Here is a 214,992-nt window from a genome sequence, read left to right on the forward strand (position 1 = left end):
TCTTAGCTAAAATTTATGATTCTAGTTGGGAACAACGTGAATTGAAACAACGAATGAAACATATCGCTGCTACTCTTCACGAGTTTCTCCCGAATACGTATGATGGTGCCATTTCGAGCATTAAGCAAATTATTACTGCGATTCGAAAAAGAGGAACTAAAGAGATGAGTTTGGAATATATGTTTTTCCCTGAGTATATTGAAATCTTTGGTATTAATCATTTCAATACATCCGTAGATGCTTTAGAGTTTGTTACTCAGTTTACAAGTTGTGAATTTGCCGTTCGTCCTTTCATGATTCAATACCATGATGATATGATTGTACAAATGACAAAATGGTCAAAGCATGAAAGTCATTTGGTTCGTCGTTTTTCGAGTGAAGGAGCTCGCCCAAGATTACCGTGGGCTATGGCTTTGCCAGCATTAAAAAAAGATCCTACCGATATACTTCCTATTCTTGACAATTTGAAAGATGACGCTTCGGAATTTGTACGAAGAAGTGTTGCCAATAATCTTAACGACATCGCCAAAGATCATCCAGATGTTGTCCTTGCTACTATTATCGCATGGAAAGGTACTTCATCAAATACAGATTGGGTTATCAAACATGGTAGTCGTACTTTACTTAAAAAAGCACATCCAGAAGTATTGGCCTTTTTTGGTTTAGAAAAGGTCAAAGATGTTGAAATTTCCGCTTTAGCATTACAAAATGATCAAATATCAATTGGTGACAGTCTTTTGTTTTCCTTTGAATTAATCAATAAAAATACCCAACCAGTCAAACTTCGTCTGGAATATGGCATCGATTATATGAAGGCAAATGGGAAACAAAACAGAAAGCTATTCAAGATTACTGAGAATACCTATGAACCGAATAAAGTATATACTTTTAATCGTACTCAAACTTTTCGTGATATGACCACTCGCAAACATTATCTGGGCGCCCATAGGATCACAATTTTAATCAATGGACAGGAATTCGCTTCACATGAGTTTCAAGTCATTTAATATTTCAATACTATTTAGCATCTCCTAATTTAGACAAAGCGTACTCTATTTTATCTTTTTTACTACTATAAACAATCTATAGTAGCATAAGGTCATATATGGACTTTTATTTCTAAAATTCATATGTAAATAAACATCGCCTATCTATGATTTATCATTCCTTGCCTGTAGTTAAAAATTTCATCTATAGGTAAGAGCAAACTACGCTCAAGAATGATTTCTTAATATTTCTTATTTTTTTAGTTCTCTTTCCATACTAGATTTGTAATAAAATTATTAATAATCAATATTGATACACACATCTAAATTTATTAAATTAATCTTTAACATTTCTAATCATGAATAAACTAAAAAAAATACCATTATTGAGTAGCCTTTTCTTTCTTGTACTTATTGGTTGTAATAATAATGATGATAAAAATTCATCACAAAATTCAGATGAAATAGCACTTCTTTCACAGGAAACGAAAAAAGTTGTTGAGCACCATTTGGAGGCTTTTATACAAGGAGATGTAGATAAAACACTTGAAGATTACACTGATGATTCAGTACTTATTAGTGAAGGAATTAACGAACAAGGATACGTAAAAGGATTAGCTCAAATTAGAGCCAATTTTGAAAATGTTTATGCAAATTACTTCCCGCCTACAACGACAAATTTCACACTAGAAACAATGACTGTAAGTGGTGAAACTGCACATATAACTTGGACATCCGCCACAACAGATTATACTACAGATACATTTGTAGTTCGAAATGGCAAAATTGTAGCCCAAACATTTGCAGCAAAGTACAAACAATAACAACCATACAAAAAATAAAATAGTCATGAAAAAATTAAATAAAATATTACTAATCACTCTGATCACTTTATCTTATATAAATGTAAATGCTCAAGGAGTTTCACCAGACAATGAAGCGATTACATTACAAACAAAGAAAGTATTTGAACATCATATGGAAGCTTTTAGCAATGGTGATGTAGAAGAAACATTAAAAGATTATACTGATGATTCCGTTATAATTTCTAAAGGAATTAATTCTAGAGGTTATATTAAAGGGTTAGCCGAGATAAGAGCTAATTTCAATTCTGTATATACAACATTCTTCCCTCCAGCAACCACTAACATGCAGGTCTTAACAGTTACTATCATTGGAGAAATGGCCTATGTAACATGGACATCTTCTACTACAGACTTTACTACCGATACTTTTGTTGTTAAGAATGGGAAAATTACTTCACAGACTTTCACAGCAAATTACAAATAACATTATTACGTCTACTATAAAGCATTCAAAAAAGGACATAATTAATACAAATTACGAAAGCTTAAAAAAATACTGAATAAATTTATTTATCCTATTTTTACTTTTAGATTTCAAATTCGATGTTATATACCTAAGCCATGTAAAAAATACTTTACATGGCTTAGGTATAAATCTACGTTACATCATTAAATAAATCAATTTTTATAATCAATTTCAATTAGATTATCTTTTTTCATATCGGTACTTAAATAAACATACCGAGTTTTATCTCCATAATATATTCGGAGTACAGCTGTATTAGGTGGTATTGTTCCTAAATTTTCGGCCCGGAATAAGAGTATATTCTTTCCTGGTTTGAGTAATACCTCAATCTTTTTTCCTTTCTTTTGAACTTTGATGTTTTGCTCAATCCATTCGTCATTTAATTTCAAGGATATAATATCCCCATCTTCTACCTGACCATCCCATATCTCTAAGCTAATTTTATCGTTTTTAACCTCCATTTCAGCTACATAATCAGAGTAACGATCATTCTTTTTCGGAGGTGATTCTTTTTTCGTTTGCTTTAATGGAATTTCTTTAGAATCGGGGGTTTCTCTGTAAAATTTCCCCACTAAAAAAGTGGCAAATGCATTGGCACGATGTGTAAAATCAAAAGAATACATATTGTCTTTTGTCTTTACAATCAGATTTCCTGTATTGGGCGGGAGCCTTCCATAATTTTCTGCAAAAAGAGCTAAGGTATTCATTCCTTTCTTTAGTGGTAACGCATATGAAAACTCTTTTTCATCAATGGCATGCTTATTCAAAATTATCTTCCCGTTTTGCACTAAAGTAATCGTATCGGCATCCATCAATTCTTCATCTTGAATCGTTAAATAAATAATACTATCTTTCAATGTTATAGGATCATAGACCCCATAGTAAATACTATCTTTTTCAGTGGGACTAACAATTCGTTTGATATTAGGATCACTCCAAGGAATAGAATTTGCTTTCTGAAAAGTAATTTTTTCCTGACACAACAGATTCCTCAAGTTATCTTTCATACTCAGGTAAATTTCATCTCCATCATACAATCCACGCATAAAAAAACCAAAATTATCAATCCACATCCGTTTCAATTCTAACTGGGCTTTTCCTTTTGCATCTTTACTAAATGTAAAAACACCATTCAAATAAGGCATCCATTGTCCAATTTTAAAAGGGGTTTCCAAAATTGGATATTTATTGCGTCCTATCCCCAATTGGGTATCATTTTTCTTCACCAATAAAAACTCATAGCTTGATGAAAAGGAATTATAATTGATTTTTAGGTTTGCAGGATAAAGCATACCTTCGGTTGCTTTACCTATTTGCATTTCAACATATATTGGTGATGAACTTGGATTGGGTTTGTGTATAAATTTCCAAGTGCCTTCAAACTCTTGAGATCTTGCTGAGTTTGATAAAAATAGAACCAAGCAGATAATAATCGTTATCCACCTTGTATTATAAAGCTGTATATCATTGTGTTTCATATACATTATGTTTGTTACTCAAATATAGCTACAAATCTTAAAAGCAAAGTATCGCAACGGCAAAAAAAAACCATCACTACTGATGGCTTTTATATGAATTAGAATCTAAAATTACTTTGTATTTAATTTTAAAATTTTTGATGTTCTTGCTCTGGTTTCGTCACACAATTCAGGATTTTTATTTAATGCCTGACCATAAGAAGGAATCATTCCTTTTAATCTCGTTTGCCAATCTGCACTTAACATTTTATCGGCAAAACAACGGTTTAATAAATCAAGCATAATTGAAACTGCTGTTGATGCTCCTGGAGAAGCTCCAAGCAATACTGCCAAAGAACCGTCTGATGCACTTACTACCTCAGTACCAAATTCTAAAACACCACCTACTTCTTCATCTTTCTTAATCACTTGTACACGTTGTCCAGCTGTTTCCAATACCCAGTCTTTCATATCTGCTGTTGGTAGATATTCGCGTAATGCATCCAGTCTATCTTCAGGGGATTGTCTTACTTGTTCAATTAGGTATTTTGTCAATGCCATATTGTGGTATCCAGCTGCTAGCATTGGACGGATGTTATCAAATTTAATTGATAAGGGTAAATCTAAATATGAACCGTTTTTAAGGAACTTTGTTGAAAATCCTGCATAAGGCCCAAACAACAATGCTTTTTCTCCATTTATCATTCTAGAATCCATATGCGGTACTGACATTGGAGGTGAACCTACACCTGCTTTACCATATACTTTTGCATTATGTTTCTCTATAATTTCTTTATTGATGCATTTCAGCCATTGCCCACTCACAGGGAAACCTCCAAAACCTTTTCCTTCTGGAATATCGGCTTTTTCTAACAAGGGTAATGAACCTCCACCGGCACCAATGAAAACAAATTTTGTTTTCACTTTTGTCTTTTCATTCGAAGCCAAATCTTTTACTACAATAGACCAAGATTTATCTTCTCTTTGTTTTAGCTTACGAACTTCATGATTATAATGAATTGTTACACCCTCTTGTTGCATTAAATGAGCAAACATACTTCGTGTTAACGCTCCAAAATTCACGTCTGTTCCTAAGTCCATATGTGTCGCAGCTAACTTCTCTCCTTCTTTTCGACCTTCCATTACTAATGGCATCCAAGATTTTAGTTTTGTAAAATCTTCTGAATATTCCATTTCTTTAAAAAGGCTGTGTTTTATTAAGGCTTCATATCTCTTTTTAAGATATTCTACATTTGTATCACCCCAAACAAAACTCATATGTGGAATACTTCTAATAAAATCTTCGGGAGCAGCAATTAGTCCTTTTTCAATCAAGTAACTCCAAAATTGCTTTGATACTTCAAATGATTCTGCAATTTTTACGGCTTTTATGGTTTCAATACTACCATCGGCTAATTCTGGTGTATAATTCAGCTCACAAAAAGCAGAATGTCCTGTTCCAGCATTATTCCAAGCGTCTGAACTTTCAGAAGCTGCGCCGTCAAGCCTTTCGTAAATAGCAATATTAATATCGGGTTGTAACTCTTTTAAAAACATTCCGAGCGTGGCGCTCATGATTCCAGCGCCTATAAGTACAACGTCTGGATTGGATTTCTGATTATTATTAGTAGTCATCACAAAGATTTAAAGTACAAAGATAAATTGAAAATTTACAAAAATTGGTCAAATTCGTATCTTAATTTTAATTAATTATCATTTTTTAGGCAATTCAATATTGAGGCATTTTCTATTGTTTTCTCAATAAGAAATCTTGTAGCATAATAGTTGCTGAAATTTCATCAATCAAGGCCTTATTTTGGCGTTGTTTCTTTTTTAAGCCACTATCAATCATGGTTTGAAAAGCCATTTTTGAAGTAAATCGTTCATCTACGCGTTCCACAGGCATATCAGGAAAAGATTCTTTAAACTTTAACACGAATGCTTCAATGATTGGAGCGCTTTCAGATGGTTCATTATTCATTTGCTTTGGCTCACCAATCAAAACACGTTCCACTTTTTCTTTTGAGAAATAATCTTTTAAAAATGGTATTGTAGTTTCAGAAGGTATTGTTGTGAGTCCAGAAGCTATAATTTGCATCTGGTCTGTAATTGCAATCCCGGTTCGCTTAAATCCGTAGTCAATTGCTAAAATACTAGCCATAAATGATTATTTTTTTTGCAAAATTACAGTTTATAATGTTAGGAATTTAAAAACGGCTTTTTTTTAAAAAAATTGCTTCTATCTTTGTCGAAAATCACACTATAATGAACAATTTACAATCTATCGTAGAACAAGCTTGGGAAAACAGAGCTTTACTAACTGAAGAAAAAACGACAACTGCCATCAGAGAGGTTATTGAATTAATCGATTCTGGTAAATTACGTGTTGCAGAACCTACTGATACTGGGTGGCAAGTAAACGAATGGGTAAAAAAAGCGGTCGTATTGTATTTTCCTATTCAAAAAATGGAAACATTAGAAGCTGGTATCTTTGAATACCATGATAAGATGTTATTAAAAAGAAATTTTGCTGAAAAAGGAATTCGTGTTGTTCCGAATGCTGTGGCTCGATATGGTGCTTATATTTCAAGCGGTGTTATCTTAATGCCTAGTTATGTAAACATTGGTGCTTATGTTGATGAAGGTACTATGGTTGATACATGGGCTACAGTAGGTAGTTGTGCTCAGATTGGTAAAAATGTACACTTGAGTGGTGGTGTTGGAATTGGTGGTGTATTAGAGCCATTACAAGCTGCTCCAGTAATTATTGAAGACGGTGCTTTCATCGGATCTCGTTGTATTGTTGTAGAAGGTGTTCGTGTAGAAAAAGAGGCTGTTCTAGGAGCTAATGTATGCTTGACTGCTTCTACAAAAATAATTGATGTAACTGGAGATACGCCAGTGGAAATGAAAGGTGTTGTACCAGCACGTTCAGTCGTTATTCCAGGTACTTATACTAAGAAATTTGCTGCAGGAGAATTCCAAGTTCCATGTGCATTAATCATCGGTAAACGTAAACCTTCAACTGATTTAAAAACTTCTCTGAACAATGCATTAAGAGAATATGATGTTGCCGTTTAATACATTGTTCTAAAATTCGTTTTCAAACTTAACCTGCGAGTGCCTTAAATGACAAATTATAAAAACAGTCTACTTTTATTTATAAAAAGACTAACGTTACTATTTATTATATACCAGATCTGTCGAATTTTATTTTATTTTTTTAACGCCTCTGCATTTGAAAACGCTACCGCTACCTCCTTTTTTGGAGGTATGCGTTATGACTTATCAATAATAGCTTTGATCAATCTTGTCTTTGGTTTAGCGCATCTTATTCCAGGCAATTTTAAATATACTGTAAAGTATCAAAAAGTATTAAAAGTGCTTTTTTACACGGTCAATCTTATATTTATTACAACCAATTTTGTCGATTTAGAATACTATAAATTCACAGGTCGCAGAAGTAATATAAATTTGATTACAGCCAAAGGAATGGAGCATGAAATTATGGGATTAATCCCTTCCTTTCTAGCTGAGTTCTGGTACGTTGGTGTATTATTCCTGATCATTTGTTATCTATTCTGGAAAGCTATTCCAAACTTGAGAATTATTCCTGTGCGTGGAGAAAAGCTCTCAAAAAAAGAGTATTTCAAACAATATCCTATCTTTTTATTTTCAATAGCCATTCTATTGGTTATGGGACGTGGAGGGTTTCAAAAAAAACCACTTCGTATTGTTGATGCTATTGAGTATGCCGATTTATCTAGTACTGCTTTGGTATTAAACACTCCTTTTACTATTATAAAATCGATAGAAAAAAAGGGAAGTATTACCGTAGCACATTACTATAAACCTGAGGAATTAGCTTCCATTTATTCACCAGTGGTTTCTATCAATCCTGAAGGTCCAATACAAAAGAAAAATGTTGTTATCATTATTCTGGAAAGTTTTGGAGATGAAAATATTGGGTATTCTAATGGCGGAAAGGGTTATACTCCTTTTCTGGATTCATTAATTACACAATCGTATTATTTTAAAAATGGTTTTGCAAACGGAAAAGTATCCATTGATGCTGTTCCTTCTGTATTATCCAGTATTCCTAGTTTGATGAATAACTCTTTCATCTCTTCTAGTTATTCACTGAATAAAATAAATGGTTTACCAAAAATCATGGAAGAACATGGTTATAATACCTCCTTCTTTCATGGGGCTTTCAATGGTAGTCAAAACTTTAATGTATATACTGAGGTTGCTGGGTTTGATAAGTACTACGGTAAAGATCAATATCCGCTTGAAGGAGCATTTGATGGACGATGGGGAATTTTTGATGAGGAATTTTTACAATACTTCTGTACAGAAATTAGTACGTTCAAACAGCCTTTTTTTACTTCAATTTTCACTATTTCATCGCATAACCCTTATATTATGCCTGAAAAATACACCAATAAATTTCCAAAGGGAACTACGCCTATCCATGAAACAATTGGTTACGCTGATTATGCCCTAAAAAGATTCTTTGATGAAGCAAAGAAGAAAGATTGGTATAACAATACTTTATTTGTCATTACTGCCGATCATACTTCCCCATTTTCAGAAGGAAACTTTTCGAATAACATCGGGAAATTTTCTATTCCAATTATTTTCTTTGATCCCTCTAATCCTGAGCTAAAGGGTGTTAGTGAAAAGAACTTACAACAGATTGATATAATGCCGAGTATTCTGGATTATCTTAATATGAAAACGGATATGATTAGTTTCGGTAAGAGTTATAAATCCAAAGATAATTTTGTTGTATACTATCTGGATAACATATACCACTTAGTCGATAATGATTTATATTTGGCTTTTGATGGTAATAAAAGCATCAGTTTATACAATTGGAAAACAGATCCTTCATTAAAAAACAATCTCATTGAAAAGCAAAAAGATAAAGCTTACGCTATGGAACGTTTTCTAAAAGCTTATATCCAAACCTTTAATGATGCTGTTATCAATGACAAATTGTGCTTAACGAAGAAGCAACCCATAAGTCATAAGCTTTAAAACTAGATATAATATGAAAATATTAGTGATTCAACAAAAAATGATTGGTGATGTATTAGTCAGTAGTATTCTATGCAACAATCTCCGTAAGGCTTATCCAAATGCACAGATTGATTATTTAGTATATGAGTCTACAACACCTGTCTTAGAAGGAAATCCTAGTATTGATAATATCATTTTATTTAAAGAGGAACATCGAAAAAGTACAATGGCTTTTTTAAAATTAGGTTCACGTATTAAAAAAGAAAAGTATGATCTTTTAATTGATGCATATTCTAAACTTGAAAGTTGGCTTTTAGTTTCATTGAGTGGTGCTAAAAGACGTATTTCTTATAAAAAACCTGGACGTGCTTTTTTATATACCGACAATGTAAAATTAGAGAATTCTCCCAAAACTAATCAAGGATTAGCAATTGAGAGAAGACTTTCTTTACTAGATCCATTAAATCTAAACATTGAGATTGATCCTCATCCGAAGCTTTTTGTTACTGAAAAAGAAAATTCAGTTGCTCAACTTCTTTTCAAAGAGCATCAGGTTAATCCAGCAAGAAAAACAGTAATGATTAGTCTTTTAGGTAGTGAATCTCTAAAAACCTATCCGCTAGAATACATGTCACAGATTGTTGATGGGATTGCTTCTAAGTATGATGTAAATATTCTTTTCAATTATTTTCCAAAGCAAATTACTGAGGCTCAAAAAGTATTTGATTATTGTACAAAGGATACACAAAATAAAATCTATTTCAATCTATTAGGAAGTGATTTAAGATCGTTTATTGCGCTCATGAATCAATGTGATCTTATTATTGGAAATGATGGTGGAGCAATTAATATGGCCAAAGCATTAGGGAAACCTTCTTATATTATATTTTCTCCTTGGATTGAGAAAAAAGCTTGGGCAACTTTTGAAGATGGCATTAATCATATGTCCATTCACTTGAATGATTTTATGCCTCAATTATTTGAAAACAAAAAGACGAAAGAACTAAGAAAAGAAACTTTTGAACTTTATCAGCAATTCACTCCTGAATTGATATTTCCTTCTTTAAATGAGTTTCTTAAGAATCAGCTTGGCTAATGCCATTGGGGGTTTTTATTATCTTATGTAACCTCGAGTAATCTCGTATTTCATTATTCTTATTCTTAGCTTCCTCATTTACATAGCCTCGTTCATGATCTAAGTGAATGCAAATGGCACGGTACCTGACTTGCTTTGATTTTATATCCATATGTTCTAAGCGCTCTCCTAATTCGCGGTCCTCTCCTCCATACTTCATTAATTCATTAAAGCCATTTACCGCTAATAAGTCTTTTTTCCATCCCGAAGCATTATGTCCATTCCACGAAGCCTTTGTCGGCGTAATTATGTTCATAATACTAGAAATAGTCCTATTATTTACTAGTTTAATATTTTTGAATTTAATGGGAAGTCCATTTGAATAAAGCCACCTGAGCTTAAAACAACTTTGTTTTAAAATATTCTCTTTGGTAATCATTTTAGAAATCGACATGGGCAATTTATAATACCCACCAGAAAGGAAATAACCGGGTTCTTTATTTCTCATATGTACAGAAACAAAATCTTTTCTAGGAATACAATCTCCGTCTGTAAATATTAAGTATTCTGTATTGGATGCCACTATGGCTTTGTTTAGGATTTTTGTTTTTTGGAATCCATGATCGTGGTGCCAAACGTGTATAATAGGTATTGAGACTTCTTCTCGTAGTTTATCTATTAATTGTTTTGTTTCGTCTCGGGAACCATCATCTGCGATTATTATTTCGAAATTAGTTTCAGTTTGAATACTAAAGCCCCAAATCACTTTCTCTAACCATTCCTCCGAATTATAAGTACTCATTATGACCGATGCTTTCAACATAAACTTAGATTTTTTGTTTCTACCAAAATTTAAATTTCTTCTTTATCTTCTTTTTAAACTGAAACTTTGCCTGAAAATTGTTTGTGTAGTACCACATTTTTTCAAAAACCTCTTCTTTTTCTTTTCCACACAACTTTGCATACTCATCACTCATCACGATAACCATATCTTTTTTTGAGGTAAGTTTACTTAAATTTTTCATTCTTTGTTCAAAACTAAGTTCTGAATGAAAACGCATTCTATTTAGATCTACAAGAAAAAAATCATACTTTCCTTCTTCCGTTTTTTTAATCAATGTATTCCCTGGTGAATGGTCTAAAAACTCGATTCCTTTCTCATGAAGTAAAAATGAAAATTGGATAAATTGCCTTAATATATTTTCATTATCGGGATACTCAGGAAACAATACTAATTCCCGAAACGTAAGTTCTGTTTCGAGGTGATTACTCACATAAAAGCTTTTATTTAATCCTAAAAAATTAAACTTCTCAAAATAAGCTATGGGGTCTGGTGTGCCAATTTCATTTGCCAATAAATAATTTGCAAACTCATAAGAGCGCTTGGCTTTTGATTTACGGAAATACTTATAAGCTACTTTATTAATTAAATTTGGAATCTTAAAAGACTTCACATTCACAATCCTATCATTATATTCAAATAACTTAATAGTATTACGATCTCCGTTACCGAAGATTTTACCATTCTCATTAAAATCTTCAATAATCGAAATTATTGAGGACTTATTTTGAATATGATTAGGATGTATATTGATTTTCATCAAAATTTAGTATGAATGAACAAATGTAGTTAATGCTTTTTATTATAACAATTTATACAATACATTTACTGTAAATTTATTACAAAATGAATTATAGAATATTTTTAGAAACCCACAATCTAAAAAATAAAGCTTCTGGATTAGGCACATTTAATCATGAGTTAATTAAAGGTTTGAGTCACCAATCATTAGGGAATCTAGACCTTTATTTGAATGTTGTAGACCCCAAAGTTGTATCGGAAGAATTCGGAACTAAATTCAAATATCATAAATGTTATACCCTTAATCGGTATCCATTTTTCAGAATAAGAAGAAAGCATGATTTATGGCATTCTGTAAATCAAAATACAAAAATAGAACCTCATAGGGTGAGTAAATATTTGCTTACAGTACATGATGTAAACTTTTTTGAAGAGATTTCTTCTGATATTAATCATCCTAAAAACAAGCTCTTTATTGAAAAACTAAATAGAGCTAATGCAATTACCTATATTTCTGAGTTCGCAAAAAAGCAGACGCATCAACACTTTAAAGTACCGAATATTCCGGAGTATGTAATTCATAATGGAAATCCTATTACTGATTTATTAGATACTAAAAACTATACTCCTTCTGTCCCTATAGAAAAACCTTTTTTATATTCAATAGGTGATTTCTTAGAGCGTAAGAATTTTTTATCTTTGGTAGAGATGATGCCCTATTTACCTGATTATAATTTGGTACTTTCAGGGAATAACAATAAATCATACGGGCGAATCATTGAAAAATTCATTCAAGAGAATCAGTTAGAAAATCAAGTTTTCTTAACCGGTAAAGTGGATGACACAGGCAAGCAGTATTACATGAAAAACTGTGCCGCTTTTGTATTCCCATCCATACGCGAAGGATTTGGATTACCGCCTATTGAAGCCATGCGTTTTGGCAAACCAATATTTTTATCGGATAAGACCTCTTTACCTGAAATAGGTGGAGAATATTCATTCTATTGGAAAGAGTTTAATCCTGAATATATGGCTGCAACATTTCTTGAAGGGTTACAGAAATACAATACTGACTTTGCTTTCTATAGTCAAAAGTATATCGAAAGGGCTTTGAGCTTTAGTTGGGATACTGCAGCAAAAAAATATATTGAAGTATATCGATCGTTATTAGAAAAATAGTCTTTTTAAACAAAGACTATTTTTTCCAAAACTTTAATTTCTTTTTCATTCTTCTTTTGCGGTCAAATCGGACACTGAAGGAATGCGTATAATGCCACATCTTTTCAAAAACTTCATCTACTGGTTTTTGATACAGACGAGCATATTCTTCACTCATTTCATAAACCATGTCTTTATCGGGTGTAAGATGACTTAAGTTTTTCATCCTCATATCGAAATCCATCGATTCATGAAAATTCATTCGGTTCAAATCGACCAAGTAAAATTCGTATTGACCTTCTCCAATCTTCTTGATTAAAGTATTTCCTGGTGAATGATCTAAAAATTCAATTCCTTTTTCATGTAGCTGAAATGAAAATTGAACAAACTGTTTTAAAATTGTGTCACGATCAGGATAATTGCGGTTTGTAACCAATTCTCTATAAGTCAATTCCGTTGTTAAATGCTCACTAATATAAAAACTATGCTGTAAGCCTATCCAATTAAATTCTTCGGAGTAAGCAATAGGCATCGGCGTTTTTATCCCATTTTTAAGCAATGCCGTAGCATATTCATATGAACGTCTTGCTTTAGATTTACGGAAATATTTATAGATGAACTGATTTAATATTATTGGAATCTTAAACGATTTGATATTAATCGTTTCTTCTTTGATTTTCGCTAGTTTAATTACATTTCTATCTCCTTTTACAAAAATCGAAGGATTGGATTCAAAATTATCAATGATATTTTGAATCTCAATTATAGTATAGTTAGCATTGCATATAGTCATAAAAGAGCAGGAATTATAATCTTGTATTAAAGAGGGATGTATGAAGATTAAAACGGTAGGGTTCTCCCTAGTAAAATTTTAATCTTAAAAACGGATAACGGTTCATATCCCCGTATATCGATTCTTTGAATTTCATAATTATTTTTAAATGGAAAAGTATTTATTCTATTCCCTATACGAAGAGCATACTTAATCCCCGTCCTCTCCAGAACTTTGAAAAACTCAATTTGATTCAAGTCTTTTTTCCTATAATATCCACCATAGGTATAGGCTAAGGCGGGAAATATTGTCAGTTTTTTTTCTCTAATAATTGCTTTACACTTTTCTATATCTTCTTCTACTTCCTGAAGATTCATAAAAGCATAATTATCATGTTTGTAACTATGGTATCCAAATTCAATATGGTCTTTCACTTCTTTCATTTGTTCTTCATTCATCAATTGCATGGAATGATTTGCAAATTCTCCAGACCAATCTGTTTGTTGCCCTATTCGACCCAATACCATAAAGCACACTGCCTTAAAATTATATTTTTGAAGTAATGGATATAGTTCCGTATAATTATCCAAATAACCATCATCAAAGGTCAAAACAACACTTTTAGCTGGTAATTTGACTTTATTCTTAATCATTTCATCAATCTCAGAGAACCAAAAAGTTTTATAATTATGCTTTTTTAAGTACTCAAATTGTTGAATAATTTTCTCTTTTGAAATAGTCACCTGATCTTCAAAACCGTCAATAGATATAGAGTGATATTCTAGAATTCTTAATTTTTTATGGGAAGGATATATCCATTTATACTGTAAGTTAAGTACAAACAACAGTATAAATATGACAATGAAAAAAATAAAGTAACCCACTAACATTCTGCATTTAATTAAACAACAAAAGTAATGAAAGTCTTGCGAATATATTTCAGCAAAATTAAATATTCTAAAATGAATTATTAATGAAGTTCAGACTTTACTAAATTATAACGAAGATTATATGATTTTTTTGATAATACTATAGAATAATAAAACCATGCTTGAATTTGATTTTTTAAAATAATACCTTTGAACCTCTATTTTATAGAGTAATATCATATCTTTTTTTATGCAAAAACAAAAAATATTCATCGTTGCTCATTATGCTTATGGGTATATCGATTATATTATTGAAGAATTGAAAAGTAGAGAAAACATTGAAGTTGATTTCTTCTATTTTGGTGTGAAAAAATATAAATACAAATCTTTTTTTCAAAAAATAGAGAATTTTTTCTCCAAAACTTTCTTGAAAAAAAATCTCAAAGACCAATGGTTAGAACAGGATATCCGTTCTAAAATGAAAGGGCATTATGATACCATTTTTGTTATTCGCCCTGATATGTTGTCCGACAGTATCCATAGAATGTTAAAGAAGAATTCCAATTATTATATCACCTATCTTTTTGACAATTTCAAAAGGATGCCTAAACAAGCTCATATTCTTCCTTTTTTTGATAAAGTATTCTCTTATGAGAAAGAGGATTGTGCAAAGTATCAGTTAGAATTTGCCACGAATTACATTACCACAGAAAATTATAAGAGTGATACTTTTGAATATCTTTTGTACAACATTGCTACATTCGACGAGCGTTTTGGAATTTTGAAAAAAATAGCTGTTTTCCTAGATAATAAAAAAATCAGTTTCAAATTCCGATTATACACTCCGAATGAGAAGGAAGATTCTCTTATAGATTTCTTCCACAATCATATGGCAATTAGTGAAGTTCTAGATGAAATCAAAAAAGCAAAAATCATTATTGATATTCAAAGAGAAGGCCAACTGGGTCTTACATTTAGAGTATTTGAAGCGCTTGGGAATAATAAAAAGCTGATTACAACCAACATAGATATTGTAAACTACAACTTTTACAATCCTAAAAACATCTATGTTATTGATGACAAAAATCCAATAATTGAAATTCCTGAAGATTTTATTAAATCCGATTACGAAATTATTGATGATATTATACTAAACCAATATAGATTACCGTTTTGGGTTGATAGGGTTTTCTTCAAATAATTTTCAGAGAAATAGTAGCACATATATAAACTTCTATATGCAAATTAAATGTTAAGATGCTACATATTAAAAAAAACAATCTAAATTTGCGCAAAATATATTTCAAGTTATATTTAAAATTAATTTAAGCCTTTAATGAAAGTTTTACATCTCACCACAATTAAAGAACTGAGAGGCGGAGACATACAAATGTATGAACTTATACAGAACACATCGGAAAATTCTGATGTTGAACACTATGTCTTGACCAAAACAGATTCTGAACTATATGGGATGATGAAAAAACAAGGAATTAATGTTTATTCTTCGGACTGCGCTGTTAATTTCGACATTCGTTATTCCATAAAAATAGTACATCTAGTTAATCGATTGAACATTGATATTATCCATATCCATGACTCAACTGCTTTGACATTGACTTTAGTTGTCAGCAATTTACTGAAAGGAAAAAAAATAATCTATACGCGTAAGAGTAATAATGCTATTAAGCAAAAAGCACTTAATATTTGGAAATATAACCACCGTAATATTGATTTATATACTTGTGTTTCCAATGCTGTTAAAGATGAATTACTAAAAGTAGTTCGTAAAAAAGACAGAATTATTACGGTTTATGATGGTATTAATTTAGGTAATTTCACGAATCAGTCTTCGGGCATTTTGCGTAAAGAATACAATATCCCAGATGATTACATCATCATCGGAAATATATCTTCATTAAGTCTTGAGAAAGGTTTATTCACCTTTATTAAAACGGCTGAATACCTAAAAAACAATTCTGAGCAGAAATTCAAATTCGTCATTATTGGTAAAGGTCCACTGGAGAGAGAATTAAAAAACTTTGCACATTCAAAAAACCTACAAGACGACATAATATTTACTGGTTTCCGTTGTGATGTTCCAAAACTAATTCCGGAATTCAATATCATGCTTATTACTTCAGAAATTGAAGGATTGGGTGTTGCTACTTTAGAAGCTTTTGCCTCAGAAGTTCCAGCTGTTAGTACGAAAACAGGAGGTTTACAAGAATCTATCATTCATAATGAAACGGGATTATCTTCTGAAACATCGGATCACGAAGGACTTGGCAAAAACATACTTCGTTTACTCTCAGATAACGATTTAAGAAATGAAATTATCAACAATGCTAAGAACATTTTAAATCAGAAGTTCAACGTTAAGATGATGGCCGATAGTTACATTAAAATCTACAAATCGCTACTTAATAAAACGTCCAATAGCTAATTCAAAAAGTTCATTCTATTTATGTCAATGGATTGAGAAATTAGAATAAAACTTTACATCAACGCATTTCTTTAATTTATTAAAGTGTATTTTCCTACTAATTGATATAATCACACTGTTGGTTAATTAATAATTTCGAATATAACACTACATTTGCGCTATCAAAATTTTAACATAGCATTTTACTTAGCAATAAATCAATGACAGTTTTATTTTTTACAAATGAATATAATCATCCCAAATTACCTCCGGTTGGTGGTCTTGGGACATTTATAAAAACGCTTTCGACTGAATTAACTAAAAGAGGGCATCAGGTGATTATTTTTGGTCAAAGTAAAAAAAATGGAATTCATTTTTTCGATGAGCAAATTGAAGTAAAAATGATTCAGGATTATAGAAAGAATATTCCATTTGCAAAACATATTAATTCCATTTTAAAAAGAATTGGTTTTGGTTTATTCCTACCGATGCGAGAACGAAAATATATAGCGCGTGAGTTTCATAAATTTATTTCGTCTTCTGACAAGAAAGTTGATTTAATTGAAGCTAATGATTTTGGAGGTTACTTTATAGAATTAGGAAATGAAATTCCACTCATTATCCGCTGCCATGGCTCTGCTACATTATTTAATACTTATTTCAGCTACCGATTTAGCCCGATTATTGAGCAATTAGAAAAGCAATCGTTTAAAATGGTTGATGATATTATTGCCGTATCTAAATTTAGTGCTTCGAGTACCGCTACTGTTTTTGATAAAGCGAAGATTGATGTAATTTATAACGGAATTGACACAAACATTTTTAATCCAAAAGATAGTTCACCTATAATTCCTTATTCCATCTTTTTTCATGGTAATTTAATAGAACAAAAGGGTGTCAAAATTATATGTGAAGTTTTCAATGAAATAATTAAGGCACAGCCTAAAGCAACCTTACATCTCATTGGAAGAGGAAAAAAGTATTGGAATTACCTCCGTGAACATGTTTTAACGCATCCAGACAGTGCTTTTTATTACGATTCCATAGAGTATACTCAATTGCCTAAAGTGATTTCTCAGGCTAATGTTGCCTTATTTCCAAGTTTTGGAGAAAATCTCCCATTGGTAATTCTTGAGGCTATGGCAATGGAAAAACCCGTTGTCATGTCGAACATTGGGGTTTCACAAGAAATCATCGAACATGGTATTGATGGTTATATTGCAAATAATCAAGGAGAATATGTTCAAACAATCCTGGACCTATTCAACAATCCTGATTTAGCACAATCTATTGGACAAAAAGCACGAGAAAAAGTAGTTGCTAAATTTTCAAATGACCGAATGGTCGATGAAAGCATTGACTATTATCAAAAAATAATTACACAAAAAACGATATAATAATCCCATAATACGTTTATACAATTTATAAAATTAATCCATGACCATATTATTTCTTACAGACGAATACAATCATCCAAACTTCCCACCTACAGGTGGTATTGGTTCGTTTATTAAAAGTATGGCGACTGAACTCACTAAAAAAGGACATCAGGTAATCATATTTGCCTTATGTGAAGAAGAGCAGCATTTTTTTGATGGCACCATTGAAGTAAAAATGATTAAAAGTCATAAGCTGTATTATAAACCCTTTGCAAAACATCTTAATTCTATATTCAAAAGAATTGGCTTAGTTACTTTATCGGCTAAATTAGAAAGGATATACTTGGCGCGTCGTTTGAAAAATTTCATTAAACAATCTGGGAAAAAAATTGACTTGATTGAAGCGAATGACAACCAAGGTTTATTTTTAAAAGTTAAGGGCATTGCTCCACTTGTAGTGCGTTGTCATGGATCTGTGAAATTCCTGAACACTTGTTATAACGGATATCAATTGAGTCCGATTATTGAAGAGATCGAGACTATGGCTTTCAAAAACGTTAAAAATATTGTGGCCGTTTCTAACTTTAGCGCCATTAATACAGCTAAAATTTTTAATACTGGGAAAATTGATGTCATCTACAATGGAATCGATACTAATTTATTTTCTCCAAAAGAAGCGTCCAATACAATCCCCTACTCTATTTTTTATTATGGAACCTTATCGGAACAGAAAGGATCTAAAATTCTATGTGAAGTTTTTAATGAGGTCGTTAAAATCCAACCAAAAGCTACTTTACATTTTATAGGGAAAGGCAAAAAATATTGGGAATATCTATATGAAGATGTTATTCAAGAAAAGGATAAAGTTTTCTATACGGATTCTGTACAATATGTAGACCTCCCAAATATGATTTCTCAGGCCAATGTACTAGTCTTTGCAACTTTTGGTGAAAACCTACCTTTGGTTGTGATTGAATCGATGGCTATGGAAAAACCTGTCGTTATTTCTAATATTGATGTTGCACCTGAAATCATTAATCATGGACAGGATGGTTATATCGTTAATTCAAATGAAGAGTTTGTGCAAACGATATTAAACTTATTTAATAATCCTGATCTGGCTACAAAAATTGGAGTAAATGCACGTCAAAAAGTAATCAATCAGTTTTCACTCGATAAAACAGTAGAAAATACCCTTCAATATTATAATAAAACCATAAACTCATTTGAAAAAAATGAGGAAACCCTTTAATTTGCAAAAATCATTTTATTAACCAAATATTTACCTTATTTTAACGTTAACTATGTTAAAATAAATTTATTTTTTTATTTAAAAAGTTGATTTGCATCAAATTACACATTTCAGAATTGTTGTAGTTTTTTTAAAATCTTTTTTTGATAAAAAAAACAACGCAACCATAGAAAAGAACATGTATCATAGAGGTAGTAACATTTACCAAGCTACATATATTAATCAAAATTATAATTATTTATAGACAATGAATCCCTACTTTTATATTTTAGGTACACTTTTTTTCACCGTTTACGGTCAGATTATTTTAAAATGGAGATTAAACCAATTAGGAAGTTTACCTGAGGCCTTAAAAGAAAAAATCATATTCCTATTTAAAACTATTTTTGATCCTTTTATTTTCTCTGGTTTTGTTGCTGCATTTCTTGCCTCATTATTCTGGATGGCTGCTATGACTCAATTTGAGATTACAAAAGCATATCCTTTTATGAGTTTAGCACCTGCATTGGTTTTCATAATCGGTATTCTATTTTTAGGAGAGACATTTACCATTGGAAAAGTTATTGGATTAGCACTTATTATTATTGGAACCATTGTAACTGTAAAATTTTAAAGTATGGAAAATACACCCCATATTTCGATTATAAGCCCAGTTTATAGAGCCGAGAAAATTGTAGCAAAACTTGTTGCTGAAATACAAAAGGTAATGCTGGAAGTCAATCAATCTTATGAAATAATTTTGGTAGATGATCGCAGTCCAGATCAATCTTGGGAAGCGATGAAACGTCTTTCCTCTCAATTTCCAGAAGTCAAATCGGTACGTTTGAGTCGAAATTTCGGTCAACATCCCGCAATTATTGCTGGTTTATCTCTTGCCAAAGGCGAATGGTGTGTTGTCATGGATTGTGATTTACAGGATCAGCCTAAAGAAATAATCAACTTATACAACAAGGCACAAGAAGGGTACGACATTGTTCTAGCTCGAAGAATTGATCGTCAAGACCATTTTCTTAAAAAATTATCATCAAAAGTATATTCAAAAGTTTACAGCTATCTGACCGATACGGTATATGATAGTGAAATTGCAAACTTTGGTATTTATAGTAAAAAGAGTATTGTTTCCGTACTAGCTATGGGAGATTATATTAAATCATTTCCTTTATTCTCAAAATGGGTGGGTTATAACTCAACCTCTATTGCTGTGGAACATGCAGAAAGAGATTCTGGAAGCTCAAGTTATAATCTTTCAAAATTATTAAGCCTAGCATTCAATACTATAATTTCATTCTCTAATAAGCCTTTAAAGCTCTTCGTTAAGTTTGGATTATTAATTTCAATGATATCCTTCATGGTAGGTGTATATGATATATACCGTGCATTCTCTGGAAAAATACTGGTTCTAGGATACACTTCTATCATTGTATCCATCTGGTTCTTGTCTGGAATTATCATTACAACAATAGGAATTACGGGAATTTATGTAGGTAAAATATTTGACCAAACGAAAGATCGTCCTTCTTTTATAATTGATGAAATACTATGAAAATAGAAACTTTACAATGGGACTCGGAATTCTTTAATAAAAAGATTGGTATGCTTACGCTAGCCGATACATTGAATACTGCCTACTCATTAGAAGAATCTTTTGATATGTTGTATGTTCAAAGTGATTTTGACCATACGCTTGAAATTAAAAATTTTATACCTGGTTTTGAAGAAGTAAAAATCGTCTTTCACAAAAAAGAATTTAATCCTTTAAAAGAATCCAACAAAAATATCTATTCTTCTAACGAAGAAAATGTTGAACTTGATTTACTCTACAATCTTGCTTATGAAAGCGGAAAGTTCAGTCGTTTTAATTTGGATCAACATTTCAAAAAGAAGGATTTTGAAAGGTTATATCAAATCTGGATCACCAATTCGTTAAATAAAAAATTTGCTACGGACTTATTAGTTTATAAAGAAGAGCAAACTGTTCAGGGTTTCGTCACATATAAAATACATGATAATCACGCTGTAATTGGTTTAATTGCTGTATCACCTGAGGCACAAGGCAAAGGAATTGGCGGGCAACTTATAGATTTTGTTGAGGACTTATTGATTCGTCAAAACGTCCATGAATTAAGAATTCCTACGCAACAAATCAATGAAAGTGCTTGTCGATTTTATAGTAAAAAGGGATATGAAATCATGCAACAAACGCATATTAAACATTATTATAAAAAATGATTTTTTTGAATTCTAATTTTAAATCCATTTTACAATACAACAAAACAAATTCTATCATTCTTGTTGTATTGCTTTATGCTATTTGTTATTTATTCTTTGACATTACTTTTCAACATGGTGATGATATTGTAATGCAACAAATTGCAAATGGTACAATAACAGGGAAGCCAGATAGTCATTTAGTTTTTATTAATTCTATTACAGGTTACTTCCTTAAATTTTTATACGAATACAATAACGATATTTATTGGTATAGCATAATAATGGTTGCTTTACAATCACTATCTGCTGTTGTAATTGTATTTTTTGTACTAAAAAAAATCAGAAAATGGTATGTAATTCTTTTTACGCTCTGTTTTTTATCCTATTTCATTATTAATATACAATTTACCTCCATTACAGGGTTACTGAGTATAGCAGGGATTAGTCTTGTAATGCAATTGCATGAAAAAAGCCCTTTTGCTTCTTTCATTTTACCGTTCTTTTTATTTTCAGCAGCAATTCTATTACGATTAGAAATGTTCCTGTTTACAATGGCAATAGGTATTATGTATATTCTTTTAGAATACCGAGAAAAAAGAGTTCCAATTCTATATAATCGAAAAAATTATATTTTCGGAATTGCATTAGCTTTCCTTTTAGGTTACTCCTACTATTTTCACACGCAGGAATATTCTAGTAAAGAATGGAAATATTATACTGAATTCAATAAATATAGAAGTCTTTTAAATGATAATCCTCACTTTACAGAATTTGCTATTAATGAAGCAGACCGAGATAATACTTTAAGATTCCTTCTGGCTTTTCAATATACCAGTAAATACAACTTAGACTATGTGAAACAATTGTATAGAGAACATAGCATACCTACTGCAAAGGAATATTTCTCAACAGTATACCATACTCTCTTAAACAATAAACCTTTATGGATTTATTTATTGGTCATCATGTTTGCTTTTTATATAATTGACAAAAGAATGTATTGGATTCCAATACTTTCCTTCATGGTAATCACTGCTTACATTGCCATTAATCTGATTCCTAAGGACCGGGTTGTCTTACCTTTAATGTTTTGCATTTTCCTTTTTAGTTTCTATAAATTAGCCGAAGCAAATTTTAAAATACTAACGTTATTATTGTCTACAGCCATTAGTTATTTCCTTTGTTACCTTAACAAAAAAATGATTCATGAACCTGCTCCAACTGAAAATAACGCTTTCTATGATATCGACAATTATATCACTGTTGATTATCATTTCACCACCAATCATCCTTTTAAACTGAATCAATTAAAAGTAAATACACCCATCTATTCGGGGTGGTTAAATAACTCGCCTTTACAAATTGAAAAATTAAAATCTCTAGGAATTACAGCCACAGTTCCAATCTCATTAATTGATAATAATGAGATAAATAAAAAAGTAGCTTATCGATTAATGACTAATGATTCTTCTATCCTTATACCATTAAAAAAATATTTAGCAACAGAGAACAAAAAATTGGTTTTAATTAAATCCAACAATCTTTATTCTTACTATAAAATTGAGCCTATTTAATTCATTTTTAAATTAGAAATACAAGATTAATAGAACGTTAAATTTTATATTTTTGATGAATCAAAATAAACTTCATTAAACGTAGTTTAATCTGTAGCAAACTAAAGTGATTCTCAATATTTAAGTTATTATAATAACCCCATTCTATAAAAAATAATACCTCTATGATTCCTTTCAACAAGCCCTATCTTACCGGAAAAGAAACCCATTATATCTATCAGGCTGTAAATTCTGGTAAAATCTCTGGGAATGGGATGTTTACTCAGAAATGTCAAGCCTTTTTTGAACAAAAATATGGCTTTAAAAAAGCTTTACTAACAACATCTTGTACCGATGCTTTGGAAATGTGTGCTATCCTGGCAAACATTGAAGTGGGTGATGAAGTTATTATTCCTAGCTATACTTTTGTATCAACAGCCTTAGCTTTTGTACGCCAAGGAGCCAAAATAGTCTTTGCTGATTCATATGGGGATAACCCAAATATGGATGTAGATAAAATTGAAGCACTAATTACTCCTAAAACGAAAGCGATTGTGCCGGTTCATTATGCAGGTGTCGCTTGTGATATGGATGCCATCATGGCTTTGGCAGCAAAATACGACTTGATCGTTATTGAAGATGCAGCACAAGGAATTGATTCTTTTTACAAAGGGAAAGCCTTAGGAGCAATAGGTCATTTGGCAGCATTCTCATTTCATGAAACAAAAAACATTGTTTCTGGAGAAGGCGGAATGCTTACGATAAATGACGAGCGTTTTATTCAAAGAGCTGAGATTATTTGGGAAAAAGGAACCAATAGAGCAGAATTCTTTAGAGGAGAAGTAAATAAATATGGCTGGGTTGATACTGGATCGTCGTTCTTACCGTCTGAAGTAATTGCAGCCTTTTTATGGGCACAATTAGAAAACCTTGACGATATTCAAACCAAAAGAAAAATGCTTTGGGAAGCTTACTATAATCAATTTACCCAAATGAATATTGCTAATATTGGTTTGCCTACAACACCTGACTATGCTACAAAGAATGGTCACATGTTTTATATCGTTGCCGAAAACATTGAGCACCGTACGCAAATCATTAATCGTCTTAAAGAAAATGGTTACCATGCCGTTTTTCACTATATATCTTTGCACAGTAGCCCTTATTATCATGAAAAACATGATGGAAGAGTATTGGCAAATTGTGATCATTTCACCGATTGTCTAGTACGTCTTCCTATGTTCTATGAATTATCTGTTGAAGATGTAATGAATATTACAAAAGTGATTCATACACTATAGTAAACACGCAATGATAAAAAACATCCATTTGAATACTGGGCTAATAATTTTACTATCTATAACCATAGTAGCTTTCTTAGTCAATTTCACTTTATATCCCTTTGTAGGGTATGATTCTGGGTATTATTTATCAATCATCCGAGAAGTTTATCATGGGAAAGTCTATTTTACCGATATAGCCATTCCCTATAATCCTTTGTCTATTCTTCTGATTGGTATTCCACAATTATTTTCAGAACATCCTGACTTTCGATTTCACCTGCTCGTCAACATTATAACGATAATTGCTTCGGCAGGTATATTCTATAAAATATTAGGTTATTACAATAAGGATTGGCGCTTAAAAACCATATTTAGTCTGCTGTACGTTGCAATCAGCTTGACATTGGATGGAAACCATTTGATGCTAGAACCTTTATCGATCTTCTTTCAGCTGCTTGGGTTACTTTTCTATTTACAGTATCGAAATACAGCTCGATTTCAAAATTTATGGATTACTGGTTTTTGTATCGGTTTATCCTTTTTAGCAAAGCAATATGGATTATTCATTCTATTACCGATTGGGGTTGATATTCTCCTTCGAAAAAAACACATTCTTAAAGAAACATTCTCAATTGGTATTACATTACTGTTACCAATACTTTTACTTTGGATATATTATATCACTAAAGGAGTAAGTCTATCAGAATTTATACATTATATTCTGGGTAAAGGAGTTCATTTTGATGTTGGCGTAGGTACAGGAGTGGATCAAAAACTTAGCTTCTCCACTTTCAAACACACAATTTATAGGAATCCATACATTCTACTGGTCCCTATTCTTTTCTTTTTTAATTATAAAAAAATAACCAAAGAGAACTATTTTATAATTCTTCTTCCCATTGCCTCATTCAGTGTGCTTCTATTGGCTGCATACGATCATTATTTCCAATATATAATTCCTTATTACCTGTTACTTTTCGTCTATGCAATATCCATCATCGATAAAAAGAAATGGAATTTAATTATTCTACTTATACTTATTTTCACCACCATTCGAATTATGAGTATGGGATATAAGCAATTCAGAAATAATGAGATTGAATTTAATACTCAGAAAAAAGAAGTTCAAATTATCAAAGCACTAGTTCCAGAACAATCCGAAGTCTACTTGGATGGAGTTTCGCCAGCACTATATTATCTCTGTGATTTTAAATCTATTCAATTAAAAAAAATAGGTTTTACATTTCCAGGCTACTTTTATCCCGAAACTATCATAAATAATATGAATTCGGGAGCATATTTAATCGTAAGTGAGGAACATCAAAGCCAATATGATGTATTTTTGCAGCAGGCAATCAAAACGCCACTAACGTTAAATGATAAAAAATTCTTCATCTACAAAAAACAATAGTTTAGAAATAGATGATTATAAAATATACATACCATGAACGAAGAAATCCACAAAGCCTTTGAAGTACTCCAAAACGGAGGTATTATTCTTTATCCTACTGATACTGTTTGGGGAATTGGCTGTGATGCGACTAATGAAGAAGCGGTTGCCAAAATATATAAACTAAAGCAAAGAGAAGAAAGTAAAAGTATGATTGTTTTGGCCAATGGCGAAAAAATGATGTATTCTATTTTCAAAGACATTCCAGAAGTAGCTTGGCAAATCATCGATTTATCTGAAAATCCAACAACTTTAATATTGGATGCTCCACGAAATGTAGCCAAAAATGTTATCGCACCCGATAATACATTAGGCATCCGAATTGTAAAAGAACCATTCTGTTTCAAATTACTGGAACGATTAAAAAAACCATTAGTTTCAACTTCAGCCAATATTAGCGGACAACCTACACCGAAATCTTTCAAAGAAATAAGCAAAGAGATTTTGGAAGGCGTAGACTATGTTGTAAATTTGCATCACGATAGAATTGCGGGTAAACCATCAACCATCATAAAGTTGGGCAATGATTCGCAGGTAAAAGTGATACGACGTTAATGAAGAAAGACCTAAACTATAAAGAAGCTTTAAGCAATACAATTTTTGAAATAATTTCACAAGCAGCAAGTGAACTAAATGTTGACTGTTATGTAATTGGTGGATTTGTTAGAGATCATATTTTACAAAGAAATACGGCTAAAGATATTGATATTGTTGCGGTAGGAAGTGGTATTGAATTGGCTTTAAAAGTTTCTGAATTATTACCCAAGAAACCTAAGGTTCAAGTTTTCAAAACCTATGGAACTGCCATGTTGCGCTATGAGGATGTTGAAGTAGAATTTGTTGGAGCGCGTAAAGAATCCTATCATTTTGACAGTAGGAATCCTGTTGTTGAAAATGGAACATTACAAGACGATCAAAACCGTCGTGATTTCACCATCAACGCACTAGCCATCTCTTTAAATAAAGATAATTACGGTGCTCTTTTAGATCCTTTCAATGGTATTGAAGATTTAAACAACAAAATAATCCGTACACCATTAGATCCAGACATTACTTACTCTGATGATCCATTGCGTATGATGAGAGCCATTCGTTTTGCCACGCAATTGAATTTTAGAATTGAAACAGAATCCTTAGATGCTATTACCCGAAATAAAGAACGTATTGCTATTATTTCAGGAGAACGTATTGTAGATGAATTAAACAAAATTCTTTCTACACCAAAACCGTCTGTTGGCTTCATATTATTACATAAAACAGGTTTACTCCACCTCATCATTCCTGAGTTAACAAACTTACAAGGAGTTGAAGAGGTAGAAGGACAAACCCATAAAGATAATTTCTACCATACACTCGAAGTTGTCGATAATATTTCACAAAATACTGATGATGTATGGTTACGTTGGTCAGCATTACTACATGATATTGGTAAAGCGCCTACAAAACGTTTCCATAAAAAAATTGGATGGACCTTCCATGGTCATGAATTTTTAGGGGGTAAAATGGTCAAAAAATTATTTGAGCGTTTGCACATGCCTTTAAATCAAAAAATGAAGTTCGTTCAAAAGATGGTTACACTAAGTTCTAGGCCTATTGTTCTTGCGGATGATATTGTAACGGATTCTGCTGTGCGACGATTAATTTTTGATGCAGGAGAAGATGTAGAAGATTTGATGACATTATGTGAAGCAGATATCACGACAAAGAATCCAACAAAATTCAAAAAATACCATCATAACTTCAAAATTGTACGTCAAAAAATTGTTGAGGTAGAAGAGCGCGATCATGTTCGTAAATTCCAACCACCCATAACAGGGGAAGAAATCATGGCAATTTTTAATATTCCACCTTCTCGTGAAATTGGAGTGATTAAAGAAGCGATTAAAGAAGCCATTCTGGAAGGAGAAATCCCAAATGAATATGAAGCAGCTTATGCATTCATGATGAAAAAAGCTCAAAAATTAGGCTTAACCATCGGCAACTCAAAATAAAAAAATTATAATGAAAAAATATTTCAATTCTGCTGCAAAAACTACATTAATATTAGTGTATTTAGTAATCGTTGCTGGAGCTTTAGTTCGTATGACTGGCTCTGGAATGGGATGTCCAGACTGGCCAAAATGCTTTGGATACTATATTCCGCCAACCGATATTTCAGAAATTGAATGGAGCCCAAATCATGAATTTAAAAAAGGCCAGATTATTATTCATGAAGAAAAACTGGTAGTAGCCAAAGAAACCTTTACAACCTCAACTACCTTTGAGGATGTACATTGGGAACCTTATACCAAACATGATTATGCTTCTTTTAATGCAATGCATACCTGGATTGAGTACATCAATCGATTGTGTGGTGCACTAGCCGGTATGGCAACATTTGCCATGGCTATATTTTCTTTTTCTTTTTGGAAAGAGAAAAAAGCAATTGTACTCCTATCTTGGCTCGCTGTATTTATGATGGGATTTCAGGCATGGCTTGGAGCAACAGTAGTATACTCTGTACTTGCTCCTGTACGCATTACGGTACACATGGTGATGGCTTTACTGATTGTAGCGGTGATATTATACATTTTGCATTTAGCAAATCGTAAACCGATTACCTTCGTCAAAAATCGACTATTTCAAAACGTAGTAGTGATTTCAATAATACTTACTCTTATACAGGTTGTATTAGGAACTCAAGTGCGTCAATTAGTAGATGAGCAAGTAAAAGCAGTAGGATACAATCCTGCTTTATGGCTCGACAATCCAACCGTTACGTTCTATATTCATCGTACTTTCTCTTTTATCGTATTGGGTATAAATTTATTCTTATATCTTCAGAATAAGAAATTGAAATTAGGATACCAAAAAATAAACTGGGTGTTATTACTTCTTATTATTGAGGTAATTTCTGGTGTTGGAATGTACTATTTTGATTTTCCATTTGGATTACAAGCCATACATTTAGTAATCGCTTCCATCCTATTTGGAGTTCAATTTTATTTAATTTTGGAAACAAGAAGAAAATAAAAACATTTGGATGATTAACACAATAATACAATCCATCTATCCACTGCCTGAGCAATCGTTAGCCAAACTAACTGAAACCATTGATCTTGTTACCTTACCCAAAGGGCATTTACTCTTTAAAGCTGATAAAATCGCAACCAATATCTATTTTATTAAAAAAGGGATTGCACGCGCTTTCTGTCATGAGGTTGATAATGAAGTAACATTCTGGTTTGGTATGGAAGGTGATATTGTTCTTTCCTACAATAGTTATATCAGCCTAAAACCAGGCTATGAGAATATTGAATTATTAGAAAATTCAGAATTATTTGTTTTAAAATCAGCGACTCTTCAAGCCCTATATAATGAAGATATTCATATTGCCAATTGGGGTCGGAAATTTGCTGAGCAAGAATTAATCAAAACAGAAGATCGCTTTATTTCTAGTCAATCAAAAAATGCAACTACACGTTATACCGAATTAATCAACACAACTCCTGATATTTTAAAAAGAGTACAATTAGGTTATATTGCTTCATACTTGGGGATTACTCAGGTTTCTCTAAGCCGTATTCGCGCCGTTCAAAAATAAAATCATTTTTTATCAAATGTTAAATTCAGTCTGCTAATTTATAAAGACCTTTGTCCTCATAAATAATCAAGATATGAACTGGATAATGTTAATAATAGCAGGGCTATTTGAAGTAGGATTTGCTACTTGTTTAGGAAAAACAAAAGAAGCAACAGGAACAACAGCAACCTTATGGTTTGCAGGCTTTTTTGTCTGTTTAACAATTAGTATGATATTATTATATCGTGCCTCGCAGACTCTTCCTATCGGGACTGCCTATGCAGTATGGACTGGAATTGGTGCAGTGGGAACAGTATTAATGGGGATTCTGATTTTTAAGGAGCCTGCAGATTTCTGGAGAGTATTTTTCATCAGTACATTAATTTGCTCCATCATCGGATTGAAATTTGTTGCTGCACACTAAAAAACAGTAAACTCATCTATATAAATAAGGCGTTATTCTTTTATTAGAATACCGCCTTTCTTTTTGTATTTATTCGATCCAGCTTTTAAAAGCATTAACCTTTTCCCGACTCACAATCACCTCATCTTCTTTGTAGGTTGGCAAAATTACTTTCAATCTGGAATTACTATAGAGTACTATTTCTCGTATGGCTTGCAAAGGAATGATGAATTTCCGACTAATTCGGAAAAATGATTTCGGATTTAATTCACATTCCAACTGTTCTAATGTGTTTTCAATGAGATAATTTCGGTTATCAATCGTATGAATATAGGTTCCTTTATTCTCGCTATAGAAACACTCAATTTCTTCAATCATGATTACCTTCAAGTGTTGTCCTACTTTAATGGTAAATCGTTTTTTATATTCTTTATCCAAAGTATTATTCAACATCTTTTTGATCTGATCAAAATCAAAGTTGAATGGTACCGCAGCTTTCGGCAATCTTTCTTGATATTTCTGTATCGCTATTTCCAAGTCTTCATCATCAATAGGTTTTAACAGGTAATCAATACTATTTAATTTGAATGCTTTTAATGCATATTCATCATAAGCTGTAGTAAAGATAATGGCGCTTTTAATTTCTACATTTTCAAAAATTTCAAAAGACAATCCATCGGATAATTGTATATCTAAAAAAATCAAATCAGGATGTGCATTATTTTTAAACCAAGTAATGGCTTGTTCAACAGAATGCAACATCACACTTACATCCAGAGAAAGTTTAGATAATTTTCTTTGAAGCAAACGGGCTGCTGGTTTTTCATCTTCAATAATGATAATATTCATTGCTTTATTTATAAATTAAAAATGGATTAATTTCTTTTCAAATGGATCTCAAATTACTCCCACTTTTCTCTCTTTTCTTCTTCCATCAATTTTTTAATTTTCTTCTCCTCCCAATTTTTTCCAAAAATCATATTCGGAATAAAGGTAGTCGCTGCATGAATCACAAGACCAATGCCCCAGCAAAAAGCAGTAATAAAATTACTATACTTAAAATACGATTCGCCCGGTTCCAAGTGGTTTATATTATATACAACGATAAATGCATTAACAACCAAGTATACCACAAAATGCGTATAGAAACCACGTATTTTTTTCACTTGCTCTTGCGCTTTTAAATAGCGTTCTTCATTTTGATAATTACGTTCCATAATTTTACTTATTTCCAGATTTGTTGATCATCATCCTTTTTCATCAATTCTTTAATCTTTCTTTCCTCCCATCGCGCTCCGTATCCAAATACATTGAACGCATGAATCGTTAATCCAAATCCCCACCCAAACATTGGGAAGAAAAACCATTTAAATCCCCATGCCGTCTGGTAATTGATAAAGGCCAAAAAGGGTATAACAAAGCAATACGAAATTAGACTGCTGTAAAATGCTTTAATCGCCTTTACTTGCTTTTGTGCTTTAATATAGGATTCATTTATATTGTGTTGTGGAATCTCTGTTTTCATGACTTGTTTCGTTAAGATTGGTATTTTAACTGAAAATATTTTTGCATTCGATTCAATAATCACTTTTCTATCCGTCAAAATAGCATATCGATTAATAATATTTTGAAGCCCAACACCGCCTCCATCTTGTAGTACTTCTTTCTTTTGGTAATCATTTTCAATGACCAAATAATTATTTTGTTCAAAAATGCGAATGTGTAAAGGGTGTTCTTCACTCACTACATTATGCTTTACTGTATTCTCTAGTAATAGTTGTAATGATAACGGGGCTACTTTTCCTTCTGGATTTAAGATTATTTCCGGTACTTCATAATATAAGCTCTCTTCAAAACGCATTTTCAAAAGATTCATATACGTCTTGGCAAAGGCCAATTCTTCTGCTACAGTGACCAATTCTTTATCTTTTTGTTCTAAAACATATCGGTAAATTTTAGACAAAGAGGTTGTGAATTTTGATGCATTATCTGGATTTTCTTCTATTAATGAAGCCAATACATTCAAACTATTAAAGAGGAAATGTGGATCAATCTGATTTTTCAAACTCTCAAATTGAGCCGATGCCGTACCCGCTATAATCTTCTGTTCTTTGACTTTATTTTCTTGTGATTTTTTATAGAAATATAGGGAATGAAAGAATAAAGAAATAACCAATGTAATGAATAACGAAACTATATATTCCTTCGCTTTTTCTTCCTGTAAAAAAGTTTGAAAAGGAATTCCTTTAAACCCAACGTGAACCATTGTTCTCAACAGAAATATACCTGCCATCGTCAATGATATACTTCCTGCTACTCCTATAACTAATCTGTACTTTTTATATCGATCCCATACTACTCGATTATTTAGATAATCAAAATAAAGGACATTAATCATGGTAAGTGTACTTCCAAATAAGCAATACAAGCCTAGTTCTTCTAAAAAAGCCGTATCAAATACTAATTGTCTGCCGTAAACAATTTGGATAAAAATAATTACAGTAGCAATAACAAAACTTATTACGATTCCTTTGATTAAAGTTTTATATAGAAATTTCATCATCACTTACTCTTTTAATAATTCTAACAGCTTATTTACAGGTTTTTGCAATTTCCTCAGCTCTTTCTAATCCCCATTTAGGAGAAAAGGTATTTTCAGGTTTAAATGTAGCAAAAAGTCCAATTGCTTTTTTAATTTGAGCACACATTGGTTGTGTATCTTGTCCAAAATATTTCGCTCCTCCTATTTCAAATTCCGCTTTAGAGAAAACAACTCTTGGATTATCTGGCGCTATGGCTTCTGCTTTACCATAAACTTCCATTACTTTTGCAGAATATCTCATTCCATTCGTCTGTGGATCGGATACAATCCAAGCAGTATAAATTAAGGCTTGAACAACTAATAACTCTGCATTTTTTTGATCTTTGATTAATTCAACATCTAATGCATCCTGTGCTTTGTTCAATAAAGCATCAATCTGATTTTTATCTTTGGTTACAAAGGCAGCAGTTGTGTTAACCATTGCTACATAATAATTCGGTAACCAATTGTCTTTTTCTACTGAAGCAATACGTTCAAACTGTGAGGAAGCTTCCGTAGTTTTTCCTTCTCCCCATAATGCAAAACCTTTTTGCATTCCTTGTTCATATTGCGTTTGTGCTGTTAACATACTGCAAATGAATAATACGAGCATTGTTGTAATTTTTATCATATCTATAAGCTTAATGGTTATTATTAATTTCTATACAAATTTCAGTAGAAAGTCATCACTATAAAAAAGAGTCTTACTCAATTGTAAAAAACAAAGGATGAACTGTAAAAAACAGCTTTAATTAAGATTTTCCAATTGGTTACTCTTCTTATCATCGCTTATAGTCCAGAAGAAACCAACAAAAAAGAAACGATCGGCTGTAGGTGTAACTGCCTGACTTTTAAAAACTCCATTTAAATCAGGTCTCGTAGAATAATCATATCCATATATATTTCGGAATCCTAATACATTGGAAATAGAAAAATAAAGAATCTTTTGAGGGCTTAATAAATACGCCCAACTCAAACTTAAATTATTATATGCCTTAGTCTTTCCATTCATAAAAGTTGCCTCATTAGGGTTATTATACGGTCTCCCTGAAGTAAACGTATGCGTTACCCCTACTTGAGAGCGTAAATCATCAATCCAGTATTTGGTCACAATAGAAAATGTATGATCGGCAACAAAATTTGGGGTTACTTTCGTTGGATAATTTTTAAAATCCCTTTCCGTATTGATATAAGAATATGAAATCCAATATTCCAGATTTTTTATTGTCTTACTATCTCTCCAGAAAAGATCTAATCCTTGCGCATATCCTTTTCCTGAATTATTAAATACCGAATTGTATTGGGATGAGGGTGTATCGTATTTCACCAAATTATCGTATTTCTTGTAATATGCTTCTGCTCGAAAAATTCTCCCTCTTACATTATATTGATAATTCAATATATAATGTTGTGTTTTTTCATTCTCTAAGTTGGTTGTATATTTCAAATAGTCTTGTCTTGGGGCTTGGACAAAGTCTCCGTATGCAAAAGATACTTGTGCATTTTTATTCATTTTATAGGCTATAGAAGCTCTTGGAGAAACCGAAAACTGGTCGAGCAAACCGTTTTGTGAAGCTCTCACACCGATCTTCCCTGCTAATTTTTTAGATAGAAAAATATCCATTTCACTATATACCGCTGCAATATTACTTTGGTATCCACTACTCACGGTATTTATGTTAGGCTCTCTGTAGTCTTCATCAAATTTTGTAATGAAATAATCCCCTCCAAAAGTTAATTTCATTCGATCTGAAATATTTTTTCGTAATTTTAATTTTAGGTGAGAAGCATGTTCCCCATTCTTAACATTGTTGAGCCCTAAACCAATTTTATTTTGATCATATCCGTAGCTTAATCCCGTTACTATTTGCCAGTTTTCACCAAAATATCCTTTGTAAGATCCATTCAGATAAAAATTATTATTATTCATATCGACACGAATAGGATCATCGTGATTTACATCGTTCTGATCTAAATCGAATGTAGCATGATTAAAGGCTGTATATAATTTTAATAATCCATTCTCAAACTGTCTTCGGTAAACTGCTTCTCCCGATAGCGATTGATAGGGCTTATTCCAACTAATATTTTGAGGAATCAATTTTTGATACGGTGTTAAATCGGTATATGCCATATTCACACTCAAAGAAGATTTATCCCATTTCTGCGTATTTCCTAAACCTAAACCTACGGTCATAAAAGCAATATCAGTTTTTTCCTGAACCGGTTCATCAATTGTACTGAGTAATAATACACTGGATAATGCTTCCCCATATTCTGCCGAATAACCACCTGTAGAAAAACTAATCCCATCAAATAAGAAAGGCGAAAAACGTCCTCTAGTCGGTAAGTTATTAGTGCTTGCTCCATAAGGTTGTGCTACCCGTATACCATCAATAAATGTTTGTGTTTCGTCAGCTTCTCCTCCGCGAACGAATAATTTCCCACTTTCCCCTACGGTTTGTGTTCCTGGTAATGTTTGCAACGCTGCAATAATATTCCCTGCCGAACCTGCAGTCGTCACAATATCTAATGGTTTCAGAGCTGCTACCTTAGCATTATCTCCAGATTCAAAAGTTCCTGCATTAATCATAACCGCATCTAATCCGTTAATGGATGATTTGAGTTTAAACGTTTTGGATTGAAAAGACTCCACCACTACCTTTAATTTCAATGTTTCAAAAGTCAAAAAGCTAATAATTAAGATTTGCTCTCCTTTTGCAGTAGTCATAAAAGTAAATTCTCCATCCGTATCTGTTGAAGTGCCATCATAAGTTCCGTCAATGTACACATTGGCATTTCCCAATGGAATACCTTGTTCATCCACAACTTTACCCGAAAGTTTAGTTTGCGCCTCTACTATTATTAAACTGAATAGGCAAAAGAAAGTAATTATCGTTTTCATACTATTGATTTTGGTTATAGCAAATGTGCGACAACGGGAATCCTTACCATAAAAAAGAGTACTGAGTTGTACAATATCAAGGATGAATTGTAAACCAATTATTTCTATCTTTAATCATTAAAAATACCCACATGACACCTACTGACATCATCAAAACCAGACTCTTAAACCAACAGATTTCTGCAAGAAACTTCAAAACACCCGAAGAAATTGTAGCATGGCAATTGGGATTTCAAGCACAGGACTTCACTAGTTCTAAATGGGCTATTGGGATGCGTTTATCTAATACTACTGAAGCCGAAGTGGAAAAGGCACTCTTGGAACGGAAAATAATTAGAACATGGCCTATGCGGGGAACGATCCATATCATTGCTGCAGCGGATGTACATTGGATGTTTGACCTTTTAAAACCACATATATTGCGCATTCATGCATCCGTTTTTCGGGAACAAAACTTAAATGAAGCAATCTTATTAAAATCCAATGATGTATTACAGCAACTATTGGAGAATAAAAAAGAATTGACCCGAGAAGAATTGTCTCTGGGTCTAAAACAAAAAGGAATTGAAGCCGATAAAGTACGATTATCTTGTATTTTGACTCATGCAGGATTAAGCAAACTCATTCATTTTGGAACTAAAAGAGATGCTGAATTCACCTATAGCCTCTATCATTCATTACCTCTTCAAAGTACTTCTTTCGAAATAGATGAAGCTGCTGCCCACATGGCCTATCGCTTCTTCAATAGTCATGGTCCAGCAACTTTAGAAGATTTCACATGGTGGTCTGGACTAAGCCGAAGTAAAGCTAAAATTGCAATCGAATTAGCAAAAGTAAATCTACAGGAAATAAAAGATAAGGATCAAACATATTGGATGTCTACTACAATTTCACCACTACAAGATCATTCTACTACTTTTTTGCTACCTAGTTTTGATGAATACTTAATGGGTTATCGTGATCGTAGCTTTTTCCTTGATTCCAAAAATCAAAAAGATGTTATTCTCAAAAATGGCCTCTTTAAATCTTCTATCATAATAGATGGGAAAATTATAGGAACATGGAAACGCATCAACCAAAAAGAGGCTATACAGATTGAGGCTACTCCTTTTATCCCGCTCAATGAACGACAAAAAAGCACAATCCATAAAGAAGCAGAACGTTACGCTCGATTCCTTGAAAAACCATTGTTGGATGTAAAGTATATTCACATCTAAAAGAATATTAATAAACTTTTAACGTAAAGTCTTTTCCATATTTGCCTTATTAAATTTTTCTATTGATTATTTTTGTATCACTTTTTACCACATAGAACACTCGTTTTCAAACTATCGCCTCATTCATTTGGAAATTAGCCTTCAAAAAAATAATAAAACCATGAACAAAATAGGCAAAATTAAGAAGAATTATGAATGGATTAAAATTCAAAAATTAGTTGTTGTATCCATTCTTATAGGATTCCTCTGTGCTTTGTTAGCTTTGACCTTGAAACGTATGACGGAATATTATGAGGAAATATTTTTCCATCTCACTTCTGTTTATGTACTCTACTTTGTACTCTTCCCTATATTCGGATTATCTGTCATTTATATTTTAAGACAGTATCTTTTCAAGAAGAAAGAAAATAAAGGAATTAAAGAGATTTTTGAAAGCGTTAGTACACCTAATAAAAACATTCCGGTATACAAAATCCCCTCTCATTTTATTAATGGTTTAATTACCGTGATATTTGGAGGTTCAACAGGTATTGAAGTTTCAACCGTTGTAGCATCAGCTGCTATTGGTTCGGTTGCACAGCAAAAAGAAAATTTATTTAAAAAATACAAAACAGAACTTATCTGTGCTGGTGTTGCCGCAGGAATTACCGCTTTATTCAGTAGTCCATTTGCTGGTATTCTTTTTGCTTTTGAAGTAATTTCTAGAAAAATAACAAAAGCTTTTCTTATTACGAATATCATTGCAGTAGCGGTAGCCTTTGGTTTCATCTTCATATTGGATGAAAAACCTTTATTTGCTGTATCCATTGCAACATGGCATTATCATGCAATTCCTTATTTTATTTTATTGGGAGTTTTAGCAGGATTAAATTCCGTTTATCTTACCCGAACGGTTATGCTTATTAAAGCACAATTTTCAAAAATCAAAACACATTATACAAAAATTGTCATTGGTTCCATCATATTGAGTATTTCACTTATTCTTTTACCTCAATTATACGGCGAAGGATATCATGCAATAAAAGATATCATACATAATTCTGCTGATATTACTTTGACGTTTTCCTTTGCTCTTACATTACTTGGAATTTTATTACTAAAACCGATCGTTACATCTGTAACCTTAGCTTCTGGTGGAGATGGTGGTGTTTTTGCACCTAGTATTTTCATTGGTGCCTTTCTAGGATTATTTGTTGCCATAGTGTTGAATACGTTTTTCCATGTCAATGTTATTCCGATTAACTTTATGATTATTGGAATGGCAGCCATGCTTAGTGCCAGTATACATGCTCCATTTACAGCATTATTCTTGATTTGCGGACTGATTAATGATTATACATTATTCTTTCCAATACTTGTAGTGTGTTTAATTTCAAAATATACCGCAAAAAAAATATATCCATATACCGTATATACTTTTTCACCCATAATAACGAAATAATCAAAAGGTTCTTAGTACCATGCCCATTAAAAAGATAAAAAAGAATTACCGTAAAGCCCGATACATTTTATACAAGGAGACTCTTGTTGATTATAAAGAGCACTTTTGGGCATTTTTAGGATCATTCATTGGCTTAGGTATTATTACTTTTTTAGAATATAGAGTTTTCCCAGAATCTGATTTAGTCTTTTTAATTGGATCATTTGGTGCCTCTTGTGTTTTGGTATATGGTGTAATACAAAGTCCTTTGGCACAGCCGCGTAATCTTATAGGCGGTCATGTCGTTTCGGCTATAATTGGAGTAACGATACAAAAATTAATTCCAGACCTTATCTGGATTAGCGCTCCTCTGGCTGTATCATTATCAATTGTGATGATGCAAATTACCAAAACCTTGCATCCACCTGGAGGTGCTACTGCGTTGATTGCGGTAACGGGTTCTCAGGAAATAAAAAACTTAGGCTATTGGTATGTTGTATCTCCTGTATTGAGTGGAGCTTTAATCTTATTGGTTGTAGCTTTAATTTTCAATAACATGACTTCAAATCGTCACTACCCTACGGATAAAAGATTTACACGCAATGGTCGCCGTTGGTATCATATAACCAAAAGATCGTCCTAAAGTAGGATTCATTTTGTAGTTTAGTAAACCTATCTAATACATCATCTATATGCTACAGATTAACAAAATTCATCATATTGCTATTATCTGTTCTGATTATGAAACATCCAAAAAGTTTTATACAGAGGTATTAGGTTTTACAATACTACGAGAAGAATACCGAAAAGAGCGACAATCCTATAAACTAGATTTAGCCTTAAATGGGCATTATAGCCTTGAATTATTTTCTTTTCCAAATCCACCGCATCGTATTTCAAGACCTGAAGCAACAGGTTTACGTCACCTTGCTTTTGAAGTAGATAGTATAACGACTACCATAGATTATTTGAATACCCATCACATCATATCAGAACCAATCCGAATAGATGACGTTACACAGAAAAGATTTACCTTCATTAGTGATCCCGATCTACTACCGATTGAATTCTACGAAAAATAATATCTTTTTCAAATCTATTATATCCCCTTGATTAGATAATATTTATCCTATTCTCTCGTGATTTTATTAACCATAATAAAATCAATGTTCAAAAAACTTATACGATCCGATAAAAAGAAAAAGGATTATAACGTACCTTTACCTCCTCAATAAAAAAACAGAATATGGTATATAAATTCAGAGTAATTCTCGATGCTGAAGAAGATATTTTTAGAGACATCGCGATTATGGACAACGCAACTTTAGAAGATTTCCACAACGCTATTGTGAATGCTTTTGGTTTTGATGGAATGGAGATTGCTTCTTTTTACACGTGTGATGAAACATGGACGCAGGAAGATGAAATTTCACTTTTTGACACAGGAGATGTTGCTGGTGAACAAAAAATAATGAGTGATTATGCGCTTTCGGATTTATTAAATGAAGACAACACTAAATTAATTTATGTGTATGATTTCTTGAATATGTGGACGTTCCTAATTGAACTTGCTGCTATTGAAGAAACACCAGAACCAGGTGAACGTTATCCTCACCTACTTTTCTCTCATGGTGAATTACCTATAGAAGCTCCAGAAAAAGATTTCAATGACACTACGGTTTCAAAAGATGATATCTATGGTGACTTCGAAGATGATTTCGATGAAGATGATATGGACATGTTTGGTGATAATAATGATTCTTTTGAAGATTTCGGTTTTGAAGAAAACTGGAATTAATAGAGTATATCTATAAACCGAAAGTATTTAAATACTATACTTTCAAGACATAAAAAACGTTCTTTTTCATAGTTCTTTTATCAATAACTCAAAATATACAATGATTAACTTATACAATACCCACATTGAAACACTTTCTATTCACAGAGTAGGAAACAAAAGTAGAAATGAAGCCATTTTCTTATCAGAGCAGCCTTATAACTTAAATGATGAGATTACCCCATTGATAAAAGAATTTTTCTTTAAACCTTTTAGAGATAAAGAGGAAAACTATTTCCAATTTGCTCATGATGTACATTTAGATTATCACGACATGTATAACCTTGCTACTGAGATTTTTAACGCTCCTGCAACATTACATGAAGTTTCTAAAAAAATAACAAAACACTTGTTTGAGCAATCAAATCATCCTCACATTAAAAATGGAGAAGTGTATGTTACTTACTTAACAAACTTGAGTATTGATAACAATGTGGTTGATGCTATTGGTATTTTCAAAAGTGAATTAAAAAATGATTTCCTTCAGTTCGAAGAAAAAGAGACAACCCTTGAAATGATTCTTCAACAAGGAGTAAGTTTAAACAAATTGGACAAAGGATGTATCATCTTCAATTACAAGAAAGAAGAAGGATATAAAATATTGACAATTGATAGTAACCGTTACGATGCTCGTTATTGGTTAGAGCATTTCCTTTCGGTAGATGCATTCCAAGATGAAAACTTCATCACGAAGAAATATTTAAAATTCTGTCAGGATTTTGCTAAGGATGTTGTACTTCCTGCAGAAGACAAAAAAGAAGAGGTAATGTTCATGAATCGTTCTGTAAATTATTTTGCAAAGAATGATCAGTTTGAAGAAACAAACTTCTTGAATGAAGTAATTGACAACCCTGATTTAATTCCAGAATTCAAAAGTTACAAAGTAGATAAAGGAGAAAAGTACAGTATTGAAGATATTACAAATTTCCCAATTGCAAATACTGCAGTAAGTGATGCAAGAAAGAAAATGAAAAATGTAATTAGTCTTGATACTAATATTCAAATAAAGTTAGATTTCATTAATCCAGAAAGTGCAGAGAAATTTGTAGAAAAAGGATGGGATGAAGAAAAACAAATGTACTATTATCTAGTGTATTTTAATAAAGAGCAAAAAAGCTAAATCTTAACTGTTCTTCAAAAAAAAGCATTTTATCTCTGTTATAAAATGCTTTTTTTTTGTTTACAAATAGCCTAACTACATAAAGTATAATTTCCTACATTTGATAGAGAATAGCGACCCCAAATCGACCAAAACAGACCAAAATGCATGGCAAACAAACTGAAACTATACCTTAAAGCGGCTCAGTCTGCTAAAATTGGTATATGGGAAATTGATTTAAAAGAGAATACCATATACTGGGACATGGTTACGAGAAGTATTCATGAGGTCCCAAGTAATTTTACGCCCTCACCAGACAATACCCTAAGTTTTTATCCCGAAGGACGTGACCAAAGCTTAATCGCAAAGCTTATTTCTGAAAGTATTAAAGAAGGTACTCCATTCAGCGAAAAGTTCAGAATCATCTCTTACAGAGGAAATTTAAAGCATGTTGAGGTAAATTGTCAGGCTGTTTATGAAGATGATCAATGTGTATTACTTGTAGGAACTTTTCAGGATATTACAACAGAACACAATCTTATTAATGAACTTGAGCTAAATGTAGAAAAATTTCATCAGGCCTTTGAATATGCTTCTATTGGAATGGCATTAGTTTCCATTCGAGGAAATTGGTTAAAAGCCAACAAAAGCCTTTGCAATACGTTTGGTTACACCGAAGAAGAACTATCTGGAATTACATTTCAGGAAATAACCCATCCAGATGATTTAGATCTAGATCTCAACTTTAGCAATCAAATGATTCGTAGGGAGATTGAAAATTACCAAATGGAAAAAAGATATTTCCATAAAAACGGGCAAATTGTTTGGGCACATCTAAGTGTCTCTTTAGTATGGAAAGAGGATGAAACACCCTTGTATTTTATCTGTCAAATTAAAGACATTACGGAAAGTAAATTTGTTTCTGAAGCCCTTAACGAAGAGCGTATCCGACTCGCTGGAATTATCGAAGCAACCAATGTAGGTACTTGGGAGTGGGAAGTTCAAACTGGAAAAACTATCCTCAACGAACGTTGGGCCAATATGCTCGGATACAAACTGGAAGAACTTTATCCTATTAATTTTGAAACTTGGGCCAATCTTATGCATCCTGAAGATTTGAAAAACTCTAATATTCAGTTGCAAAAATGCTTTACAAAGGAAATAACTCATCTAGACAATGAGTCTAGAATGAAACATAAAAATGGACATTGGGTATGGATACAACACCGTGGAAAAGTGGTGAATTGGTCTCCTACAAATGAACCTATTTTAATGCTTGGTACGCATACCGATATTACAGAACGCAAAGAAAAAGAAAAAAGATATTCTGCTGTATTCAATTCAACATTTCAATTCACAGGATTACTCACCACAGATGGGACTCTAATTGATGTAAATGAAACCGCTTTAAATTTTGCAGGCATCAAGCAAAAAGAGATTATCGGAAAAAAATTCTGGAAAATCAATTGGTGGAATAAAGCGCCCGAAACAGAAAAACTATTAAAGGAAAACATCAAGAAAGCTGCCAAAGGAGAATTTATACGTTATAATGTTCAAATCAAAGGCATTAAAGGCGTATACATTTGGGTCGATTTCTCTATAAAACCAGTATTCAATGATCAAGGAGAAGTATACTTATTAATTCCCGAAGGAAGAGATATAACACAACAAAAAGCTTCGGCCGATAAAATGCGTCAGCTCTATCTCATTATGGCTGAATCCAAAGATAGTATTACTCAAAGCCTCTTTAATACCTTAAAAACAGGAACTGAATTATTAGGAATGGAAGCTGGTTTTATATCTGAAAACATAGAAAACACCTATAAAATCCTTCATAATTACCCTACTGCACACCCCGTAAAGCCAGGTGATTTTTTTAATCTGGAAGGCTCTTTTTGTGATTTTACACTTAAAAAGAAAGATGTATTTACGATAAATCATGTAAGTATGTCTAAGCTAAAATTACATCCTTATTATCGTAGTATTCAGGTAGAATCTTATATTGGAATCCCACTTCGGGTAAATGGGAAGTTTTATGGAACGCTGACTTTTATTTCAACCCAAATAAAATCTAAAAACTTCGCAGAGAATGATCTAGAATTTATTCGAATGCTTGGGAAATGGGTGAGCACTCTGATTGAAACCAGAACAACAAAAAAAGCACTTGAGGACAGCGAAAAACACTATCGCACATTTTATGAATTATCTCCTATAGGCATTATTCTAATTGATATAGAAACAGGACGATATATTGATGTCAACTCTGCTTTTCTAGATATGGTGGGCTACTCTGAAGAGGAAATCAAAAAATTAAGCTTTTGGGAAATATCCCCTGAAAAATATCGTGACGAGGCCAATCATCATTTGGATCAATTGAAACTTACAGGCAAGTATGGCCCATTTGTAAAAGAGTACATTCATAAATCTGGGCAATTGATTTCTGTTTCTTTAAATGGTGTAAAAATAACCCGTCATAATAATGGTAGTTACATATACTCAACTGTAGAGAATATAACAGATCGAATTGATAAAGAAATTGAGCTCCGTAGCACATTAGATTTAGTGAGTGAACAGAACAAACGCTTACTCAACTTTGCACATATTGTATCCCATAATCTACGTTCACACGCCGGAAATTTTGAGCTTTTATTAAATCTATTGAAGGAAGAAATTAATGAGGATGAGAAAGTTGAATTGGTTGATTTGCTCATTACAAATGCCAATAATCTCCAGGAAACCGTCGAAAATTTAAATGAAGTCGTAAAAATTCAAATTGACATTAAACAGCAATTAAAAGAATTAAATCTATTTGATGAAATTCAAAAAGCAATTCTCACGGTAAACGGCCCAATATCAGACACTAATGCACAAATAAGCATAGTCGTTCCGAAAAACCTTACGTTAAAATACAATCCAGCCTATATGGAAAGTATATTATTGAACGTTCTATCTAATGCCATAAAATATAAAGACCCAAATCGGGACCCTAAAATAGAAGTTAAACTTATTGATGACCCTAATTACATTATCATCACCGTTGAAGATAATGGACTCGGAATCGATTTGGAACAAAATCGACATAAACTGTTTGGTATGTACAAAACTTTCCACCAAAATAAAGATGCCAGAGGCATCGGATTGTTTATTACTAAAAACCAAATTGAGGCACTCGAAGGTAAAATTGAAGTAAGTAGTACTGTAGGAATAGGTACTACATTCAGTATATTCTTGAAAAAACAATAAAAATCAACATCAATGAAAAAAATTGATACAGCCTGTATCGTTGACGATGATAGTATATTTACCTATGGGGTAAAAAAACTGATGGAAATTTCTAATTTCTGTGAACGAATCCTAGTATTTCACAATGGCTTGGATGCTATCCAACATATTAAAGTTTTGATTAATAATAAAGAAACTTTACCCGAAGTACTTTTACTAGATTTAAATATGCCCATCATGGATGGATGGCAATTTCTAGATGAGATCATTAAAATCGAACCCGCCAACAGCATTACTATTTTTATTGTAAGCTCATCCATTGATTCTCATGATCATGAAAAAGCGCTGGAATATAAACGCATTTCAAAGTTTATCATCAAGCCCATACTAAAATCAGATCTGGAAAAAATTTTAACTGAATTTAACAAACCAACTCTTTAAAAATATTTTATTTTGCTGAAATAAGCTTAAATTTAATTCAGATTTATCCTCGAAAAGATACCAATGCAGAAAGTCATAAAAAATAAAATCCTACTTACCTTTTTATTACTTTTTGTATGTCAAATAGTTACATCACAAGAAGTAAAAACAAAAAAGGATAGTATTCAATTTTACAAGAATATTGAGAACTATTCTAAAAAGAGAGGTTTTACGAAATTCATCCATAAATTGATTTTTAGATCGGAACATGAACGAGTTCCTCGAAAAACAAAAAATGCCGAGGTAATTCCTATCCCATCAAAACCGTATGAAGGTAAAATTATTCGTAAAATCAATATTGTTACGCTAGATCCTTTTGGATACTCCGTTCATGATACAGTTCCTCGAAGTCAGCAGTTTCTAGGAAGAGCGGGAAACAAAATTCATATCAAAACGCGAGAAGTCACAATACGAAATTTATTATTATTCGATAAAGGAGATACCTTCGATTCTATCCAAGTTAAAGAATCGGCTCGTTTAATCCGTTCTCAAAGATATACCCGTGAAATATTGATAACTCCAGAAATGGTAAGTACCGATGGCGATTCTGTAGATATAAATATCCGAGTACTGGATACATGGAGTATTATTCCCAAAGGATCCATATCAGGTTCCCGTGTGAATTTTGAACTTACGGATCGGAATTTCCTAGGAATGGGACATACATTTAAGAATCAATATAAAAAACGAATATCAGGAAACAACAGTGCCTTCAACACAAGCTATTTCATTCCAAATATTGCCAATACCTATATCAATACAACTATTGCTTACGATATAGACTTGGATCAAAATTATACGAAAAGCATCAATGTAGAACGCCCTTTCTTCTCCCCTTTAACCCGGTGGGCTGGAGGTATCTATATTGATCAGAAATACCGATTGGATTCGTTAAAAGACATCAGCAATAATTATAGTCTTCAAGGATACCGATACGGCACTCAAGATGCATGGGGTGGATATTCCTTCCCTATTTTCAAAAATGCCAATAACAAAGACCGCTCTACAAACTTGATTGCATCGGCGCGGGTGTTACGCATTCGTTATTCCGAATTACCAGACCCACAATACAATCCTTACAACCAATACCAGAAAGAAAACTTCTATATGGTGGGTGTAGGTATTTCCTCCCGACGATTCGTACAGGATCGATTTGTATTCAACTATGACATCATTGAAGATATACCCACAGGCAGAATTTTTGGAATCACATTAGGGCGACAGATTCGAAATGATACCATACGGAATTACGTAGGAGCAAAATTATCCACTGGAAACTATCATAAATGGGGTTATTTGAGTGTTAGTGCAGAATATGGAACATTCCTCAATAATTCCAATTTAGAGCAGGGAGTAGCCTCCCTAGAAGCCAATTACTTCACGAGTCTTATTGAATGGGGAAATTGGAAATTTAGACAGTTTATCCAACCGAAAGTCATCATAGGAATTAACCGTAAGCCTTATGATCGAATCTCGATTAATGATAATTATGGAATTCCAGGATTTGATGCGATACGACTGGAAGGAACCAAGAAAGTTTTACTTACATTTCAAACGCAATCCTATGCTCCATGGGATGTGGCGGGCTTCCGTTTTGGCCCTTTTCTCACCTGTACCTTTGGGATGCTAGGAAATGAAGATACTGGATTTTCAAAAAGCCAACTCTATTCAGAATTCGGTGTAGGGGTATTAATCAATAATAAATTCTTAATATTCAATACATTCCAATTCTCCTTTGCCTTCTATCCTACTATACCGGGTAATGGTAATAATATATTTAAAACCAATTCGATTAAAACATCTGATTATTCCTTGCATAGCTTTGAATTTGGAAAACCAAATCCGGTTCCTTATCAATAAGCTTAGTACTTTTTATAATTCCGTAGGACAAACTCCAAGGCAACATTTACAATCTGCCCCATCGTTGTACAAGATTTAAAATCCTTGTCCTGCGTATAGTCATACAAAGCTGCTTTGAGTTGATTGACGTTTTCTTCGGGTGCTAAATAATCGTTTTTCATGGCGACAAGCAAACGTTTTATTCTACTCTCGGAAGAAAGGATACGTTTGGCAATAGCCGATCGTTCTTCATTTTTATATTGCTCAATGGAACTTTCCTGTAATTTTTCGGAAACCATTTTCACCATCGTATAATTTTCTTTGAAAAACTGTGGTAGGTATACTCTAAAATTCCCTTCAAAACACTGCTGATCAAAATCAATTGCGCGAATTTTATATACCACGTGGTCAAAATCATGAATCGGGATAATCACATAATTGTACGAACGCATATCTCCCAATAATCGAATCATACAACGTTCATTGAACTTCACAAACTCTTTGGCAATTTGTGCCTTTTCATGAGGTGTACAATCGGGCAATAATGTTTTGATGAATACATCGCCAGCAATGCCAATAATGTGTTCTTCAATCAATGTTTTATTAAATACTAGAAAATTGATTTTATCTGGGGATAATAAATGTTCCAATTCCAACCCGTAAATACGGGAAGCATCTGCTTTTTTAATATAAAAATTAGTGTAATTATCATTTAAGATATTTCGGATTTTTACCCGAAATGGTTTCGAGTTCCCAAAAGTACAGTAGTCAATCGAATCCACGTTGAGGTAAGGAATTGTATCTTCATTACCATCCGAATGCAATAAAGTATAGACTTTTTTCAAATTCAGTTCAATATCCTGACGTTCATATTCTGAGTAATAAACCCGTAACCACAGTGTATCTTGATCATCCTTGTCATACACTACAACCGAACCAGAAAAACGCAATAGATCATCATAGAAAATTGGAATTTCGGTAGTACGATTATAACGCTCCAAATAATCGAAGAGAGTATCATCAATAGGATAAGAAGGCTTTTTATTCAACATTATTGGTTCATCCATAACAGGCAATTTTCTCAAATTTACAATTAATTGACTTTTTTTAGTAACAAATGCTTAAATTGTTCGTCATACTATAAAATAAAAATATACAATTTTGGAAAATATACTATCAATCACGAATCTCAATAAAAATTTTGGTTTACTACAAGCGGTTAAGAACGTTTCATTCGAGATCCAAAAAGGAAATGTATACGGAATTCTAGGCCCTAACGGAAGTGGAAAATCTACTACTTTAGGAATTATCCTAAATGTAGTCAATAAGACTTCTGGTGAATACAGTTGGTTTGGAGGAAATATGCAAACGCATGAAGCCTTAAAAAAAGTAGGTGCAATCATCGAAAGACCTAATTTTTACCCTTATATGAGTGCATATGAGAATTTAAAATTAGTTTGTAAAATCAAAAACATCAACTATTCTAAAATTGATGAAAAATTAGAAATCGTTGGACTTCTAGAACGAAAAGACAGTAGATTCAGTGCTTTCTCACTTGGGATGAAACAACGACTGGCTATTGCTTCTGCGTTATTGAATGATCCGGAAATTCTAATTTTAGACGAACCTACTAATGGATTAGATCCACAAGGAATTCGCCAGATACGAGATATTATTACCCATATTGCTTCACAAGGAACTACTATATTATTAGCCTCTCACCTATTGGATGAGGTAGAAAAAGTATGTAGCCATGTAGTTGTATTACGCAAAGGACAAATATTATATACTGGAACAGTGGACGGAATGGTTGCTAGTGAAGGTTTCTTTGAATTAAGATCGAAAGATCAAGACGCTTTACAAAATGCTTTAAAATCACATTCCGATTTAGACAAGATTGATGATAAAGATGGAAAACTAACCGTTTACTTTAAAAACAATGTTGAGCCAGAAGATCTCAATCGTTATTTGGCCGAAAAAGGAATTTATCTAAGTCATCTTGTAAAACGTAAAACAAGTTTGGAAGAGCAATTCATTCAAATCGTTGCCAATCAACAATAAAAAATTAAAGCCCAAACAAACATTAATTTTCATTTTAATACACAGAAACAATGAACCGTCTCTTTCAAATAGAACTTCAAAAATTATGGAAAAACAAAGCTAGTAGAGTTTTGATCCTATGTTACTTCATATTACTTTCCTTTATTGCATTAATTGCCTCTATAAAATTTGACATTGGTCCAATACAATTTCATTTGGCAGAACAAGGAATTTTCAATTTCCCATACATCTGGCATTTTAATACCTATATCGCAGCCATATTAAAATTATTCCTTGCGATAGTAATCGTTTCGATGATGGCAAACGAATACAGCTACGGAACCCTAAAACAAAATCTTATTGATGGAATGAGCAAGAAAGAATTCATTCTTTCAAAATTCATAACTGCTGTTATGTTGGCCCTTGTTTCGACAATTTTTGTCTTCATTATGTCATTAATCTTGGGACTATGCTTTTCATCCTATACAGAAGTAGGCATAATATTCTCCGATTTAGATTATCTATTAGCCTATTTTGTAAAACTAGTTGCCTTTTTCTCTTTCTGTTTATTCTTAGGAATATTAGTAAAAAGATCGGCTTTTGCCTTAGGATTTCTTTTCCTTTGGAATATTCTGGAAGGAATTATTATGCTGGTTCTAAAAGTGACTATGCCTGCGGAAAGCCAATTATATGCGAAGGTAGGCCAGTTTTTACCATTGGAATCGATGAGTAACCTTATCCTTCAACCCTTCCGAAGACTGTCTGCAGTACAAAACATTGAAACACAAATTACAGGATCGGCATCTACCATAGATTATAGCGTGAACTACTTCCATATATTAATTGTATTAGCATGGACAGCAATATTTGTTATATTATCATACAAATTATTGAAAAAACGAGATTTATAGTATCTTTGCCGGTGCTATGAAGAGAATAAAAAAGCACTATTTAGTTATCCTGTTTTACTGTTTTTCAATCAGTGTATCGGCACAATACATTCAGGTTGATGAAACTACTTATACTGTAGAACAATTAGTTAAGGATGTGCTCGTAAACAGTACTTGTGCACAAGTTTCAAATGTTACAGTAAACGGATGGGACTTTGGGAATGGAGAAAGAAGTTATGGCTATTTTAGCAAAGGGACGAGTAATTTTCCTTTTCAAAATGGAATCGTATTAACTACCGGAAAAGCAAGTGGTGCACAAGGACCCAACAACTCGTTACTCGATGATGGACCTACTTCATGGGGAGGCGATTCGGATTTAGGACAAGCATTAAACATCAGTAACTCGATTAATGCCACTGTTTTAGAATTTGACTTTTTACCCTTAACCAGTAAAATCAGTTTTGATTATATATTTTCATCCGAAGAATATCATGGAGATGCTCCATGCCGTTATTCGGATGGATTTGCTTTTTTATTAAAAAGAGCAAATACGACCGATCCTTATCAAAATCTAGCCGTACTACCCAATTCTAATATTCCGGTAAAAGTAACCAGTGTACATCCCGATATACCGGGAGCATGCTCGGCACAAAATGAACAATATTTTGATGCCTTCAATGGTTTTGAACACCCAACGAATTACAATGGACAAACGGTAGTAATGACAGCCCAATCGGCTGTAATACCAGGAACATTATACCACATCAAATTAGTAATTGCCGATGAGGCAAACATTCGTTACGATTCTGCAATATTCTTAGGCGGCGGAAGCTTCAAAGTAGAAGCTAATCTAGGAAACGATCGATTATTTGCTACCGGCAATCCACTCTGTGAGAATGAAACTCTAACGCTAGATGCGACAGATGCCAATGCTCAAAGTTACCAATGGTACAAGGACAACATCCTACTAACGGGAGAAACAAACCCAACCTATACGGTAACTGCAGCAGGAAAATACAAAGTTGTAATCCCAATATCGGCAACCTGTGTTTCCGATGGTGAAATCACGATTGAATATTCGGCAAAACCCGTTATTCAACCACTCACTTTAGTACAATGTGATGATGATAATGACGGTATCAGCACCTTTAATCTAAACCTTGTAAATCTATCACTAGCAGGAACAAATCCAGATTTAGGTTCGCCAAGTTTTTTTCGAACACTCGCCGAAGCCCAAAGCTTTAGCAATCCAATTACAAACCCTACTACCTACCAAAACACCACTGGAAATACGCTTTATCTAAGAGCTCAAAACCAATATGGATGTTATGGTATCACAACACTTACGCTTGTTGTTTCCAATAATACATTGGTCGCACCAACGCCTTTGGAAAAATGTGATGATGCGGTACAGGATGGATTTTTCAATTTTGATCTTACCGAAAAAAATGCTGAAATCCTAGTTAATCTACCCGCAGGAAACATCGTATATTACAAAACAATGGCTGATGCTCTATCCAGCATCAATCCCATAGGACCACAATACACCAACGAAACAGCTTTTAACCAAACCATTTATGCAAAACTCAATAATGCTCAAATGGAATGCTATGGTATCGTACCACTAAAGCTTGTTGTACACACCTTTGGACAAAACATTACCAATGTTGCCATCCCAATCTGTGAGAGAAGCACCGTAACACTATCTGCGCCCTCAGGATTCACCTATTTATGGTCTACGGGAGCAACCACTCAAAACCTTATTGTAAATACAGCAGGCGTATACACTGTAACACTAACGAATAATTTTGGCTGTACTGCCAACAAAATATTCACGGTTCAAGCCTCAGGAAGAGCCGTAATTACAAGTGTAGACATAGACGACTTTGCAGGAAATCTAAACTCTATTACAATCCATTACACAGGATTAGGCAATTACCAATTCTCAATAGATGGTTTCACCTATCAAGATTCGCCTACCTTTACAGGACTTGTACCGGGTAAATACACGGTATATGTAAAAGATAAAAATGGTTGCGGAATCACGCCAAAAGTGATTTATGTACTCGACTATCCAAAGTTCTTTACACCAAACGGCGATGGATACCACGAAACATGGTCTATCCCATTTTTGCGTCAGCAATACCCCAATGCACAAATTATTATCATGGATCGCTATGGCAAAATAGTGCATGCTAACAAGAGTAGCGGCCTCAACTGGAATGGACAATACAATGGACACCAGCTTCCATCCAGCGACTATTGGTTTATGGTAGAGCTAGAAGATGGCAGAACCATAAAAGGACATTTTGCATTAGTTCGCTAGTCCGAAAAATAATACATAAATTAGCTATTTCTAGACTACAACTAGAAATAAGATACAATCATAATCTACAATCTTAGGTAACTTTGTTATTCCTAAAACCCAAAGATTATGAACACAAGAAAAGATTTACCCGTATGGTATGATGACAGTATTGGAAACAACTGTAACGCTCTTTGGGGCGTAGGACATCTAACCCATGCGGGTTCTTATTTCCTAAATCCAAAGATTATGAATGCACAAAAGAACATTCAAGAAAACAAAATCCAAACGCTAGAAGTGTCCTTTGACAACTATGCCGAAGTATTGGTTATTGTACGAAGTCTAGTCAACACCTGCAAAAATTCCTTACGGCACGAACATCGGAGTGATTACTCAGAAATAAACGACAACTGCCTCGATGTTGCCAATGTATTGGAACTTACCGAAAAATTATTACCCACAACTAACAATTCAGGTTCATTAAACCATTAGAAGCCATTTCCCGCTATTACCTTTATCTCTTCACTCCGTTGCGAGGATATCGGCGCTATCGGGGCTAGAAACAAAAAGAACGTCTGTCGACGTTCTTTTTTATTTTGAAGTAGATTCCTTTAATGCTTTAGTATCCGAAAATATCTTTTTAAACATTGTTATCAAAGTAATCAAAAAATCGAAAGTAAGCAATATCAAAAGCACCGTAGTAGGTATTGCTTTATATGCACTGTCTGCTTCCGAAGGAGGAAAATAGGCTATAATAAAAAATGCAAATGCAATTTTATACAACAACTCCTTTGTAAATCCTATATTCTCTTTATTCTCTGTATTCATAAATTATTTTGTTATGTTTTCTATTGGAACTACTTTACCCTTTATAATTCTAATGGTATCGGGTAATTTTGAAATCTTCGCCTTTGGTTCATGAGCATCCAAACTATAACCCATTTTAGTCAAATCGATAGTTTCACGACTGCTCTGCGTTTTACAACCCATCGTCAAACAAATCACTCCTAATACTATTAGTTTATACATATTGGCTATCATTTAAATATTGCTATCCTAGAATATATTCCATTCATTACCCAAAAGATAGAGGCTAAAAATACTATTTTAGTTCTTATAAAAAAAATAAGCTTATCTCCTAAATTAGAAAATAAACTTACTCCATTTTTACGTTACCTAATTTTTCGAAATCGCCTTTCGTAGCACGATATTTCTAACATTAGAGGTGTAATCCCCCATCAATTTAATTAATGATTTATCGAGTAATGATCCCAAATCACTTTTGAAATTGCAGCAATCACCTTAATACCTCTTTCCTTAGGTCCTTTAAAATCCGACATAAATACAGAAACAGCAAGATGTTTTCCATTAGGTAAAGTGAGAATGCCCATATCGTTGAAAGCCGCCATCATTCCTTGTTTATTTACTCCAGAGGAACCCGTTTTATGGATTAATTCGGTCTTAGCAGGTAAGAGAACCGTAATTCTTTTGCCCCAATCTGGTAATTCTCTCATAATCTGAATTAAAAAATCATTACTTGATTTTGAGAGTAATTTGCCATTATATAAAAGTTCTAATAATTGTAGTCCTGCACCCGGTTTACACCAGTTGTCATATTGTAAAGCCCAATCTTTTTCCATTTCACCTTCTGTATGAACAATAGAAATATCTTTTACCCCTACCGTATGAAGATAATCATTTACTACAGCTGGTCCACCTGCAACCTCATTATATAGAAAATCACAAGCATTGTTATCACTTTTTGAAACCGTATAGGTTAGCAAATCTGCTAAGGTCATATCGAGATCCTGATTTGGAAAATCCTTTATCATTGGACTCCAAGTAGCCGTATCCAATTTCTCTTTAGGGATATGAAACTTTTGGCTGAGCTTTAATTCTCCTTTATCTACCTTTTGCAATATGGCAAATGCAAGTGGGAATTTGAAAACACTCATCATCGGATACCCATGCTTACCGTTAAGGACAAAACCACTTTTGAAATCTAGTCCTTTTACTCCGACACCTATTTTCCCTCCGGTAGTATCGATAATATATTTAATCTTTTCTTGTAATTCTAAAGTTGATTTGCTCTGTTGAGCGAATATAATTTGTGGTATAAGTAGCAACGCTACGAAAATAAAGTTATTCTTTTTTGATTTTTGCATAGGATAAATTTAGATAAATATTTTTTTACTTACTTGACAGACTATCAGCATTGGCAAGAGATTTATATCGAATTAAGACTTGATTCAATATAGTGGGAATGGCAATCCCAAAAGCTACAACCATTAATTTGTTAGCAAAAAGCTAGATTGTGAAAATTGATATTGTTATATCTCTTTAACTAAAGGACGTTCACCCAAATCTTCTATTAGGCGCAAAAGATAACCATCTGGATCTTTCACTAAAAATTGACGTTGTCCAAACTCCACATCATCTGCCGCATACCAACGCACTTCCATTGGAATAAATAAAGGCCAATTCGATTGAGCCAATCTATCCACAATAGCATCCATGTTCTCTACTTCAATCTGAAAATTGATTCCTCGTCCAAATGGTGTTTCTAATTTTGCTGTTTCCCATTCGCGCTCCTGCTCATTGTATTGCTCTAACATAATCTGAGCGCCATTGAGATTGAGATAGGCAAATTTTTCTTCTGGACGATCATAGGCCACTGAAAAACCAATGGTATCACACCAAAAAGCCAAACTTAACGATAAATCCCTCACTACTAATTCCGGAACAAGTTTTGCCCAATCTTCTATTTTTACAGCCATTATTTCTTATATAAACATTCTACTATTTTCAAAGATAAAGCAATAAAGGAAAATCAAAAACTAAAAAATAGAAAACAAAAAAGGCGACCTATACGGGTCGCCTTTTTTTATAATATCAAATGAATGATTAGATTTTGTATCTTTTTCTATCCGTTTCTGTCAAATAGATTTTTCTCAAACGAATAGATTTTGGAGTTACCTCTACATATTCATCTTTTTGAATGTATTCCAAAGCTTCCTCTAAAGAGAAAATGATTGGAGGAATAATTCTTGCTTTTTCATCATTTCCAGAAGAACGAACGTTAGATTGTTTTTTCTCTTTAGTTACGTTGACACACATGTCATCACCACGAGAGTTTTCCCCAATTACCTGACCTTCGTAGATTTCGGCATTTGGCTCAACAAAAAACTTACCACGATCTTGTAATTTATCAATAGAATAAGGAATAGCTTTTCCTTTTTCCATAGAAATTAATGAACCTTTATTACGTCCAGAAATTTCTCCTTTGTAAGGCTCATATCCAATAAAACGGTGTGCCATAATAGCCTCACCAGCTGTTGCAGTAAGTAATTGGTTACGCAATCCAATAATTCCACGTGATGGAATATTAAATTTTATAATCATACGCTCCCCTTTAGTTTCCATACTCAACATTTCTCCTTTACGTTGCGTAACGAACTCTACCGCTCTTCCAGAAAGTGTTTCTGGTAAATCGATTGTCAATTCTTCAATAGGCTCACATTTTTTACCATCAATTTCTTTGATGATAACTTGTGGCTGACCGATTTGCAACTCATACCCTTCTCTTCTCATTGTTTCAATAAGAACAGATAAGTGAAGTACTCCACGACCAAAAACCATGAATTTATCAGCAGAATCAGTTTCACCTAACTTCATCGCTAAGTTTTTCTCTAATTCTTTTGTCAATCTTTCTCTAATATGACGAGAAGTTACAAATTTACCTTCTTTACCAAAGAAAGGTGAGTCATTAATTGTAAATAACATACTCATTGTAGGCTCATCAATAGCAATAGATGCTAAACCTTCTGGGTTTTCAAAATCAGCAATAGTATCACCAATCTCAAATCCTTCAATTCCTATAAGTGCGCAAATATCACCTGCAATTACTTCAGCAACTTTCTTACGACCTAAACCTTCGAAAGTATGAAGTTCTTTAATTTTTGATTTTATAATGGTACCATCTCTTTTTACTAATGAGATGTTCATTCCTTCTGCCAATCTACCTCTTTCTAAACGTCCGATAGCAATACGACCTGTAAATGAAGAGAAATCTAAAGATGTAATCAACATTTGAGGAGTACCTTCAGATACTTTAGGAGCTGGTACATGCTTGATAACCATGTCTAATAATGGCTCGATGTTTTCCGTTTGGTTTCTCCAGTCATCAGACATCCAGTTATTCTTAGCTGAACCGTAAACTGCTGGGAAATCCAACTGCTCTTCAGTAGCACCTAATTCAAACATTAAGTCGAAAACTTTTTCGTGAACTTCTTCCGGAGTACAGTTTTCTTTATCTACCTTATTAATAACTACACAAGGTTTCAATCCTAAATCAATCGCTTTTTGTAAAACGAAACGAGTTTGAGGCATAGGACCTTCAAAAGCATCAACAAGTAAACAAACACCATCAGCCATATTCAATACACGTTCTACCTCACCACCGAAATCGGCGTGACCAGGAGTATCAATAATATTAATTTTAGTGTCTTTATAGATAACTGAAACGTTCTTAGAAGTAATGGTAATACCTCTTTCACGCTCTAAGTCATTATTGTCAAGGATTAAATCCCCTGTGTTTTCGTTTTCACGAAATAACTGACAATGGTACATAATTTTGTCAACCAATGTAGTTTTACCGTGATCGACGTGAGCAATAATTGCTATGTTTCTTATTGATGTCATTTGTATTTTTTTGTGGGTGCAAAGGTACACTTTATTTTTAGATATGAAATATTTTTTAGCAGTAGATTAATCTCTTAATAATTAGTTATCAATACATTAATATAGATTTCGTTATTTTTTCTAAAAATATTCCACTTTCTCACCCAAAATCTCTCATTTCTAATGCTTTTTATAACATATTGAATCGATTTTTTAATTTAATACACCTTATTAATAATACCTAAACATTAAAGTCAAATACAAATTTTGAACAATAGAGAATAAAATGGCTTTAATTGCAGTTTATTAATTCATAATAATCATACTTTTTAATCGTATTTATAGCCCTATAATTTATCATTATTTTATTACAAAAGTTGAAGAATAATTCTTAAATTATAGTGTTGAAAAAATAAATATTAAGAATAAAAAACGAAACAAAATTGTATTATAACACCAATTTTGTAAAAAGCAGACCATCACGAAAAATAAAGGTAAAACAATCAAAACATTAACAACTATGCAAAAAAAAATATGAAAAACAAAGGATGCTCTATTTTTAACATTTAATATCCTATGTGAAGTACTTTTTATTTTTCAATATGAAAATACTTTTTTGCTATATTTGTCTACCCCAAACCTTACTGTACATGAAACCGAATAGCATTTTACTCATTGAAATCAATGAAGGTGAAATTCCGCCTGCGACCACCGTCATAAATGATGCTAAAATTAGAAATGCTATTACAGGTAAAACAACGAACTGGGAAGCTTTATTATTAAAGAAAAAAAGACCGTCTAAAAATAAATCTTTTCAAGATTTATTTTTTTCATGCAATAATCTTCCGGAATTTAATAGTAGGACAGTACCTTATCAAATCCGATATCGTACCCAACCTAAATCTATTCTAAATATTATGATTGCGACTTCGTCTTTTGAAATCGATAGTATTAAAGGCTATAAACAATGTGTAAGTTATTACATTCCAAAACCTGTATATACCCAAAATCATTCTAAAACCACTGTATCTACAAGTAAATTTCAATTCTCAATTGTTAAATTACTTAAAAATAACTAGATGCATTTAGAGCCAAGCGTATTGAAAATATTAATTATTGAGAACAATAATGATGATTTCTTTTTAATTAAGGACTATCTCATCGAGGAGTTTTCTAACCCTATAATTCATCGAACTCACCACTTTGATGAAACAAAAGCATTTTTAAATACTAAGCCAGAACTAGATATTATACTACTGGACTTAGCAACGCCAGATAATGATGAAATTGCTATTATTAGCGAAATGATGCAAATTGCCTCATCTATCCCAATCATCATACTTACAAATATCAACAACAAAGAGCTCAGTATAAATTCTCTTTCCTTAGGTATTTACGACTATCTATTAAAAGAAGAAATTAACAGTCATCAATTATTTAAAAGCATTTGCTATAGCATTGAGCGTAAAAAAATAATTGATCAGCTACAATCTTCTGAAGAAAAATACAAAAAGTTATTTGAAAATAGCCCGATACCAAAATTTGTATACGACATAGAAACTTTATATTTTCTTGATGTAAACGAAGCTGTAACTCGAGAATATGGTTATACCCGAGAAGAGTTCTCTAAACTAACGGTAAAGGATATTGTACCCATGCCCGAGTTTAATGATGTATACCAACGGATTCAGCATTACAAAAAACACAATGAATACTCTGAAGGCATCTATAAAATCATCAAAAAGAATGGTGAAACCATCGATGTACTTTTACAAAGTAACGAGATTCTATTTAATTCTCGAAAATCTAGACTTGTCGTCACAACTAATATTACGGAGAAGCTAAAATCTGAAAAAGAAAAAGAACTAACCGAACAACGTTTCAAGGCACTTGTTCAGGAAGGTTCAAATTTAATCTCTATTTTGGATTCAAAAGGGAATTATCTATATGTTAGTTCTAATATTCAAAATCAATTTGGGATTGATCCAAAACGCCTTATCGGAAAAAATGTTTTCGATTACATCCATAGAGATGATCGCGAACGAGTATGGAAAGAGTTTGAAAAATTACAAATTGAAAAAAGAACTACCACTACTCCTTTTCGATACAAAAGTGTAAATAAAAAATGGCGTTGGTTTGAAACCATCATGATTAACATGACAAACAACCCAGCCGTGAATGGTTTAGTAGCCAATACACGTGATGTTACTGAAAGAATTGAAGGCGAAATTAAAATTAAAGAAAGTACCGAGCGCTATGAAGCCGTAGCAAAAGCGACCAATGACGCTATCTACGAATATGATTTTTCTACCCAAAAAATTTATATCGCTGGTTTTGTCTATAAAAATCTCTTTGGACATCAGTTTAATAAAGAATTTATTGATCTTGAATTTTGGAAATCGAATTTACATCCTGACGAAAGCAAAGAAGTTAAAAACAAAATTAAAGCCGCTGCTAAGAATTCTAAAAAAAAACATTTTGAATTTGAATATCGCTTGCGAAAATCGAATGGAAGTTATGCTTATGTCCTCGATAAATTTGATATTATTTGGGAAAATGGCAAAGCCATAAAGAAGATTGGTGCGCTTCATGATATTTCTACTCGTAAATACCACGAAACGATTCTTGCCTTTGAAAAAGAAATCTACGAGTTGAATGCGAACCCTTCTATCAACTTTGATTATCTTTTAAATCATATTATAGACAATATCGAAAAAATAATCGATCATTCAATTTGTTCCATCTATGAATTTCAAGGCAACAATAACTTGAAATTCTTAACGGGTAAGACATTATCCCAAAACATTCACGAACAAATTAGTTCCATCAAAACAAATACCGAGGGGAAAGCTTTCATAAAAGCTCTTTTCACGAACAAAAAAGTAATCACGTCAAATATCTATAAAGAGAAGAACTGGGAAAACCACAGAGATATAGCAATACAATCTAATATTAAATCCTGTTGGACTTTCCCAATCAAAAAAAGCAACGGTAAAACAATTGCCACATTGGTCAATTTTTTCCCTATTGAACGATTCCCTAAACCCGATGAAATCAATATTCTTGAGCGTGTCTCTAATCTTATTGGAGTTGTCTTTGAAAATAGAAAATCGGCGGAAGAGATAAAACAAGCTAAGGAACGCTATGACATTGTTGCAAAAGCTACAAGCGATACCATTTGGGATTGGAAAATCCAACACGATGAATTCACTTGGAATAAAGGAATTCAAAAAATATACGGTTATAAAAAATCTGATGTAAAAAATATTTCTAAATGGTGGTTCGACCGAATTCATCCTGAAGATAGCTTAAAAATGTCGGTCAAACTCTATGCTTTCTTAGAAAAGAAAGTTGAAAAATGGCAGGATGAATACCGTTTTAGATGTGCAGACGGATCATACAAATATGTTTATGACAGGGGCTTTCTTGTTTTTGATGACAATGGTATGCCCGTAAGAATGATTGGTGCCATGCAGGACATCACCAAACAAAAGCAAGAAGAACATCGATTAAAATTACTAGAATCCGTAATTACACATGCCAAAGATTCTGTTATGATTACCGAATCCGACACTTCAGAGTATGCTATTCCAAAAATAGTATACATTAATGAAGCTTTTTCAACGATGTCTGGCTATACCTTAAAAGAATTAATTGGAAAAAGCCCATTAATTTTTAATGGTCCAGATGCTGACAAACAAGAATTAAAGAAGCTAACTCAGTGTATCCAGGATAAAAAAGAATGTCAAATTGAAACCATTAGCTACAAAAAGAATGGGGAAGCCTACTGGGTTAATTTCTCTATGGTCCCAATTACGGATAGTGAAGGGAAATTTAGTCATTGGATTTCAATACAAAGAGATGTTACAGAACGAAAAAGACAAGAGCAAGAGAAGGAACAACTTATCCAGGAATTGACACAAAACAATAAGGATTTAAGACAGTTTTCTTATATCACTTCGCATAATCTTAGAGCACCACTATCCAATCTCACTGGATTACTATATTTATTAGATGAAATCCCTATTGAAAACCAAGAAGTAAGTGAAATATTAAATGGTTTTAAGAAATCTACTCATTTACTAAATGATACAATCAATGATTTAGCAAAAGTCGTTATCATAAAAGACAATCCTTCCATTAAAAAAGAAGAAGTCTACATTGATGATGTTTTAAAAAATGTATTTAGTCAAGTAAATATACTGCTAGACCAGCACGAGCCTATTATTACAATTAATTTAGACAAAGCACCAAAATTAAAAATTAACAAGAGTTATCTTGAAAGTATTTTACTAAATTTACTTACAAATGCCATAAAATACAAATCACCGCTTCGAAAACTAGAGCTATTAATACAGACTGAAGACCACAAAGATTACATCAAACTTATTTTCCAAGATAACGGAATAGGACTGGATGTAGAACGATACAAAGACAAAATTTTTGGCCTTTACCAAAGATTCCATAACTATCCCGACAGCAAAGGTCTGGGATTATACCTTGTCAAGTCTCAGGTAGAAAGTATGGGTGGCAAAATAGACATCAAGAGTGAGGTAGACAAAGGCACTAAATTTGTACTAAAGTTTAAAAAAAGATAAAATGCTGGATAAAGTTTTTTGCATTGATGATGACACCATTACTTTGATGTTATACAAAATGGTCATTGTTAAAGCTACATTTGCTAAAGAAATCATTTCAGCTTCTAATGGGCAAGAAGCCTTAAACTACTATAATAAACTTATTGAGGCCAAAACAGAGGGAAACACAATCACATATCCTTCTTTAATATTCTTAGATCTCAATATGCCTATTATGAGTGGATGGGAATTCCTAGACCATTTCACAACACATATTTACCCTCATTTTATCGATACAAAGGTTATTATCCTTTCCTCCACGATAGACCCAGAAGACATCAAAAAATCAAAGCAATATCCTATGGTTCTTGATTTCCTATCGAAACCTATTACAAAGGGTATGCTAGAACAATTAAAGGATAGCTTTTAACAGCTATCCTTTATTCTATTTATTATTAGTTACAAATTCTATTTATTCAGTATAGAGCAAAAAAAAAACTCTCGATTAGTATCGAGAGTTTTTTTTTGTTTGAACACTGTATAGATTATAAAGCCGAAACGTGTTTCGTTAACTTAGATTTTAAGTTAGAAGCTTTATTATCATGAATGATATTTTTCTTAGCTAATTTATCAATCATAGAAATTACGCTTGATAATTTTTCTGAAGCTTCACTTTTGTCAGTTGCTAAACGCAATGCTTTAATAGCGTTACGAGTAGTTTTATGTTGATATTTATTCAACACTCTTCTCTTTTCGTTACTTCTGATTCTCTTTAATGCTGACTTATGATTTGCCATTTTCTTTGATAATTAAATATTTTTAATATATTTTTTGTAGTCCGTAGGGGAATCGAACCCCTGTTACCAGGATGAAAACCTGGCGTCCTAACCCCTAGACGAACGGACCAAAATCTCACTAAGCTTATACAGTTTCATTCTTCAATAAAACTGAAACTTGTAGTCCGTGGGGGAATCGAACCCCCCTTACCAGGATGAAAACCTGGCGTCCTAACCGATAGACGAACGGACCATGCTTCTCTATTGCGGATGCAAAAATACAACATTTTTTCAATCGTACAATAGCTAATGCATTTTTTTTTATTTTTTTTTAATATGCCTTCGCAAAAAGCACTCTTCCTGTAGACGGATTCCCAGTAAACACACAGCTTCCCGCCTCTTCTACTCTATCTAATGCAATACAACGAATTGTTGCTTTTGTGAGCTCTTTTATCTTCTCTTCTGTAGCTGCAGTTCCGTCCCAATGTGCAGACACAAATCCACCCTTATTCTCCAAAACATCCTTAAACTCCTCAAAATTACTTACTTCCGTAATATGACTGTTTCTGTAGTCCAATGCTTTTGCAAATAAATCGTTTTGAATCTGCTCTAAAAGACCTTGAACATAATTTACTATTTCTTCTTTTCGAATTACTTCTTTTGACAATGTATCTCGTCTAGCAACCTCAAAAGTTCCACTTTCTAAATCTTTCGGTCCAATAGCGATTCGAACTGGCACACCTTTTAATTCATACTCATTAAACTTGAATCCTGGCTTATGCGTCGTTCTATCGTCGTATTTAACCGATATCTTCAGTTTTCTTAATTGTGCTACCAATTCTTTTACTTCTGCTGTAATTTCGTCTAATTGCTCATCTGTTTTATGGATTGGAACAATCACGACTTGAATTGGCGCTAAACTTGGCGGTAAAACTAATCCATTGTCATCTGAGTGCGTCATAACTAAAGCTCCCATTAAACGAGTTGATACTCCCCATGAAGTTCCCCACACATAATCTTGCTTCCCTTCGGCATTTGAAAATTTCACATCAAATGCTTTTGCAAAATTTTGCCCTAGGAAATGTGATGTTCCTGCTTGAAGTGCTTTTCCATCCTGCATTAAAGCTTCAATACAATACGTCTCCTCTGCTCCTGCAAATCGCTCCGTTTCCGTTTTAATTCCTTTTACAACTGGAATAGCCATAAAATTCTCAGCAAACTCTGCATATACATTCATCATTTGTTCTGATTCTGCAATTGCTTCAGATCGGGTTGCATGTGCTGTATGTCCTTCCTGCCATAAAAACTCTGCTGTTCTTAAAAACAAACGGGTTCTCATTTCCCAACGAACAACATTTGCCCATTGATTAATTAAAAGAGGTAAATCTCTATACGATTGTACCCACCCTTTATATGTACTCCAAATAATTGCTTCACTTGTTGGTCTTACAATCAACTCTTCTTCCAGCTTAGCATTAGGATCAACCATCAACTTCCCAGGTTTGTCTGGATCATTTTTTAGTCGGTAATGCGTAACTACTGCACATTCTTTTGCAAAACCCTCTGCATTTTTTTCCTCTGCCTCGAACATACTCTTGGGTACGAACAATGGAAAATAAGCATTTTGATGTCCTGTTTCTTTAAACATTCTATCCAATTCTGCTTGCATTTTTTCCCAGATTGCATAGCCGTATGGTTTAATGACCATACACCCTCTAACCGCTGAATTTTCAGCGAGATCTGCCTTGACAACCAGCTCGTTATACCATTTCGAATAATCTTCTTCTCTTTTTGTTAGGTTCTTGCTCATATTGTATTATTTGGCACAAATATTGTTTAACTTAATTTAACTAAATAGTTTGACAAAACTAACTATTTTTGTATTGTCCAACAATTAAAATACAGATATATGAAAACTTATTACCTCACATCGAAGAAAATCTCCTTTTATTCTGTAATTGGATTTCTGAGCATATTAGTGAGCTCTTGTGGTTCTTACCAAAACAGCTCTTATTATGAAAATGACGGTATCTATGGAAGTAACTCAAACAATAGATACAATGACAATTATCGTCAAAGTAATTCCGGTCAAGGAAACAACAATAAATACAAAGAGTACTTTAGTTCATTATCTAGTCAATATAGTTCGGACAAGCCTGTTGACATTTTTACTGACGTAGATACTTATTATGGTGACACACCTGACATAGATCCAAATCAAGGTATCGAATACACTAGTGGTTACACTGGATGGGGTCGTGATCCTGACAATGTTTCAATAAATATTTACAGTAGCCCGAACTGGGGATGGAACTCTTGGTACGGTGGCGGCTGGGGATTAGGTTGGAATTCTTGGTATGGCGGTGGATTCGGTTGGAACAACTACTACGGTGGTGGTTGGGGATTAGGATGGAACTCTTGGTACGGACCTAGCTTTGGTTGGGGATGGGGATGGAATAACCATCACAATTACTGGAATAACAATTATGTATACAGCAGCGGAAGACGTGGCGGTTATTATGACGGTGGTTACAACAGATACTACACTAATGGATCTAGAAGTGACAATGCTAACTATAATGTAAGTAGAAGAAACAACGGTTCTCAATACAACGTTACACGTTCTAATAATAATACAAACTATAACAGTACTAGAAGTAATAACAATTACAACGCAACAAGAAGTAATAATAATTACAACTATAACAGCACTAGAAGATCTGAATCGAATAATAATTATAATACTACTAGAAGTAATAACAATTATAACACAACGCGTAGATCTGAGTCTAACAATACTAATTATAACAGTAATTACAATAGTACTAGAAGCAACAACAACTCTAACTACAGTAGCCCATCTAGATCTTCAAATTCTAACTACTCTAGTGGAGGAGGTAGATCATCTGGAGGTGGTGGATACAGTGGTGGCGGAGGTGGCGGAGGCCGTTCATCTGGTGGTGGTAGACGATAATTAATAGCATAATACAGAATACCCATTAGTTAACTAACCCTATTCTTTTTTGGTATTTTATATTCAAAAATTCAAGTAAAATGAAAAAGTATTTATTGACCGTTGCAATTGGATTGTCCTTTTATTCGGTACAAGCACAAGATATATCAGATGCTATGCGTTATTCGCAGAGCAATCTAACTGGTACAGCTCGATTTAGAGCGATGAGTGGAGCCTTTGGGGCATTGGGCGGTGATTTATCCTCCTTATCAGTAAACCCTGCTGGATCGGCAGTTTTTGCAAACAACCAAATGGCTATTACTGTTAGTAATTATAACATTAAGAATAAAGCATCTTATTTTGGTACGAAAACATCCGATTCTGAAAGTGCTTTTGATTTAAATCAATTAGGTGCTGTATTTGTATTTAACAATCAAAATCCGGATAGTGATTGGAAAAAATTCACTTTAGGAGTGAATTATGATAATATGGGAGATTTTGACAACTCTATATTTACAGCAGGTACAAATCCAACAAATTCTATTTCGCAATATTTCTTGCATTATGCTAATGGTGTTCCTCCGGGAGCTTTATCAAATCCTTCATGGGGATCGTTAGGTTATGGTGGACAACAAGCCTTCTTAGCCTATGACAGTTATTTGATTGAATCAAACAATGATGCTGGTAACACTTACTTCTCTCAGGTTCCTGCAGGTGGTAATTATTATCAAGATAATAGAATTGTTACTTCTGGTTACAATGGTAAATTGTCTTTCAATATTGCAACACAATATCAAGATCGTTTCTATTTTGGCTTAAATCTGAACACACATTTTACTGATTATAAAAGATCTTCTTCTTTCTATGAATCAAACAATAATACAAACCCTGGTGGAGTGAGTGTTCAAGAGTTACAATTTAACAATGAGTTATATACTTATGGAAATGGTTTTTCTTTCCAAGTAGGTGCTATTGCAAAAGTAACGAATGAATTTCGCGTAGGTTTAGCTTACGAATCTCCAACTTGGTATAAATTAAACGATGAGTTATCTCAACGAATGATTACTTATCGTTATGACGCTAGCCCAAGTAACCCTAATCCAGGTAGTTACTTAAGAGCTGTGGTTGACCCTAATATTGTTACAATTTATCAACCGTATAAATTACAAACACCTGGTAAATACACTGGAAGTATGGCTTATGTATTTGGTAAAAATGCTTTAATCAGTGTGGATTATAGCTTAAAAGATTATAGTAGCACTAAATACAGACCTTCTAATGATCCTGTATTAAGCAATTATAATACTCAAATGGCTAATATTCTGGATGTAACTTCTGAAGTTCGTGTAGGTGCTGAATATCGTATTAAAGAATTAAGCTTAAGAGGTGGTTACCGTTTTGAACAAAGTCCTTATAAAAACGGGAAAACAATTGGTGACTTACAAGGTTTCTCTGGTGGTTTAGGTTATAACTTCGGTTCAACTAAATTGGATATTGCTTATTCCTATTTCAAAAGAGATTATGACTTACAAGCTTTTAGCCAAGGATTAACAGATGTATCTAACATCAAATCTGTAAATAATAATATCACACTTACTTTAGGTTTTGAACTATAGTAAAACGATACATAATTTAAAGAAAACCATCCTAGTTTAGGATGGTTTTCTTTTTATAGAACAAACCCTTACTTTCTACTAGCCCCGATTGTAGTGGTATCCTTCTGGGATTTTATGCGGGATGATAGTGCATAAAATCTCAGAAGATATAACGGAAAGCGGGAACTAGAATGAATAAAAATACCAAAACCATAGTGCTTCTATTAATAAAAACAGTAATTTTGCACTCCAATTTATAATGCTATGAGAACCAAGTCTTTAAAAAAGAACAAAATCAACGTGATCACCTTGGGGTGCTCTAAAAATGTATATGATAGTGAAGTACTAATGGGACAATTACGTGCCAGCGGGAAAGATGTTACTCATGAAGCACCTAAAAGTGAAGAAGGAAACATTATTGTAATCAATACTTGTGGGTTTATTAATAATGCTAAAGAAGAGTCTGTTAATACCATTTTAGAGTATGTTGACAAAAAAGAACAAGGTTTAGTAGACAAAGTATTTGTTACTGGCTGTCTATCGGAGCGTTATAGACCGGATCTTGAAAAAGAAATTCCTAATGTGGATCAATATTTTGGTACTACTGAGTTACCACAATTATTGAAAGCGTTGGGTGCAGATTACAAACATGAGCTTTTAGGAGAACGTTTAACAACAACTCCAAAAAATTATGCTTACCTAAAAATTGCCGAAGGTTGTGATCGTCCTTGTAGTTTTTGTGCTATTCCAATTATGCGTGGTAAACACGTTTCTCAATCTATTGAGAAATTAGTGAAAGAAGCAGAAGGTTTAGCTAAAAATGGCGTTAAAGAATTAATCCTAATTGCACAGGATTTAACGTACTACGGTTTAGATTTATACAAGAAACGTAACTTAGGTGAATTATTGGAAGCCTTAGTAAAAGTTGAAGGTATTGAGTGGATTCGTTTACACTATGCTTTCCCTACAGGTTTCCCAATGGATGTTTTGGAAATCATGAAACGTGAGCCAAAAATCTGTAATTATATTGATATTCCATTACAACATATCTCAGACAGCATTCTAAAATCAATGCGTCGTGGAACTACACAAGAGAAAACAACAAAACTATTAAAAGAGTTTAGGGCTGCTGTTCCTGGAATGGCTATCCGTACTACTTTAATTGTAGGTTATCCTGGTGAAACTGAAGAAGATTTCAAAATCCTAAAAGACTGGGTTGAAGAAATGCGTTTTGAAAGACTAGGTTGTTTTGCTTATTCTCATGAAGAAAATACACATGCTTACTTATTGGAGGATGATGTTCCTCAAGAAGTAAAACAACAACGTGCTATTGAAATCATGGATATTCAGGCACAAATTTCTTGGGATTTAAATCAAGAGAAAATTGGAAAAACATACCGTTGTATTATTGACCGAAAAGAAGGTGGTCATTTTGTAGGTAGAACTGAATTTGACTCCCCTGATGTTGATAATGAAGTATTAATTGATGCTACACAGTATTACGTAAAAACAGGAGATTTCGTAAATGTTACTATTACGGATGCTACAGAATTTGATTTATATGGTATTCCTTTAGAAGCTAATCCTTCTTAAAAGAATTTCTTTACTATACTAAAAAGCCAAACATATTAATGTTTGGCTTTTTTTATTTTTAAAGGTTTTATTGTTTAACATTCTTATTTGCATACAATAGTCATGCATTATTACTATTAAAAAAAATAAGCAATCAAAGCAAATACAATAAAGATAAAAACTACAAGTAGGACAATTTTTGTTGTGCTATAAGGTCTATCTCCAATTAATTTACCATTTCGTCCATTTACATAGAAATGATATCGTTTATTATTATACAAATAAGAACTTGTATATATAGGAACTAGAATATGCTTAAAGGTAATATCACTATACTGTGAGGTCACTTCATGAATTCTTTGCCTATCTCCTCCAATTTGATATCCAATTTTAATTCGGATTCTCTCTCCCATGATGGATTTTGCATTCTTAAATCCTTGCTCCAGATTAATCATATACTTCTCCGTGATGAATCCGCTTAAGTATTCATTACTGATAGAGATTAGTTTTTCTTTATCCCATGGTTCCAATTGATATAAGGTTGCTCCACTTATATTACCTGATGCAGGAACCATAATATCATCAAAATAGGAATCTAATGTTCCACTAACACTACTCCATCGTGTTCGGGTTTCTTCACGTTTATTTTCACCACTACCTACCGTTACGGTATAGTCTACTCCGCGCTCTCCTGAATAATCAGAAACAGACTGCGCATCATACGTCCAATACGGAATATACACACCTTGTAACCCAATAGGTGATAAAGCTGCTTTCGATAAATTATTGGGTGCAAACCATAAATCACCAACCCATTTTGATAATATTTTATATACTTCCTTATCCCCTATAGTAAAAGGCAGTAAAGCTGCTGGCCTAATGAGTCGTTCTTCATGAATATCGGATTCAATTAAGGGTGAACTGCAATTGGGGCAAAATAATGATTTTATATTTCCTTGAACACAGGAAGATGCACCACAATTTTTACATTCAATTACTTTCTCCACTGCTATATCTTCCTTTCCAAGTGACTCCATATAGCTTTTAAAATCCAACTCCTCTATCAGAATACTGTCCGAAGGTTTTATTTTATTTACTCCACCACAATAATTACAAATTAAAGTATCGGTCCCTGGTTTGTATTTTAAAGCTGCACCACAGTTTGTACAAGCATAACTTTCAGATATTCTCTCTTTTTCTTCTGTCAAATCCATTATGAATTTCTTATTATACTGTAGGTAATGGTGGTGGTGTATTTGTCCATAGTATCTGTAAATCTGTTTGATTTTCTGCTTTATCCCATCCGGACAAACCTTGTTTCCATACTAAATTCTCTCTACTGAACTCTCCTTTTTTCACCAGTTCTTCTAACTGTGTCTGATTGAATGGACCTGCTTGTTGGCCATTAATCGCTACAAAATAACTTATTCCCGAAGGAATCGGCGGCGGCGTACTTTGCGGAGCACTATTATTTGATTGGCCTTGCGTATAGGCTTGTGTCATTTGATTCGCCATTGCAAAACCTGCTCCCATCCCTACTCCTGCTCCTGCTACACCTGAAGGATTTGCTGCAGCTACTTCTATCGCTTTTGCCGCTTTAAACTGCGTTAACTTATTCAAATCAATTACGTTCAATCGGCTTAATTCGAAGATTTCTTTCTTGATTTCCTCTGGCATTGAAACATTTTCAATCAAGAACTTGGTCACATCAATTCCATATACCGTAAAATCATCTTGCATATAACCAAAAATTGCCGTTGACAATTCATTCAGATTGGCTGCGTAAGTCTCAACAGGTAAATTTGCTTCGCCTATTGCATCTGAAAAACGCGTAACGATAATACTCTTTAACTGTGCATCAATATCGTCTGTTGTAAAAGTTCCATTCGTTCCTACAATTTCTGTAATGAACTTACCAGCATCTGTTATTCTGAAAGTATAGGATCCAAATGCTCGAATCTCCAACATTCCAAATCTTCCATCATTAACAATGATTGGACTTTTTGTTCCCCATTTCTGATCAATAAAGTTTTTCGTGTTTACAAAATAAACTTCTGCTTTAAAGGGGCTATTAAATCCATATTTCCATCCTTTTAATGTTGTCAGAATTGGTAAATTCTGAGTATTTAAAGTGTAAGTACCGGGATTAAAAATATCTGCTATTTTCCCTTCATTAATAAAAACGGCCTGTTGCCCTTCTCTTACAATTAATTTTGCTTCATTCTTGATCTCATTTTGATAGCGATCAAAACGATGAATAATGGTATTGTTGCTATTATCAAGAAACTCAATAATATCAATTAATTCATTCCTAAGTTTATCAAATATTCCCATCTTATCTTTTATATTTCTAATTAAAACTAGTTTCTTTTTTTATTGATTATTAAAGATACACAACTTTATGAATCTGTAATAAATATTTTATGCATGAAGTACACAAACAAATGATTTTTACATTTATTTAATATATCATTATGAGAATAATCCTCTTCTAATCTATCTTTAGTACTTCTAATAATATTATATCTTTTAATTTTTTTAGGTCTAAAAGTTGCTCTTTTAAAAACGCAGAATAGATTATTCAATTATTTCATTAAAAAAACAAAACCTAACAACATCAAAAACAGAACATTAAAATTTATTTTTGAATTATTTTAATCTACGCAAAACGATTGCGCACTTGCTTATTTATATTTGCAATGTAATTAAGCAACAAAAGTTCATTGATAAAAAAGCAGGTCAAATATAAGTTACTTCCAACACTCCTAAATGTATAAACTTATGTGATTACCTGCTTTATATGAAGCAGTAGCTCAGCGGTAGAGCAGGTAGTTTTGAAATTATCAAAAGATGGTCAATCAAAACTTACTCCCACACTTTTAATGTCCGGGTCATCGGTTCGAATCCGATCTGTTTCTCAAAAAATGGTCAAAAAAGACTTACTTCAAGATATTCCAAAAACTAGTCTTTTGATTACCATATAAATTAAGCCTTTACATAATGTAAGGGTTAGTAATAAAATAAATATAGTAATAAGGTCAATTGTTTCTTACTTCAATTTTTTAAGGTAAAACAGAAACAAGATTATCTAATTATAAAGATTAAAAAAATGAAAAATTTAATTCAGGTTTCAGTCCGTCAAAGTGCAATCTTTATTCCTAAGGAACAAATTGTTGCTCCAGGAAAAAAAATAACACGAACAACAGCCATGTTAGTCGCTAATCTAGCTAAAATAGGATTTTCTTTATCAGAAGAATTACTACACGCTATGAATACCGTTTCTCCTGCTTATAAGTTGGAGATTTATGAAACATTGTCTAAAATATTAGGGACAGATAAAAACTGGACTCCTTTAGTAAAAGGATGGAATACTCCAACAGGTGAAACTGAATTGGACCATTTTGAAACTTTTCTGGCTACAATCTTTAATTCTAAAGATGGTACTCCACTAGAATGTGGCCATATCATTCCATACGGAACTTTTCCAATAGAGCGTTATAACGGTTGCCCTTTTTGCGGAACACCATTCCAATTTGGAAAAATTGAAAAATATGGTCAAGGAAGTAAAACAAAACTATTAAATCTATGGACTGAAGACGCTATACAGTCTTATTTCGCAGATTTACTACTGTCTAAAACAGCCTTGGATGCTACTCAAATTGATAGTTTGAAAATACTAGTTGATGTTTTTCCATTGCCAAAAGTAACTGTTGGAATGAAAGAAACATTGATGATTATAGTTGATGCTTTGGTAGAAAAAGGAGCGGGTGAAAAAGCCGAAATCTACTTTACTTCCCCTACAGATATACTGCGTTATTTATGGTATAAAAAGACGGGAGTTTTACAAATCATGGAGCCTAAAACCATTATTAAACAAGCCGCAAAAAATAGTGGACATTTCCAATCAAACTTAAATCAAAGTGCTCAAGCTACTTTGTCTAAAAAATTAGAATTAAAACTAAAATACAACCGTCAGGAATGTAAAATGGTCGCTGTTTGGATCAATAATCTAGAATTGGATATTGAAAAAACTTGTGAAATGATGCATCCAAAAAGAGAAATGTGGGTTCGATTTATCCGTGCCTTACGTTTAGCAGAATACAGCAAAAAAGAAGGATTCGAAAAGTTAAAAGATTTACTAGATGTTTTCTATAATGAAATCTATACCGTATGGCAAGGTCGTGTGAACCAGTACCGTTTGAAATCGGATGCTATTAATACATTTGTTCTTTTAAAACAAAGACCTGGTTTATTTGCTCGTTCATTATTCTCAACTATGTTATGGTATGGAGCAGAAGAAACTATAAAAGAATTTACAGCAATAATTGATCAAGTTCCAGCCCGTTTAATATTTACATTAAATATGTATGCACAAAATTATTTTGATAAGGATAATGATCGAATAGTAAAACCATTAGGTGGAACTATCAAAAGAATTCCTGCAAACAAATTTTTAGGATTGTATACGGAGGAGCAATTAAACGAAATGAAAGCTTTGGTTGAAGGTTTATCAATCACTGTCATGAAGAAACGTTTTGCTGCTATTCCAAATGAAAATAAAACTATATACATTGATCCGATGTTATTCAATATTCCAGTAGCAATAGGAGATCGAAGTGATACTGTACAAGATTTGCCAGCAGCATTACCGGGAACAAAATTTCAAGTAGAAGGAGATGCTGTCCGTCTATTTATGCAATGGGGTAAAGATTTACCTGCTCAACATTTGGATATGGATTTAAGTTGTCAAATAGCATATAGTGATGGGAAACATGAGATTTGTTCTTATTCTCATTTAACAGCGACTGGCGCTCAACATAGCGGAGATATTAGAAGTATTCCTGATAAAATAGGAACCGCTGAATATATTGAATTGGATATTAATGCCTTAAAACAGGCCAAGGCACAATATGTAACCTTTACTTGTAATGCCTTTAGTACGGGAGCCATCAGCCCAAATTTAGTGATTGGATGGATGAACAGTAAACATAAAATGAAAATCTCAGAGAAAACAGGTGTTGCTTATGATCCTTCTTGTGTTCAGCATCAGGTGAGAGTAGTTCAAAATGCTGCCAAAGGAATTGTCTTTGGTGTATTGGATGTTTGGAATAATGAAATCATCTGGCTTGAAATGGCTTTTGGAGGACAAGTGGTTCAAAATTTGGATTTTGAAGCTGTAAAAGGTTTGATTTCAAAATTGAATACTAAATTAAACATTGGAAATCTTTTGCTTTTAAAAGCAGAAGCGCAAAATCTGAAAAGTATTGAAACAGAAGATGCCGATGAAGTATATTCTATGGAATGGGCTTTAAACAGTGCTGCTGTTACTAAACTTTTAGTAGATTAAAATTATTCTATAATTTCATAAATTAAGATTCTAAGAAGGAGCTATTCTTTTTAGAATCTTTTTTTTGATAAAAGGTCGGTAAAAAGCAAAATAAATGTCCGAACTGCTTTTTTTTCATAAATATCCTTAACTGTTACGAACTTTGCCGTTCTAGAAAAATTTCCCCCATTAATTGGGATCGCGATTAAGTTATCATTTGAAAAACTCGATTTCACTAATATAGTACTCCATTCTCCCGATTCAACTAATGAAATAACTGTAGGAATGTCATTTATCTCTAGTGAGAATTTTGGCATAAGATGGTATTTCTGAAACTCTCTACTAATAATATGATCAACACTATAGCCTCTGGATGCCAAAACAAGTGATTCATTTGCTATTTCATTAACTTCTATTGAAGATCGGTCTGCAAATTTGGAATTTTTATTACAAACAAATACCAATGGTGATACAAACATCATTTCATACTTTAGGCTCTCCAATTCTTCTGTTTCATGGAAAGCTAAAATAAAATCTAATTCAAGATTTTCTAATTTCTGGAACAATTCCAGGGCAGCTCCATAAATTACTTTTATCCGAATATCCTTGTATTTAGAAGCAAAAACTTTAAGAACGTCATTAAATAGCGCTTGAAGGCCAAAAGAAACCCCAATTGATATTTCTCCTGTTTGAAGTTGATCAAGTTCCTTTAAAGCCAAACGTCCATCTTCTGCCAGACGTAAACTTTTTGAAGCATAGCTTGCAAATAATGTCCCCGCTTCTGTTAGTGTAATTCTTCTTCCAATACGGTTGAATAATGGTGTCCCGAGTTCCTCTTCTAACTGTTTAATCTGTTGTGAGAGGGTACTTTGGGTCACGAATACTGCACGAGCTGCTTCAGTAAAATTGAGTAGTTCTTTTGCTTTTAGAAAATATTTAAGTTGCCTGAGTTCCATTTCAAATCGTTAAAACCGATTGATTATATCGAAAAATACATTTTTGCTAATATATTAAATAATTGCAATTTTGCATCATATTATGGATAAAACATTGAGTGCTCTAAGAGAAAAACATACTACCATTACTTCTAATTTAGCATTAGGAATAGGGCAAATTATTTTGTGGGGTGGTTCATATTTTTTGTTATCAGTTCTTTCAGGTTCAATAATGAAAGATACTGGATGGTCGTATCAATCAATCTATGGAGCACTTTCTTTATCATTACTTGTATCTGGATTAATAATGCCCAAAATTGGCTATTATATCCAACGCATGGATAAGAACATCCCGCTATTATTTACGGGAGTAGTGATGGCTTGTGGTTTATTTGTCATAGCGGGTAGTAGGTCATTCTCCATTTTTCTGATTGGTTGGTTCATCATTGGTATTGCAATGGGAATGGGTTTATATGATGCTCTATTTGCTTCATTGGGCAAAAAACATGGTAACAATGCGAGTATTTCAATTGTACAGGTTACTTTGATTTCGAGCTTAGCACCCAGTATCTCTTGGGCATTTCTAACTTTTTTAAACACAGCCTATGGATGGCGTTTGACCTGTATATTCTATGCTATTATTCTAATTGTTACCATTTTACCACTTCATTATTGGTTATTTACAGAAAAAAATACGACAAAGCAAACCTATCCAGATCAATCTTTGATGATAGATACTACAGATGTAGCCAATGTCTCAAAACCACTCTATAACTGGATTTTGATCAATTTTACTTTGGGTGCGGTGATTACTACTGGATTGGTGATCCATTTAATCGACATATTAAACGATAAGAATTTGACAAAAACCTCAATAATAACCATCGCAGCTATACTTGGACCGAGTCAGGCAGCAGTTAGAGTTATAGAACTTTTACTTCCTAAAAGGTCCGTTATATTGTCTGCAATTATTTCGTCTAGTGCACTTTTTATTGGTACATTATTCCTAATGCTTGATTCCAGAATTGCGGGTTTAGGAGTCTTGCTTTTTGGAATGGGAAATGGCATGAGGTCGATATTAAGAGGAACTTTACCATTATCTATTTTTGGAAGTAAAAATTATAGCTTGATTATTGGTAAACTTGCCCGTCTTCCATTAATAGCACAAGCGGTAACACCCGTTATCGGAGGCATATTCATTCAACAATTTGGTATTAATGGGTTTCTTCTATTCTTGCTGTTATTATCAATACTCTATATCCTATCTGTTTTAATGGTAAAATCATATTTAAGATAAAATAAAAACAAAAAGTTATGAACTACAAATTTGAAAAGGCCGAATCTGGTCAAATTAATGAAATCTGGGAAATTTTTATTCATGCAATCGAGCGTAGAAAACAAGATGGAAGTGAACAATGGCAAGATGGATATCCTAACCCTACGGTTCTAAAAAGAGATATTGAAAATGGTTATGGGTATGTGATATCCAATGAAGAAGATATTATAGGTTATTGTGCACTAATGATTAATGATGAGCCAGAATATGCTAACTTAAAAGGACAATGGCTAACCGATGGAGATTTTGTTGTTTTTCATAGAGTGGCAGTATCCGAAAAATATTTGAAACAAGGATTTTCAAAGATTATGCTACAATACATTGACGCTTTTGCTATGGAAAACCAAATTTCAAGCGTAAAAGCTGATACCAATTTTGATAATGCTGCAATGTTGGCTCTTTTTGAAAAAACAGGTTATCAATACTGTGGAAAGGTTACGTTTCGAGGTTGTCCTCGTAAAGCTTTCGAAAAAGTTTTAAAACAACATGATATTTAGTCAAATAATCTACTCTTCCTTTTTACACAATATATAAAAGAGATAAAGACATCATTACATGGGATATTTATTATCCCATTTTTTATTCTATATATCAAAGCGAATGATTGGGTATTTTTACTTAAAAACTACAATACTAATAATCCTGATTCTCGTAGTGTATTCACTGGTTTACTGTACCAAAATAATTCAAAATCTTCAATTCCGGCAGTTTCTGCATTTGCTTTTACTTCTTGAAAGGTATGAATCTTAGCATTTGATACTGAAATAAGGGCCAAAATGGATAATAACCATTCTGCTTCTTCTTTATTGGTCTGAATACTAAAGCTTTCTTTTTTATCATGGAATGTTAATGTTGCCATTTCCCATTGATTCCCTTTCTTGCTTTTCGTAAAATAGTTTACTGTTGGTTTATTCCCTAGCCAAACAATTTTTGCTGATGATTTAATCAGTAATTCATCTTCCTCACTGATTGCATTAAATATATAATCATTTGGAATTTTTGTACGTGGTATTTTAAATTCAAACCAGTCTTGTAATGGGTAATCAAAACAGATTCCATGCATGAAATTGAATAATGATTTCTTTAATCCGAAACTAAACTGATCGTGATCGGTACCGGTATTGTCAATATGGACAATATCATTATTTGCAAAGGTTCCGATAGCTTCAGTCTCCTTTAAAACACCAAATTTTTCCGGATACATTCCTACTGGACTATGCGCGGTCATTGCAAACTGATGCCAAAAACCTGATTGTAAGATTCCAACTTCAAACATTTGACGAATCATTTCCAGGGAATCAATCGTTTCCTGTGCCGTTTGTGTAGGGAAACCATACATCAAATAGGCATGTACCATTACGCCTGCTTCTGTAAAATTTCGTGTTACGCGCGCTACTTGTGCTACGGTAACTCCTTTCTGAATCAGTTCTAGTAATCGGTCGGAGGCTACTTCCAATCCTCCAGAAATGGCAATACAACCCGATGCTTTAAGCAACAAACATAAGTCTCTTGTAAAGCTTTTTTCAAAACGAATATTCGTCCACCACGTAACACTAAGTTTTCTTCTCAGAATTTCTAATGCCAAAGCTCGCATTAAAGCCGGTGGTGCAGCTTCATCTACAAAGTGGAATCCATTCTGCCCTGTTTGTTCGATTAGTTCTTCCATACGATCGCAGAGCAATTTTGCTGCTACAGGTTCGTATAATTTTATATAATCTAATGAGATATCACAGAACGTACATTTCCCCCAATAACATCCATGTGCCATCGTCAATTTATTCCATCGCCCATCGCTCCACATGCGGTGCATTGGATTTACAATTTCAATAACTGAAATATATTGATCCAATAACAAATCATTATAATCTGGTGTTCCTACTTCTGATTGTTTATAATCTTTACAGCTATTGTTATTGATATAGGTTACTTTTCCATCGACTAAAGTGAACGTTCTTTTCAGTTCGTCAATCGTTTTTCTACCTTCTATATAATCAATTAAGTTTTCAATCGGTGCTTCTCCATCATCTAATGGAATGAAATCAAAAAATTCAAAAACTCTTGCATCAGAAAGTGAGCGTAATTCGGTATTAGCAAATCCTCCTCCCATTGCAATTTTCACTTCTGGGTAGTGTTTTTTGATCCATTGTCCACAACGAAATGAGGCATATAAATTACCCGGAAAAGGAACTGATAAGGCAACCATTTTAGGTTGAACCATTGACATTTTATATTCTAATATTCCAATTAGAATTTGATCGATATAGGTATATTCTTGTTGTAAAGCTGTATACAGTTCGTCAAAGCTATTGGCTGATCGACCCAAACGTTCTGCATACCTGCTAAATCCAAAATTATCGTCAATACATTCTACAATTAAATCGGAAATGTCTTCCAAGTATAGAGTAGCCAAATGTTTTGCTTTATCCTGAGTTCCCATTGTTCCAAAAGCCCAATCCAATTCTTCTAAAGTAGAAAATCGGGATGCTTCTGGTAAAAAATCTTCTTGGCAAATTAAATGGGAAAGTGTTGGATTCTTTCCTTGCAGAAATAATATTACTGAATCAATCGTATGGATATAGTCTTCTTGTAATGCAAGAATACGTTGTGCATTATCACTAAGCTTTAAGTCTGTTTCTTCAACTTTTTGAGTGATTGTATCAAATAAATTCTGTAATCCTCCTTTTGAAAATAATTCCAATATTACTTCTATCCCTAAATCGGATTGATAGGAAGTAATATCTTTTGTGTTTAGAAATCCTTTTATATAGGCTGTGGCCGGATAGGGCGTATTCAGCTGTGTAAAAGGTGGAGTAATTAAGAAAACTGTTGAGCTCAAGACCTGAAATTTAACTGCAAAATTATCTCTAATTTCTCAAAGAGTCATGTTTTATAGTGATAATTTTAATTTTGTTCCTCTAAACTAAAAAAGGCATGGATTACTCCACACCTTTTTTATTATAATTATTTTTTCTTCTTCTCTGCCTTTTTCTTATTTGTTGGCTTATTTTTTTTTGTTTTTTTATCTGAAATCATTCTCAGCTTATCTTTAATTCGGTTTTGCTGTTCTATGATATCTGCTTGTAAATCTGTTTCATAGTTGCTTAACTTCGCCAATTTGATTGCTTTTGATGCTTCTTTAAACAGGTGTTGGCTTTCATAAAGCGTAGCTTGTTTCATATGAATTAAAGCTTTGTCCATTCCTTTAATTTGCATTGCAAAATCAATCAGTTTTTGTGCCTGCTCATAATCTTCATTCCAAATTAAGGTTAGAATGAAATTTGGATAAACATCCAAAGCATGAATATCTACAGCTAATGCTTCTTCATAACAGGTTTTAGCTTCTTCGTAGTCTTTTAATTGTTCTGCATATATTCGACCTTTCAAGCACAGTGCTAATGTATTTTTATCGTCGTATGATAAGGCGTAATTTAAGGATTCTATGGCTTCAGATAAATTGTAAGGATATGCTTCTAAAGCTTCAAATAAATGTGTATCGTGAATATTTGTTCCCATTATCTTAATTCTTTGTGTAAATTGTTTTTTAATTGTTGACGAGTTCCCTTATAGGCTTTCCCTTCTTTTTGCTTTTTGAAATTCAAGCCTGCAAAGGTACGCACTGGATTGCCACGTTCAACATTTAATTGATTCTCCTTTGTTTATTTAACTGATTTTTAAGACTCTGAATGATTTCTTCTTCTCGTTTCTTAATTAATCTTTCTTTAGCGAGCTTTTTATTTTGATGTTGTGATCTGAAATCCATTGCTATAGTAGCTATTCCAGTAGAAATATGTGTTGCTCAAATCGCAGAATTTACCTTATTTATGCATTGTCTTACTGCTCCCGAACTTCGCATCACTTGGTATTGTTTTCCTCGATTTCATTTTTAATACTTGCACCACGACCCAAGTATATTCTGCTGGTTCTCTCCCACTGTTATTTGAATTATTTTTTCTGTTTTTATTATTTTGGATAGCTTTTTTCTATTTTTTGCCTCTCTTACAAATTTTGGCAAACGAGTAACTAAATTTGATCCATGATTTATTTTTAAATTTCGCTCTCGCAAATCTGCTGTGATATAGTGTTATAGATATTCTATATGTTCTGGTTTATAAGCCAAAAAAAACTTCTACTTCTTTTTGAAACCAACGTGGTAAATTATACCATTGATCGGTTACTAATCTATCATGTTCTTTCGTGTTTTATAAAACCTTTCTAATTTTTGGTTTCTATTCTTCTTGAACATTACGACGAGGACATTTTGCTCGATATTTCTCAGACTTCTCTTTTAAAGGTTGTGATTCATAACCTAGTGTTAAAGCTACTTTCAAACCATTAATTTTCGTTAAATTAGCACAAATTTTAAACTTGATAACATGCCATCTGACTGTATTAGCTACCAAGAATCTGGGTATTTCACTCCGTTAATGAATGATTATTTAGATCAAAAACCTAACATTCAGTCTCTTTATAATCGTTTCCCTTCCCTTGAAAACTTTAAAGAACAAATTATAGAGAAACAACAGAATTATCCTGTTAGCTTTCGTGGTGTTTTAGTTTCTGCTTTACAGAAACAGTACAAATCCATTGAAACATCGGCTTCAACACAACAAAACATTGATGCTTTATTAAAGAACAATACTTTTACTATTACAACGGGTCACCAATTGAACTTATTCACGGGTCCTTTGTATTTTTTATATAAAATCATTTCCACAATTAATTTAACCGAACAATTAAAAGTTCAATATCCTGAATCAAATTTTGTCCCAATTTATTGGATGGCCACTGAAGATCATGATTTTGAAGAAATTAATTATTTCACTTTTAAAGGCAAAAAAATTCGTTGGAACAAAAATAGCACAGGTCCTGTAGGTCGTTTATCTACAAAAGGATTGGAAGATGTTTTTGAAGTTTTTACGCAGGAATTGGGAGTTGGCAAAAATGCTGATGATATCAAACGAATGTTTGAAGAGGCTTATCTTGCACATGATTCTCTTGCCGATGCAACAAGACATTTGGCTAATGCTCTTTTTGGTCAATATGGCTTGGTGATACTGGATGCAGATTCAAGTGATTTAAAACGTGAATTTATCCCGTATATCAAAGAGGAATTATTGCATCAAAGTGCTAGTCCATTAGTATTAGCAACAACTGAAAAATTACAGAATTACAATATTCAGGTAAACCCTCGTGAAATCAACTTATTTTATATTGAAGATACGCTTCGGGAGCGAATTATTTTAGAAGGAGATCATTATCTTGTCAACAATACCGAGCTTCGTTTTTCAAGAGAAGAAATCCTTGAATTGGTTGAGCAGCATCCTGAAAAGTTCAGTCCTAATGTTATTATGCGTCCTCTTTATCAGGAAATAATTCTTCCTAATTTATGCTACATTGGTGGTGGTGGAGAATTAGCTTATTGGCTCGAATTGAAATCTTATTTTAATCATTCGGATATTCCTTTTCCTATTTTATTGTTACGAAATTCTGTATTAATTGCAACGGCTAAGCAAGCTTTAAAAGCAGATAAATTAGATTTATCTTGGTCTGATTTGTTTTCTAAACAGCAAATTTTATTGAATCGAAAAACAAAGGAATTATCTGAATTCCCAATTGATTTTAGTGCTCAAAAAGAGTTTCTTAAAAAACAGTTTGAAGCTTTACATGAAATTGCAAAGAAAACGGATGCTTCTTTTTTAGGGGCAGTTAACGCTCAGGAAGTAAAACAGATAAAAGGTTTAGAGCATTTGGAAAAACGGCTATTACGAGCACAGAAAAGAAAGCTTTCCGATGAATTAAATCGCATTACGGAGTTACAGAATGAATTATTTCCTGGACAAAGTTTACAGGAAAGAAAAGATAATTTCTCAGAATACTATCTTGAAACTGGCCCTCTTTTAATCGAGAACTTAATGAAAGAATTAAAACCGCTAGAAAATAATTTTAGCATCGTAATTCAATAATATAACGTACATTAATGTTAATATTCCAACGAAAAACACTAGTTTTGCAAAAATTTAAAAAATAAACAATGGCTACGAATAGAACATTTACAATGATTAAGCCTGATGCAGTTGAAAAAGGACACATCGGAGGAATTTTATCAATGATTACTAAAGCAGGTTTCAAAATCGTTTCTTTGAAATTAACTCAATTAACTGTTGCTGATGCTAAAGCATTTTACTCAGTACACAGTGAAAGACCTTTTTACGGAGAATTAGTTGAATTCATGTCTAGAGGACCAATCGTTTCTGCTATCTTAGAAAAAGACAACGCAGTAGAAGATTTCAGAACTTTAATCGGAGCTACAAACCCAGCTGACGCAGCAGATGGAACAATCAGAAAGGCTTATGCTACTTCTATTGGAGAAAATGCTGTTCACGGTTCTGATAGTGATGAGAACGCTGCAATCGAATCTGCATTCCACTTTGCAGGAAGAGAGCAATTCTAATCCCGCATTCTTATATAAAAAAAGTCCCGATCATGATGATCGGGACTTTTTTTATGTCTTTATTTTTTTAACGAAGTACAACATCTTTTACAATATCTCGTCGTAATTCTTCATTTATCATTGTAATGATTTTTTGTTTTCCATGGGTGAGCTCTTCTCGCAACACCGATGATGTTAACTCTACATATAAGGTACTTCCACGTAATACAACATTCTGCGTATAACTATTCACTCCATTCCCCATTAAATTTACCCAAGCCTCTTTCACAGATATCTGATCCATGCCCGGCTGAAGTTTATTTATCTGAATAATTTCTCTAAGGACATCGCCTATAGGGCTATTATCATTGGATCTTTTTGCCATAATTATTTTAAATTGATTGCAGCTGCTTTTTTATAGTGGTATTCATTTTTTGTTTCATTGACAATCACCATTTCTTCTGCTGAAATTGATTTCAATTCTTCTTTCCATGTTGCATAGGGTGTTTTGTATTTCAAATACACCACTTCATTTTCAACAATCGCTTCTAGTGATTCTGATTGCTCTTCATCTACTACAAATGTACCGTCTAATTGTGGACTTACTTTTTTTCTAAATCCTTTATTGTCTTTATTAATTTCTATATAATCGTAGGTTAAATTGACTTTATAATCTTTTTCTTTTCCATCTGGCAAAATCACTTTTTCAATTTCCCAATATCCATTTATTTTTGAAACGTCTTGTAGGCTGACTTTAGACTGACAGGCCATTAACATCAAAAATAATGGCATTATTCGTATAATAGCTTTCATGTTATAATTGACTAAAATAGGTATGTATTAACTCAAAATTAAATCGCACTATTCCTATGGCTGCAATAGAAAAAACAACTAATATCCAATTGCATTTTTCTTTTTTTATAGCATAAAAATTAAGCCCACAAAGCAATATTGCTCCTGCTAATAATACGTAATATGTGTAATTACTTTTTAAGTAAAATTGTGGTGAAATCATTGGATTATCGTTTGTAAAATAACGGTATACATTTACGATAATCTGACAAAATAGCACTACTGCATAAAACAATGAAAAATAGGCAATGATCTTCGTAAATGCTACTACATCTTTTGCACGTGGATTTATATTAGCCATTACTTAAAGAATGAATCTACAAATTCGTATTTATTGAAAACTTGCAAGTCTTCAATTCCTTCTCCTACACCGATATATTTTACTGGAATTTTAAATTGATCTGATATACCAATTACAACGCCTCCTTTTGCTGTTCCATCTAATTTTGTTACAGCTAATGAGGTTACTTCTGTTGCAGCAGTAAATTGCTTTGCTTGCTCAAATGCATTTTGTCCTGTAGAACCATCTAAAACTAATAGTACATCGTGTGGTGCATCTTCTACTACTTTTTGCATGACACGTTTCACTTTCGTGAGCTCGTTCATTAGGTTTACCTTATTATGCAAACGTCCTGCTGTATCAATGATTACAACATCGGCATTTTGGCTTACTGCAGACTGTAAAGTATCAAAAGCAACGGATGCAGGATCACTCCCCATTTGTTGTTTTACGATTGGTACACCTACTCTATCTGCCCACACCTGTAATTGATCGATTGCTGCAGCTCTAAATGTATCGGCTGCTCCAAGAACTACTTTTTTTCCTGCTTTATTGAATTGGTAGGCTAACTTCCCAATGGTTGTTGTTTTACCAACTCCATTTACACCTACTACCATAATCACATATGGTTTTGTATGGGCTGGAGTTACAAATTCTGTTGCTTCACCGATATTGGTTTCAGATAACAGTCCTGCAATTTCTTCTCTCAGAATTTTGTTCAGCTCTTCTGTCCCAACGAACTTGTCTTTGGAAACGCGGGCTTCAATTCTTGTGATTACTTTTAGTGTTGTTTCAACTCCCACATCTGACGATACTAGTATCTCTTCAAGATTATCCAGTACTTCATCGTCGACTTTAGATTTTCCGGCAATTGCTTTTGTTAATTTAGAAAAAAAGGTAGATTTCGTTTTTTCTAGACCTTTGTCCAAGCTTTCTTTCTTCTCAGACGAAAATATTTTTTTAAAGAAACTCATATTCAATAGATTACAAAATAAGTATCAACTTATATTTAAAAGGTAAATATAGAAAATAAAAAAGCTACTTTCATTACTGAAAGTAGCTTTTCTATATATATTGTCAATTAATTATTTCTTCTTAAGAAATTCATCAACTAATTCAGGAGCCATAACACTTTCTACGAAAGTATATGCACCAGTTTTTGGAGATTTCACCATTTTGATAGCTTTCGATAATCTCTTAGAAGCTGTCTGTAAGGATGCTACGGTTTTCTTTGCCATGACTAATTATTATTTAATTTCTTTATGAATAGTCACTTTTTTCAAGATTGGATTAAATTTCTTAATCTCTAATCTGTCTGGAGTGTTTTTCTTGTTCTTCGTTGTAATATATCTAGAAGTACCTGGTTGACCACTTGTTTTGTGCTCAGTACACTCTAAAATCACTTGAATTCTATTGCCTTTTTTTGCCATCTTGATGTATATTTAATAGGATTTGGACTATTATTTAATAAATCCATTTGCTTTAGCTTCTTTCAAAACAGCAGCAATTCCATTTTTATTTATTGTTTTTATAGTAGATGCAGCTACTCTAAGAGTAATCCATCTATCCTCTTCAGGAAGATAAAAACGTTTTTTAACTAAGTTAACAGAAAATTTTCTCTTAGTCTTGTTCATCGCGTGAGAAACATTGTTTCCTACCATCGCTCTTTTACCTGTAAGGTCACAAACTCTTGACATTATGCTTATCTTTTATCGTTATTCAAAATCAGGGTGCAAAGAAACATAAAATAAACCTATTTTACAAAAAAAATCTACTAGTTTTTTAAAATTTCTTTCTGCAACATCTCTAAAGCCTTATTTACCGCTCTATCAATGACTTTTTCTCTGGGTTGTCCAAAGTTAAATTCTTCAACATAAACACCTTCTGGAGTCGCTAAAGCGATAAAAACAGTTCCTAATTCGGCATCTGAATCACCTTTAATTGGTCCTGCATTTCCCGTCGTCGCTATCGCATAATCGGTGTTCATTAATCGTTTTACACTCAATGCCATTTGTTCGGCTACAACCGAACTTACTACTGTATGTTCCTCAATACTGGCTTCAGAAACTCCCAAAACTGTTGTTTTAGTATCCGTTGCATAAGTCACTACTCCTCCTCTAAAATACGCTGAAGCTCCTGCAACAGAGGTAAACATTTGAGCAATCTTCCCTCCAGTACAACTTTCTGCTGTAGCGATGGTCTTATCTTGTTTTACTAGTAATCGTCCCAAAACGACTTCCAGAGTATCTTCTTCGCCATATCCGACGATAATATCTCCGATTATATTTTTCAGCGAATTTACATTCGATTCTAATGCTTTTTCTAAAACTTCTTTATCAGTACCTCTAGCCGAAAGACGTAATCTTACACGTCCGGGATTAGGTAAATAGGCCAGCTTAATAAAAGCTGGTAAATCATTCTCCCATTGCTCAATACGCTCTGCTACAATGCTCTCGCCTTGTCCATAGGTCAATATAGTTTGATGGATAATATAGGGTCTTTTGAACTGCTCAATTAATCTTGGAATAATTTCAAAATCCACGATACCTTTCATTTCATAAGGCACTCCTGGTAGCGAAATAAAAATTGTATTTTCTTTTTGAATCCACATTCCTGGAGCGGTCCCAAATCGATTCGTTAGCACAGTACATTTTGATGGTACTAAGGCTTGATCTTTATTCAATTGTGAAGCTGGGCGCTTTAACGCTTTCTCAATCAACTCAATCACATGTTCTAACACTTCTGGATTTACCACCAGGGTATCTTCAAAATAATCACAAAATGTTTTCTTAGTAATATCGTCTTTTGTAGGGCCAAGTCCTCCTGTAATGATCACCACTTCAACATTATTTTGAAGACTTGCCAGTGTATCTAGGATATGCTGTTTGTCGTCCTGAATAGAGATCATTTCATGAACATCTATCCCTATATTATTCAGTGCCTTAGCAATATACCCTGAATTTGTATCTACAATCTGACCAATCAGGATTTCATCCCCAATTGTAACAATAGTTGCTTTCATTAAAGTTGTTTTTGAGAAATTACACCTGTAGATTGAAGTCTTTTTTCACTTCTTTCAAAGCTTTATTAATGTGTTTTTTCAGACTCTTATAGGTTTCTTTAATTTCTTTTTTCTTGCCTTTAAGCTTAGTCCAATTTTCAATATATATTATTTCTTCAAAGGCTGCATCCATACCTAACAGATCTAAAGTCGGTTTTATTTTATGTGCAAAACTATACACAAGACTGTGGTCTTTTGCTTTAATTCCTTCTTTAATTTCCTCTAAATCTAGAGGCACCTCTGAAGCAAAGACCGAGATAATTTGCATTGCAAAATCTTGGTCATTATCGGAGATAGCGTACACTTTTGATAAATTATAATGTAATGCCATTATTTCACTTGAATTCTATATAGTTTTTGTCCTTCAATATATCCCTCGAGGACATCTCCTGGTTTCACTGCTGCTACACCTTCTGGAGTTCCTGTAAATAAAATATCTCCAATTTTTAATGTAAAAAATTGTGATACATAGGCAATCAATTCATCTATTTTCCACAACATATGACTTGTGTTTCCTTTTTGAACTGTCTCCCCATTATTCTTTAATTCAAATGTAATATTTTCCAAAGAACTAAATTGAGATTTTGGTAAAAATTCACCGATAACTGCTGAGCCATCAAAGGCTTTGGATTTTTCCCAAGGCAATCCTTTTTCTTTTAGTTTACTTTGTAGGTCACGGGCTGTAAAATCAATCCCTAATCCTATTTCATCATAATATTTATGAGCAAATTTAGGATCAATATATTTTCCAACTTTTGTAATTTTCACCAAAATCTCTAACTCATGATGTACATCATTTGTAAATTCAGGTATATAAAAAGGAGTTTGTTTTATCAATATCGCTGAATCTGGCTTTAAAAAAACGACTGGTTCGTCTGGTCTTTCATTGTCTAATTCTTCAATATGTTTTACATAGTTTCTTCCAATACAGATGATTTTCATATTAATCTAAAAATTTAAGTATTAAACGAATCTTTAATTTAGTTTGTTATTCAGTTTTCGCAATTTAATTGCAGTCAAAACTTTTTTAGTATACAATGGAAAATCTGCATTTTGAATCCAACCAAAATAACCTGGCTCTGTTTCTAATACCTTATCCACTTTTACTCCTTTATGTTTTCCAAACGAGAATACTTCTTCATTGTCTTTATCAAAAGTGATAAATCCTGCAAAATCAGCTGATTTTTTTCGAGTTGTGTATTCCGACAATAATTTCATATCATTATCCAACTCTTCATAGCGTTCTAATTGTGCTTTTAAAATTTCATATGTCGCCATAGTGTCGGCTTCTGCGCTATGTGCATTTTCCAAACTTTTTCCACAGTAAAATTTATAGGCTGCACTAAGTGTTCTTTCTTCTTTTTTATGAAATATTGTCTGAATATCTACTGAGACTCTGTTTTTCATATCGAAATCAACTCCTGCTCTTAATAATTCTTCCGCCAACAATGGAATATCAAATCGATCTGAATTAAATCCAGCCAAATCGGAGTCTTTAATCATTCCATATACTTGAGAAGACAGTTCTTTGAAGGTCGGTTCGTTGGCTACTTTTTCATCGGAAATACCATGAATTTCAGTGGATTGTGGAGGAATTGGCATTTCAGGGTTGACTAACCATGTTTTGCTTTCTTTGTTTCCGTTAGGATATACTTTAAAAATCGATATTTCAACAATTCTATCTCTAGCGACTTCGATACCTGTAGTTTCTAAATCGAAAAAGCAGATTGGCTTATTTAATTTAAGTTCCATTTTTTCTTTTTCTGTTACTACAAATATACGGTATTGATAGAAATCCAATCATCTTGAAGCAAAAATGTTCAATAAAAAAAGGCTTTAAATAATATTTAAAGCCTTATCAATTCTAATCTTCTCTACTTCCATCATCTGCCATTCGAACAATTTTGGGTGTGAATTTTGCAATTACATCTATCAATTCTTTCTGCGAATTCATCACCATATTAATATCCTTATAGGCCATTGGTGCTTCATCGCGTCCCGCTCCAATTAATGTCACTCCATGTTCTTTCAGTACTTCTCTCATTTGAACTTTTGTAATACTTTTGACCGCTTGTGTTCTACTCATTTGTCTTCCCGCCCCATGTGACGCTGAGTTAATTGCCTGTACTTCTCCTTTTCCTCTAACCAAGAATCCTGGTGCTGTCATAGATCCTGGAATAATCCCCATTACATCTTTTCCAGCAGGGGTTGCTCCTTTTCGATGTACAATTACTTCTTCACCATTCCAGATCTCTTTCCAGGCAAAATTATGATGATTTTCTATTCTGGCTAAAACAACTCCTCCTAAAGCTTTTTCCATCTTATCATGAATAACCTGATGGCATGCTGAAGCATAATCACCTGCTAAATTCATAGCGAACCAATATTCCTGCCCTTCTTGGCTATTCATATCTAAATACGCCAAGTTTGAAGCTTCTTTTGGGAGTTTTGTTTTTTCCTTTGCTAATCGAGTATAATATCCCGCAATGGTTGCTCCCATTCCTCGAGATCCTGAGTGCGTTAATAAGGCTACATATTTCCCTTTTTCAATGTTTAAAATTTCATCTTTTTGTTCAAATTCAATGATTCCAAATTCAACAAAATGATTTCCTCCTCCCGACGTACCTAATTGTGACCATGCTTTATCTTGTAGGTTTTTAATAAATGGTGTCAAGTTAAATTCATTTCGATCCAAAACATCGTGTGTTGACTTATATTGCCCATGAAAACCATGGCCTGCTCCAAACCTTGTATGAGCAATCAGTTCTCTTTTAAACTTTACGCTGTTTTCCTCCAAATAGGCTTCTGGAATATCATAAATAGACAAAGCCATTCTACATCCAATATCAACACCTACACCATACGGAATAATTGCATTTTTGGTTGCTAACACACCGCCAATTGGCAATCCATATCCTTGATGTGCATCTGGCATTAAAGCTCCTCCAATAGTAACAGGAAGCTTCATTGCAATATTCATTTGTCTTTTTGCTCCTTCATCAATATTTTCTTCACCATATACCGCATACTCTAATACTGATGTTTTCAATACTATCGTTTCATCAATTGGAGCATTTGATTCTTCAATTAGTTTTGTAGCTAAATCTTCCAATACAACATCATCTAGAAAATTCTCTGGATTATCTTTTACTTTTTTAAATAAAGCAATCACTTCTTCTCTCTCTGATATTTCACAGTTTTTATTCGCCAATATTAAGGCGAATCCTAAAATCTCATTGGCTTTATATCCTACAGATAATAAATCTGTTCCTGTAATTGTTGTTTTCATTTTTCTTGTTTTTCAATATTCTATAGCAACCTTGATGAGATTCGAACTCACATTCCTTCTCAGGCAATATGGCTGTAAATACGCTTCCCTACTTATTACCATAACTTTCGGTGCAACTGTAAACTCTACCCATTAGTCCGCTCAGGTCTAACCGGAATATCCATACACTCCACGGTTTCGTATTTTACCGCAGCTTTTCCTTTTAAGCTACAAGGTTTTGTTTCATTCCTACATTGCAAAGATGATCGTTGAATCGCGCATAGTAAATGCGCAGTGATAATTAATTTTAAACTATTTTCTAAAGTCTAATAAAATCAAGGTGTTTTATCCAAATAAAATTGAAATAAAAAATAAAATAGCATCAACTGCGTACATATACTGCGTAACATAATCCATTTCACTATATTTGGTCTGCGTGAAGGATGGAAACGGCATCCTTTTTCTCTTCATCCAAGAGAAAAAGATATAGTGAACAGCCTGACCTGAAGGGTCACGCCCCATAAAACTTTATTATATGGCTACGAACAAATTGGCATTAATACGCTATAAAACAATTGATAACTGTTTAAAAAACCGTTTTCGTAAATGGAGCTTGGATGATTTAATTGAACAAGTATCTGATGCATTGTACGAATATGAAGGAATAAGTTCGGGTGTAAGCAAACGTACAATTCAAGGGGACATCCAGATGATGCGTAGTGATAAACTTGGTTATAATGCTCCTATTGAAGTAGTCGACCGTAAGTTTTATATCTATGATGACCCAAATTACAGTATTACTAATTCTCCTATTAACAATTCGGATATGGAGAAAATGAAAGAGATTGTGAGTATTCTAAAGCATCTGAATGGTTTTAACTACTTTGATGAAATGAGTGATATGATCGCTAAGCTGGAAAACAATCTACATAAATCATCTGGGGATAAAAAAAACTATATTCAATTTGAAAATAATGCACAACTAAAAGGATTAGAACACATCAATCCAATATATCAATCTATTTTAAACAAAACTCCTTTACTGATTGAATATCAGTCTTTCAAGGCTATTAAATCTAACCAAGATATTTATCATCCTTATTTATTAAAAGAATACCGCAATAGATGGTTTCTTTTAGCAAAACCTAAAAAAGGAAGTCTTATCACACTGGCATTGGATCGTATTATTGAGTTTCATGCCTTACCAAAAGATATTTTTATTGAATATACCGGTATTGACTTTGACCGTTACTTTGATGATTTACTAGGTGTTACTAAAACTGAGCATGATCGTCCACAAAAAGTCATCCTTCAATTCAATAAACAGAATGCTCCTTATGTGTTAACAAAACCTTTACACAGCTCACAAACTGTATTAAAAGAGGATGAAAATGGTATCGTCGTTTGTATTGATGTTGTATTAAATTTTGAGTTGGAGCGTGAAATTTTGGGTTTTGGAGAATCTGTAAAAGTACTTGGCCCAAAAATGCTTCGTAAAAACATTCTCCGAAGATTACAAAAAGCGACCAAACAATACAATGATGAACAATAATCAAAAGCTAAAAAGTATTTACTGCAAAAAATAGAATTCAAAAAAAAACAGCCTCAATATTGAGGCTGTTTTTTTTTATTGGTATACTTTTATTAAAAGTCTCTATTTACATCAAAAGCTTCTAAATAATCTGCTACTCGTTTTACAAATGATCCACCTAATGCTCCATCTACAACTCTATGATCATAACTGTGTGATAAAAACATTTTATGACGGATTCCAATGAAATCTCCATCTGGTGTCTCAATAACTGCTGGCATCTTACGGATTGCTCCTAAAGCTAAGATCCCTACTTGGGGCTGATTAATAATTGGAGTTCCAAATACACTTCCAAATGTACCAACATTTGTTACAGTATAGGTTCCTCCTTGTGTATCGTCTGGTTTTAGTTTTCCTGCTTTTGCACGATTTCCTAAATCATTTACAGCTTTTGCCATTCCAACTAAGTTCAATTGGTCTGCATTTTTAATTACAGGTACAATTAAATTTCCGTTTGGTAAAGCAGCTGCCATACCTAAATTGATATTTTTCTTCTTGATGATGTATTCGCCATCTACAGAAATATTCATTCCAGGGAAATCTTTTAATGCTTTTGCAACGGCTTCCATAAAGATTGGCGTGAACGTTAATTTCTCTCCTTCTCTTTTTTCGAAAGCATTTTTATTTTTCTCTCTCCATTTCCAAATGTTCGTTACATCTACCTCAATAAATGACTGAACGTGTGCTGAAGTTTGAACCGATTGTACCATGTATCCTGAGATTAATTTTCTCATACGATCCATTTCTACAATTTCGTCTTGTCCATTTACGGATACTGGAGCTGCTTTTTGTGCTACTGGAGTTGCTACTTTTGGTTGTACTGGTGCAACTACTGGAGTTGCAACAGGAGCTTGAGTTCCTCTATTAGCAACATATCCTAGTATATCATTTTTCGTAACTCTACCATCTTTCCCAGTTCCATTGATCGCTTCTAATTCTGCTACTGAAACTCCTTCTTCTTTTGCAATATTTTTCACTAATGGAGAAAAGAATTTTTCAGAATTTGAAAAATCTACTGGTGCTGCTGTATGATCTTTTGCTGATTCAACTGTTTTTTCAACGGCTTGAACAACTTCTTGTTTTGGAGTTGCTTCTGTCGTTTCTCCACCTTCCGTTTCAATAATAGCAATCGTTTGTCCAACCTGAACTAAATCATCTTTTTGAAAAAGTTGTTCCACAAGAATACCTTTTACCTCAGATGGCACTTCAGAATCTACTTTATCGGTAGCGATCTCAAGTACTGCCTCATCAGCATCGATAGTGTCTCCCACTTCTTTTAACCAATTTGTAATGGTTGCTTCTGCAACGCTTTCACCCATTTTGGGTAATTTCAATTCAAATCTTGCCATATTATTAACCTAAAGGTGAATTTTTATTATCTCTTTGCAATATTACTAAAAAAAATAAAATTATTCAGATAATTATGCAATATTGTTCTCTATATTAATTACTTCTCCTCTGTCATTACTGCTGTTACTCCCTATAATATAGTGTGTATTTTCAGGCTTAATTTTAAAGGTTATTCCTTTAATTCTCAGCCTTTGCATATCTCCGATGATGGTTTTATAGTTTATAAAATTATTATCAAAAATAATTTCAACATTACCCCCATCTTTAATTTGTTGCGAAATTACGTTTTTTTCTGATTTTATTTTATGGACTACCACGTTTTTTTGTAAAATCTCCTTCAATTCTGAAAGCAATTTTTCCGATTCTGATATCAATATATAAGAGTCACAATTGGTCTTTGCTTTTGGCTTCCCTTGAAACTTCTTTAAAATCGAGAAGAATACAATTCCTAATGACATAAAAAGTTCAAAAAATGCGGATCCTTTAAAATGTTTTTTATAAAAGAAACGCATCGCTTCCTGAAATCGCTTCATATAGGTACCATCTTTAACGGTACTTTCTCCCTTATAGTGTATTACGGTGGTTTCATGAAAATAATAATTCTGCTTATTTTCCTGTAATATTGTATAAGACAAATCGATATCATCACTATACATAAAGCAAGCCTCATCAAAACCGCCTACTTTACGATATAATTCTGTTTTCATTATCATGAAAGCACCTACCAGAATATCTACTTTTCCTGTCTCATTTTCTGATAAATGCTGCGCATAGTATTTTCCGAATATTTCAGTTTTAGGAAATAGTTTATACAAACTAAAAATCTTCGTAAAAGCAACCCATGGTGTGGGTATTCCTCTTTTACACTCTGGTAAAAAATGGCCTGTTCCATCAATTAACTTCACTCCGACAATTCCTAAATCAGTTTGTTTTTCTGCAAAAGCTAATACTTTACTAAAAGTGTCTTCTGCCACTACTGTATCAGGATTTAAGATGCAAAGATATTCTCCTTTTGCTTTTTCAACTCCAATATTATTTCCTTTTGAAAATCCTGAGTTTTCTTTGTTTTCAATCAATATTACTTCAGGAAATTGCTTCTTCATCATTGCACAGCTATCATCTGAAGAATTATTATCTATTACAATAATTTCGCCTTCAATATCTACTAGAGCTTTCTGTACGCTTTGTACACATTGCTCTAAAAAATAACGGACATTGTAATTAAGAATGATAACTGATAACTTCATTTTTCAAAGATAAGGCATTACTCTATGGGCTTCAAAAATATAAATCTCTTTTTAATTCTCACTACATCCTATGCTTTTCATCCTTGTTAAAATTGAGGATCTGCTTCATTCTCCTTTCTTTTATCGCTCTTTAAAATTTTGAACTACACTATTATCACGGTGCTTTTATAAATAAAACCTATTTTTGCAAAAAATATAGTATTGTGAATTACCTTTCTGTAGAAAATATATCCAAGTCATTTGGCGAAAGAACCTTATTTGACAACATCTCTTTTGGAATCAATAAGGATCAAAAAATTGCTTTCATTGCCAAAAATGGCTCTGGAAAAACAACTATCATGAGCATTATTAATGGTTTGGAAGAACCTGATACTGGTCAAGTAGTATTAAGAAAAGGAATCCGAATGGCTTTCCTTTCACAAAACAATAATTTGCAAGAGGAACTAACCATTGAAGAAAGCATCTTTGCTTCGGATAATGAAATCTTAAAAGTTATTGAAGCTTATGAAAAAGCATTAGAAAATCCAGAAGATGAAGAAGCTTATCAAAAAGCTTTTGACGGAATGGATCAACACAATGCTTGGGATTTTGAAACACAATACAAGCAGATTTTATTTAAATTAAAACTAGAGAACTTTAAATTAAAAGTAAAAAGTCTTTCTGGTGGACAGAAAAAACGTTTGTCATTAGCCATTATCCTGATCAATCGTCCTGATTTATTGATTCTGGATGAACCTACGAATCACTTGGATCTTGAAATGATTGAGTGGTTAGAAAGTTATTTTGCTAAAGAAAACATTACCTTATTCATGGTCACGCACGACCGTTTCTTCTTAGAGCGTGTATGTAATGAAATCATTGAATTAGACAACGGAAAACTATACCAATACAAAGGAAACTACTCTTATTATCTAGAGAAAAAAGAAGAACGAATTGCTTCTGAAAATTCTAGTGTTGATAAAGCACAGAACTTATTCGTAAAAGAATTAGAATGGATGCGTCGCCAACCAAAAGCACGTACTACGAAGTCTAAATCTAGACAGGATGACTTTTATGTAATCAAAGAAAAAGCACAGAGTCGTCGTCGCGAAAACAAGGTGGAGCTTGAAATTAATATGGAACGTATGGGAAGCAAAATTATTGAGCTTCACAAAATTTCTAAAAAATTCAATGACCATGTTATTCTAGATAATTTCAGTTTTGATTTCCAACGTGGAGAGCGCATTGGAATTATTGGTAAAAATGGAACTGGAAAATCAACCTTCTTGAATTTATTGACTGGAACAATTCCGTTAGATGCAGGAAAAGTAATTGTTGGTGAGACAATAAAAATAGGATATTATACACAAAGCGGAATTAATCCAAAACCTGGACAACGTGTTATCGATGTTATTAAGGAATACGGAGAATACATTCCATTGATGAAAGGAAAAATTATTTCAGCTTCACAATTATTGGAGCGTTTCCTTTTTGATTCAAAAAAACAATATGATTTTGTTGACCGATTGAGTGGTGGGGAATTAAAACGTTTGTATTTATGTACGGTTTTGATTCAGAATCCTAACTTTTTGATTCTGGATGAGCCAACAAATGATTTGGATATCGTAACATTAAATGTTCTTGAAAGTTTCCTTTTGGATTACCCAGGATGTTTATTAGTGGTTTCTCACGATAGATACTTTATGGATAAAATTGTAGATCACTTATTTATCTTTAGAGGTCAAGGTGTTGTTGAAGATTTTCCTGGAAATTACTCTGACTTTAGAGCTTATGAGGATAGTGCTGATGTAGCTCAGAAAGAAGAAAACAAAGCAGAAAAGAAAGATTGGAAACAAAATAATCCTACCGGAAATCTAACTTTCAATGAACAAAAAGAATATCAAAAACTAGAAAGAGAAATCAAAGATTTAGAAATAGATAAAACTAAAATTGAGCAATTATTCTCTGATGGAAAAGTAGCGGATGCTGATATTGAGAAAAAAGCCAATGAGTTGCAAAATATCATTGATAAAATAAATCAGAAAGAAGAGCGTTGGTTTGAACTAAGCGCAAAGATTGAAGGGTAAAATCTTTCAAATCAATTCAATTAAAAACCACAACAAAATTAGATTCTGTTGTGGTTTTTTTATTTTTCACTAGAAACATAAAATCAAATATCATTTTCTCAAAACAACTGAAAACTGACTATGAATATCTACCACGGAATAGGGTTATAATCTTTTAAGAACTTCCCACACCAATGTTTTCCAGTATTAATTCCATCGAATAAAGGATCCATGACACGTGCAGCACCATCAATAATATCAAGTGGTGGCTGAAAATCTTCTAGGTCTTGTTTCTTTTTAGCCAATTCTGCAGGATCTTCATCGGTTACCCACCCTGTGTCCACTGCATTCATAAAAATCCCATGTTTTGCCAAAGTTCCAGATGAAGTATGTGTTAGCATATTTAAAGCTGCTTTAGCCATATTGGTATGAGGATGGCGGTCTTCTTTGAAAAAACGATGGAATTTCCCTTCCATTGCCGAAACATTAATAATGTGTTTTTGTCCAGTATTATCTTTTTTCATTACTTCTGAAAGACGATTGCACAATACAAAAGGTGCAACAGAATTCACAAGTTGTACTTCTATCATTTCTGTTGTTTCAATTTGCCCTAATCTTAAGCGCCAACTATTTGTTTTTCGTAAATCTATTTGTTGCAAATCGGCATCCAGTTCTCCTTCTGGAAAAACTTCATTTGCCACCAATGCATTGTCAAAAGAATATGGAATCTGAGATAATTTAGCCGAAGCACGCAATCCAATTCCTGGTTCGGGCCCATGCCAAGTTACTGGCATATTCTCATTCGAAGAAGCTCCCAGAGTCAATACTTTTAATTCATCTAGACAGCTCGTATGATCCCTCAATAATTCTTGTGCTTCTTTAGGCAGGGTACTTATTGCAGACTCTTCATTTTTCATTAAATGGCTATAGAATCCCGCTGGGCGTCTAACTGTCTGCGCAGCATTATTAATAAGAATATCTAGTCTATCATACTTCTGCTCAATAAAATTGCAAAAAATTTCTACACTCGGTATATGGCGTAAATCTAATCCATGAATTTTTAAGCGATGCCCCCATTCCATAAAATCAGCTTCTTTAGAAAAGCGTAGTGCCGAATCTACAGGGAAACGTGTCGTTGCAATAACTGTTGCACCACCACGCAAAAGCATTAAAGTAATATAATAGCCAATTTTTAATCGAGAACCCGTAACGACTGCTACTTGTCCTTTTACATTGGCAGTTTGAAAACGTTTGACATAATTAAAATCACCACATTCTGTACACATCGTATCATAAAAGTGATGCATTTTGGTGAATTTGGTTTTACATACATAACAGTTTCTAGGGGTTTCTAATTCCAATTGCTCTTTATAGGCAAGCTCATTAAAGGCCAATAATTTTGGTGCAACAAATACACTTGCCTCACGCGCATGACGAATCCCAGTTTCTTTACGAGCTGTTTTGTCCTTCTTTTCCATTTTACGTTTGGCAGCTTGCTTACCATCCTTAACTCTTCTGGAAAACTCATCTCTATCTGGTCTAGAAAACATCCCTGCTTCTTTGATCAAAGCTATTCTCTGCTCTTTTGGGATATCAAATATTTGATCTGTATCAGTATTTAGTTGTGCTAAAACAGCAATACATCGGTCTATTTCTGCTGAAGTTATTACCTGCTTAACCACCATTTCTTCCTTCCCCATCCTATAAAATGTATATTATTGTTCGCTTAAATTTTAAGGTCGCAAATATAGTCTTTTTAGTATCAGAAAGGTTCAAAGTTGGGCAGGATGAAGTCTCATCTTTCTACTTTTGACTTTTGACTATTATCTTAGTATCTTTGTGCCCACTTTGTAATTATCATTATGTTATTTCAAATAAAATCATACCTACAGTTTTTATGGCATTCCTCTAACCAACACGGTATTCATTCTCCTTTTGTATACACATTGGTTACCCGGTGTTTTTATGATCAGACGATTAAACCTAAATATTCTGACTTAAAGGCGAGTAATTCAATGGTTTTGAAAAACATAAAACTATTGTATCGGATAACACATTATTTCAATCCTAAGAAAATACTTCTTATCGGCTCAGATAATTCTATTGCTTCAACAATACAGCTTGCTTGTCCTGATGCTAAAATCGTATTACTCAATCAAACCGACACTCCTACTTATTTCAATGATACACAATCTAATATTGAAATTTTTGATTTCGTTTATATCGAAAATAACCTTTCAAAAGATAATTTACTAACAGTTGTTAATTCATTGTCAGCCCGAATTCACAATGATAGTTTTATAATACTGAACCCAATAAATAAGTTTGCTTTCCAACAAGATATTTGGAATTCTATCTTAACTATTCCGTTCGTCAAGGTTAGCATAAATACTTATGCTTTGGGATTATTATTTTTTCGGAAAGAACAAGAAACTGAACATTTTACTGTTAGGGTCTAATTTGATTTTATTTAATTCTTTTTCCTTCTAGCAAAGAAAATCAAGCATAAAATAATTGATAACACAAGTAATAAAGCGCCAATAGGCTGATATCCAATTAGAAGATAAACATCATGCACTCCAATATCTATTAATGTTTTCTCTGGATAAATACACCCAAAAAGGATGAGAATAATACTCGCAAATAATACTAAATATATTAGTTTTTTCATGGAACCCAGTGTAATATTTGTCTTAAAAAAATGAAGATTCTTTAGTCTTTTTTTTACTAAAAATAAAAACTAAACCATAAAACATAGCTGAAATTACAGCTAGCCATTGACCTATAAAAATAGACGACATAGCACAATAGGTATCCTTAATATTTATAACATACACATTATCACTAGTATACCCATAAATTATCAATATTAACCCTAAACTAAATAATAAAACAATCATTTTTCTCATAATCTAGTATAATATTCGTCTAAAAAGAAAGCATTAAAAAAAGTAAAATCCCCAAAAGGAATAAAACTTTTATTTATTTCAGGTAATTTATAATCCAGTAATTCTATTGGAAATTTCGAGAATCTAAATTTATTTTCAGTCAGGATACACATCTTCTCAATCTCATCAGAATACAATGCTTCAAGATCTTTTCTTATAATAGGTTTTTTAATCCATTTCAATTTATCTACATCTACTTCAGCTTCCAAAACATAATAAGTATAATATGGTATTAGTATACTAATATTCATACAAATACTGTGAAGTTTATTTCCTAGCATTGTTGTTAATTGGAAATTCAATGCCCTATCTCCTGAACTAAACAAAGTTACATCATGATAGTTAAAATCTGATCTGATATTCTTAAAATTAACGGCATAATCTTCCCATTGTTCTTTACTTCTCAAAATATGATCAAAAGTATTTTGAACAAGCCGAAGATTTTTAGACTCAATAGTGTTATTATATTCCTCCATATTTATAATCTCTTCAATTCTAGATGGATAATAACATTTTGCTATATTGCTTAAAATTGTCTCTATCATAATTAATTACAGTCTCCTGGTCCAAACCAATTTGTTTTATATTCTGTAGGCGTTACAGTATTCGCAGGATTTAATTGAAATCTAGCCCCTGGATTACTCATTTCAAATTCATTTTTTAATGTCTCCGCAAAATAATAGTAAATTTGTGTATCAGAAGCAATATTACTTTTAAAATAATTTTTTGTTATATTCATTGCGCTTTCTAGAGAGTTTGCTGTAGACAATGCTGCAGCCCCAGGAGTAATATTTGTATTTCCAATCGCTAAATTAGTTGGCATTTGAAAAGATACTGCTTGAGGTATTGCAATATGCACTACACGAAACCTTAAAGGAGTTAGTGTTTCAACTACTATAATATTAAAATTAATGTTTTTAACTGCTGCTTCTTGCCATGGTAAATTAGTTTTTTTTATATAATTAAAACTATTACAATCTGGATAACTATCATCTATATTAGGTTCAGTGGGCATAGTCTCTCCACCTCCAAATATAGGTATTGGTATAGTTGGCACTCCAGGATTTATCATTGGTCCATTAGTCGGATTAGATGGCCAGCCTCCATTAGAACTCCCACCACCACCCACGACAACTACTTCATCCAAAATACCATTATGACATCTACTACAATGTGGATTTCCATTTCCTCCTCGAGCACTTTCGCCTTCTTGAGGATTTCCATTTATATAACTAATAGCACTTAGGCTATTGATCTCTAAATCATTTATTATTAAAGTACCCGTAAAATTCCTTAATATCTGATGTACAGTAAGATTTTCAAATGCATAACTATCTTGAGCCTCATTAAATTTAAAAGTCCATAATTTCGCTTTAATTAGATTTCCATTTATACTAACTAGTAATCTTTCAAACGTCTTATCACTTTCACCTTTTAATGATAATACTATTACAGAAGACAAACTTGAACCTCGCTGTAAAAATCGAGGTGAGCCTATAACTATCTTATCCTCTAAACTAACATTATTATATCTTACCCAATCTTTTACTTTAATTAAAATTTCATTTTCCTGCTTCTTAATATCCAAATACTTCTGGTCATCATTTGAACATCCAAATAGGATAATTAAGCAAATCGATAAAAGGAAAAACTTCAATATTTTCATAATAACGTGTCTTTTTATATTAAAATAATTTTAATACAAAAATATAGCAACGCTAAAAACCATAAAAATTAACCTACCCCGAAAACAATTAAAATGAAGTGAATTTTAATTGTTTTCGGGGTTAAAAACACAAAAAAAAGACTGCCTTCTCAGACAGTCTTTTTTTTAAAAAATTCTTTTTCATTACTTTTTAGCTTCTGCATTTTCTTCTGCTTTAGCTCCCATTCTATTCACAGTATACATTGGGGCAAACTTTAATTTCAGTTTTGCAATTGCAAAATTATCTTTAGAGGTTAATCCTTCTTTTTCTACAGTATTTTTTCTACTATCTAACGCTTCATACATTGCTTTTACTTCATCCCAATCTTCACGAGAATATTTATCTTTATTCTCCGCAGCAGTATTTACAAATTGCTCATAAACACTGAGGATATTATCTTTATTCACCCAGTCAAATTTCATATCTGCTCCTATTTTACCTTGTCCAAACAAGCTATTTCTTAGCACTTGTATTTTATCTACTTCAGCTGCTTTCTTTTCCGCTTCTTTTTCTTTTTCTAGTTTTGCTTTCAATTCGGCATATTTTGCTTTACTGGCAGCTAACTTAGCTTCTGCATCTGTTTTTACTTTGTCTTTCAAATTAACAATCGCAGCTTCTGCTTCTGCAGTTTTCTTTTCAAATCCAGTTTCAATAGATTCCCAATGTGTTTTCATGTCTGCTGTTGCCACATTTGTAATTGAATCTACATATACAGCATAGGTATCAATTGTTTTTTCTGCTTTTGCTTCTGTTTCACTTTTACAAGCCGTAAATCCCAATGTAATCACAGCTACTACTAATAATGCATTTTTAGTCTTCATAATTTTTGGTTTTATTGGTTAGAAATCGTTCTTTAAAATTACACAAATATCACTTATACAGCCAATTTTGATTTAAATTATTAGTATTTTATTAACAAATAACATTAAATATCATTTCAAACTTCTAATAGTTCATTTTAAATTCTATTTCTTAAAATTAATTTGATAACCTAATCGTATTTGTTTTTTTCCTTACTTTTAAACTCAAATTAATTGTATGACAGATCCACTTATTAAAATTACTGATATAAAAAGAGATTTCGTTCTGGGTAATGAAATTGTAAAAGTTTTAAAAGGTATTGATATTCAAATCAACAAAGGAGAATATGTTGCTTTAATGGGTCCTTCTGGTTCTGGAAAATCTACATTAATGAATTTACTAGGATGCTTAGACACTCCTACTTCTGGTCAGTATATTCTAAACGGTAAAGATGTCAGTAAAATGACCGATGATGAACTGGCAGAAATTAGAAATAAAGAAATTGGTTTTGTTTTTCAAACCTTCAACCTTCTTCCGCGTACTACCGCCTTAAATAATGTCGCTCTGCCAATGATTTATGCAGGTTATTCCAAAACAGACCGAACTAAGCGCGCAGAAGAAGTACTTACACAAGTAGGTTTGTCCGATAGAATGGATCACGAACCGAATCAACTTTCGGGAGGACAACGTCAAAGAGTTGCTGTTGCCAGAGCTTTAGTCAATAAACCGTCTATTATTCTTGCTGATGAACCTACTGGAAATTTAGATTCTAAAACTTCCATTGAAATCATGAATTTATTCAATGATATTCATGCTAATGGTAACACCGTTATATTAGTTACTCACGAAGAGGATATTGCTGCTTATGCTCATCGTATAATACGCTTACGAGATGGCATTATTGAAAGCGATAACAAAAATCGTTAATATTCAAAACCTACAATTTTTTGTCTTATGAAAATATATACTAAAACAGGAGATAAAGGCACTACTGCCTTATTTGGTGGTACACGTGTCCCAAAACATCATATTCGCATTGACAGTTACGGAACTGTTGATGAATTAAACTCTCATATCGGTTTAATTAGAGATCAAGACATGAATCAACATTATAAAGACATTCTAATCATTATTCAGGATCGTCTTTTTACTGTAGGAGCCATTTTAGCTACTGATCCAGAAAAAGCCATTTTGAAGAGTGGAAAAGAACGTCTTAATATCCCGAAAATCACCGAAAAAGATGTTCTTCTATTAGAGGATGAAATGGATGAAATGAACAAAGAACTTCCGCCTATGACACATTTTGTGTTACCAGGCGGACATACCACTGTGTCATATTGTCATATTGCACGTTGCGTTTGTCGCAGAGCAGAGCGATTATCTGCCCATTTGAATGAATTAGAACCTACTGACGTAATGGTATTACAGTACTTAAACCGACTTTCTGACTACCTTTTTATGTTGGCACGGAAGTTGACATTTGACTTGAAAGCGGAAGAGGCAAAATGGATTCCTGAGAAAAATTAGCAGTCCAAAAAGTCATTTTTAGCTCTTTTTATTCTTTTTAGAGTAAAAAACAATAAAACGTTCTTAACTTTTTATAAAATAAATAGAATTTTACTTGACTATATCAGTAGAAAAATTATTTTTGCATAAATATTAAATCGATAAAAGATATGTATTGGACTTTAGAATTAGCATCTTATTTGAGTGATGCTCCTTGGCCTGCTACCAAAGATGAACTTATCGACTACGCTATCAGAACTGGAGCGCCACTAGAGGTGGTTGAAAACCTTCAATCTATAGAAGACGAGGGTGAGATATATGAATCAATGGAAGAAATTTGGCCTGATTATCCAACAGACGAAGATTATCTTTGGAATGAGGATGAATATTAAAAAATAAATTCAAGGAAAAAGTCTCAAAATGAGGCTTTTTTTTTGTTTAATTTTACACATTATATTAAGAATTAGAAATAACAACCAAATTATGAGTTTTTTAAATAGCATAATCAAAGCTTTTGTGGGGGATAAGTCTGAAAAAGATGTTAAAGCTTCTCAACCTATCATAGCAAAAATTAAAGCCTTAGAAAGTGAACTTTCTGCTTTATCACATGATGAATTAAGAGCTAAAACTGCTTTCTTCAAAGAGAAAATCCAACAAGCGCGTGCTGAAAAAGATGCTGCTATTGCTTCAAAAAAGCAAGAAGTTGAAACTACTGAAGATATTGATAAAAGAGAAGAAATTTATCTTGCTATTGATGCTTTAGAAAAAGAAGCTTATGATATTTCTGAAAAAACTTTAATGGAAATTCTTCCTGATGCTTTTGCTGTTGTAAAAGAAACAGCTAGAAGATTCAAAGACAATGCACAGATCACAGTTACTGCAACGGCAAAAGACCGTGAATTATCTGGATCTAAAGAGTATATCCAATTGAATGGTGATCAAGCAACTTGGGCTAACAAATGGAATGCTGCCGGGAAAGAAATTACTTGGGACATGATTCATTATGATGTTCAGTTAGTTGGTGGTATGGTTTTACATCAAGGTAAAATTGCTGAGATGCAAACGGGTGAGGGTAAAACATTAGTTGCAACTCTACCTTTATACTTAAATGCTTTAACAGGAAATGGTGTTCACTTAGTTACCGTGAATGACTACCTTGCCAAAAGAGATAGTACTTGGAAAGCTCCTTTATTCGAATTCCACGGTATGACCGTTGATTGTATTGACAATCATCAGCCAAACTCTCCTGGAAGAAGAAAAGCTTACGAAGCAGATATTACTTACGGAACGAATAATGAATTTGGTTTTGACTACTTAAGAGATAATATGGCTCACACTCCTGCTGAGCTAGTTCAACGTAAACACAATTATGCTATTGTCGATGAGGTCGATTCAGTATTAATTGATGATGCTAGAACTCCTTTAATTATTTCTGGACCAGTTCCTCAAGGGGATCGTCATGAATTTAACGAATTAAAACCAAAAATTGACCATTTAGTTACTCTTCAAAGACAAATGCTTAACGGTGTTTTGGCTGAAGCGAAAAAATTAATCAAAGAAGGTAATACTAAAGAAGGTGGATTCTTATTATTAAGAGTTTACAGAGGTTTACCTAAAAACAAAGCATTAATTAAATTTTTGAGTGAAGAAGGTGTTAGACAAATTCTTCAAAAAACCGAAAATCAGTATATGCAGGATAACAATCGCGAAATGCATAAAATAGATGAAGTTCTATATTTTGTGATTGAAGAAAAAAATAATCAAGTTGAACTAACTGACAATGGAATTAAATTCCTTTCAACTGATACTGACAGTGATTTCTTCGTGTTACCAGACATTGGTACTGAGATCGCTAATATTGAAAAACAAAAATTAACGAAAGAAGAGGAAGCGGAACAAAAAGACCAATTATTCCAAGATTTTGGAGTAAAAAGCGAGCGTATCCACACTCTTACTCAGTTATTGAAAGCATATACTTTATTTGAAAAAGATGTTGAGTATGTAATCATGGACAACAAAATTATGATTGTTGATGAGCAAACAGGACGTATCATGGATGGTCGTCGTTACTCTGATGGTTTACACCAAGCAATTGAAGCAAAAGAAAATGTAAAAATTGAAGCTGCTACTCAAACATTTGCAACTGTAACATTACAGAACTATTTTAGAATGTACAGTAAGTTAGCTGGTATGACTGGTACTGCTGTAACAGAAGCTGGTGAGTTCTGGGAAATCTATAAATTAGACGTTGTTGAAATTCCTACTAACCGTGGAATGGCTAGATTAGATAAAGAAGATTTAATCTACAAAACAACTCGTGAAAAATTCAATGCTGTAATTGAGGATGTTACTCAATTATCATTATCAGGAAGACCAGTGCTTATTGGTACTACTTCAGTTGAGATCTCAGAATTATTGAGCCGAATGCTGAAAATGAGAAATATTCCTCATAATGTATTGAATGCTAAAATGCATAAAAAAGAGGCTGAGATTGTTGAAGAAGCGGGTAAAGCTGGTGTTGTAACTATTGCAACGAATATGGCTGGTCGTGGTACGGATATTAAACTTTCTGCAGAAGTTAAGGCTGCTGGAGGTTTAGCAATTATCGGTACTGAAAGACATGATTCTAGACGTGTTGACAGACAGTTACGTGGTCGTGCTGGTCGTCAAGGTGATCCAGGAAGCTCTCAGTTCTACGTTTCTCTTGAGGATAACTTAATGCGTTTATTCGGTTCTGAAAGAGTAGCTAAAGTTATGGATAGAATGGGATTAAAAGAAGGTGAAGTAATTCAACATTCTATGATGACTAAGTCTATCGAGCGCGCTCAGAAAAAAGTAGAAGAGAATAACTTTGGCGTTCGTAAACGTTTATTAGAATATGATGACGTCATGAATGCACAACGTGAGGTAGTTTACAAACGTCGCCACCATGCATTATTTGGAGAGCGTCTTAAAGTAGATATTGCAAATATGATGTATGACACTTGTGAAAACATCGTTGAAACAAACAAACCTGCAAATGACTTCAAAAACTTTGAATTTGAATTAATCCGTTATTTCTCTATCAGTTCTCCAATTACTGAAAGTGACTTTGCAAGACTTTCTGATATTGAATTAACTGGTAAAATATACAAAGCAGCATTACAACATTATACAGAGAAAACGGAAAGAAATGCAAATGATGCTTTCCCTATCATCAAAAATGTTTACGAAAACAATGGTAACCAATTTGAACGTATTGTTGTTCCTTTCACAGATGGTATTAAAACATTGAATGTTGTTACTGATCTTGAAAAAGCATATAGTACTAATGGTAAACAATTAGTTGCTGATTTTGAGAAAAACATCACTTTAGCAATCGTTGATGAGGCTTGGAAAAAACATTTAAGAAAAATGGATGAATTGAAACAGTCTGTTCAATTAGCTGTTCACGAACAAAAAGATCCATTACTTATTTACAAATTTGAAGCTTTCAAATTATTCAAAGCAATGTTAGACAGCGTGAATAAAGAAGTTATCTCTTTCTTATTTAAAGGTGATTTACCGGCTCAAAATCCTGAAAGCAATATTCAAGAGGCTAAACAGGTACGTCAAAAAGAAAATTATCAAACAAGCAAAGACGAAATCCCTAATACAGATGAAGTTGCTGCAAAAAATAGAGAAGCTTCTCAAACACAAAGACCTGCTGTTACTGAAACAGTAGTAAGAGATGCTCCAAAAATTAACCGTAATGACACTGTTACAATCAAACATGTGATTAGTGGAAAAACGGAAGAGATGAAATTTAAAAAAGCAGAAGCATTACTTCATTCAGGAGAATGGGTTCTAATTGACTAATCTCTTTTTAAATTTAATATTATTAAAACCTCAAACAATAGTTTGGGGTTTTTTTATAGCAAAAAATTAAATTAGCAAACATCACGCAATACACCTGTCTAATATTTATAGACAAATGTCAAAATAATGAAGAGAAAATTTGAAAGACCAAAACAAAAGTCTTATATTTGTAGACAAATGTCAACATTATGGTACACGCAATTCAAAAATCAAACAGCGATTTAGACAAAGCCGTTAGAGTCTTTGTTCGAAAAGTAGAGAAAGATAGAGACTACAAAGTAATAAATAACAATATTACATATAATGAGCTACTATCAAGTCCCATGTTAATTGTTCACTCAATTCGCGAAGGTGTGCCCTTTAATCTTTTTAAATTAATAAAACAAGTAACTCCTTTTAGCGAAGATGATTGGGCTAACTTTTTAAATATTTCTAAAAAATCTTTACAACGTTATAGAGATGCAGATGGTTATATATTTAAACCAATTCACTCTGAAAAAATATTTGAACTTGCCGAAGTTACTAATCTAGGAAAAGAAGTGTTTGATGATGTAGAAAAATTCTACCTTTGGTTAAACACGCCTAATTATGGCTTGGGGAATTTGAAACCTACAGAACTTTTAAGAGATTCATACGGGAAAGACTTAGTAATTAAAGAACTACATAATATCGATCAAGGAATATTTGCATAATGAAAGTTTATCGACTGGCAAGAAAGAAATACCCCATTGCACTCTCGGGTAAAGGCGCAGCTGTGTACGGCAACAGATGGAATTCCCAAGGAATTGAAATCATCTATACTGCCGAAAGCAGAGCTTTGGCGATGGCAGAGGTTGCTGTACATTTAACAATCGCAACATTACCTTCTGATTTTGTAATGCTCGAAATCACCATCCCAGATGATATTACTCAAACTCAGCTTAATAGTTCCGAATTATCCATTGGATGGAATACATTTCCTCACACAACCTACACGCAACATTTAGGTGATATTTTTATCAATAATCAGACTCATGCAATTATCCGCGTTCCATCGGCAGTTGTAAAAGGCGATTACAATGTTTTGATAAACCCCTACCATCCCGAATTTGATTTAATTAAAATTACTTCTCAAGAGGATTTTCCTTTTGACGAAAGGCTTTTTAAGTAACCAACATTAAATTCAACCAATAAATCCCTCCATTTTAGCTTTCTTATAGCATCTTATTAAGTGCTATTTTTTTTATTAAAGCTTTCTTAATTTTTTCGCATTTTTTCTCTGCTTTTTTAACTTTGTCTGATTGACATTTGTTTTTTTGAAATTATAAAAATTGTTTTATGGAGTTATACTACTCATTCTCTGTACTTATCGTACTCGCTTCTTTTTTTTCTTATTTGAATATTCGTTTTCTAAAATTACCCTCTACTATTGGTGTAATGCTAATTGCTATGGCCTCTTCTATATTACTAGTTGTTGGTGGTAATATTTTCCCAAATACGTTAACCGATTTTTCAAAATTAATAGCCGAAGTTGATTTTACTGAAGTACTAATGGGTGCCATGCTTAATTTCTTATTATTTGCAGGAGCAATTCATATTAATCTTATTGATCTTCGAGAACAACGATTGCCTATTATTGTCTTTTCAACCGCCAGTGTAATTATTTCTACTTTCATTGTCGGGACAATATTATTCTATGTCTTTCCTTTTATCAATATAGAAGTACCCTTTATCTATTGTTTGTTATTTGGTTCCTTAATATCCCCAACTGACCCTATTGCTGTACTTGGCATCTTAAAACAAGCCAAAGTTCCTAAGTCCTTGGAAACAAAAGTTGCCGGTGAATCGCTCTTTAATGATGGTGTCGCTGTAGTGGTATTTGCCGTAATATTACAACTAGCTCAAGGGAGCAGCACGGATATTTCTTTAGGAAATATTTCCTGGCTGATTGTCAAAGAGGCTTTTGGTGGTTTCCTTTTAGGTATTTTACTAGGTTTGGGTGCATCCAATGCAATGCGTAAAATAGATGACTACAAAGGTTCTGTATTAATTACACTGTCGGTAGTGATGGGTGGTTATCTAATTGCGCATGCTATGCATATTTCTGGTCCTCTAACCATGGTTGCAGCAGGATTAATGATCGGTAATTATGGAAAAAAAACTGCTATGTCACCTATTACGAAAGATTATCTGAATAAATTCTGGGAATTAATCGATGAAATTCTAAATGCAATTTTATTCCTTTTTATTGGTTTCGAATTATTATTAATTCCAAACATTGGTAGTTACTGGCTGAGTGGTTTATTATGTATTATAATCGTATTGTTTTCAAGATTTTTATCCATTTGGTTACCAACTCTTATTATTCCTTTTAAAGAAAAATTCAATCGTGGAACTATTAAAATATTAGTTTGGGGAGGTTTACGTGGTGGTGTATCCATCGCTTTAGCCCTGTCTATTGAAGAAGGTCCAAACAAGCAGCTTATATTAGCTATTACTTATTTTGTGGTTGTCTTTTCAATTGTAGTACAAGGTCTTACCATTGGAAAGCTAGCCAATAAAGTATTACCAAAAGCATAATTAATTTCCGATATATTATATATAAAAAAAGCGTTCCCGTAAGGAACGCTTTTTTTATACTTCAACTTCTTTTGCTAATTTTCCAGCAATAATACTAATTACCAAAATCTGCATGGCATGATACAACATTAGCGGTAATAAAATAATTCCAATGGTTGCCGCATTAGTAAACAATACTTTTGACATTACAGTCCCATGTACTAATGATTTTTTTGATCCGCAGAAACTCGCCGTAATTCTATCTTCTCTATTAAATCCTAATCGTTTTGCAATCCAATTAATCAACCCATACACAACCCAAAATAAAACAGATACAATAATCAATAATATAAACATATCATACCATTGTAATGTTTTAAAGATTCCGGATATAAATGATTCAGCAAAGCTTTTATATACAATTAAGAGAATAATTGCCTTATCAAAGAAACTTAATTGGCTATTGTATTTCTGTGCCCATTTGCTTCCAAAGCGTTGTAATATTATCCCTAGAATAACCGGGATTATGATTTGAAAAATCAATTGTGTGTAAACCTTTTCAAAATTAAAATCGGCTTGTTGTTGTTCCAAAAAAGGCTTCATCCACAAAGGCGTTAACAGGATTCCTATAATACCTGATAAGCTTGCATTAAAGATTGCTGCTGGAATATTCCCTTTGGCAATAGAAACCATTACTACAGAAGATGATACCGTAGACGGTAATGCCGCTAAGAAGAACACGGCCAACCACATTGTGTGTTGCTCTTCATTCTTCATCAATGGATAAAACAGTAAAACTACCAGAGGAAAAATTATAAAGGTGGCAGACTGTACTAAGATATGTAATTTCCAATTTTTTAATCCGCTCTTTATCTTATCTGGGCTTAATTTTAATCCATAAAAAAAGAAAATTAAAGAGATTCCATATCCACTGATTGTATCTATAGGAAACCAACTATCATCTGCTCCAAAATTTGGAAATAAATAGGCTATACATACTGTTGCAATAATTGCTAGTACAAATTTATCTAACTTAAACTTCATGCTTATTCTACTCTATTTTTTATCTGGGAAAATCTTCCCTGGGTTTAATATTCCATTAGGATCAAAAAGGTTTTTAATTCCTCTCATCAGTTGTAATTGCGTTTCATTGAAAGCAATATCCATATAATTTTTCTGTACTAATCCTATTCCATGTTCTCCAGAAAGTGTTCCTTTTAAACTTACAGTCAATTCAAATATTTCCCGAATACCTTTTGGCACTTCCGTTTTCCATTCTTCATCTGTCATTGTACTTTTTATGATATTGACATGTAGATTTCCATCTCCAGCATGTCCATAACAAATGGATTTGAATCCGTATTTATTTCCAATCGTTTTAATTCCTTCTAATAATTGGGGTAATTCATATCTTGGAACTACCGTATCTTCTTCTTTATATACTGAATTGGATTTGACTGCTTCTGCCACATTTCTTCTTAATTTCCAAAGGGCATTCTTTTGGTCAGCTGTATCAGCAAATAAAATCTCATCGCATTCAAAATTCTCCATAATTTGGCTTATTTTTTCTGCTTCTGCAAAAAGTATATCTAAATCATTTCCATCAACTTCTATTAGTAAGTGGGCTTGGATTTCTTCTTTAATTGGAATACTAATTCCATCAATAAATTTCAATGTCCAATCAATTGCATCGCGCTCCATGAACTCTAATGCTGATGGGGTAATTCCTGCTCTAAAAACCGCAGAAACTGCTTCACAGGCTTTATATGACGAATAAAATGGCACTAACATCAATACATTCTGTGTAGGATAAGGCGCTAACTTCATTACAATTTTTGTAATCACTCCCAAAGTTCCTTCACTACCCACCATTAGTTGGGTTAAATTATATCCAGTTGAATTTTTCAAGGTATTGGCACCCGTCCAAATTATTTCACCTGTTGGTAAAACTACTTCCAAATTCAATACATAATCTTTTGTAACACCATATTTTACAGCACGGGCACCTCCTGCATTTTCAGCTACATTTCCTCCAATAAAACAAGATCCTCGACTACTCGGATCGGGTGGATAAAATAAGCTTTTCTCCATAACGGTTTCCTGTAATACTTGTGTTACTACACCTGGTTCTACCGTTACTTGAAGGTTTTTTTCATCAATATCCAAAATTTCATTAAATCTTTCCATCGACAATCCTATTCCTCCAAAGATACTTAAAGCTCCTCCACTCAAGCCTGTTCTAGCTCCAATAGGAATCACCGGAATATTATGTTGATTAGCAAGGATTAATACTTTTGATATTTCTTGTGCTGTTCTTGGCTTTATGACCACATGGGGTGGAAAAGAATAGTCTTCAGTTTCATCGTGTCCATATTTTTTTCGAGTTTCCTCGTCTGTAAAAAGAAATGATTGCCCTACAATTTCTTGAAGTTGAGCAATCATTTCTGGAGCTATAGTAGCATTCATCTAAGCTATATTTTAGTATATATTAATCTTTATTCGTAAGCTTTACCTTCTAATTTCACTTCTGTATTCTCCTTTATTGTTTGAATAAAATCGGAGTGTTGCATCGGTTGACTAAACATAGGGAAATCTTTTTCCAAAGCATTGTCATGTTCCTCCTGACTTAAAGTTGCACAGCAATCGGTAAGTGTAATTACATTATACCCTTTTTCATAGGCCGTACGCATCGTTGATTCTACACAACAGTTCGTCAAAAAACCAGCTAGCATAATGTTTTTAATCCCCATACTTCTCAATATGAAATCCAAATTTGTACTGGCAAAGCCACACAATCCTCTTTTTCCTTCAATAACAATATCTGTATCATGAGGTTTTAATACTCCTACAATTTCGGATCCCCACTTATTTTTTTTGAAGGCTCCATTATCTACTACTCCTTTCAGAATCCCATAAGGATTTGGAGTTAGTTCATGATAATCTTCTGTAAAAGAAATAGGAACGTGTACAATATGAATCCCTGCTCTTCGGGCTTCTCTAACTGTTTTCACTGTATTTTCCAACATATTATTTGCTTCCATAACTGCTTTTACAGCTGGATAGAATACTCCTCCTTCTGAGGTAAAATCATGTTGAAATTCAATTAGAACGAGTGCTGATTCTTTTGGTTTAAGTTTCATATGATTATAAGTTATAATGATGTCTTGGATTCATTTTTCTGGATATAAAGTGATCTATAGAATATTTCCCTCCTCCAGTAACTAATAATAAAAGGTAGGCCAATAAATAGTGTCCTCCCAGTTCTTGTTTTTCAAACCCATCTGCGCTATGTATAACAAATACAGCAATAATCATTGTGATAATTAATGGAATTACTACCAGTCTTGTTCCTAAACCAATTAATAACAATACAGAACATATCACTTCGGCAAAAATAGCCAATGCTAATGAAAATGTATCTCCTACTCCTAATGGGTCTGGAAAAACAATGGGCTCTCCTGACATCCATAAATTTAGTTTTCCAAGCCCATGAGTCAACATAAATAGCGCTATCGTCACTCGAACAACTAAGATCATAATATTGTAAAAATATTTGTTCGGCGCTGTTTTAAATAATCTTTTCATCTTTTAAATATTAAGCTTATTCTATTATGCTTGCTTCACAAACTGTAAATGTGCAATCACTTTTACTTTTTCACTAACAGTCAATCCCCCACCTTCAATAACAGCATTCCAATTCAGTCCAAAATCTTTACGATTAAGTGTTCCGGTCACTTCTAATCCTGCTTTTACATTTCCGTATCCATCTTTTGCTATTCCTCCAAATTCTCCTTCTAGTTCAATTGATTTTGTAACATCTCTAATCGTAAAATCTGCTACAATCTTAAGGTCTTCTCCTTTTTGTTTTACTGAACTTGTTTTAATATTCAATACAGGAAATTTTGCCGTATCAAAAAAATCAGGTGAATTTAAATGCCCATCTCTCTGTTCATTATTTGTATCAACACTTTTTGTTTCAATTGAAACCTTTATTTCTGCCTGATCAAAGGAATCACCATCGGTTACTGCTTCACCAGTAAAATGCTGGAAAGATCCTGTTACAGTAGATATTACTAAATGTTTAACTTTAAATTGAATTTCTGAATGTGCTGGATCAATAGTCCATTTTGTACTTGACATATATTGGGGTTTAATAGTTAATAGACTATAAATTTAACTAAAATGTCCCAATAAATGACTGCATTATTTCTTAAACTACTGTTATATATGCTTTCTGCTTAGGCTTTTTTCTTTTTCAAATTTGGTAAGAATACTGCTATAATACCTATTAATGGTAGGAATGCACACAAATGATATACATATTCAATGCTTGTTTTATCGGCCAAATATCCTAATAAAGCTGATCCAAGACCTCCCATACCAAAAGCGAATCCAAAAAATAGCCCTGAAACCATTCCTACTTTCTTTGGTAATAACTCTTGTGCATATACAAGTATCGCTGAGAATGCCGAGGCAATAATTACCCCGATAATTACTGATAGTATACCTGTCCAAAATAAATTAGCATAAGGTAACATTAATGTAAAAGGTGCTGCTCCAAGAATGGAGAACCAAATAATGTATTTTCTACCAAATTTATCTCCTAATGGGCCACCAATTAATGTTCCTGCTGCTACTGCTCCCAAAAACAGGAATAAATGGAACTGCGCGTCTTGTACTGACAATCCAAATTTCTCAATTAAGTAAAAAGTAAAATAGCTAGACATACTGGCCATGTAGAAATATTTTGAAAAAATCAGAACTAATAAGATTACTATAGACCAAACGATTTGAGATTTTGACAAATCTGGTAATTCAATTGCTTTCTTTTCGGCTTTAAGTCTTAAATGATTTTGATACCATACTGCTACTATACTTAAAATACATAGAGCAATAATGGAAACAATAATAAACCATAGAATATGTCTTTGTCCATGTGGTACAACAATCCAAGCAACTAATAAGGGGCCAATTGCACTTCCTGCATTACCTCCTAACTGAAAGATCGATTGTGCTAAACCTCTTTTTCCTCCTGAAGCTAAATAGGAAACACGGGATGATTCTGGATGAAAAATTGAAGATCCAATTCCTACCAAAATTACGGAAACCAATATCATATGGAAATTTGCCGCAAAGGATAATACAACAATTCCTCCTGTGGTAAATATCATTCCTATTATCTGCGAAAAAGGTTGTGGTTTTTTATCGGTATAAATCCCCACAAATGGTTGTAGGATTGAAGCTGCCATTTGATAGGCAAACGTAATCATACCAATTTGAGTAAAGGTTAGATTGTAGGATTCTTTAATTATTGGATAAACCGAAGGAATAATAGATTGCAGCATGTCGTTCATTAGATGTGCAAATGCTATTGAGAACAGTATCGAATATACCGTTTTTTGTACTACTGGATTCTGTGCTGTAGCACTAATTGTAGATTCTTCTTTCATTGAATTACTTTAATTTATTTTGTGTATTGATGATTCTTTTAATTATTGTTATATATACCGCACAATACTATACCAGAAGGCTAGTGTAATGAAGGATATTGGAATTCCAAAACCAATCATCATACTACTTAATCTCGGCTTAAGCCCGTAGGATGCTGATACTATTGCTGCTGTAATCATAGGTGCCATTGCGGCTTCTATAATCGATATTTGTATTGGAATACCTTTTGCTTCAAAGACTTTAACGTATAGCAGATAAATTAGGGCAGGCAATAACATTAATTTATAACCTAGTCCTAAAAATAGAAATTGCCAATGTTTGCTTTTTCTTTCTACTCTCAGTTGAAGCCCCACAGAGATTAATGCCAATGGTGTGACAGTGCTTCCTAATTTTTGAAATACGGATTGAAAGGTATCTATAAAGTGTAAATCCATCAGATTCATAATGGATGCCAATAGGAATGCTACGAATGGCGGAAATAAAAAAACTTTTTTCAGAATATCAGAAAAATTAGGCTTGCCTTTGGAATAGATTGCGGCAGTTGCAATTCCTAATGTGGATAGAATCACAAACGTTCCCGGTTGGTCTATAATAATGGCCGTTTTTATTCCTTCTTTTCCATATAAGGCTTCAATAACTGGAAATCCTACAAAGGCAGTATTTCCTAATCCAGCTGTCAAAATCAAACAGCCTATTAGTTTTCTGGACCATCCAAAACATTTTCCCAGTATATTAAAAAAGATAAATGATCCTACAAATGTAATCCAGGCGACTGCTAATGGAAATAACAGACTTTGATCTACTTTGATTTCTGGAATAAAATAAAAAGCTATGGCAGGTAACGAAATACAAATCACAAATTGATTCAGTACATGATAACTATTGGTTGGAAATGATTTTACTTTTTGCAAAACCAAACCAATAGCTAAACAGAGGAAGATCAATAGTAGATTGTCCATTTTTATTTTTACTTATATATTTTGAAATTTTAATACTTTCTGTCTCAGATGAAAGAAACTGATGGTCATAAAGCTGATTGCTCCACATAGAAACATGCAGAATACCATTGGGAACATCGTTTCATCATGTAAGAAGCTTACTAATCCTGAAATGGTTGCACTACATAGCATCTGTAAAAACCCTAGTAATGCTGATGCACTTCCTGCATTCTTCGTAAATGGTGCTAAGGCCAAGGCAGTAGCATTAGGAACAAACATTCCTAAGCAGAGTAAAAAACAGAATAGTAATACTATTAATATCTTTTTATCAAGCATTTCAAGATGATATAAACTCAACAATATTAACGCGATACAACATAATAATACAGAAACTGTTGCAGCAACTTGAACCGTATTCCATTTCATTAACAACAATCTATTTATTTGCGATCCTATAATTAAACCACAGGCATTGGCTCCAAAAATCCAACTGTATTCTGTTTCTGTGCTATTGAAATATTTCATAAAAACAAATGGTGATCCACTAATATAGGCAAACATTCCTGCCATAGCAATTCCTCCTGCTAGGGCATAAAATAGAAATGATTTATCTTCTAATACTGTTTTATACTCCTGTAGTACATTCTGAAATGACAAGGACTTACTGGTATCGGGTTGTTTACTCTCGGGTAGGAAAAAATATACTGCTGCAATAAGTAATAAACTGAATCCTGTAAGGAAATAAAATATTGTACGCCATGTTGAAACGCTCAAAACCCATCCTCCAATGGTAGGCGCTAGTACAGGTGCTACTCCAACAATCAGCATTAGAATTGAAAATATTTTTGCAATCTCTGTTACTGGAAATAAATCTCTTACTATTGCCCTACTTACTACCATACCAACACATCCACCTAATGCCAATACTACACGCATACCAATCAACCAATTTATGGATGGGGATAATGCACAACCTATTGAAGCTAAAAGAAAGATTGATAATCCGAAAAGTAATGGTTTTTTTCGTCCGTATTTATCGGTAATTGGTCCATAAAAAAGTTGACCAATACTAATTCCTATAAAATAAGCTGTCAAAGACAGTCCTACTTGGGAGATATCGGTATTCAAACTTTTAGAAATTGATGGAAAAGCAGGGAGATACATATCTATGCTAAAAGGAGCCAATGCTGATAAACCACCTAAAATAAAGAGAATTGTATATTTTTGTTTTATTGACATTATAAAGCTTTTTTGCTGATGCAAATTTAGAACGGATACAATCAACTATATTTGTACTATTCTATCAGATACTTGTACAAAACGATTAAGAAATATTCCTGTTATTTCCTATGAAAAGATTTATTCAATTTGAGCCTCTTAAACTACTGTCTTTTGAGACTGATCAATGGGTTTTACCCGTTCATAATCATAACTATTATGAAATCATTTATATAAATAAAGGAACTGGCTTTCATAATTTGAATAATCAATCTGAAGATTATGAGCCCGGAAATTTATATTTACTAGGACCAAAAGACTTTCATGAATTCAATATTACGACTAAGACTCATTTTATCTATTTAAAATTTACACCTCAATACTTCAAAAATTTCACTCGTAAAGAAAATTACAATGAATGGAGTAAAGAAATGGATCATTTACTGAATAATATCCAACAAATAAATGGGAATTTAATTCAGGGAAAAGAGGATTTGACGTTACTTTCTACCTTAATTCATCAAATCTTAATTCAACATGAAAAACATGATGTATATAGTCAAACTTTAGTCTATCAAATGATTGAAATATTGTTGACATTGGTTAAAAAAAATGTACTTAATCTTTCTCCTCATCAACCTTACGAGACTAAAAATGCTTACGATATGGAGGATTTATTATATTATATCGAGAAGAATATCCAATTGCCCGAACAGCTTACGTTAAAAAAAATGGCAGATGAGTTTTTCTATTCTCCTAATTATCTTGGTATCTTATTCAAGAATAAAATGAATATTACGCTACGGGATTATATTGCTCAATATAAAATAAATGCCATCAAACAGCGGCTTTTGCATAGCAATGTCTCTTTAAAAACGATTGCTAATGAATTCGGTTTTGTAGATGAAAGTCATCTCAACAAATACTATAAGAAACACCAAGGCGTGAACCCTTCATCCCTAAAGAATAGTTAAATTTTAAAAAAGTGTTTGTCCATCTAAGTTTTTACTATAATTTTGTAACATAATTTATTACAGTATGATTTCAGGAAAATTTGCTATATCGACCCACATCCTTACTTTACTAGCGCAAACTCCAAACGAATATTTGGCATCAGATTATATTGCGGGTAGCTTAAACATTCATCCTGTATTAGTACGAAAAGAGATAAGTAATCTTAAAAAAAATCATCTAGTTGAAAGTAAGGAAGGGAAAAATGGAGGAACAAAATTGATAAAATCTGCAAAAGATATTACCTTAGAAGATATTTTTAAAATAACTTTTGACAAAGTTACTTTGGGTTATTCAAAAAATGAACCTAACCCGGCTTGCCCAGTTGGTAAACAAATAAACAATAACCTTGATCATTTGTATGATGATATTAATCAAAGTATTAGTACACATTTAAAGAACATCAGTCTTGCAGAATTTGTAGAAAAATTTTAATCTATTTTTTTACTCTAAACTGTAACAATTTTTATTATATAAAAACTTATTATTTATGAAAGTAGCAATTATTGGAGCAACAGGATTTGTAGGCTCAAACATTTTAAACGAATTGATTTCAAGAAATCATGACATTACTGCCATCGCAAGAAATCCAGAAGCGACAAAAACTCAAAACAGTCAAGTAAAATGGGTTAAAGCAGACGTATTGCAAGTAGAAGAATTAAGTAAAGTATTAGCCGGTAATGATGTCGTGATTAGCGCCTTTAATGCGGGATGGACTAACCCTAACTTATACAATGACTTTCTTGCTGGTTCAAGAGCAATTCAATCTGCTGTAAAAAAAGCAGGTGTAAAACGATTCATCACTATTGGTGGTGCAGGAAGCTTATTTGCAGCTCCAAATTTACAGTTTGTAGATACTCCAGAATTTCCCGCAGAATATAAAGCAGGTGCTACAGCTGCTCGTGATTATTTGAATGAAATTAAAAATGAAAAAGAAATTGATTGGGTATTCTTTAGTCCTGCATTAGAAATGCATCCTGGTATTTCGACTGGTAGAACTGGTCAATACAGAGTAGGTCTTGATACGCCAGTATTTGATGCTGATAACAGAAGTATTTTATCTGGTGAAGATTTAGCTGTAGTAATTGTTGATGAAGCAGAACAGGCGAATCATCATCATCAACGTTTTACAGCAGCTTATTAATTTACTATACTGGCAGCTTAAAGCTGATAATTCATATTGTCTAGCCCTGAATGTTCAGTGTTTCATATTTAATTCTTAATTTTGAGTTGAAAATGGAACACTGGACATTTTTATTTAATTTTACATTTCTAAACTAATCGTGTGACAAACTCTAAATTCAATAAAAGTGCTTTGCATGAAAAAGATGGTATTTCACGTCCTGAAATAGTCAGTGAATCTTCCGCTACGCAAATAAAAAAACTGCGAAATAAACAACCTTCAGCAGAACAACTTATTGAAGCAATTTTACAAGGAGATAAAACGGCTTTAAGCAGAGCAATCACATTAGTTGAAAGCACAAATCCAACGCACTTAGAAAAAGCTAATCAGGTTATCAAAGCTTGTCTTCCATATGCCAGCAAATCATTAAGAATTGGTATAACGGGAGTTCCAGGTGTTGGTAAAAGTACTTTCATTGAAGCCTTTGGAAAATATCTTACTGGTTTAGGGAAAAAAGTAGCTGTACTGGCTGTAGATCCTAGTAGTACTATTTCACATGGAAGTATTTTAGGGGATAAAACCCGAATGGAAGAATTAGTCAAAGATGAAAATGCTTACATTCGTCCATCTGCTTCTGGCGAAACCCTTGGAGGTGTTACTCGAAAAACGCGTGAAACAATAACTTTATGTGAAGCTTGTGGTTTTGATATGATTATTATTGAAACGGTAGGAGTTGGACAAAGTGAAACTGCCGTTCATAGCATGGTTGATTTTTTTCTCCTTTTAAAACTTGCTGGAGCAGGTGACGAATTACAAGGTATAAAAAGAGGAATCATGGAAATGGCCGATGCGATAGTAATCAATAAAGCAGATGGTGATAATATAAAAAAGGCACGGTTTGCTAAAACTGAATTCAATAGAGCTTTGCATCTTTTCCCCGCAAAAAAATCAGGTTGGAATCCTAGAACCTCAACGTGTAGTTCAATAACACATGATGGAATTGATGAAATTTGGGGTATCATTCAGGATTTTGTCCAATTAACGAAAGAGAATCATTATTTTGATCAAAAAAGAAAAGAGCAAAATCAATATTGGCTTGTCGAAACAATTAATGAACAGCTCAAATTACATTTCTATAATCACCCTGAAGTACTGAGTTTATTGGATTCACAAAAAAAAGCGGTACAAAACGATGAAATATCACCCTTTTCTGCCGCTAATCTTTTACTAGATAAGTATTTTAAATCCATATAAAAGTATAAAATATATTTTTCAATAGTCTCATAAAATTTAACTTTTTATGAACACAACATCAAGTCTATAGATTAATCTATCTATACTGCCATCCTTATCTTACAATAATCTCAATATTTATTTTGAAAGTGGATTCATTTTGGTTCAATTTGACCTCTCTACTCTATAAATTGATCAATTTGTTACCATAATGGTATTTCTTACCGACTTATTGGTCTTTCCTAAGACAGTCTTATTTCTTAATTTTACATATAACTTATTGGATACAAAGATAATACAAATAAAACCCTTAATTCTGAAGTCATTTTAAAGCCAGAATTTTGAAACTATTTTACCTCAACAAATCTTCTACTCAATATCAATACAAAAATTATGAAAGAGAATATTCAATCTACCTATGATATTATCATAGTTGGTGGTGGCTCTGGTGGAGCTGTTATGGCTAGTCGACTAAGTGAAGAAAGTGCTAAGTCTATTTTATTAATTGAGGCTGGTAAAAACCATGTACCAAATGCATATCCAGATCACCTTGCTTTAGCAAAAAATGTAGGTGGGGACAGTAATTCTATATGGGAACTTCCAAAAGAGATTAATTCTGAAACTCCTACAAAAGGTTTGTTTAGAGCTAAAGTACTTGGTGGTGGATCGACTATAAATGCAGCTGCATTTATGCATGCGCCAGAATCTGATTTTGATCGTTGGACTAAAAATGGATTAATCGGATGGGAATTTGCACAGGTTCTACCGTATTACAAAAAATCTGAAAATGCTAATTTTGGTGATGATCAGTGGCATGGACGAAGTGGCCCAATCCCAGTGCGTGTTCTTGAAAAAGATGAAGTTACAAAAACTGCTCAAGATTTTGTAACAGCAGCGATAAATGCGGGGATTCCTTATCAAGAAGATTTAAACATCCCTTTCCCTAAAGGAGTAGGAATGTATTCTGTTAATATAAAAGATGGTGTTCGTATTAATACTGGAATTGCATATCTATCAGAAAAGGTCCGTAAACGTCCAAATTTACATATCATAGGAAATACTACTGTTGACAAAGTCATCATTGAAAATGGAAATACAACAGGTGTTCTTTTAGATAATGGTCAAAGTATACATGCTAACAATGTAATCGTATCTGCTGGAACTATTGGTACAGGAGGTATTTTACTTCGTTCTGGCATTGGTCCAAAAAAACAACTTGAAGCACTCAAAATTCCAGTAATTGCAGACCTACCCGTAGGTCAATTTGTAATGGATCAACCACAAATTTATCTGCAAGTCAATATTAATGGTGATGGAGCAACTTCGCCTCCTATTGGAGGAAATGTTTGGCTACAATCAAGTCTTGCGGAAGGTAATGAGCTTGATTACTATCTAGGATTTAATCATTTTGCCGATGTATCTAAATCTCCTACTGGAAAAGCATTTGGTATTATTGCTTGTGGATGCCGTCCGATTTCAAAAGGAAAATTACAACTTGATCCAGATAACATTTTAGGTTCTCCAAGGGTAAGTTTAAATCTTCTTTCTGACGAAAAAGAATTAGAAATTCTAATGGAAAGTATTCATCAGGTTAAAAAGATACTGGGACAAGAACCGATTAAGAATCAAGTTGTATCGGTAATGTTTAGTGATGGCAGTATACTTCCTTCTAATATTGAAGAGCTCAAAGCATTAATTCGCAAAAATGTCGAATCCTGTTTACACATCACTTCATCTGCTCCAATGGGTGAAAAAAATAATCCCATGGCTGTGGTCAATAAAAAAGGAAGTGTACACGGTATAAATGGATTGCACGTAGCTGATGCTTCAATATTCCCAGATGTTCCCTCTGTAGCTACAAATCCTACTGTAATTATGGCAGCCGAATATATTGCCGATCAAATTAAAAAAGAATATTAAAAATAAACTCAATAAATAATTTAAAATAGAATATCATGGATTATAAAATTTTAAAAGAAGCAAATTTTGCTTTAACACCTGAAGTACAAGAAGCAATACAATTTGTTTCAACATACAATAGTTATCTAAAAAAAGGTTCTTTACCTGAACTTATGAGTGTATTTACCGAGGATTCAGTTTTGGTTCCTGAGAATCAAAAAGCGATTAGCGGTCTTAAAAATATAGAAGCTGTATACGGTGAACTCGTAAAAGTTATTCGATTTAATGAGGGTAATCTCTTTAATATTATTGATGCCTACACCGTTGGTGATTTAGCTTATGTAAGATCTCAAGAATCTACTGGTTCTGTTACCGAGATTGAATCTGGAAAAACTACCGCTCCTAAATTTAGAGAATTCTGGTTACTAAAAAGAAATAAAGAAGGAAAATGGAAAATTGCAACCTATTTATACGGATTAGCTCCACAAAAAGACACTGATCTTGCTGATGCAGTAGTTTGGTAAAAAAAAAGGGCAATCAATATGATTGCCCTTTTTTTATTCTTCGTAACGTAGCATTTCTCTATCGTAGAATGCATTGGCTTCAGTAATTAATTTCTCCATTTCAGACTCTAACTCATCTTCTTCTGTTTCATCTAATTCTTCCAAAAATTCTACCTCATCATCTGCTAGATTGATTATAAATCTTGGGTAATCAAGGTGAATGATAAAAATATCATCTGGATGATCCGTATTGTCTCCTAATACAAATTTTGGTAATTCCATATCGTTGTTTAATTCGTTTGTTTATTATGCTTCAATCTCTATTTTGTTTTCAATTAATTTTTTTGTCAAAAAATTAAAGCGAATATACAAAAATATTGCCGCAGCTGTTAATCCTGCTAAAAGTCCAATCCAAATTCCTGTTGCTTTTAGTTCTGTATATTTCCCTAAATAAAATGAAATAGGAAATCCAATAATCCAATAGGCAACGAATGTTATTAAAGTAGGCATTTTAACATCCTGTAATCCTCTCAATGCACCTAATACAACTACCTGAATACCATCGGATAATTGAAAGATAGCTGCAACTAGTAATAACTGTGAGGCGATACGAATTACTTCTTCATTGTCCTGTATTAAATCTATATTCTCCATATTCAAAAAGAAGTGTGGTAAATACTGATGGAATGAAATAAATATTATCGCAAAAACGGTTTCTATTACAAGTGCCAAAAGGAAAATAGATCGCGCTACGGTTCTTAATTTGACAAAATCTTTCAATCCTTTTTGATTTCCTACGCGTATCATAGAAGTTACACTCAATCCCATAGCAAACATAAAAGTCATTGAGGCATAGCTCAATGCAATCTGATTGGCGGCTTGGCTGGATTTACCTAAAGATCCTGACAACCATATCGCTGCTGTAAATAAAGCTACTTCAAAGAACATCTGCATTGAGGATGGAATACCGAGGCCTACGATCTTCCTAAGCATTTCCTTTTTAATTTGGCTAAAGCTGAAATTCTTAAAATAGATTTTTAGTTTTTCATTTCTAGATAAAATATAATGCATGTATATAACCATAGAAACTCTAGAAATTACAGTTCCTAATGCCGCTCCAATGATTCCCATTTTTGGGAATATCCATATCCCATAAATCAAACAGTAGTTCAATCCAATGTGGATTACATTGGAAAATATTACGGCATACATGGAGTATTTAGTTTGAGAAAGTCCATCGGCAAATTGTTTATATCCTTGAAATATAACCATCAGTATTAGTGAAAAGGCAACCCAGTCAATATAAGGGGAAGCTAAATCGATTACCTCTTGTGGCTGATCCATTAAATACATTAATGGTTTTGAGAGGAAAACAAACAAGAATAGTAAAATCCCTAATATGGTGCAAAGTAACAAACCATGATGAAAAGCAGCTCTTACTTTATCAGTATCTTTTTCGGCATCGCCTTGTGCTACAATTGGAGTAATCGCTGTAGAAAAACCTATTCCCACAGACATTGCAATAAAGATTAAACTATTCCCTAATGAAACTGCTGCCAGTTCTGTCGTTCCTAGTTTTCCCACCATGATATTATCAACTACTCCAATTAATGTGTGCCCCAACATTCCTAAAATTACAGGATATGCAAGTTTTAAATTATAGGAGAATTCCTTAGTATATTGCGCTAAACTCACTTTTTAAAAAATTTAGCTGCAAAGGTAGCTATTCGTCTTGGTTAAAATGGTCCCTATAGATTAATTAATAATTTTCTTTTCTATGTATTTCGAATTCATAATTCGTACAATTCCCATATAATCCATAGTAAATTCAATCAGCCCACCTACTTTGTACTTTTGATCATTATCGCCTAGATCTAAAACAACCATATCTGAAGTTGCTCCTGCATATTTAATACGTTTATCGGTAGGATTAAAATGTTCGATATCGATATCCAATAATCCTAAGTCAATGATCGCTCTATAGGTTGATTTCCCTATATTATCTTCATCAAATGTATAGGTGTTACCTTCCATATTCTTCCCTAATTCTCCCGAAGGAACCAAAGGTTTTTCATAGAGTTCAATAATTTCTGCATAGAGCTTAAACACATCATTCTCCATGGATTTATACGGTTTATTATTATATGGATCGGTACCCATGAATAGGGTCTCTCCTACTCGGAAATGATTAATACCTTTGGGTAATAGATTCTGATAAATCAATGGAATCGTTACAGATGATCCTCCGGATATGTACGGAATCTCAACATTAAACTTCGCTTCTACCAATTGTTTATACAAACTTAATTGGATGAGCTTATCGTTATTGGGTAATATCCCATACAAACATGAAAGGTTTGTTCCCAATCCTTCTACTTTTATATTTTTCATTTGGAATACTGAGGAATAAAAGGCAACAAAGTCTTCTCGCATTACACCTTCTCTCAATTCTCCTAAATCAATCATAATAATGATACGATGCACTTTACCTTGTTTCTGTGCTTCTTCCGAAAGCATTTTGATGGTATTAAAATCGGTATTCATACTTACATCTGCATATTGTACGACTTCTTTAATTACCCCTTTTGCAGGTGGTTTAATATAAATAGTTTCTGCATTTGCATCTAGTGTCTTGATCGTTTTCAGATTTGAAATACGGGAATCCGAGTATTGCTTAATCCCCAAATTGAGTAATTCCTCTAAATACTTTTTATTTCCACATAAAATTTTAGTCACAATAGACCATTCTATTTTTTGTTCACTAAAAAAAGTCTTTAAGAAATTGAAATTGTTTTTTAATTTGTTTTTATCTAATGTTATAAATGCCATTTTTTTTATTTTATATATCTCATTTCAAGATACTTATTTGTAAATCCTAGCTTTTCATATAATTTGATTGCTGGATTATTCGGTTCAACATGTAATGCAATATTTCCTTGTGAAACATCCATTGCTTTCTGCATCAATGCTTTACCAATCCCTTTCCCTCGATAGGCTTCATCAGTAGCAATATAAACTAGAATATTTTCAGGAATATAATCTTTCATTCCCGTTTCATTTACTACTACTGCACCTACTATTTTATCTTCAATGGTTGCTACCAGAACAAATCCACCTGCGGTAGTATTGGTTACATTTAAAGAATAGTCAATTGCCTTATTAATCTCATTTTGAGGATCACCGTATTCTTGAAGACTCCGATGCAAAAAAGTGACTACCTCTTTTTGTAAATCTTTAGGCATCTGTTTTTGTTGCGTGTACTCTTGAATAGTTGTCATTTTAATTTAATTTTGATTACTAATTAGGGACAATATAACCTCAGAGAAGCTGATTCCAAATTTCCGGCGTTAAACTATGTTAAAACGTTCTTAGGGGCTTTTATATGGATAAAAAAAATATTTGCCTTTCTACACAATAATTTTTTTAGTACTAAAAAATAAAAGTGGTCAGGTTTTTGTAAAGTAGACTTTTGGACAACATTAAATCTATTTTAAAATGACAAGTACAAGAAAAATTACCGGTTTATTATTATTAGCTTTTTCAATCTTTTTTACAGCTAATGTAAAAGCGCAAGATTACGAAAAAGGATTCCGTTTAGGATTCGGTGCGAATGTAGGTGCAACAACATCAGATGATTTTAGCGTAGGTTTAGGAATTGATGGTAGAGTTCAATATGACCTAACTAAAAAAATGTCGTTAATTGGAACTACAGGTTATACTCATTTGTTTGGAAAAAAAGACACTCCCGATTTAGGTTTTATTCCAGCTAAAGTAGGTTTTAAAACATTCTTTGGAGACCGTTTCTATGGATTTGGTGAAGTGGGTGCCGGTATCGGTGTAACGAACACAAACCAAACTACATTCTTATGGGCGCCAGGTCTTGGTTTTGCGACGAAATACATTGACATCAGTGTACGTTACGAAGACTATGGGAAATTTGATGCAGGCCAAGTGGCATTGCGTCTAGCATATGGATTTAAATTATAATTTTTAATACTTCCCAAAAAAAGGTTGTCTGAAAAGACAGCCTTTTTTTATATCTTGCCCCTTCAAAAAAATCGTTATAATGTTTACGCTCCGAAAGGCTGAAGTCTCCGATATCCCTCAATTATTTGCTCTATTTATAGCAACTACAAGCCATGTCAATATTCGTGATTATACTCCTCAACAAATTCAGGCTTGGCAGCAAAAAGCCAATTTAGCCCGTTGGGAAGAACTATATCATAGTGACCTTGATTTTATCATTGCCGAGAATGAGCATCATGAAATGGTCGGATTTACTTCTATTAATGCAAAAGGATATTTACACTCTATGTATGTTCATTATAATTTCCAACGTAGAGGCCTTGCTTCGCTTTTGTTGGCAGAAGCAGAACAATATGCCAAACAGCATAATATAACCGCTATAACGTCTGATATTAGCCTTACAGCAAGACCTTTCTTTGATCGTGCAGGTTATACCGTCATCAAAGAGCAACAGGTTCAGATAGGTGATGTGATGCTGACAAATTTTTTAATGAGAAAAGAAATTCAATAATCGCTTTTCTTACTTTTCCTCTTTCAGACTGTTTCTATATTTTGTAATATTTTCTTTTATAGCTTCCTCTAGCTCTGGATTTTTAATGTCGGTATATTTCGCCAATTCCTCATAAATTGTTTTGGCTACAATATAACGGGCTGTCTCTTTGTTATCGGCTGGAATGATATACCATGGAGCATGTGGTTTTGAGGTCTTGTTAATTGCTTCTTCATAATACTCTTGGTATTGATCCCATAATGCTCTTTCTTTCAAATCACCGGGTGAAAATTTCCAATTGTGTTTTTCTGTTTCTAAACGACGAATTAATCGTTCTCTTTGTTCTTCTTTTCCTAAGTGTAAAAAGAACTTCAAAACAATCATTCCATTTTGAGTAATATGCTTTTCAAAATTATTGATCTGTTCGTATCTTCTTTCCCAAAAATTTTCGGGTATATCTTCTACTGTATTAATTTCGGGTATATTTTCATTTAAAATATATTCTGGATGTACTCTTGTTACCAATACATTTTCATAATGGGTTCTATTAAAGACAGCAAATTTCCCTCTTTCTGGCAAAGCAATGTAATGGCGCCATAAGTAATCGTGTTCCAGTTCTGTTGAATTAGGGGTTTTGAAACTATGAACCACTACTCCTCTTGGATTAAACTCTTTGAATACTTCACGAATCAGACTGTCTTTTCCTGCTGTATCCATTCCTTGAAGGCATACTAAAACACTGTATTTATTATGTGCATACATTTTATCTTGCAGTGTACTTAATTTATCCGATATTTTTTCTAATGATTTCTGCTTCTTTTTTTCAGAGGCTTCAATTTCTAAATTGGTAGAAATTCTTTTAAGTTCTATCGGATTGTGTACTTTAAAATCATCTGGATTTATTGCTTTCATAAGTCGCCTGTTTTTAAGAAATTGTATTTATAAATATATATATTTATAGTCAGAAATTAAAATCTAAAAAAAGTAACAGACGAAATGAATAAATTTTTCCTAGATCTTCTTGTACAAATTGTAGGGATTGGCTCCGCTTCAGGACTTTTCTACAAGGACAATTCTATTTATGTAATTTCAGATAATAGTGCCTATTTATATGAATATAAAATGGATGATAAGGCTTTGAATAAAACCTTATTGTTTGAAGAAAATGAAAATCTGGTTTTCGAAAATATTCCTAAAAACCTGAAACCGGATTTTGAAGCACTTTGTAGTTATGGTGATGATCTTTATCTTTTTGGCTCGGGATCTACAGCCAATCGAACGAATCTAATTCATTATAACCGAAAAAGTAATGCTGTTGTTTCCTCCACTGACTTAAGTGATTTATATGCTGTATTACAAAGTTTCAGCTCTATTGACCCTAAAGATTTTAATATTGAAGGGGCTGTATTCACAGGAGAAACGTGGTATTTATTTCAACGTGGAAATGGCGGAACAGGTAAAAATGGTGTATTCACAATTGAGGGAGCCAGTTTAGAAACTAATTATTCTGTTCTCTACAAAAATTTCAAATTGCCAAAGATAAAAGGTGTCGAAGCTACTTTTACTGATGCTATTAAAGTGGATAATAAATTGTATTTCCTGGCCACTGTTGAAGATACAAAATCAACATATGATGATGGTGCAATTCTAGGTAGTTTTATTGGTGCAATTGATATTGATAAAATGAAAATCGATTTTACCCAAAAAATCACCAGCGAACATAAATTTGAGGGTTTGACACTTTATAAAAACGAAAAGGGCAAAAAGGAGTTTCTTCTTTGTGAGGATAATGATACCGACGCACAGAATTCTTCTATTTACAAATTAACCTTACAAAAATAAATTACCGAACGATAAAAACCGTTTATTTTTATCATCTCATAGATCATAGTATGATTAAAAAAGAAAATTAAAATTCCTGTGCATCTGGAGATCAAATAAAAAAAGGCATTCATTAAGAATGCCTTTTTTGTTTATAGTTGAAATGAGTTTATGCTTTACGCTCAATCTCTCTTAAGTTTTCCATTTTCTTATGAGCCAAGAAACCATTAATATCTTCAAAGTGTTCTTTCACACGTTTGTTCCCAAACTCAAATACTTTTGTAGCCAATCCATCTAAGAAATCTCTATCGTGCGATACCAAAATTAAAGTTCCATCAAAGTCTTTTAAAGCATCTTTGATGATATCTTTTGTTTTCATATCCAAGTGATTTGAAGGTTCATCCAGAATCAATAAATTCACAGGCTCTAGCAATAATTTTATCATTGCTAAACGTGTTTTTTCTCCTCCAGAAAGAACTTTTACCTTCTTCGTTACATCATCTCCTTGAAACATAAATGCTCCTAAAATGTCTTTTATTTTAGTACGAATGTCACCTACAGCAATATAGTCGATGGTTTCAAATATTGTTTGATTTTCATCCAATAATGCAGCTTGATTTTGGGCAAAATATCCAATCTGTGCATTATGTCCAATCTCTAGATTTCCTGTAAAATCAATCTCATTCATGATCGCTTTGATCATTGTCGATTTCCCTTCACCATTTTTACCTACAAAAGCGACTTTGTCCCCTCGTTCAATAACAATGTTTGCATCTTTAAAAACCACATGATCTCCATAGGCTTTTGATAAGTCTTTCACCACTACTGGATATTGACCAGAACGGGCCGCTGGTGGAAATTTTAAACGTAAAGCCGAACTGTCTACTTCATCAATTTCGACAATCTTTAATTTCTCTAGCATTTTTACACGGGATTGTACTTGTAATGTTTTAGAATACGTCCCTTTAAAACGATCAATAAATTCCATATTGTCGGCAATCATTCTTTGTTGCTCATCAAATGCTTTTTGTTGATGTGCTCTACGATCTTTACGCAACTCTAAATAATGCGAGTATTTTGCTTTATAATCGTATATTCTTCCCATTGTTACTTCAATGGTACGATTGGTAATATTATCTACAAATGCTCTATCGTGTGAAATTACAACGACTGCTTTTGCACTGTTCAATAAGAAATCTTCTAACCATTGAATACTTTCAATATCCATATGGTTTGTAGGCTCATCTAGAAGAATTAAATCTGGTTTTTTCAAAAGAATCTTAGCTAATTCGATACGCATTCTCCATCCACCACTGAATTCTGATGTTTGACGTGCAAAATCTTCACGAACGAAGCCTAAACCAAATAGAATTTTTTCAACTTCCGCTTCATAATTCACCTCTTCTATGGCATAGAATTTCTCGCTTAATTCAGAAACTTTTTCAATGATTTTATAGTATTCATCACTTTCATAATCGGTACGAACCGTTAATTCTTCATTCAAAGCATCAATTTCTGCTTTCATTTTGAATATTGTCCCAAATGCTTTTGATGTTTCTTCAAAAACTGTTGCGCCATCAGTCGTTAATAAGTGTTGTGGTAAATAAGCTATTACAGCATCTTTGGGTGCAGAAATATTTCCTGTTGAAGGTTTTGTTTCTCCAGCAATAATTTTAAGCAGTGTTGATTTTCCTGCTCCATTTTTACCCATTAAAGCGATTTTATCTGTTTCATTTATTGAAAATGAAACATCACTAAAAAGCGTAGTACCACCAAATTGTACTGAAATTGCGTCTATTGAAATCATCGTTTATTTTTTTGAAGTGGCAAATATAGATAGATTATTCGAGGGTTAGATTATCCAAGGGTTATAAAATAAAAAAGCGCCCAAAAGTTTATACTCTTGGGCGCTTTTATTATTTATAATTTATGCTTCTTGCTCTTCGTCGTCCTCTTCTTCATCTATTTCCATTTCAAACCAATTGGGTTCAATAAGGATTCTATCGGCTAATATTTCAACGCGCTCTGAGGTTTGCTCTCCAAAGAATAGTCTTTGTGTTTTATTCATACTCTCTGAAATACGAGCAATTTTTGTTTCAAATCGGCTTTTCAACAGTGTGTCTACATCTTCCAAAATAAACATTTTCAATTTATTGACATTATATCCAGCTGTTGAAAACATTTCACTTAGTTTATTTGGTGTTCCAATCAACACATCGATTCCTACCGAAATGTGGTTTTTATCATAATCTGTATTCCCTTGATCATGAACGCCATATACTCTTAGATCTGTATATCCTCCTAATCGATCAAAAAGTTCTTTCATCTCCAACATTTTGACTTTATCCTGAACAATAATCAATGCTCTTGGTGATTCTTCAAAAGCTTCTCCTAATTGCTGTATTACAGATAATACAATTGCAGTCGTTTTTCCACTTTTCTTAGGAGCAATCACAACACAGTCTGCTCCACTTTTTATAGTACCAAAAATTGCTTTTTGTAATGGGTTTGCTTTCTCTAAGCCAATATCTTCTAAAGCTAATGAAAGCTTTTCATTCATTTTTTTTATAAACATTTTGATCTTTTTTGAGTTCTGAATTTTAAATTAAAATTCAACTTTACTTGCTCGCGAACAATTTAACGTCGTTCTCCGTAATTTCCTGACTTCCTAATATTATTAATCGCTCTACAACATTACGTAATTCTCTTATATTTCCAGTCCAATCGTATTCTTTTAATAGTGCAATAGCATCATCTGAAAAGCGTTTCACACCTGTTCCTTGCTCAGATGCAATTTTCTGTGCAAAATGGTTCACTAATAATGGAATGTCTTCTCTACGATCGTTTAATGCGGGTACTTTAATTAATATTACCGCTAGTCGATGGTATAAATCTTCTCTAAAACGTCCTTCAGCTATTTCAACCTTTAAATCTTTATTGGTTGCCGCGAATACTCGTACATCTACTTTAATGTCCTTGTCTCCTCCAACACGTGAAATTGTATTTTCCTGTAAAACGCGTAGTACTTTTGCTTGTGCTGGCATACTCATATCACCAATCTCATCGAGGAAAATAGTTCCTTTGTGTGCTGTTTCAAACTTTCCTGCTCTATCTTTTACTGCCGATGTAAAAGCTCCTTTCACATGTCCAAACAATTCACTTTCAATTAATTCTGATGGTATTGCTGCACAGTTCACCTCTACTAACGGTGCTGCTGAACGTTCACTTTTTTCATGTAACCAATGTGCCACAAGTTCCTTTCCAGTACCATTAGGTCCTGTAATCAAAACGCGGGCTTCTGTTCGGGCTACTTTCTCAATCATTTCTTTAATATGATTGATGGGCTCACTTGACCCTATCATTTCGTAATTTTTACTGACTTTCTTTTTCAGTAATTTATTCTCTACAATTAATTCTTTACGGTCTAAGGCATTACGCACCGTATTTAATAATCGATTTAAATCTGGTGGTTTTGAGATATAATCAAATGCCCCTAAACGCATAGTATTTACAGCAGTTTCCAAATCACCATGTCCTGATATCATTACCACTGGTATTTCTGGTTTTATTTTTTTTATCGCTTCCAATACTTCAAGACCGTCCATTTTTGGCATCTTAATATCACAAAGTACTAAATCGTAGTCTTCATTCTTAACTTTCTCTAATCCAATAATTCCATCTTCAGCATCTTCTACCTGGTAGGTATCATTTTCTTCAGCAAGTATCTTTGATAAAACTCTCCTGATAGCTGCTTCGTCTTCAATAATTAAAATTTTCGGCATTATTCTTGGTTTTTATTATATAAATATACATCTCTTTGAGGAAATGGAATTGAAATTTTATTGTCGTTGAATTGTTTATTTATTTCAAAGCGAATATCACTCTTTATACGTTGTGCCACAAATCCATCGGGTAAAAAGAAATATACAGCAAAATCCAACGATGAATCTCCAAAGTTCTCAAAATTAACGATTGGCTCTGGCGTTTTCAATACGGCATCCTGAGCGAGTGCTGCATCAATCAATAATTTTTTCACCAAATCTACGTCAGAACCGTATGCTACGCCTATTTCAACGCTTTCGCGAATTACACTACTGTTTTGTGTCCAATTGAATAATACATCATTCATGAACTTATGATTTGGAATAATCATCACTCTATCATTGCGTGTTACTGCTCTTGTAGATCGTAATTTTATTTCGGTTACCCGACTTACTTTTCCATCTACTTCAATAATATCACCGACATGTAAAGATTGATCCAAAATTATTAATATTCCTGATATGATATCTTGAAATAATTGTTGTAATGCAAATCCTAATCCGACAAAGATAGCTGCTGAAGCCGTTAAAAACACATTGATGTTGATCCCTGATGCATTTAGTGTAAACATAATTACCGTGATGTACACAATGTATTTTACAAACTGGAATATGCTTATAAACTTGTTTTTATCAGTGACTGGAAGATTCTTAGTTATAATTTTTCTAATAATCTTCAGTATATAACTGGTGAAAATGAATACTAAAATAACGGTAATAATAATCCCAAAAGTAAGATCTACATTTTTTGTATCAATAACTTTGAAACTTATTATGTCTTTAAATAAGTCAATAATATCATTTTCCATATTCGTTTATTTTAGTATTTCAACCACTTAAATAACTCTTTATAGGTCGGTTTTTTACCATACATTAAAATACCTATTCTATAAATTTTTGCAGCGAACCATACTACAGCAAAGAACGTTCCAAATAAAAGTGTAATGGAAAGTGCTAACTGCCACCATGGCACTCTAAAAGGAATACGCATCATCATTACAATGGGTGATGTAAGTGGTACGATTGAGAATACTGTTGCAATAGTTCCATGTGGGTCGTTCAATACCGTTAAGAAACCTACATATACAGCAAGCATTAAAGGTAAAAGTATTGGTAACAAAAATTGTTGTGTATCTGTTTCACTATCTACTGCTGCTCCAATTGCTGCATAGAAAGAACTATATAAAAAGTATCCTCCAATAAAATAGATTAAAAAGGCTACTAAGATTGTTGCGATGGGTAAGTTCCATAACTCCGCTAAATACATTTGTGCTGTAGAATTCATTCCTTCTTTGGCAGCATCCATCATTTCAGGTTGTACCAAAGCCGTTTGACCGGGCTGAATTCCGAAAAATGTAGACAATCCAATGAGTAAAACGAATCCAACAATAGCCCAAATTGTAAATTGAAGTATTCCTGCTAATGATGTTCCAATAATTTTACCCATCATTAATTGAAATGGCTTCACCGAAGAAATAATAATCTCAATAATACGGTTTGTTTTTTCCTCAATCACACTTCTCATCACCATATTACCATATATAATGATAAACATCATAATAAGATATCCGAAGAAAACTCCAATGGCTAATTTTATTTCATTCAGTCCTTTTATGCTTTCTTCACCAGAAATTTTACTTAAACCGATGTTTACATCTGCTCTAGTTTTTTCTACCAAATCGTAGTCTAATCCTGAATTTGCAAAATTTATTCTTGTTAGTTTTTCTTCAACAATGTGTTCTACTGATCCTATAAAAGATAAACTAGGGCTATCGTTTGATATGTACTGAATATTTTTTGCTAGTGCCTTTACGTCTGATGATTTTGGTACATATATCACTCCTTCATATTTCTCTTTTGCAACAGAATCTTTAATCGATTCTAATGAGCTACTCGATACATCATGGTAGGCAATTTCTTTTGTGTTTTTAAAATCTCCTTTGAAAAATCCTGAGGCGTCATGTACTGCAATTTGCTTTACATTTCCTTCATTCATATGTGCTAAATATCCAATCAAAACAGACATTGCTACAATCAATAACGGGCTTAGGAATGTCATTACGATAAAGGATTTATTACGCACTTTGGCAATAAATTCTCGCTTTATTATTAAAGTTAATATACTCATTATTTATTACTTACTGTTTGAATAAAAATATCATTAACACTTGGGATTTTCTCAACAAAATGAGTAACCTGACCTTGGCTTGTCAAATACTGTAATAAATCATTTGACGTACCTCTATCATTCAATTGTACATTTAATTTTAAATCGTCATTTAAGGATTTAAAACTAGCGGGTGTTACGGCAAACTTCTCTTGTAAATCTAGCATGACCTTTTCTTTATTTAGTGCAAGAAGTCCAATTTCAAAACTATTGGTTCTGTATTGCTTCTTTACATCGTCCAGCTTTCCTTCAATTAATTTATTGGATTTATGAATCAACATAATATTATCACACAATTCTTCTACACTTTCCATTCGGTGCGTAGAAAAAATAATTGTTGCTCCTTGATCTCTCAAAAATAAAATTTCATCTTTAATCAGATTTGCATTTACAGGATCGAATCCACTAAATGGTTCATCAAAGATTAATAATTTTGGTTTATGTAAAACGGTTACCACAAATTGTATTTTTTGTGCCATTCCTTTAGAAAGTTCCTGAATTTTTTTATTCCACCAATCTCCAATTTCTAAGCGTTCAAACCAATATTCTAATTGTTTTTTGGCTTCAGCTTTGGACATTCCTTTCATTTGAGCAAGATATAATGCCTGCTCTCCTACTTTCATTGTTTTATATAGTCCACGTTCTTCTGGAAGATATCCTATATTTTGAACGTGATGGGGTTGTAGTTTTTCACCGTCTAACAATACCTCTCCACTATCTGGCATTGTAATTTGGTTTATTATTCGGATTAAAGACGTTTTTCCTGCACCGTTTGGACCTAATAATCCATAAATACTTCCTTTGGGAACGGTTAAAGAGACGTCATTAAGCGCAACATAACTGCCATATTGTTTTACAACATTTTTGACTTCAAGTATATTACTCATTCTATTTCATGATTTTTGTAAATGTAAAAAATTATTGCATGCACTTACGGGGTATTAAAGAAAAAACCCATCCTTATTTGCACAAGGATGGGAAAAATTGCTATGAAAAAGAATATCACTAGCTTAACTAGTGATATTCAAATGTATAAAAAATTTAGACCATTACGAAAACATATCCTTAACTTTCTCAAAAAAAGATTTTTCGCTCTTTTCTGGATTTGGGATAAAATTTGTATCTGTAAGGGCTTCTTCGAAAAATTTGCGTTGATCTTTTGAAAGGTTTTTTGGAGTCCATACATTAATATGTACTAATAAATCTCCACTTCCATATCCATTAATATTTGGAATACCTTTTCCTTTCAATCTCAGTATTTTCCCAGATTGAATTCCATCTTCCAATTTAATTCTCACTTTACCATTTACAGCTTCAATATCTTTTGACGTTCCTAAAGCTGCTTCTGCAAAACTGATGTATAAATCTAAATGTAAATTTTCACCTTCTCTTTTTAATGTCTCATGTTCTATTTCTTCAATAGCTACAATTAAGTCTCCTGAGATATTGTTGGCTCCTGGTGCATCATTTCCTTTTCCTGAAACTTTCAACTGCATTCCATCCACAACTCCAGCTGGAATTTTGATTGAAACCGTCTCATCTTCCATGATCATTCCATGTGCATCAGCATTATTTGGTTTTGAATCGATGATTTGTCCTGTACCGCCACATGTATTACAAGTAGTTGCTGTTTGCATTCTACCTAATATAGTGTTTGTTACTCGTGTAACTTGACCAGAACCATTACAAGTAGAACATGTTTTATAGTTAACACCTGCTGCCTGAACTTTTCTTTTGACTTTTACTTTTTTCTCTACTCCATTGGCAATTTCTTCTAAAGTCAATTTAACTTTAATTCTCAAATTGCTTCCTTTCATACGACGTTGACCTCCGCCTCCGCCATTGAAACCATTAAATCCACCGCCAAAAGCGCTTCCGAAAATATCTCCAAATTGGCTGAAAATATCATCCATATTCATTCCGCCGCCATTGAAACCACCGCCTCCACCGCCATTAAATGCAGCATGACCGTATTGGTCATAACGAGCCTTTTTGTCAGTATCACTTAAAATTTCATAAGCTTCAGCTGCCATTTTGAAACTTTCTTCAGCTTCTTTATTTCCTGGATTCTTGTCAGGATGGTATTCAATTGCTTTTTTTCTGTAAGCCTTTTTTATTTCAGCTGCAGTTGCACTTTTGCTTATGCCTAATATCTCGTAAAAATCTTTCTTCATTTTATTTCAATTATTTATTGGCAAAGATTATTGTCCAATTACAACTTTAGGAAATCTAATGATCTTATCTCCCAGTTTATATCCTTTTTCTATTACGTCTACAATTTTACCTTTTAATGCTGCTGTTGGAGCAGGTATTTGAGTAATAGCTTCTGCAAAATCAGCATTGAATGCATCTCCTGCTCTTACTTCTACTTCTTCTAATCCTTTTGAAACTAAAGTATCTTTCAATTTCAAATGGATTAATTCCACACCTTTCATTAAAACTTCATCTTCAGTTTTTGAAATTTGAATAATTGCTCTGTCAAAATCATCTAATACTGGTAATAAAGCTTGTAAAACTTCTTGGTTCGCAGATTTGAATAAATCCAAACGTTCTTTTGAAGTTCTTTTTTTATAGTTTTCAAATTCAGCAAATAGTCTTAAGTACTTATCTTTTTCTTTTGCTAAATCCTCTTTTAATTGTTCTTCAACACTAAGTTCAACAGTATCATTCGTTTCTACATTTTCATTATTATCCATAATGATTTCATCTGTAACGGGATCTTTCTTGATATTATCAGAATTGGTATTGCTCATGTTTTATATATTTATTTTTAAACTATATTCTTATCGTGATTTTGTCCATGCAAATTCATTGCCATTTATATTAAAATGTCAAATTGTCACGTTTTAATTTTAATATAATTTTAAGAAGATTATCGTATTGATTTGATAGATTTGTAAGAACCAAACTTTAAAACCATGAAAAAAAGCATTTTAAGTTTATTTGTTTTAGCAACTTTGACCTTAACAGTTGCATGTAAAAATGACAAAGCGAAAGAAGCAGAGACCTCTGAAGCCTCTGAAACTCAAGCCTCATCTGAAGCAGCTGCAAAATTTACGGTAAATACAGCTGAATCTGTAATCGATTGGACTGGTTCTAAATTGAATGGAAAACATACTGGAACGCTTCGTCTTTCTAAAGGTGATGTTTCTGTAAATAATGGAGTTCTTGAAACGGGTAATTTTACCATTGACATGAATTCTATCACTGATACTGACTTAACTGGAGATGACAAAACTGCTCTTGAAAACCACCTTAAAGGGAACGTTGAAGGAAAAGAAGATCATTTCTTTGATGTGAAAAAATTCCCAGAAGGAAAATTTGAACTGACAAAAGTTACTGCAGAAGCAGGCAAATCTACTCTTGAAGGAAATCTAACATTGAAAGGTGTTACAAAGAATGTAAAATTCCCAGCGACTGTAACTATTGATGGTAATAACGTATCTATTGTAAGTGAAACTTTTACAATCAACAGAACGCTTTGGAATGTTAACTTTGGTTCTAAATCAATCTTTGATGATTTAGGAAACAAATATATTAACGACGAAATCGAATTAAAAATTAGCATTAAAGCATCGAAATAGTTTATTAATTCATCTTACTGTTTATTAATTAGAAAAAGCTCCTTTATTATTTATGGAGCTTTTTTTATTCTATACTAGTAAGTGATCTAATGCTTTATTAATAGTTTTGTATTTGAATATAAACCCATTGTCTAGTACTTTCTGTGCACTTACATTTTGGCTTGTAAATAGAAGCATATGCATTTCTCCTAAAATAAGTTTCATCATGAACCTTGGAATATGTGGCAGAAATAAAGGCTTCTCTAATACTCTCGCGATATCTACCGTTAGAATTTCATTCGTAACAGGTTGTGGGGAAACCGCATTAAAAGTACCACTCCATTTTTTCTCTACAGCAAAATAGTACAATGCTGCCAAGTCATGGATGTGGATCCAGGACTGGAATTGTTTTCCTGATCCAAATACAGCGCCCATACCCATTTTGATAGGCTTAACCATCGCTTCTAATGCTCCACCTTTTTTAGACATCACTAGTCCAGTGCGAAGTTTGCAGACATTAATATTTAGTACTTTAAACTTGTCTACAGATTCTTCCCATTTCAAAACTACACTTCCCAAAAACGAATCGTCAATTGATTTACTATTCTCGTCATATACTTCAGTAAGACTGTCTTTGTATATTCCGATAGCAGATGCCGAAACAATCTGCGTAACTTGGTGTGGGGAGCTTTTTAAGGCCTTAAAAAGCAAATTGGTAGACAGAATACGACTTTCGATAATTTCCTGCTTGTAAGAGCGTGTCCATCGTTTTGAAATGCTTGCTCCAGCTAAATGGATTATCGCATCAACACCCATTAAACAATTTTCATCTATAATACCTTGTTGTGGATCCCAATAAAACCCTTTGTATTGTGGTTCGTCTTCTATTTTTTTCTTGGAAGTAGTAAGATAATGTATATTGACGCCATTTTGTAATAACAGGGAAACTAACTCTTCTCCAATCAAACCGGTGGCCCCTGTAATTAAAATTTTCATACTTTTTTATTTCAAATTTACACTTTGAAAATCACCTATAAAAGAGATTTAAGTAAGGTTTAACTTAATATAATACTATTAGAAAACATTATTCTTAAAATCAAGGTTATTTCAATCAATTATTTATAAAATATAAATTATTTTATTCTAACGCTCCATTCAAATTCCATTTCCGAAACTTGTACTCCTTTTTCATCAGTACCAATCGATTTCATCCAAAACGTTTGTCCTTCTCCTGTTTCAATTGTTCTCTTGATTGCTTCTTCTATCAAATATCCATCCTTACAAACAAACGAGATTCTTCCTGTTGCTTTTTTTGTAAAATTCCCTTTATTATTTGCAACTAGCATAGAAATCTTCTTACCGCTTTTCTGAATTTGCGACATTACTAATGCTCCCGTAGAAAGTTCGGCTGCCATAGCCTGAACAGCAAAATACATTGAATTAAAAGGATTTTGATTGATCCATCTGTGTTTCACACTTACTAGACATTCTTTTTCATCAATATGTTTTACGCGTACTCCGCAAATAAATGCTGAGGGCAATTTGAAGAATAAAAATTTATTAAGATTTTTAGCTGTAAACTCCATTATATGCTGTTTTTTTTTCGAATATAGTGAATTATCAAATATAAATAGGCTTGTCTCTTCTCAATTTACTGTTAATCAATTTCCTTCTAAATAACAACTCTTATTCATTATAAAGGAATAGCATTTCTCTTATAGTAGACTCTAAATCCTAATTAAAGTTCATTTTTTTAAGAATTACAACTACAAATCATTTTCTCTTATTTCACAATACTTCAACCTCAATGAACACAAAAATAGCTTCATTATATTTGTTAAAAATATGTTAAATATAAGTACTATGTTTTGCATAATACCTTTTTTTAGCCATATATTTGCATAAGATAATATTATATACTTTTAATATATGGAAACTACAAACAATAAAAATTTAGCTGCAGTACTGCAATTAAGCTTGTTAACTCAATATTTCATTCCTTTTGGGAATTATATATTTCCAGTTATTATCTGGAATATGTACAAAAAAGATTCAGAATTGGTTAATCATCATGGAAAACAAGCTTTAAATTTCCAGCTGAGTTTGTTAATTTATACGATTCTTTTAACACTTATTGCTTTACCAATATTGGCTTTTACAATTTTGAAAAATATCGATTTGTATACTATAATAAATGGGAATGACATTGAAATCGACCAAATGAATTTAGGAAACATCAGTGGAATTGTTTTAGTAGCTGTATTAGCCATTATGATTTTCTTCTTTCTAAAGCTAGCCGAATTCATCCTTATCATTTATGCCGCAATCAAGGCTTCTAATAATGAGATGTACAAATATCCTTTGACCATCAATTTTATAAAATAAAAAATCAATCATCATCATCAATCATCAATCAAAAAATGAACAGTTATTTAATCTTAAAAAAGAAATTCTATGAACATTGAAAATACCAAAGCCCAGATGCGAAAAGGTATTTTAGAATTCTGTATCCTATCGGTATTAAAAGAAAAAGATGCATATACTTCTGAAATATTAGACACCTTAAAAAGCGCTAAATTACTTGTAGTAGAAGGAACAATATACCCACTATTAACGAGATTAAAAAATGACGGTCTTCTCAATTATAGATGGGAAGAATCTACTTCAGGACCTCCTAGAAAATATTATGGTTTAACTGAAGATGGTCAACTCTTTTTAAACGAATTAAATCTTACCTGGACAGAATTATCTGATGCAGTAAACATAATAACTAGCCAAAACTAATAGCCATGAATAAAACCGTAAATATTAACTTAGGAGGCATGTTCTTTCATATCGATGAGGATGCTTATCATAAATTGACATTCTATTTTGATTCTATCAAACGTTCATTATCAGATTCTAATGGACAGGAAGAAATTATGAATGATATTGAAATCCGAATTTCTGAATTATTGACAGAAATGCTTAAAAATGAAAAGCAGGTTGTTAGTATTAAAGAAGTAGATCAAATCATTGGTATTATGGGACAACCAGAAGACTATAGAATTGATGATGCTACTGCTCCAGAAGAGCAACCTAGATATCAAACTCCAACAGGTAGAATTTCAAAAAAATTATACCGTGATAAAGAGAAAGGTATTGCTGGTGGTGTATCGGCTGGTTTTAGTCACTACATCGGAATTGACCCGCTATGGATTAGAATCATCATGATTATACTTTTATTCTCGTATGGGGCTGGATTTTTAATCTACATTTTACTTTGGATATTAATTCCACCTGCCCTTACAACAACTGAAAAACTGGAAATGACTGGGGAACCTATTAATATTTCCAATATTGAGAAAAAAGTAAAAGAGGGTTTTGATAATGTTTCTGAAAAAATCAAAAATGCTGATTATGACAAAATGGGAAATTCAGCAAAAACAGGACTAGAGAGATTATTTGGATCTTTAGGTGAAATCTTCATGAGTTTCTTCAATATATTCTCAAAACTAATTGGAATTATGTTGATTTTCACAGCCGCTGTTACTCTAGTAGGTTTATTCATCAGTATGTTTACATTAGGGTCTACTTCAATAGTTCATGTACCATGGATGGACTATTATGACACGATAAATTACACAAATACTCCAATGTGGGCAATAGGTTTACTGTTCTTCTTTGCTATTGGGATTCCATTTTTCTTCTTATTCATTTTAGGATTAAAACTATTAGTTACGAATATGAAATCTATTGGAAATGTCGCAAAGTATACCTTATTAGCGATATGGTTAATTGCCATTGCATTATTAGTATTCTTTGGAGTAAAACAGGCTACGGAAGTTGCTTTTGATGGAAAAACAGTGCATAAAGAAATCATCAACATCAGCGAGAGTGATACATTATTTGTAAAAATAAAAAATAGTGACTACTACTCTAAAAGTGTAAGTCATAGAAGTGATTTCAAATTTGTACAGGATTCATTAAACAATGATTTGATCTATTCCAACAACATCGAGCTTCACTTTTTAATTACAGATGAACAACAGCCTTTTATCCAAATTGAGAAAATAGCAGAAGGTAAATCGTTGACCGAAGCAAAATCAAGAGCAGAACAAATTCATTATAGCTATAAAATTGAAGGCAATCACTTGATTTTTGACAACTTCTTACTAACGAACATTAGTAATAAATATAGAAGTCAAGAAGTAAAAATATTTGTATACTTACCAAAAGGTCAGATTATTTATCCTGACGAGAGTATACAAAATTACCACCGATCTTATTATTCAGATTCTAATTTAAATATTGAATATGGCAATGAAAACAACTATTATAAAGTTGATAAAAATGAGATTAAATGTTTAACCTGTCCAATAGAAGATAATGTAGACGATTCAAGTGACGATTCAGGTGAATACAGTGAACATGAAGAAATCAATGATAATGATACTACTGGTACAAATGTTATCATCAATGATCGTGGTATTAAAATAAAAAACAACAAAAAAGGAAGTAATAATAAACAAGTTGAGTCTTTAGAAATCAATAAAAATGGTGTAATTATTAAAGCTAAATAGTCATGGTAAAAACAATTCTTTTAATCGCAAAATTTACAATTGGTGTTATTCTTTCTCTACTATTTGTAAGTTGTAATATAGGTTCATTTGGCACAAAAGGCGTTAATGGTGACGGTACTGTTGTTACTCAGAATAGAACAGCTTCTGCTCCTTTCTATAGTATTCAAGCAAGTAATGGTCTAGATATTATCATCGAGCAATCGGATAAACAAGCAATCATTGTAGAGGCAGATCAAAATTTACAAGATCATATTAAAACCTCAATTGAAAATGGTGTTTTAGAAGTTACTTCTGATGTAAATATCAAAAAAGCTTCTTCAAAGAAAGTATTCATAAAAATAAAAGAATTAAAAGAATTACAAACCTCAAGCGGTGCAGATGTAAGAGGGAAAAATACAATTGTATCTAAAAACATAGATCTAAAATCAACTAGCGGAAGTTCAATCTACATTACTTTAAAAGCTACCAACACAAAAACTGTGGTGAGCAGTGGTAGTTCAATGGAAATTAATGGTGCAACTCAAAATTATTTTGTAGATTCTTCAAGTGGCAGTTCATTAGATGCTAAAGATTTTAAAGCACAAAGTATTACTTCCGAAGCATCAAGTGGTGGTTCAATGCGAATAAATCCTGTTGAAAATCTGATTGCTACAGCATCGAGTGGAGGATCTATTCAATATGTGAATAATCCCAAAACGATTAAACGTAAAATGAGCTCCGGCGGAAGCATATCCTTAGAGTAAACACACTAAACATCCTGACTAATTCAGGATGTTTTTTTTTTATATTTGCGTCATAATCAATTCTACAATACAATCATGAAAAAAATTATTGCCTTATCCCTTACTTTATTACTGACAACTCTTGCTTTTGGGCAAAAAAAAGAACGAATTAAAGGTTCTAAAGTAGTAACCATTGAAAGCAAAACTATTGAGAACTTTGACCAAATTGAGGTTGAAGACAATATTGAAGTATATTTAGTAAAAGGTGATAATAGTGCTATAGAAATAGAAGCCGATGAGAACCTACACGAATTAATACAATTTGAATTAGCAGGAAGTACTTTACATCTTTCAACGTCTAAGACCGTAACTAGTTATAAAAAACTAATCGTCAAGGTAACTTATACAGATAGTTTTAAAATGATTACTGCAAAAAATGATGCCAGCATCTATACTTTATCCGATTTAGAACTGGAACAAGTTACAGTTAAGAATTTAGATTTCTCGAAATCATACTTGAATGTAAAATCTCCTAATTTCACTTTAATCGCTGATGATAAATCTAAAATCGAATTGAATTTAAAAGCAGAAACCTCAACAATTGAATTAAGTAAGAATGCACAATTAAAAGCTTTAATTGCTTCTGCTTCTATTAAATTTGATATGTATCAAAAATCTACTGCTATTGTCGAAGGAGATGTTCCGGATGCAAAATTACGTTTGGATAACAATGCTAATTTTGCTGGAAAAAACTTTGTAACAACACGTTTGGAATTAACAACTGAGGCTTATACCTACTGTAGTATTTTTGTAAATGAATTAGTAACGATGGATGCTTCTGGAAAATCAGAAATTCAATTGTTTGGTGCCCCTAAGATTGAGATGAAAAATTTTGCTGACAGTGCCATTCTGTATAAAAAACAAAAATAAAAATTATAACATAAAAAAAGGTCTAACTGATGTTGGACCTTTTTTATATACTTGCATTTCTTGTTTATTCTAAAGTTGTAAGGTAACGTTCTGCATCCAATGCAGCCATACAACCTGTTCCCGCAGCTGTAATTGCCTGACGGTAGATATTATCTTGAACATCTCCTGAAGCGAAAACTCCTGGGATATTTGTTCTTGTAGATTTTCCTTCTGTGATTAAGTATCCTGTTTCATCCATATTCAACTGACCTTTGAAAATATCAGTATTTGGTTTATGTCCGATAGCGATAAATAATCCTGTTATTGCTAATTCAGATTTTTCTCCTGTAGCGTTATTGATCATTTTCAATCCTTCTACAACCTGATCTCCCACAACCTCTTCTACTTCTGTATTATACAATACTGTTAAGTTTGGTGTGTTCTCCACGCGGTGTTGCATTGCTTTGGATGCTCTCATGGCATCTTTACGCACTAACATTGTTACTGTTTTACAGATATGTGATAAATAAGTTGCTTCTTCCGCAGCAGTATCTCCAGCTCCTACAATTGCTACATCTTGTCCTTTGTAAAAGAAACCATCGCATACTGCACAAGCAGAAACTCCACCACCTCTTAGTTTTTGTTCACTTGGTAATCCTAAATATTTTGCTGTTGCTCCAGTAGAAATAATGATTGTACGAGCTTCCACAACTTTCTTATTATCGATTGTTACGGTATGCCATCCTCCTTCTACTTTGCTAAACTCAACTTTTGTAGCCATTCCAATGCGTACTTCTGTGCCAAAACGCTTTGCTTGTGCTTCCAGCTGCAACATCATTGTAGGACCATCAATTCCTTCAGGATATCCTGGGAAATTATCAACTTCTGTTGTTGTTGTTAATTGTCCTCCTGGTTCCATTCCAGTATATAAAATAGGTTTCATATCGGCTCTAGCGGCATAAATTGCAGCTGTATAACCTGCAGGTCCAGAACCAATAATCAAACATTTAATTCTTTCAATTGTATCTGACATAATCTATTTGTTGTTTGTTTTAGAGGCACAAATGTAAGTTTTAATTAAAAAAAATTAGTTAAAAATAGGTTAGAATTAACTATGGTTGAATAAAATTTATTTATCATAAAAAAAACTATTGCACAATATTAAAATTAATTATATATTTGCAACCTCATTTGAAGAAAACGTCTTAACCGATTTATTCCTTAAATTAGAAATATTGACAGATAACCTTCGGGGTGTAGCGTAGCCCGGTTATCGCGCCTGCTTTGGGAGCAGGAGGCCGCAGGTTCGAATCCTGCCACCCCGACAAAAAGGACAAAATGAATTTTCATTTTGTCCTTTTTTTATACTATAAATTTATCATTTAGGACTTTCACACTACAACATACTGATAATCAATAATCAAAATAGATTTCTATTTCTAATTACTTTTCTCAGTCTTAAATATCCTATCCCAAATACGGGTATAAAATCCAAAATTATAGTCTTGATCAATGTGATGGGTCTCATGAAAGAAGCTATTCGTAACAATGTTTGTGACAAAATTATCTCTTCCATTTTTAGTTGTAAACCTCAACCCTAAATGCCCCATAATCCCCCAAACCAGATTAAAAACCAGAAAACACAGTAATGTATTTAATGAAATATCAATCAGCATCATAAAAATAATGATGAATATACCAAAGGATAGTGCTTCAATGGGATTCAATACGTATAGGCTTATGGCATTTAGTTTTTCATGATTGTGGTGGAGATTGTGTATTATTTTATATACTATTTTGAAATGGGCAATACGATGGAATATATACATTAATAAATCTATGCTTAGGACCATAAGCAAAAACATAACAATGGTTCTCAATAAGGAATCCTCAACAATAACGATGGTTCCATTTTTCCACAAATACCATCCTGGAATTAAAATCAACGTATTTGAAATAACAGAAACAATCGCCCATGCAATGTCCTCTCTACTGACAGGATGCTTTTCTATAGGGTTTCGAAATTGATCATGAAAATAGTGGAATATTTTAAACACGAGTATTGCCAACAGAAACATACCTACGTTAGCTAAAAAGCAATGTAGTACTATTGAGGGCAGTGATAATGAATTAAAATAATCGTACATATTAAATCATTAAATCGGACTGAAACTTTAATAAGTTCATTTTCATTAAAAAATAATCTCTTGAGATTAAATATTGATAATTATTAACTGAAGTAAAAAGAATATTTAAATTGTCATCCACATAGTTTTGATTTCTAAAATATATCCAATCATGTGATAAATAATCAACAAAATTATCTTTCATTTCTTTTGTTATTTCATCCTCTAAAACACTGTTCTCCAAAAGTATATTTATCTCAATTTTTAAGCTTTTTTCAAGTTTTTGAAGTGTTCTAAAATTAATTTCAATATCTTCAAATCGTGTAACCACGCTGACAAAATTAGTCGCTTCAATAATATCAGTGTATAATTTAAGTTTTCGATCAAAATCAGCATCAGTATTAAAACAATCAAAATATGTATTTTTAAATTCATCTTCTCTCTTCACTATTTTTGCTTTATTGTAACTGTAATTATAAATATTTTTATCATTTTCTGTTATTTCATCTTGGATATTTTTAATATCTATTTCAAGTTTATCAATTAAATGATTTGCTTCTTTTATAGTATATTTTTGTCCATTATAATCAAATGATTTTATTTTATATTTCTTATTTGAAATACCCATTATAACATTTTTATCCTTAACTAATGCAATATGCTCATATACCAAATCAATTTTTTCTTTTGAATATAACTCTTCAACTGTATAATTAACATGATTATCTACAATCTCTAAGTCAAATTTATTTGGGTTTTTATTATCATAATAGCCATTGTATTTTTTATGAAAACTATTTTTCTGAATGGACTCAAAGTACTCTTCTTCAAATTTTTCATTTTCTAAGAAAGATACATTCCCTTCATAATTAATCTTTGAAAATATTTTATCTGTTAGGACTTCTTCTATCTTGAGTGGATTCGTGAACAATGTCTTTGCTGGGTTATCATTCAAATTTTCTTTAATAATTTTCAGTTTTTCTAACGCCTTTATTCTTTCTCCTGTACTTGGATGTGAAGCCCATTGATCTTCAATGTTTAATTTTGATTTATTATATTTATTTATATCTAAATCTGTTACTACAGGTAAACCATTCTTAAATAAAAGTTGACTTTCTTTTGCTTGAAAATTCATTACGATATGCTGCTCTTTAAATATATTATTACTTTTAATAGCATCTGGCACTTTAGTATCATAAAACAACAAAACAGAATTATAGGAATAATCCGCTAATTCCATTCTTAAAAGAGATTCTTTTAACGGCATATAACCCGCAACATTAGCCGCTACTTCGTCTGCATGAAACTCCATTTCTCTAGACAATCCCATATAACTCAAATTGATGAATTCATACATTTTCCTTAAAACCCATTGAATCCCCTGGATTATTTTCATGGCAACAATAACAAAAACTGAAAAATATCCACTAATATTAGCCCATTTTTGAATCATGTTTTCAAATGAATCATTATCATAAAGCATGTTGAAGATAACCTGATTCACATTGTAAACATAGCTTCCCACTTTCATACTACGCTGTGAAAAATGCCCAAATTCATGAGCTAAAATGGCTTTGAATTCCTGTTCTGAAACAGTATTCACTAACCCAAACCCAATATGTAAATTTTTTTTTATTGGAAAAAACATACTCCAAAAACTGGAATTATAGAATACACTCGCATTTACTTCTGATGATAAATATATCTTTTTAGGAAAATCTGTTTGAACTTCGTCAACTATTTCTTTTATGAATTCAAATAATTTAGGTTCTTCGTTTTCAAAAATCTCAACCAAATGACCTCTATTAATTTCATGTTTTTTAAACAAAAACTTGAAAAGAAACGTTATAATAAAAAAACCTAAACTTGCTAATCCTAACCCTAGACCGATTGTAAGAATCATAGGTTTTGTAATAATTAATGTAACACCTCCAAATACACATAATACTGTTAATCCAACTGATAACGATAATAAAATCATGTATACAAAAACAAATATCACAATTGAAAAAATTGCTTTACTCGTCATTTTTTTAAAATTCTTAGATACTGTAATATTCATTATATTTATTCTTAAATAATTCTTAACCGTTGTTCAATTTTTATTTCTTTAAAGTTATGATTTACTTTATTCTTTAAGTGATTACTTTTGGAACCTTAACCATTACATTCATCCAAAGATATGGAACTTCGAATTGAAATAAAACCTAACGTTGAGATTGCAGAAAAAAGGTATCCCGAAATTCTGAAATCTATTTTGGATTATACCGATTTTTGTGATGAGCATGGTGATGAGGAATTGATTGAATATCATATACTAGAAACTAAACTTCAAAAAATTACCCAGAAAGACATTTCTAAGTTTAATCTCTATGAATGGTGGGAAGAAGAAGGCGCTGAAGTTCTTGCTTTTAGAATCAGTTTGCCTGATCCTCTTCCTCTAACAAATACTACACAGGAAGAATTAGCAGAAGTAGTAAAACGAATCAAAACGCCTATAGAGTTTGTTCGAAACAATGAAGTAGAAATCAATTTTGAAAATCAATTCAAATATTACTTTGATGATTATTACCATCAATTCTTGAAACTAAATTTCAAATCGTACAAACATAACTTATTTCATAGTTTTAAAGATCAAAAGGGAAATTATACAGAACATACGGTCGATGAGATAATCCATTTAATCTGGAACAATGGAAAGGTTTAATTACCATTGATTAAACCTTTCGTTATTACTAATTACTTCTTTTCTGGATTCAGCCAAATTACTTTTTGCTCGGGTACATGTTCTTTTCCGATAATCTCTCGATACAAATCAGGACGACGGGCTTTAATATATCGGCTTCCTCCTGCTTGATCCAACTTTTCTCGCGTTATCGTACTTGTTACAAAGCTATCATCGAACGAACGGCATTCTGCCAGAATATCGCCAAAAGGATCAATAATCATCGAACATCCATTTTTTAACTGGTCATCATCCATTCCTATTGGGTTTGAAAAAATGGCATATACAGCATTATCATAGGCTCGGGATGGCAACCATTTCATAAGCCAATCTCGCCCTTTCATTCCATCAAACTCTAGACGTAGTGAAGTAGGGTTTACTTCTCGATTTTCCCATAGTTGTGGGTCTACAAAACCTGCTCCTGGTCGCGAGGATGGTGTACACATTGTAACGTGAGGCATAAAAATAATTTCCGCTCCTAATAAGGCTGTTGCTCTTACATTTTCAATAATATTATTATCATAACAGATTAAAATCCCACATTTCCATCCTTTAATTTCAAAAACACAATAAGCATTTCCCGCTATTAAATATGGATTTATAAAGGGATGTAGTTTTCTGTATTTTGCTACTAATCCGTTTTGATCTACACATACATAGGCTTTATATAGATTCTCATCTTTGTCTTTTTCAAAGAGTCCTGCTAGAATTACAATATTATACTGCTTTGCTATTTCTTGTAATCGTATGATGCTTTCTCCTTCCGGTAGGTATTCTGCTAAATCTAACATTTGTTCTTTTGTCAAATGCCTAGCAAAAGTATATCCTGTAATTGAACATTCATGGAAAGCAATTACGTCTGATCCTTCTGCCGCTGCTGATTTTGCTAGTTTTTCAATGATTGAAAGGTTGTAATTTTTATCTCCGCTTTTATTTTCAAATTGGGCTGTTGATATTTTCATTTTGTCCATAATTCATCTGATTTTTAGACAAAACTATAATATGGTTTTGTCTAAAAAATGTACAAAACCGACATGTTTTTAAAATGAGTAGTTATGAAAGTTCTAAGAAATTAACCGCCAAAGGGTCAACTTTATGTAGGTATTGTGAAGGGGTTAGTCCTGTATATTTTTTAAATTCACGAATTAGGTTGGGTTGATCGTAATAGCCTGTTTCATAAGCCAAGGAAGTAAGATTCAGTTTTTCTTTGTTTGATTTTATGGATTTTAAGAAGGTGTGTAGTTTTACAATTCCACTGAATTTTTTAGGGCTTACTCCTATTTTCTCTGTAAAAACACGTTCTAGTTTTCTTTCGCTACATCCTGTAAATGCAGTGAGTTGTGGTATAGAAACAATGCCTTTATTTTTCACAATAAAATCTATTGATGTTATTACTAATGAGGGCGATGGTGTTGATTTTCGGCTTACTAATTTTCTGAAAAAATCTTCAACACTATTAATTTTACCCTGAATGGTGATTTGTTCCATCAACTGTTCTTGTAGGTTTGTCGCATCGGTCCCAAATAAATCGGTCGTTTGAATAATGTTGTCTTTCAATTCGTTGGAGGCGATATTTAAGACATTATTTAATCCATAGGCATGGAAAACAACAATTAGTAAGGAGGTATCTCCCTGACAATACAAGTTTTTAAATGAATTCAGCTGTCCGTACACAAAAGTATCGGGTAAGTATTCTGGAATGTTCTGTGTTGTGAATCCTTGAATGAGATTATTTTTAAAAGAAAAAACCAGGCCCATATTCCCATCTGAAAACAAGCGGAGTTTTTTCACTTCTTCTGCTTGAGTATCCAGAAAAAGATAGTGTTTGATAATTCCTGATAATACTATGGAGGGATTTAGTTGCATATTGACGACGTAAATATACTTTATTTACTTTTTATGGGATACAATATTCAATGTTCCACCATTGGGTTCCTTAACAAAAAAACGTCTTACACCCCAACTTTCATCAGTAATCGGGTATACAATATTCAGATTTAATTCTATTGCCTTTTGATAAAAGGTGTCTACATCTAGAACTTCAATCGAAAGAAAAACAGCTTTATTATTCAGTATCTGGTTTGTATCATTTTCCAATACATTAATTTGTCCCGTAGGATTTTCTTTTGATGCAAATGTTATAATCCATGACATATCCATCACTATTTCTAATCCTAAAAAATCGCAATAAAAGATTTTACTTTTCTCTAAATCATCGGAGTAAATATTGGGTACTATTCTTTTTACACTCATTTCTTAAGGATTTTAATTCACCGTAAACATAAATTAAAGATACAAAAGTTTATTTTGTTTGGTCTTTAGAAAATGGTCGTATGGCAAATCTATATACCCATCCTATGAAGAATAATTGTAATGGAATTCGAAACCAGAGGTAATTTAATCCTTCTCCATTAAAATTGGCTTCTTGTAGATTGACATGTTTCATTGCTGCATAAATATTAGCTGGTAGTAATAGAATAAAAAACAGAATCAACCACCAAGCAGTTTTTATTTGCATTCGTGGTACTAATAAACCAATGGCTGCAGTTAATTCTATAATGCCTGTGAAGTAAATTATTTCAATACGAAAAGGTATGAAATCAGGCAACATCATTGCCATTCCTTTGGCAAACATAAAGTGTCCAACGGCAGTTAACACTAGCATTGCTGACATTGCAATTCTACCCGATAAAGCGATTTTATAATCTCCCTGTATGATTTTAAAGAGAATCATGGAGAGCATAAAGGTTCCTAATAACGTTATTATTGTTTCCATTTTTTTAGCAAAGTTCTATCAATAGCTGTTGCTAAACAATGAACCTAAGTTAAGAAATTCGTTTTCGGATCCGGCTTAGTGCCTGTGGAGTGATTCCTAAATAGGTGGCCAAATATTTTTGAGGGATTTTTTGAATTAAGTGCGGTTGTTCTGTAAATAGTTTTAAATAGCGTTCCTCTGCTGTTTCATTTAAAAGAGATAGTTCTCTTTTGGATTTCTTTAAAAACAATTCTTCACTGGCATATCTTCCTATCGTATTTCCTACTATCGTATTTGTATAAATATCCTGAAGATCTGCATAGGTTAAACGCCAAAGAACAGTCTCCGCTAATGTTTCCATATGATAGGTTGATGGGGCTTGTCGAAGGAAAGAATCATAGGCACTCACAAATTCATTATCAAAAGAAAAAGCAAATGTCCTGTCATTTTCTACTGCTGGAATGTAATATCGAACAACCCCTTTTTCTACAAAAGACAGATAATTTTCTACTTTACCTATTTCTAAGAGTTGTGTTTTCTTTGGGAATTCAACTCTTGTTAATTTGGACGAGAATAGATCCCAATCTTCATCTGATAGTTTCGAAAATTGATCAAAATAGTTTCGAATTTGTTCCATATAAATGATTTATCTTCTATTAGAATTTGTTTAAATACTATTTATTTTTTCATTCCGGTCTTCCTGTCAAGAATAAATTCTTCCCAACCTCCTGGAGGATCTAGCTCTCCTATTCCTCTAATATAATTTTGACAAAAATCATTAATTAATACTCCATCAATTGCCAAACACTCATTACTCCATAATAATTTCCCTCCTTTATTTATTGCATAAACTCCATAGGCTCCTGCAACATAAAATATATTATCATAATAATATAAGTGAGAAAAATATCCACTTATTTCCATAGTAAGGACATTAAGATTTTTCTTGACATCAAAAAGATGGAAATACATTTCATGTCCAACAGCAAGTAAATTACCTTCAATTACAGCTTTTTTAAATGGACTACACTTATATTCATATCTTAATTCATAAATATTATAATTTCCATGAAAATCTATTATTATAAATTCATTCTTTTGATAATGAATTGTCTCTTTACTTGAAATTAGAATTGGCACATTCTCATTTTCTCTAGGAATTACGGAGCAGAATTTAATATTCATATAGATAATTTCATTACTTTTTTTTGATTTTATCAATCAATATATCCACTGTTTGATTGGGTGTTAAACTACCATTATCTACAAACCAATTACTGAACGACCGTGTTGCATAGCCTTGTTTGTACATCTCTTTGATTCGTTTTCGCTCCCATGCCATCAGCTTTCGTTCTCCTCTATTCGTTAGAGCTATGCTTTCTGGTGTATTTAGTGTGATGACATATAATTCTTGTTCTGTCTTCACACATTCGGATTGGATAAAATCATAATCTATTTGTCGCAACGGATAGGCCACCACAAGGTATTCTTTTTTTATATTTTGTATCGATTGCTGAATGTAAGTCATCGATGCTTGAATATGTTCTTTCAACCTATGTTCATCTTCCAGACCATTATCATCACCGTCTATAAAAAGCGCATTGGGTAGCTTTTCGGCTAATAGCTTTCCAATAGTGGTTTTTCCAGAATTAACTACTCCATTAATACAAATTATCATTTTAAAGTATTTTAATCTTCTACATAGTGTTTTGCCTTCAGTATTTTCAAAATGCTATTGGTTGCTGGCCACATTTCAAATGATGTCCCCATATTGGTGAGCATGATGATTGTGATTTCACGTTTCAAATCTCTCCAGATTACCGTTTGATATCCATTTAATTCGCCTGTATGGAAGACCACTTTATTCTCATTATCATCTACTATAAGCCATCCAAATCCATATTCTGATAGCTTACCATTATTGAGCTTCGGTTTTGTAAAAGCTTCTTGTAATCTTTTTTCTTCAATTAGCTTATTTTCATACAGTGCCTGATCCCATAAGAACATATCTTCTGCTGTAGAGAATATGCCACCATCCCCAGTCGTGCGAATGGCATAATCATCTAATTCTCCTTTCTTAGTAAAGCCTATAGCCCTATTGTCATTGTCTAACGTTGGTGTATCGATAACTTTTGTATGGGTCATTTGTAGCGGTTTAAAAATCGTTTGATCCATAAACACTGCGAATGGTTTCTCACTTACTTTTTCAATGATTAATGATAATAGAACGTAACCTGTATTACTATATTCGTATTTTTCTCCTGGATTAAAATCTAACTTTTTTTGATTCATCAACCAGTTCAATACTTCTGTATTTGAAAAACCATGGATGATTTGTACCTCATCTTCTAAATAATCTTTTAGTCCAGAGGTATGATTGAGTAAGTTTCGAATTGTAATTCTTTTGGCATAACTGGGAAGCTGTGGAAAGTATTTTACAATGGCATCATCGTACGCAATTTTTTTTTGCTTTTTCAAAAGCATAATACCCATTGCAGTAAATTGTTTCGATAGGGATGCTAAATAAAACGTTGAGTTTTTGTCTAAAAGACTGTGCGTTCTCACATCGGCATATCCAATGGCTGTATCGTAAATTATTTTACCTTTTTCAGCCACTAGCACTGCTCCATTAAATCCTCCTTCTTTATTAAATTTTTTCATCACAGTATCAATACGGTCATGTTCACTTCCTGATTTGCAGGAAAAGAGCCCACTACTTATAAGCAATACGCTGATTACAATTTTTATGGTTTGAGTATTTAAAGTCATTTTCGGGGGAGTATTTTATATTTAAAAATAAGGTTTTTAGAAATAATTATCCAATTATGTATTCTTCATCTACCTTCATTACAATGGTTGGTTTACCTTTTGGATAATAATCAAATCCGCCAATATGCCCCAATGCTATGGGGTATTTTTCCAATATCGATTCCATCTTATCCTCAAAACTTAAAATATCAATGTATTGCTTTTTCTGTAACGCTTTGCCTTGTCTGCCATTGGTAAAAAACAACATTAAGTTCGTCCGACTTTCGACTTCTTTTTCTAAATAATAGAGTACATCAATATTCTCTTCTTTTGCCGTGGCACTAATTGCTGAAATGAACTTGTTTTTCTCGGCAATTACTATATTGCAATCCATTCGCAATGCCATGGTTTCTGCATTTTGCTTTTTCAAAGAAGATCCTACTAATTGTAGAAACTTCTTTTTCGGATAAATGAATGGTTTATTTTTATTTTCAAATCGGATTAACTTAGGCTGGTTCAACTTTTCATCTTCACATAGAATAACCTCCTCCTTTTTCAAAATTTTTTCTACTTCTTTCATGAACAAAAAATCATAATCGAAAAGTTGATGTGATCCTGTCCCAATTTTTAATATATTCTCATCTTGATAAGCATAGAGGAAACTTTCTTCATATTGATTCACAACTGCTTGTAGTTTTTCCAATACTCTTTCTGGATGTGCTGTTTTTACAATGGTTTCTAAGGATGCAGGATTATCCGCATGACCTCCATAACCTTTCCCAAATTTAAAGTAATCGTACGTATAAAGATCTGTGGGGTATTCAAAATACCAATAAACGCCTAAAATCATTTGTTTTTATTTTACTCTATTTATTACCGTAATGGCTTCGTTGCAAATTCATTCCTGCATCCATTAATTTAAACACCGTAAATGATGTGTTCTAATGCTATTATTTTAAATTCATTTTTCGTCATTTCAGCTAACAATTCTGCTCTTATTGTATCATCATAAATATTGATTAATAGGGCATTTTCTGAAATTTCAGGGTAACGTAAAGCGGTTGTTTTTGTTTGTGATTGTAATTCATTATAACGCTCATCTTCTTCTTCAATAAAACCGCTTGGGGATTTGTTTGGGCTTACAGAAATCCAACATTCTTTGTATTGTCCTCTATAGAGCGTATATCCGTAATCTAAACTATCGGGTGCTTCAAATTGAACATCCAATGCTTTTGAAATCTTTTGTACTACTTCTTCCAGAGCAGCATCAGTGTCTATAACATATTCGTATTCTGTGTCTATGATGAGTAGATTTAAATATTCTTTAAAATTATTTGCTACTTTTTCTTCGGAATCACATTCTGTATCTATCAATGTGATTTCAGGTTCGTCGTTGTTTTTTCTGTAATCCAAGCAAATATTCCAATGTCCATCACCATCAAAGGGAATAAGTCCATTCAGTTCAAAACTCACAGTACTTTCATAGTCTGACAAGTCACAATCTGTTAGGGAAGGAAAATGTGGCCCTATCCCAAAAATCTGTCCATGTGGCAATCCTTCAATCGTATAGCGGATATAACCTCCATTTTGAACATTTAATAGTTCAATATATTCTTTTGGTAATTTGTACCCAAGGCTTCTTTCAGCATCCAGTACCATTTCTTCTGTTAGTGTGGGTTGAACATAGGATAAATAAGCGGGTACTTGCCAAATATTCTTCATTTCGTTTTCTTCCATGTCAATTTATATTTTATGCGTTAGTTGTGTTTATTTTGTTCCTAATTCTTTTAGAAATTCCATAAAACTTGAGGCATACAATTCAAATTCCCATTTCCCAGCTCCATGCATACTGGTATAGATAGGGGCGTCATTTTCATGTATTGCATTCAAATCTATGCAATAGGGATCGGCTCCTGCATCGGCAATTACAACATAGTTTGCTGGCCAATCTTTTATTGGTTCTTGGGTTGTGGGATTAACCGAATAGCCTTCTTGGGCCTTTATTAGTTTTGAGGCACCATATAGATCTAATCCTTGAAAGTATTTTTTCCCATTTATGGTAACCCGAATCGGTGAGTAATTTTTTAGAAATAACAAATAATTTTCTGGTAAAGCCCAGTGTTGTTCAATCTTTTGTATATCGTTCTCATCAGCGATTGCAAACCAATTGAAAGGATTTACCAGGTCTTGATTTTTTCCTCTTTTAGCGATTAGCTTTTTATTCAATCTGACTATTAGTTTTTCAAGCGGCGTTTTTGGGTCTTCTAAGGATGGGTGTGTTTTTGGTGCTGTATGTCCTTCTCCATCTTTTTTTCCTTGTTGTTGCCATGCTAAAATTTCAGCAATTCTGAAATCTTCAGGGTTCCAATAGCCCGGATCATTGGGTAATCCTCGATCAAAGGTTTGATTACTTATAATCGAGAGGCTTTTTATAGCTTTCCCTCTAATTTCTTTGCTTAAATTTTCATTGTTTATTATCCCAATCACCGCATCATAGGCTTCTTTTCCCTTTACTTTGAATAGTCCATCGATTCCCCAATAGGTTAGTTCTGGTTCAGTAAGTGTCCATTCAAAATAGGTGACATAAGCTGTTTCATTATCGTGAACTAATCTTATTATATCTGATAGTAGATAATTCCTCCAGTGCAATAACTGCCCTTCTTTTGTGTATTGAATAAAGGCCTGTAGTACCTTTTCTCTTTCTGTTTCTCCAAAGGTTTTAATCAATTTGTCTTTCAGATTTGAAAATTTAACCCCATCTGTCTCGTTGATTAATTTTTGTATGGCTGGTTCAATGGTATTATTATTCATAAAAACGGCTTAATTTTTCAGGTTGCATTTACACTATACCTGTAAATATACTATGAAAGATTTCATAGGCAAAATCAATTTTCAAAATTTTGTATTCTCTCCTTTTTAAATATAAATTCAGCTATTACATACCTTACTAACATAAATGATAACATATTTTTTTATTTTTATTAAAAAATTCTATCTTCATTATTATTATATTTGAATTTGATCAATCAACAAGTTAGAGTTTAATACTATTATATAAAAATATCTTTATGGAAAGACAAACATTCAGTACTACTATTAATGCTTCAAGAGAAAGGGTTTGGGAAATACTATGGGGAAATTATTCTGCTTGGAATGCTCATTCTAGTGAGCGTCTTCGTTTAGAAAGTGATTTTAAAAGAGGTAGTAAATTAAAATACATTAGTAATACTAATAATGGTGTAGTGGCTACTATTGAAGAAATAATCCCTAATGAATACATCTCTCTTAGAGATCTTGGAGATATTAAGGATGGAGAAGAAATCGTTTATATAATGAGAACGGATGATATAGATTTACAAAACTTCAAATTAACGACAGTAGATGGCGCCACTTTATTAGAAGTAGATATGGTGAATGTTACTAATCCTAGTATTCAGGCAAAGTTGAAACAGTATTGGGATACAGCCTTACAAAATGTAAAGAACCTTTCTGAAAAGGAATAAATCATAGGATTCTATCTTTTAAAAAATAGGAGGTAAAAAAAAAGACTGTTATCTAACAGTCTTTTTTTTATGTTTTAACTGCTTTCCTCCATTTATATCCATCTACAAACTTATTTTAAGCTTTTAATTTTGTAAATTTATCAGCAATAGAATATCCGAAAAAATCCCTCCTCCCCCAATTACCTGTTCTAAAATTTAGAATCGTATTAAATTTTACAATCAATGGAATATACAATTAAATGGCTAGAGGACAAAACTCGTTTAAAAGAATTGGTGGATTTTTTCATGACCCACAAAACGGATTCCTACATCTCACATGGAGAAATATTATCGGGCAGAGCAGATGACTCTCATCACTGGAGCGCAAACCTTGAATCCATATTAAGCAAACAATTCAATGAGGATTTCAATAGTGAGGATTCAACCACAAAACTGAAAATTCTAATTGCCGAAAAAAATGATGGTACAATCATTGGTATGGTAGTATTCCATATTATCAATAGTGGTTTTAAGAATTACGCTGTTTTAGAAGACATGCTTTTAGACCACTCCATTCGAGGCCAATCTATTGGTAGCAAATTATTAGAAACCGCAATCGATGAATCGAAGCACTGGGGCATTAGCTTGATGCTATTAGAAAGTGGTATTGACAATCATGGTGCGCATCATTTCTTTGAAAAATATGGTTTTAAGAAAGTTTCTGAAAATTATATTCTCCCCCTTTAAAGTAATTTCTAATCAAAAATTAGTCTTTAATTAAAAATTCATTTCACTATGATAGATCCAAAATTTGATTTCTTTTTAAGTAGATTTTCTCTTTTTATATCCTTAACAGATGAAGAAAAACAACTTTTCATCAATCGAATAAGAGTTGTCACTGTAAAAAAAGGAACTTTTCTCCTAAAGGAAGGAACAATAAGTACACATTCTTATTTTGTTAACAAAGGTCTTGCGCGGATATACCATATTAATAAAGAGGGGAATGAAATAATTTCTTTTTTTGCATTAGAAGGATGGTGGGCCAATGATTTAGAAAGTTTTTGTACACAAACGCCTTCCAAAAAATTCATTGAGGTATTGGAAGATTCCGAATTATTCATCATTAGCCACACTGATTACGAACAGTCTTTTATTGATATTCCAAAATTTGAACGCTACTGGCGAATTATAGGTGTAAATAGTTACCTCGCTCATATTAAAAGACTCGAAGAATTTCAAGAATTATCTGCTGTCAAACGTTATAAACAGTTCATCAAAAAGTATCCTGAACTAGAATCCAGAACCAAACAAAAATATATTGCTTCCTATTGGGTATTGCTCCGGAATCGCTCAGTGCTCTCAAAAAGAAGCTCATTGAAAAAAAATAATTCCTTAAGATTTCTTATTGGCAACGTTTCCAAATCGTCCTAATTTTATAGTATTAGAAACCTGGATTATTCAAATCCACAGATATAAATACTATGAACCGATTATTAGATAAAGTGGTTATCATCACTGGTGCAGCAAATGGAATGGGTGCAGTCGAAGCAAAAATGTTGGCTATGGAAGGAGCAAAAGTACTGCTTACTGATGTGCAGGAAGAAAAGCTTAAAGTAGTTACTAATGAAATTAAGGCACTTGGAGGAGATGTTTCCTATATGGTTCATGATGTTAGTAATGAAAGTCAATGGGATGCCGTGATCAAAGAAGTAATTCGACTATATGGTAAGATTGATATTCTAGTAAATAATGCGGCTATTATAGGTGATATTTCTTCACCAATGGAAAATCGTACAGTTGAAGAGTTTAATAAAATTCTAAATATCAATTTAACGAGTCAATTTATAGGAATGAAATCTGTTGTACCCTATATGAAAAAAGCAAAAAAAGGTTCTATCGTCAATATTTCTTCTATTGGAGGAATAATGGGATCTGCTGGAGGCACTGCCTATACTGCATCAAAAGGTGGTTCCCGATTATTGTCAAAAGGTGCTGCTATAGAATTAGCTCCTTTTAATATTCGTGTAAATTCTGTTCATCCAGGATTTGTTGATACTCCAATGAATAAAAACATGCCTAACGCAAATGAATTTAAACAGATGGCCGTTGGCGGAACTCCTTTAGGTAGAGCTGGTAAAGAAGAAGAAATTGCTTATGGTGTTATTTTTCTAGCTTCAGATGAATCCTCTTTTATTACAGGTACAGAACTAATTATTGACGGGGGAAATACTGCTGTTTAATTTAGTTTAATCATAACAATAACATAGGTAAAATAGAGTGAAATCTATTTTACCTTTTTTTATTCCATTTTATTGTTTTGCTAATTTCTTAATATCTTCTATTTCTAGAATTTGTGTGGGATAACCGATCAAAGCACTATTAATCATCGCTAGTCCTACTTCTTTCATTGTGCTAATTTGATTGGGGAATATTAATCGCAACAAGGGCGTCATACTACTAATCACTTTATAATATCCTTTTACGTTTTTTTGTCCTTTTGTTGGCTTCATAAATCCCGGTCGGAAATTATATTCTTTTTTAAAGGCTAATTTCAGTAAGGCATTCTCCGTCTTTCCTTTAACACGAGCCCACATAACTTTCCCTTTTTCCGAACTATCGGTATGACTGCCAGACACAAAACTGAAAATCATATTGGAATTGAAATGAACCAAAGTGTTTGCAAAATGCATTGTTGTGTCATAAGTAATATAACTGTATTCTGACTCTTTCATTCCGTTTGAACTTATACCTGCACAATAGAAACAGGCATCGTATCCTGTTAATTCTGCTGTAACTTCATCCAACTTAAAGAAATCTGAAACAATGCATTCTTTTAATTTGACATGACTAAACCCCGATGGCTTCCGATTTACAATGAGCACTTTCTCTATTTCAGGATGTGCTAAACATTCTAGCAATACTCCTTCACCTACCATGCCTGTAGCTCCAGTAATAATAACTTTTATCCCCATAAATCGGTATCTGTTTATTAATAAGACTATAACTCAAAAAGATGTCTCTCAAAGTTAAATTATTATCTGCACAAATACTTTAATTCTGCATGCTCATTTCATTTATTGAAAAGTAATACCAAACTATAATTTTGTTGCCACACGTTCGATTGGGATTACTACAAATAATGTGTTGATGTACTTAAAGCGTTTCTTTTTCATTTTTATACATTTTAAAATTAATACCGGACAAATGTGCGACAGTTCAAAACTTTAAAACTTGACTTAAGTCAAAAAATGAAAAAAGGTATTTTTTACTCTCTTTTAAAAAAGTAATTTTACATTTCCCTTTTATACAAGTTATTCTTATGATTGATAATACTATTGTTGTGGTTCCCTATTCTAATGATTGGGCTCCCTCTTTTCAGCTTTTAAAAACTATTTATGAATCTCATTTAAATGGGCTTTTCACAAGTATTGAACATGTTGGAAGTACCTCCGTAGTTGGACTAGCGGCAAAACCGGTTTTGGATATTGACATTATTATTCACAATCAAAGTACACTTGAACAATGTATCAGAACACTACAAAAACTAGGGTATACTAGTGTTGGTGAAATGGGTATTCCGGGAAGATTTGCATTCAGAAGGGATTCGAATAAAACACCTGAAAATGGTTCAGGTACACCATGGCCACAACATCATTTATATGTTTGTCTTGAAGACAGTATCAGCCTAAAAAATCATTTGTCTTTTCGGAATTATCTTCGTTCAAATCCTAAAGCTGTTCAGGAATATAGTACCTTAAAGATGGGATTGGCTCAAAAATTCCCTAATGATATTGATCAATATGTTGAAGGTAAAACAGCTTTCATTATTTCTATCTTAGAAAAAACGGGGATTGACTCCAATTCTTTACAGGACATTACACTTCAGAATAAAGCAAAATAAAAGTAAAAAGGCTGTTGATGATACAACAGCCTTTTTACTTTATCCATTTAGAATTTTGCTTTTCTCTGCATTAAATTCATCTTGTGTCAGAATTTGCGCATCTAATAATTCTTTGAGATCCATTAATGCTTGCTTCTTTGCATTTAAACCTTGTTCTGCTGGGGCTTCAACGGTCACTTTTTCAACGGATGTTGTCATCGCGCTCTTACTTCCGTATTGCAATAAAAGTTCTGTTATTTCATTGTATCCTTTGATATTCGAATAATCAATTGCTTTTTGCTCTTTTACATTCACAATTGCAGGGTCTGCCTTGTGTTCTAATAAATATTTTACGATATCCTTCTTTCCATTTGCAGCAGCATAATGTAATGCTGTATTACCGCTTTCATCTTGAATATCGACTTTGGCTTCATTTTCAATCAGCAATTTCACTAAACTAAGATGTCCTTTTTTAGTGGCTACATGCAATAAACTTTCTCCGCCGTAATTATAATTATTATTCAAAGTAAAACTACTATCTACTGCAATATTTGTAGCAGATTCAATCCAATCCAAGTAAGAATTCATAGATTCATCTTGGCCTGATATTGGTTTGCTGTAATTCACATCTATTCCATTATTGAGGAATAGGCTAACAATTTCTTTTTGATTATTACCACAAGCATACCATATTGGTGATAAACCATTGGAAGAAGATACTTTAATATCAGCTCCTTTTTCTACTAATAGTTTAATCATCATATTATTGTTTTGGTAACAGGCCAACAATAGCGCTGTTTCTCCTTCATGGTTGCTGTGATTTACATTTGCACCATTCTCCAACAATAGTTCTGTCACAGGTACGTTTTTTGACTCAATCGCTGAAAAAAGTGGTGTATTTCCTAATTTATCTGTAGCATTTACATTGGCTCCATGATTAATAAAAACCAGTACAACTTCTTTATTTCGAACACCTGATGCTAAGAACAGTGGGGTTTCTGCACGATTATTTTCTGCATCGACTTCAATATCTCCTATCGCTAATAATTTTTCAACCAATTCGATTTGGGAGGTTACCGCTGTAAGATGTAATAAACTATTGCCTTGATTATCATTGATTGTTGTTTTTGCTCCTGCTTCTAATAAGTATAAAGCAGTTTGTTTCTGTTTTTGTAAACAGGCAAAAAATAACGGTGTTTCTCCATTATGATCTTCATAATCCAAAACAGCACCGGCTTCTATCAGTGATTTTACAATATCCAAATAACCTCTGTGTGCAGCATAATGTAAGGCTGTTCTCCCTTTTTCATCGGTATAGGCTACCTCTACTTCATTATTGTTCAGTAATAATTCTGCTATTTTTCGTTTACCTGCTTCGCAGGCTATTATAAATGACATTGACATTGTTATACTTTTTAGGATTTATTTTTCAACAGTAGTTCTACTGTTTTTAATTTTAAATTATCATCTGAAGCTAGCATTAAAGCTGTTTGTTCCTTACTATTGATAAGATTACTGTCTATTCCTTTTTCAATTAATAGTTTTGCTTTTTTATAAGTATCTCGCGCTTGTTCATTGTCATAATTTACATTGAAAGCACATACAATATGCAATAAGTTGTTTCCATCCTTATCAATGTGATTAATATCGATGACATCGAGATCAATTACGGCCTTGAATACATCAAATGATTTTTCTGCAATAGCTTCTATAGGCGTTTTTCCATTACCATAATAAATTGACGGTAATAATAAATCTCCTCCATCTTCAATTAGTTTCACCAACAATTTTATCGTGCTTTCTGAAGAATCATGTATTCTTCGAGCATATTCAAATAGAATTGTAGTTTGTTCTGAGTTGACTTGATTTAAATCTGGTGATTGGTATTCTTTTAATTTATCATATAATTTGATGTCTAAATAATCAACAACAACTTCATAAAATGAAGACTTGCCTTTATCGTCTTGGTGATTTGGGTCTGCTCCTTGTTGTAAAAGCAAATCCATCTGAGCTTCTTTTTGTCTGGAAAGGGAATAACTCAAAGCCGTTTTGTTTACCACATTTTCTGCATTAATATCCAATCCTTCTTGGATGAAGAATTCTAAATAGGCTAATGCTTTCTCCGGTCTCATTCTATTATTGCTGGCAATACGGTGTAAAAATGTATCATCGGAATTATTGGTATAATTCACATCACATCCTGCTTTCACCAAACTTTTCACTACTTCAATATCTGCTCCTTCTTCTATAGCATAACTCAATAGTGTATGTCCCATGACCTCATCATTGAGACTGTCCAACTTGGAGAAAAAATCATCCAAGAAAGCAATAAAGCTTTCATCAAATTGTTGATTTCTAACTATACTTTCAAAAATGGATCCTTTGAAACCATCGTATTCATAAATATCGGTTTCGATGATTCCTTCTGCTATGAAAAACTGAAGTGTTTCCCTTGATTGCTCTCTGATTGCTTTTTCAAAAATCTGCGAACGATTGTAATCGTCCATACTCTTTAACAGGTTTTTATTTTCTTTTAATATAAGTCTTCCTTCTTCGAAATTATTATTCCTAAAGGCACCTAGTAATGTTGCCGAATCTGACATATAATCTTTTTATTTTGGTTAAGTTCTTAAGTTTGAAATAATCAAATCTTAAGGCAATTATTTCAATAGACTACACTTTCTTAAAAAGACATCTATTGATTCTTAAATTATATCCCAAATTAGCAAACCCTTTTCAAAGAAAAAAATATTGTTTAGCCAAAAAAAGATTAAATATTTATATGTTATACTAAAAAGACGATTCATCCGAATCGTCTTTTTAGATTATCAATACGTTTTATATTAACAGTATCATCCTACTGTCAATTGATTAATCGTTTTCTGAATTTATGAATTACATAAGGTGACTTGTTTTTTCTGGCGGGCTTCTATCTGACTTCTTAAAAGAATCATCAACAAGGAGGCAAAACCAAAGGCCATCCCTACCCATGGAGAAATCTGAATACCTTGATGAGCAATGAACCATCCACTTACAGCCGTACCCAATGCAACCCCTAAATTCCCAGAGGATACCGCTAAACTATTCGCAAACTCTAAGGCATCGGGCGCAGCAGATATTAAATAGGCGGCTGCCGTTAAAAAACAAGGTGCATACAAAAATCCCCATACTGCAATACAAACTATAGTTTGAGTAGCATTTGAACCCGAATAATACAATCCAAAAGGAATTAACATTGTTCCTAAAAGAAAAGCTGCTGTTGTTAATGGAACACTTTTACTCAATAATTTTCCTGCAAGCCAATTTCCTGCAATTCCAGTAATCCCAAACAATAGCATCATACTACTAATTTTACCTTCGTTCATTCCTTTTACTTTCCCTAAAAAATCAGCAAAATAACTATAGGTCGAAAACCAAGCGGCAATCATTAAGAAATTCATAAAAATGCTGATTACAAAATCTGGTTTTGTCAGAATACGTAATTGGTTGCCATATGATTTCTTCTCTTTTACTGGCATCGATGGTAAACCTTTAAAAATAGCGACCAAGGCAATAATCGTTACAATCGTCTGAACCACAAAAGAGCCCTGCCACTGGTATATACTTGCTATATACGTAGCAAAAGGAACTGTTGTTACCATCGATATTGCAATTCCACCGAGTACAATTCCCATGTACTGATGTTCTTTTTTCTTATCCACATTACTCACCGCTGCTGCAATTGCCGTAGAGATATAAACAGGCTGTAGAAATGCAGGTAATATTCGAACGGTCATCAGTAACCAAAAGGGTGGCGATAAGGTTGAAATTACTCCTGTAAATAAAAAAAGAGCAATACTTCCCATCATAATTTTCTTCCGATTTATTCCTGAAGTAAATAAAGTCATAAAAGGCCCAGTTGTTGCAATCACTAAAGCAAAGGCACTCAATAACCATCCAGCCTGATCGATACTAATACTATAGTAATCTGCTATTTGAGGTAAAATACCAATTACTCCAAATTCGGTGGTTATTACACCAATCATTCCTAAACATCCTATATATGCCGTTTTTTTCATCTTTTATATCACTCTACTATTTTATGTTATAACAATAGGCTTCTCCTATCGCTTGTAAACTTTGACAGCAAAGTTCAGAAGATGATAACCATAAACAAAATAATATGATTTATCTATTTGTATAAATTATTTTATAGCTTTGTATATGGTAAATTTAGAATGGTATCGAACTTTTAAGGCAATCTATCGAAAAGGTACACTGACTGGTGCTGCCGAAGAATTATTTATTTCACAGCCCAATGTGAGCCAACATTTATCAGCATTGGAGGCCCATATTGGTCAAAAGCTATTCGAACGAAAACCTCGTAAAATGGTTCCAACGGATTACGGAAAGCAATTTTATTCCGAAGTCATTGAAGCGATTGAAAAACTAGAACAGGTTGAAACCAATTTTAGATATACTATGCTGTCCCGAAATTGCCCACAGATTAACCTAGGAGCAAATCTGGAATATTTTGATCATTATATTGCCCCACGCATTAATGAATCTCCAGGAAATCTTTCGGTAGAATTTGGAACTGCAGAATATCTTACCAGTCGATTGATTAAAGGTAAATTGGATTTTGTTATTGTAAATCAACAGATCGATATCCCTACACTAACCTATACAGCCATTTGCACAGAAGAATACTTTCTCGTAGGAAACACAAAGTTCAATACGGAGTTTATTGATGAATTTATCCGCAAAAAAGAGTACAAAGAATTAGAATGTTGGTTAGCACAACAAAACTGGCTCATCAATAATAGTGACATGGATGTCATGCGTGAATTTTGGATGCAAAATTTCAAAAAGAGACCTTGTACAAAACCTAAGTTTGATATTCCGTTCTCTGGTTCCATTCTGAAAGCCATTCATCAAAATGGTGGACTTACAATTGTTCCTGCTTATTTACTCCAAACTTATCTTGATAATCAAGAACTAAAGATTCTTTGGAAAGGTTTAAAACCTATTACCAACACGATATATTTAGCCTATGATACAACTAAGGTTACCACACAACAAATTGCTATTGTCAAAAAATTGATGCGTTGTTCTGTCCCACTGAGATAATCATTTTCTTTACCAAAGAACCTTATTTTTAACATCATCATTCATTTTTTGCAAAAAAGTCTATATTTACATATAAACTAACATCATCAATATGGAGATAAGTCTTATAATAGTTCTTTTTATTACGTTACTCATTATCAATAATAGCACCAATTCTAAACTTGATAAAATTGAAGGTAGACTAAGAGATTTACAACGAAATCTTGAATTCTTAAAACGAAAAGAACAGGGTATTGAAAAAGAAATTGAATCTGTTGAAAAAGTTCCAATACAAACGAAACAACCTGTCGTTACCCCACCTATTCCAGAACCTGAAGTTACTCCTGTAGTACCACCTCCTATTATAGAACCTCCAAAAGAGGTCAAAGAAATTATTAAAACAGCGGAGAAAACTGCTCCAATTCAAGCAGACAAGAAGCCTGTTGACACGTACGAAGTTCCGAAACCGAAACCAGTCGTAACACCTCGTGTACCTCATAAATCATCATGGGAAAAATTCAAAGAAAAAAATCCTGATTTAGAAAAATTCATTGGAGAAAATCTAATCAATAAAATTGGTATTCTAATCTTGGTGTTAGGGATTAGCTACTTTGTAAAATATGCAATCGATAAAGATTGGATCAATGAACCTGCCCGTGTGGGAATCGGTATACTTTGTGGTGGTATTGTTATGGCCGTTGCACATAAACTTCGAAAAAACTATGCTGCATTCAGTTCCGTTCTGGTAGCGGGTGCTTTTGCCATATTCTATTTTACTATCTCTATTGCATTCCATGATTACCATCTGTTCAGTCAGACGGTTGCCTTTTCAATCATGGTTGTCATTACAGCGTTTAGTGCGTTAATTTCATTATCGTATAATCGCATTGAACTTGCTATTCTCACCCTAATTGGAGGATTTGCTGCCCCATTTATTGTGAGTACAGGGCAAGGAAACTACATTGTATTATTTACATATATCATGATATTGGATGTAGGAATCTTAGCATTAGCCTACTATCGAAAATGGAATTTATTGACGCTTCTTGCCTATATATTTACGAGTATATTATACATCGGATGGTTAAGCTCAATCTTAGGAAAAGAAAATGCGCCTTATTATAATGCAATGCTTTTTGCAACTGGCTTCTATCTCATTTTTATTCTGATTACGCTTATAAATAATATGAGAACCAAAGGTCTTTTTACAACTATGGAGTTAGTCCTTCTTACCAGTAATACCTTTGTTTATTATGCTATAGGCATGGCAATATTAAACCGTTATCATCCAGAATTAAATGGGTTATTCACCACTTTACTTGGACTATTCAATTTAATATACGCTTGGTTTTTATATAAGAAATTTGGAGCCGACAAAACAGTTATCTATCTGCTTATTGGGCTAACATTAACGTTTATTACGCTTGCAATTCCGATCCAATTTAAAGGAAATCAGATTACTTTATTCTGGGCTGGAGAAGCTGTATTATTAATGTGGCTAGCACAAAAATCTAAAATCAACAATTTCCGTTTTGCTTCCGTACTGGTTCATCTGCTCATGTTGATTAGCCTTATTATGGATTGGAGTAATATTTACAACAGTGATAAAGTTTTAAATATCATATTAAATCCTGCTTTTATTTCAGGAGCTGTATCTCTAATTTCATTATTTGCCGTACGTTACATCTTATCAAAAGAAACGGAGAACTGTCACTTGTGGGGTATTCGATTTAATCCACAATCGTACAGCAACTATCTTCAAGGTTTAGCACTCGTAATGCTGTACTTTATCGGGATGTTTGAAATCAGTTATCAAGCACATGATTACATCACTAATGATTACTCTGCTGCTTCATTCTCGGTTGTGTATCATCTATTATTCTCTGTAGTATTTGTTCATTTCTATTGTAAAAACAATACAAATACGCAATTGGCAGCCTTGATATCAACCATAAATATCATAGTATATGCTTTTGCATTTACAATACTTGCCTTTAAAGAACAAGAAGATTACTTAAGCTCAACTGTTACTTTACGCATTGGTTTTATTTTACATTATATCTCTTTAGCGTGTATCATTTACTTTGGCTATATATTGTATAACATTAATCAGAAACGATTACTACCGTCTGTATTTAATGCCAAACTATATATCTGGGTTGTAGCATTCTTTATTGTATATATTGCTAGTTCGGAAGTAATGTTACATTGTTTAGTACTTTCTACAGAACCTGTGACTACCCAACAAGCGCTTTCAGATCCTATGTATCAAAGCATGGATTACAACAAAGAGGTACTAATGGAAATTGCTGTAGAAAAATTAATTGCAAGCACAAGAATACAGATTATCAAAATAGCTTATCCTATTCTATGGGGAGTAATTGCTTTCCTTTTCCTAATTATTGGAATAAAGAAACAATGGAAAAGTTTACGCATCATTTCCTTAGTTTTATTAGGTATTACAATATTTAAACTATTCGTTTATGACATTAGAAATGTTTCGGAAACTGGTAAAATAGTAGCCTTTATATTACTAGGAGTACTCATCTTAATCATTTCATTTGTATACCAGAAAATCAAAGTTCTGGTACTCGATGACCCAACAAAAAACTCAAAGACTGAACCGGATGAAAAAGTTTAAATTTATCCTATTTTTATTACTGACTACTGCTGCTTTTGCTCAAGAATTCTCGACAAAAGCAGCCGTTCAGGCAGTACAACAAGATGGCTTACACCGTATTTTGATTACACCCGAAATACGATCGTTATCTAGTCCTGACCAAAGGGATGTTCGTTTATATGACAGCAAAGGAACAGAGGTTCCTTACCTCATCAATACCATCGATACTCAAAAAAACAGCAGTCATTTTGATGCCTTTCCTATAGTTTCCAGAAATAGTGCTCCTGCAAAAAGTTCTTCTATTATTGCGGAAAATGTAAATAGCAAGCCTCTAAATGAAATTGTTCTGGCTATTACCAATTCGGAAGTTACCAAGACCTATAGTATTAGTGGTAGTAATGATCAGAAGCAATGGTTTGGATTAATTAATAATCAACAATTATACGATTTAAACAGTAATACCAAAACATTTGTTTATCAAACTATTCCACTGCCTTTATCAACTTATCGTTATATAAAAGTTGATTTTAACGATGTGAAAACATTACCGATTGAAGTACTAAAAATAGGGATTTTTAAACAGGAGACTTACCCTATTACCTTTATTAATGTTACTCCTACTACCATAAAAACAGACCAATTAACAGATCGCAAACAAACGCGTATTCGTGTTCATTTTGATAATCCACAGGCAATTCATCAGATTACATTTGACATCACTAATCCTGCTTTATACAATAGAGATGCTAGCATCGTTTTCAGCGGAGAACGACGTGTAAAACGAAAAATGAAACCATATACTGAAACGTTGTATCGTTTTGTTTTAAATGCGGATCAATCGAAACAATTCAATATTTCTGAATTGAATAAAAAAGATTTTGATATTTTAATTGATAATGGAGATAATCAACCGCTAACAATCAATTCAATCGGGTTTAAACAAATACCTGTTTACCTTATTGCCGATTTAAAAGTAGGTGAAAAATATACTTTAAAGACAGGGAATAATACTTTACAAGCGCCACAATATGACCTTTCTTATTTTGAATCGAGCATTGCCAATGATTTGCCATTAGCCACTTTTTCAAAAATAACTAGTCTTGCAAAACCAGTGGTTTCAATCGAAAGTTATTTCTGGCAAAGACCTTGGTTTCTTTGGGTTTGTATTGGGATTGGTGGATTAGTTATTCTTTATTTTTCATTGAGTTTATTAAAAGACATGAAAAAAGAGTAATTACAATTATATACTCTTCAAATTATCTTTATAGGATCTGCCAATTGGGAGTTCCTTTTCGTCTTTTAAAATAACTGTTCTGGAATTGTAAGATGCAATGTGACTTTTTAAAACGAGGTATGATTTATGGATTCGAATAAATCCCAAATGTTGGTACATTTCTTCAAATTTACTCATGCGATGCAGTACCATATATTTTTTGAACTTACAGATGATCTTAATATATTCTCCAAATCCTTCAATCCACAGTATATCTGCCAATTTAACCTTATTGATAATATAATCTGATTTGAACATAATATAGGCTTCATCCGATTTTTTATTCTGAATAAATCTTGCATATTCTTTGGCTTTAGTAATGGCTTTTTCAAAACGCTCATAACTCACCGGTTTAATCAGATAATCAATTACATCCAATTCAAAAGCTTTCGCTGCATGCTGCTCTTCTGCTGTTATAAAAATGCACAAAGGCTTCTTTTTTAATTTCTGTAATAATTCAATCCCCGTTACTTCAGGCATATTAATATCTGAAATCAAAAGATTAACTTCATTTTTTTCCAAAAAAGGTAATACTTCTTCTGGTTTTTGAAATGTTGCTATTAAATTTAAGCCGTCCGTTTTCTCACAATACTTTTTAATTAGTTCCAATGCCAAGTATTCATCATCTACACCAATTACGTTCAACTCATTCATAGCTTAATTTTTAAAGTTGAAAAATACGTTTTATTCGATTCCTGTACAATCAACTCATAATTTTTTGCATACTCAATTGTCAAAATCTTTTTCAAGCTCACCATACCCATTCCATTATACCCATACTCATCATTGTCTTTTTCTTTCTCTGAAATTGAATTTATCGTTTGAAAAATAACTACATCTCCTTCTGTTTTAAAAATAATTTTGATGAATGCATCTTTATAATCTCCCATCGAAGAATGTTTCAATGCATTTTCAAACAACGTAAAATAAATGGAAGGTGGTATTTCAATTTGGTCCAAAATATCATCTCCTTCTATTTCAAACACAATGGAAAGCTGATTATTATATTTTAATTGATATAATCCTGCCAATGCTTTTATCATTTGGAACTCTTTACTAATCGCAATTCGTTTTTTATCCGTTTCATAAATTACATATTGTAATAATTGGCTCAATTGCATGATTGCTTCTGCTGAAGCACTGTTTTCGGAATAACTATTCGCATATATATTATTCAATGTATTCAGTAAGAAATGCGGATTCACTTTTGATTTCATCAAATTCAAATCTGTTTCCGTTTTCTTGTACTCCAAATCTTTGTACTCACTTTCGATAATAAACTTGTGCTTTGATATTCCTAAAAACGATGCGACCAGAATTATTATACTTTGTGAACCATAAATGCTAATTAAGAAAATAGCATTGTTTTGCTCTTCTCTATCAAAATCACCCGGTAATACTGGCTCAATCAACATTCGTAGTAAAGAAGAAACAATAAAAAGAATTAGAGCGTACAATATATATTCTGAATACTTATTCGTTTCATAATAAGCTGGAACCAAATGAGAATAACAGATGTAGTAGAGCACGAGATTCAATAACAAAATAAAAACAATTCTGTATAGCGCAAAAGGCATCTCAATAAAATACAATACTGAATAAATGGTCACAATGCCATACAGTACAAAAAAGATAATGTGCTGAATATTAATTAAATTATTCCATCTTTTCATCATTAATCGGTCAATTACTTTTTTTTCAAAGAGTAATCGAAAGGCAATTAACAATACCAGTATGTTTATTAATAATACCATAATTATTTTAATTTAAAATTACACATTCTCTAAAAATATCCTTTTAAAAATAGGTAATTGATTATTTTCAAATCCGCAATTTGTGTCGTTCGCTTATAATTTAGGCTGTTGATTGAATAAAAAAGACAGATGAAATCTATTCTTCTACTTTTAATTCAGTAAAAATATCACCATTAAATACATTTAAGCAATGCGCATCCGAATTATACTTCTTCTTTTACTCTTCTCCGCATTTAGTTTTCAATCCTATGCGCAACAAGATAACCTAAACAACTGGTTTCAATATACAATGTCTGCAAAATTAAGTCCCAAATGGAGTGTGACTGCTTTATCACAATATCGTTCTTACGATTTAGTTCAGGATTCCAGACTCTTTTTAGTAGCCACCTATCTAGAACGCACTTTTGAAAATGGCATTACTCCAGGTGCAGGATATATGTTTTTAGTACTGGAACCCTATAATTCAGTTTCTGAAAAAAGAATACGTTATGAAAATCGTGCTTTCCAACAACTTTCTTTAAAAAGTAATATCGGTCGTGTATCCATTTCACACCGTTATAGAGTAGAAGAACGCTTTTTAACGAATCCCGATGATTTTGTTCTACGACTACGGTATTTAATCTCACTAAGAATTCCTTTCAATGGCGAAAATAAGAAAGATTTATTCTACGGAATATTTAAAAATGAAATTCGAATGAATGTTGTCAAAGAAGAACAATTTGATAGCAACAGAATTACAGCTGGCATTGGAATCCATCTTAGTAAACGTTCTGCAATAGAAGTTTCTTTTGTTAATCAACTGAATCCAGACGACACTAGTAATTACACCTTATTCTCCTATCGAAACACTTTTGATTTCTCTAAAAAAGAACCAAAACAAAACTAATTCATTATTTCAAAGATATTTATTATGCTTACAATTCTAGGATTTGCCATGATTATAACGTTTATGTATCTCATCATGACCAAACGTTTATCCCCATTAACTGCGTTAATATTAATCCCTATTTTATTTGCTCTTTTTGGAGGTTTTGCAAACGAACTAGGTACATTAATGATTGATGGAGTGAAGAATATTGCCCCAACAGGTATTATGCTCATCTTCGGTATATTATTTTTCAGTGTCATGATTGATGTTGGACTATTTGATCCCTTAGTAGCCAAAATATTAAGTCTTGTGAAAGGTAATCCTGTAAAAATCACTGTAGGAACTGCTATACTAACCCTATTAGTTTCTTTAGATGGTGATGGCGCTACCACCTATTTGATTGTCGTATCGGCCATGCTCCCTCTTTATAAAAAACAAGGAATTAATCCGCTAGTCCTTACTGGAATTGTAATGCTTGCCGGCGGAATCATGAATATCCTTCCTTGGGGAGGACCCACAGCCCGCGCAATGAGCACTTTACATATGGATAGTTCTGAACTTTTTGTCCCAATGATTCCTATTATGATTGCCGGAGCTGGCTGGGTTGTATTTGTAGCCTATTGGTTAGGCAAGAAAGAACAAAAGAAAATAGCCACTGAAAACAGAACAATTGAATACGTTGCAGAAACAATTGTACCTACAGCAGAAGAATTAGAATTAAAAAGACCTAAACTCATCTGGTTAAATCTAGCATTAACCATAGCATTATTGGTAACCATGATGCTGAATGTAATCCCCTTAGCTATTTCTTTTATGATTGGTTTTTGTATTGCATTACTCGTCAATTATCCCAAATTAAAAGACCAACAAAAAGTACTGAATACCCATGCTGGAAATGCATTATCAGTAGCAGCAATGATATTTGCAGCAGGAATATTTACGGGAATACTATCTGGAACTGGAATGATGACTGCGATGGCAAGCTCTATGATATCAACTGTGCCTGATACTTGGGGTTGTTTCTTCCCGGTTATTACAGCTCTAACCAGTGCTCCTTTAACATTCTTCTTAAGTAATGATGCTTATTATTTCGGCATTCTACCTTTAATCACTGAAACAGGAATGCATCTTGGTGCTGCAAAATTAGAAATGGGATGTGCTTCTTTATTAGGTCAACCCGTGCATTTGCTAAGCCCTTTAGTCCCTTCAACTTATTTATTAGTCGGATTAGCTGGGGTAGATTTTTCCGATCATTTAAAATTCACTTTAAAATGGGCATTCGGATCTACAATTGTAATGCTAATTGCCGCTTTGGCTTTGGGTATAATTAATTTTTAGTCGTTACATTTGCTTACAATTATTCTTTATTTTAGAGTTCCTTTTCAAAAAAGTAGACAACAATACGAATGGAAAACAACAAATCGGATTCTACATTTTTAATACCGAAACAAAAAGAGCCTATTTCCAATAAATTTATTGGAAATCTTGCTTTATATGTCGCTATAGCGTTAGTGCTCGGTATTATTGTAGGCCACTATTTTCCTAAGAGAGGAATTCAATTGGAGTTTTTAGGTTTTGGATTCTTGTATTTAATTGAACCCTTTATTCAGCCCATTATTTTCCTGACGATTATTATTGGAATCAGTAGCGTTGGAAATTTGAGAAAAGTAGGCCGTATTGGTTTGAAAGCTATTATCTATTTTCAAATTATTACTACACTAGCCCTAATCACCGGAGCATTAGCCGCAGTATTATTACAGCCTGGAAAAATTGACCGCAATTTCCTAACGATGAATAATCAACCCGAATACAATCGGGTGGTTTCACTTAGTGGAGATTGGTATAATTTCCTAATTCTAAATCGTCCACTATTATTTCTACTCCTAGCTATTGTTGTTGGTTGTATTTTAAACTCCTCTAAACACAGAGAAAAACTAGTCCTTACCCTTGAAAAGATTAGAAATCTACTCTATAAAATTTTATTTTATATTTTTTATCTGATCCCAATTGCTGCTTTCGGCGGAATGGCTTATGCTGTTTCAAAATTCGGAATCAATAGCTTATTACCTTTAGGGAAATTACTGGCTACAACTTACATCACCATGGCATTTTTCGTGTTTGTTATTTTAGGCGGGATACTGCGTTATTACAAAATGAGTCTTTGGAAATTCCTATTATACATTAAAGAAGAACTATTGATTATTTTCGGAACCTCGTCTTCTCGAACCGCATTCCCTTTAATAGTCAAAAAACTGGAAAAACTGGGTTGTAGCAAACCCGTAGTAGGATTAGTTATTCCTCTCGGTTATTCTTTCAATCTTGTAGGTGCTTCTATTTTCCTACCAATATCCACCCTATTCATTGCCCAGCTCTACAATATTCCTCTTTCCTTTTATGACATTATTACTATTATATTGATCATCACTGTTACTTCAAAAAGTGCCTCAGGCGTACCCGGATCAGGATTCATTGCTTTAGCTACAACCCTTTCCATCCTTCATAATTTTCCAATGGAAGGATTAGCTTTTTTATTCAGCATTGATAAATTTATGAATGAAGCCCGCACTATAACGAATTTCATTGGAAATGGAGTGGCAACCATTGTAATTTCAAAATTCGAAAATGACTTTATTGCGAATGATGAAATAAATCTATCTATAAAAAGTGAAACTATTTAAAAAGTACTGCTTTATCACGATAGTCTTAAAAAAAGCATAAAAACATTTTAAAAAATATAAAAACCACGCTTTATAAATTCCTATTTTTGCCCCAAATAATAAATATTCCAAAGAAATATGTTGATTATAGGTATAGCCGGTGGAACTGGAAGTGGGAAAACAACTGTAGTTCATCAAATTATGAATGAACTGCCTGAAACAGAAGTGGGAATCATTTCTCAGGATTCATATTACAAAGAAACGCTAAACACATTAAGTTATGAAGAGCGTTCAAAAATCAATTTTGATCACCCTAGAGCGATTGATTTTGAATTACTTGTAACTCATCTTAAAGCACTTAAAGCCGGTGAGATTATTGAACAACCCGTTTATTCATTCGTTACTCACAATCGTACTGATGATACCGTAATTACACATCCTCGAAAAGTAATGATTGTAGAAGGAATTCTAATCCTTTCCAATCCTGAACTAAGAGATATGTTTGATATTAAGATTTTCGTTCATGCAGATTCTGACGAGCGATTAATCCGAAGATTAAAACGTGATATCGCCGAAAGAGGACGTGATATGGAAGAAGTATTAAGCCGTTATCAAGATACTTTAAAGCCAATGCACCAACAATTTATTGAACCAACGAAAGCCTTTGCAGATATTATCATTCCTAATGATAAGTACAACACAGTTGCTATCGATGTAGTTCGTGCCGTAATTAATCAAAGAATCTTATAAATTTTCCGTATTTTTATTCCAAAATAATCCAATGAAAAAGGCTTTTCAAAATATGAAACAGAAATATCCATGGTTCAAATACCTCAGTAATAGGTATGTCCTGGTATTACTGTTCTTCGGGGCTTGGATTCTTTTTTTAGACAATTATTCTTATCTGCAACATCGAGTTTTAGATCATGAGATTGATGAACTTGAAACGAATAAAAAATACTACCAAGACGAAATAAAAAAGGATCAGGAGAATATCAAACTTCTAAAAAATCCTGACCAAATAGAAAAATTCGCTCGCGAAAAGTACTATATGAAGCGCGATAGCGAAGACATTTACATTATCGAATTTGAGGAAGATCTTCCAAAAGAAGATTCCAAAGCAATTTAAGCAAGCAAACATGAACAATCGATTATTTGACGAGTTTGAAGCGGTTACTTCGAAACAATGGAAACAACAAATCCAATTCGATCTTAAAGGAGCTGATTACAACGAAACTTTAGTATGGAACAGTCCAGAGGATATAAAGGTCAGACCTTTCTACCATGCCGATGAAGATATTCAAGCCGTTTCTGTCAACACCAGAGCTTCCGAATTTAAAATTTGTCAAAACATCTTTGTCCATGATCTTGAGAAAGCAGCCTATCGTGCACAGGAAAGTATTAAACGTGGTGCTACAAGCATTCGTTTTACAATTCAGGATGACAAAACTGATGTAAAAAAATTAGTAGAAAATCTTCCGTTAGACACGATTACCACTTACTTCAATCTGAATTTCCTATCACTTGATTTTGTTAAAAAAATTGATCAGATTGCTATGGATCGCAATGCTGCTTTGTATTGTAACATTGACCCAATTGGACAATTAGCCAAAGATGGAAACTGGTTCCATAATCTTGAAAAAGATTTTGAAACACTCAATGCTATAGTGAGTCAGACCAAAAAAGCAAATATCATTAGTATAGACAGTGCCTTGTATCAAAATGCAGGTGCTTCTATTGCACAACAAATAGCCTATAGTTTAGCCCATGCAAACGAATATTTTAATCGCCTTGAAAACCCAACAAAACCTTTTGTTTTTCAAGTTGCTGTAGGTACAAACTATTTCTTTGAGATTGCAAAACTGAAAGCGCTTCGATTATTATACAATTTAGTAGCTACCGAATACAAGTATCCTACCGATTGTCACATTACCGCTAAGCCGACTAAAAGAAACAAAACAATTTACGATTACAACGTGAATATGTTACGTACTACTACTGAATGTATGAGTGCTGTTCTGGGTGGTGCAGATGCAATTACGAACATGCCGTATGATGCTTTATATCATAAAGACAATGAGTTTGGCGATCGAATTGCTCGAAATCAACTTTTAGTTTTAAAATACGAAAGTTATTTTGATAAAGTCAACAACCCAACCGACGGGGCGTATTACATTGAAAGTTTAACGCAACAATTAGCTGAAAAAGCCTTACTTATTTTCAAGGATATTGAAGCAACTGGCGGGTTTTTAAAACAACTGAAAGACGGAACAATTCAGCGTAAAATTCAGGAAAGTGCCGACAAAGAACAAGCACTTTTCGATCAAGGAAAAGAAATTTTATTAGGGACAAACAAATACCCCAATAAAGAAGATCGTATGAAACACGATTTGGAATTATTTCCTTTTGTAAAAATAAAACCACGAAAAACGTTAATCACACCTATTATTGAAAAACGTTTAGCAGAAAAAATAGAACAAGAACGATTGGAGACCGAAAAATAATCACAATGGCTAGAAAAAATCTTCAACATCTCAGTCTTACAGATGCAGTACAAGCTACTGAATCTACCAAAGAGCAAACCAAGTTCCTGACCGCAGAAAGAATCGAACTTAAATCAAATTACACTAAAGAGGAAATTGCTGATTTAGAACATTTGAATTTCGGAGCAGGATTTGCTCCAAATTTACGTGGTCCTTACAGCACCATGTATGTACGTCGTCCTTGGACTGTACGTCAATATGCTGGTTTTTCTACAGCAGAAGAAAGTAATGCTTTTTACAGAAGGAATCTTGCCGCAGGTCAAAAAGGACTTTCTATTGCTTTTGATTTACCCACACATCGTGGTTATGACAGTGATCATGAGCGCGTGGTAGGTGACGTAGGAAAAGCAGGAGTTGCTATTGACAGTGTTGAGGATATGAAAGTATTGTTTGACCAAATTCCTCTGGATGAAATGTCAGTTTCAATGACCATGAACGGTGCTGTTTTACCAATTATGGCTTTTTATATAGTGGCAGCAGAAGAACAAGGTGTCGAACCTAAGTTACTTTCTGGAACCATCCAAAATGATATTTTAAAGGAGTTCATGGTCCGTAATACATATATTTACCCACCTACTCCATCCATGAAAATTATCGCTGATATTTTTGAATTTACAAGCCGAAAAATGCCAAAATTCAACTCAATCAGTATTTCAGGTTACCACATGCAGGAAGCAGGTGCCACAGCCGATATCGAATTAGCTTACACGCTTGCAGATGGACTAGAATACATCCGGACTGGTCTTGCTGCCGGTATGGAAATTGACGAATTTGCACCTCGACTATCCTTCTTTTGGGCCATTGGAATGAATCATTTCATGGAAATTGCCAAAATGAGAGCGGGTCGTATGCTTTGGGCTAAATTATTAAAACAATTTAATCCTAAAGATGAAAAATCATTGGCTTTGCGTACACATTGTCAAACGAGTGGATGGAGTTTAACCGAACAAGATCCTTTTAACAATGTAGCCCGTACTTGTATTGAAGCTTCAGCAGCAGCTTTTGGTGGCACACAGTCATTACACACCAATGCTTTAGATGAAGCCATTGCCTTACCCACCGATTTCTCTGCTCGAATTGCCCGTAATACTCAAATCTTCTTACAAGAAGAAACAAAAATTACTAAAACAGTAGACCCATGGGCAGGAAGTTATTATGTAGAAAGCCTAACCAATGAAATTGCTCAAAAAGCATGGGAGCTTATTGAAGAAGTAGAAGAACTAGGCGGTATGACTAAGGCTATCGAAGCAGGAATACCAAAACTAAGAATTGAAGAAGCTGCTGCGCGCAAACAAGCTCGTATTGACAGTGGACAAGATATTATAGTAGGTGTTAATCAATACCGACTAGAAAAAGAGGATCCTTTACATATTTTGGAAGTAGACAACCAAACGGTACGTAAACAACAACTCGCACAATTAGATTCTATTAAAGCCACGCGTGATCAAGCAAAAGTAAACGAAGCTTTAGAAAAATTAACAGAATCTGCGCGCTCAGGAGAAGGAAATTTACTAGCTTTAGCTATTGATGCGGCTCGTTACAGAGCTACATTAGGTGAAATTAGTGATGCTTTAGAAACTGTTTTCGGCCGTTATAAAGCACAAATTAAATCCTTTAGCGGCGTGTATAGTAAAGAAATAAAAAACGACGAAAATTTTGAAAAAGCAAAACAGCTTGCAGATCAATTCGCCTTACTAGAAGGTCGTCGTCCTAGAATCATGATTGCCAAAATGGGACAAGATGGTCATGACCGCGGCGCAAAAGTAGTAGCAACAGGTTATGCTGATGTTGGTTTTGATGTGGACATAGGCCCGTTATTTCAAACACCTGCCGAAGCTGCAAAACAAGCCGTAGAAAATGACGTACACATCTTAGGTGTCTCTTCCCTAGCTGCTGGACACAAAACATTGGTTCCTCAAGTCATTGAAGAACTAAAAAAATATGGACGTGAGGATATTATGGTAATTGTAGGCGGTGTTATTCCTGCACAGGATTATCAATATTTATTTGATTCTGGTGCTGTTGCTGTCTTTGGACCTGGAACTAAAATCAGTGAAGCTGCCATTAAAATATTAGACATATTAATCGATAGTTTTGAATAAAAATAATATGCATGCATATTATTTTTATTATCTTTACGTAAATCAAATACCTATTTTATGAGCTATACAGATAAAATGCTTCGAGATGACGCTTTACAAGGCAAAGTAATTGTTGTTACTGGCGGAGGAAGCGGACTTGGAAAGTCCATGACAAAATATTTTCTTCAACTGGGTGCTCATGTAGCCATAACTTCCCGTGATTTGGACAAGTTAAAAACTACAGCACAAGAACTGGAAGCAGAAACAGGTGGAAAAGTATTACCTGTACAATGCGATGTTCGTCATTATGAAGAAGTAGAAAGCATGTTACAAAGTGTTTTGGCTACTTTTGGAAAAGTAGACGTACTATTGAATAATGCTGCTGGAAACTTCATTTCTCCAACAGAACGTTTATCTGCCAATGCTTTTGATACTGTAATTGATATCGTTTTGAAAGGATCAAAAAACTGTACTCTTGCCTTTGGTAAGCACTGGATTGATACAAAACAAAAACAATCTACTATATTAAATATCGTTACCACTTATGCATGGACAGGATCTGCTTACGTAGTTCCATCTGCCACTGCAAAAGCTGGCGTATTAGCCATGACACGCAGTTTAGCGGTAGAATGGGCAAAATACGGAATTCGTTCTAACGCTATTGCACCAGGACCATTCCCTACAAAAGGAGCATGGGATCGATTACTACCAGGTGACTTAAAAGAAAAATTTGATTTAGCACAAAAAGTACCTTTAAAAAGAGTTGGAGATCATCAGGAATTAGCCAATTTAGCGGCCTATTTAGTATCTGATTTTTCAGCCTATGTAAATGGTGAAGTTATCACAATTGATGGTGGTGAATGGTTAAAAGGAGCTGGTCAATTTAATTTACTAGAAGCAATTCCAGAAGAACTTTGGGATCAACTAGAAGCTATGATTAAAGCTAAAAAAAATAAATAATATCATATCTGCCTGGGTACTTACCCGCTAGCACACTAAAAGATAAACCACTAAAAATGTACCACATACATAATTAGAATATCATATTATACATAAAATATAAAAAGAGTACTTCGGTGCTCTTTTTCATTTAACAATTGTTAACAAATTAGATTTTCTAAACCCATAAATAATTGTATTTTTACAGTTCAAAATTTTTAAAATTAAATGGGTAAAATCATCGCTATTGCCAATCAAAAAGGTGGGGTTGGTAAAACAACAACTTCTGTTAACCTAGCTGCATCCTTAGGTGTGCTAGAAAAAAAAGTATTACTTATTGACGCAGACCCACAAGCCAACGCCAGTTCTGGCTTAGGTATTGATATCGAAAATATCGAAATAGGTACTTATCAAGTATTAGAACACAGCCACACTCCAGAGGAGGCTGTGATGAAATGCTCGGCACCTAATGTTGATGTAATCCCTGCCCATATTGACTTGGTGGCCATCGAAATCGAATTGGTCGACAAGGAAAATCGTGAATACATGCTAAAACAAGCATTAGAAAACATTAGAGATCAATACGATTATATTCTGATTGACTGTGCTCCTTCATTGGGTCTTTTAACTTTAAATGCATTAACCGCTGCAGACTCTGTAGTCATTCCAATCCAATGTGAATATTTTGCTTTGGAAGGTTTAGGTAAATTGTTAAATACAATTAAGAGCGTACAAAAAATACACAATCCAGCGTTAGATATTGAAGGTTTACTATTAACGATGTACGATTCAAGACTTCGTTTGTCCAATCAAGTTGTTGAAGAAGTTCAAAAACACTTCAATGATATGGTATTTGATACTGTAATCCAACGTAACGTAAAATTAAGTGAAGCACCTAGTTTTGGCGAAAGCATTATCAACTATGATGCAACAAGTAAAGGTGCTACTAATTATTTGCACCTTGCAGAAGAAATAATAAAGAAAAACAGCAAATAGATTTATGGCCAAAGCAATTAAAAAACAAGCATTAGGAAGAGGATTGTCTGCATTATTAAAAGACCCTGAAAATGATATTCAGTCGGTTAATGATAAAAATGCGGATAAAGTCGTTGGGAATATTGTTGAGCTTGAAATTGATGCTATTGAAATAAACCCGTATCAACCGAGAACTAATTTCAATGAAGAATCGCTTCAGGAATTAGCTACTTCGATTAAAGAATTAGGTGTTATTCAACCGATTACGGTTCGAAAATTAGATTTTAATAAATACCAGTTAATCTCTGGGGAACGAAGATTTAGAGCTTCTAAATTAGTTGGATTAACAACTGTTCCTGCATATATTCGTATTGCAAACGATCAAGAATCTCTTGAAATGGCTTTGGTAGAAAATATCCAAAGACAAGATTTAGATCCTATTGAAATTGCATTATCGTACCAACGTTTAATTGATGAAATTCAATTGACACAAGAGCAAATGAGTGACCGTGTTGGTAAAAAACGCTCTACTATTGCGAACTATTTACGTCTGCTAAAACTTGATCCAATCATCCAAACAGGGATTCGTGACGGTTTTATTACAATGGGACATGGCCGTGCAATTATCAATATTGAAGACCAAGATGTTCAGACTGACATCTATCAAAAAATTGTAAGCCAGAATCTTTCCGTAAGAGAAACAGAAAGTTTAGTTAAAAATTATCAGGAGAGTTTAAAGCCAAAAGCTGCAAACAAAGCAAAAACAAGTGGTTTTGCTGTTTCTGAAGAAGAAACTAAATCTTTTGTCAATTATTTTGGTTCAAAAGTTGATGTAAAAGTAGCCAACAATGGAAAAGGAAAAATTACAATCCCTTTTCATTCCGTTGAAGATTTCAATCGTATTTTAAAATTAATTAAGCATAGTGAATAAAGCTGTCTCCATTCTTATCATCTGTTTCTTTTTAGGAAACGGATCGCTTTTCGCTCAAGAAGAATTGGGAGATGTTTTAATTGCTAATGATACCATTCCAAGTGTTGTTATAGATCCACTTACACCTGCTAAGGCCTCGTTTTACTCGGCTGTCTTACCTGGTTTAGGTCAGATTTATAATAAACAATATTGGAAAGTTCCTATTGTATACATTGGAATTGGTGCAGGAATTTACTTTTATTCTACTAATAATCAGGAGTACAATCGTTACCGCGATGCTTACAAGCGTCGTCTTGCTGGTTTTAGAGATGATGAATTTGCTGCCTTGGATGATGCCCGATTAATTGATGCACAAAAATTCTATCAGCGAAATCGTAACTTATCTATCTTAGTAACAGCCGGTTTATACATTCTAAACATTGTAGACGCCAATGTAAGTGCACACTTACGCCAGTTCAATGTAGATGAACGATTAACGCTTCGACCTGAAATTTATCAAAACCCTATCGATTACAAACACAACATAGGGCTTACATTAAGTTATAATTTTTAATAAAATATATAAGTAGGTAAAAGTCATCCGCTTCTACACTACTCACTTAAAAAATAATAGTATGAAGATTGCACTTCTAGGATATGGGAAAATGGGAAAAGTGATTGAACGAATTGCTTTGGAACGTGGACATGAAATTGTTCTGCGTAAAGACAGTGACGATTCCTATGATGGTCTAGAAAAAGCTGATGTAGCAATTGATTTCAGTGTACCTGATGCCGCGATAAACAACATTACAGCTGCTATTAATGCTGGTGTTCCTATCATTTCTGGAACAACAGGATGGTTAGATCGCTATGATGAAATGGTTAAATTGGCAGTCGAAAAGAATGGTGCTTTTATTTATGGTTCAAATTTTAGTTTGGGTGTAAATATCTTTTTTCAATTGAATGAATATTTAGCCAAAATGATGGCTCAACTGGATCAGTATAAAGTGCGCATGCTTGAAGTACATCACACACAAAAGTTAGATGCACCAAGTGGTACTGCTATTTCTTTAGCCAAAGGTATTATCAATAACAGCGAATACACTGATTGGACTTTGGATACAGCGCAAGAAAATCAAATTCACATTGATGCACAACGTATAGATAATGTTCCCGGAACACATAATGTATATTATGATTCTGCTGTTGATACTATTGAAATTAACCACGTAGCACACAGTCGTGAAGGATTTGCCTTAGGTGCCGTTGTTGCAGCCGAATGGATCATTGGTAAAAAAGGAGTTTTCACCATGAAAGATGTACTCAACTTAAAATAAAACTAACCTGCCTTGGCAGTACTAATAAAATAAAGAAAATATGACAACAGCACAATGGTTTGTATTCTTTTTGATCGTTCAAGTGATCCACTTTTTAGGAACTTGGAAATTGTATGTAAAAGCAGGTCGAAAGGCATGGGAAGCAATCATTCCTATTCATAATGCAATTGTTTTAATGCGTATTATTAACCGTCCAACTTGGTGGGTTATTTTATTGTTTATTCCTATTGTAAATCTGATCATGCTACCCGTTATATGGGTAGAGACATTGAGAAGTTTTGGTAAAAACACCCGAATGGATACAATTCTAGGCGTTGTAACTTTAGGTTTTTACATCTACTACGTGAACTATACTCAGGATGTAACACACATTAAGGATCGTAGTTTAAAACCAAAAAATCCAGCTTCTGACTTAGTTAGCTCTTTATTTTTTGCAGTTGTTGTAGCTACTATTGTACATACGTACATTATGCAACCGTTTACGATTCCTACCTCTTCATTGGAAAAAACATTACTTGTAGGTGATTATCTATTTGTAAGCAAATTCCATTATGGCGCTAGAATTCCTTCTACAGCTGTGGCATTCCCAATGGTACATGATACAATTCCTGTAATCAATACAAAATCATATTTAAACAAGCCCCAATATCCTTATTTCAGATTCCCAGGTATTCAAAAAGTAAAGAAAAATGACATTGTTGTTTTCAACTGGCCAGTAGATACAGTCCGTTACTTTAGAGATACTAAAAGTGTTGGAATCAGAAAGCCTATTGACAAAAAATCAAACTATGTAAAACGTTGTGTAGGTACTCCTGGTGATTCATTGTCAATTAAAGATGGTGATGTTTACATTAACGGAACTAAATTAATCCTGTCCAATAGAGCAAAACCTCAAACGTCTTATATTGTAAAAACAGATGGTACTCCATTGAATGGAGCTTACCTTCAAAAAGAATTAAAAATTACAGATAACGTAATTAATATTTCTCAAGATAATACTACATTCTTATTCCAGTCTATGACGGAAGATGCAGCAAATCGTCTGAAAAACTTCCCTAATATACTAAGTGTAGAAAAAAATGTTTCTCGTGATCCTGAAGCAGGTATATTCCCTTATACTAACAAATGGAACGGCGATAACTTTGGCCCTATCTATATTCCAGAAGCAGGAAAAACTGTAGCTTTAAATACCGCTACTTTACCTTTCTATAAAATGATTATTCAAGAATATGAAGGAAACGATTTAAAAGTAAATGGTAATGAAATCCGCATTAACGGACAGGTTGCTACAACTTACACATTCAAACAGGATTATTACTGGATGATGGGAGATAACCGTCACAACTCAGAAGATAGTCGTTACTGGGGTTATGTTCCTGCAAATCATATTGTAGGTAAGCCCGTATTCATCTGGTTAAGTTTAGATCAGTATGAAAAAGGATTCAACAAAATCAGATGGGATAGAATGTTTACTACCGTAAGTGGTGATGGAGAACCTCAATCGTACTTCAAGCTGTTCTTAATCTTTGTTGCGGGATGGGTAGTTGTTGATTACTTCGTAAAAAAGAGAAAAAAAAATAAAGCTTAAATCAATTGACGTTGATTTCTAAATACAAAATAGCCTTGTCATAAAACAGGCCTAAAAAAGCTAAGCTCATTATTATTTTGAGCTTAGCTTTTAATTATTAAATTCAATAACGCATGAATAGTATATTACATCCTACTTATTTCCCTTCTATTAGTCATTTTGCTGTTATCGCCCAATCTGACACGATTACTTTTGAAATGGAAGACCACTTTCAGAAACAAACAAATAGAAACAGAATGTACATCTACAGCCCAAATGGGACGCAGTTATTGAACATCCCTATTAAACATTCCAGTGCAGCACATCAGAAATACAAAGAAATCCAAATAGAAGATGCTTTTAATTGGCAAAAAATCCATTTCAAATCATTGGAAGCTGCTTATAGAAGCTCACCATTTTTTGAATATTTTGAAGATGATTTAATGCCCGTTTTCGAAAAAAAACATACTTTTCTACTGGACTTGAATTTACAGATTATTGAGATTTTAAAGAATTGTCTTGGAATGAAATTCGATTACAAACAAACTACCGAGTATTTTCACCAGGCAGAGGATTTAACTGATTTTCGTTATTTAGCTAATGGGAAAAAAGATGCCTCACAATTTGAACCTTATACTCAGGTTTTCGAAGAAAAACATGGCTATATAAACAATCTGAGTATCTTAGACCTACTTTTTAACGAAGGTCGATATGCATTGGACTATTTGAAAAATCAGCCGTTAATCATCCAATAATTTAACGAATACTTTTCTTAGGAATTGTAGTATTGTAAAGCAATAATAGAAGATTAATCTTCAAAGGCTATTCGAGCCATAATTGGAAAGTGATCCGAATTTACAAAGGATGTAAAGTTTTTAAAGCTCTTTACTTTCATAGTTTTATCGGCAAATATATAATCTATTCGGGCTGGATAATATCGGTAATTATAAGACTTCCCTACTCCACTACCTGCTTCTTCAAAGCTATCTTTCAGGTTTCCTTTAATATTACGGTACACAAAAGAAAATGCGCTATTATTCATATCTCCGCATATCATTTGAGGATAATGGCAATCTTTTTTATGATTCTTAATCATTTCGGCTTGCATCTGTTGCTCCTTGAAAGCCTCACTAATACGCTTGAAAATCATCTCTGATTTCTCCTGATTAATCTCTTCATGAATATCTGGGCTAATCTTGATTGATTGCATGTGCATACTGTACACTCTAATGGTATCTTTTCCTTTTTTAATATCAGCAAAAATCACATTATTTCCAGAATTAGGAAATTCAATATCACCGTTATGAACTATCGGAAATTTAGAGAAAATAGCTTGTCCGTACTTATTCTTACCGCCTCTTAGAAAAACAAATTTATGCTTGTATTGCTTGAAGTTGGCTTTATCCAGTGGCGTGAATTCCTGAATACATAATATATCTGGATTTTCTTCTTTTACAAAAGAGGTAATCTGCTCTGGAACATCATGGTTTGGCATCCATTCATACAAATTGAATAAACGCACATTATAACTCATCAAAGTAAAATCTTTAGTCTCTACCGGAAGTTCTTCCGAAGGGAATTTATAGAACTTATTAATGAATGTTATTCCCAATAGAAGTACTATTCCTGAAAGTAACATTTGTTTCTTAATCTGAATTAGCCAATAGATAAAAAACAACAAATTAAAAATCAGCATTAACGGCATGAGTAGCGTAAATACAGATAAAATCGGGAATAATTTCGGGGCTAAAAAAGGCAATATATAAGCAATAAAAGTCAATACAGTAAGAACTATATTAAGAGAAAACATTACTTTATTGAACCATGAGAGGTTTTTCATTATTAACTTATATTACAAATAGACTGTCTTCTTACACAACCTATATACTATTATTTTCCTGCTTTGAATAAAAATTCTTTTTCTTCTTTACTCAGGCTATCATATCCTGATTGACTGATTTTATCTAAAATCTCATCAATCTGTTGTTGTGATTTATCTTTTGTTACCGTTGCTCTACTCGTTGGAGTGAAATTTGGTGATGTTTTATTTTTATGTACCTTTTTAAAAGGTGTACTTTTTCTTGGCTTAAATAATGTGACTGCCCAATCTAGTACTGCCGTAATTCCTTTTGTCAAATCGGTTCCATTTTGCAACATCTTAATATAAAAGAATCCAAAAAATGCACCGCCTAAATGCGCAATATGCCCTCCTGTATTCCCCATTGGCAATTGAATTAAATCCAAAAGGACAATAACGAAAGCAACATGCCATAATTTCACATTACCAATCAACAATAATCTTAATTGCATATAAGGCGCATACGTAGCCACACCAACTAAAATAGCCATGATAGCACCCGAAGCTCCTACAATTATATTCACATTACCCAGAACTACATAGCTTAAAACAAATATAATTCCTGCAAATATGGCTGACAGTAAGTACAATCCTAAAAATTGCTTTTGTGTAAAATAGGTTAGAAATAACCTGCTGGCAAAATGAAGCACCATCATATTAAACAGCAAATGCAAAAATCCAGCATGAAAAAAAGCATACGTCAACAGCGTCCAAGGTCGTACTAATACCACTAAAGGATCTGATGATAATGCTAACCAATTTGGCAAATTAAATATCCCTAATTGGAAGCTATAAAAAAAGATCAACGAAACAATATACAATCCAATATTCCAAAAGATGAGTCGCTGCGCGATTCCACCCATTTTATATTGCAATTTTAAATCATCAAGTATATTCATTTTTATACAATGTTATTAAACGTAAAAATTCTGATTTTCTGTTATTCGAGTACTCTTTTTTAACCTTTTTTCTTATTGTACTAGACTACTTCATATTATCGATCCCAGCGATTATCATTGAACTGGTTTTTCTTCCAATACCACATAATCAGGAATCCGAAAAGTGCGCCACCTACGTGAGCAAAATGGGCGATTCCACCTCCAAAAACAGAAAATCCTGTCACTCCAGAGAATAAATCCAATGCTATTAAACCTGGTACAAAGTACTTCGCTTTAATAGGGAATGGAACAAATAGTAGCATCAACTCCGCATTTGGAAACATAAAAGCAAAAGCAACTAACACTCCATAAATAGCTCCAGAGGCTCCTACAACTGGAGTCATAAAGGAACTAATAAAATTCTGAAAATCTGAAGTTGATAAAACCTGTTCCCAGCGTGTATCAAACTTTCCTTCATTTAATATGCTAATAATCTCTGTCTTATTAAAACCATTACTCAACAATGTATTCAATCCATCGTGGAAATAATAATAGTTTACCCCCGTATGGATTAAAGCAGCACCCAGTCCGCAAGAAATATAAAAGAACAAAAACTTTTTACTTCCCCAGAACTGTTCTAATGCTGACCCAAAGGCAAACAGGGCATACATATTAAATAAAATATGCATAAAATTCCCGTGCATAAACATATGGCTAATAACCTGCCAATATTGAAAATTTGCGTTTTCAGGATAATACATTGATAAAAGCTTATAGGCTACATCACCTACTACTAATGTTCCAATAAAAAAGATAACATTTAAAATGATCAGCTGTTTTACAGCTTCCGGTATGTTTCTCATAGTGTAAATTTTTTGTCTATATCTTCCACACTCATAGTGATGAAAGTTGGTTTTTGAAAAGGAGATACATTTGGCTCTTTACAAGCAAATAAAGCATTCACTAAATTCTCCTGTTCTAGTTCTGTTAAAAAGGTTCCTGTTTTCACGGCCAAACTTTTAGCCATGGACTTCGCAATACTATCATTCTGACAGAAACTACTATCCGGAATTCCGTCTTGTAAATCATTCAACAATTGTTCCAATAAAATAGACACTTCACTTTCTGTCACATTGACGGGTAACCCTAATATTACCAGATTTTCTCCTTGTTCTTCCTCAAATACAAAACCGGTATTAATCAATGATGTTTTTAACTCTGTAATCAAATCCATTTCAAACCTTGAAAAATATAATGTCAATGGAAATAACAATTGCTGACTATTGGCTTGTGAAACAGTCATGTTTGTCAAAAACTGTTCGTATAAAATACGTTGATGTGCCCTTTGTTGATCCATTATCACCATTCCAGATTTAATAGGACTAACAATATATTTTTTATGGATCTGATACGTCTTATTAATCGATTCTTCAATCTCCTTGTCATTGAATAAAGAACCTGTCACTTCCTCTGATTCAAACTGCATTTCGGTAACTTCTTCTGTATCGCGCTTTAAGCCAACATATAGACTTTCCCAATTAGACGTACTTTCTGGTTTTTTGTAACTGTAATTTGAAGAGAAATTTTTAACAGGCTTCTCTTTTTCTTCTATAAATGGATTATAGGTTGAATCTACCTGAATTAATGGTGTAGATGCTTCTTTATTTTGATAATTGTATGGTGTATCTAAATTTGAATCTCGATCAAAATCCAAAACGGGTGCTACATTAAACTGCCCTAAACTATGCTTCACAGAAGAACGTAGAATAGCATATAAAGCATGCTCATCATCAAACTTAATCTCTGTTTTAGTAGGATGAATGTTAATATCAATCGTATTCGGCGGTACCTCTAAGTAAATAAAATAACTCGGTTGGGAACCATCTTTCAAAATCCCTTCATAGGCAGACATGATGGCATGGTGTAAATAACCACTGCGAATGTATCGGTCATTCACAAAGAAAAATTGCTCTCCTCTATTCTTTTTCGCAAATTCTGGTTTACCTACAAAACCTTGTATTGTAACAATCTCTGTTGTTTCCTGAATGGGGACTAATTTCTCATTCGTTTTACCACTAAAAATATTGACAATACGTTGTCTGTAATTTGAAGCCGGTAAGTTGAACGATTCACTACCATTGTGGTACATCACAAAGTGAATATTAGGATGTGCCAAAGCTACGCGTTGAAATTCATCCATAATATGACGCTGCTCTACTGTATCCGATTTTAGGAAATTACGACGGGCAGGAATATTAAAGAATAAATTTTTAATTGCAAATGAAGTTCCTTTCGGCAAAACAGCAACATCTTGAGAAACAAACTTGCTTCCTTCAATAATAAGATGTGTTCCTAATTCTTCTTGGTCTTGTTTGGTTTTCATTTCCACATGAGCAATTGCCGCAATAGAGGCTAATGCTTCTCCACGAAACCCTTTGGTATGCAATGAGAATAAATCTTCTGCATGACGTATTTTTGAGGTCGCATGACGTTCAAAACACAAACGAGCATCTGTCACTGACATTCCTTGTCCATTATCAATTACCTGTACGAGCGTTTTCCCCGCATCCTTTACAATTAATTTAATTTCAGTAGCCTTTGCATCAACAGCATTTTCAAGCAATTCTTTTACCACAGAGGCTGGTCGCTGAACGACTTCACCCGCTGCAATTTGGTTCGCTACATGATCAGGAAGTAATTGAATTATACTAGACATTTGTGGATTTTACAGTGAATTTGATTAACTTCCAAAGTTACACATTTAATGTCGAAATTTAAAAATGAATCCTTTTGAAAATAGCCATAAAACAAAAAACCTATAGGATTCCTCAAAATCCTATAGGTTTTTTCTGAAACACAAACTTTTACGTTTGTACTTGTTTATTTTATAAAGAGGCTTGAAGTCTTAAGTTTGCCATTTTTATAGCTACTACAGCTGCTTCAGTTCCTTTATTTCCGTGAATGCCACCACTTCTATCAATAGATTGTTGTAATGTATTATCCGTTAGTACACAGAAAATAACTGGAATATCCGTTTGAACATTCAAATCTTTAATTCCTTGTGCTACCGCTTCACAAACAAAATCGAAATGCTTCGTTTCTCCTTGTATTACACATCCTATAGCAATGACTGCATCTACATTTTGTGTTTGCAGCATTTTTTTAGAACCGTAAATTAACTCATAACTTCCAGGTACATCCCAACGAACGATATTTTCTGCAGGAACTCCATTTTCTAATAAAGTGTCGTTTGCTCCAGAAAAAAGCCCTTCTGTAATTTTCTCATTCCACTCTGAAACAACAATCCCAAACCGAAAATTTTTCGCGTTTGGGATTGCATTTTTGTCGTAATCAGATAAGTTTTTATTGATTGTTGCCATATTGTTATTGCGCCATTCCAATCAAAGCGTCAATTGATGCCGCTTCTGGAGTAGTGTCATAATTATTTTTAATATCATTAAAGTACTGTAAAGCTTTGTCTTTTTTACCTAATGATAAAGCTACTTGACCAGCTTTCAATAAATATCTTGGTGTTGTTAAATCATTTTTATTAGATTTTGCTGCTTTTTCATAGTAATCCAAAGCTTCATCTAATTGATTATTTTGAGAGAATGCATCTCCAATTGCTCCTTTTGCAACAGCATTAAGAATCATATCATCAGAATGGAATTTATCCAATTCAGCAATAGCTTCTTTATACTTGTTAATATTTAAGTAAGCCATTCCAGCATAGTAATGCGCTAAGTTTACAGCATTTGTTCCAGAATATTTATCTGCGATATCAATAAATCCAAATTTACCTTCTCCTCCTTTTAAAGACAAGTTGTACAAAGAATCACTTGCTACACCATTAACTGCCTGTTGGAAGTATTGTTGTGCTTGAAACATTTCATTTGCTGCTTCCTCTTCTTTAGGCTCAGTCACAAATTTACCGTATAACAAATAACCAGCTGTAGCCAAAGCCACAACACCAACTATACCGAAAATATATTTTTGATTTTTAGCTACCCAATTCTCAGTTCTTGAAACACCTGCATCCAAAGTACTGAATACCTCAGCAGTTGTACTGTGTTGATCAGCCTCATTCGCTAACCCTGTTTCATCAATCTCATTAGGTTTTGGAGCTTTATATCCTCTTTTGTTATAAGTTGCCATTTATTATTAATTAAGTGAACGGCAAAAATAAAATTTTTATTCAAATCTAAAAGGTCTTTTGTCGATATTTTTCAATAATTTGCACCCTTTTAGAAAAACCACTATAAAAAGTACAAAGTTCTCACTATCAGCCCAGCGTTTGTAGATGTATTTAAAAAAATTATCCTTATTCAATTATAAAAATTTCACCGAAGCTTCTTTTGACTTCGACAGCAAGATTAATTGCTTTGTCGGCAAAAATGGTATTGGTAAAACGAACATCCTTGATGCCATTTATCACCTTTCCTACGGAAAAAGTTATTTCAATCCACTTGCTGTACAAAATATCAAGCACGGAGAAGATTTTTTTGTAATTGATGGTGAATTTGAAAAGAATGGCCGTAATGAGCAAATTGTTTGTAGTTTAAAAAAAGGTTTAAAAAAAATTCTTAAGCGAAATGGCAAAACGTATGATAAGTTCTCCGATCATATTGGTTTTATCCCTCTCGTTATTATTTCTCCTGCCGATCGTGATTTGATTACCGAAGGTAGTGAAACTCGTCGCAAATTTATCGATAGTGTTATCTCACAACTTGACAGCTTATACCTTCAGGAATTAATCCAATACCAAAAGATTATTAGTCAGCGTAATGCTTTATTAAAATATTTTGCCATCAATCACGTCTTTGAGCCTGATACATTATCCATCTACAATGAACAGTTGGATCAATTAGGGCATCATATTTTTGAGAAACGAAAAAGTTTTATTGACAACTTTATTCCTATTTTCAATAAGCATCACCAAGCCATAACGGATAGCGCCGAAGAAGTAACATTAGTCTACGAAAGTCAACTTCATGACCAAAGCCTTCTTACCTTATTAAAAGACAACCTAGCCAAAGATCGCGCTTTACAATACACCAGTAGTGGGATTCACAAAGATGATTTAGCTTTTGAAATTGACCATTATCCAATTAAAAAATTCGGCTCACAAGGTCAACAAAAGTCCCTTTTAATTGCTTTAAAGTTGGCACAATTTGAATTCATCAAAAAGCAAAGTGACGTAAAACCAATTTTATTATTCGATGATATTTTTGACAAATTGGATGAAACCAGAGTTGGAAAAATCGTTGAAATGGTAAATGACGATAATTTTGGACAGTTATTTATTTCCGATACGCACCCAGAACGAACCGAGGCAATTGTTAAATCGACCCACCAGAGTTATAAAATATTTGAACTTTAATTCCAATAATTTTATTAAATTTAGCATATCAAACCAAAATGACATGCTATCTACCAAAACTCTAGATTTCCTAGAAGACCTTAAAAAAAACAACCATCGCGAGTGGTTTCAAGAAAACAAATCTCGTTACGAAACTGCTAAAAAAGATTATTACCAATTAATCGCTGATCTTCTGGAAGCCATGGTTCCACATGACTCTACTTTAGAAGCATTGGAACCTAAAGATTGTGCTTTCAGAATCAATCGTGATATTCGTTTCAGTAAAGATAAAACACCATATAAAACACATTTAGGTGTTTGGATGACTATCGGTAAAAAAAGTGGTCTTTTTGCTGGATATTACATTCACATGGAGAAAGGAGCTTCCTTTGTTGGCGGTGGACTTTATATGCCTCCTGCAGAAGAACTAAAAAAAGTTCGCAAGGAAATAGCTTATTTTGCAGAGGATTTGGAAGAGATACTGAATGAACCTTCTTTCAAAAAAATCTACGGCACATTGGACCGAAATGATGCCATCGCCCTGAAAAATGCACCTAAAGGATATGATGTAAATCATCCTGCGATTGAGTATCTCAAATTAAAAAGTTTTACTGCCACGCATCAGTTTGACGACAAATTGCTCACAAGTAAAGATTTTGTTTCAACAATGGTTACGAACTTAGTTGCACTAAAACCATTAATTGATTATTTAAATCGTGGCTTAACTACCGAATAATTTTAGTGACTTTGTTTCATATCCCCTTATAATTATAGTACTTTTGCGCCCATAACCGTTTTTACAATCCAATGGAAATTAAAACTACTTTTTCTTTAAAAAACTTCAACACTTTTGGTATTGAGGCTAAAGCCAAAAAATTTGTAGCAATACAATCAATTGATGAATTAAAAACTGTTTTAAAAGAAAATTCCGATGAGCCAAAATTCATTTTGGGCGGCGGAAGCAATATGTTGTTAACACAGGACATCAATGCACTCGTAATCCACGTTAACCTAAAAGGTAAAAGAGTCATCCAGGAGGATGAAAATTACGTTTGGGTTGAAGCGCAAGCGGGAGAAAACTGGCATGAATTCGTTTTATGGTGTATTGATCAGGATTTCGGTGGACTAGAGAATATGTCTCTAATTCCCGGAAATGTAGGTACTACTCCTATTCAAAACATTGGCGCATATGGAACGGAAATCAAAGATACTTTTGTTTCGTGTACTGCATTAGCCATCAAAGATCTTCAATTAGCTGATTTCACAAATGCTGAATGTCATTTTGGCTACCGTGAATCTATTTTCAAACACGAGGCTAAAGACCAATACATTATCACATCTGTTATTTTTAAACTGACGCGAAAGGATCACAAGCTAAATACTTCCTACGGTGCAATCAATACTGCTTTGGAGCAGAACAACATTACTACGCCTACAATTAAAGATGTGAGTAATGCTGTAATTGCTATCCGACAAAGTAAACTTCCAGATCCAAAAGTACTCGGTAATAGTGGTAGCTTTTTCAAAAATCCAATTGTTTCCAAAAGCGAATTTGAAAAAATACAAGCATTACATCCAGATATGCCCCATTACACTGTTTCGGAAACGCAAGTAAAAGTACCCGCAGGTTGGCTTATTGAACAATCTGGTTTCAAAGGAAAACGTTTTGGTGATGCTGGAGTACACAAAGACCAGGCGCTTGTTTTGGTAAATTATGGCACAGCAACTGGTCAGGAGATACTAAGCTTATCTAGAAATATTCAAGATACTATTTTAAAAAATTTCGGCATTGCAATAGAGGCTGAAGTAAATGTGATATAATTGATTTATTGGTAATTGTATTTGTATATTTGCCCTGCAATTTCCTACAATATCTTAAATTGTTTACGAAATGAACCATTTTTTTAATTTGCTTTACTAAATCATATGTTGGCAATCCTATTTTATGCTTTCTTAAGCATCGTTATCTTACAACTCCTTTACTACTTAATCATTTTTGGCAAGTTTGCTTTCGCGAAAGAGCAAAAATCAACAGCTAAAAGAATTCCTATTTCTGTAATTGTATGCGCTAAAAATGAAGAAGAAAATGTTCTAAAATACATTCCACTCTTAGCAGAACAAAATTATCCTGATTTTGAAATTATTCTAATTAATGACGCATCAAGCGATACTACTTTGGATATTTTTGAGGATTTTGAAAAGCAATATCCTAATGTTCGATTGGTAAACGTTATAAACAACGAAGCTTTTTGGGGTAATAAAAAATACGCTTTAACACTTGGAATTAAAGCTGCTAAAAAAGAGTATTTATTATTTACAAATGCCGATTGCTACCCTACCTCTAAGGATTGGATTACATCGATGAGTTCCCAATTCACGATGAGTAAAACCATAGTGTTAGGCTATAGTGGTTATGAAAAAATTGCCAATTCATTTCTAAATAAAATCATTCGTTTTGAGAATGTGCGTACTGCCATGCAATATTTTTCTTGGGCTAAAAACGGAAACCCTTACATGGGAACGGGACGAAATTTAGCATACAAAAAAGAAGAATGGTTTAATGTAAATGGCTTTATTAGTCACATGAAAGTTCGAACTGGCGATGATGATTTATTTATCAATCAAGCTGCTAATCGTAAAAACACTGCCATTTGTTTTGTTCCAGAAAGCTTTACCTATTCTAAACCCAAAACAAAATTCAAAGAATGGTTGGAGCAAAGAAAAAGAGAAACTTCAACGATTGCATTGTACAACAATTTCGACAAAGTACAACTTACTGTCTTCAACAGCTCACAATCTTTATTCTTATTGTTGTCGATTGTTTTACTTGCATTTCAATTTAATTGGATGATTGTACTACCTATAGTAATTTTGCGTTATATCGTAACGTATATCACTTTTGGATTTTCTGCTAAAAAATTTAAAGAGAAAGACATTATATACTGGTATCCGATTTTAGAAATAATTCTTATCTTCATACAATTGAATATGTTTACATCAAATCTCTTTTCAAAACCGAGCCATTGGAAATAAAGCAACAAATAGAGAAAGCTAAGAATGGAGATCAAGTTGCGTTCACTGCTTTATTAGATCACTATTGGAATGAGGTGTACGGCTTTATGCTAAAACGTACTGAAAATGAAACGGATGCTGAAGATATTACCATTGAAACTTTTGCTAAAGCTTTTGATAAAATCATTACATACAATCCTGAATTTGCATTTAACACGTGGTTAATTGCTATTGCAAAAAATGTACATATCGATTTATTACGCAAAAAGAAAAGTAGTCTTTTTGTCGAAATAACAGATGAAGAAAACAACATTGCCTATACTGTTGCCGACACTACTCCTACGGCTGAAGATGAATTGATTACTGAACAAAATTTATCGCAATTACTCCAATATATTAAAGAACTAAAACCACCATATCAGGAAATTATTAACTTACGTTATTTTCAGGAATTAAGTTATCAGGAAATTGCACAAGAATTGGATGAACCACTTAGTAATGTGAAGATAAAATTGCTTCGCGCAAAAAAGTTATTAGCGAGTATCATTCAACAAAAACGTTAAGTTAAAATTACTGTTCTAACCAAAAAACAGATTATTTTCTATTTTTCTATCCCTAACGGTATGATATTTAAAAAAATCGTTAAACAATCCTTGAAATAAACTACATTCAGTATCTTTGTACTTTCAAAATTTGCAAGAGATGGAAACTGTTTTAGAAACCAATATATTACCCACTCCTAAACCAAAATGGCTACGAGTAAAATTACCTACAGGTAAAAAATATACTGAACTTCGCGGATTAGTAGACAAATATAAGCTTAACACCATCTGTACATCGGGTAGTTGTCCGAATATGGGGGAATGTTGGGGTGAAGGAACGGCTACATTCATGATTTTAGGAAATATCTGTACGCGTTCTTGTGGTTTTTGTGGTGTAAAAACAGGCCGTCCAGAAACTGTGGATTGGGATGAACCAGAAAAAGTAGCGCGTTCTATCAAAATCATGAACATCAAACACGCTGTTATCACTAGTGTGGATCGTGATGATTTAAAAGATGGTGGTTCTATCATCTGGATTGAAACAGTGAAAGCGATTCGAAGAATGAATCCTGAAACAACTCTTGAAACTTTAATCCCTGATTTCCAAGGTATCGAACGTAATATTGATCGTATTGTTCAGGCTAATCCTGAAGTTGTTTCTCACAACATGGAAACAGTACGTCGATTGACTCGTGAAGTACGTATTCAAGCAAAATATGACAAAAGTCTTGCGGTATTAAAATACTTAAAAGAACAAGGTATCAACAGAACTAAATCGGGTATCATGTTAGGGCTTGGTGAGACTGAAGAAGAAGTAATTCAAACATTAAAAGATTTGCGCGACGCAAAAGTAGATGTAGTGACTATTGGTCAATATTTACAGCCTAGTAAAAAACATTTACCCGTTAAAGAATTTATCACGCCAGATCAATTTCAGAAATACGAAAAAATAGGATTAGAATTAGGCTTCCGTCACGTTGAGAGCGGTGCGTTAGTACGTTCTTCTTATAAAGCACAAAAGCATATTTTATAATTTCCTGCTGCGAAGAATCGTAACTTGAAGTTGTCGAATTACTTATTATTCAACTTTTTACTTTTACAAAATAAATGAATCAAAAAATCAAAATTGCTATCAACGGTTTTGGACGTATTGGGCGTAATTTATTCCGTTTATTATTAAATCACCCTACTATTGAAGTTGTTGCGATTAATGATATCGCTGATAAAAAAACCATGAGTCATCTTATAAAATATGACAGTATACATGGTGTTCTTCCGTATTCTAGCACTTTTGATGAGCAGGCCATTATAGTTGATGGTAAGCCTTATTTATTTTTTCACGAAAAAGAGATTGAAAACCTAGACTGGACAAGCCTTGATATTGATTTTGTAATTGAATCGACTGGGAAACATAAAACCTTTGAAGCTATTAATCAACATATACTTTCTGGGGCTAAAAAAGTAATTTTATCTGCTCCATCCGAAGTAGACACCATTAAAACTGTTGTTTTGGGGGTTAATGAACATATTTTGGACGGTTCAGAATTGATTATATCCAATGCTAGCTGCACTACAAATAACGCTGCTCCAATGATTAAAGTCATTCAGGATTTGTGTTCCGTAGAACAAGCTTACATCACAACCGTACATTCATACACTACAGATCAAAGTTTACACGATCAGCCGCATAAAGACTTAAGAAGAGCCCGTGGCGCAGCGCAATCTATTGTCCCTACAACAACGGGGGCTGCCAAAGCACTGAATAAAATTTTCCCTGAATTAGATGGTAAAATTGGAGGTTGTGGTATTCGTGTTCCTGTTCCTGATGGTTCCTTAACGGATATTACTTTTAATGTAAAAAGAGAAGTTTCTATTGAAGAAATCAATCAAGCATTTAAAACAGCTTCGGAACAACATCTTAAAGGAATTCTTTCTTACACAGAAGACCCTATTGTATCGGTAGATGTAATTGGCAATACACATTCTTGTGTATTTGATGCACAACTTACTTCTGTCATTGATAAAATGGTAAAAATTGTCGGATGGTATGATAATGAGATTGGTTATTCTTCAAGAATAATAGATTTAGTCCACTTACTTTCAAAAAAATAGATTGAGTCATGGCGCTTATACACTGTGAATTTTGATGCGCTTTTGTATATTTATCTACTTTGCTTCTACATTATTTTCGCATGCTTATTACTCTGTCCTGAGCGATAAAACTGACATTATTCCTTCTTTTTCAAAAAGTAAAGGAATGGAGATTACTATTCCATCGAAGATAAGTAGCCCTAATCTAATATCTAACACGGAGCAGAATGTCTCAAAGGCTGACCTTCTCACTCAATTAAAACACAAGGAACAAGAATCTAAAAGACATAGAAAGGCCGTTAAATTATCAAAACTGATTACGGTCCTTAGTATTGCTATCGTTACTATTCTTTCCTTATTAAGTTTATCTTTATATCGGAACAATATCATTCGGAAAAAATCAAATGAATTGCTTCGCAAAAAAAATCATGAACTGATAACTGCCAAAAACAAGGCTGAAAAAGCTTCCAAAGCAAGAGCTGAATTTTTATCTACTGTAAGTCATGAGCTCAGAACCCCGCTCAATGCAATTAATGGTATTACTCATTTATTATTGAATGAAGATCCTAAAGAATCTCAGATGGAGTATCTTAATTCATTAAAATTTTCTGGTCAATATTTATCGACTTTCATTAATGAAATCCTGGAAATTAACCGAATTGAATCGAATACCATAGAAGTAGAAAAAATCAATTTCAGCTTAAAGTGTCTTTTATTTAATATTCAAAATACCTTAAAAGAATCAGCCATTCGAAGTCATAATACACTTATGATTGAAATGGAAGAGGAAATCCCAGCTATATTGGTAGGCGATCCAACAAAATTGGCTCAGATTTTCATGAACTTGGTGAATAACGCTTTAAAATTCACCAAAAACGGAACTGTAGTCGTCCGTGTAAAATTATTATCCCAAACCAATAACCGAAATACATTATTATTTGAAGTTATCGATAATGGTATTGGTATAGCACTTGAAAACCAACAAATTATATTTGATAGTTTTGCGCAAGGTTCTGTAGAGATCAATCGGAAATATGGCGGTACGGGATTGGGTTTAACTATCGTAAAAAGACTCGTCCAACTTTTAGGTGGTAAAATACAATTGGACAGTACCTTACACAAAGGTTCAAATTTCTATTTCCAACTCAGTTTTTCCACAGGGCAAAAAGAGGTTAATCCACCTTGCCAACTGCATAATGATAAATTACTCGTTGACAAAAACATCCTACTGGTTGAGGACAATAAAATCAACCAAATGATTACCAAGAAGATTTTAGAAAAGAAGCAAATCAAGTGTGAAATTGCAGAGAATGGAGAGGATGCAATTGCTATCCTGCGGGAACGTACTTTTGACTTAGTACTGATGGATATTCACCTACCGGGGATTAACGGAACACATGCAACTCGAGAAATAAGGAGCTTTGATACCAAAACTCCTATTATTGCTCTTACTGCTATTTCTTTGAATGAAAATCGGGATTTATTGTTGTCTTTTGGTATGAATGATGTCATTACCAAACCTTTTGACCCAACTGATTTTTATACTGTACTGGCTCAGAATATGAGCTAATATCAATTAGTAATTTAGAATCAATTCTTTGATTAAATTTCTAACATGAGGTTCCGCTTGTCGCGCTGCTTCTAATACCTCATCATGGTTTACTGAATCAATATTATCTTCATCACCCATATCGGTAATTACAGATACTCCAAAACATTCTAATTCCATGTGACGTGCTACAATTACTTCTGGTACTGTCGACATACCTACGCAGTCAGCACCTACGATTTTCACCATTCGGTATTCTGCTAAGGTTTCAAAAGTAGGCCCTTGTAATCCAAGATATATACCATCTTTCACTTCAACATTGATGTTTTTTGCAATTTCTTTTGCTTTGATAATCATGGCTTTACTATAAGGCTCACTCATATTCACAAATCGAGGACCAAATCGTTCATCATTTTTACCACGCAAAGGATGTTCTGGCATGAAATTGATGTGGTCTTTAATAATCACTACATCGCCTACTTTATAATTTGGATTTACTCCTCCTGAGGCATTAGAGACAATCAATTTCTGTACTCCTAAATATTTCATTACTCGTACTGGAAAAGTAACTTCCTGCATAGAATAGCCTTCATAATAATGAAAACGCCCTTGCATAGCCACTACTTTCTTATCTCCAATAGTTCCAAAAATTAATGCTCCTGCATGCCCCTGAACAGTTGATACTGGAAAATTTGGTATTTCACTATACGGTAAAGTAAAAGCTACTTCAATATCCTTTGTAAATCCACCTAATCCTGATCCTAATATCACACCGTACTCTGGTGTAAAGTTTGTTTTCTTCTGAATGTAACTAACTGTTTCCTGTACTTTTTCCCACATAATCTATGTCCTTATTATTCAATAATTAAAATACTTATTGATCCAGAATAAAAGCATTCTATATTCTTTTATACCTTGAATTTATCCTATCTCAATTCTAAATCAATAAATGCTTTATCAAAAATAGTCAATAATTATGGGAGTTCCTGCTGTTTTGAGTAAAAAGTACAACAATAGAAGTACAAAATAAAGCTTCTTGATTTTCAAATAAATCATACCTTTTTATTGTGAGGCTAATTTAAATTCCATCGTTTTCTCAATATGCTTTTGTTGTGTGATTGGGAGTGCGTACTTTTTATCTTTGTATTTCTCTAAATAAGCTGCATTAATTTTAGATGTAATCGTATTCATATCATGCGGAATACTAGCAACAATATCAAATTCTTTTTCTCTGCATTGTAGTTGTCCTTTTGCTTCTATTAAAAAAGTATTGTACCAACTTTTTTCAGCAAGTCCCCAAGAGCGAGCAAAAATCCTATCCTCTACGACCACCATCCATATTTCAAGAAATGTAGTGCGTTCTGCTCCTGCTTTTATTCCCGTTAAGCTATTCGTTTGTATCAAGTTCAACACCCATTCTTTTGTAATTTCTTCCATAATAATTCTGTATATACCCTAAAGATTGATTTCTTACGGGCTTTAATAAATCAAAAATAAATGGAATGAAATCGATCAAAAAAAGTATTATATCCTTAGATCAATTCTTGATGTAGTTTGTGAATTTTCTGGTGTAGCTTAAAGCATTCGTTTATCCAAAGCTTTTAAAAAGCATTCTTTATAACTTTTTGCAACTGCAATTTTTTTATCTTTTAGAACAATCTGATTATCTTCAAACACTTCAATATTTGTCATATTGACTATATAAGAATTATGAACTCGCATAAATTCATTTGGCAAACTTTCAATAAGATCTTTTAAGGCTTTATAATAAACATGGACTTTAGTATCTATCATATGGATTTCAACATAATTCCCCAATCCTTTAATGACCGTAATGTCATCATAGAAGAGTTTAATTAATCTCTTATCTGTTTTAATAAAGGCAAAAGTTCTATTCTCCATTTTTAAGATTCCTTACCATTCTATAAATATATAGTTATTTTTGATCAATTATTTGAAGTGCTTTCAGCAATAAAAGATCTTCTCTTTTCCGAATACTTTCTACCGTTGGTCGCACTACAATATCAGGCTTAATCCCTATGCGTTGTGTTTCTTCTCCATTAGGATAATAAATTCCAAGACCTGAAAAAGAAAGTTCATTACCCGTCGTTAATTTTATATAAGTTTTATTCCATCTGCACCCGCTGTCTGACTTCCTACAAAAATCACATTAGAAACCTTTTTAAACATCATTGCCCATAATTCTGCTACACTTTGACTATATTCATTAATCAAAACTACAACTTGGCCTTTATAATAATTGGGATTGTCCTTTCCTATTAATTTATATTTTTCACTAATAATGTAATCGACAAAGCAAAATTTACCTGGTTGATTAAAATCTGAATATGTTTTTATGCCATACCATTGCGGTGAAGGAAATAAATAATTAAAAACCCTCATCAAATTCCCATCCCCATTATAGCCTCTTAAATCAAATACAATCCCTTTCGCATTTTGTAATGATGTCATTATACTGTCAATTTCTTTGCCTTGTAAACTTGCAAACTCAACATAAGCCTTATCATCAATTTGGCATACTGGATTCAGTCTATTTTCTTTTTCGTTCCACACCAAATAATCATATACTTTCCCTTTATATAATAAGTCATAATCTGGAATACCATCTGCATCCCATTCGTCTTTAAAGATGCGTTCAATACGCTTTACTGCTGTATTGAATTTTGTACCATTCATTTTTCTTCCTTCTATTTCAAAAACGGCAGCATTCGAACTAAAAAGATAATTATACGCTTCACGTTTTGTTACCGACTCATTAGAAACAGAAAAATATTTTTTGCTTTTTTTTATAATTTCCTGAATGGATTCATTATCTATTTTAGTGATGAAATCCCCTACTTCAATATGAGATTCTTTTGCAATACCATCATCTTTTATTTTCGTAATTACCGCTCCATTATCTACAATCTGAACAGCAAAAGGAGCTGTTAATTTCCCTAAAACATCATATTGATAGGTTTCTTTAAAACTTACATGGGTATCTTGGATTTCTGCAGATAATAGCATAATCAGTTTCTTGTACTCCAATTCAGAGGAACAATTTTTAAATAATGGAATATATTCTTCTAAAGTTTTTTCCCACTTTTGATCCAGTAGGTATTTATAAGGATAGAAGTATTCTATAGCGTTCCATATCCTAAAAAGATCTAATACTCTTAAAGTATTCGAACTTATTGCATATGTTTTTTCATTATTCGATTCAAATTTAAAATTCTCAGTTCCCGAATTTGAATAATAAACACCTATATTTTTAGGATTTTGTGTAAGATTAAATAGTTCTGCTTTATTCTTTTTCTTAATATTTTTATCCTTCGTTATCCAATTCATATTATAATTGCATGTCATAACGCTTTCACAATCAAACTTTATCGGTTCTATCGTTTTATGTGATACTTTATCAACCTGACTAAACCAGTCGGTAATAATATCATCAACATTCTGGTTTGCGGAATCTTCTAATGTTTTAATTAAAACAGCATCCCAATCTAATTCCCCCTGTGATACTGCCGGCTGATAATATTTCATTACCCCCCATACTTTACATAAAGTAGTCAATTCCTGATTAGAGAATTTATGTACCTGTGCCTGGATAATTGTGGTAATAAAGAGTAACAAAACTAGGATAGAATATTTTTTCATAAGTATTGACTGAAAATCTATAACATTAACACATATAATTAACATTTTTGATGCTAAAATAATCATTATATCAATTTAAAATCATTTATTATGAAATTACACACTGTACTGAATCCAATTTATTTTATTTCTTTCGAAAGCCACAAAATTGGAAGTTTTGCATAGTATTAAATGGTGTAGTATGGTTTTCTGTGAAACATTGAATGGCTTCAAAACAATTATTAAACATCGATTTCATCGCGTACTCTGAGTATTGTTTAATTTCCAATCCACTGCATTTTAGTGGTCCATTTTCCGAGAATGTTCCCAGCAAAAAATTACCGTTTTCGTTTACTGCATTCTCTACCAACTGGACATATTTTAGAATCTGAGCTTCTTCTGTCAAAAAATGAAAAACTGCCCGATCATACCAGAAATCAAATGTAACATCGGGCTGATATTCTGTAATATCCGAAACAACCCAATGAATTTGGCTTGCCTTTTCACCTAATCTCTTTTTGGTTCTTTCTAAGGCTGCAGATGAAATATCTAAAACCCATATATTCTGAAATCCTTGCTCTAGCAAAGCATCTACTAAATTGCTATCACCTCCTCCTATATCAATAATATTAGCTGATTTTGGCAAGCCTGACATTTCAATATAATCTATTGCCGTCTTTGGATAGTCTTGTGTCCAACTCACTTCATTTGGTTGTTTTGTTGTAAAAACATTTTCCCAATGTTGCTTTCTATCTTCCATTATGAAATTCCTTTTTCGACATACGTCAAGATTGATTGATCAAATTGATCGCCTTCCGCAATAAAGGAGCTCTTTATTGGTAAATAAAAGAGTTGTTCTTCGGCTAATTTACCTTTCAAACGAACATAATCTTTTTCTGTTGTGATAATTATTTTGCCTTTTGATTTCTCTGCTAATTCCTGAATCTCATTGTTAGTAAAATTATGATGGTCGGGATAGGTCATTCTTTGGTCTTGACCACTATCTAAATGAGCAAAGAAAGGCATCGGCTTAGCGATTCCCGCTACTAGTATTTTCTCTTGATTTCTAATTTCCGAAACAGCTATTTTTTGCTGTCCTGCATAGACAAAAGCATCGTATTCTATGTAGGTGAAATACAATTCTTGTTCTGGGAGTAGCTTTAGTTTTATTCTTATTTTTTGTTGCTCAACTGCGCTCATTCCAGCAGGGCATTTTGTAACGATAACAATATTTGCTCGTTCTGCTCCTTTTCTTCGCTCTCTCAAATTCCCCGTTGGCAACATATAGTCATCAGCATATAAATCACCATAAGCCGTCAACAAAATATAAAATCCTGCTTGTACCTTACGGTGTTGGTAAGCATCATCCAATAAAATAACTTCAGGTTTAACCGTTTGAGAAAGTAATTGTTCAATTCCGTTACGTCGATCTGCATCCACAGCAACTTGAATGTCTTTGTATTTTTGAAAAAACTGAAAAGGTTCATCTCCTAGAATTGAAGCATCAGCGTTTTGATCAGCTAGAATATAACCTTCTGATTTTCTTTTATAACCACGACTTAAGGTAGCCACACGGTATTGATTGGATAATAATCGTATTAAATATTCAATTTGAGGAGTCTTTCCTGTCCCTCCTACACTAAGATTCCCTACTGCAATAACAGGCAATTCAAAGCGATACGATTTAAGCCATCCTTTATCAAATAGAAAATTACGAAATTGCGTTATAGCTCCATATAAAACAGCAAATGGGAATAATATTTTCCGTAGTAAAATCATGTAACGAAAGTATAATATTTTATCTTTGAAAAGAAATAAAACTTAACGAAAATGCGAATGTACCGAAGCGTTAAGCCCTAAAACATTACCTTAGAGACTTATCTTCTTCCTTATTTGCTAATCCATATTGTACGATGAAAATTAAAGATATTATTGATGTATTAGAAACTATGGCGCCATTAGCCTATGCAGAATCTTTTGACAATGTAGGTTTGTTGGTTGGCGATTCCAATACAGATGCAACAGGTGTATTAGTTTGCCATGATGCATTAGAAAGTGTAATTGATGAAGCCATTACAAAAAACTGTAATCTAGTGGTATGCTTTCACCCTATCTTATTTTCTGGATTAAAAAAAATAACTGGTAAGAATTATGTTGAACGCGCAGTTATTAAAGCCATCAAACATAACATTGCAATTTATGCTGTTCATACTGCTTTAGATAACCACCAGGAAGGTGTCAATAAAATATTCTGTAATCATCTCGGATTAATCAATACCAAAATACTCATCCCGAAATCAAGCTTTATTAAAAAGCTGGTTACGTATACCGTTCCAGAAAATGCAACTCAGCTCCGTGATGCCTTATTTGCTGCTGGAGCAGGAAACATTGGTAACTACGACAATTGTAGTTTTAACACTTCAGGAAAGGGAACTTATAAAGGAAATAACAATAGTAATCCTGTAATAGGAGAACGAGAAGAATTCATTGAAGCAGAAGAAATTAAGATTGAAGTTCTTTTTGAAAAACATTTAGAAGGTAAAATTCTAAAAGCATTATTCACAAATCATATCTATGAAGAAGTTGCTTATGAGATTTATGATATCCAAAACAAGCATCAGAATATTGGTTTAGGAATGATTGGAGAATTAGAGCATCCTATGAATGAAAAAGAATTTTTATTTTTTGTAAAAGATAAAATGCAGGCCGAAGGGATTCGACATAGTGCTTTTTTAAATAAGCCTATTAAAAAGATTGCAGTGTTAGGAGGATCGGGTAGTGATGCCATTCCGAATGCAATTCAGGCGGGAGCAGATGTATTTTTGACCTCAGATTTAAAATATCATCAATTTTATCAGGCCGAAAACAAACTATTACTAGCGGATATTGGGCACTTTGAGAGTGAACGTTATACAAAAAATTATATAGTTGATTATCTTACGAAAAAAATTCTTAATTTTGCAATCATTTTATCTGAAGAAAATACAAATCCAGTTAAGTACCTATAGAATATGGCAAACATTAAAGAACTAAGTGTTGAAGACAAGTTACGAGCAATTTACGATTTACAATTAATTGACTCAAGAATTGACGAAATCAGAGGTGTTAGAGGAGAGCTTCCTCTTGAAGTGGAAGATTTAGAAGATGAAGTAGCTGGATTAAGCACTCGTTCAGAGAAATTAAAGCAAGATTTGGAGTCTATTGAAGAACAAATCAAAGTGAGAAAAAATGCTATTGATGATCACAAAGCTTCAATTAAAAAATATACTGAACAACAAAAAAATGTTCGTAATAACAGAGAATTCAACTCTTTAACTAAAGAAGTTGAATTTCAAGAATTAGAGATTCAATTGGCTGAAAAGCAAATTAAAGAGATGAAAGCTTCTATTGAACACAAAAAAGAAGTTATCGCTCAATCTAAAGACAAATTGGATTCAAAACAATCTCACTTGAAACACAAGAAAGCGGAATTGGATGATATCATGTCTGAAACAGAGAAAGAAGAAAACTTCTTATCTGAGAAATCAGCAGAATTTGAAGCTTTAATTGAGGTTCGTTTATTAGCTGCTTACAAAAGAATCAGAACAAGTGTAAGAAATGGTTTGGCGGTAGTATCTATTGAAAGAGGTGCATCTGCTGGTTCATTCTTTACAATTCCACCACAAACTCAAATGGAAATTGCAGCCCGCAAAAAAATCATTACTGATGAGCACAGTGGAAGAATTCTTGTAGACAGCGCATTAGCTGATGAAGAAAAAGAAAAAATGGAAAAATTATTTTCTAAATTTTAATATCATAAGCCTCCATATGGGGGCTTTTTTTATAATATGCTCAAGGTATTACTTGCTAAATCCATTGGACTCTACATCAATGTATTGAGTTACATCGCGCCAACCAGTGCTTTGAAGTTGGCCTATCGCTTCTTTAGTGAACCTCGTGAAGGCAGGTTTGCTTTGAATACTATTCCCAAAATACTACAAGAAGCAGAACAAAATAGTATCACGCATAATGATATGGTTTTCCAAACGTATACATGGAAAGGGAATGAGCATAAAATTCTATTAATCCACGGATGGGAAAGCAATGCTTCCCGATGGGAACCTTTTTTAAAAATATTAAAAAATTCCGGCAGTACAATTATTGCTCTTGATGCTCCTGCACATGGATTATCTAGTGGTAAAGAATTTAATATTCCAAAATATGCCGAATTTGTCAATATTCTCGTTGAAAAATTCCAACCTGAATATATCGTAGGACATTCTCTTGGTGGGGCTACTTGCTTGTATTACATGGAACATTATGCTACTTCTAGTCTTTCGATCCAAAAAATTGTAATACTAGGTGCTCCTAGTGAGCTGAGAACCATTTTAACCAACTATGTGAAGTTATTAAGTTTGAACGACAAAATGTTGCGTTCACTTGAAAAACACCTCACACAGCACTTCAAAATCATTCTAGCCGATTTCTCTGGGAAGAAATTTGCTTCGAAAATTAAAATCAAGGGTTTAATTGCTCATGATATTGAGGATACTGTTGTTGCCTTTGAAGAAGGAAAGCAAATTGCTGCTTCTTGGCAAATGGCAGAATTTATTGAAACCAAAGGCTTGGGTCATAGTTTACACGATGATCATCTCTATGGTAGAATTTATCATTTTCTATTTGAAAAAAGCCACGCTTCCTAAACTCTTTTAAATGTATTGCTATTGTTTGAGTGCTATATTTCAAAAATTCTGAAATAAGCCTTACTTTTGTGCCATGGAAGAAAATTTAAAACGCCTCAATAAATTCATCGGAGAAACAGGATACTGTTCTCGTCGCGAAGCGGACCGCCTTATTGATGAGGGTCGGGTTACTATAAACGGAATTGTTCCAGAAATGGGAACGAAAGTAAGTCCCGATGACATTGTACGTATTGATGGAAAATTAATTGTAGAGCAAACTGAAAAACCGGTTTATCTTGCTTTCAACAAACCTGTAGGTATTGAGTGTACTACTAATCTTGATACACCGAACAACATTGTAGATTTTATCAATTATCCAAAACGTATATTTCCTATTGGCCGTTTGGATAAAGCCAGTGAAGGTTTAATCTTCATGACGAATGATGGAGATATTGTCAATAAAATTCTCCGTGCTCGAAACAATCACGAAAAAGAATATACGGTTACTGTTAATAGACCTATTACGGATCGTTTTATTGAAAGAATGGGCAATGGTATTCCTATTTTGGATACGATTACCAAAAAATGTAAAGTAGAACAAATTAGTAAATACATCTTCAAAATTATTCTGACGCAAGGTTTAAACCGTCAGATTAGAAGAATGTGTGAATATTTAGGCTATGAAGTAACTCACCTAAAGCGTATTCGTATTATTAATATTTCACTGGATATTCCTGTAGGAAGACACCGTGATTTGACGGATGCTGAAATTACGGAGTTGAATGAGCTCATTGCTCCTTCTACCAAAACGGAAGAAGGATCATTGCCAAAACCGCCACAAAACACAAAGCCCTTTGGAAGGCCCGCTCCTACCCGATACGGCAATCGATCTGATAATAACAAAAGAAAACCCTAAGTATTTTAGGGTTTTTCTTTTTATAATAGTTTTCCACTTAGTATTACAGATGCAATTGAGAAGTAAATAATAAGTCCTGTCACATCGACCAAAGTAGCCACAAAAGGCGCAGAAGATGTTGCTGGATCAAGTCCTAATCGTTTCAACACAAAAGGAATCATCGATCCTGAAAGCGTCCCCCACAATACAATAAAGACTAATGATATAGATACTGTAAAACCTACAGGCATCCAATATTCTCCATAGTCATATAATCCTGTTTCCTGCCAAATAAAGATACGCAGGAATCCTATGATTCCAAGTATAGCTCCCAACATAAACCCCGAAGAAATTTCACGTTTCATCACATACCACCAATCTCTCAATTTTAATTCTTTCAATGCCATAGCACGAATAATTAAGGTTGCTGCTTGTGATCCGGAATTTCCTCCACTTGAAATAATGAGTGGAATGAATAAGGCTAACACTACGGCTTTATCTATTTCTCCTTCAAAATAACCCATTGCTGAAGCTGTAAGCATTTCTCCAAGAAATAGAACGATTAGCCATCCTGCACGTTTTTTAATCATTTCAAACAAATGGGTTTTCACATAAGGAAGTTCTAAGGCTTCCAATCCCCCAAATTTCTGAATGTCTTCTGTATCTCGTTTTTCTACTTGATCTAAGATATCATCAGAAGTTACTATGCCTACCAAAATTCCATTGTCTGAAATAACTGGCAATGCAGCTCTATCGTATTTTTCAAAAATCGTAATCGCTTCTTCTATATTCTGTGTGGCATACAAAGCAACATAATGATGTCCCATTACCGATTCGATTGTATCGTCTTCATCTGCCATTAATATCATCCCAATACGGATATCATCAATTAGCTTTAATGATTCGTCAACTACGTATACGAAATTGAGTGTTTCGGCTTTTTGTCCATTCTTTTTTATATGCTGTAATGTCTGCTTGATGGTCCAGTCCTTATTCGCCTGAATGTAATAGGGCGTCATCATTCTACCCACGCTTTTCTCATCATAACCAATCAATGTCAAGGCTATTTTTCGTTCTTCTTCTGGTAATAGATTGACTGCTTTTTTTACAATATGGTCTGGGAAATCTGAGAATAATTGGGTTCTATCATCAGGGGACATTGTTTTTAGAATCTCAACAACTTCATGGGACGCAAGACTTTTAAGAATATTTTCCTGAGTTGTCCTATCAAAGTATGCAAAAACTTCTCCTTCCAGTACGCCTGAAAGCAATAAAAATGAAATTGCTTGTTCACTTTTATCTAATTTTGAAATTGCTTCTGCAATATCACTAGGATGTTTTTTGTTTAATTCTTCGATATTCAATGTCATAACTCTACTTGCTATTCGTTATTCTTAAAAATGATTTTCAATTCTTAAATCATTATCAAAGCAGTAAGAAAGTTGGAATTCATTGAAGTAAAAAACACTGTAGAATACAGCATTTCTTTCTGTAGCTTAATCGATTTGATAAGTAACAGCAATGGTAACGAATTCGTATTTGTTTCTGTAAAAAGCTTTCATAATAATTCTCTCAATAGTATTATTGAATAGAGTAATCCTTAATTAAGCTCTATTCAGATTTAGCAACACGAATAATAATCGTCCATTTGTAGTCTTTTTTATTTCGATTGCAAAGGTATCTTTTAAATTAAATTTTGACACTTATTTTTAAGAATTAACGCAAATTTAAATTGCCACTAATTTCCTTACTTTTACAATTCCAGTAGAAGTTATTAAATTATGACAACTAAAGCAAATTATTGATACTATTCCATACTTGCTTTGAATTATCTATAGCATGGCCGAACTAAAGAATTATATTAAATCATACTTTGGAATTCACGAAGAGGACTTAGCTATAGTTGCTACTCATTTCACTCTTACAACATTAAAAAAGGGTGATTTTTTTGTAAAAAAGGGTCATTATTGCACACAATTAAGTTTTGTAAAAAATGGATTGTTGCGCATCTATGCGAATGCCGGAACCAAGGATATCACGCAATGGATTTCCACCGAAGGATCATTCATTACCGATTTACAAAGTTTTGCTTTAGAACAAACTGCCCGATGGAATATTCAGGCCTTGAGTGATTGTGAACTCTATACTATAACTCGAGAGGATTACAAGAAACTAAGTAGTGAAATTCCAAAATGGGAGGAAATTCACAATCGATTTATAACCGTATGTTTTTCTTCTTTGGAGAATAGAATCTTCAGTCATTTATCAATGACAGCAGAAGAAAGATATGAGGCTTTATTCAAAAGCAATCCTGCATTATTCAATCAGGTACCATTACAATATATTGCATCTATGCTTGGCATGACCCCAGAAACTTTTAGCAGAATTCGGAATAAAATTTCTTGATTTTTATCAAGACCAATCTCTCTTATTTCTTCGGAACTTTGTTGTACTAAAAGAAACCATATATTGCAATGAAAAAAATCACGACTCATATTGTAATTCAGGAAAAACCGGAACAGGTTTGGTCCGTCTTAACTGATTTTGAAAAATATAACGAATGGAATCCCTTTATAACATCTCTGAAAGGTCCTGTAAAAGTAGGAAATCCCATTGAGGTTCAACTTCCAAAAATGTCTTTTAAACCTACCGTCCTTACTTATACTGCAAATCAAGAATTACGTTGGGTAGGGCGTTTATTTTTCAAAGGGATTTTTGATGGAGAGCATTCCTTTACTTTAAAGGATAATGGTGATAACTCCACTACTTTTATTCACCAAGAACAATTCAGTGGTATTCTAGTCCCTTTTCTAGGTAAAATGCTTGAAGAAACAAAACAGGGTTTTGAGGATTTCAATGTGTCTTTAAAAAAACGAGTAGAATCATAAAAAAGGGTGTCTCGTTATTTAGACACCCTTTTTTTTAATTATTATTTTTTATCGTTTATGAACTTCTCTAGTAAAGCAATCTTTTCTGCTTTCTCTTTATCAAGACGTTCATATAATTCTACAATTTTATCAATAGGGTTGAAATTCAATGTACAATCATTATTATTCCCACCTCCTACAGTCCCTGAATGTGAAACTTCTGCATTAAATGTATTTATATAATTGACAGTAGCTTCTTCGTTCATATTTCTGATGGCTTCAACAGGCACGTTTAATGCTTTAGCTATTTTATCCAAAACTTTATCTTCAATTTCTTCTTTTTGTTCCAATGCAGAGAAATTTTGCTGTGTCATCTCTAACTCTATCGCAATCGTTTCTTGTTTCACTCCTAGCATTTCACGTAAGCGCCTTACGTTACGTCCATGATGATTTTTCTTGAATGGCATTGTTTCCGTAGTCATAGTCTTATGTGTTTAATTATTTTGAACCTAAACAAAAGTAAAAAGAATAATTGAGTAACCTTTCTCCTAGCGCAATAAATTAGTGATAAAACACAAATTACAACCCTAGAAAGACAAATACGATTTGTATTTTACAAGACTACAATCCTATTTTCTTCTCTTTTTACTTTTGTATGAAAAATTTCACGGAATACAACTAGTTCAAATCCTCTCTAATTGCAATAAAAATTACGGGGAAACCGTAAATCACTGTTGTAGTGCACAATAAACTCATGAAAATTTCTATTTTAAAAAATATTTCTCTATTTTGTGGTATATAACATAAATAAAGAGTTGGTATTATGAAGGGAAAAAACTACTATTACTTATTGGTGTTATACTGTTTTGTTTATAGTTGTAGTAATTATGACAATGGATTGGAAGAAGTGAACAACACTAATTCAAGAACCATTACTACAGTAAGCCTAGAAGAGGCCAAAGCTTACCTTAATCACAATAAACTTTTCAATTCAGATAAAGAGGCCAAAGAAACAAAGGATACATTATCTACAATTT

General features: G+C 33.0%; 210 protein-coding genes and 4 tRNA genes (1 of these 214 cut by a window edge). 111 read left to right on the forward strand and 103 right to left on the reverse strand.

Features of this window, described 5'->3' with window-relative positions; genetic code table 11:
- The 3 genes from P6733_RS10680 to P6733_RS10690 all read left to right on the forward strand — a co-directional run.
- On the forward strand, window positions 1-1,007 hold the 3' portion of the coding sequence (locus tag P6733_RS10680; protein ID WP_306352861.1) for a DNA alkylation repair protein. 97 nt of this gene lie to the left of the window's left edge; only the last 1,007 of its 1,104 coding nucleotides appear in the window; the start codon falls outside the window, past its left edge; the stop codon is at window positions 1,005-1,007.
- Between the two features lie 338 nt (window positions 1,008-1,345).
- Window positions 1,346-1,810: a nuclear transport factor 2 family protein gene (locus P6733_RS10685; protein ID WP_306352862.1), complete on the forward strand. Its 465-nt coding sequence runs from the start codon at window positions 1,346-1,348 to the stop codon at window positions 1,808-1,810.
- Window positions 1,811-1,835: 25 nt separating this feature from the next.
- The gene (locus tag P6733_RS10690) at window positions 1,836-2,276 is read left to right on the forward strand and encodes a YybH family protein (RefSeq protein WP_306352863.1); all 441 of its coding nucleotides are present in this window, start codon (window positions 1,836-1,838) and stop codon (window positions 2,274-2,276) included.
- A 194-nt stretch (window positions 2,277-2,470) separates the two neighbouring features.
- Here the strand turns inward: P6733_RS10690 and P6733_RS10695 are convergent, their stop codons facing one another.
- The 3 genes from P6733_RS10695 to ruvX form a co-directional block, all read right to left on the reverse strand.
- Window positions 2,471-3,796 (reverse strand): hypothetical protein, encoded by a 1,326-nt coding sequence (locus P6733_RS10695; RefSeq protein WP_306352864.1) that lies wholly within the window; start codon window positions 3,794-3,796, stop codon window positions 2,471-2,473.
- Between the two features lie 111 nt (window positions 3,797-3,907).
- Window positions 3,908-5,410, reverse strand: coding sequence for a malate:quinone oxidoreductase (locus P6733_RS10700; RefSeq protein WP_306352865.1), 1,503 nt, complete (start codon window positions 5,408-5,410; stop codon window positions 3,908-3,910).
- Between the two features lie 112 nt (window positions 5,411-5,522).
- Window positions 5,523-5,936 carry a Holliday junction resolvase RuvX gene (ruvX, locus tag P6733_RS10705; RefSeq protein ID WP_306352866.1) on the reverse strand — a complete coding sequence of 138 codons (414 nt, stop codon included), beginning with the start codon at window positions 5,934-5,936 and terminating at the stop codon, window positions 5,523-5,525.
- Between the two features lie 104 nt (window positions 5,937-6,040).
- On the opposite strand from ruvX, the gene P6733_RS10710 reads away from it, so the two are divergent.
- Genes P6733_RS10710 through P6733_RS10720 form a run of 3 tightly spaced genes read left to right on the forward strand, consistent with a single transcriptional unit; the run spans window position 6,041 to window position 9,896 of the window.
- Entirely contained in the window at window positions 6,041-6,856 is an 816-nt protein-coding gene (locus P6733_RS10710; protein ID WP_306352867.1) for a 2,3,4,5-tetrahydropyridine-2,6-dicarboxylate N-succinyltransferase, read from the forward strand.
- A 48-nt stretch (window positions 6,857-6,904) separates the two neighbouring features.
- Window positions 6,905-8,818, forward strand: coding sequence for an LTA synthase family protein (locus P6733_RS10715; RefSeq protein WP_306352868.1), 1,914 nt, complete (start codon window positions 6,905-6,907; stop codon window positions 8,816-8,818).
- A gap of 13 nt (window positions 8,819-8,831) precedes the next feature.
- Window positions 8,832-9,896, forward strand: coding sequence for a glycosyltransferase family 9 protein (locus P6733_RS10720; RefSeq protein WP_306352869.1), 1,065 nt, complete (start codon window positions 8,832-8,834; stop codon window positions 9,894-9,896).
- On the opposite strand, the gene P6733_RS10725 is transcribed toward P6733_RS10720, so the two are convergent.
- Together P6733_RS10725 and P6733_RS10730 are read right to left on the reverse strand one after the other, a co-directional pair.
- Window positions 9,877-10,698, reverse strand: a complete 822-nt coding sequence (locus P6733_RS10725; protein ID WP_306352870.1) for a glycosyltransferase family 2 protein — start codon at window positions 10,696-10,698, stop codon at window positions 9,877-9,879. The genes P6733_RS10720 and P6733_RS10725 overlap by 20 nt on opposite strands.
- A 19-nt stretch (window positions 10,699-10,717) precedes the next feature.
- Window positions 10,718-11,476 (reverse strand): Kdo domain containing protein, encoded by a 759-nt coding sequence (locus tag P6733_RS10730; RefSeq protein ID WP_306352871.1) that lies wholly within the window; start codon window positions 11,474-11,476, stop codon window positions 10,718-10,720.
- Window positions 11,477-11,562: 86 nt separating this feature from the next.
- Here P6733_RS10730 and P6733_RS10735 point away from each other — a divergent pair, with 86 nt between their 5' ends.
- Window positions 11,563-12,636 carry a glycosyltransferase family 4 protein gene (locus P6733_RS10735; RefSeq protein ID WP_306352872.1) on the forward strand — a complete coding sequence of 358 codons (1,074 nt, stop codon included), beginning with the start codon at window positions 11,563-11,565 and terminating at the stop codon, window positions 12,634-12,636.
- Between the two features lie 16 nt (window positions 12,637-12,652).
- On the opposite strand, the gene P6733_RS10740 is transcribed toward P6733_RS10735, so the two are convergent.
- Window positions 12,653-13,408 carry a lipopolysaccharide kinase InaA family protein gene (locus P6733_RS10740; protein ID WP_306352873.1) on the reverse strand — a complete coding sequence of 252 codons (756 nt, stop codon included), beginning with the start codon at window positions 13,406-13,408 and terminating at the stop codon, window positions 12,653-12,655.
- A 47-nt stretch (window positions 13,409-13,455) separates the two neighbouring features.
- A complete protein-coding gene (locus P6733_RS10745) occupies window positions 13,456-14,232 on the reverse strand; it encodes a polysaccharide deacetylase family protein (protein ID WP_306352874.1) in 777 nt (258 codons plus the stop codon).
- Between the two features lie 274 nt (window positions 14,233-14,506).
- Between P6733_RS10745 and P6733_RS10750 the strand changes: the two genes are divergently transcribed.
- The 15 genes from P6733_RS10750 (at window position 14,507) to P6733_RS10820 (ending at window position 29,795) form a co-directional block, all read left to right on the forward strand.
- Window positions 14,507-15,457, forward strand: coding sequence for a hypothetical protein (locus P6733_RS10750; RefSeq protein ID WP_306352875.1), 951 nt, complete (start codon window positions 14,507-14,509; stop codon window positions 15,455-15,457).
- A gap of 135 nt (window positions 15,458-15,592) precedes the next feature.
- A complete protein-coding gene (locus P6733_RS10755) occupies window positions 15,593-16,702 on the forward strand; it encodes a glycosyltransferase family 4 protein (protein ID WP_306352876.1) in 1,110 nt (369 codons plus the stop codon).
- Window positions 16,703-16,902: 200 nt separating this feature from the next.
- Window positions 16,903-18,078, forward strand: coding sequence for a glycosyltransferase family 4 protein (locus P6733_RS10760; protein WP_306352877.1), 1,176 nt, complete (start codon window positions 16,903-16,905; stop codon window positions 18,076-18,078).
- Between the two features lie 40 nt (window positions 18,079-18,118).
- Window positions 18,119-19,312 carry a glycosyltransferase family 4 protein gene (locus tag P6733_RS10765; protein WP_306352878.1) on the forward strand — a complete coding sequence of 398 codons (1,194 nt, stop codon included), beginning with the start codon at window positions 18,119-18,121 and terminating at the stop codon, window positions 19,310-19,312.
- 247 nt (window positions 19,313-19,559) lie between these two features.
- Window positions 19,560-19,925 carry an EamA family transporter gene (locus P6733_RS10770; RefSeq protein ID WP_306352879.1) on the forward strand — a complete coding sequence of 122 codons (366 nt, stop codon included), beginning with the start codon at window positions 19,560-19,562 and terminating at the stop codon, window positions 19,923-19,925.
- 3 nt (window positions 19,926-19,928) lie between these two features.
- Window positions 19,929-20,855, forward strand: coding sequence for a glycosyltransferase family 2 protein (locus tag P6733_RS10775; RefSeq protein ID WP_306352880.1), 927 nt, complete (start codon window positions 19,929-19,931; stop codon window positions 20,853-20,855).
- Window positions 20,852-21,541: a GNAT family N-acetyltransferase gene (locus P6733_RS10780; protein ID WP_306352881.1), complete on the forward strand. Its 690-nt coding sequence runs from the start codon at window positions 20,852-20,854 to the stop codon at window positions 21,539-21,541. The genes P6733_RS10775 and P6733_RS10780 overlap by 4 nt, the downstream gene beginning before the upstream one ends.
- Before the next feature lie 5 nt (window positions 21,542-21,546).
- Window positions 21,547-23,097 carry a hypothetical protein gene (locus P6733_RS10785; RefSeq protein ID WP_306352882.1) on the forward strand — a complete coding sequence of 517 codons (1,551 nt, stop codon included), beginning with the start codon at window positions 21,547-21,549 and terminating at the stop codon, window positions 23,095-23,097.
- Between the two features lie 164 nt (window positions 23,098-23,261).
- Entirely contained in the window at window positions 23,262-24,377 is a 1,116-nt protein-coding gene (gene rffA, locus P6733_RS10790) for a dTDP-4-amino-4,6-dideoxygalactose transaminase (RefSeq protein ID WP_306352883.1), read from the forward strand.
- A gap of 10 nt (window positions 24,378-24,387) precedes the next feature.
- Window positions 24,388-25,770 (forward strand): ArnT family glycosyltransferase, encoded by a 1,383-nt coding sequence (locus tag P6733_RS10795; RefSeq protein ID WP_306352884.1) that lies wholly within the window; start codon window positions 24,388-24,390, stop codon window positions 25,768-25,770.
- Window positions 25,771-25,803: 33 nt separating this feature from the next.
- Window positions 25,804-26,364, forward strand: a complete 561-nt coding sequence (locus tag P6733_RS10800) for an L-threonylcarbamoyladenylate synthase (RefSeq protein WP_306352885.1) — start codon at window positions 25,804-25,806, stop codon at window positions 26,362-26,364.
- Window positions 26,364-27,800, forward strand: a complete 1,437-nt coding sequence (locus tag P6733_RS10805; RefSeq protein WP_306352886.1) for a CCA tRNA nucleotidyltransferase — start codon at window positions 26,364-26,366, stop codon at window positions 27,798-27,800. Before P6733_RS10800 ends, P6733_RS10805 begins: the two co-directional genes overlap by 1 nt.
- A gap of 10 nt (window positions 27,801-27,810) precedes the next feature.
- Window positions 27,811-28,821, forward strand: coding sequence for a COX15/CtaA family protein (locus P6733_RS10810; RefSeq protein WP_306352887.1), 1,011 nt, complete (start codon window positions 27,811-27,813; stop codon window positions 28,819-28,821).
- A gap of 10 nt (window positions 28,822-28,831) precedes the next feature.
- Entirely contained in the window at window positions 28,832-29,392 is a 561-nt protein-coding gene (locus tag P6733_RS10815) for a Crp/Fnr family transcriptional regulator (protein WP_306352888.1), read from the forward strand.
- 73 nt (window positions 29,393-29,465) lie between these two features.
- Complete coding sequence (locus P6733_RS10820) at window positions 29,466-29,795, forward strand: DMT family transporter (protein WP_306352889.1); 330 nt, start codon at window positions 29,466-29,468, stop codon at window positions 29,793-29,795.
- A gap of 69 nt (window positions 29,796-29,864) precedes the next feature.
- On the opposite strand, the gene P6733_RS10825 is transcribed toward P6733_RS10820, so the two are convergent.
- The 5 genes from P6733_RS10825 to P6733_RS10845 all read right to left on the reverse strand — a co-directional run bounded on the left by P6733_RS10825 (window position 29,865) and on the right by P6733_RS10845 (window position 35,260).
- A complete protein-coding gene (locus P6733_RS10825) occupies window positions 29,865-30,623 on the reverse strand; it encodes a LytR/AlgR family response regulator transcription factor (protein ID WP_306352890.1) in 759 nt (252 codons plus the stop codon).
- A gap of 53 nt (window positions 30,624-30,676) precedes the next feature.
- The gene (locus tag P6733_RS10830) at window positions 30,677-30,991 is read right to left on the reverse strand and encodes a 2TM domain-containing protein (protein WP_306352891.1); all 315 of its coding nucleotides are present in this window, start codon (window positions 30,989-30,991) and stop codon (window positions 30,677-30,679) included.
- Window positions 30,992-30,999: 8 nt separating this feature from the next.
- Entirely contained in the window at window positions 31,000-32,337 is a 1,338-nt protein-coding gene (locus P6733_RS10835; protein ID WP_306352892.1) for a 2TM domain-containing protein, read from the reverse strand.
- 28 nt (window positions 32,338-32,365) lie between these two features.
- Complete coding sequence (locus P6733_RS10840) at window positions 32,366-32,986, reverse strand: hypothetical protein (RefSeq protein ID WP_306352893.1); 621 nt, start codon at window positions 32,984-32,986, stop codon at window positions 32,366-32,368.
- 117 nt (window positions 32,987-33,103) lie between these two features.
- Window positions 33,104-35,260, reverse strand: a complete 2,157-nt coding sequence (locus P6733_RS10845; protein ID WP_306352894.1) for a TonB-dependent receptor — start codon at window positions 35,258-35,260, stop codon at window positions 33,104-33,106.
- Window positions 35,261-35,391: 131 nt separating this feature from the next.
- Here P6733_RS10845 and P6733_RS10850 point away from each other — a divergent pair, with 131 nt between their 5' ends.
- The 9 genes from P6733_RS10850 (at window position 35,392) to P6733_RS10890 (ending at window position 46,395) form a co-directional block, all read left to right on the forward strand.
- Window positions 35,392-36,477, forward strand: a complete 1,086-nt coding sequence (locus tag P6733_RS10850; protein ID WP_306352895.1) for a winged helix DNA-binding domain-containing protein — start codon at window positions 35,392-35,394, stop codon at window positions 36,475-36,477.
- 160 nt (window positions 36,478-36,637) lie between these two features.
- Complete coding sequence (locus P6733_RS10855) at window positions 36,638-37,918, forward strand: chloride channel protein (protein ID WP_306352896.1); 1,281 nt, start codon at window positions 36,638-36,640, stop codon at window positions 37,916-37,918.
- Window positions 37,919-37,937: 19 nt separating this feature from the next.
- Window positions 37,938-38,540: an HPP family protein gene (locus P6733_RS10860; RefSeq protein ID WP_306352897.1), complete on the forward strand. Its 603-nt coding sequence runs from the start codon at window positions 37,938-37,940 to the stop codon at window positions 38,538-38,540.
- Window positions 38,541-38,589: 49 nt separating this feature from the next.
- The gene (gene gloA2, locus P6733_RS10865; RefSeq protein WP_306352898.1) at window positions 38,590-38,979 is read left to right on the forward strand and encodes an SMU1112c/YaeR family gloxylase I-like metalloprotein; all 390 of its coding nucleotides are present in this window, start codon (window positions 38,590-38,592) and stop codon (window positions 38,977-38,979) included.
- 164 nt (window positions 38,980-39,143) lie between these two features.
- Window positions 39,144-39,695 (forward strand): IS1096 element passenger TnpR family protein, encoded by a 552-nt coding sequence (locus P6733_RS10870; protein ID WP_306352899.1) that lies wholly within the window; start codon window positions 39,144-39,146, stop codon window positions 39,693-39,695.
- A gap of 100 nt (window positions 39,696-39,795) precedes the next feature.
- Window positions 39,796-40,854: a nucleoid-associated protein gene (locus tag P6733_RS10875; protein ID WP_306352901.1), complete on the forward strand. Its 1,059-nt coding sequence runs from the start codon at window positions 39,796-39,798 to the stop codon at window positions 40,852-40,854.
- Window positions 40,855-41,001: 147 nt separating this feature from the next.
- Window positions 41,002-44,076: a PAS domain S-box protein gene (locus tag P6733_RS10880; protein ID WP_306352903.1), complete on the forward strand. Its 3,075-nt coding sequence runs from the start codon at window positions 41,002-41,004 to the stop codon at window positions 44,074-44,076.
- 12 nt (window positions 44,077-44,088) lie between these two features.
- Window positions 44,089-44,496, forward strand: a complete 408-nt coding sequence (locus tag P6733_RS10885) for a response regulator (protein WP_306352905.1) — start codon at window positions 44,089-44,091, stop codon at window positions 44,494-44,496.
- 63 nt (window positions 44,497-44,559) lie between these two features.
- On the forward strand, window positions 44,560-46,395 hold the full coding sequence (locus P6733_RS10890) for a BamA/TamA family outer membrane protein (protein WP_306352906.1): 1,836 nt from the start codon (window positions 44,560-44,562) through the stop codon (window positions 46,393-46,395).
- Between the two features lie 2 nt (window positions 46,396-46,397).
- Here P6733_RS10890 and P6733_RS10895 read toward each other — a convergent pair whose 3' ends face one another.
- Window positions 46,398-47,441 carry a hypothetical protein gene (locus P6733_RS10895; protein WP_306352907.1) on the reverse strand — a complete coding sequence of 348 codons (1,044 nt, stop codon included), beginning with the start codon at window positions 47,439-47,441 and terminating at the stop codon, window positions 46,398-46,400.
- Window positions 47,442-47,535: 94 nt separating this feature from the next.
- On the opposite strand from P6733_RS10895, the gene P6733_RS10900 reads away from it, so the two are divergent.
- The 4 genes from P6733_RS10900 to P6733_RS10915 all read left to right on the forward strand — a co-directional run bounded on the left by P6733_RS10900 (window position 47,536) and on the right by P6733_RS10915 (window position 52,101).
- The gene (locus P6733_RS10900) at window positions 47,536-48,435 is read left to right on the forward strand and encodes an ABC transporter ATP-binding protein (RefSeq protein WP_306352908.1); all 900 of its coding nucleotides are present in this window, start codon (window positions 47,536-47,538) and stop codon (window positions 48,433-48,435) included.
- Between the two features lie 50 nt (window positions 48,436-48,485).
- A complete protein-coding gene (locus P6733_RS10905; RefSeq protein WP_306352909.1) occupies window positions 48,486-49,325 on the forward strand; it encodes an ABC transporter permease in 840 nt (279 codons plus the stop codon).
- Window positions 49,326-49,341: 16 nt separating this feature from the next.
- Window positions 49,342-51,630, forward strand: a complete 2,289-nt coding sequence (locus P6733_RS10910; protein ID WP_306352911.1) for a T9SS type B sorting domain-containing protein — start codon at window positions 49,342-49,344, stop codon at window positions 51,628-51,630.
- A gap of 108 nt (window positions 51,631-51,738) precedes the next feature.
- Window positions 51,739-52,101 (forward strand): hypothetical protein, encoded by a 363-nt coding sequence (locus tag P6733_RS10915; RefSeq protein ID WP_306352912.1) that lies wholly within the window; start codon window positions 51,739-51,741, stop codon window positions 52,099-52,101.
- Between the two features lie 99 nt (window positions 52,102-52,200).
- Here the strand turns inward: P6733_RS10915 and P6733_RS10920 are convergent, their stop codons facing one another.
- The 5 genes from P6733_RS10920 to typA form a co-directional block, all read right to left on the reverse strand.
- The gene (locus P6733_RS10920) at window positions 52,201-52,437 is read right to left on the reverse strand and encodes a hypothetical protein (RefSeq protein WP_306352913.1); all 237 of its coding nucleotides are present in this window, start codon (window positions 52,435-52,437) and stop codon (window positions 52,201-52,203) included.
- Window positions 52,438-52,440: 3 nt separating this feature from the next.
- Entirely contained in the window at window positions 52,441-52,638 is a 198-nt protein-coding gene (locus P6733_RS10925) for a hypothetical protein (RefSeq protein WP_306352914.1), read from the reverse strand.
- A 218-nt stretch (window positions 52,639-52,856) separates the two neighbouring features.
- Entirely contained in the window at window positions 52,857-53,774 is a 918-nt protein-coding gene (gene bla / locus P6733_RS10930) for a class A beta-lactamase (RefSeq protein ID WP_306352915.1), read from the reverse strand.
- Between the two features lie 165 nt (window positions 53,775-53,939).
- Window positions 53,940-54,386 (reverse strand): bleomycin resistance protein, encoded by a 447-nt coding sequence (locus tag P6733_RS10935; RefSeq protein ID WP_306352916.1) that lies wholly within the window; start codon window positions 54,384-54,386, stop codon window positions 53,940-53,942.
- A 127-nt stretch (window positions 54,387-54,513) separates the two neighbouring features.
- Window positions 54,514-56,310, reverse strand: a complete 1,797-nt coding sequence (gene typA / locus P6733_RS10940; RefSeq protein WP_306352917.1) for a translational GTPase TypA — start codon at window positions 56,308-56,310, stop codon at window positions 54,514-54,516.
- Between the two features lie 629 nt (window positions 56,311-56,939).
- Between typA and P6733_RS10945 the strand changes: the two genes are divergently transcribed.
- The 3 genes from P6733_RS10945 to P6733_RS10955 are packed head-to-tail and all read left to right on the forward strand — an operon-like array spanning window position 56,940 to window position 61,296.
- Window positions 56,940-57,368: a hypothetical protein gene (locus P6733_RS10945; protein WP_306352918.1), complete on the forward strand. Its 429-nt coding sequence runs from the start codon at window positions 56,940-56,942 to the stop codon at window positions 57,366-57,368.
- On the forward strand, window positions 57,369-60,887 hold the full coding sequence (locus P6733_RS10950; protein ID WP_306352919.1) for a PAS domain S-box protein: 3,519 nt from the start codon (window positions 57,369-57,371) through the stop codon (window positions 60,885-60,887).
- Window position 60,888: 1 nt separating this feature from the next.
- Window positions 60,889-61,296 carry a response regulator gene (locus P6733_RS10955; RefSeq protein WP_306352920.1) on the forward strand — a complete coding sequence of 136 codons (408 nt, stop codon included), beginning with the start codon at window positions 60,889-60,891 and terminating at the stop codon, window positions 61,294-61,296.
- A gap of 115 nt (window positions 61,297-61,411) precedes the next feature.
- Here the strand turns inward: P6733_RS10955 and rpsT are convergent, their stop codons facing one another.
- The 4 genes from rpsT to proS all read right to left on the reverse strand — a co-directional run bounded on the left by rpsT (window position 61,412) and on the right by proS (window position 63,452).
- Window positions 61,412-61,663, reverse strand: a complete 252-nt coding sequence (rpsT, locus tag P6733_RS10960; protein ID WP_306352921.1) for a 30S ribosomal protein S20 — start codon at window positions 61,661-61,663, stop codon at window positions 61,412-61,414.
- A gap of 37 nt (window positions 61,664-61,700) precedes the next feature.
- Window positions 61,701-61,772: transfer RNA gene (locus P6733_RS10965), tRNA-Glu, on the reverse strand.
- A gap of 51 nt (window positions 61,773-61,823) precedes the next feature.
- A tRNA-Glu gene (locus P6733_RS10970) sits at window positions 61,824-61,895 on the reverse strand.
- A 78-nt stretch (window positions 61,896-61,973) separates the two neighbouring features.
- Entirely contained in the window at window positions 61,974-63,452 is a 1,479-nt protein-coding gene (proS, locus tag P6733_RS10975; RefSeq protein WP_306352922.1) for a proline--tRNA ligase, read from the reverse strand.
- A gap of 99 nt (window positions 63,453-63,551) precedes the next feature.
- Here proS and P6733_RS10980 point away from each other — a divergent pair, with 99 nt between their 5' ends.
- The 3 genes from P6733_RS10980 (at window position 63,552) to rimO (ending at window position 67,783) form a co-directional block, all read left to right on the forward strand.
- A complete protein-coding gene (locus tag P6733_RS10980; RefSeq protein WP_306352923.1) occupies window positions 63,552-64,616 on the forward strand; it encodes a hypothetical protein in 1,065 nt (354 codons plus the stop codon).
- 80 nt (window positions 64,617-64,696) lie between these two features.
- Entirely contained in the window at window positions 64,697-66,211 is a 1,515-nt protein-coding gene (locus tag P6733_RS10985; RefSeq protein WP_306352924.1) for an OmpP1/FadL family transporter, read from the forward strand.
- A gap of 243 nt (window positions 66,212-66,454) precedes the next feature.
- Complete coding sequence (rimO, locus tag P6733_RS10990) at window positions 66,455-67,783, forward strand: 30S ribosomal protein S12 methylthiotransferase RimO (RefSeq protein WP_306352925.1); 1,329 nt, start codon at window positions 66,455-66,457, stop codon at window positions 67,781-67,783.
- A 116-nt stretch (window positions 67,784-67,899) separates the two neighbouring features.
- Here rimO and P6733_RS10995 read toward each other — a convergent pair whose 3' ends face one another.
- Window positions 67,900-68,976, reverse strand: coding sequence for a TFIIB-type zinc ribbon-containing protein (locus P6733_RS10995; RefSeq protein ID WP_306352926.1), 1,077 nt, complete (start codon window positions 68,974-68,976; stop codon window positions 67,900-67,902).
- 13 nt (window positions 68,977-68,989) lie between these two features.
- Window positions 68,990-70,096, reverse strand: a complete 1,107-nt coding sequence (locus P6733_RS11000) for an SPFH domain-containing protein (protein WP_306352927.1) — start codon at window positions 70,094-70,096, stop codon at window positions 68,990-68,992.
- Between the two features lie 468 nt (window positions 70,097-70,564).
- Between P6733_RS11000 and P6733_RS11005 the strand changes: the two genes are divergently transcribed.
- Both P6733_RS11005 and P6733_RS11010 read left to right on the forward strand, forming a co-directional pair.
- Window positions 70,565-70,680: transfer RNA gene (locus tag P6733_RS11005), tRNA-OTHER, on the forward strand.
- Window positions 70,681-70,871: 191 nt separating this feature from the next.
- Complete coding sequence (locus tag P6733_RS11010; RefSeq protein ID WP_306352928.1) at window positions 70,872-73,109, forward strand: hypothetical protein; 2,238 nt, start codon at window positions 70,872-70,874, stop codon at window positions 73,107-73,109.
- A 50-nt stretch (window positions 73,110-73,159) separates the two neighbouring features.
- Here P6733_RS11010 and P6733_RS11015 read toward each other — a convergent pair whose 3' ends face one another.
- Window positions 73,160-74,044: a LysR substrate-binding domain-containing protein gene (locus P6733_RS11015; RefSeq protein ID WP_306352929.1), complete on the reverse strand. Its 885-nt coding sequence runs from the start codon at window positions 74,042-74,044 to the stop codon at window positions 73,160-73,162.
- 70 nt (window positions 74,045-74,114) lie between these two features.
- On the opposite strand from P6733_RS11015, the gene P6733_RS11020 reads away from it, so the two are divergent.
- A complete protein-coding gene (locus P6733_RS11020; RefSeq protein ID WP_306352930.1) occupies window positions 74,115-75,320 on the forward strand; it encodes an MFS transporter in 1,206 nt (401 codons plus the stop codon).
- Between the two features lie 17 nt (window positions 75,321-75,337).
- The gene (locus tag P6733_RS11025; protein ID WP_306352931.1) at window positions 75,338-75,856 is read left to right on the forward strand and encodes a GNAT family N-acetyltransferase; all 519 of its coding nucleotides are present in this window, start codon (window positions 75,338-75,340) and stop codon (window positions 75,854-75,856) included.
- A gap of 128 nt (window positions 75,857-75,984) precedes the next feature.
- Here the strand turns inward: P6733_RS11025 and P6733_RS11030 are convergent, their stop codons facing one another.
- Both P6733_RS11030 and P6733_RS11035 read right to left on the reverse strand, forming a co-directional pair.
- Window positions 75,985-78,195, reverse strand: a complete 2,211-nt coding sequence (locus P6733_RS11030; RefSeq protein WP_306352932.1) for a B12-binding domain-containing radical SAM protein — start codon at window positions 78,193-78,195, stop codon at window positions 75,985-75,987.
- Window positions 78,196-78,320: 125 nt separating this feature from the next.
- Window positions 78,321-78,872, reverse strand: a complete 552-nt coding sequence (locus P6733_RS11035; RefSeq protein ID WP_306352933.1) for a hypothetical protein — start codon at window positions 78,870-78,872, stop codon at window positions 78,321-78,323.
- A gap of 860 nt (window positions 78,873-79,732) precedes the next feature.
- On the opposite strand from P6733_RS11035, the gene bshC reads away from it, so the two are divergent.
- Window positions 79,733-81,322 carry a bacillithiol biosynthesis cysteine-adding enzyme BshC gene (gene bshC, locus P6733_RS11040; protein WP_306352934.1) on the forward strand — a complete coding sequence of 530 codons (1,590 nt, stop codon included), beginning with the start codon at window positions 79,733-79,735 and terminating at the stop codon, window positions 81,320-81,322.
- 68 nt (window positions 81,323-81,390) lie between these two features.
- A complete protein-coding gene (locus P6733_RS11045) occupies window positions 81,391-81,810 on the forward strand; it encodes a nucleoside-diphosphate kinase (protein WP_306352935.1) in 420 nt (139 codons plus the stop codon).
- A gap of 67 nt (window positions 81,811-81,877) precedes the next feature.
- Here P6733_RS11045 and P6733_RS11050 read toward each other — a convergent pair whose 3' ends face one another.
- From P6733_RS11050 to P6733_RS11105, 12 genes are all read right to left on the reverse strand, one after another.
- Complete coding sequence (locus P6733_RS11050; RefSeq protein ID WP_306352936.1) at window positions 81,878-82,174, reverse strand: DciA family protein; 297 nt, start codon at window positions 82,172-82,174, stop codon at window positions 81,878-81,880.
- Between the two features lie 2 nt (window positions 82,175-82,176).
- Complete coding sequence (locus P6733_RS11055; protein WP_306352938.1) at window positions 82,177-82,602, reverse strand: lipocalin-like domain-containing protein; 426 nt, start codon at window positions 82,600-82,602, stop codon at window positions 82,177-82,179.
- 1 nt (window position 82,603) lies between these two features.
- Window positions 82,604-82,942 (reverse strand): hypothetical protein, encoded by a 339-nt coding sequence (locus P6733_RS11060; RefSeq protein ID WP_306352939.1) that lies wholly within the window; start codon window positions 82,940-82,942, stop codon window positions 82,604-82,606.
- Entirely contained in the window at window positions 82,942-83,895 is a 954-nt protein-coding gene (gene ftsY / locus P6733_RS11065; protein ID WP_306352940.1) for a signal recognition particle-docking protein FtsY, read from the reverse strand. Before ftsY ends, P6733_RS11060 begins: the two co-directional genes overlap by 1 nt.
- A 111-nt stretch (window positions 83,896-84,006) precedes the next feature.
- On the reverse strand, window positions 84,007-84,159 hold the full coding sequence (locus P6733_RS11070; RefSeq protein WP_306352941.1) for a DUF4295 domain-containing protein: 153 nt from the start codon (window positions 84,157-84,159) through the stop codon (window positions 84,007-84,009).
- Window positions 84,160-84,168: 9 nt separating this feature from the next.
- Complete coding sequence (rpmG, locus tag P6733_RS11075) at window positions 84,169-84,351, reverse strand: 50S ribosomal protein L33 (RefSeq protein WP_306352942.1); 183 nt, start codon at window positions 84,349-84,351, stop codon at window positions 84,169-84,171.
- 30 nt (window positions 84,352-84,381) lie between these two features.
- Window positions 84,382-84,618, reverse strand: coding sequence for a 50S ribosomal protein L28 (gene rpmB / locus P6733_RS11080; RefSeq protein WP_056069897.1), 237 nt, complete (start codon window positions 84,616-84,618; stop codon window positions 84,382-84,384).
- Window positions 84,619-84,695: 77 nt separating this feature from the next.
- On the reverse strand, window positions 84,696-85,943 hold the full coding sequence (locus tag P6733_RS11085; protein ID WP_306352946.1) for a CinA family nicotinamide mononucleotide deamidase-related protein: 1,248 nt from the start codon (window positions 85,941-85,943) through the stop codon (window positions 84,696-84,698).
- A 19-nt stretch (window positions 85,944-85,962) separates the two neighbouring features.
- A complete protein-coding gene (locus P6733_RS11090; protein WP_306352947.1) occupies window positions 85,963-86,313 on the reverse strand; it encodes a histidine kinase in 351 nt (116 codons plus the stop codon).
- On the reverse strand, window positions 86,313-86,924 hold the full coding sequence (locus tag P6733_RS11095; protein WP_306352948.1) for a fumarylacetoacetate hydrolase family protein: 612 nt from the start codon (window positions 86,922-86,924) through the stop codon (window positions 86,313-86,315). The genes P6733_RS11090 and P6733_RS11095 overlap by 1 nt, the downstream gene beginning before the upstream one ends.
- A gap of 33 nt (window positions 86,925-86,957) precedes the next feature.
- Complete coding sequence (locus P6733_RS11100; protein WP_306352950.1) at window positions 86,958-87,734, reverse strand: 3'-5' exonuclease; 777 nt, start codon at window positions 87,732-87,734, stop codon at window positions 86,958-86,960.
- Between the two features lie 112 nt (window positions 87,735-87,846).
- Complete coding sequence (locus tag P6733_RS11105) at window positions 87,847-89,271, reverse strand: RtcB family protein (protein WP_306352951.1); 1,425 nt, start codon at window positions 89,269-89,271, stop codon at window positions 87,847-87,849.
- A 514-nt stretch (window positions 89,272-89,785) separates the two neighbouring features.
- Between P6733_RS11105 and P6733_RS11110 the strand changes: the two genes are divergently transcribed.
- Entirely contained in the window at window positions 89,786-90,802 is a 1,017-nt protein-coding gene (locus P6733_RS11110) for a helix-turn-helix transcriptional regulator (RefSeq protein WP_306352952.1), read from the forward strand.
- 92 nt (window positions 90,803-90,894) lie between these two features.
- Here P6733_RS11110 and P6733_RS11115 read toward each other — a convergent pair whose 3' ends face one another.
- Together P6733_RS11115 and P6733_RS11120 are read right to left on the reverse strand one after the other, a co-directional pair.
- Window positions 90,895-92,190 (reverse strand): dihydrolipoamide acetyltransferase family protein, encoded by a 1,296-nt coding sequence (locus tag P6733_RS11115; protein WP_306352953.1) that lies wholly within the window; start codon window positions 92,188-92,190, stop codon window positions 90,895-90,897.
- A gap of 72 nt (window positions 92,191-92,262) precedes the next feature.
- A complete protein-coding gene (locus P6733_RS11120; RefSeq protein ID WP_306352954.1) occupies window positions 92,263-93,438 on the reverse strand; it encodes a glycosyltransferase family 2 protein in 1,176 nt (391 codons plus the stop codon).
- Window positions 93,439-93,641: 203 nt separating this feature from the next.
- Here P6733_RS11120 and P6733_RS11125 point away from each other — a divergent pair, with 203 nt between their 5' ends.
- Entirely contained in the window at window positions 93,642-95,504 is a 1,863-nt protein-coding gene (locus P6733_RS11125) for an ABC-F family ATP-binding cassette domain-containing protein (protein ID WP_306352955.1), read from the forward strand.
- Window positions 95,505-95,632: 128 nt separating this feature from the next.
- Here the strand turns inward: P6733_RS11125 and P6733_RS11130 are convergent, their stop codons facing one another.
- Entirely contained in the window at window positions 95,633-97,183 is a 1,551-nt protein-coding gene (locus P6733_RS11130; RefSeq protein ID WP_306352956.1) for an SDR family oxidoreductase, read from the reverse strand.
- 162 nt (window positions 97,184-97,345) lie between these two features.
- Between P6733_RS11130 and P6733_RS11135 the strand changes: the two genes are divergently transcribed.
- On the forward strand, window positions 97,346-97,942 hold the full coding sequence (locus P6733_RS11135) for a hypothetical protein (protein WP_306352957.1): 597 nt from the start codon (window positions 97,346-97,348) through the stop codon (window positions 97,940-97,942).
- Between the two features lie 11 nt (window positions 97,943-97,953).
- On the opposite strand, the gene P6733_RS11140 is transcribed toward P6733_RS11135, so the two are convergent.
- The 4 genes from P6733_RS11140 to P6733_RS11155 all read right to left on the reverse strand — a co-directional run bounded on the left by P6733_RS11140 (window position 97,954) and on the right by P6733_RS11155 (window position 100,958).
- Entirely contained in the window at window positions 97,954-98,154 is a 201-nt protein-coding gene (locus P6733_RS11140; protein ID WP_306352958.1) for a hypothetical protein, read from the reverse strand.
- Between the two features lie 234 nt (window positions 98,155-98,388).
- A complete protein-coding gene (locus P6733_RS11145) occupies window positions 98,389-98,976 on the reverse strand; it encodes a hypothetical protein (RefSeq protein WP_306352959.1) in 588 nt (195 codons plus the stop codon).
- Between the two features lie 2 nt (window positions 98,977-98,978).
- Window positions 98,979-100,097 carry a hypothetical protein gene (locus P6733_RS11150; RefSeq protein WP_306352960.1) on the reverse strand — a complete coding sequence of 373 codons (1,119 nt, stop codon included), beginning with the start codon at window positions 100,095-100,097 and terminating at the stop codon, window positions 98,979-98,981.
- A 183-nt stretch (window positions 100,098-100,280) separates the two neighbouring features.
- Entirely contained in the window at window positions 100,281-100,958 is a 678-nt protein-coding gene (locus P6733_RS11155) for a DUF6565 domain-containing protein (RefSeq protein ID WP_306352961.1), read from the reverse strand.
- Between the two features lie 217 nt (window positions 100,959-101,175).
- Between P6733_RS11155 and P6733_RS11160 the strand changes: the two genes are divergently transcribed.
- The 7 genes from P6733_RS11160 to P6733_RS11190 all read left to right on the forward strand — a co-directional run bounded on the left by P6733_RS11160 (window position 101,176) and on the right by P6733_RS11190 (window position 108,840).
- Window positions 101,176-101,865, forward strand: coding sequence for an ABC transporter ATP-binding protein (locus P6733_RS11160; RefSeq protein ID WP_306352962.1), 690 nt, complete (start codon window positions 101,176-101,178; stop codon window positions 101,863-101,865).
- Window positions 101,866-101,892: 27 nt separating this feature from the next.
- Window positions 101,893-102,465 carry a cob(I)yrinic acid a,c-diamide adenosyltransferase gene (locus P6733_RS11165; protein ID WP_306352963.1) on the forward strand — a complete coding sequence of 191 codons (573 nt, stop codon included), beginning with the start codon at window positions 101,893-101,895 and terminating at the stop codon, window positions 102,463-102,465.
- Window positions 102,466-102,614: 149 nt separating this feature from the next.
- Window positions 102,615-102,836, forward strand: coding sequence for a DUF2795 domain-containing protein (locus P6733_RS11170; protein ID WP_002986941.1), 222 nt, complete (start codon window positions 102,615-102,617; stop codon window positions 102,834-102,836).
- Between the two features lie 91 nt (window positions 102,837-102,927).
- Window positions 102,928-106,281 (forward strand): preprotein translocase subunit SecA, encoded by a 3,354-nt coding sequence (secA, locus tag P6733_RS11175; RefSeq protein ID WP_306352978.1) that lies wholly within the window; start codon window positions 102,928-102,930, stop codon window positions 106,279-106,281.
- A gap of 188 nt (window positions 106,282-106,469) precedes the next feature.
- Window positions 106,470-106,973, forward strand: a complete 504-nt coding sequence (parS, locus tag P6733_RS11180) for a type II RES/Xre toxin-antitoxin system antitoxin (protein WP_306352979.1) — start codon at window positions 106,470-106,472, stop codon at window positions 106,971-106,973.
- Entirely contained in the window at window positions 106,973-107,431 is a 459-nt protein-coding gene (locus tag P6733_RS11185) for an RES family NAD+ phosphorylase (RefSeq protein ID WP_306352980.1), read from the forward strand. Before parS ends, P6733_RS11185 begins: the two co-directional genes overlap by 1 nt.
- A 167-nt stretch (window positions 107,432-107,598) precedes the next feature.
- Window positions 107,599-108,840, forward strand: a complete 1,242-nt coding sequence (locus P6733_RS11190) for a cation:proton antiporter (RefSeq protein WP_306352981.1) — start codon at window positions 107,599-107,601, stop codon at window positions 108,838-108,840.
- A 54-nt stretch (window positions 108,841-108,894) separates the two neighbouring features.
- Here the strand turns inward: P6733_RS11190 and P6733_RS11195 are convergent, their stop codons facing one another.
- The 8 genes from P6733_RS11195 to P6733_RS11230 all read right to left on the reverse strand — a co-directional run bounded on the left by P6733_RS11195 (window position 108,895) and on the right by P6733_RS11230 (window position 116,447).
- Complete coding sequence (locus P6733_RS11195; protein WP_306352982.1) at window positions 108,895-109,863, reverse strand: bile acid:sodium symporter family protein; 969 nt, start codon at window positions 109,861-109,863, stop codon at window positions 108,895-108,897.
- Between the two features lie 12 nt (window positions 109,864-109,875).
- Window positions 109,876-111,285, reverse strand: coding sequence for an FAD-binding oxidoreductase (locus P6733_RS11200; RefSeq protein ID WP_306352983.1), 1,410 nt, complete (start codon window positions 111,283-111,285; stop codon window positions 109,876-109,878).
- Window positions 111,286-111,314: 29 nt separating this feature from the next.
- Entirely contained in the window at window positions 111,315-111,959 is a 645-nt protein-coding gene (locus tag P6733_RS11205) for a cysteine hydrolase family protein (protein WP_306352984.1), read from the reverse strand.
- 4 nt (window positions 111,960-111,963) lie between these two features.
- A complete protein-coding gene (locus P6733_RS11210; RefSeq protein ID WP_306352985.1) occupies window positions 111,964-112,404 on the reverse strand; it encodes a DoxX family protein in 441 nt (146 codons plus the stop codon).
- 24 nt (window positions 112,405-112,428) lie between these two features.
- Complete coding sequence (locus P6733_RS11215; RefSeq protein ID WP_306352986.1) at window positions 112,429-112,959, reverse strand: YceI family protein; 531 nt, start codon at window positions 112,957-112,959, stop codon at window positions 112,429-112,431.
- Window positions 112,960-113,057: 98 nt separating this feature from the next.
- Window positions 113,058-114,269 (reverse strand): MFS transporter, encoded by a 1,212-nt coding sequence (locus P6733_RS11220; protein ID WP_306352987.1) that lies wholly within the window; start codon window positions 114,267-114,269, stop codon window positions 113,058-113,060.
- Between the two features lie 48 nt (window positions 114,270-114,317).
- On the reverse strand, window positions 114,318-115,229 hold the full coding sequence (locus P6733_RS11225; protein ID WP_306352988.1) for an AEC family transporter: 912 nt from the start codon (window positions 115,227-115,229) through the stop codon (window positions 114,318-114,320).
- A 12-nt stretch (window positions 115,230-115,241) separates the two neighbouring features.
- Complete coding sequence (locus P6733_RS11230; RefSeq protein WP_306352989.1) at window positions 115,242-116,447, reverse strand: multidrug effflux MFS transporter; 1,206 nt, start codon at window positions 116,445-116,447, stop codon at window positions 115,242-115,244.
- 110 nt (window positions 116,448-116,557) lie between these two features.
- Here P6733_RS11230 and P6733_RS11235 point away from each other — a divergent pair, with 110 nt between their 5' ends.
- From P6733_RS11235 to P6733_RS11260, 6 genes are all read left to right on the forward strand, one after another.
- The gene (locus P6733_RS11235; protein ID WP_306352990.1) at window positions 116,558-117,400 is read left to right on the forward strand and encodes an AraC family transcriptional regulator; all 843 of its coding nucleotides are present in this window, start codon (window positions 116,558-116,560) and stop codon (window positions 117,398-117,400) included.
- Between the two features lie 64 nt (window positions 117,401-117,464).
- Window positions 117,465-117,872 carry an RrF2 family transcriptional regulator gene (locus P6733_RS11240; protein WP_306352991.1) on the forward strand — a complete coding sequence of 136 codons (408 nt, stop codon included), beginning with the start codon at window positions 117,465-117,467 and terminating at the stop codon, window positions 117,870-117,872.
- Between the two features lie 55 nt (window positions 117,873-117,927).
- The gene (locus P6733_RS11245) at window positions 117,928-118,581 is read left to right on the forward strand and encodes an NAD(P)-dependent oxidoreductase (RefSeq protein WP_306352992.1); all 654 of its coding nucleotides are present in this window, start codon (window positions 117,928-117,930) and stop codon (window positions 118,579-118,581) included.
- 141 nt (window positions 118,582-118,722) lie between these two features.
- Entirely contained in the window at window positions 118,723-119,814 is a 1,092-nt protein-coding gene (gene meaB, locus P6733_RS11250; protein ID WP_306352993.1) for a methylmalonyl Co-A mutase-associated GTPase MeaB, read from the forward strand.
- Window positions 119,815-120,186: 372 nt separating this feature from the next.
- A complete protein-coding gene (locus P6733_RS11255; RefSeq protein WP_306352994.1) occupies window positions 120,187-121,713 on the forward strand; it encodes a GMC family oxidoreductase in 1,527 nt (508 codons plus the stop codon).
- Window positions 121,714-121,748: 35 nt separating this feature from the next.
- A complete protein-coding gene (locus tag P6733_RS11260) occupies window positions 121,749-122,216 on the forward strand; it encodes a YybH family protein (protein ID WP_306352995.1) in 468 nt (155 codons plus the stop codon).
- 33 nt (window positions 122,217-122,249) lie between these two features.
- On the opposite strand, the gene P6733_RS11265 is transcribed toward P6733_RS11260, so the two are convergent.
- Genes P6733_RS11265 through P6733_RS11280 form a run of 4 tightly spaced genes read right to left on the reverse strand, consistent with a single transcriptional unit; the run spans window position 122,250 to window position 125,473 of the window.
- Complete coding sequence (locus P6733_RS11265) at window positions 122,250-122,477, reverse strand: hypothetical protein (protein ID WP_306352996.1); 228 nt, start codon at window positions 122,475-122,477, stop codon at window positions 122,250-122,252.
- A gap of 24 nt (window positions 122,478-122,501) precedes the next feature.
- Window positions 122,502-123,890: an MATE family efflux transporter gene (locus tag P6733_RS11270; protein WP_306352997.1), complete on the reverse strand. Its 1,389-nt coding sequence runs from the start codon at window positions 123,888-123,890 to the stop codon at window positions 122,502-122,504.
- Between the two features lie 60 nt (window positions 123,891-123,950).
- Window positions 123,951-125,024, reverse strand: coding sequence for an alanine/ornithine racemase family PLP-dependent enzyme (locus P6733_RS11275; protein ID WP_306352998.1), 1,074 nt, complete (start codon window positions 125,022-125,024; stop codon window positions 123,951-123,953).
- A 5-nt stretch (window positions 125,025-125,029) separates the two neighbouring features.
- Window positions 125,030-125,473: a GNAT family N-acetyltransferase gene (locus P6733_RS11280; protein WP_306352999.1), complete on the reverse strand. Its 444-nt coding sequence runs from the start codon at window positions 125,471-125,473 to the stop codon at window positions 125,030-125,032.
- A 217-nt stretch (window positions 125,474-125,690) separates the two neighbouring features.
- Here P6733_RS11280 and P6733_RS11285 point away from each other — a divergent pair, with 217 nt between their 5' ends.
- A complete protein-coding gene (locus P6733_RS11285; RefSeq protein ID WP_306353000.1) occupies window positions 125,691-126,182 on the forward strand; it encodes a hypothetical protein in 492 nt (163 codons plus the stop codon).
- Window positions 126,183-126,261: 79 nt separating this feature from the next.
- Entirely contained in the window at window positions 126,262-126,732 is a 471-nt protein-coding gene (locus P6733_RS11290) for a GNAT family N-acetyltransferase (protein WP_306353001.1), read from the forward strand.
- Between the two features lie 9 nt (window positions 126,733-126,741).
- Here P6733_RS11290 and P6733_RS11295 read toward each other — a convergent pair whose 3' ends face one another.
- Window positions 126,742-127,623 (reverse strand): PPK2 family polyphosphate kinase, encoded by an 882-nt coding sequence (locus P6733_RS11295; protein WP_306353002.1) that lies wholly within the window; start codon window positions 127,621-127,623, stop codon window positions 126,742-126,744.
- Window positions 127,624-127,707: 84 nt separating this feature from the next.
- Between P6733_RS11295 and P6733_RS11300 the strand changes: the two genes are divergently transcribed.
- On the forward strand, window positions 127,708-128,553 hold the full coding sequence (locus tag P6733_RS11300) for a DUF6929 family protein (RefSeq protein ID WP_306353003.1): 846 nt from the start codon (window positions 127,708-127,710) through the stop codon (window positions 128,551-128,553).
- Window positions 128,554-128,701: 148 nt separating this feature from the next.
- Here the strand turns inward: P6733_RS11300 and P6733_RS11305 are convergent, their stop codons facing one another.
- From P6733_RS11305 to P6733_RS11340, 8 genes are all read right to left on the reverse strand, one after another.
- Complete coding sequence (locus P6733_RS11305; RefSeq protein WP_306353004.1) at window positions 128,702-130,339, reverse strand: ABC-F family ATP-binding cassette domain-containing protein; 1,638 nt, start codon at window positions 130,337-130,339, stop codon at window positions 128,702-128,704.
- 120 nt (window positions 130,340-130,459) lie between these two features.
- Entirely contained in the window at window positions 130,460-131,107 is a 648-nt protein-coding gene (locus P6733_RS11310; RefSeq protein WP_306353005.1) for a DEAD/DEAH box helicase, read from the reverse strand.
- 43 nt (window positions 131,108-131,150) lie between these two features.
- On the reverse strand, window positions 131,151-132,314 hold the full coding sequence (locus P6733_RS11315; protein ID WP_306353006.1) for a sigma-54-dependent transcriptional regulator: 1,164 nt from the start codon (window positions 132,312-132,314) through the stop codon (window positions 131,151-131,153).
- Window positions 132,314-133,162, reverse strand: a complete 849-nt coding sequence (locus P6733_RS11320; protein WP_306353007.1) for a mechanosensitive ion channel family protein — start codon at window positions 133,160-133,162, stop codon at window positions 132,314-132,316. Before P6733_RS11320 ends, P6733_RS11315 begins: the two co-directional genes overlap by 1 nt.
- Window positions 133,163-133,173: 11 nt before the next feature.
- Complete coding sequence (locus P6733_RS11325; RefSeq protein WP_306353008.1) at window positions 133,174-134,481, reverse strand: ABC transporter permease; 1,308 nt, start codon at window positions 134,479-134,481, stop codon at window positions 133,174-133,176.
- Window positions 134,481-135,407, reverse strand: coding sequence for an ABC transporter ATP-binding protein (locus tag P6733_RS11330; protein ID WP_306353009.1), 927 nt, complete (start codon window positions 135,405-135,407; stop codon window positions 134,481-134,483). Before P6733_RS11330 ends, P6733_RS11325 begins: the two co-directional genes overlap by 1 nt.
- A gap of 162 nt (window positions 135,408-135,569) precedes the next feature.
- Window positions 135,570-136,694, reverse strand: a complete 1,125-nt coding sequence (dnaJ, locus tag P6733_RS11335; protein ID WP_306353010.1) for a molecular chaperone DnaJ — start codon at window positions 136,692-136,694, stop codon at window positions 135,570-135,572.
- A 27-nt stretch (window positions 136,695-136,721) separates the two neighbouring features.
- Window positions 136,722-137,216, reverse strand: a complete 495-nt coding sequence (locus tag P6733_RS11340; protein WP_372339302.1) for a nucleotide exchange factor GrpE — start codon at window positions 137,214-137,216, stop codon at window positions 136,722-136,724.
- 222 nt (window positions 137,217-137,438) lie between these two features.
- Between P6733_RS11340 and P6733_RS11345 the strand changes: the two genes are divergently transcribed.
- Complete coding sequence (locus tag P6733_RS11345; RefSeq protein WP_306353012.1) at window positions 137,439-138,104, forward strand: YceI family protein; 666 nt, start codon at window positions 137,439-137,441, stop codon at window positions 138,102-138,104.
- 69 nt (window positions 138,105-138,173) lie between these two features.
- On the opposite strand, the gene P6733_RS11350 is transcribed toward P6733_RS11345, so the two are convergent.
- The gene (locus P6733_RS11350; RefSeq protein WP_306353013.1) at window positions 138,174-139,079 is read right to left on the reverse strand and encodes a TIGR01777 family oxidoreductase; all 906 of its coding nucleotides are present in this window, start codon (window positions 139,077-139,079) and stop codon (window positions 138,174-138,176) included.
- Window positions 139,080-139,216: 137 nt separating this feature from the next.
- Window positions 139,217-139,669 carry a DUF4442 domain-containing protein gene (locus tag P6733_RS11355; protein WP_306353014.1) on the reverse strand — a complete coding sequence of 151 codons (453 nt, stop codon included), beginning with the start codon at window positions 139,667-139,669 and terminating at the stop codon, window positions 139,217-139,219.
- Between the two features lie 343 nt (window positions 139,670-140,012).
- Here P6733_RS11355 and P6733_RS11360 point away from each other — a divergent pair, with 343 nt between their 5' ends.
- The 5 genes from P6733_RS11360 (at window position 140,013) to P6733_RS11380 (ending at window position 144,297) form a co-directional block, all read left to right on the forward strand.
- Complete coding sequence (locus P6733_RS11360) at window positions 140,013-140,468, forward strand: DUF4870 domain-containing protein (protein WP_306353015.1); 456 nt, start codon at window positions 140,013-140,015, stop codon at window positions 140,466-140,468.
- 69 nt (window positions 140,469-140,537) lie between these two features.
- Complete coding sequence (locus P6733_RS11365; RefSeq protein WP_306353016.1) at window positions 140,538-140,867, forward strand: PadR family transcriptional regulator; 330 nt, start codon at window positions 140,538-140,540, stop codon at window positions 140,865-140,867.
- Between the two features lie 5 nt (window positions 140,868-140,872).
- Window positions 140,873-142,645, forward strand: a complete 1,773-nt coding sequence (locus P6733_RS11370; RefSeq protein ID WP_306353017.1) for a PspC domain-containing protein — start codon at window positions 140,873-140,875, stop codon at window positions 142,643-142,645.
- 2 nt (window positions 142,646-142,647) lie between these two features.
- Entirely contained in the window at window positions 142,648-143,388 is a 741-nt protein-coding gene (locus P6733_RS11375; protein WP_306353018.1) for a head GIN domain-containing protein, read from the forward strand.
- A 75-nt stretch (window positions 143,389-143,463) separates the two neighbouring features.
- Window positions 143,464-144,297 (forward strand): GIN domain-containing protein, encoded by an 834-nt coding sequence (locus tag P6733_RS11380; RefSeq protein WP_306353019.1) that lies wholly within the window; start codon window positions 143,464-143,466, stop codon window positions 144,295-144,297.
- Window positions 144,298-144,361: 64 nt separating this feature from the next.
- Here the strand turns inward: P6733_RS11380 and trxB are convergent, their stop codons facing one another.
- A complete protein-coding gene (gene trxB, locus P6733_RS11385) occupies window positions 144,362-145,309 on the reverse strand; it encodes a thioredoxin-disulfide reductase (protein ID WP_306353020.1) in 948 nt (315 codons plus the stop codon).
- Window positions 145,310-145,526: 217 nt separating this feature from the next.
- Between trxB and P6733_RS11390 the strand changes: the two genes are divergently transcribed.
- Window positions 145,527-145,601, forward strand: a tRNA-Pro gene (locus P6733_RS11390).
- Between the two features lie 114 nt (window positions 145,602-145,715).
- On the opposite strand, the gene P6733_RS11395 is transcribed toward P6733_RS11390, so the two are convergent.
- On the reverse strand, window positions 145,716-146,423 hold the full coding sequence (locus tag P6733_RS11395) for a sterol desaturase family protein (protein WP_306353021.1): 708 nt from the start codon (window positions 146,421-146,423) through the stop codon (window positions 145,716-145,718).
- A gap of 1 nt (window position 146,424) precedes the next feature.
- Window positions 146,425-148,464 carry a M48 family metalloprotease gene (locus P6733_RS11400; RefSeq protein ID WP_306353022.1) on the reverse strand — a complete coding sequence of 680 codons (2,040 nt, stop codon included), beginning with the start codon at window positions 148,462-148,464 and terminating at the stop codon, window positions 146,425-146,427.
- A gap of 120 nt (window positions 148,465-148,584) precedes the next feature.
- Between P6733_RS11400 and P6733_RS11405 the strand changes: the two genes are divergently transcribed.
- Window positions 148,585-149,109, forward strand: a complete 525-nt coding sequence (locus tag P6733_RS11405) for a hypothetical protein (RefSeq protein ID WP_306353023.1) — start codon at window positions 148,585-148,587, stop codon at window positions 149,107-149,109.
- Window positions 149,110-149,141: 32 nt separating this feature from the next.
- Here P6733_RS11405 and P6733_RS11410 read toward each other — a convergent pair whose 3' ends face one another.
- The 11 genes from P6733_RS11410 to P6733_RS11460 form a co-directional block, all read right to left on the reverse strand.
- On the reverse strand, window positions 149,142-150,098 hold the full coding sequence (locus tag P6733_RS11410; RefSeq protein ID WP_306353024.1) for a nitrilase family protein: 957 nt from the start codon (window positions 150,096-150,098) through the stop codon (window positions 149,142-149,144).
- Window positions 150,099-150,180: 82 nt separating this feature from the next.
- On the reverse strand, window positions 150,181-150,993 hold the full coding sequence (locus P6733_RS11415; RefSeq protein ID WP_306353025.1) for an AraC family transcriptional regulator: 813 nt from the start codon (window positions 150,991-150,993) through the stop codon (window positions 150,181-150,183).
- Window positions 150,994-151,017: 24 nt separating this feature from the next.
- Window positions 151,018-151,380 carry a VOC family protein gene (locus P6733_RS11420; protein WP_306353026.1) on the reverse strand — a complete coding sequence of 121 codons (363 nt, stop codon included), beginning with the start codon at window positions 151,378-151,380 and terminating at the stop codon, window positions 151,018-151,020.
- Window positions 151,381-151,429: 49 nt separating this feature from the next.
- Window positions 151,430-151,903 carry a DoxX family protein gene (locus tag P6733_RS11425; RefSeq protein ID WP_306353027.1) on the reverse strand — a complete coding sequence of 158 codons (474 nt, stop codon included), beginning with the start codon at window positions 151,901-151,903 and terminating at the stop codon, window positions 151,430-151,432.
- A gap of 49 nt (window positions 151,904-151,952) precedes the next feature.
- Window positions 151,953-152,519 (reverse strand): Crp/Fnr family transcriptional regulator, encoded by a 567-nt coding sequence (locus P6733_RS11430; RefSeq protein WP_306353028.1) that lies wholly within the window; start codon window positions 152,517-152,519, stop codon window positions 151,953-151,955.
- Window positions 152,520-152,560: 41 nt separating this feature from the next.
- A complete protein-coding gene (locus P6733_RS11435) occupies window positions 152,561-153,067 on the reverse strand; it encodes a hypothetical protein (protein ID WP_306353029.1) in 507 nt (168 codons plus the stop codon).
- Between the two features lie 13 nt (window positions 153,068-153,080).
- On the reverse strand, window positions 153,081-153,560 hold the full coding sequence (locus P6733_RS11440) for a hypothetical protein (RefSeq protein WP_306353030.1): 480 nt from the start codon (window positions 153,558-153,560) through the stop codon (window positions 153,081-153,083).
- Window positions 153,561-153,571: 11 nt separating this feature from the next.
- A complete protein-coding gene (locus tag P6733_RS11445) occupies window positions 153,572-154,651 on the reverse strand; it encodes a serine hydrolase domain-containing protein (RefSeq protein ID WP_306353031.1) in 1,080 nt (359 codons plus the stop codon).
- A gap of 46 nt (window positions 154,652-154,697) precedes the next feature.
- Complete coding sequence (locus tag P6733_RS11450; RefSeq protein WP_306353032.1) at window positions 154,698-155,480, reverse strand: hypothetical protein; 783 nt, start codon at window positions 155,478-155,480, stop codon at window positions 154,698-154,700.
- 68 nt (window positions 155,481-155,548) lie between these two features.
- A complete protein-coding gene (locus P6733_RS11455; protein WP_306353033.1) occupies window positions 155,549-156,367 on the reverse strand; it encodes an SMI1/KNR4 family protein in 819 nt (272 codons plus the stop codon).
- A gap of 30 nt (window positions 156,368-156,397) precedes the next feature.
- A complete protein-coding gene (locus tag P6733_RS11460) occupies window positions 156,398-157,441 on the reverse strand; it encodes an SMI1/KNR4 family protein (RefSeq protein WP_306353034.1) in 1,044 nt (347 codons plus the stop codon).
- A gap of 257 nt (window positions 157,442-157,698) precedes the next feature.
- Here P6733_RS11460 and P6733_RS11465 point away from each other — a divergent pair, with 257 nt between their 5' ends.
- From P6733_RS11465 to P6733_RS11480, 4 genes are all read left to right on the forward strand, one after another.
- Window positions 157,699-158,133 (forward strand): SRPBCC family protein, encoded by a 435-nt coding sequence (locus P6733_RS11465; RefSeq protein ID WP_306353035.1) that lies wholly within the window; start codon window positions 157,699-157,701, stop codon window positions 158,131-158,133.
- 222 nt (window positions 158,134-158,355) lie between these two features.
- Window positions 158,356-158,859 (forward strand): GNAT family N-acetyltransferase, encoded by a 504-nt coding sequence (locus tag P6733_RS11470; RefSeq protein WP_306353036.1) that lies wholly within the window; start codon window positions 158,356-158,358, stop codon window positions 158,857-158,859.
- 48 nt (window positions 158,860-158,907) lie between these two features.
- Window positions 158,908-159,543, forward strand: a complete 636-nt coding sequence (locus P6733_RS11475) for a Crp/Fnr family transcriptional regulator (RefSeq protein ID WP_306353037.1) — start codon at window positions 158,908-158,910, stop codon at window positions 159,541-159,543.
- 50 nt (window positions 159,544-159,593) lie between these two features.
- Window positions 159,594-160,352, forward strand: coding sequence for an SDR family NAD(P)-dependent oxidoreductase (locus P6733_RS11480; RefSeq protein WP_306353038.1), 759 nt, complete (start codon window positions 159,594-159,596; stop codon window positions 160,350-160,352).
- A 69-nt stretch (window positions 160,353-160,421) separates the two neighbouring features.
- Here the strand turns inward: P6733_RS11480 and P6733_RS11485 are convergent, their stop codons facing one another.
- Complete coding sequence (locus P6733_RS11485) at window positions 160,422-161,084, reverse strand: NAD-dependent epimerase/dehydratase family protein (protein WP_306353039.1); 663 nt, start codon at window positions 161,082-161,084, stop codon at window positions 160,422-160,424.
- Window positions 161,085-161,431: 347 nt separating this feature from the next.
- Here P6733_RS11485 and P6733_RS11490 point away from each other — a divergent pair, with 347 nt between their 5' ends.
- On the forward strand, window positions 161,432-162,013 hold the full coding sequence (locus tag P6733_RS11490; RefSeq protein WP_306353040.1) for a GrpB family protein: 582 nt from the start codon (window positions 161,432-161,434) through the stop codon (window positions 162,011-162,013).
- A gap of 39 nt (window positions 162,014-162,052) precedes the next feature.
- On the opposite strand, the gene P6733_RS11495 is transcribed toward P6733_RS11490, so the two are convergent.
- The 3 genes from P6733_RS11495 to P6733_RS11505 all read right to left on the reverse strand — a co-directional run bounded on the left by P6733_RS11495 (window position 162,053) and on the right by P6733_RS11505 (window position 166,050).
- Window positions 162,053-163,396, reverse strand: coding sequence for an ankyrin repeat domain-containing protein (locus P6733_RS11495; RefSeq protein WP_306353041.1), 1,344 nt, complete (start codon window positions 163,394-163,396; stop codon window positions 162,053-162,055).
- Between the two features lie 11 nt (window positions 163,397-163,407).
- Entirely contained in the window at window positions 163,408-164,595 is a 1,188-nt protein-coding gene (locus tag P6733_RS11500; protein ID WP_306353042.1) for an ankyrin repeat domain-containing protein, read from the reverse strand.
- Window positions 164,596-164,880: 285 nt separating this feature from the next.
- Window positions 164,881-166,050 (reverse strand): MFS transporter, encoded by a 1,170-nt coding sequence (locus P6733_RS11505; protein ID WP_306353043.1) that lies wholly within the window; start codon window positions 166,048-166,050, stop codon window positions 164,881-164,883.
- 145 nt (window positions 166,051-166,195) lie between these two features.
- Between P6733_RS11505 and P6733_RS11510 the strand changes: the two genes are divergently transcribed.
- From P6733_RS11510 to P6733_RS11520, 3 genes are all read left to right on the forward strand, one after another.
- On the forward strand, window positions 166,196-167,101 hold the full coding sequence (locus P6733_RS11510; protein WP_306353045.1) for a LysR family transcriptional regulator: 906 nt from the start codon (window positions 166,196-166,198) through the stop codon (window positions 167,099-167,101).
- A 91-nt stretch (window positions 167,102-167,192) separates the two neighbouring features.
- A complete protein-coding gene (locus P6733_RS11515; protein ID WP_306353046.1) occupies window positions 167,193-169,721 on the forward strand; it encodes a DUF2339 domain-containing protein in 2,529 nt (842 codons plus the stop codon).
- Window positions 169,708-170,934 (forward strand): DUF3999 family protein, encoded by a 1,227-nt coding sequence (locus tag P6733_RS11520; RefSeq protein WP_306353047.1) that lies wholly within the window; start codon window positions 169,708-169,710, stop codon window positions 170,932-170,934. Before P6733_RS11515 ends, P6733_RS11520 begins: the two co-directional genes overlap by 14 nt.
- Before the next feature lie 6 nt (window positions 170,935-170,940).
- Here P6733_RS11520 and P6733_RS11525 read toward each other — a convergent pair whose 3' ends face one another.
- Window positions 170,941-171,627, reverse strand: a complete 687-nt coding sequence (locus tag P6733_RS11525; RefSeq protein ID WP_306353048.1) for a LytR/AlgR family response regulator transcription factor — start codon at window positions 171,625-171,627, stop codon at window positions 170,941-170,943.
- On the reverse strand, window positions 171,624-172,727 hold the full coding sequence (locus P6733_RS11530) for a sensor histidine kinase (protein ID WP_306353049.1): 1,104 nt from the start codon (window positions 172,725-172,727) through the stop codon (window positions 171,624-171,626). The genes P6733_RS11525 and P6733_RS11530 overlap by 4 nt, the downstream gene beginning before the upstream one ends.
- 190 nt (window positions 172,728-172,917) lie before the next feature.
- Here P6733_RS11530 and P6733_RS11535 point away from each other — a divergent pair, with 190 nt between their 5' ends.
- The 14 genes from P6733_RS11535 to P6733_RS11600 all read left to right on the forward strand — a co-directional run bounded on the left by P6733_RS11535 (window position 172,918) and on the right by P6733_RS11600 (window position 187,359).
- Window positions 172,918-173,613, forward strand: a complete 696-nt coding sequence (locus tag P6733_RS11535) for a DUF2490 domain-containing protein (protein ID WP_306353050.1) — start codon at window positions 172,918-172,920, stop codon at window positions 173,611-173,613.
- 15 nt (window positions 173,614-173,628) lie between these two features.
- A complete protein-coding gene (locus tag P6733_RS11540) occupies window positions 173,629-174,933 on the forward strand; it encodes a CitMHS family transporter (protein WP_306353094.1) in 1,305 nt (434 codons plus the stop codon).
- Window positions 174,934-175,001: 68 nt separating this feature from the next.
- Window positions 175,002-176,273 (forward strand): cation:dicarboxylate symporter family transporter, encoded by a 1,272-nt coding sequence (locus tag P6733_RS11545; protein ID WP_306353051.1) that lies wholly within the window; start codon window positions 175,002-175,004, stop codon window positions 176,271-176,273.
- Window positions 176,274-176,390: 117 nt separating this feature from the next.
- Complete coding sequence (udk, locus tag P6733_RS11550; protein ID WP_306353052.1) at window positions 176,391-177,002, forward strand: uridine kinase; 612 nt, start codon at window positions 176,391-176,393, stop codon at window positions 177,000-177,002.
- A gap of 31 nt (window positions 177,003-177,033) precedes the next feature.
- A complete protein-coding gene (locus P6733_RS11555; protein ID WP_306353053.1) occupies window positions 177,034-177,381 on the forward strand; it encodes an FtsB family cell division protein in 348 nt (115 codons plus the stop codon).
- Window positions 177,382-177,391: 10 nt separating this feature from the next.
- Window positions 177,392-178,756 (forward strand): methylmalonyl-CoA mutase subunit beta, encoded by a 1,365-nt coding sequence (locus P6733_RS11560; RefSeq protein ID WP_306353054.1) that lies wholly within the window; start codon window positions 177,392-177,394, stop codon window positions 178,754-178,756.
- Window positions 178,757-178,761: 5 nt separating this feature from the next.
- Window positions 178,762-180,897 (forward strand): methylmalonyl-CoA mutase, encoded by a 2,136-nt coding sequence (scpA, locus tag P6733_RS11565; RefSeq protein ID WP_306353055.1) that lies wholly within the window; start codon window positions 178,762-178,764, stop codon window positions 180,895-180,897.
- Window positions 180,898-180,954: 57 nt separating this feature from the next.
- Window positions 180,955-181,836 carry an SDR family oxidoreductase gene (locus P6733_RS11570; RefSeq protein ID WP_306353056.1) on the forward strand — a complete coding sequence of 294 codons (882 nt, stop codon included), beginning with the start codon at window positions 180,955-180,957 and terminating at the stop codon, window positions 181,834-181,836.
- Between the two features lie 207 nt (window positions 181,837-182,043).
- Window positions 182,044-182,811, forward strand: coding sequence for a ParA family protein (locus P6733_RS11575; RefSeq protein WP_306353057.1), 768 nt, complete (start codon window positions 182,044-182,046; stop codon window positions 182,809-182,811).
- A gap of 4 nt (window positions 182,812-182,815) precedes the next feature.
- On the forward strand, window positions 182,816-183,721 hold the full coding sequence (locus P6733_RS11580; protein WP_306353058.1) for a ParB/RepB/Spo0J family partition protein: 906 nt from the start codon (window positions 182,816-182,818) through the stop codon (window positions 183,719-183,721).
- Window positions 183,714-184,274 carry a DUF5683 domain-containing protein gene (locus P6733_RS11585; RefSeq protein ID WP_306353059.1) on the forward strand — a complete coding sequence of 187 codons (561 nt, stop codon included), beginning with the start codon at window positions 183,714-183,716 and terminating at the stop codon, window positions 184,272-184,274. The genes P6733_RS11580 and P6733_RS11585 overlap by 8 nt, the downstream gene beginning before the upstream one ends.
- A gap of 61 nt (window positions 184,275-184,335) precedes the next feature.
- Window positions 184,336-185,037, forward strand: coding sequence for a 4-hydroxy-tetrahydrodipicolinate reductase (gene dapB / locus P6733_RS11590; protein ID WP_306353060.1), 702 nt, complete (start codon window positions 184,336-184,338; stop codon window positions 185,035-185,037).
- 40 nt (window positions 185,038-185,077) lie between these two features.
- A complete protein-coding gene (gene lepB / locus P6733_RS11595; protein WP_306353061.1) occupies window positions 185,078-186,625 on the forward strand; it encodes a signal peptidase I in 1,548 nt (515 codons plus the stop codon).
- Between the two features lie 113 nt (window positions 186,626-186,738).
- On the forward strand, window positions 186,739-187,359 hold the full coding sequence (locus P6733_RS11600) for a WbqC family protein (protein ID WP_306353062.1): 621 nt from the start codon (window positions 186,739-186,741) through the stop codon (window positions 187,357-187,359).
- Between the two features lie 53 nt (window positions 187,360-187,412).
- Here P6733_RS11600 and P6733_RS11605 read toward each other — a convergent pair whose 3' ends face one another.
- From P6733_RS11605 to P6733_RS11630, 6 genes are all read right to left on the reverse strand, one after another.
- Complete coding sequence (locus P6733_RS11605) at window positions 187,413-188,444, reverse strand: endonuclease/exonuclease/phosphatase family protein (protein WP_306353063.1); 1,032 nt, start codon at window positions 188,442-188,444, stop codon at window positions 187,413-187,415.
- Window positions 188,445-188,494: 50 nt separating this feature from the next.
- A complete protein-coding gene (locus P6733_RS11610) occupies window positions 188,495-189,361 on the reverse strand; it encodes a rhomboid family protein (protein ID WP_306353064.1) in 867 nt (288 codons plus the stop codon).
- A gap of 95 nt (window positions 189,362-189,456) precedes the next feature.
- Window positions 189,457-190,203 carry a rhomboid family intramembrane serine protease gene (locus P6733_RS11615; RefSeq protein WP_306353065.1) on the reverse strand — a complete coding sequence of 249 codons (747 nt, stop codon included), beginning with the start codon at window positions 190,201-190,203 and terminating at the stop codon, window positions 189,457-189,459.
- On the reverse strand, window positions 190,200-192,056 hold the full coding sequence (gene mutL / locus P6733_RS11620) for a DNA mismatch repair endonuclease MutL (RefSeq protein ID WP_306353066.1): 1,857 nt from the start codon (window positions 192,054-192,056) through the stop codon (window positions 190,200-190,202). Before mutL ends, P6733_RS11615 begins: the two co-directional genes overlap by 4 nt.
- Window positions 192,057-192,225: 169 nt before the next feature.
- Window positions 192,226-192,720 (reverse strand): 6,7-dimethyl-8-ribityllumazine synthase, encoded by a 495-nt coding sequence (gene ribH, locus P6733_RS11625; RefSeq protein WP_306353067.1) that lies wholly within the window; start codon window positions 192,718-192,720, stop codon window positions 192,226-192,228.
- Window positions 192,721-192,724: 4 nt separating this feature from the next.
- On the reverse strand, window positions 192,725-193,495 hold the full coding sequence (locus P6733_RS11630; RefSeq protein WP_306353068.1) for a tetratricopeptide repeat protein: 771 nt from the start codon (window positions 193,493-193,495) through the stop codon (window positions 192,725-192,727).
- 145 nt (window positions 193,496-193,640) lie between these two features.
- Between P6733_RS11630 and recF the strand changes: the two genes are divergently transcribed.
- The 8 genes from recF (at window position 193,641) to P6733_RS11670 (ending at window position 201,914) form a co-directional block, all read left to right on the forward strand.
- A complete protein-coding gene (recF, locus tag P6733_RS11635; protein WP_306353069.1) occupies window positions 193,641-194,720 on the forward strand; it encodes a DNA replication/repair protein RecF in 1,080 nt (359 codons plus the stop codon).
- Window positions 194,721-194,763: 43 nt separating this feature from the next.
- Window positions 194,764-195,435: a DUF2461 domain-containing protein gene (locus tag P6733_RS11640; RefSeq protein WP_306353070.1), complete on the forward strand. Its 672-nt coding sequence runs from the start codon at window positions 194,764-194,766 to the stop codon at window positions 195,433-195,435.
- A gap of 71 nt (window positions 195,436-195,506) precedes the next feature.
- Window positions 195,507-196,520 (forward strand): UDP-N-acetylmuramate dehydrogenase, encoded by a 1,014-nt coding sequence (gene murB / locus P6733_RS11645; RefSeq protein ID WP_306353071.1) that lies wholly within the window; start codon window positions 195,507-195,509, stop codon window positions 196,518-196,520.
- 105 nt (window positions 196,521-196,625) lie between these two features.
- Entirely contained in the window at window positions 196,626-197,732 is a 1,107-nt protein-coding gene (locus P6733_RS11650) for a glycosyltransferase (protein ID WP_306353072.1), read from the forward strand.
- A complete protein-coding gene (locus P6733_RS11655) occupies window positions 197,723-198,274 on the forward strand; it encodes an RNA polymerase sigma factor (protein WP_306353073.1) in 552 nt (183 codons plus the stop codon). The genes P6733_RS11650 and P6733_RS11655 overlap by 10 nt, the downstream gene beginning before the upstream one ends.
- A gap of 139 nt (window positions 198,275-198,413) precedes the next feature.
- Window positions 198,414-199,286: a lipoyl synthase gene (gene lipA, locus P6733_RS11660; protein WP_306353074.1), complete on the forward strand. Its 873-nt coding sequence runs from the start codon at window positions 198,414-198,416 to the stop codon at window positions 199,284-199,286.
- Window positions 199,287-199,360: 74 nt separating this feature from the next.
- Window positions 199,361-200,365 carry a type I glyceraldehyde-3-phosphate dehydrogenase gene (gap, locus tag P6733_RS11665; RefSeq protein WP_306353075.1) on the forward strand — a complete coding sequence of 335 codons (1,005 nt, stop codon included), beginning with the start codon at window positions 199,361-199,363 and terminating at the stop codon, window positions 200,363-200,365.
- A gap of 34 nt (window positions 200,366-200,399) precedes the next feature.
- The gene (locus P6733_RS11670; RefSeq protein WP_306353076.1) at window positions 200,400-201,914 is read left to right on the forward strand and encodes a response regulator; all 1,515 of its coding nucleotides are present in this window, start codon (window positions 200,400-200,402) and stop codon (window positions 201,912-201,914) included.
- 6 nt (window positions 201,915-201,920) lie between these two features.
- Here the strand turns inward: P6733_RS11670 and P6733_RS11675 are convergent, their stop codons facing one another.
- From P6733_RS11675 to lpxK, 6 genes are all read right to left on the reverse strand, one after another.
- Window positions 201,921-202,733, reverse strand: a complete 813-nt coding sequence (locus P6733_RS11675) for a purine-nucleoside phosphorylase (RefSeq protein ID WP_306353077.1) — start codon at window positions 202,731-202,733, stop codon at window positions 201,921-201,923.
- Window positions 202,734-202,955: 222 nt separating this feature from the next.
- Window positions 202,956-203,330, reverse strand: a complete 375-nt coding sequence (locus tag P6733_RS11680) for a DUF2255 family protein (protein WP_306353078.1) — start codon at window positions 203,328-203,330, stop codon at window positions 202,956-202,958.
- A gap of 138 nt (window positions 203,331-203,468) precedes the next feature.
- Window positions 203,469-203,795 carry a LytR/AlgR family response regulator transcription factor gene (locus P6733_RS11685; protein WP_306353079.1) on the reverse strand — a complete coding sequence of 109 codons (327 nt, stop codon included), beginning with the start codon at window positions 203,793-203,795 and terminating at the stop codon, window positions 203,469-203,471.
- 213 nt (window positions 203,796-204,008) lie between these two features.
- Window positions 204,009-205,553, reverse strand: a complete 1,545-nt coding sequence (locus tag P6733_RS11690; protein ID WP_306353080.1) for a S41 family peptidase — start codon at window positions 205,551-205,553, stop codon at window positions 204,009-204,011.
- A 124-nt stretch (window positions 205,554-205,677) separates the two neighbouring features.
- On the reverse strand, window positions 205,678-206,292 hold the full coding sequence (locus P6733_RS11695) for a class I SAM-dependent methyltransferase (protein WP_306353081.1): 615 nt from the start codon (window positions 206,290-206,292) through the stop codon (window positions 205,678-205,680).
- Window positions 206,292-207,311, reverse strand: coding sequence for a tetraacyldisaccharide 4'-kinase (lpxK, locus tag P6733_RS11700; RefSeq protein ID WP_306353082.1), 1,020 nt, complete (start codon window positions 207,309-207,311; stop codon window positions 206,292-206,294). Before lpxK ends, P6733_RS11695 begins: the two co-directional genes overlap by 1 nt.
- A 134-nt stretch (window positions 207,312-207,445) precedes the next feature.
- Here lpxK and P6733_RS11705 point away from each other — a divergent pair, with 134 nt between their 5' ends.
- The 4 genes from P6733_RS11705 (at window position 207,446) to rluF (ending at window position 211,109) form a co-directional block, all read left to right on the forward strand.
- On the forward strand, window positions 207,446-208,540 hold the full coding sequence (locus P6733_RS11705; RefSeq protein ID WP_306353083.1) for a Nif3-like dinuclear metal center hexameric protein: 1,095 nt from the start codon (window positions 207,446-207,448) through the stop codon (window positions 208,538-208,540).
- Window positions 208,541-208,543: 3 nt separating this feature from the next.
- Window positions 208,544-209,323: a zinc ribbon domain-containing protein gene (locus tag P6733_RS11710; protein ID WP_306353084.1), complete on the forward strand. Its 780-nt coding sequence runs from the start codon at window positions 208,544-208,546 to the stop codon at window positions 209,321-209,323.
- A gap of 36 nt (window positions 209,324-209,359) precedes the next feature.
- On the forward strand, window positions 209,360-210,214 hold the full coding sequence (locus tag P6733_RS11715; RefSeq protein ID WP_306353085.1) for an alpha/beta fold hydrolase: 855 nt from the start codon (window positions 209,360-209,362) through the stop codon (window positions 210,212-210,214).
- A gap of 73 nt (window positions 210,215-210,287) precedes the next feature.
- Window positions 210,288-211,109, forward strand: coding sequence for a 23S rRNA pseudouridine(2604) synthase RluF (gene rluF, locus P6733_RS11720; protein ID WP_306353086.1), 822 nt, complete (start codon window positions 210,288-210,290; stop codon window positions 211,107-211,109).
- Between the two features lie 20 nt (window positions 211,110-211,129).
- Here the strand turns inward: rluF and mgtE are convergent, their stop codons facing one another.
- The gene (mgtE, locus tag P6733_RS11725; RefSeq protein ID WP_306353087.1) at window positions 211,130-212,458 is read right to left on the reverse strand and encodes a magnesium transporter; all 1,329 of its coding nucleotides are present in this window, start codon (window positions 212,456-212,458) and stop codon (window positions 211,130-211,132) included.
- A 469-nt stretch (window positions 212,459-212,927) separates the two neighbouring features.
- On the opposite strand from mgtE, the gene P6733_RS11730 reads away from it, so the two are divergent.
- Both P6733_RS11730 and P6733_RS11735 read left to right on the forward strand, forming a co-directional pair.
- Entirely contained in the window at window positions 212,928-213,494 is a 567-nt protein-coding gene (locus tag P6733_RS11730; protein ID WP_306353088.1) for a Crp/Fnr family transcriptional regulator, read from the forward strand.
- A 68-nt stretch (window positions 213,495-213,562) separates the two neighbouring features.
- Entirely contained in the window at window positions 213,563-213,976 is a 414-nt protein-coding gene (locus tag P6733_RS11735; RefSeq protein WP_306353089.1) for an SRPBCC domain-containing protein, read from the forward strand.
- 41 nt (window positions 213,977-214,017) lie between these two features.
- Here the strand turns inward: P6733_RS11735 and P6733_RS11740 are convergent, their stop codons facing one another.
- Window positions 214,018-214,437, reverse strand: a complete 420-nt coding sequence (locus tag P6733_RS11740) for a helix-turn-helix domain-containing protein (RefSeq protein ID WP_306353090.1) — start codon at window positions 214,435-214,437, stop codon at window positions 214,018-214,020.
- Window positions 214,438-214,778: 341 nt separating this feature from the next.
- On the opposite strand from P6733_RS11740, the gene P6733_RS11745 reads away from it, so the two are divergent.
- A partial coding sequence (locus P6733_RS11745; protein WP_306353091.1) for a hypothetical protein occupies window positions 214,779-214,992 on the forward strand: 214 nt, incomplete at its 3' end.

The sequence above is a fragment of the Flavobacterium aerium genome (genome assembly GCF_030766725.1).
Classification (GTDB): Bacteria; Bacteroidota; Bacteroidia; order Flavobacteriales; family Flavobacteriaceae; genus Flavobacterium; species Flavobacterium aerium.

Excerpts from the sequence above, each read along its gene's own strand:
- P6733_RS10685 (WP_306352862.1), top strand. The coding sequence starts at position 1,346 with ATGAATAAACTAAAAAAAATACCATTATTGAGTAGCCTTTTCTTTCTT.
- P6733_RS10690 (WP_306352863.1), top strand. The coding sequence starts at position 1,836 with ATGAAAAAATTAAATAAAATATTACTAATCACTCTGATCACTTTATCT.
- P6733_RS10695 (WP_306352864.1), bottom strand. The coding sequence starts at position 3,796 with ATGAAACACAATGATATACAGCTTTATAATACAAGGTGGATAACGATT.
- P6733_RS10700 (WP_306352865.1), bottom strand. The coding sequence starts at position 5,410 with ATGACTACTAATAATAATCAGAAATCCAATCCAGACGTTGTACTTATA.
- ruvX (WP_306352866.1), bottom strand. The coding sequence starts at position 5,936 with ATGGCTAGTATTTTAGCAATTGACTACGGATTTAAGCGAACCGGGATT.
- P6733_RS10710 (WP_306352867.1), top strand. The coding sequence starts at position 6,041 with ATGAACAATTTACAATCTATCGTAGAACAAGCTTGGGAAAACAGAGCT.
- P6733_RS10715 (WP_306352868.1), top strand. The coding sequence starts at position 6,905 with ATGACAAATTATAAAAACAGTCTACTTTTATTTATAAAAAGACTAACG.
- P6733_RS10720 (WP_306352869.1), top strand. The coding sequence starts at position 8,832 with ATGAAAATATTAGTGATTCAACAAAAAATGATTGGTGATGTATTAGTC.
- P6733_RS10725 (WP_306352870.1), bottom strand. The coding sequence starts at position 10,698 with ATGTTGAAAGCATCGGTCATAATGAGTACTTATAATTCGGAGGAATGG.
- P6733_RS10730 (WP_306352871.1), bottom strand. The coding sequence starts at position 11,476 with ATGAAAATCAATATACATCCTAATCATATTCAAAATAAGTCCTCAATA.
- P6733_RS10735 (WP_306352872.1), top strand. The coding sequence starts at position 11,563 with ATGAATTATAGAATATTTTTAGAAACCCACAATCTAAAAAATAAAGCT.
- P6733_RS10740 (WP_306352873.1), bottom strand. The coding sequence starts at position 13,408 with ATGACTATATGCAATGCTAACTATACTATAATTGAGATTCAAAATATC.
- P6733_RS10750 (WP_306352875.1), top strand. The coding sequence starts at position 14,507 with ATGCAAAAACAAAAAATATTCATCGTTGCTCATTATGCTTATGGGTAT.
- P6733_RS10755 (WP_306352876.1), top strand. The coding sequence starts at position 15,593 with ATGAAAGTTTTACATCTCACCACAATTAAAGAACTGAGAGGCGGAGAC.
- P6733_RS10760 (WP_306352877.1), top strand. The coding sequence starts at position 16,903 with ATGACAGTTTTATTTTTTACAAATGAATATAATCATCCCAAATTACCT.
- P6733_RS10765 (WP_306352878.1), top strand. The coding sequence starts at position 18,119 with ATGACCATATTATTTCTTACAGACGAATACAATCATCCAAACTTCCCA.
- P6733_RS10770 (WP_306352879.1), top strand. The coding sequence starts at position 19,560 with ATGAATCCCTACTTTTATATTTTAGGTACACTTTTTTTCACCGTTTAC.
- P6733_RS10775 (WP_306352880.1), top strand. The coding sequence starts at position 19,929 with ATGGAAAATACACCCCATATTTCGATTATAAGCCCAGTTTATAGAGCC.
- P6733_RS10780 (WP_306352881.1), top strand. The coding sequence starts at position 20,852 with ATGAAAATAGAAACTTTACAATGGGACTCGGAATTCTTTAATAAAAAG.
- rffA (WP_306352883.1), top strand. The coding sequence starts at position 23,262 with ATGATTCCTTTCAACAAGCCCTATCTTACCGGAAAAGAAACCCATTAT.
- P6733_RS10795 (WP_306352884.1), top strand. The coding sequence starts at position 24,388 with ATGATAAAAAACATCCATTTGAATACTGGGCTAATAATTTTACTATCT.
- P6733_RS10800 (WP_306352885.1), top strand. The coding sequence starts at position 25,804 with ATGAACGAAGAAATCCACAAAGCCTTTGAAGTACTCCAAAACGGAGGT.
- P6733_RS10805 (WP_306352886.1), top strand. The coding sequence starts at position 26,364 with ATGAAGAAAGACCTAAACTATAAAGAAGCTTTAAGCAATACAATTTTT.
- P6733_RS10810 (WP_306352887.1), top strand. The coding sequence starts at position 27,811 with ATGAAAAAATATTTCAATTCTGCTGCAAAAACTACATTAATATTAGTG.
- P6733_RS10815 (WP_306352888.1), top strand. The coding sequence starts at position 28,832 with ATGATTAACACAATAATACAATCCATCTATCCACTGCCTGAGCAATCG.
- P6733_RS10820 (WP_306352889.1), top strand. The coding sequence starts at position 29,466 with ATGAACTGGATAATGTTAATAATAGCAGGGCTATTTGAAGTAGGATTT.
- P6733_RS10825 (WP_306352890.1), bottom strand. The coding sequence starts at position 30,623 with ATGAATATTATCATTATTGAAGATGAAAAACCAGCAGCCCGTTTGCTT.
- P6733_RS10830 (WP_306352891.1), bottom strand. The coding sequence starts at position 30,991 with ATGGAACGTAATTATCAAAATGAAGAACGCTATTTAAAAGCGCAAGAG.
- P6733_RS10835 (WP_306352892.1), bottom strand. The coding sequence starts at position 32,337 with ATGATGAAATTTCTATATAAAACTTTAATCAAAGGAATCGTAATAAGT.
- P6733_RS10840 (WP_306352893.1), bottom strand. The coding sequence starts at position 32,986 with ATGATAAAAATTACAACAATGCTCGTATTATTCATTTGCAGTATGTTA.
- P6733_RS10845 (WP_306352894.1), bottom strand. The coding sequence starts at position 35,260 with ATGAAAACGATAATTACTTTCTTTTGCCTATTCAGTTTAATAATAGTA.
- P6733_RS10850 (WP_306352895.1), top strand. The coding sequence starts at position 35,392 with ATGACACCTACTGACATCATCAAAACCAGACTCTTAAACCAACAGATT.
- P6733_RS10855 (WP_306352896.1), top strand. The coding sequence starts at position 36,638 with ATGAACAAAATAGGCAAAATTAAGAAGAATTATGAATGGATTAAAATT.
- P6733_RS10860 (WP_306352897.1), top strand. The coding sequence starts at position 37,938 with ATGCCCATTAAAAAGATAAAAAAGAATTACCGTAAAGCCCGATACATT.
- gloA2 (WP_306352898.1), top strand. The coding sequence starts at position 38,590 with ATGCTACAGATTAACAAAATTCATCATATTGCTATTATCTGTTCTGAT.
- P6733_RS10870 (WP_306352899.1), top strand. The coding sequence starts at position 39,144 with ATGGTATATAAATTCAGAGTAATTCTCGATGCTGAAGAAGATATTTTT.
- P6733_RS10875 (WP_306352901.1), top strand. The coding sequence starts at position 39,796 with ATGATTAACTTATACAATACCCACATTGAAACACTTTCTATTCACAGA.
- P6733_RS10880 (WP_306352903.1), top strand. The coding sequence starts at position 41,002 with ATGGCAAACAAACTGAAACTATACCTTAAAGCGGCTCAGTCTGCTAAA.
- P6733_RS10885 (WP_306352905.1), top strand. The coding sequence starts at position 44,089 with ATGAAAAAAATTGATACAGCCTGTATCGTTGACGATGATAGTATATTT.
- P6733_RS10890 (WP_306352906.1), top strand. The coding sequence starts at position 44,560 with ATGCAGAAAGTCATAAAAAATAAAATCCTACTTACCTTTTTATTACTT.
- P6733_RS10895 (WP_306352907.1), bottom strand. The coding sequence starts at position 47,441 with ATGGATGAACCAATAATGTTGAATAAAAAGCCTTCTTATCCTATTGAT.
- P6733_RS10905 (WP_306352909.1), top strand. The coding sequence starts at position 48,486 with ATGAACCGTCTCTTTCAAATAGAACTTCAAAAATTATGGAAAAACAAA.
- P6733_RS10910 (WP_306352911.1), top strand. The coding sequence starts at position 49,342 with ATGAAGAGAATAAAAAAGCACTATTTAGTTATCCTGTTTTACTGTTTT.
- P6733_RS10915 (WP_306352912.1), top strand. The coding sequence starts at position 51,739 with ATGAACACAAGAAAAGATTTACCCGTATGGTATGATGACAGTATTGGA.
- P6733_RS10920 (WP_306352913.1), bottom strand. The coding sequence starts at position 52,437 with ATGAATACAGAGAATAAAGAGAATATAGGATTTACAAAGGAGTTGTTG.
- P6733_RS10925 (WP_306352914.1), bottom strand. The coding sequence starts at position 52,638 with ATGTATAAACTAATAGTATTAGGAGTGATTTGTTTGACGATGGGTTGT.
- bla (WP_306352915.1), bottom strand. The coding sequence starts at position 53,774 with ATGCAAAAATCAAAAAAGAATAACTTTATTTTCGTAGCGTTGCTACTT.
- P6733_RS10935 (WP_306352916.1), bottom strand. The coding sequence starts at position 54,386 with ATGGCTGTAAAAATAGAAGATTGGGCAAAACTTGTTCCGGAATTAGTA.
- typA (WP_306352917.1), bottom strand. The coding sequence starts at position 56,310 with ATGACATCAATAAGAAACATAGCAATTATTGCTCACGTCGATCACGGT.
- P6733_RS10945 (WP_306352918.1), top strand. The coding sequence starts at position 56,940 with ATGAAACCGAATAGCATTTTACTCATTGAAATCAATGAAGGTGAAATT.
- P6733_RS10950 (WP_306352919.1), top strand. The coding sequence starts at position 57,369 with ATGCATTTAGAGCCAAGCGTATTGAAAATATTAATTATTGAGAACAAT.
- P6733_RS10955 (WP_306352920.1), top strand. The coding sequence starts at position 60,889 with ATGCTGGATAAAGTTTTTTGCATTGATGATGACACCATTACTTTGATG.
- rpsT (WP_306352921.1), bottom strand. The coding sequence starts at position 61,663 with ATGGCAAATCATAAGTCAGCATTAAAGAGAATCAGAAGTAACGAAAAG.
- proS (WP_306352922.1), bottom strand. The coding sequence starts at position 63,452 with ATGAGCAAGAACCTAACAAAAAGAGAAGAAGATTATTCGAAATGGTAT.
- P6733_RS10980 (WP_306352923.1), top strand. The coding sequence starts at position 63,552 with ATGAAAACTTATTACCTCACATCGAAGAAAATCTCCTTTTATTCTGTA.
- P6733_RS10985 (WP_306352924.1), top strand. The coding sequence starts at position 64,697 with ATGAAAAAGTATTTATTGACCGTTGCAATTGGATTGTCCTTTTATTCG.
- rimO (WP_306352925.1), top strand. The coding sequence starts at position 66,455 with ATGAGAACCAAGTCTTTAAAAAAGAACAAAATCAACGTGATCACCTTG.
- P6733_RS10995 (WP_306352926.1), bottom strand. The coding sequence starts at position 68,976 with ATGGATTTGACAGAAGAAAAAGAGAGAATATCTGAAAGTTATGCTTGT.
- P6733_RS11000 (WP_306352927.1), bottom strand. The coding sequence starts at position 70,096 with ATGGGAATATTTGATAAACTTAGGAATGAATTAATTGATATTATTGAG.
- P6733_RS11010 (WP_306352928.1), top strand. The coding sequence starts at position 70,872 with ATGAAAAATTTAATTCAGGTTTCAGTCCGTCAAAGTGCAATCTTTATT.
- P6733_RS11015 (WP_306352929.1), bottom strand. The coding sequence starts at position 74,044 with ATGGAACTCAGGCAACTTAAATATTTTCTAAAAGCAAAAGAACTACTC.
- P6733_RS11025 (WP_306352931.1), top strand. The coding sequence starts at position 75,338 with ATGAACTACAAATTTGAAAAGGCCGAATCTGGTCAAATTAATGAAATC.
- P6733_RS11035 (WP_306352933.1), bottom strand. The coding sequence starts at position 78,872 with ATGGGAACAAATATTCACGATACACATTTATTTGAAGCTTTAGAAGCA.
- bshC (WP_306352934.1), top strand. The coding sequence starts at position 79,733 with ATGCCATCTGACTGTATTAGCTACCAAGAATCTGGGTATTTCACTCCG.
- P6733_RS11045 (WP_306352935.1), top strand. The coding sequence starts at position 81,391 with ATGGCTACGAATAGAACATTTACAATGATTAAGCCTGATGCAGTTGAA.
- P6733_RS11050 (WP_306352936.1), bottom strand. The coding sequence starts at position 82,174 with ATGGCAAAAAGATCCAATGATAATAGCCCTATAGGCGATGTCCTTAGA.
- P6733_RS11055 (WP_306352938.1), bottom strand. The coding sequence starts at position 82,602 with ATGAAAGCTATTATACGAATAATGCCATTATTTTTGATGTTAATGGCC.
- P6733_RS11060 (WP_306352939.1), bottom strand. The coding sequence starts at position 82,942 with ATGGCTAATATAAATCCACGTGCAAAAGATGTAGTAGCATTTACGAAG.
- ftsY (WP_306352940.1), bottom strand. The coding sequence starts at position 83,895 with ATGAGTTTCTTTAAAAAAATATTTTCGTCTGAGAAGAAAGAAAGCTTG.
- P6733_RS11070 (WP_306352941.1), bottom strand. The coding sequence starts at position 84,159 with ATGGCAAAGAAAACCGTAGCATCCTTACAGACAGCTTCTAAGAGATTA.
- rpmG (WP_306352942.1), bottom strand. The coding sequence starts at position 84,351 with ATGGCAAAAAAAGGCAATAGAATTCAAGTGATTTTAGAGTGTACTGAG.
- rpmB (WP_056069897.1), bottom strand. The coding sequence starts at position 84,618 with ATGTCAAGAGTTTGTGACCTTACAGGTAAAAGAGCGATGGTAGGAAAC.
- P6733_RS11085 (WP_306352946.1), bottom strand. The coding sequence starts at position 85,943 with ATGAAAGCAACTATTGTTACAATTGGGGATGAAATCCTGATTGGTCAG.
- P6733_RS11090 (WP_306352947.1), bottom strand. The coding sequence starts at position 86,313 with ATGGCATTACATTATAATTTATCAAAAGTGTACGCTATCTCCGATAAT.
- P6733_RS11095 (WP_306352948.1), bottom strand. The coding sequence starts at position 86,924 with ATGAAAATCATCTGTATTGGAAGAAACTATGTAAAACATATTGAAGAA.
- P6733_RS11100 (WP_306352950.1), bottom strand. The coding sequence starts at position 87,734 with ATGGAACTTAAATTAAATAAGCCAATCTGCTTTTTCGATTTAGAAACT.
- P6733_RS11105 (WP_306352951.1), bottom strand. The coding sequence starts at position 89,271 with ATGAAAACAACAATTACAGGAACAGATTTATTATCTGTAGGATATAAA.
- P6733_RS11110 (WP_306352952.1), top strand. The coding sequence starts at position 89,786 with ATGGCTACGAACAAATTGGCATTAATACGCTATAAAACAATTGATAAC.
- P6733_RS11115 (WP_306352953.1), bottom strand. The coding sequence starts at position 92,190 with ATGGCAAGATTTGAATTGAAATTACCCAAAATGGGTGAAAGCGTTGCA.
- P6733_RS11120 (WP_306352954.1), bottom strand. The coding sequence starts at position 93,438 with ATGAAGTTATCAGTTATCATTCTTAATTACAATGTCCGTTATTTTTTA.
- P6733_RS11130 (WP_306352956.1), bottom strand. The coding sequence starts at position 97,183 with ATGGGGAAGGAAGAAATGGTGGTTAAGCAGGTAATAACTTCAGCAGAA.
- P6733_RS11135 (WP_306352957.1), top strand. The coding sequence starts at position 97,346 with ATGTTATTTCAAATAAAATCATACCTACAGTTTTTATGGCATTCCTCT.
- P6733_RS11140 (WP_306352958.1), bottom strand. The coding sequence starts at position 98,154 with ATGAAAAAACTAATATATTTAGTATTATTTGCGAGTATTATTCTCATC.
- P6733_RS11145 (WP_306352959.1), bottom strand. The coding sequence starts at position 98,976 with ATGATAGAGACAATTTTAAGCAATATAGCAAAATGTTATTATCCATCT.
- P6733_RS11150 (WP_306352960.1), bottom strand. The coding sequence starts at position 100,097 with ATGAAAATATTGAAGTTTTTCCTTTTATCGATTTGCTTAATTATCCTA.
- P6733_RS11155 (WP_306352961.1), bottom strand. The coding sequence starts at position 100,958 with ATGAAGACTAAAAATGCATTATTAGTAGTAGCTGTGATTACATTGGGA.
- P6733_RS11160 (WP_306352962.1), top strand. The coding sequence starts at position 101,176 with ATGACAGATCCACTTATTAAAATTACTGATATAAAAAGAGATTTCGTT.
- P6733_RS11165 (WP_306352963.1), top strand. The coding sequence starts at position 101,893 with ATGAAAATATATACTAAAACAGGAGATAAAGGCACTACTGCCTTATTT.
- P6733_RS11170 (WP_002986941.1), top strand. The coding sequence starts at position 102,615 with ATGTATTGGACTTTAGAATTAGCATCTTATTTGAGTGATGCTCCTTGG.
- secA (WP_306352978.1), top strand. The coding sequence starts at position 102,928 with ATGAGTTTTTTAAATAGCATAATCAAAGCTTTTGTGGGGGATAAGTCT.
- parS (WP_306352979.1), top strand. The coding sequence starts at position 106,470 with ATGGTACACGCAATTCAAAAATCAAACAGCGATTTAGACAAAGCCGTT.
- P6733_RS11185 (WP_306352980.1), top strand. The coding sequence starts at position 106,973 with ATGAAAGTTTATCGACTGGCAAGAAAGAAATACCCCATTGCACTCTCG.
- P6733_RS11190 (WP_306352981.1), top strand. The coding sequence starts at position 107,599 with ATGGAGTTATACTACTCATTCTCTGTACTTATCGTACTCGCTTCTTTT.
- P6733_RS11195 (WP_306352982.1), bottom strand. The coding sequence starts at position 109,863 with ATGAAGTTTAAGTTAGATAAATTTGTACTAGCAATTATTGCAACAGTA.
- P6733_RS11200 (WP_306352983.1), bottom strand. The coding sequence starts at position 111,285 with ATGAATGCTACTATAGCTCCAGAAATGATTGCTCAACTTCAAGAAATT.
- P6733_RS11205 (WP_306352984.1), bottom strand. The coding sequence starts at position 111,959 with ATGAAACTTAAACCAAAAGAATCAGCACTCGTTCTAATTGAATTTCAA.
- P6733_RS11210 (WP_306352985.1), bottom strand. The coding sequence starts at position 112,404 with ATGAAAAGATTATTTAAAACAGCGCCGAACAAATATTTTTACAATATT.
- P6733_RS11215 (WP_306352986.1), bottom strand. The coding sequence starts at position 112,959 with ATGTCAAGTACAAAATGGACTATTGATCCAGCACATTCAGAAATTCAA.
- P6733_RS11220 (WP_306352987.1), bottom strand. The coding sequence starts at position 114,269 with ATGAAAGAAGAATCTACAATTAGTGCTACAGCACAGAATCCAGTAGTA.
- P6733_RS11225 (WP_306352988.1), bottom strand. The coding sequence starts at position 115,229 with ATGGACAATCTACTATTGATCTTCCTCTGTTTAGCTATTGGTTTGGTT.
- P6733_RS11230 (WP_306352989.1), bottom strand. The coding sequence starts at position 116,447 with ATGTCAATAAAACAAAAATATACAATTCTCTTTATTTTAGGTGGTTTA.
- P6733_RS11235 (WP_306352990.1), top strand. The coding sequence starts at position 116,558 with ATGAAAAGATTTATTCAATTTGAGCCTCTTAAACTACTGTCTTTTGAG.
- P6733_RS11240 (WP_306352991.1), top strand. The coding sequence starts at position 117,465 with ATGATTTCAGGAAAATTTGCTATATCGACCCACATCCTTACTTTACTA.
- P6733_RS11245 (WP_306352992.1), top strand. The coding sequence starts at position 117,928 with ATGAAAGTAGCAATTATTGGAGCAACAGGATTTGTAGGCTCAAACATT.
- P6733_RS11255 (WP_306352994.1), top strand. The coding sequence starts at position 120,187 with ATGAAAGAGAATATTCAATCTACCTATGATATTATCATAGTTGGTGGT.
- P6733_RS11260 (WP_306352995.1), top strand. The coding sequence starts at position 121,749 with ATGGATTATAAAATTTTAAAAGAAGCAAATTTTGCTTTAACACCTGAA.
- P6733_RS11265 (WP_306352996.1), bottom strand. The coding sequence starts at position 122,477 with ATGGAATTACCAAAATTTGTATTAGGAGACAATACGGATCATCCAGAT.
- P6733_RS11275 (WP_306352998.1), bottom strand. The coding sequence starts at position 125,024 with ATGGCATTTATAACATTAGATAAAAACAAATTAAAAAACAATTTCAAT.
- P6733_RS11280 (WP_306352999.1), bottom strand. The coding sequence starts at position 125,473 with ATGACAACTATTCAAGAGTACACGCAACAAAAACAGATGCCTAAAGAT.
- P6733_RS11285 (WP_306353000.1), top strand. The coding sequence starts at position 125,691 with ATGACAAGTACAAGAAAAATTACCGGTTTATTATTATTAGCTTTTTCA.
- P6733_RS11290 (WP_306353001.1), top strand. The coding sequence starts at position 126,262 with ATGTTTACGCTCCGAAAGGCTGAAGTCTCCGATATCCCTCAATTATTT.
- P6733_RS11295 (WP_306353002.1), bottom strand. The coding sequence starts at position 127,623 with ATGAAAGCAATAAATCCAGATGATTTTAAAGTACACAATCCGATAGAA.
- P6733_RS11300 (WP_306353003.1), top strand. The coding sequence starts at position 127,708 with ATGAATAAATTTTTCCTAGATCTTCTTGTACAAATTGTAGGGATTGGC.
- P6733_RS11305 (WP_306353004.1), bottom strand. The coding sequence starts at position 130,339 with ATGATTTCAATAGACGCAATTTCAGTACAATTTGGTGGTACTACGCTT.
- P6733_RS11310 (WP_306353005.1), bottom strand. The coding sequence starts at position 131,107 with ATGTTTATAAAAAAAATGAATGAAAAGCTTTCATTAGCTTTAGAAGAT.
- P6733_RS11315 (WP_306353006.1), bottom strand. The coding sequence starts at position 132,314 with ATGCCGAAAATTTTAATTATTGAAGACGAAGCAGCTATCAGGAGAGTT.
- P6733_RS11320 (WP_306353007.1), bottom strand. The coding sequence starts at position 133,162 with ATGGAAAATGATATTATTGACTTATTTAAAGACATAATAAGTTTCAAA.
- P6733_RS11325 (WP_306353008.1), bottom strand. The coding sequence starts at position 134,481 with ATGAGTATATTAACTTTAATAATAAAGCGAGAATTTATTGCCAAAGTG.
- P6733_RS11330 (WP_306353009.1), bottom strand. The coding sequence starts at position 135,407 with ATGAGTAATATACTTGAAGTCAAAAATGTTGTAAAACAATATGGCAGT.
- dnaJ (WP_306353010.1), bottom strand. The coding sequence starts at position 136,694 with ATGAAGAAAGATTTTTACGAGATATTAGGCATAAGCAAAAGTGCAACT.
- P6733_RS11340 (WP_372339302.1), bottom strand. The coding sequence starts at position 137,216 with ATGGATAATAATGAAAATGTAGAAACGAATGATACTGTTGAACTTAGT.
- P6733_RS11345 (WP_306353012.1), top strand. The coding sequence starts at position 137,439 with ATGAAAAAAAGCATTTTAAGTTTATTTGTTTTAGCAACTTTGACCTTA.
- P6733_RS11350 (WP_306353013.1), bottom strand. The coding sequence starts at position 139,079 with ATGAAAATTTTAATTACAGGGGCCACCGGTTTGATTGGAGAAGAGTTA.
- P6733_RS11355 (WP_306353014.1), bottom strand. The coding sequence starts at position 139,669 with ATGGAGTTTACAGCTAAAAATCTTAATAAATTTTTATTCTTCAAATTG.
- P6733_RS11360 (WP_306353015.1), top strand. The coding sequence starts at position 140,013 with ATGGAAACTACAAACAATAAAAATTTAGCTGCAGTACTGCAATTAAGC.
- P6733_RS11365 (WP_306353016.1), top strand. The coding sequence starts at position 140,538 with ATGAACATTGAAAATACCAAAGCCCAGATGCGAAAAGGTATTTTAGAA.
- P6733_RS11370 (WP_306353017.1), top strand. The coding sequence starts at position 140,873 with ATGAATAAAACCGTAAATATTAACTTAGGAGGCATGTTCTTTCATATC.
- P6733_RS11375 (WP_306353018.1), top strand. The coding sequence starts at position 142,648 with ATGGTAAAAACAATTCTTTTAATCGCAAAATTTACAATTGGTGTTATT.
- P6733_RS11380 (WP_306353019.1), top strand. The coding sequence starts at position 143,464 with ATGAAAAAAATTATTGCCTTATCCCTTACTTTATTACTGACAACTCTT.
- trxB (WP_306353020.1), bottom strand. The coding sequence starts at position 145,309 with ATGTCAGATACAATTGAAAGAATTAAATGTTTGATTATTGGTTCTGGA.
- P6733_RS11395 (WP_306353021.1), bottom strand. The coding sequence starts at position 146,423 with ATGTACGATTATTTTAATTCATTATCACTGCCCTCAATAGTACTACAT.
- P6733_RS11400 (WP_306353022.1), bottom strand. The coding sequence starts at position 148,464 with ATGAATATTACAGTATCTAAGAATTTTAAAAAAATGACGAGTAAAGCA.
- P6733_RS11405 (WP_306353023.1), top strand. The coding sequence starts at position 148,585 with ATGGAACTTCGAATTGAAATAAAACCTAACGTTGAGATTGCAGAAAAA.
- P6733_RS11410 (WP_306353024.1), bottom strand. The coding sequence starts at position 150,098 with ATGGACAAAATGAAAATATCAACAGCCCAATTTGAAAATAAAAGCGGA.
- P6733_RS11415 (WP_306353025.1), bottom strand. The coding sequence starts at position 150,993 with ATGCAACTAAATCCCTCCATAGTATTATCAGGAATTATCAAACACTAT.
- P6733_RS11420 (WP_306353026.1), bottom strand. The coding sequence starts at position 151,380 with ATGAGTGTAAAAAGAATAGTACCCAATATTTACTCCGATGATTTAGAG.
- P6733_RS11425 (WP_306353027.1), bottom strand. The coding sequence starts at position 151,903 with ATGGAAACAATAATAACGTTATTAGGAACCTTTATGCTCTCCATGATT.
- P6733_RS11430 (WP_306353028.1), bottom strand. The coding sequence starts at position 152,519 with ATGGAACAAATTCGAAACTATTTTGATCAATTTTCGAAACTATCAGAT.
- P6733_RS11435 (WP_306353029.1), bottom strand. The coding sequence starts at position 153,067 with ATGAATATTAAATTCTGCTCCGTAATTCCTAGAGAAAATGAGAATGTG.
- P6733_RS11440 (WP_306353030.1), bottom strand. The coding sequence starts at position 153,560 with ATGATAATTTGTATTAATGGAGTAGTTAATTCTGGAAAAACCACTATT.
- P6733_RS11445 (WP_306353031.1), bottom strand. The coding sequence starts at position 154,651 with ATGACTTTAAATACTCAAACCATAAAAATTGTAATCAGCGTATTGCTT.
- P6733_RS11450 (WP_306353032.1), bottom strand. The coding sequence starts at position 155,480 with ATGATTTTAGGCGTTTATTGGTATTTTGAATACCCCACAGATCTTTAT.
- P6733_RS11455 (WP_306353033.1), bottom strand. The coding sequence starts at position 156,367 with ATGGAAGAAAACGAAATGAAGAATATTTGGCAAGTACCCGCTTATTTA.
- P6733_RS11460 (WP_306353034.1), bottom strand. The coding sequence starts at position 157,441 with ATGAATAATAATACCATTGAACCAGCCATACAAAAATTAATCAACGAG.
- P6733_RS11465 (WP_306353035.1), top strand. The coding sequence starts at position 157,699 with ATGGAAAGACAAACATTCAGTACTACTATTAATGCTTCAAGAGAAAGG.
- P6733_RS11470 (WP_306353036.1), top strand. The coding sequence starts at position 158,356 with ATGGAATATACAATTAAATGGCTAGAGGACAAAACTCGTTTAAAAGAA.
- P6733_RS11475 (WP_306353037.1), top strand. The coding sequence starts at position 158,908 with ATGATAGATCCAAAATTTGATTTCTTTTTAAGTAGATTTTCTCTTTTT.
- P6733_RS11480 (WP_306353038.1), top strand. The coding sequence starts at position 159,594 with ATGAACCGATTATTAGATAAAGTGGTTATCATCACTGGTGCAGCAAAT.
- P6733_RS11485 (WP_306353039.1), bottom strand. The coding sequence starts at position 161,084 with ATGGGGATAAAAGTTATTATTACTGGAGCTACAGGCATGGTAGGTGAA.
- P6733_RS11490 (WP_306353040.1), top strand. The coding sequence starts at position 161,432 with ATGATTGATAATACTATTGTTGTGGTTCCCTATTCTAATGATTGGGCT.
- P6733_RS11495 (WP_306353041.1), bottom strand. The coding sequence starts at position 163,396 with ATGTCAATGTCATTTATAATAGCCTGCGAAGCAGGTAAACGAAAAATA.
- P6733_RS11500 (WP_306353042.1), bottom strand. The coding sequence starts at position 164,595 with ATGTCAGATTCGGCAACATTACTAGGTGCCTTTAGGAATAATAATTTC.
- P6733_RS11505 (WP_306353043.1), bottom strand. The coding sequence starts at position 166,050 with ATGAAAAAAACGGCATATATAGGATGTTTAGGAATGATTGGTGTAATA.
- P6733_RS11510 (WP_306353045.1), top strand. The coding sequence starts at position 166,196 with ATGGTAAATTTAGAATGGTATCGAACTTTTAAGGCAATCTATCGAAAA.
- P6733_RS11515 (WP_306353046.1), top strand. The coding sequence starts at position 167,193 with ATGGAGATAAGTCTTATAATAGTTCTTTTTATTACGTTACTCATTATC.
- P6733_RS11520 (WP_306353047.1), top strand. The coding sequence starts at position 169,708 with ATGAAAAAGTTTAAATTTATCCTATTTTTATTACTGACTACTGCTGCT.
- P6733_RS11525 (WP_306353048.1), bottom strand. The coding sequence starts at position 171,627 with ATGAATGAGTTGAACGTAATTGGTGTAGATGATGAATACTTGGCATTG.
- P6733_RS11530 (WP_306353049.1), bottom strand. The coding sequence starts at position 172,727 with ATGGTATTATTAATAAACATACTGGTATTGTTAATTGCCTTTCGATTA.
- P6733_RS11535 (WP_306353050.1), top strand. The coding sequence starts at position 172,918 with ATGCGCATCCGAATTATACTTCTTCTTTTACTCTTCTCCGCATTTAGT.
- P6733_RS11545 (WP_306353051.1), top strand. The coding sequence starts at position 175,002 with ATGGAAAACAACAAATCGGATTCTACATTTTTAATACCGAAACAAAAA.
- udk (WP_306353052.1), top strand. The coding sequence starts at position 176,391 with ATGTTGATTATAGGTATAGCCGGTGGAACTGGAAGTGGGAAAACAACT.
- P6733_RS11555 (WP_306353053.1), top strand. The coding sequence starts at position 177,034 with ATGAAAAAGGCTTTTCAAAATATGAAACAGAAATATCCATGGTTCAAA.
- P6733_RS11560 (WP_306353054.1), top strand. The coding sequence starts at position 177,392 with ATGAACAATCGATTATTTGACGAGTTTGAAGCGGTTACTTCGAAACAA.
- scpA (WP_306353055.1), top strand. The coding sequence starts at position 178,762 with ATGGCTAGAAAAAATCTTCAACATCTCAGTCTTACAGATGCAGTACAA.
- P6733_RS11570 (WP_306353056.1), top strand. The coding sequence starts at position 180,955 with ATGAGCTATACAGATAAAATGCTTCGAGATGACGCTTTACAAGGCAAA.
- P6733_RS11575 (WP_306353057.1), top strand. The coding sequence starts at position 182,044 with ATGGGTAAAATCATCGCTATTGCCAATCAAAAAGGTGGGGTTGGTAAA.
- P6733_RS11580 (WP_306353058.1), top strand. The coding sequence starts at position 182,816 with ATGGCCAAAGCAATTAAAAAACAAGCATTAGGAAGAGGATTGTCTGCA.
- dapB (WP_306353060.1), top strand. The coding sequence starts at position 184,336 with ATGAAGATTGCACTTCTAGGATATGGGAAAATGGGAAAAGTGATTGAA.
- lepB (WP_306353061.1), top strand. The coding sequence starts at position 185,078 with ATGACAACAGCACAATGGTTTGTATTCTTTTTGATCGTTCAAGTGATC.
- P6733_RS11600 (WP_306353062.1), top strand. The coding sequence starts at position 186,739 with ATGAATAGTATATTACATCCTACTTATTTCCCTTCTATTAGTCATTTT.
- P6733_RS11605 (WP_306353063.1), bottom strand. The coding sequence starts at position 188,444 with ATGAAAAACCTCTCATGGTTCAATAAAGTAATGTTTTCTCTTAATATA.
- P6733_RS11610 (WP_306353064.1), bottom strand. The coding sequence starts at position 189,361 with ATGAATATACTTGATGATTTAAAATTGCAATATAAAATGGGTGGAATC.
- P6733_RS11615 (WP_306353065.1), bottom strand. The coding sequence starts at position 190,203 with ATGAGAAACATACCGGAAGCTGTAAAACAGCTGATCATTTTAAATGTT.
- mutL (WP_306353066.1), bottom strand. The coding sequence starts at position 192,056 with ATGTCTAGTATAATTCAATTACTTCCTGATCATGTAGCGAACCAAATT.
- ribH (WP_306353067.1), bottom strand. The coding sequence starts at position 192,720 with ATGGCAACAATCAATAAAAACTTATCTGATTACGACAAAAATGCAATC.
- P6733_RS11630 (WP_306353068.1), bottom strand. The coding sequence starts at position 193,495 with ATGGCAACTTATAACAAAAGAGGATATAAAGCTCCAAAACCTAATGAG.
- recF (WP_306353069.1), top strand. The coding sequence starts at position 193,641 with ATGTATTTAAAAAAATTATCCTTATTCAATTATAAAAATTTCACCGAA.
- P6733_RS11640 (WP_306353070.1), top strand. The coding sequence starts at position 194,764 with ATGCTATCTACCAAAACTCTAGATTTCCTAGAAGACCTTAAAAAAAAC.
- murB (WP_306353071.1), top strand. The coding sequence starts at position 195,507 with ATGGAAATTAAAACTACTTTTTCTTTAAAAAACTTCAACACTTTTGGT.
- P6733_RS11650 (WP_306353072.1), top strand. The coding sequence starts at position 196,626 with ATGTTGGCAATCCTATTTTATGCTTTCTTAAGCATCGTTATCTTACAA.
- lipA (WP_306353074.1), top strand. The coding sequence starts at position 198,414 with ATGGAAACTGTTTTAGAAACCAATATATTACCCACTCCTAAACCAAAA.
- gap (WP_306353075.1), top strand. The coding sequence starts at position 199,361 with ATGAATCAAAAAATCAAAATTGCTATCAACGGTTTTGGACGTATTGGG.
- P6733_RS11670 (WP_306353076.1), top strand. The coding sequence starts at position 200,400 with ATGCGCTTTTGTATATTTATCTACTTTGCTTCTACATTATTTTCGCAT.
- P6733_RS11675 (WP_306353077.1), bottom strand. The coding sequence starts at position 202,733 with ATGTGGGAAAAAGTACAGGAAACAGTTAGTTACATTCAGAAGAAAACA.
- P6733_RS11680 (WP_306353078.1), bottom strand. The coding sequence starts at position 203,330 with ATGGAAGAAATTACAAAAGAATGGGTGTTGAACTTGATACAAACGAAT.
- P6733_RS11685 (WP_306353079.1), bottom strand. The coding sequence starts at position 203,795 with ATGGAGAATAGAACTTTTGCCTTTATTAAAACAGATAAGAGATTAATT.
- P6733_RS11690 (WP_306353080.1), bottom strand. The coding sequence starts at position 205,553 with ATGAAAAAATATTCTATCCTAGTTTTGTTACTCTTTATTACCACAATT.
- P6733_RS11695 (WP_306353081.1), bottom strand. The coding sequence starts at position 206,292 with ATGGAAGATAGAAAGCAACATTGGGAAAATGTTTTTACAACAAAACAA.
- lpxK (WP_306353082.1), bottom strand. The coding sequence starts at position 207,311 with ATGATTTTACTACGGAAAATATTATTCCCATTTGCTGTTTTATATGGA.
- P6733_RS11705 (WP_306353083.1), top strand. The coding sequence starts at position 207,446 with ATGAAAATTAAAGATATTATTGATGTATTAGAAACTATGGCGCCATTA.
- P6733_RS11710 (WP_306353084.1), top strand. The coding sequence starts at position 208,544 with ATGGCAAACATTAAAGAACTAAGTGTTGAAGACAAGTTACGAGCAATT.
- P6733_RS11715 (WP_306353085.1), top strand. The coding sequence starts at position 209,360 with ATGCTCAAGGTATTACTTGCTAAATCCATTGGACTCTACATCAATGTA.
- rluF (WP_306353086.1), top strand. The coding sequence starts at position 210,288 with ATGGAAGAAAATTTAAAACGCCTCAATAAATTCATCGGAGAAACAGGA.
- mgtE (WP_306353087.1), bottom strand. The coding sequence starts at position 212,458 with ATGACATTGAATATCGAAGAATTAAACAAAAAACATCCTAGTGATATT.
- P6733_RS11730 (WP_306353088.1), top strand. The coding sequence starts at position 212,928 with ATGGCCGAACTAAAGAATTATATTAAATCATACTTTGGAATTCACGAA.
- P6733_RS11735 (WP_306353089.1), top strand. The coding sequence starts at position 213,563 with ATGAAAAAAATCACGACTCATATTGTAATTCAGGAAAAACCGGAACAG.
- P6733_RS11740 (WP_306353090.1), bottom strand. The coding sequence starts at position 214,437 with ATGACTACGGAAACAATGCCATTCAAGAAAAATCATCATGGACGTAAC.